The organism is Streptomyces collinus, assembly GCF_031348265.1.
Classification (GTDB): Bacteria; Actinomycetota; Actinomycetes; order Streptomycetales; family Streptomycetaceae; genus Streptomyces; species Streptomyces collinus.
The window spans coordinates 6,787,901-7,018,586 of the sequence record NZ_CP133771.1 but is presented as its reverse complement, the minus strand read 5'-3'; the positions used below and the strand labels follow the sequence as shown (position 1 = coordinate 7,018,586).

The 230,686-nt window shown below is 71.8% G+C and carries 188 protein-coding genes and 3 pseudogenes (1 of these 191 only partly in view); 98 read left to right on the top strand and 93 right to left on the bottom strand.

Annotated features, from left to right (window positions below; translation table 11 throughout):
* Positions 1-74 precede the first annotated feature (74 nt).
* On the bottom strand, positions 75-698 hold the full coding sequence (locus RFN52_RS31775; protein WP_184851372.1) for a hypothetical protein: 624 nt from the start codon (positions 696-698) through the stop codon (positions 75-77).
* 230 nt (positions 699-928) lie between these two features.
* On the opposite strand from RFN52_RS31775, the gene RFN52_RS31770 reads away from it, so the two are divergent.
* Positions 929-2,341, top strand: a complete 1,413-nt coding sequence (locus RFN52_RS31770) for a transcriptional regulator (RefSeq protein WP_311241093.1) — start codon at positions 929-931, stop codon at positions 2,339-2,341.
* Here the strand turns inward: RFN52_RS31770 and RFN52_RS31765 are convergent.
* Both RFN52_RS31765 and RFN52_RS31760 read right to left on the bottom strand, forming a co-directional pair.
* Positions 2,338-4,080, bottom strand: coding sequence for a pyruvate dehydrogenase (locus tag RFN52_RS31765; protein WP_184851368.1), 1,743 nt, complete (start codon positions 4,078-4,080; stop codon positions 2,338-2,340). The genes RFN52_RS31770 and RFN52_RS31765 overlap by 4 nt on opposite strands.
* Before the next feature lie 66 nt (positions 4,081-4,146).
* A complete protein-coding gene (locus RFN52_RS31760) occupies positions 4,147-5,676 on the bottom strand; it encodes a protein phosphatase 2C domain-containing protein (protein ID WP_445082012.1) in 1,530 nt (509 codons plus the stop codon).
* Between the two features lie 855 nt (positions 5,677-6,531).
* Between RFN52_RS31760 and RFN52_RS31755 the strand changes: the two genes are divergently transcribed.
* On the top strand, positions 6,532-7,014 hold the full coding sequence (locus tag RFN52_RS31755; RefSeq protein WP_184851364.1) for a DUF456 domain-containing protein: 483 nt from the start codon (positions 6,532-6,534) through the stop codon (positions 7,012-7,014).
* A 23-nt stretch (positions 7,015-7,037) separates the two neighbouring features.
* Here the strand turns inward: RFN52_RS31755 and RFN52_RS31750 are convergent, their stop codons facing one another.
* The 3 genes from RFN52_RS31750 to rsgA form a co-directional block, all read right to left on the bottom strand.
* Positions 7,038-7,532, bottom strand: coding sequence for a methylated-DNA--[protein]-cysteine S-methyltransferase (locus tag RFN52_RS31750; RefSeq protein ID WP_184851362.1), 495 nt, complete (start codon positions 7,530-7,532; stop codon positions 7,038-7,040).
* Positions 7,532-8,941 (bottom strand): DNA-3-methyladenine glycosylase 2 family protein, encoded by a 1,410-nt coding sequence (locus RFN52_RS31745; RefSeq protein ID WP_184851360.1) that lies wholly within the window; start codon positions 8,939-8,941, stop codon positions 7,532-7,534. The genes RFN52_RS31750 and RFN52_RS31745 overlap by 1 nt, the downstream gene beginning before the upstream one ends.
* Positions 8,942-9,035: 94 nt before the next feature.
* The gene (rsgA, locus tag RFN52_RS31740) at positions 9,036-10,157 is read right to left on the bottom strand and encodes a ribosome small subunit-dependent GTPase A (RefSeq protein ID WP_184851358.1); all 1,122 of its coding nucleotides are present in this window, start codon (positions 10,155-10,157) and stop codon (positions 9,036-9,038) included.
* A gap of 338 nt (positions 10,158-10,495) precedes the next feature.
* Between rsgA and RFN52_RS31735 the strand changes: the two genes are divergently transcribed.
* On the top strand, positions 10,496-10,897 hold the full coding sequence (locus RFN52_RS31735; protein WP_184851356.1) for a DUF4234 domain-containing protein: 402 nt from the start codon (positions 10,496-10,498) through the stop codon (positions 10,895-10,897).
* 9 nt (positions 10,898-10,906) lie between these two features.
* On the opposite strand, the gene RFN52_RS31730 is transcribed toward RFN52_RS31735, so the two are convergent.
* From RFN52_RS31730 to RFN52_RS31720, 3 genes are all read right to left on the bottom strand, one after another.
* Complete coding sequence (locus RFN52_RS31730) at positions 10,907-12,400, bottom strand: cellulose-binding domain-containing protein (protein WP_184851354.1); 1,494 nt, start codon at positions 12,398-12,400, stop codon at positions 10,907-10,909.
* A 236-nt stretch (positions 12,401-12,636) separates the two neighbouring features.
* Positions 12,637-13,956 carry a radical SAM protein gene (locus RFN52_RS31725; RefSeq protein ID WP_184851352.1) on the bottom strand — a complete coding sequence of 440 codons (1,320 nt, stop codon included), beginning with the start codon at positions 13,954-13,956 and terminating at the stop codon, positions 12,637-12,639.
* Between the two features lie 127 nt (positions 13,957-14,083).
* Complete coding sequence (locus RFN52_RS31720; RefSeq protein ID WP_184851350.1) at positions 14,084-15,091, bottom strand: hydroxyacid dehydrogenase; 1,008 nt, start codon at positions 15,089-15,091, stop codon at positions 14,084-14,086.
* 256 nt (positions 15,092-15,347) lie between these two features.
* Here RFN52_RS31720 and RFN52_RS31715 point away from each other — a divergent pair, with 256 nt between their 5' ends.
* On the top strand, positions 15,348-16,604 hold the full coding sequence (locus tag RFN52_RS31715; RefSeq protein ID WP_184851348.1) for a D-arabinono-1,4-lactone oxidase: 1,257 nt from the start codon (positions 15,348-15,350) through the stop codon (positions 16,602-16,604).
* Between the two features lie 32 nt (positions 16,605-16,636).
* On the opposite strand, the gene RFN52_RS31710 is transcribed toward RFN52_RS31715, so the two are convergent.
* Positions 16,637-16,975 carry a helix-turn-helix transcriptional regulator gene (locus RFN52_RS31710; protein ID WP_184851346.1) on the bottom strand — a complete coding sequence of 113 codons (339 nt, stop codon included), beginning with the start codon at positions 16,973-16,975 and terminating at the stop codon, positions 16,637-16,639.
* Between the two features lie 227 nt (positions 16,976-17,202).
* Between RFN52_RS31710 and RFN52_RS31705 the strand changes: the two genes are divergently transcribed.
* The 9 genes from RFN52_RS31705 (at position 17,203) to RFN52_RS31665 (ending at position 28,303) form a co-directional block, all read left to right on the top strand.
* A complete protein-coding gene (locus RFN52_RS31705) occupies positions 17,203-17,907 on the top strand; it encodes an ANTAR domain-containing protein (RefSeq protein WP_311241092.1) in 705 nt (234 codons plus the stop codon).
* A gap of 170 nt (positions 17,908-18,077) precedes the next feature.
* Positions 18,078-19,325, top strand: a complete 1,248-nt coding sequence (locus RFN52_RS31700; RefSeq protein ID WP_184851342.1) for an ROK family transcriptional regulator — start codon at positions 18,078-18,080, stop codon at positions 19,323-19,325.
* 231 nt (positions 19,326-19,556) lie between these two features.
* A complete protein-coding gene (locus tag RFN52_RS31695; RefSeq protein ID WP_184851340.1) occupies positions 19,557-20,819 on the top strand; it encodes an ABC transporter substrate-binding protein in 1,263 nt (420 codons plus the stop codon).
* A gap of 20 nt (positions 20,820-20,839) precedes the next feature.
* Entirely contained in the window at positions 20,840-21,805 is a 966-nt protein-coding gene (locus RFN52_RS31690) for a carbohydrate ABC transporter permease (RefSeq protein WP_184851338.1), read from the top strand.
* Positions 21,802-22,683 carry a carbohydrate ABC transporter permease gene (locus RFN52_RS31685; RefSeq protein WP_184851336.1) on the top strand — a complete coding sequence of 294 codons (882 nt, stop codon included), beginning with the start codon at positions 21,802-21,804 and terminating at the stop codon, positions 22,681-22,683. Before RFN52_RS31690 ends, RFN52_RS31685 begins: the two co-directional genes overlap by 4 nt.
* Before the next feature lie 12 nt (positions 22,684-22,695).
* Positions 22,696-25,569 (top strand): glycoside hydrolase family 2 TIM barrel-domain containing protein, encoded by a 2,874-nt coding sequence (locus tag RFN52_RS31680; protein ID WP_184851334.1) that lies wholly within the window; start codon positions 22,696-22,698, stop codon positions 25,567-25,569.
* Positions 25,570-25,694: 125 nt separating this feature from the next.
* Positions 25,695-26,690 (top strand): ABC transporter ATP-binding protein, encoded by a 996-nt coding sequence (locus tag RFN52_RS31675; RefSeq protein ID WP_184854097.1) that lies wholly within the window; start codon positions 25,695-25,697, stop codon positions 26,688-26,690.
* Position 26,691: 1 nt separating this feature from the next.
* Entirely contained in the window at positions 26,692-27,495 is an 804-nt protein-coding gene (locus RFN52_RS31670) for an ABC-2 family transporter protein (RefSeq protein WP_184851332.1), read from the top strand.
* Between the two features lies 1 nt (position 27,496).
* Entirely contained in the window at positions 27,497-28,303 is an 807-nt protein-coding gene (locus RFN52_RS31665) for an ABC transporter permease (protein WP_184851330.1), read from the top strand.
* Here RFN52_RS31665 and RFN52_RS31660 read toward each other — a convergent pair.
* Complete coding sequence (locus tag RFN52_RS31660) at positions 28,293-29,585, bottom strand: MFS transporter (protein ID WP_184851328.1); 1,293 nt, start codon at positions 29,583-29,585, stop codon at positions 28,293-28,295. The two genes, RFN52_RS31665 and RFN52_RS31660, sit on opposite strands and share 11 nt — an antisense overlap.
* Before the next feature lie 258 nt (positions 29,586-29,843).
* Between RFN52_RS31660 and RFN52_RS31655 the strand changes: the two genes are divergently transcribed.
* The 3 genes from RFN52_RS31655 to RFN52_RS31645 all read left to right on the top strand — a co-directional run bounded on the left by RFN52_RS31655 (position 29,844) and on the right by RFN52_RS31645 (position 32,434).
* Positions 29,844-30,626 carry a nucleotidyltransferase domain-containing protein gene (locus tag RFN52_RS31655; RefSeq protein ID WP_184851326.1) on the top strand — a complete coding sequence of 261 codons (783 nt, stop codon included), beginning with the start codon at positions 29,844-29,846 and terminating at the stop codon, positions 30,624-30,626.
* A gap of 232 nt (positions 30,627-30,858) precedes the next feature.
* The gene (locus tag RFN52_RS31650) at positions 30,859-31,467 is read left to right on the top strand and encodes a TetR/AcrR family transcriptional regulator (RefSeq protein WP_184851324.1); all 609 of its coding nucleotides are present in this window, start codon (positions 30,859-30,861) and stop codon (positions 31,465-31,467) included.
* A gap of 52 nt (positions 31,468-31,519) precedes the next feature.
* Complete coding sequence (locus RFN52_RS31645; protein WP_184854096.1) at positions 31,520-32,434, top strand: phosphotransferase enzyme family protein; 915 nt, start codon at positions 31,520-31,522, stop codon at positions 32,432-32,434.
* 102 nt (positions 32,435-32,536) lie between these two features.
* Here the strand turns inward: RFN52_RS31645 and RFN52_RS31640 are convergent, their stop codons facing one another.
* From RFN52_RS31640 to RFN52_RS31630, 3 genes are all read right to left on the bottom strand, one after another.
* Positions 32,537-33,406, bottom strand: coding sequence for an isocitrate lyase/PEP mutase family protein (locus RFN52_RS31640; protein WP_184851322.1), 870 nt, complete (start codon positions 33,404-33,406; stop codon positions 32,537-32,539).
* 76 nt (positions 33,407-33,482) lie between these two features.
* Positions 33,483-35,165, bottom strand: a complete 1,683-nt coding sequence (locus RFN52_RS31635; protein ID WP_184851320.1) for a DUF2264 domain-containing protein — start codon at positions 35,163-35,165, stop codon at positions 33,483-33,485.
* A 79-nt stretch (positions 35,166-35,244) separates the two neighbouring features.
* On the bottom strand, positions 35,245-36,288 hold the full coding sequence (locus tag RFN52_RS31630; protein WP_184851318.1) for a rhamnogalacturonan acetylesterase: 1,044 nt from the start codon (positions 36,286-36,288) through the stop codon (positions 35,245-35,247).
* A 191-nt stretch (positions 36,289-36,479) separates the two neighbouring features.
* Here RFN52_RS31630 and RFN52_RS31625 point away from each other — a divergent pair, with 191 nt between their 5' ends.
* Positions 36,480-38,144 carry a rhamnogalacturonan lyase B N-terminal domain-containing protein gene (locus RFN52_RS31625; RefSeq protein WP_184851316.1) on the top strand — a complete coding sequence of 555 codons (1,665 nt, stop codon included), beginning with the start codon at positions 36,480-36,482 and terminating at the stop codon, positions 38,142-38,144.
* Between the two features lie 15 nt (positions 38,145-38,159).
* Here RFN52_RS31625 and RFN52_RS31620 read toward each other — a convergent pair whose 3' ends face one another.
* Together RFN52_RS31620 and RFN52_RS31615 are read right to left on the bottom strand one after the other, a co-directional pair.
* Positions 38,160-39,572: an RICIN domain-containing protein gene (locus tag RFN52_RS31620; RefSeq protein WP_184851314.1), complete on the bottom strand. Its 1,413-nt coding sequence runs from the start codon at positions 39,570-39,572 to the stop codon at positions 38,160-38,162.
* A 1-nt stretch (position 39,573) separates the two neighbouring features.
* Positions 39,574-40,695, bottom strand: coding sequence for a glycoside hydrolase family 43 protein (locus RFN52_RS31615; protein WP_184851312.1), 1,122 nt, complete (start codon positions 40,693-40,695; stop codon positions 39,574-39,576).
* Positions 40,696-40,913: 218 nt separating this feature from the next.
* Between RFN52_RS31615 and RFN52_RS31610 the strand changes: the two genes are divergently transcribed.
* The gene (locus RFN52_RS31610) at positions 40,914-43,007 is read left to right on the top strand and encodes an autotransporter-associated beta strand repeat-containing protein (RefSeq protein WP_184851309.1); all 2,094 of its coding nucleotides are present in this window, start codon (positions 40,914-40,916) and stop codon (positions 43,005-43,007) included.
* Positions 43,008-43,019: 12 nt separating this feature from the next.
* Here the strand turns inward: RFN52_RS31610 and RFN52_RS31605 are convergent, their stop codons facing one another.
* From RFN52_RS31605 to RFN52_RS31595, 3 genes are read right to left on the bottom strand one after another with little or no spacing between them, the layout of a single operon-like run.
* Entirely contained in the window at positions 43,020-43,847 is an 828-nt protein-coding gene (locus RFN52_RS31605) for an MOSC domain-containing protein (RefSeq protein ID WP_184851307.1), read from the bottom strand.
* 23 nt (positions 43,848-43,870) lie between these two features.
* Positions 43,871-44,989: an aminoglycoside phosphotransferase gene (locus tag RFN52_RS31600; RefSeq protein ID WP_184851305.1), complete on the bottom strand. Its 1,119-nt coding sequence runs from the start codon at positions 44,987-44,989 to the stop codon at positions 43,871-43,873.
* A 9-nt stretch (positions 44,990-44,998) separates the two neighbouring features.
* Entirely contained in the window at positions 44,999-46,381 is a 1,383-nt protein-coding gene (locus RFN52_RS31595) for an amino acid permease (protein WP_184851303.1), read from the bottom strand.
* Positions 46,382-46,510: 129 nt separating this feature from the next.
* Between RFN52_RS31595 and mmuM the strand changes: the two genes are divergently transcribed.
* Positions 46,511-47,422, top strand: coding sequence for a homocysteine S-methyltransferase (gene mmuM / locus RFN52_RS31590; protein ID WP_184851301.1), 912 nt, complete (start codon positions 46,511-46,513; stop codon positions 47,420-47,422).
* Between the two features lie 156 nt (positions 47,423-47,578).
* Entirely contained in the window at positions 47,579-48,637 is a 1,059-nt protein-coding gene (locus tag RFN52_RS31585) for a LacI family DNA-binding transcriptional regulator (protein WP_184851299.1), read from the top strand.
* A gap of 49 nt (positions 48,638-48,686) precedes the next feature.
* On the opposite strand, the gene RFN52_RS31580 is transcribed toward RFN52_RS31585, so the two are convergent.
* The 7 genes from RFN52_RS31580 to RFN52_RS31550 all read right to left on the bottom strand — a co-directional run bounded on the left by RFN52_RS31580 (position 48,687) and on the right by RFN52_RS31550 (position 59,801).
* Entirely contained in the window at positions 48,687-50,291 is a 1,605-nt protein-coding gene (locus tag RFN52_RS31580; RefSeq protein ID WP_184851297.1) for a carboxylesterase/lipase family protein, read from the bottom strand.
* A gap of 103 nt (positions 50,292-50,394) precedes the next feature.
* Positions 50,395-51,642: an alginate lyase family protein gene (locus RFN52_RS31575; protein ID WP_184851295.1), complete on the bottom strand. Its 1,248-nt coding sequence runs from the start codon at positions 51,640-51,642 to the stop codon at positions 50,395-50,397.
* A 25-nt stretch (positions 51,643-51,667) separates the two neighbouring features.
* A complete protein-coding gene (locus RFN52_RS31570; protein WP_184851293.1) occupies positions 51,668-55,003 on the bottom strand; it encodes an alginate lyase family protein in 3,336 nt (1,111 codons plus the stop codon).
* 26 nt (positions 55,004-55,029) lie between these two features.
* Positions 55,030-56,559: a glycosyl hydrolase family 28 protein gene (locus RFN52_RS31565; RefSeq protein ID WP_184851291.1), complete on the bottom strand. Its 1,530-nt coding sequence runs from the start codon at positions 56,557-56,559 to the stop codon at positions 55,030-55,032.
* Positions 56,560-56,593: 34 nt separating this feature from the next.
* Positions 56,594-57,457, bottom strand: coding sequence for a carbohydrate ABC transporter permease (locus tag RFN52_RS31560; protein ID WP_184851289.1), 864 nt, complete (start codon positions 57,455-57,457; stop codon positions 56,594-56,596).
* Positions 57,454-58,455 (bottom strand): carbohydrate ABC transporter permease, encoded by a 1,002-nt coding sequence (locus RFN52_RS31555; protein ID WP_184851287.1) that lies wholly within the window; start codon positions 58,453-58,455, stop codon positions 57,454-57,456. The genes RFN52_RS31560 and RFN52_RS31555 overlap by 4 nt, the downstream gene beginning before the upstream one ends.
* Entirely contained in the window at positions 58,452-59,801 is a 1,350-nt protein-coding gene (locus tag RFN52_RS31550) for an extracellular solute-binding protein (RefSeq protein ID WP_184851285.1), read from the bottom strand. Before RFN52_RS31550 ends, RFN52_RS31555 begins: the two co-directional genes overlap by 4 nt.
* A 452-nt stretch (positions 59,802-60,253) precedes the next feature.
* On the opposite strand from RFN52_RS31550, the gene RFN52_RS31545 reads away from it, so the two are divergent.
* From RFN52_RS31545 to RFN52_RS31505, 9 genes are all read left to right on the top strand, one after another.
* Positions 60,254-61,267, top strand: a complete 1,014-nt coding sequence (locus RFN52_RS31545; RefSeq protein ID WP_184851283.1) for a hydroxyacid dehydrogenase — start codon at positions 60,254-60,256, stop codon at positions 61,265-61,267.
* Between the two features lie 640 nt (positions 61,268-61,907).
* Positions 61,908-62,999, top strand: coding sequence for a LacI family DNA-binding transcriptional regulator (locus RFN52_RS31540; RefSeq protein WP_184851281.1), 1,092 nt, complete (start codon positions 61,908-61,910; stop codon positions 62,997-62,999).
* 401 nt (positions 63,000-63,400) lie between these two features.
* A complete protein-coding gene (locus RFN52_RS31535; protein WP_184851279.1) occupies positions 63,401-64,738 on the top strand; it encodes an ABC transporter substrate-binding protein in 1,338 nt (445 codons plus the stop codon).
* An 8-nt stretch (positions 64,739-64,746) separates the two neighbouring features.
* A complete protein-coding gene (locus RFN52_RS31530) occupies positions 64,747-65,631 on the top strand; it encodes a carbohydrate ABC transporter permease (RefSeq protein ID WP_184851277.1) in 885 nt (294 codons plus the stop codon).
* On the top strand, positions 65,631-66,545 hold the full coding sequence (locus RFN52_RS31525; protein WP_184851275.1) for a carbohydrate ABC transporter permease: 915 nt from the start codon (positions 65,631-65,633) through the stop codon (positions 66,543-66,545). The genes RFN52_RS31530 and RFN52_RS31525 overlap by 1 nt, the downstream gene beginning before the upstream one ends.
* Before the next feature lie 132 nt (positions 66,546-66,677).
* Positions 66,678-68,477, top strand: a complete 1,800-nt coding sequence (locus RFN52_RS31520; protein WP_311241091.1) for a glycoside hydrolase family 43 protein — start codon at positions 66,678-66,680, stop codon at positions 68,475-68,477.
* Between the two features lie 185 nt (positions 68,478-68,662).
* Positions 68,663-69,706, top strand: coding sequence for a LacI family DNA-binding transcriptional regulator (locus tag RFN52_RS31515; RefSeq protein ID WP_184851273.1), 1,044 nt, complete (start codon positions 68,663-68,665; stop codon positions 69,704-69,706).
* Positions 69,707-69,861: 155 nt separating this feature from the next.
* Positions 69,862-70,287: a RidA family protein gene (locus tag RFN52_RS31510; protein ID WP_184851271.1), complete on the top strand. Its 426-nt coding sequence runs from the start codon at positions 69,862-69,864 to the stop codon at positions 70,285-70,287.
* 209 nt (positions 70,288-70,496) lie between these two features.
* Entirely contained in the window at positions 70,497-70,922 is a 426-nt protein-coding gene (locus RFN52_RS31505; RefSeq protein WP_184851269.1) for a helix-turn-helix domain-containing protein, read from the top strand.
* A gap of 36 nt (positions 70,923-70,958) precedes the next feature.
* Here the strand turns inward: RFN52_RS31505 and RFN52_RS31500 are convergent, their stop codons facing one another.
* Positions 70,959-71,498: a peptidoglycan-binding domain-containing protein gene (locus RFN52_RS31500; protein WP_184851267.1), complete on the bottom strand. Its 540-nt coding sequence runs from the start codon at positions 71,496-71,498 to the stop codon at positions 70,959-70,961.
* A 502-nt stretch (positions 71,499-72,000) separates the two neighbouring features.
* Here RFN52_RS31500 and RFN52_RS31495 point away from each other — a divergent pair.
* Positions 72,001-72,405: a VOC family protein gene (locus tag RFN52_RS31495; RefSeq protein WP_184851265.1), complete on the top strand. Its 405-nt coding sequence runs from the start codon at positions 72,001-72,003 to the stop codon at positions 72,403-72,405.
* Here RFN52_RS31495 and RFN52_RS31490 read toward each other — a convergent pair.
* Positions 72,385-73,074, bottom strand: a complete 690-nt coding sequence (locus RFN52_RS31490) for a helix-turn-helix domain-containing protein (RefSeq protein WP_184854094.1) — start codon at positions 73,072-73,074, stop codon at positions 72,385-72,387. The genes RFN52_RS31495 and RFN52_RS31490 overlap by 21 nt on opposite strands.
* Before the next feature lie 79 nt (positions 73,075-73,153).
* Entirely contained in the window at positions 73,154-74,125 is a 972-nt protein-coding gene (locus RFN52_RS31485) for an AraC family transcriptional regulator (protein ID WP_184851263.1), read from the bottom strand.
* 81 nt (positions 74,126-74,206) lie between these two features.
* Here RFN52_RS31485 and RFN52_RS31480 point away from each other — a divergent pair, with 81 nt between their 5' ends.
* Complete coding sequence (locus tag RFN52_RS31480) at positions 74,207-75,076, top strand: NmrA family NAD(P)-binding protein (protein ID WP_184851261.1); 870 nt, start codon at positions 74,207-74,209, stop codon at positions 75,074-75,076.
* A 13-nt stretch (positions 75,077-75,089) separates the two neighbouring features.
* Here the strand turns inward: RFN52_RS31480 and RFN52_RS31475 are convergent, their stop codons facing one another.
* Positions 75,090-76,256: a YihY/virulence factor BrkB family protein gene (locus tag RFN52_RS31475; protein WP_229856098.1), complete on the bottom strand. Its 1,167-nt coding sequence runs from the start codon at positions 76,254-76,256 to the stop codon at positions 75,090-75,092.
* A 110-nt stretch (positions 76,257-76,366) separates the two neighbouring features.
* Here RFN52_RS31475 and RFN52_RS31470 point away from each other — a divergent pair, with 110 nt between their 5' ends.
* From RFN52_RS31470 to RFN52_RS31390, 17 genes are all read left to right on the top strand, one after another.
* Entirely contained in the window at positions 76,367-78,001 is a 1,635-nt protein-coding gene (locus RFN52_RS31470) for an acyl-CoA dehydrogenase family protein (RefSeq protein ID WP_184851259.1), read from the top strand.
* Positions 78,002-78,263: 262 nt separating this feature from the next.
* The gene (locus tag RFN52_RS31465; RefSeq protein WP_184851256.1) at positions 78,264-79,541 is read left to right on the top strand and encodes a GAF domain-containing protein; all 1,278 of its coding nucleotides are present in this window, start codon (positions 78,264-78,266) and stop codon (positions 79,539-79,541) included.
* 175 nt (positions 79,542-79,716) lie between these two features.
* Positions 79,717-81,027 carry a hypothetical protein gene (locus tag RFN52_RS31460; protein WP_184851254.1) on the top strand — a complete coding sequence of 437 codons (1,311 nt, stop codon included), beginning with the start codon at positions 79,717-79,719 and terminating at the stop codon, positions 81,025-81,027.
* A gap of 66 nt (positions 81,028-81,093) precedes the next feature.
* On the top strand, positions 81,094-81,666 hold the full coding sequence (locus RFN52_RS31455) for a GNAT family N-acetyltransferase (RefSeq protein ID WP_184851252.1): 573 nt from the start codon (positions 81,094-81,096) through the stop codon (positions 81,664-81,666).
* 126 nt (positions 81,667-81,792) lie between these two features.
* The gene (locus RFN52_RS31450; protein ID WP_311241247.1) at positions 81,793-81,876 is read left to right on the top strand and encodes a putative leader peptide; all 84 of its coding nucleotides are present in this window, start codon (positions 81,793-81,795) and stop codon (positions 81,874-81,876) included.
* Positions 81,877-82,002: 126 nt separating this feature from the next.
* The gene (locus RFN52_RS31445; RefSeq protein ID WP_184851250.1) at positions 82,003-83,700 is read left to right on the top strand and encodes a nitrite/sulfite reductase; all 1,698 of its coding nucleotides are present in this window, start codon (positions 82,003-82,005) and stop codon (positions 83,698-83,700) included.
* Positions 83,697-83,885: a hypothetical protein gene (locus RFN52_RS31440; RefSeq protein ID WP_184851248.1), complete on the top strand. Its 189-nt coding sequence runs from the start codon at positions 83,697-83,699 to the stop codon at positions 83,883-83,885. The genes RFN52_RS31445 and RFN52_RS31440 overlap by 4 nt, the downstream gene beginning before the upstream one ends.
* Positions 83,882-84,592 carry a phosphoadenylyl-sulfate reductase gene (locus tag RFN52_RS31435; RefSeq protein ID WP_184851246.1) on the top strand — a complete coding sequence of 237 codons (711 nt, stop codon included), beginning with the start codon at positions 83,882-83,884 and terminating at the stop codon, positions 84,590-84,592. Before RFN52_RS31440 ends, RFN52_RS31435 begins: the two co-directional genes overlap by 4 nt.
* A gap of 23 nt (positions 84,593-84,615) precedes the next feature.
* The gene (gene cysC / locus RFN52_RS31430; RefSeq protein ID WP_184851244.1) at positions 84,616-85,152 is read left to right on the top strand and encodes an adenylyl-sulfate kinase; all 537 of its coding nucleotides are present in this window, start codon (positions 84,616-84,618) and stop codon (positions 85,150-85,152) included.
* Positions 85,149-86,084 carry a sulfate adenylyltransferase subunit CysD gene (gene cysD / locus RFN52_RS31425; RefSeq protein ID WP_033306738.1) on the top strand — a complete coding sequence of 312 codons (936 nt, stop codon included), beginning with the start codon at positions 85,149-85,151 and terminating at the stop codon, positions 86,082-86,084. The genes cysC and cysD overlap by 4 nt, the downstream gene beginning before the upstream one ends.
* Before the next feature lie 2 nt (positions 86,085-86,086).
* The gene (locus RFN52_RS31420) at positions 86,087-87,421 is read left to right on the top strand and encodes a sulfate adenylyltransferase subunit 1 (RefSeq protein WP_184851242.1); all 1,335 of its coding nucleotides are present in this window, start codon (positions 86,087-86,089) and stop codon (positions 87,419-87,421) included.
* Between the two features lie 222 nt (positions 87,422-87,643).
* Positions 87,644-88,747 carry an aliphatic sulfonate ABC transporter substrate-binding protein gene (locus RFN52_RS31415; protein WP_184851240.1) on the top strand — a complete coding sequence of 368 codons (1,104 nt, stop codon included), beginning with the start codon at positions 87,644-87,646 and terminating at the stop codon, positions 88,745-88,747.
* Between the two features lie 49 nt (positions 88,748-88,796).
* Positions 88,797-89,585, top strand: a complete 789-nt coding sequence (locus RFN52_RS31410) for an ABC transporter ATP-binding protein (RefSeq protein ID WP_184556049.1) — start codon at positions 88,797-88,799, stop codon at positions 89,583-89,585.
* Positions 89,572-90,468 carry an ABC transporter permease gene (locus RFN52_RS31405; RefSeq protein ID WP_184851238.1) on the top strand — a complete coding sequence of 299 codons (897 nt, stop codon included), beginning with the start codon at positions 89,572-89,574 and terminating at the stop codon, positions 90,466-90,468. Before RFN52_RS31410 ends, RFN52_RS31405 begins: the two co-directional genes overlap by 14 nt.
* A 6-nt stretch (positions 90,469-90,474) precedes the next feature.
* Positions 90,475-91,215, top strand: a complete 741-nt coding sequence (locus RFN52_RS31400; RefSeq protein ID WP_184851235.1) for a sirohydrochlorin chelatase — start codon at positions 90,475-90,477, stop codon at positions 91,213-91,215.
* 155 nt (positions 91,216-91,370) lie between these two features.
* Positions 91,371-95,309 carry a P-loop domain-containing protein gene (locus tag RFN52_RS31395; protein WP_184851233.1) on the top strand — a complete coding sequence of 1,313 codons (3,939 nt, stop codon included), beginning with the start codon at positions 91,371-91,373 and terminating at the stop codon, positions 95,307-95,309.
* Positions 95,306-96,115 carry a hypothetical protein gene (locus RFN52_RS31390; protein ID WP_184851231.1) on the top strand — a complete coding sequence of 270 codons (810 nt, stop codon included), beginning with the start codon at positions 95,306-95,308 and terminating at the stop codon, positions 96,113-96,115. The genes RFN52_RS31395 and RFN52_RS31390 overlap by 4 nt, the downstream gene beginning before the upstream one ends.
* A 3-nt stretch (positions 96,116-96,118) precedes the next feature.
* On the opposite strand, the gene RFN52_RS31385 is transcribed toward RFN52_RS31390, so the two are convergent.
* The 3 genes from RFN52_RS31385 to RFN52_RS31375 all read right to left on the bottom strand — a co-directional run bounded on the left by RFN52_RS31385 (position 96,119) and on the right by RFN52_RS31375 (position 98,060).
* The gene (locus RFN52_RS31385; RefSeq protein ID WP_184851229.1) at positions 96,119-96,946 is read right to left on the bottom strand and encodes a GvpL/GvpF family gas vesicle protein; all 828 of its coding nucleotides are present in this window, start codon (positions 96,944-96,946) and stop codon (positions 96,119-96,121) included.
* A 198-nt stretch (positions 96,947-97,144) separates the two neighbouring features.
* A complete protein-coding gene (locus tag RFN52_RS31380; protein ID WP_184851227.1) occupies positions 97,145-97,519 on the bottom strand; it encodes a nuclear transport factor 2 family protein in 375 nt (124 codons plus the stop codon).
* Positions 97,512-98,060 (bottom strand): DUF1697 domain-containing protein, encoded by a 549-nt coding sequence (locus RFN52_RS31375; RefSeq protein ID WP_184851224.1) that lies wholly within the window; start codon positions 98,058-98,060, stop codon positions 97,512-97,514. Before RFN52_RS31375 ends, RFN52_RS31380 begins: the two co-directional genes overlap by 8 nt.
* Before the next feature lie 340 nt (positions 98,061-98,400).
* Here RFN52_RS31375 and RFN52_RS31370 point away from each other — a divergent pair, with 340 nt between their 5' ends.
* On the top strand, positions 98,401-100,653 hold the full coding sequence (locus RFN52_RS31370) for an MMPL family transporter (RefSeq protein ID WP_184851222.1): 2,253 nt from the start codon (positions 98,401-98,403) through the stop codon (positions 100,651-100,653).
* Between the two features lie 131 nt (positions 100,654-100,784).
* Here the strand turns inward: RFN52_RS31370 and RFN52_RS31365 are convergent, their stop codons facing one another.
* Positions 100,785-101,102, bottom strand: coding sequence for a hypothetical protein (locus RFN52_RS31365; protein ID WP_184851220.1), 318 nt, complete (start codon positions 101,100-101,102; stop codon positions 100,785-100,787).
* Between the two features lie 201 nt (positions 101,103-101,303).
* Between RFN52_RS31365 and RFN52_RS31360 the strand changes: the two genes are divergently transcribed.
* Positions 101,304-102,254 (top strand): zinc metalloprotease, encoded by a 951-nt coding sequence (locus tag RFN52_RS31360; protein WP_184851218.1) that lies wholly within the window; start codon positions 101,304-101,306, stop codon positions 102,252-102,254.
* Positions 102,255-102,280: 26 nt separating this feature from the next.
* Here RFN52_RS31360 and RFN52_RS31355 read toward each other — a convergent pair.
* The 4 genes and pseudogenes from RFN52_RS31355 to RFN52_RS31340 form a co-directional block, all read right to left on the bottom strand.
* Positions 102,281-103,520 (bottom strand): annotated as a pseudogene (locus RFN52_RS31355) (glycosyltransferase).
* 327 nt (positions 103,521-103,847) lie between these two features.
* On the bottom strand, positions 103,848-105,131 hold the full coding sequence (locus RFN52_RS31350; protein WP_184851214.1) for an ABC transporter substrate-binding protein: 1,284 nt from the start codon (positions 105,129-105,131) through the stop codon (positions 103,848-103,850).
* Complete coding sequence (locus RFN52_RS31345) at positions 105,131-105,964, bottom strand: carbohydrate ABC transporter permease (RefSeq protein WP_184851213.1); 834 nt, start codon at positions 105,962-105,964, stop codon at positions 105,131-105,133. The genes RFN52_RS31350 and RFN52_RS31345 overlap by 1 nt, the downstream gene beginning before the upstream one ends.
* Positions 105,961-106,914, bottom strand: coding sequence for a carbohydrate ABC transporter permease (locus RFN52_RS31340; RefSeq protein ID WP_374050186.1), 954 nt, complete (start codon positions 106,912-106,914; stop codon positions 105,961-105,963). The genes RFN52_RS31345 and RFN52_RS31340 overlap by 4 nt, the downstream gene beginning before the upstream one ends.
* Positions 106,915-107,073: 159 nt before the next feature.
* Here RFN52_RS31340 and RFN52_RS31335 point away from each other — a divergent pair, with 159 nt between their 5' ends.
* Positions 107,074-107,940 carry a phosphotransferase enzyme family protein gene (locus tag RFN52_RS31335; RefSeq protein ID WP_184851211.1) on the top strand — a complete coding sequence of 289 codons (867 nt, stop codon included), beginning with the start codon at positions 107,074-107,076 and terminating at the stop codon, positions 107,938-107,940.
* A gap of 25 nt (positions 107,941-107,965) precedes the next feature.
* Here the strand turns inward: RFN52_RS31335 and RFN52_RS31330 are convergent, their stop codons facing one another.
* The 4 genes from RFN52_RS31330 to RFN52_RS31315 all read right to left on the bottom strand — a co-directional run bounded on the left by RFN52_RS31330 (position 107,966) and on the right by RFN52_RS31315 (position 112,391).
* Complete coding sequence (locus RFN52_RS31330; RefSeq protein WP_184851208.1) at positions 107,966-108,688, bottom strand: 3'-5' exonuclease; 723 nt, start codon at positions 108,686-108,688, stop codon at positions 107,966-107,968.
* Positions 108,689-108,819: 131 nt separating this feature from the next.
* Entirely contained in the window at positions 108,820-110,061 is a 1,242-nt protein-coding gene (locus RFN52_RS31325) for a DUF5919 domain-containing protein (protein WP_107453530.1), read from the bottom strand.
* A 103-nt stretch (positions 110,062-110,164) separates the two neighbouring features.
* Positions 110,165-111,490, bottom strand: a complete 1,326-nt coding sequence (locus RFN52_RS31320; protein WP_184851206.1) for a copper amine oxidase — start codon at positions 111,488-111,490, stop codon at positions 110,165-110,167.
* A 58-nt stretch (positions 111,491-111,548) separates the two neighbouring features.
* Complete coding sequence (locus RFN52_RS31315) at positions 111,549-112,391, bottom strand: Tat pathway signal sequence domain protein (protein WP_184851204.1); 843 nt, start codon at positions 112,389-112,391, stop codon at positions 111,549-111,551.
* Positions 112,392-112,572: 181 nt separating this feature from the next.
* Between RFN52_RS31315 and glgX the strand changes: the two genes are divergently transcribed.
* From glgX to RFN52_RS31295, 4 genes and pseudogenes are all read left to right on the top strand, one after another.
* Positions 112,573-114,705: a glycogen debranching protein GlgX gene (gene glgX, locus RFN52_RS31310; RefSeq protein ID WP_184851202.1), complete on the top strand. Its 2,133-nt coding sequence runs from the start codon at positions 112,573-112,575 to the stop codon at positions 114,703-114,705.
* A 104-nt stretch (positions 114,706-114,809) separates the two neighbouring features.
* Positions 114,810-117,179 carry a malto-oligosyltrehalose synthase gene (gene treY, locus RFN52_RS31305; RefSeq protein ID WP_184851200.1) on the top strand — a complete coding sequence of 790 codons (2,370 nt, stop codon included), beginning with the start codon at positions 114,810-114,812 and terminating at the stop codon, positions 117,177-117,179.
* Positions 117,180-117,278: 99 nt separating this feature from the next.
* Positions 117,279-117,513, top strand: a pseudogene (locus RFN52_RS31300) (dihydrolipoyl dehydrogenase); the annotation flags it as partial.
* Positions 117,514-117,623: 110 nt separating this feature from the next.
* Positions 117,624-118,874: a M14 family zinc carboxypeptidase gene (locus RFN52_RS31295; protein ID WP_184851198.1), complete on the top strand. Its 1,251-nt coding sequence runs from the start codon at positions 117,624-117,626 to the stop codon at positions 118,872-118,874.
* A gap of 67 nt (positions 118,875-118,941) precedes the next feature.
* On the opposite strand, the gene RFN52_RS31290 is transcribed toward RFN52_RS31295, so the two are convergent.
* Complete coding sequence (locus tag RFN52_RS31290; protein WP_184854092.1) at positions 118,942-120,273, bottom strand: M14 family zinc carboxypeptidase; 1,332 nt, start codon at positions 120,271-120,273, stop codon at positions 118,942-118,944.
* A 274-nt stretch (positions 120,274-120,547) separates the two neighbouring features.
* Positions 120,548-121,099, bottom strand: a complete 552-nt coding sequence (locus tag RFN52_RS31285) for an FHA domain-containing protein (protein ID WP_184851197.1) — start codon at positions 121,097-121,099, stop codon at positions 120,548-120,550.
* Between the two features lie 173 nt (positions 121,100-121,272).
* Between RFN52_RS31285 and treZ the strand changes: the two genes are divergently transcribed.
* Positions 121,273-123,018: a malto-oligosyltrehalose trehalohydrolase gene (gene treZ / locus RFN52_RS31280; protein ID WP_184851195.1), complete on the top strand. Its 1,746-nt coding sequence runs from the start codon at positions 121,273-121,275 to the stop codon at positions 123,016-123,018.
* A gap of 377 nt (positions 123,019-123,395) precedes the next feature.
* Here treZ and RFN52_RS31275 read toward each other — a convergent pair whose 3' ends face one another.
* The 7 genes from RFN52_RS31275 to RFN52_RS31245 form a co-directional block, all read right to left on the bottom strand.
* Positions 123,396-124,397, bottom strand: coding sequence for an aminoglycoside phosphotransferase family protein (locus RFN52_RS31275; RefSeq protein ID WP_184854091.1), 1,002 nt, complete (start codon positions 124,395-124,397; stop codon positions 123,396-123,398).
* 46 nt (positions 124,398-124,443) lie between these two features.
* Positions 124,444-125,571, bottom strand: a complete 1,128-nt coding sequence (locus RFN52_RS31270) for an aminopeptidase P family protein (protein ID WP_184851193.1) — start codon at positions 125,569-125,571, stop codon at positions 124,444-124,446.
* A 207-nt stretch (positions 125,572-125,778) separates the two neighbouring features.
* Positions 125,779-126,339: a PDZ domain-containing protein gene (locus tag RFN52_RS31265; protein WP_184851191.1), complete on the bottom strand. Its 561-nt coding sequence runs from the start codon at positions 126,337-126,339 to the stop codon at positions 125,779-125,781.
* 324 nt (positions 126,340-126,663) lie between these two features.
* The gene (gene cyc2 / locus RFN52_RS31260; protein WP_184851189.1) at positions 126,664-128,829 is read right to left on the bottom strand and encodes a germacradienol/geosmin synthase Cyc2; all 2,166 of its coding nucleotides are present in this window, start codon (positions 128,827-128,829) and stop codon (positions 126,664-126,666) included.
* A gap of 68 nt (positions 128,830-128,897) precedes the next feature.
* Entirely contained in the window at positions 128,898-130,082 is a 1,185-nt protein-coding gene (locus tag RFN52_RS31255) for a damage-control phosphatase ARMT1 family protein (protein ID WP_184851187.1), read from the bottom strand.
* Between the two features lie 122 nt (positions 130,083-130,204).
* Complete coding sequence (locus RFN52_RS31250; RefSeq protein ID WP_184851185.1) at positions 130,205-130,852, bottom strand: ScbR family autoregulator-binding transcription factor; 648 nt, start codon at positions 130,850-130,852, stop codon at positions 130,205-130,207.
* A gap of 292 nt (positions 130,853-131,144) precedes the next feature.
* A complete protein-coding gene (locus RFN52_RS31245) occupies positions 131,145-132,944 on the bottom strand; it encodes a S8 family peptidase (protein ID WP_184851183.1) in 1,800 nt (599 codons plus the stop codon).
* A 370-nt stretch (positions 132,945-133,314) separates the two neighbouring features.
* Between RFN52_RS31245 and RFN52_RS31240 the strand changes: the two genes are divergently transcribed.
* Complete coding sequence (locus tag RFN52_RS31240) at positions 133,315-134,244, top strand: lytic polysaccharide monooxygenase auxiliary activity family 9 protein (RefSeq protein ID WP_184851181.1); 930 nt, start codon at positions 133,315-133,317, stop codon at positions 134,242-134,244.
* A gap of 17 nt (positions 134,245-134,261) precedes the next feature.
* Here RFN52_RS31240 and RFN52_RS31235 read toward each other — a convergent pair whose 3' ends face one another.
* On the bottom strand, positions 134,262-134,903 hold the full coding sequence (locus tag RFN52_RS31235) for a Tat pathway signal sequence domain protein (protein WP_184851179.1): 642 nt from the start codon (positions 134,901-134,903) through the stop codon (positions 134,262-134,264).
* A gap of 637 nt (positions 134,904-135,540) precedes the next feature.
* Between RFN52_RS31235 and RFN52_RS31230 the strand changes: the two genes are divergently transcribed.
* Both RFN52_RS31230 and RFN52_RS31225 read left to right on the top strand, forming a co-directional pair.
* Positions 135,541-136,212, top strand: coding sequence for a DUF6230 family protein (locus RFN52_RS31230; protein ID WP_184851177.1), 672 nt, complete (start codon positions 135,541-135,543; stop codon positions 136,210-136,212).
* Positions 136,212-136,658, top strand: coding sequence for a DUF6114 domain-containing protein (locus tag RFN52_RS31225; RefSeq protein ID WP_184851175.1), 447 nt, complete (start codon positions 136,212-136,214; stop codon positions 136,656-136,658). Before RFN52_RS31230 ends, RFN52_RS31225 begins: the two co-directional genes overlap by 1 nt.
* Before the next feature lie 33 nt (positions 136,659-136,691).
* Here the strand turns inward: RFN52_RS31225 and tatA are convergent, their stop codons facing one another.
* Positions 136,692-136,907 (bottom strand): Sec-independent protein translocase subunit TatA, encoded by a 216-nt coding sequence (gene tatA, locus RFN52_RS31220; RefSeq protein WP_184851173.1) that lies wholly within the window; start codon positions 136,905-136,907, stop codon positions 136,692-136,694.
* 77 nt (positions 136,908-136,984) lie between these two features.
* Between tatA and RFN52_RS31215 the strand changes: the two genes are divergently transcribed.
* Positions 136,985-138,532, top strand: a complete 1,548-nt coding sequence (locus RFN52_RS31215; protein ID WP_184851171.1) for an LCP family protein — start codon at positions 136,985-136,987, stop codon at positions 138,530-138,532.
* Here RFN52_RS31215 and mgtA read toward each other — a convergent pair.
* Complete coding sequence (gene mgtA / locus RFN52_RS31210; RefSeq protein WP_184851169.1) at positions 138,523-141,033, bottom strand: magnesium-translocating P-type ATPase; 2,511 nt, start codon at positions 141,031-141,033, stop codon at positions 138,523-138,525. The two genes, RFN52_RS31215 and mgtA, sit on opposite strands and share 10 nt — an antisense overlap.
* Complete coding sequence (locus RFN52_RS31205; protein ID WP_184854090.1) at positions 141,023-141,370, bottom strand: ArsR/SmtB family transcription factor; 348 nt, start codon at positions 141,368-141,370, stop codon at positions 141,023-141,025. Before RFN52_RS31205 ends, mgtA begins: the two co-directional genes overlap by 11 nt.
* Positions 141,371-141,541: 171 nt before the next feature.
* On the opposite strand from RFN52_RS31205, the gene RFN52_RS31200 reads away from it, so the two are divergent.
* The 6 genes from RFN52_RS31200 to RFN52_RS31175 all read left to right on the top strand — a co-directional run bounded on the left by RFN52_RS31200 (position 141,542) and on the right by RFN52_RS31175 (position 147,558).
* Entirely contained in the window at positions 141,542-142,357 is an 816-nt protein-coding gene (locus RFN52_RS31200) for an SAM-dependent methyltransferase (RefSeq protein ID WP_184851167.1), read from the top strand.
* Positions 142,358-142,560: 203 nt separating this feature from the next.
* Entirely contained in the window at positions 142,561-143,565 is a 1,005-nt protein-coding gene (locus RFN52_RS31195; RefSeq protein WP_184851165.1) for a sugar ABC transporter substrate-binding protein, read from the top strand.
* A 191-nt stretch (positions 143,566-143,756) separates the two neighbouring features.
* Complete coding sequence (locus tag RFN52_RS31190) at positions 143,757-146,180, top strand: sensor histidine kinase (protein WP_184851163.1); 2,424 nt, start codon at positions 143,757-143,759, stop codon at positions 146,178-146,180.
* 14 nt (positions 146,181-146,194) lie between these two features.
* On the top strand, positions 146,195-146,626 hold the full coding sequence (locus RFN52_RS31185; protein ID WP_020271575.1) for a roadblock/LC7 domain-containing protein: 432 nt from the start codon (positions 146,195-146,197) through the stop codon (positions 146,624-146,626).
* 1 nt (position 146,627) lies between these two features.
* A complete protein-coding gene (locus tag RFN52_RS31180; RefSeq protein WP_062929727.1) occupies positions 146,628-146,987 on the top strand; it encodes a DUF742 domain-containing protein in 360 nt (119 codons plus the stop codon).
* Positions 146,974-147,558, top strand: a complete 585-nt coding sequence (locus RFN52_RS31175; protein WP_184851161.1) for a GTP-binding protein — start codon at positions 146,974-146,976, stop codon at positions 147,556-147,558. The genes RFN52_RS31180 and RFN52_RS31175 overlap by 14 nt, the downstream gene beginning before the upstream one ends.
* 48 nt (positions 147,559-147,606) lie before the next feature.
* Here the strand turns inward: RFN52_RS31175 and RFN52_RS31170 are convergent, their stop codons facing one another.
* From RFN52_RS31170 to RFN52_RS31145, 6 genes are all read right to left on the bottom strand, one after another.
* Complete coding sequence (locus RFN52_RS31170) at positions 147,607-148,563, bottom strand: ABC transporter substrate-binding protein (protein WP_184851159.1); 957 nt, start codon at positions 148,561-148,563, stop codon at positions 147,607-147,609.
* Between the two features lie 77 nt (positions 148,564-148,640).
* Positions 148,641-149,306 (bottom strand): ABC transporter permease, encoded by a 666-nt coding sequence (locus RFN52_RS31165; RefSeq protein ID WP_184851157.1) that lies wholly within the window; start codon positions 149,304-149,306, stop codon positions 148,641-148,643.
* Positions 149,303-150,007 carry an ABC transporter permease gene (locus RFN52_RS31160; RefSeq protein WP_184851155.1) on the bottom strand — a complete coding sequence of 235 codons (705 nt, stop codon included), beginning with the start codon at positions 150,005-150,007 and terminating at the stop codon, positions 149,303-149,305. Before RFN52_RS31160 ends, RFN52_RS31165 begins: the two co-directional genes overlap by 4 nt.
* Positions 150,004-151,128, bottom strand: coding sequence for an ABC transporter ATP-binding protein (locus RFN52_RS31155; protein ID WP_184854089.1), 1,125 nt, complete (start codon positions 151,126-151,128; stop codon positions 150,004-150,006). The genes RFN52_RS31160 and RFN52_RS31155 overlap by 4 nt, the downstream gene beginning before the upstream one ends.
* An 80-nt stretch (positions 151,129-151,208) precedes the next feature.
* Complete coding sequence (locus tag RFN52_RS31150; protein ID WP_184851153.1) at positions 151,209-152,666, bottom strand: sensor histidine kinase; 1,458 nt, start codon at positions 152,664-152,666, stop codon at positions 151,209-151,211.
* Positions 152,663-153,361, bottom strand: a complete 699-nt coding sequence (locus RFN52_RS31145; protein ID WP_062931671.1) for a response regulator transcription factor — start codon at positions 153,359-153,361, stop codon at positions 152,663-152,665. The genes RFN52_RS31150 and RFN52_RS31145 overlap by 4 nt, the downstream gene beginning before the upstream one ends.
* A 209-nt stretch (positions 153,362-153,570) precedes the next feature.
* Between RFN52_RS31145 and RFN52_RS31140 the strand changes: the two genes are divergently transcribed.
* From RFN52_RS31140 to RFN52_RS31130, 3 genes are read left to right on the top strand one after another with little or no spacing between them, the layout of a single operon-like run.
* Positions 153,571-154,857, top strand: a complete 1,287-nt coding sequence (locus tag RFN52_RS31140) for a ferredoxin reductase family protein (protein WP_373308450.1) — start codon at positions 153,571-153,573, stop codon at positions 154,855-154,857.
* Between the two features lie 13 nt (positions 154,858-154,870).
* Positions 154,871-155,284, top strand: coding sequence for an FMN-binding protein (locus tag RFN52_RS31135; RefSeq protein ID WP_184851149.1), 414 nt, complete (start codon positions 154,871-154,873; stop codon positions 155,282-155,284).
* A 5-nt stretch (positions 155,285-155,289) separates the two neighbouring features.
* Complete coding sequence (locus RFN52_RS31130) at positions 155,290-156,081, top strand: FAD:protein FMN transferase (RefSeq protein WP_184851148.1); 792 nt, start codon at positions 155,290-155,292, stop codon at positions 156,079-156,081.
* On the opposite strand, the gene RFN52_RS31125 is transcribed toward RFN52_RS31130, so the two are convergent.
* The gene (locus tag RFN52_RS31125; RefSeq protein WP_184851146.1) at positions 156,006-156,944 is read right to left on the bottom strand and encodes a Dyp-type peroxidase; all 939 of its coding nucleotides are present in this window, start codon (positions 156,942-156,944) and stop codon (positions 156,006-156,008) included. The genes RFN52_RS31130 and RFN52_RS31125 overlap by 76 nt on opposite strands.
* Before the next feature lie 386 nt (positions 156,945-157,330).
* Between RFN52_RS31125 and RFN52_RS31120 the strand changes: the two genes are divergently transcribed.
* A complete protein-coding gene (locus tag RFN52_RS31120; RefSeq protein ID WP_184851144.1) occupies positions 157,331-160,243 on the top strand; it encodes a type 1 periplasmic-binding domain-containing protein in 2,913 nt (970 codons plus the stop codon).
* A gap of 8 nt (positions 160,244-160,251) precedes the next feature.
* On the opposite strand, the gene msrB is transcribed toward RFN52_RS31120, so the two are convergent.
* From msrB to RFN52_RS31100, 4 genes are all read right to left on the bottom strand, one after another.
* A complete protein-coding gene (gene msrB, locus RFN52_RS31115; RefSeq protein WP_184851142.1) occupies positions 160,252-160,659 on the bottom strand; it encodes a peptide-methionine (R)-S-oxide reductase MsrB in 408 nt (135 codons plus the stop codon).
* 14 nt (positions 160,660-160,673) lie between these two features.
* Positions 160,674-162,065 carry a UDP-N-acetylmuramate--L-alanine ligase gene (gene murC, locus RFN52_RS31110; RefSeq protein WP_184851141.1) on the bottom strand — a complete coding sequence of 464 codons (1,392 nt, stop codon included), beginning with the start codon at positions 162,063-162,065 and terminating at the stop codon, positions 160,674-160,676.
* A gap of 141 nt (positions 162,066-162,206) precedes the next feature.
* Positions 162,207-162,680 carry a beta/alpha barrel domain-containing protein gene (locus tag RFN52_RS31105; RefSeq protein ID WP_184851139.1) on the bottom strand — a complete coding sequence of 158 codons (474 nt, stop codon included), beginning with the start codon at positions 162,678-162,680 and terminating at the stop codon, positions 162,207-162,209.
* A 242-nt stretch (positions 162,681-162,922) separates the two neighbouring features.
* Positions 162,923-163,738, bottom strand: coding sequence for a pyrimidine reductase family protein (locus RFN52_RS31100; protein ID WP_184851138.1), 816 nt, complete (start codon positions 163,736-163,738; stop codon positions 162,923-162,925).
* 37 nt (positions 163,739-163,775) lie between these two features.
* Between RFN52_RS31100 and zapE the strand changes: the two genes are divergently transcribed.
* The 6 genes from zapE to RFN52_RS31070 all read left to right on the top strand — a co-directional run bounded on the left by zapE (position 163,776) and on the right by RFN52_RS31070 (position 170,204).
* Positions 163,776-164,876 (top strand): cell division protein ZapE, encoded by a 1,101-nt coding sequence (zapE, locus tag RFN52_RS31095; protein ID WP_184851137.1) that lies wholly within the window; start codon positions 163,776-163,778, stop codon positions 164,874-164,876.
* A 199-nt stretch (positions 164,877-165,075) separates the two neighbouring features.
* Positions 165,076-165,504, top strand: coding sequence for a hypothetical protein (locus RFN52_RS31090; protein ID WP_184851136.1), 429 nt, complete (start codon positions 165,076-165,078; stop codon positions 165,502-165,504).
* Between the two features lie 80 nt (positions 165,505-165,584).
* Positions 165,585-166,166, top strand: a complete 582-nt coding sequence (locus RFN52_RS31085; protein ID WP_184851135.1) for a carbonic anhydrase — start codon at positions 165,585-165,587, stop codon at positions 166,164-166,166.
* An 8-nt stretch (positions 166,167-166,174) separates the two neighbouring features.
* Entirely contained in the window at positions 166,175-167,656 is a 1,482-nt protein-coding gene (locus RFN52_RS31080; protein ID WP_184851134.1) for a SulP family inorganic anion transporter, read from the top strand.
* Positions 167,657-167,825: 169 nt separating this feature from the next.
* On the top strand, positions 167,826-168,731 hold the full coding sequence (locus RFN52_RS31075; RefSeq protein WP_184851133.1) for a slipin family protein: 906 nt from the start codon (positions 167,826-167,828) through the stop codon (positions 168,729-168,731).
* Between the two features lie 90 nt (positions 168,732-168,821).
* A complete protein-coding gene (locus RFN52_RS31070) occupies positions 168,822-170,204 on the top strand; it encodes an alkaline phosphatase PhoX (RefSeq protein WP_184851132.1) in 1,383 nt (460 codons plus the stop codon).
* A gap of 91 nt (positions 170,205-170,295) precedes the next feature.
* On the opposite strand, the gene RFN52_RS31065 is transcribed toward RFN52_RS31070, so the two are convergent.
* Positions 170,296-170,781: an SRPBCC family protein gene (locus RFN52_RS31065; protein ID WP_184851129.1), complete on the bottom strand. Its 486-nt coding sequence runs from the start codon at positions 170,779-170,781 to the stop codon at positions 170,296-170,298.
* Entirely contained in the window at positions 170,778-171,152 is a 375-nt protein-coding gene (locus tag RFN52_RS31060) for an ArsR/SmtB family transcription factor (protein WP_184851127.1), read from the bottom strand. Before RFN52_RS31060 ends, RFN52_RS31065 begins: the two co-directional genes overlap by 4 nt.
* Before the next feature lie 127 nt (positions 171,153-171,279).
* Between RFN52_RS31060 and RFN52_RS31055 the strand changes: the two genes are divergently transcribed.
* Both RFN52_RS31055 and RFN52_RS31050 read left to right on the top strand, forming a co-directional pair.
* Complete coding sequence (locus RFN52_RS31055) at positions 171,280-172,797, top strand: FAD-dependent oxidoreductase (RefSeq protein WP_184851125.1); 1,518 nt, start codon at positions 171,280-171,282, stop codon at positions 172,795-172,797.
* A gap of 28 nt (positions 172,798-172,825) precedes the next feature.
* Positions 172,826-173,005 carry a hypothetical protein gene (locus RFN52_RS31050; RefSeq protein ID WP_033306806.1) on the top strand — a complete coding sequence of 60 codons (180 nt, stop codon included), beginning with the start codon at positions 172,826-172,828 and terminating at the stop codon, positions 173,003-173,005.
* On the opposite strand, the pseudogene RFN52_RS31045 reads toward RFN52_RS31050, so the two are convergent.
* Positions 172,997-173,667, bottom strand: a pseudogene (locus RFN52_RS31045) (ABC transporter). The gene RFN52_RS31050 and the pseudogene RFN52_RS31045 overlap by 9 nt on opposite strands.
* On the bottom strand, positions 173,664-174,536 hold the full coding sequence (locus RFN52_RS31040) for an ABC transporter ATP-binding protein (protein ID WP_184851123.1): 873 nt from the start codon (positions 174,534-174,536) through the stop codon (positions 173,664-173,666). Before RFN52_RS31040 ends, RFN52_RS31045 begins: the two are co-directional and overlap by 4 nt.
* A 42-nt stretch (positions 174,537-174,578) precedes the next feature.
* On the opposite strand from RFN52_RS31040, the gene RFN52_RS31035 reads away from it, so the two are divergent.
* Both RFN52_RS31035 and RFN52_RS31030 read left to right on the top strand, forming a co-directional pair.
* Positions 174,579-175,340 carry an aminoacyl-tRNA hydrolase gene (locus tag RFN52_RS31035; RefSeq protein ID WP_184851121.1) on the top strand — a complete coding sequence of 254 codons (762 nt, stop codon included), beginning with the start codon at positions 174,579-174,581 and terminating at the stop codon, positions 175,338-175,340.
* Positions 175,341-175,410: 70 nt separating this feature from the next.
* Positions 175,411-175,872, top strand: a complete 462-nt coding sequence (locus RFN52_RS31030; RefSeq protein WP_184851120.1) for a DUF7144 family membrane protein — start codon at positions 175,411-175,413, stop codon at positions 175,870-175,872.
* A gap of 15 nt (positions 175,873-175,887) precedes the next feature.
* On the opposite strand, the gene RFN52_RS31025 is transcribed toward RFN52_RS31030, so the two are convergent.
* On the bottom strand, positions 175,888-176,460 hold the full coding sequence (locus tag RFN52_RS31025) for a potassium channel family protein (RefSeq protein WP_184851118.1): 573 nt from the start codon (positions 176,458-176,460) through the stop codon (positions 175,888-175,890).
* A 181-nt stretch (positions 176,461-176,641) separates the two neighbouring features.
* Here RFN52_RS31025 and RFN52_RS31020 point away from each other — a divergent pair, with 181 nt between their 5' ends.
* Entirely contained in the window at positions 176,642-178,294 is a 1,653-nt protein-coding gene (locus RFN52_RS31020; protein WP_184851115.1) for an MbnB/TglH/ChrH family RiPP precursor modification enzyme, read from the top strand.
* Between the two features lie 26 nt (positions 178,295-178,320).
* On the opposite strand, the gene RFN52_RS31015 is transcribed toward RFN52_RS31020, so the two are convergent.
* Genes RFN52_RS31015 through RFN52_RS31005 form a run of 3 tightly spaced genes read right to left on the bottom strand, consistent with a single transcriptional unit; the run spans position 178,321 to position 182,874 of the window.
* A complete protein-coding gene (locus tag RFN52_RS31015) occupies positions 178,321-179,817 on the bottom strand; it encodes an APC family permease (RefSeq protein ID WP_229856100.1) in 1,497 nt (498 codons plus the stop codon).
* Positions 179,814-181,370 (bottom strand): GMC family oxidoreductase, encoded by a 1,557-nt coding sequence (locus tag RFN52_RS31010; RefSeq protein ID WP_184851113.1) that lies wholly within the window; start codon positions 181,368-181,370, stop codon positions 179,814-179,816. The genes RFN52_RS31015 and RFN52_RS31010 overlap by 4 nt, the downstream gene beginning before the upstream one ends.
* 37 nt (positions 181,371-181,407) lie before the next feature.
* The gene (locus tag RFN52_RS31005; RefSeq protein WP_184851111.1) at positions 181,408-182,874 is read right to left on the bottom strand and encodes an aldehyde dehydrogenase family protein; all 1,467 of its coding nucleotides are present in this window, start codon (positions 182,872-182,874) and stop codon (positions 181,408-181,410) included.
* Positions 182,875-183,165: 291 nt separating this feature from the next.
* Between RFN52_RS31005 and RFN52_RS31000 the strand changes: the two genes are divergently transcribed.
* Both RFN52_RS31000 and RFN52_RS30995 read left to right on the top strand, forming a co-directional pair.
* Positions 183,166-183,936, top strand: a complete 771-nt coding sequence (locus RFN52_RS31000) for a TIGR04222 domain-containing membrane protein (protein ID WP_184851108.1) — start codon at positions 183,166-183,168, stop codon at positions 183,934-183,936.
* Between the two features lie 114 nt (positions 183,937-184,050).
* Positions 184,051-185,655, top strand: a complete 1,605-nt coding sequence (locus RFN52_RS30995) for an alpha/beta hydrolase (protein ID WP_184851106.1) — start codon at positions 184,051-184,053, stop codon at positions 185,653-185,655.
* On the opposite strand, the gene hemQ is transcribed toward RFN52_RS30995, so the two are convergent.
* Entirely contained in the window at positions 185,656-186,387 is a 732-nt protein-coding gene (gene hemQ / locus RFN52_RS30990; RefSeq protein ID WP_184851104.1) for a hydrogen peroxide-dependent heme synthase, read from the bottom strand.
* 4 nt (positions 186,388-186,391) lie between these two features.
* On the bottom strand, positions 186,392-187,837 hold the full coding sequence (gene hemG, locus RFN52_RS30985) for a protoporphyrinogen oxidase (protein WP_184851102.1): 1,446 nt from the start codon (positions 187,835-187,837) through the stop codon (positions 186,392-186,394).
* A 158-nt stretch (positions 187,838-187,995) separates the two neighbouring features.
* On the opposite strand from hemG, the gene RFN52_RS30980 reads away from it, so the two are divergent.
* Both RFN52_RS30980 and RFN52_RS30975 read left to right on the top strand, forming a co-directional pair.
* Positions 187,996-188,988, top strand: a complete 993-nt coding sequence (locus tag RFN52_RS30980) for a DUF4349 domain-containing protein (protein ID WP_184851099.1) — start codon at positions 187,996-187,998, stop codon at positions 188,986-188,988.
* A gap of 70 nt (positions 188,989-189,058) precedes the next feature.
* The gene (locus RFN52_RS30975) at positions 189,059-190,498 is read left to right on the top strand and encodes an FAD-dependent oxidoreductase (protein ID WP_184851097.1); all 1,440 of its coding nucleotides are present in this window, start codon (positions 189,059-189,061) and stop codon (positions 190,496-190,498) included.
* A 107-nt stretch (positions 190,499-190,605) separates the two neighbouring features.
* Here RFN52_RS30975 and RFN52_RS30970 read toward each other — a convergent pair whose 3' ends face one another.
* On the bottom strand, positions 190,606-190,938 hold the full coding sequence (locus RFN52_RS30970) for a hypothetical protein (RefSeq protein ID WP_184851095.1): 333 nt from the start codon (positions 190,936-190,938) through the stop codon (positions 190,606-190,608).
* Between the two features lie 250 nt (positions 190,939-191,188).
* Between RFN52_RS30970 and RFN52_RS30965 the strand changes: the two genes are divergently transcribed.
* Both RFN52_RS30965 and RFN52_RS30960 read left to right on the top strand, forming a co-directional pair.
* Complete coding sequence (locus RFN52_RS30965; RefSeq protein WP_184851093.1) at positions 191,189-193,651, top strand: MFS transporter; 2,463 nt, start codon at positions 191,189-191,191, stop codon at positions 193,649-193,651.
* 127 nt (positions 193,652-193,778) lie between these two features.
* Positions 193,779-194,753 (top strand): Lrp/AsnC family transcriptional regulator, encoded by a 975-nt coding sequence (locus RFN52_RS30960; protein WP_184851091.1) that lies wholly within the window; start codon positions 193,779-193,781, stop codon positions 194,751-194,753.
* 27 nt (positions 194,754-194,780) lie between these two features.
* Here the strand turns inward: RFN52_RS30960 and hemE are convergent, their stop codons facing one another.
* Positions 194,781-195,848, bottom strand: coding sequence for a uroporphyrinogen decarboxylase (gene hemE, locus RFN52_RS30955; protein ID WP_184851089.1), 1,068 nt, complete (start codon positions 195,846-195,848; stop codon positions 194,781-194,783).
* A gap of 102 nt (positions 195,849-195,950) precedes the next feature.
* Here hemE and RFN52_RS30950 point away from each other — a divergent pair, with 102 nt between their 5' ends.
* The 3 genes from RFN52_RS30950 (at position 195,951) to RFN52_RS30940 (ending at position 199,119) form a co-directional block, all read left to right on the top strand.
* Entirely contained in the window at positions 195,951-196,625 is a 675-nt protein-coding gene (locus tag RFN52_RS30950) for a DUF3000 domain-containing protein (protein ID WP_184851087.1), read from the top strand.
* 355 nt (positions 196,626-196,980) lie between these two features.
* Positions 196,981-197,643: a response regulator transcription factor gene (locus tag RFN52_RS30945; protein WP_003993737.1), complete on the top strand. Its 663-nt coding sequence runs from the start codon at positions 196,981-196,983 to the stop codon at positions 197,641-197,643.
* Between the two features lie 186 nt (positions 197,644-197,829).
* Positions 197,830-199,119, top strand: a complete 1,290-nt coding sequence (locus RFN52_RS30940) for a ribonuclease D (RefSeq protein ID WP_184851085.1) — start codon at positions 197,830-197,832, stop codon at positions 199,117-199,119.
* Positions 199,120-199,230: 111 nt separating this feature from the next.
* Here RFN52_RS30940 and RFN52_RS30935 read toward each other — a convergent pair whose 3' ends face one another.
* From RFN52_RS30935 to RFN52_RS30925, 3 genes are read right to left on the bottom strand one after another with little or no spacing between them, the layout of a single operon-like run.
* On the bottom strand, positions 199,231-200,061 hold the full coding sequence (locus RFN52_RS30935) for a carbohydrate ABC transporter permease (RefSeq protein WP_184851083.1): 831 nt from the start codon (positions 200,059-200,061) through the stop codon (positions 199,231-199,233).
* On the bottom strand, positions 200,058-201,008 hold the full coding sequence (locus tag RFN52_RS30930) for a carbohydrate ABC transporter permease (RefSeq protein ID WP_184851081.1): 951 nt from the start codon (positions 201,006-201,008) through the stop codon (positions 200,058-200,060). The genes RFN52_RS30935 and RFN52_RS30930 overlap by 4 nt, the downstream gene beginning before the upstream one ends.
* Positions 201,008-202,321 (bottom strand): ABC transporter substrate-binding protein, encoded by a 1,314-nt coding sequence (locus RFN52_RS30925; RefSeq protein ID WP_184851079.1) that lies wholly within the window; start codon positions 202,319-202,321, stop codon positions 201,008-201,010. The genes RFN52_RS30930 and RFN52_RS30925 overlap by 1 nt, the downstream gene beginning before the upstream one ends.
* Positions 202,322-202,484: 163 nt before the next feature.
* On the opposite strand from RFN52_RS30925, the gene RFN52_RS30920 reads away from it, so the two are divergent.
* From RFN52_RS30920 to RFN52_RS30895, 6 genes are all read left to right on the top strand, one after another.
* Complete coding sequence (locus RFN52_RS30920; protein WP_184851077.1) at positions 202,485-204,890, top strand: glycoside hydrolase family 2 protein; 2,406 nt, start codon at positions 202,485-202,487, stop codon at positions 204,888-204,890.
* Positions 204,887-205,921, top strand: coding sequence for a LacI family DNA-binding transcriptional regulator (locus tag RFN52_RS30915; RefSeq protein WP_184851075.1), 1,035 nt, complete (start codon positions 204,887-204,889; stop codon positions 205,919-205,921). Before RFN52_RS30920 ends, RFN52_RS30915 begins: the two co-directional genes overlap by 4 nt.
* Before the next feature lie 234 nt (positions 205,922-206,155).
* Positions 206,156-207,373, top strand: a complete 1,218-nt coding sequence (locus tag RFN52_RS30910; protein ID WP_107453458.1) for a thiolase family protein — start codon at positions 206,156-206,158, stop codon at positions 207,371-207,373.
* Positions 207,370-209,499: a 3-hydroxyacyl-CoA dehydrogenase NAD-binding domain-containing protein gene (locus tag RFN52_RS30905; RefSeq protein WP_184851073.1), complete on the top strand. Its 2,130-nt coding sequence runs from the start codon at positions 207,370-207,372 to the stop codon at positions 209,497-209,499. Before RFN52_RS30910 ends, RFN52_RS30905 begins: the two co-directional genes overlap by 4 nt.
* A gap of 162 nt (positions 209,500-209,661) precedes the next feature.
* Positions 209,662-211,101, top strand: coding sequence for a cellulose binding domain-containing protein (locus RFN52_RS30900; RefSeq protein WP_184851071.1), 1,440 nt, complete (start codon positions 209,662-209,664; stop codon positions 211,099-211,101).
* Positions 211,102-211,160: 59 nt separating this feature from the next.
* Positions 211,161-212,585, top strand: coding sequence for a polysaccharide deacetylase family protein (locus tag RFN52_RS30895; RefSeq protein ID WP_311241090.1), 1,425 nt, complete (start codon positions 211,161-211,163; stop codon positions 212,583-212,585).
* Positions 212,586-212,662: 77 nt separating this feature from the next.
* On the opposite strand, the gene RFN52_RS30890 is transcribed toward RFN52_RS30895, so the two are convergent.
* From RFN52_RS30890 to RFN52_RS30880, 3 genes are all read right to left on the bottom strand, one after another.
* Positions 212,663-214,426 carry a glycosyltransferase gene (locus RFN52_RS30890; RefSeq protein WP_184851067.1) on the bottom strand — a complete coding sequence of 588 codons (1,764 nt, stop codon included), beginning with the start codon at positions 214,424-214,426 and terminating at the stop codon, positions 212,663-212,665.
* Positions 214,423-215,694 (bottom strand): nucleotide sugar dehydrogenase, encoded by a 1,272-nt coding sequence (locus RFN52_RS30885; RefSeq protein WP_184851065.1) that lies wholly within the window; start codon positions 215,692-215,694, stop codon positions 214,423-214,425. The genes RFN52_RS30890 and RFN52_RS30885 overlap by 4 nt, the downstream gene beginning before the upstream one ends.
* 229 nt (positions 215,695-215,923) lie before the next feature.
* On the bottom strand, positions 215,924-216,943 hold the full coding sequence (locus RFN52_RS30880; protein ID WP_184851063.1) for a PLL family lectin: 1,020 nt from the start codon (positions 216,941-216,943) through the stop codon (positions 215,924-215,926).
* A gap of 81 nt (positions 216,944-217,024) precedes the next feature.
* Here RFN52_RS30880 and RFN52_RS30875 point away from each other — a divergent pair, with 81 nt between their 5' ends.
* Positions 217,025-217,396: a PIN domain-containing protein gene (locus tag RFN52_RS30875; protein WP_184851061.1), complete on the top strand. Its 372-nt coding sequence runs from the start codon at positions 217,025-217,027 to the stop codon at positions 217,394-217,396.
* 311 nt (positions 217,397-217,707) lie between these two features.
* Here the strand turns inward: RFN52_RS30875 and RFN52_RS30870 are convergent, their stop codons facing one another.
* From RFN52_RS30870 to ngcE, 9 genes are all read right to left on the bottom strand, one after another.
* Positions 217,708-219,222, bottom strand: a complete 1,515-nt coding sequence (locus RFN52_RS30870; protein WP_184851059.1) for an amino acid permease — start codon at positions 219,220-219,222, stop codon at positions 217,708-217,710.
* A 136-nt stretch (positions 219,223-219,358) separates the two neighbouring features.
* On the bottom strand, positions 219,359-221,281 hold the full coding sequence (dxs, locus tag RFN52_RS30865) for a 1-deoxy-D-xylulose-5-phosphate synthase (RefSeq protein ID WP_184851056.1): 1,923 nt from the start codon (positions 221,279-221,281) through the stop codon (positions 219,359-219,361).
* Between the two features lie 183 nt (positions 221,282-221,464).
* Complete coding sequence (locus tag RFN52_RS30860; protein WP_184851054.1) at positions 221,465-222,757, bottom strand: sugar ABC transporter permease; 1,293 nt, start codon at positions 222,755-222,757, stop codon at positions 221,465-221,467.
* The gene (locus RFN52_RS30855) at positions 222,754-223,545 is read right to left on the bottom strand and encodes an ATP-binding cassette domain-containing protein (RefSeq protein WP_030244550.1); all 792 of its coding nucleotides are present in this window, start codon (positions 223,543-223,545) and stop codon (positions 222,754-222,756) included. Before RFN52_RS30855 ends, RFN52_RS30860 begins: the two co-directional genes overlap by 4 nt.
* A 189-nt stretch (positions 223,546-223,734) precedes the next feature.
* Positions 223,735-224,835, bottom strand: a complete 1,101-nt coding sequence (locus RFN52_RS30850) for an ABC transporter substrate-binding protein (RefSeq protein ID WP_184854087.1) — start codon at positions 224,833-224,835, stop codon at positions 223,735-223,737.
* A 133-nt stretch (positions 224,836-224,968) separates the two neighbouring features.
* On the bottom strand, positions 224,969-226,180 hold the full coding sequence (locus tag RFN52_RS30845) for an ROK family transcriptional regulator (RefSeq protein WP_184851052.1): 1,212 nt from the start codon (positions 226,178-226,180) through the stop codon (positions 224,969-224,971).
* A gap of 505 nt (positions 226,181-226,685) precedes the next feature.
* Positions 226,686-227,606 (bottom strand): carbohydrate ABC transporter permease, encoded by a 921-nt coding sequence (locus RFN52_RS30840; protein ID WP_184851050.1) that lies wholly within the window; start codon positions 227,604-227,606, stop codon positions 226,686-226,688.
* Positions 227,607-227,609: 3 nt separating this feature from the next.
* Positions 227,610-228,536 carry a carbohydrate ABC transporter permease gene (locus RFN52_RS30835; protein WP_033306840.1) on the bottom strand — a complete coding sequence of 309 codons (927 nt, stop codon included), beginning with the start codon at positions 228,534-228,536 and terminating at the stop codon, positions 227,610-227,612.
* A 44-nt stretch (positions 228,537-228,580) separates the two neighbouring features.
* Positions 228,581-230,035, bottom strand: a complete 1,455-nt coding sequence (ngcE, locus tag RFN52_RS30830; protein ID WP_184851048.1) for an N-acetylglucosamine/diacetylchitobiose ABC transporter substrate-binding protein — start codon at positions 230,033-230,035, stop codon at positions 228,581-228,583.
* A 382-nt stretch (positions 230,036-230,417) separates the two neighbouring features.
* Between ngcE and RFN52_RS30825 the strand changes: the two genes are divergently transcribed.
* Positions 230,418-230,686, top strand: partial view of a GH92 family glycosyl hydrolase gene (locus tag RFN52_RS30825; RefSeq protein WP_184851046.1) — the start only. 3,529 nt of this gene lie beyond the right edge of the window; only the first 269 of its 3,798 coding nucleotides appear in the window; the start codon lies at positions 230,418-230,420; its stop codon lies off the right edge, out of view.

The window sequence follows — 230,686 nt, the reverse complement described above, 5'->3', positions numbered from 1 at the left end:
CGAGACGCGTACGGGGCCGTCCTCCCCCACCCCCGTGGCGGGAGGACGGCCCCGGTCTTCCGGCGGCGGCGCGGTCAGTACAGCTTGTTGACGGCGGTGGTCGTCGTCTTCTTGAAGGCGGCCACGGGGGCGTCGCCGAAGTCGCCCATCTGGCCCCACTGAACGACGGTGACGGTCCTGCCGTCCCGTCCGACGGACAGCAGCGAGATGTCCGTGGCACCCCAGGACGTCTCGGTGTGCAGGCCGCGGACGCGGGCGCCCTCCTCGACCGGCAGAGTGCCGTAGTCCCGGCCCTCGGCCTCGACGTCCGGGTAGGCCTTCTCGATGCGGTCGGCGCAGGTGCGGATCAGGTCGTCGTAGTGCTTCGCCAGGGCCTTGGCCAGGGCGGCTGTGTCCGCCACGATGGTCAGCTGCACGGCGCCGGTGTCCAGGTCGGTCCGGAACTCCCGGTGCCGGTAGTCGTAGGAGGGCACGCCCTCCGTGCTCACGCAGGTGCCGAGCCCTTCCGGGAACCCTTCGGTGACCGGGCCGGCCGTCCATGCGGAGGTCGGGTGCGGCGGCAGCTGGGACGCCGACAGGAACTTGGGCGCGGCGGCCTTCGGGGCGGCACCGGCGGCCGGTGCCGTGAGGACCGTGCCCGCCGCGAGGGCGGCGACGGCGAGTGCGGTGAGAGCGCTCGTTCGGATGCGCATGGACATGGGTGTCCCCCGTGGATGAGTGCGTCGGCGTGGATGCCGCGGCGAGGCCGGCTGGTCGGCCCGGACCTGCTCGGTGCGACACCAGAAGCTTCAGCGGTCACACCGGGCGGACGCAACAGCCCGCAGGCGATCCGGCACGGTGGAACCATCCCAGCCCGTCTGACGTGCAGGTACATGGGGTGCCTGGGATGCCGTTCCGGGCCGGGGCCGAGCAAGAGGACGGGGGAACGGTGTCGGCACAGGACGACGTCGACGAGGTCGGGGAGTTCGCGGCGCTGCTGAGAGGGCTGAAGGAGCGCACGGACCGCAGTTACGGTTCGCTGGCCCGGCGCCTGGCCATGAACACCTCGACCCTGCACCGCTACTGCGCGGGCGAGGCCGTCCCGCTCGACTTCGCGCCCGTGGAGCGCTTCGCCGCCCTGTGCGGGGCGTCCCCGGAGGAACGTCTGGAGCTGCACCGCCGCTGGCTCCTGGCGGTGGCGGCGCGGCAGCGGCCCCGCCCGGCGAGCCCGGCCGGCACGGCGGAGACGGACCCGGCCACGGGCGCCTCCCCGGCGGACACGGCTACGGACACCTCCCCGGCGGAGACGGATGCGGGCGCCGCCGCCGTGGACACGGCTACAGACACCTCCACAACGGACACGGATGCCGATGCCGCCACGGTGGACGGCCCTGCCGAAAGCCCCGCGGAAGCGGACCCGCTCCCCCGCCGCCCCTGGTACCGCCGCGGACGCGTCACGGTCGGACTGGCAGCCGCCTGCGCGTTGCTCGCGGTGTTCGGGAGCCTCGCCGCACTGCCGGATGGGCGGCGTGCGTCCGCCGACGGCCGTGCCCCGTCGGCAGGCCCGGCCACGTCTGGTACGGCCGGGTCAGAAGCCCCCGGCCGCGAGAGCGCGTCCCCCACCCCGAGCGGCAGCTCCCCCACCGTCGAGCCGCCCTCCCCCTCAGCCACTCCGAAGAAGAAGAGGAAGCCTTCTCCGCCCTCCTCGGCCCGCACCACCCCGCCCGCCGGCGCGGCCGGCCCCGCCGTCCCCCTCACCTGGTCGGCCGACTCCCAGGCCTGGAATCTCGGCTGCGGTCACGACTACGTCGTCGCCCGGCCGCCCGGGCAGGTGGCACCGCCGCCGGTCCCGCAGGACGCCGGAGTCTGGGCCGCCGCGCACAACGCGGTGCACGGCGGTGAGACGCTCGTTGAGCTGTCGGTGCAGGGGCGGACCGACACGGCGGTCGTGCTGAAGGCGCTGCGTGTGCGCGTGGTGGGACGTTCGGCACCCGCGCCGGGCAACGCCTACGCCATGAACCAGGGCTGCGGCGGTTCGATCACCCCGCGCTCCTTCGACGTGAACCTGGACAAGGACCGTCCCATCGCCCGCGCGGTCGCCGGCAGCGACGCGGGCACGCCGATCCCGGCGGTGCGCATGCCGTACCGGGTCTCCGCGCGGGACCCCGAGGTGCTGCTGGTCAACGCCAGGACCCAAGGCTGCGACTGCCGCTGGTACCTGGAGCTGGACTGGTCCTCCCAGGGCCGCACGGGCACGGTCCGCATCGACGACGCCGGCCGCCCGTTCCGGACCAGCGGCATCAAGGACCTGCCCCACTACACGTACGACACCTCCGCGCGTCGGTGGGCGCCCTACAGCTAGAGCCGAGGCACGTTGCGCAGGTTGGAGCGGGCCATCTGCAGCATCCGGCCGACCCCGCCGTCCAGCACGATCTTCGAGGCCGACAGGGCGAAGCCGGTCACCATCTCGGCCTTGATCTTCGGCGGGATGGACAGCGCGTTGGGATCGGTGACGACGTCGACGAGGGCCGGCCCCTTGTGCTTGAAGGCGTCCTTCAGCGCCCCGGCGAGGTCCTTGGGCTTCTCGACGCGCACCCCGTACGCACCGCAGGCGCGGGCGACGGCGGCGAAGTCGGGGTTCTTGTTGGCGGTGCCGTACGACGGGAGACCGGCGACCAGCATCTCCAGCTCGACCATGCCGAGCGAGGAGTTGTTGAACAGCACGACCTTCACGGGCAGGTCGTACTGCACCAGCGTCAGGAAGTCGCCCATCAGCATGGAGAAGCCGCCGTCGCCGGACATCGACACGACCTGCCGCTTGCGGTCGGTGAACTGTGCGCCGATCGCCATGGGCAGGGCGTTGGCCATCGAGCCGTGGGAGAAGGAACCGATGACGCGGCGGCGGCCGTTGGGTGAGATGTAGCGGGCGGCCCAGACGTTGCACATGCCGGTGTCGACGGTGAACACGGCGTCGTCGGAGGCCACTTCGTCGAGCACGGACGCCACGTACTCGGGGTGGACCGGCGTGTGCTTCTCGACCTTGCGCGTGTACGCCTTCACGACTCCTTCCAGCGCGTCGGCGTGCTTCTTCAGCATGCGGTCGAGGAAGCGGCGGTTCTTCTTCTCCTTCACCCGCGGGATCAGACAGCGCAGCGTCTCCCGTACGTCGCCCCACACCGCGAGGTCCAGCTTGGAGCGGCGGCCGAGGTGTTCGGGCCGGACGTCGACCTGGGCGATCTTCACGTCGTCGGGGAGGAAGGCGTTGTAGGGGAAGTCGGTGCCGAGCAGGATCAGCAGGTCGCACTCGTGGGTGGCTTCGTAGGCGGCGCCGTAGCCGAGCAGTCCGCTCATGCCGACGTCGTACGGGTTGTCGTACTGGATCCATTCCTTGCCGCGCAGGGCGTGCCCGACCGGGGACTTGATCTTCCCGGCGAACTCCATGACCTCGGCGTGCGCGCCGGCCGTGCCGCTGCCGCAGAAGAGGGTGACCTTGCCGGCGTCGTCGATCATCTCGACGAGCCGGTCGATCTCGGCGTCACCCGGGCGGACCGAGGGCCGGGAGGTGACGAGGGCGGTCTCGGCGGCCTTCTCCGGGGCGGGCAGGTCGGCGATGTCGCCGGGCAGGGTGACGACGCTGACGCCGCTGCGGCCGACGGCGTTCTGGATGGCGGTCTGCAGCAGCCGCGGCATCTGCTGCGGGCTGGAGATCATCTCGCTGTAGTGGCTGCACTCGGCGAACAGCCGGTCGGGGTGGGTCTCCTGGAAGTAGCCGAGGCCGATCTCGCTGGACGGGATGTGCGAGGCGAGGGCGAGGACCGGGGCCATGGAGCGGTGGGCGTCGTAGAGGCCGTTGATGAGGTGGAGGTTGCCGGGGCCGCAGGAACCGGCGCACGCGGCGAGCCCGCCGGTGATCTGTGCCTCGGCACTGGCGGCGAAGGCGGCGGTCTCCTCGTGCCGGACGTGGATCCAGTCGATGGCGGAATTGCGGCGGACGGCGTCGACGACCGGGTTGAGGCTGTCGCCGACGACGCCGTAGAGGCGTTTGACTCCGGCGCGGGTCAGGATGTCGACGAACTGTTCCGCGACGTTCTGTTTGGCCATGGTTCTCGTCTGCCCCTTCGGTCTCCTGGGATCCCTCCGGGTTCCATCAAGTCACACGGGCAGCGCTCACGCCTCCCACACCGCGGCGGCCGTACGGTCGTCTGCATAACCCTTGACCCGTACTTGGGAGTCGGCGAGGAACGCGGCGAGGCCGGGCGGTTCGGGGCGGGACCACCGCTCGGCGAGGTACTCGCCCAGTTCGGGCTCGCCGCGCAGGGGCTCGGCGAGGCCGCCGCTGCACATCAGGAGCGTGTCACCCGGGCGGGCGACGGAGGTCCGGAACCGGAACGGCTCGCGGGGCGGCTCCGGGGCCGGTTCGTACGGGCTGGGCGGGGTCGGGATGCCCAGGTCCATGGTGAGCCGGTCCCCCTCGGGCGTCTCGGAGGGCGGTGAGCCGAAGCCCAGGACGGGTTCGCCCTTGACGTCGGCGACCTGCGGCTCGATGTCCTGCCACTCGCCCTCCCGCAACCGGAACAACCCGCCCGGCCCGACTCCGAAGAACACCCGCGTACGGCACCCGGGGTCGGCGGACAGCAGCAGGCAGCGCAGGCTGGCCGCGTACTCACCGGGGTCGACGCCCTGCTCGGAGGCGCTGGCCCGGAGCTTGCCGAGGCTGCGGTCGGTGAGGCGGTGCAGCCCGGACTTCAGGTCGCCGCGGCGGCCGTCCCTTATGTCCTCCACGAGCCGTGCGTGGCTGCGGCCGACGGCCCGACCGATCCAGTGACAGGCCTCGGCGGCGGCCCGGTGCGCGCCCGGCGTCGCCCGGACCCCGGTCGCCATCGCCACGAGCAGCAGCGCGCGCTCCCCCGTGCCGAACCGGGCGGTGAGCAGCGCGTCCCGGCGGGGCTCGCCCCGGTACCGCGCGGAGTCCCCCCGCACGGAAACGGCCCGCAGCGTGCAGGCCCCGTAGCGGGCCCCGTCCAGCACGGTGTCCGCCACGAGGTCGTCGAGATCGTCCGGATCGGCCGCGGGCAGGGCGGTGGGTTCGGCGTCGTAGGTGGGCGGCCGGGTACCGACGTGGCCACGGGCCCGGGGGGTCTCCGCGGGGCGCTCGATCCGGTCGGCGGCAGGCGGGTCCGGCGGCTCGGGCGTCTGATCAGCCGGGTTCGACGGCTCGGAGCCGGGGCCGGGAGGCAGGGGCGGCGGCTGGTCGGCCGGAGGCGAGGACGCGGGCGGTGCGGCGGGGCGCGGCGGCACGGGTGGCCGGTCGGCCGGAGTCGGGTACGCGGCCTCCCCGAATCCGGTGGCGGGCGACGCGGCCCCGCCGGGCTCGGCGGCAGGGGCCGGAGGCGCGGGCTTGCCGGGTGGGTCCGCGGCCGTAGCCGGCCACGCCGGAGGGGCCGCGGGGGGCGGGGGAACCGGAGCCGGCCGTGAGCCGGGGATGCCCGGGGCGGGGGGCTGCCTGGGGCTTTCCGGCGGCGTACGAGGGCCGGCCGAGGGCGGGGGCGCGTCACCCGGCCACGCACCCGAGGGCCTGCCGGGGTCGCCGTCGGGAGGGCGCGCGTCCGGGGGCGCAGGTGGGACAGCCGAGGGCGAAGGCCCGCCATCTGCCACCGCGCCCGCAGGCCTGCCGGGGTCGGCAGCGCGCGGGTTCACGTCCGAAGGCGAACCCGGGCCGGCTGAGGACGAAGGCCCGCCCTCCGTACCCCCGCCGGAGAGCCCGCCGGAGTCGGGCACTCGCGGGCTCGCGGCGCCCGGGCGCACGTCCGAAGCCGAACGGAGGCCAGAAGAGGGCGAAGGCCCGCCGCCCGTACCCTCGCCCGCAGGCCTGCCGGAGTCGGCCGCGGATGGGCTCGTGGCCGGAGGCCTGCGGGGAGCGGTCGGTGGGGTTGTGTCGCCCGGGCGTCCTTCCATGGGGGCGTGGCCGGGGGGCTGCCCGGTCTGTCCGGGGGGTTTCGCCGCGGTCGGGAAGCTCGTGGGGCCGGGGGGCCGGGCCGGCGGCGGCTCCCACGGGGCGCGCTGCGGGGGTGGACCGTAGGGGCGGGGCGTGTCCGGTACGTCGTCGGCCCCGGTGCGGGGCGCCGGAACCGTCGGCTCCGCACCGAAGGGCCGTCCTGCCGGCCGGTCCGGGGGCCGGGTCCGCTCCTGCGCCCCGTCTCCCACGGCTCCCGACGCCGACGCGAACCGGTCGTCGAGGGAATCGCGGGCCGGTGTGGGGCCCGTGTCGTCGGTGGAGTCGTCGTACAACTCCCTCCACCAGTCGTCCTCGTGACCGGTGGGCCTTCCCCCCTGCTGACTCATGCCCTGATTGTCCACCGCACGAGCCGGATGAAAACGGGGCTTGTGGAAAAAACCGGCCCGTCGCGGGACGGTGAACGGCACGTCGAGTGAGCCGTAGAACGGTCATGCGAAAACGCGGGCCGGGCCGGCGGCGGGCGGCTGACCTGCGGGTCTGTGCCCCTGGCACGCTTCTGACCTGCGCGTTCTCGCGTGTTCCGGCAGGCTGGTCAGATGGGAGTGTGGGACCTCCTGCTGGTCGGGCTGGTCATCCTGCTCGGGCTGTGCGGAGTGCTGCTGCCCGCCATGCCGGGATCGTTGCTGGTGTGGGCCGCGGTCATGTGGTGGGCGCTGAAGGATCCGCAGCCCGTCGCCTGGTGGGTGCTGGTCGGGGCCACGGTGCTACTGCTCGTCTCCCAGGGCGTCCGCTGGTCGTTGCCGCCCCGGCGGCTGCGGATGAACGCCACCACCCGCCGCATGCTGGCCTGCGCCGGAGCCGGTTCCCTGCTCGGATTCGTCCTGGTCCCCGTACTGGGCGCGATCCCGGGATTCCTGGCCGGTGTCTACCTCTTCGAACGGGTCCGTCTCGGCCGTCACGCGGACGCGGTCGCCGCCCTGCGCACGGTCATGCGCGCGGGCGGCTCCGGCATCCTGGCCGAACTGTTCACCTGCCAGCTGATCGCGGCGGCCTGGGTGGGCGCGGTCTTCTGGGGCTGAGCCCCCTGGCCCTGGGCCGTGTCCTACCCGGGCAGCACACCCTCGTGCGTCAGCAGCCGCACCTTGCGGTCCAGACCCCCCGCGTAGCCGGTCAGCGTGCCGTCCGCCCCGATCACCCGGTGGCACGGGCGGACCACCAGCAGCGGATTCGCGCCGATCGCACCGCCGACGGCCCGCACCGCCGCCCGTGGCGCTCCGATGTGCGCGGCGATCTCGCCGTAGGTCGCGGTCGAGCCGTAGGGGATGCCGTCCAGCGCGGCCCAGACCTTCTCGCGGAAGGCGGTGCCCTCGGTCCGCCAGGCCAGGCGGAACTCCTTCAGTTCCCCGGCGAAGTAGGCGGCGAGCTGCTCCTCGGCCTCCCGGAAGGGCCCGGGGTCGCGCCGCCAGTCGTCCCGCACCTCGTGTCCGCCCTTCTGGCCGGGCACGGACAGGGAGGTCAGCTCGCCGGTCGGGGCGGCCGTGAGGAGCAGCGGCCCGAGCGGGCCGGTCACACTCGTCCAGTAGGTCGGGCCGGTCATCACAACTCCCACTCCCCTGCTGCGCGCAGGTGGTTCACGGCGTACGAGCGCCAGGGGCGCCAGTGGTCGGGGACGTCACGGCCGGGCGGGGCCACGTCCGGGTCGCCGAGGGCTCGGGTGCGGATCTCGGCCACCGTACGGGCGTCCAGGCCGGGCACGGCACGCAGGGCGTCCCGCGCGCCGTCCCGGTCGGCGCCCGGGTCGAGCCGTACGGCGTGGTCGGCGAGGGCGGCGGTGAGCGCGCCGAGGGGGCCGCCGGGTTCGGCCCCGGCGAGGACGGCGGGCTCGGGGAAGAGGTGGGTGAGGCTGCCGCAGGGGGCGTCGAGGGCCTTGCCGTAGCGGCGTACGAGCCGTTCCGCCTCCGTGCGGCCGGTCAGCGCGCGCACCGCGAGTTCCTGCGGGTCGGCGGTGCCCGGTGAGCGCAGCCCGGGCCGGGCACGGACCAGGGGCGCGAGCCGCGGGTCGGCGGCGAGGCGCTCGTCGACGGCGTAGGGGTCGGCGTCGAGGTCGAACAGCCGCCGCAGCCGCTGGACGGCGGTGGTGAGGTCGCGCGGGTCGGTGAGGTGCAGCCGGGCGTCGAGCCAGCCGCCCGGGTGGGCGCCGGATGCGGTCCGGGCGGTGCCCGGGCGTTCGCCGACGGCGACGATGCCGGTGCCGTACGGGAGGCGGAGGGTGCGCCGGTAGGTGCGGGTGCCGGGCGGGCCGCTCACGTCCTCGATGCCGGGTACGGCCTCGCGCGCCAGCAGGTCGAAGACGAATCCGGCCTGGTAGGGGCCGCGGTGGGCGAGCCGGAGCGGGATGCCGGCGTTCGGGGTGGCCGCGCGGCGGCCCCGGCCGGCCTTGGGCGCGGCGGCGCGCAGCTCGCTCGGGGTCGACGCGTACACCGCACGGATCGTGTCGTTGAACTGCCGCACGCTGGCGAAGCCCGACGCGAACGCGATCTCGGTGATCGGCAGCTCGGTGGTCTGCACCAGGACGCGTGCGGTGTGGGCCCGCTGGGCCCGGGCGAGGGCGACGGGCCCGGCACCGAGTTCGGCGGTGAGCTGCCGCTGCACCTGCCGTGCGCTGTAGCCGAGGCGTCCGGCGAGCCCGGCGACGCCTTCCCGGTCGACCACGCCGTCGGCGATCAGCCGCACGGCCCGGCCCACCACGTCCGCCCGGACGTTCCACTCGGCGGAGCCGGGCACGGCGTCCGGGCGGCACCGCCGGCAGGCCCGGAAACCCGAGCCCTGCGCGGCGGCTGCCGTGGCGAAGAACCGTACGTTGGCCCGCTTCGGGGTGACCGCGGGGCAGCTCGGCCGGCAGTAGATGCCGGTCGTTTCGACGGCGAAGAAGAACACGCCGTCGAAACGGGCGTCACGGCCGCGTACGGCCTCGTACCTGGTGTCCTCGTCCGTTCCCTGGTCCATCACCCGTCCAGTCTCCGCCGTCGGCCGGGCGGCCGCTGGCGGAAATCGGACACCGCGATCGGACCGGAGGCCGGGCGCTGGGGACGGGGAGCGGTCAGGAACGCCAGTGTGCTCCCCGCTTGGCCTCCATCGCGGCCTTGCCCATCGCCCCCTTCCGCTTCCAGTCCTTGCGGATCTCGGCCCGGAGGCGGGCGTCGGTCTTGGCGACGATGCGCTGGTTCTCCCGCTGGAGCTTGCGGTAGCTCTGCAGCCGCCGCTCCGGCAGCTCACCGGTGTCGATGGCGGCCAGCACGGCGCATCCCGGCTCGGCCTCGTGGGCGCAGTCGTGGAAGCGGCAGCGCTCGGCCAGCGCCGTGATCTCGGAGAACACCTGACCGACGCCGGTCTCGGCGTCCCACAGGCCGACGCCGCGCAGGCCGGGGGTGTCGATGAGGACTCCGCCGCCCGGCAGTGCGAGCAGGTTGCGGGTGGTCGTGGTGTGGCGGCCCTTGCCGTCGACGTCCCGGTTGGCCTGGACGTCCATGACGTCCTCGCCGAGCAGCGCGTTGGCGAGGGTCGACTTGCCGGCGCCGGACTGCCCGAGCAGCACGGACGTCCCCCCGCCGACGATCGCGGCGAGGGTGTCGAGCCCTCCCCCGTCGCCGAGACAGCTGACGGGCACGACCGCCACGCCGGGCGCGGTCGTCTCCACGTCCTGGACGAGGTACGAGAGGGTCACCGGGTCCGGCACGAGGTCGGCCTTGGTGAGGACGACGACGGGCTGGGCCCCGGATTCCCAGGCGAGCGCGAGGAAGCGCTCGATGCGGCCGAGGTCCAGCTCGACCGCGAGGGACACGGCGATGACGGCGTGGTCGACGTTGGCCGCGAGGATCTGCCCCTCGGACCGCTGGGAGGAGGTGGAGCGGACGAAGGCGGTGCGCCGCGGCAGGCAGGTGCGCACGTAGCGCGGGTTGCCGCCGGGTTCGACGGCGACCCAGTCGCCGGTGCAGACGACGCGCAGGGGGTCGTGCGGGGTGACGAACGCGGTGTCGGCGCGCAGCGGCCCGTCGGCGGTGACGACGTCGCACTGCCCGCGGTCGACCCGGACGACCCTGCCGGGCAGCAGGCCTTCGGCCTCGTAGGGGGCGAACTCGGCCTCCCAGCCCGCGTCCCAGCCGTACGGCTCGAGCGGATGCGAGGTGGACGAGGACGAACCCGGGAGAGAAGAGAAAGACAAGGGGTGACCCTTCACAAGGGTGGCCCCGGCACCGCGCTCGAAGGCGCTGAGGGTAAGAGGTCAGCCGGAGGCCACGGAGGTGGACTTGATGAACTTCCGGATGCGGGCAGCGCCCATCTCAGAGACAGCCATCGATCACACCTCCTGCTCGTCACACAGCCGACGGCGGCAGCCACAGGCCGCCGCGCGATGCGCACCCACCATAGAGGCCTACGCCCGTCGGGCGCCACGGAATTAAGCCCGCCCTCGCGGGGCGCCGGGGAGGCCTGCCGTGCCCGTCGCGCACGACGCGCACCTGGTGGCCGGACGTGGTGCACTGGAATGACGGGAGGTGCAGCATGTCAGGTCGCGCAGGCAAAACCCGCAACATCATTCTCGTGTGGCTGGTCTGGCCGCTGATCACTCTGGGCATCTACCACTTGGTCTGGTACTACAAAGTGAACCGCGAGGCCCGGGAATTCGATTCGCGGATCGAGGTCAATCCGGCACTGGCCGTGCTGGCCGTCACCGTCGGCTGGCTGGTGCTCGTGCCGCCCTTCGTGTCGGTCTACAACACCGGTGTGCGGATCGCCCGGATGCAGCAGTCGGCCGGGATACAGCGGAGCTGCAATCCCTGGATCGGCCTCATCCTCTTCATCGTGGTCGTGTTGTTCCCGCTCTACTACCAGCATGAGCTGAACCAGATCTGGGACCGGTACCAGGGCGCGGAAGAGGGCGAGCAGGTGCCGCTCGCCGTCTGACGCGAGGTGTCAGCCGCTCTTCGAGCAGGCGTGGCCGTTCAGCTCGAAGTCGTACGGCGGTGAGTTCTTGCCCCGCCAGGAGGAGATGAAGCCGAAGGCCAGGTCGCCGCCCGCGGGGACCGACTTGTTGTAGTCGGCGGCGGTGGCGGTGACGCGGGAGCCGTCCTGGGAGACGGATGCGTCCCAGATCTGGCCGACCCGCTGGCCGTCCCGGAAGGACCAGGCGACGCGCCAGGAGTCGAGGGACTCGGCGCTGGTGACGGTGACGGTGGCCTGGAAACCGTCGGGCCACTGGTTGACCAGGTCGTACTCGACCCGGCAGACGGGGTCCGCGCTCTCGCCGGGTTCGGTCCGGGCGGTGGGCGAGGAGGTGCCCTGCGGTTCGGTGTGGCGGTTCTTTCCCTCCGGCTTGCCGGACTTCTCCGGCTTCTTCGTGCCCTGGGTGGTCCGCTCGGCCGGCTTCGAGGTCGCGGGCGGCAGGGACGGGGCGGACGGCAGCGGCGGCGCGGGGTCGGCCACCGGCTGGCGGTCGGCGCCACCGGGCGCGCCGAGGTCGTCGCCTCCGGAGCCGAAGGGCATCAGCGAGACGCCGAGGGCCAGCACGGAGACCAGGACCGCGGCGACGAGGAGGCTGTTGCGGGCGACGCGCGCCTTCTGCTCCCCGTCCTCGGGCGCTCCGGCCGCCTTGTCCGCGGAGCCGGGGCGGCCGGCGCCGAGCCGCACCTCGGCGGCCCGGCGGCGGCGCTCCAGGTAGGCGAGGCCGCCCCAGCCGATCACGCCGCCGGCCAGCGCCTGGGGCAGGGCTCCGCCGTGCAGGCGCAGGCAGGCGGCGGCCTCGGCGCACTGCACGCAGGTGGCCAGGTGCCGGGAGAGGTCGCCGGGGGTCTCGGCGGCGGAGGAGCGGGTGACGGCGTCCAGCAGCCGGGCGTAGCTGCGGCACCGGGCGTCCATCGGCGTGTCGAGGTGGTTGCGGTGGCAGCGGTCCCGGAACAGGGTGCGCACCTGCTGGAGTTCCTCGGCGGCGCCGGCCGGGTCGAGGCCCAGGCGGCCGGCGACCAGGGGCAGCGGCAGCGCCTCCACCTCGGTGAACCACAGCAGTTCGGCGTCCGCCTGCTGGAGGTCGCGCAGACCGCGCAGCGCGAGCGGGCGCTGCAGGGGCGGGCCGGTGTAGCGGGCGGCCTTGTCCGAGTTGAGCCACAGGCGCAGGTCGGGGTCGAGCTTGTGGCCCTGCCCCTCCTCCTCCCAGGCCGCGGCGGTGGTGCGTACGGAGGTCAGCAGCAGGGGTATGCGGGGCAGCCGGGCCGGGCGGCGGCCGGTGCCGCGGACCGGGCCGGTGTCGGCGGCGCGGGCCTCGCGGATGCCGTGTGCGAACGCCTCACGGCCCAGCTGGGCGGCGGCCGTGGAACCGGACGTGCACAGATCCGCGTACGCGAGGACCGCGTCCCAGCACTCGGAGAACAGCGCGGCCTCGGAGGCGTCCTGAGGGGTAGGCAGGTCGGGCATGAGTCTCCTGCATCCACAGGCGAGGTCAACTCACCACATCGGCATTGGAGTTGGGGGGAACCTCGCGGCAGTGCAAGAGCTTTTCACGCCTCCCACACAACTGACAAGCGCCCTGTTCAGATATCAGGACAGGGCGGCCGCACCCCCACGGCTCCGGCCTCCCGGTGCTGTACGGATACGTCCGCCCTGTGACTCAACGTCCCGCCGCCCGAGGCGAGGACGTCATCGAACCGTTATCAAACGGCGGTGGGTTCGTCGGCCGGCAGGCTGTCCATGAAGGAGCTGACGGAGAAGACCGCGTTGCCGGCGCCGGGCGGGCCGTAGCCGGGGGGCGAGGAGAGGCCGAAGTCCTCCATGGTCTGCCGGTAGGCCTGGAGCAGGCGGATGTGGTACTCCAGCGGCGCGCCCTGCGGGTTGGCCTTGCCGAGCGGCGTCGTGGGCTCCGGGCACCAGGTGGTGAAGCGGGGCGTGATGCCGTGCGACATGAAGAAGCGCAGGCCCTCGGTGGTGGACGCGATGGCCTCGTCGACGGTCGTGAACCCGGAGGGCGCCGCCATCTCCACGCCGGCCACGAAGTTGGGGATGACGTTGCGGGCGCCGAAGATCTCGGCCGAGTCGAGGATGCGCTTGTGCCACTCGTCGCGGCCGACGTAGCGCTCCTTGCCCGGGCAGTACAGCTCGAACAGGCGGCGGTCCCACACCTCGTAGTTGGGGTGGTAGATCTGCACGCCGTAGTCCTTGAAGCGCTGCACGTCGTCCTTGGGCAGCGCCTGCGCGACGACCTTGCCGATCCAGCGGCCCGGGAAGTGCTCCTCGATGGCCTTGGCGTACATGCCGTAGAAGTCGGCCTCGTCGCGGCCCTGCAGCTTGGAGGTGATGGCGCCGCCGGTGAGCGTGTACGCGGTCGACGCCTTCGCGGTGTCGTACCGGTTGATGATCTCCAGCGCCTCCAGGACCTCGTCGACGTCCTTCACGCCCGTGTACGGCCGCCCGGCCGCCTTGTGCTGGCGCCAGTTGTGGTTGATGTCGCAGTACTGGCACTCCTCCTTGGCGCCGAAGTACTGGCAGACCCGGAAGACGGTCAGGTAGATCAGGTAGCCCCACTGGATGGTCGGGGCGACCTCCATGACCGACTTCCCACTGGCGAGGGTGTGCCGGTAGTACTCGGGCATCGGCGGCACGCCGACGTCGGAGATCCGCTTGCCGTCGAGGTAGAGGCCGAGCACGCCGTCCTCGTTCGCCGCGACGCGGTAGGGCGAGGACGGGTTCACCCGCACCGAGACGACGGTGCGGCGCAGGTCGTACGGGCCGCCGGTGAGGATGATCTCCTCCGGCGGGCGGCGCAACGCGGCCTCGCCCAGCTCGGGCAGGGTGCCGTGGTCGAAGGAGAAGATGAAGTACGACTTCGGCTTGACCTCTCCGCCCTCGTTGTCGCTGAGTGCGGACGGGTCGAAGGCGACGCCGCCGCGGAGCAGGTCCTCCTTGAAGACGGCCTCCCGCGGCACGTGCGGGAACCGCTCCATCAGATCCTCGACCAGCGCGGTACGGCTGCCCATCCCGACTCTCCTCCCGGTTCGGACGTACGACTCCTCACGGTATGCCCATCGGTGTACGCGGCCGGTACCGGGTCCCCCCGAGCCGATGGAATGCCCCGTTCGAGGCGGTTTGGCGGGGGTGCGTGGGTCAGGCTTCGCGTTCCAGCGCCGACCAGTCGACCGCGTACGCCGGCTCCTCCCCGGCCAGCAAACGTTCCGCCTCCTCGGCGACCGTCAGGCCGAGCCGGGCCAGCTCGTTGCCCTGGGAGCCCGCGAGGTGCGGGGTGACGAAGGCGCCGGGCAGGTCGTAGAGGGGCGAGTCGGCGGGGAGCGGCTCGGGGTCGGTGACGTCGAGGATCGCGGTCAGGCGCCCGGTGCGCAGCTCCGCCACGAGGGCGTCGTGGTCGACGAGTGCGCCACGCGCGGTGTTGATCAGCACCGCCCCGTCGGGCATCAGGGCCAGCTCGCGGCGGCCGATCATGCGGTGGGTCTCGGGCGTCTCGGGGGCGTGGACGGTGACGATGCCGGACGTGCGCAGCAGCTCGTCCAGGGGCAGCAGGGGGACGCCGAGCGCCGCGGCCCGGCGTTCGTCGACGTACGGGTCGCTGAGGACGGGCCGCAGGTCGAAGGGGCGGAGCAGTTCGAGGACGCGGCGGCCGATGCGGGAGGCGCCGATGACGCCGACCCGGCGGCCGTAGTTGCCGATGCCGGGGATGACGCCCCAGCCGGCACAGGCGCGGGTGGTCCGCATCCGGTCGCGGGCGGCGAGGACGTCCTTCCCGGCGAGCAGGATCATGGCGAGGGTGTACTCGGCGACCGGCAGCGCGTTGGCGACGGCCGCCGAGGAGACGGCGACGCCGCGCTCGCTGAGGGCGTGGGTGGCGAAGGACTTCACGGATCCGGCCGAGTGCAGCACCGCCCGCAGCCGGGGAGCGGCGTCGAGGACCCTCTCGTCGAGCCGGGGGCACCCCCAGCCGGTCACCAGGATCTCGGTCCGGGCCAGCGCGCCGAGGACGCGCGGGTCGGTGAAGTCCTCGGCCACGAGGTCCGGTTCGATGTCCACGGACGTGCGCAGCCGCGCCAGCACCTCGGGCGGGAAGACCTGCGGCACGTTCTCGGCGGCCATGGCGAACAGTGCCTGGGGGCGCTGGCTCAAGGAGGTGACCTTCCGGCTCGGCGGACACGGGAGAAGCGGACACGGAATGGCGGACGCGGAGAAGCTGGCACGGCGAAGCGGACGCGGAGAAGCCGGCACGGCGAAGCGGATGCGGAGAAGCGGATCCGGCAGAAACCGCTCTCTACGGTGCCCCACCGTAGGCCGAGCCGGGCGGCGACGGCAATGGACACCGGGGCCGGGGTAGGTTCCGGCGGGGGCTTCCCGGTCCCCGCTGCCTCGGGGAAGGACGACGTGGATGAACGAGACCGTGACCAACTGGGCGGGCAACATCACCTACGCGGCCAAGGAACTGCACCGGCCCGGCTCGCTCGCCGCGCTGCGCGCGCTCGTCGGGGACAGCGACCGGGTGCGGGTGCTGGGCAGCGGGCACTCGTTCAACGAGATCGCCGAACCGGGCCCCGAGGGCGTCCTGCTGTCGCTGGCCGGCCTGCCCCCGGAGGTGGACGTCGACACCGCGGCGCGGACGGTCCGGGTCGGCGGCGGTGTGCGCTACGCGGAACTGGCCCGCGAGGTGCACGGGCAGGGACTCGCGCTGCACAACATGGCGTCCCTGCCGCACATCTCGGTGGCCGGGTCGGTCGCGACCGGCACGCACGGCTCGGGGGTGCTCAACGGACCGCTGTCGGTGTCCGTGCGCGAGCTGGAGCTGGTCACGGCCGACGGCTCGGCGCTGACCATGGGCCGGGACGAGGAGCGGTTCGGCGGCGCCGTCACGTCGCTCGGCGCGCTCGGGGTCGTCACCGCGCTCACCCTGGACCTGGAGCCGGCCTACGAGGTCGAACAGCATGTGTTCACCGAACTGCCGCTGGAAGGACTGGACTCCGGGGCGTTCGAGACGGTGATGGCGACGGGGTACAGCGTCAGCCTGTTCACCGACTGGCGGGAGCCGGGCTTCCGGCAGGTGTGGCTCAAGCGGCGCACCGACCAGCCGCTGCCCGCCTTCCCCTGGGCCGCTGCCGCCGGGGAGAAGATGCACCCGGTGCCGGGCATGCCCGCGGTCAACTGCACCGAGCAGTTCGGCGTGCCGGGGCCGTGGCACCAGCGGCTGCCGCACTTCCGGGCGGAGTTCGTCCCGAGCAGCGGGGCGGAGCTGCAGTCGGAGTACCTGCTGCCGCGCGGGCACGCGGTGGCAATGCTGCACGCGCTCGACGCGATCCGGGAGACCGTCGCCCCCGTCCTGCAGACCTGCGAGGTGCGTACGGTCGCCGGCGACGACCAGTGGCTGAGTCCCTCCTACGGGCGCGACACCGTCGCGGTGCACTTCACGTGGGTCGAGGACGCACAGGCCGTGCTGCCGGTGGCCCGGCGGGTCGAAGAGGCGCTGGAGCCCTTCGAGGCGCGGCCGCACTGGGGGAAGGTGTTCACGGTGCCCGCGCCCGTCCTGCGCGGGCTGTATCCCCGGCTGGGTGACTTCCGGGGGCTGGCTCTGGAGCTGGACCCGGAGGGGAAGTTCGCCAACGCCTTCGTGCGGGAGGTGCTGGCCCCGGCGTAGGGGCCGTCGGCGCGGGGCGGGCCGCCGGGAGGTCAGGTCGTGGCGTGCGACTGGCCGCCCGGCGCGCGGTCGGCCTCGGCCTGGACGAGCAGGGAGAGCAGCGAGGCCACGGTCAGACCCGCCTCGGCCGGGTGGCGCAGTACCTTGCCGGGGTCGATCCGGTACGTGTTGCTGCGCCCCTCCCGGGTGTGGGAGAGGTATCCGTCCTGCTCCAGGTCGGCGATGATCTTCTGCACCGCCCGCTCGGTGAGCCGGCAGTGGGCCGCGATGTCCCGGATACGAACACTGTGATCGTCGGCAATGGTGGCCAGCACGCGGGCGTGGTTCGTGAGGAACGTCCATCCGCTGTGTGGCTCGGGCACTCCATCCATGCCCCAACTCTAGCGACCGAACATTCATGCACCCAAAAACACGTACTTCGTTTCATGTATCGGTTGACGTGTGTGGGGTAGAGACGCAACGCTGGAAACGGAGGCAAGGCGGAAGAGCGAGGGAGAACAGGGCCATGCCGGAGCCTGCGTACTCTGCGCGGTCTCACACGCGGAAGGGCGCCGTTCCCGCGGCGGGCGACAGCGCACCGGCGGCGATCCCGCCCTGCATGGCGACCATGGACGTCGTCCCGGACGGCGACCGCATGACCGTGTCGATGTGGGGTGAACTCGACCTGGGCAGCCGGCGCTTGCTGCCCGAGCTGTACGACATGCTCACCCTGTCGGGCGGGGGCCTCGACCTGCGTCTGGACGCCGTCGGGTTCTGCGACTGCTCCGGCCTCAACGCGCTGCTCGATCTACGCACCCGCGCGGTCGACCAGGGCAAGACGGTCACCATCCGGTCCTGCGGCGTCGCGGTCGAGCGCCTTCTCGACCTGACCGGCACGCGGGGGCTGTTCACGGCCTCCGCCCGGCCGGAGCCCCCCGCGCCCCCGGGCCCGCCCGACACCGGCCCCCCGGAGGAGAGCAGCCAGGAACTCCGCGCCGAAGTCGCCCAGCTGCGCCGCGCCATGCAGACCCGGCCCGCCATCGACCTGGCCCGCGGCATCCTGATGGCCTCCTTCAACCTGACCCCCGAGGCGGCCTGGAGCGTGCTGGTCAGGACCTCGCAGAACACCAACACCAAGCTGCACCACCTGGCCCAGGACCTGGTGGGCACCGTGAGCGGCAGCACCCTGCCGGAGCAGGTGCAGCGACAGCTGTCCGCCGCGGTCGCCGGCGCGAACCGCCCGGGCGGGGTGGCCGCCTGCCCGACGGGCGGCCTCGTCGAGGACCGGGACCGGCCCACCGGTGGGCCGGCGCACCCGGCCTGAGGCATCATGAGCAGGCCATGCCCGGCCACCCCCGCTCCTCCCCGGGCGAGCACTTTATAAAGCCCCTTTCCAAACCCCTTGTCGAAAGTCCCGGCAGCCCATAGCCTTGCGCCGCGCCGGTGCCGACGTCGACCCGGCCCGGCCGGTCTGGGAAGGAATGGGGCACCCCGGTGAAGCGCACATCACGTGACATCCGCACCGCGAACCGCTACGAGGTGCTGCGCCAGATCATCGCGGAGTCACCGACCTCCCGGCAGGAGCTGGCAGCGGCCACGGGCCTCAGCCTCGCGACGGTGGCCACACTCGTCGGCGAGCTGCTCGACCTCCGCATGATCACCGAGGTCGGCTTCGAGGACTCGGCGGGCGGGCGCCCCCGGGGCCTGGTCGCGGTCAACTCCTCGGGCGGCGCTCTGATCGGCGTCGACATCGCCGAGACGTACGTCCATGTCGAGCTGTTCGACCTCGGGCTGAACGTGCTGGCCCGCGCCGAGGAGGACGTCCGGCCCAGCGAAAGCCTGCCCGAGCAGGTGGTGGGCCATGTGGCCACGGCCGTCGGATCGGTGGTCATGCAGGCCGGCATCGAGGGCGCCCGGGTGCTCGGGGTCGGCGTGAGCGTGCCGGGGCAGGTGGACCGCGCGACCGGCATCTCGGAGTACGCGCCCAACTGGGACTGGCACGACGTACCGCTCCTCGACCTGCTCACCGAGCACATCGCCTACCCGCTCTACCTGGACAATCCGCTGCGCGCCAGCGCGGTCGCCGAGCTGTGGTTCGGGGCCGCGCGCGGACGCGGGGACGCCGTGGTGGTCAACCTCGGGACCGGCGTGGGCGCCGGACTCGTCCTGGGCGGCGGGCTGCACCGGGGTGTCAGCAACAGCGCCGGCGAGTGGGGCCACACCACGATGGTGCTGGACGGGCGCCTGTGCCGCTGCGGCAACCACGGCTGCGTCGAGACGTACGTGGGCGCGCGCGGCATCATGCTGAACCTGCGGGAGATCGGCCCCGACAGCGAGCTGCTGCACCCGGACGACCAGACGGCGACGATCAACGCCCTGGCCCGCGGGGTCGCGGCGGACGACCCGGTGGCACGCCGGGCCGTCCATGAGACCGCCCGCTACCTGGGCGCCGGTGTCGCGGACCTGGTGAACCTGTTCAACCCCGAGATCGTCGTGCTGAGCAGCTGGGTCGCCCGCACCCTGGGCGAACCGCTGCTGCACGAGGTGCGCGAGGCCGTGACCCGGCACGCGCTGCCGCGGCCGCTGGCCGCCACCGAGATCGTCCTCTCCCCGATCCCCACCGACCCGGTGTGCCTGGGCGCGGCGACGTTCGCGCTGGAAGGCGCTCTCCAGGCCGTCGGGCAGAAGAACGGCAAACGCGCCGCACCCGTGAGGAGCCGCACCACCACCCCACCGTCGTAGCGACCTCGCGGCGGCGGAACCAACTCCTCCACACCCCGCACGTGTTCGAAATTGCGAACCGGACACAACGCTTCGTACAGACTTCGTCCAACCCCTTGCCGAAGCCTTAGCCGAAGCTCTAGCGTCCCGCACCGCACCTCTCTTTGAGCCATCTGGCGCGAGCCCCCGGGCCGTGAGCCATCAGGCAGTGAGCCGCAGAGCCGCAGCCGCACTCGAGACAAGGACGTCAGCATGTCGGCATCGAGCAACATGAACTGGGACCGCCGAAACGTACTGCGGGCCGCGATGGGCCTGGCCGCCGCGGGCGGACTCGCCGCGTGCGGCAGCAACACCGGCCGGGGCAGCGGAGGTTCGGGCGACGGCCTCGTCCAGTACTTCCACGCGTACGGCGAGGCCGGCGTCGAGCAGGCTGTGAAGCGGTACGCGAAGGACTACAAGGACGCCAACGTCACCACGCAGTGGATCACCGGCAACAACTACGAGCAGAAGCTGTTCGCCGCGCTGCTCACCAAGAACGCGCCGGACGTCTTCGAGTTCCACCCGCAGATCCAGATGGTCAAGAGCGGTCAGGTGGCCGACCTGAGCGACATCATCGATCCGGTCAAGGACGACTTCAACCCGGCCGACATCAAGTCCCACACGGTCGACGGCAAGATATACGGCGTCCGGATGATCGACGACCCGCAGTTCCTCTTCTACCGGCCCTCGCTGTTCGAGAAGGCGAAGATCGAGGTCCCGACCACGCTGGAAGAGCTGATCGAGGCCGCCGACAAGCTGACCACCAGCAAGGTCAAGGGCCTCTTCCTCGGCAACGACCTGACCTCGATCGACCGTCCGCTGATCTGGTCGGCCGGCGCCGACACGCTCACCGCGGACAACAAGCCCGCCTTCAACACCGACGCCGTCGCCGAGGGCCTCAAGCAGCTCCGTGGGCTCTTCACCAGCGGCAACCTGCTCCTCGACGCCCCCGCCGACTCGTGGGACCCGTCGGCCCTCATCCAGGGCCTCACCGCCATGCAGTGGTGCGGCATGTGGGCCATGCCGGCCATGCAGAAGGCGCTCGGCGACGACATCGGCATCTTCCCGTTCCCGAAGGTCGGCTCGGCCGGCAAGCAGTCGGTCTACAACGGCGGCTGGTCCATGTTCGTCAACGCCAAGGGCAAGAACGTCGACGCGGCCAAGGAATACGTCAAGTGGCTGTGGATCGACCAGAAGAAGTACCAGGAGGACTTCGCCACCTCCTACGGCTTCCACATCCCGCCGCGCACCTCGCTCGCCCAGTCCGCGACCAAGCTGAAGTCCGGTCTGCCGGCCGAGGGCGTCAAGCTCTTCAACGAGTTCGGCCACTTCGACAACATCGGCTGGACGCAGGCCATGATCGCCGCGTTCTGGGACGTGATCGCCAACACCGTCCGCAAGAACGGCGACCCGAAGGCCGCGCTCGACGCCTGTGAGAAGAAGGTCGACGCCGAACTCAAGAAGCTCTTCGGATAGACCACCGGACGGATCTCGACATGTCGACCACCACCACGCGCGGGGTCGCCCAGCCCGCCCCGGCCAAGGTCTCCAAGCCTCGGCCGCGGCGGGGCCTGAGGGCGAACAGCACCTTCAACTTCTGGCTCTTCACCGGTCCGTTCCTGCTCGGCCTGGTCATCTTCGTCTTCGTGCCCATCGGCTGGAGCATCTGGCTCAGCTTCTTCGAGGCGCGCTTCACGGTCACGCCGAGCGAGTTCGTCGGGTTCGACAACTACCAGCAGATCCTGACGGACACGAACTTCCGGAACTCCCTCGTCACGTTCACCGTGTTCGCCGCGTTCATCGTGCCCGCCACCTGGGCCCTCTCGCTGGGGCTGGCCCTGCTGGTCAACCGGCTGCGGTTCATGCGTGCGTTCTTCCGGTCGGTGTTCTTCATCCCGACCGCCGTCAGCTATGTCGCCGCCGCACTGATCTGGAAGATGTCCATCTTCAACGGCGTCCGCTTCGGCCTGGCCAACACCGTCATCGGCTGGTTCGGCATCGACAACGTCGCCTGGCTGGCCAACCCCGACCCGCCCTGGTACTGGCTGGTCATCGTGACCGTCCGCCTCTGGCTGCAGTCGGGTTTCTACATGATCCTTTTCATCGCGGCGCTGCAGAACATCCCGCGGGAGCTGTACGAGGCCGCCTCCATCGACGGCGCCAAGCCGGGCTGGCAGACCTTCCGGCACATCACGCTGCCGCAGCTGCGGGCCACGTCCACGGCGGTGATCCTGCTCCTGCTGGTCGCCGCCTACCAGGCCTTCGACGAGTTCTTCAACCTTCTCGGCAAGGCCACCTGGGGCCAGCCCCCACTGGTCGAGCTCTACAAGATGGCCCTCGGCCAGAACCAGAACTACGGCGCGGGCAGCGCGGGCGCGGTCGTCCTGACCCTGCTCATCTGCGTCGTCACGCTGCTCCAGGGCAAGATCATGGGCTTCGGAAGGGGTGAGGAGACCAAGTGACCACCACAGCACCCGACGTCAGGAAGACCGCCAAGCCGGGCAAGGCGAAGCGCGGCGGCGTCATCGGCAACACCGGCCTGTACATCGCGACCGGCGTCGCGGGCCTTCTCTTCCTGATCCCCTTCTACCTGATCGTCCGCAACGCGCTGATGACGGACCAGGAGATCACTGGTGAGGAGTGGAAGTGGTTCCCCGCCTCCATCCAGTGGGGCAACTTCAGCGAGCCGTTCGACGACGTCACCGTCGACTTCGCCAGGTCCCTGTGGAACTCGGTCGTCGTCGCCGTCCTGCACACCTCGGGCATTCTGCTGATCTGCTCGATGGCCGGGTACGGCCTCGCCCGGATCCCGTTCAAGCACGCGAACAAGGTGTTCTACGCCGTTCTCGTGACCCTGATGGTTCCCACGGCCGTCACGTTCGTGCCGAGCTTCGTTCTGGTCTCGTCCCTCGGCTGGGTGGACAGTTACCGGGGTCTGATCATCCCGGGCCTCTTCAGTGGTTTCACGTGCTTCCTGTTCCGGCAGTACTTCCTCGGATTCCCGAAGGAGCTGGAGGAGGCGGCGCGCGTGGACGGGCTCGGCTACTGGGGCGCGTACTGGCGGATCGTCGTGCCGAACTCGCTGAACTTCTTCGCGGCCATCGCCACGATCACCTTCATCAACGGCTGGAACGCCTTCCTGTGGCCCCTGGTCATCGGACAGGATCCGAGTGCCTGGACAGTCCAGGTGGCGCTGTCGTCGTATATGACGAACCAGACCGTCAACTACCACCTGATCTTCATGGCCACCGCCATCTCGATCCTGCCCCTGATCTTCGTCTTCCTCTTCCTCCAGCGCTGGCTGGTGCAGGGGATCGCACAGACCGGCATCAAGGGCTGAGCTAGGAGACCGATGTCTTTCCGCACGACCCCATCCGTCGACTACGTCGAGGACGTCTCCCCGGGCAGCGGTGCCCTGCCGCCCCGTGCCTGGTACGCGTCCTCGGACGCGCGGTCCCTGTCGCTGAACGGCAGCTGGCGCTTCCGGCTGTCCGCGACGGCCGGCGCCGAGGACGACTCGTTCGCCGAAGAGGGCTACGACGCCGGGAACTGGGCCGAGGTCACGGTCCCCGGGCACTGGGTCCTCCAGGGCGACGGGGCGTTCGGCTCCCCGATCTACACCAACCACCTGTACCCCTTCCCGGTGGACCCGCCGTACGTCCCGACGGAGAACCCGACCGGCGACCACCTGCGCGTCTTCGATCTGCCGTCCGACTGGCCGTCGGACGGCGGGGCGGTGCTGCGCTTCGACGGGGTCGAGTCCTGCGCCCGCGTCTGGCTGAACGGCACCGAGCTCGGCGAGTTCAAGGGCTCACGTCTGGCGCACGAGTTCGCGGTCGGTGAGCTGCTGAAGCCGGGGAGCAACGTGCTCGCGGTGCGCGTGCACCAGTGGTCGGCGGGGTCGTACCTGGAAGACCAGGACCAGTGGTGGCTGCCGGGCATCTTCCGTGACGTGACGCTGCTGCACCGCCCGGCGGGCAGCGTCGCCGACTTCTTCGTCCACGCCTCCTACGACCACACCACCGGCGAGGGCACCCTGCGCGTCGACTCCGGCGTCGACGGGCGGGTGCTCGTCCCGGCCCTGGACATCGATGTCGCGACCGGCGAGCCGGTCACGGTGGCCGTGGAGCCCTGGACGGCCGAGACGCCGAAGCTGTACGACGGTGTGCTGGCCACGGACGGGGAGCGGGTGCCGCTGCGGATCGGTTTCCGGACGGTCGTCCTGGAGGACGGGCTCGTCAAGGTCAACGGCACGGCCGTCCTCTTCAAGGGCGTCAACCGGCACGAGTGGCACCCCGAGCGGGGCCGCGCGCTCGACCTGGAGACCATGCGCGAGGACGTGCTGCTGATGAAGCGGCACAACCTCAACGCCGTGCGCACCTCGCACTACCCGCCGCACCCGGCCTTCCTGGACCTGTGCGACGAGTACGGCCTGTGGGTCATCGACGAGTGCGACCTGGAGACCCACGGCTTCACCGAGCAGGACTGGCGGGACAACCCGGTCGACGACGACCGCTGGACCCCGGCCCTGCTGGACCGCGCCGCGCGCATGGTCGAGCGGGACAAGAACCACCCGTCGATCGTGTTCTGGTCGCTGGGCAACGAGGCCGGCACCGGCCGCGGTCTGACCGCCATGGCCGAGTGGATCCACGGCCGCGACCCCGAGCGGCTGGTGCACTACGAGGGCGACTGGAACTGCCGCGACACGGACGTGTACTCGCGGATGTACGCCTTCCACGACGAGGTCGAGAAGATCGGGCAGCAGCTCGACGGCGGCACCCACAAGCGCCGCGAGCTGCCGTTCATCCAGTGCGAGTACGCGCACGCCATGGGCAACGGCCCCGGCGGGCTCGCCGACTACCAGGAGCTGTTCGAGAAGTACGACCGGCTGCAGGGCGGGTTCATCTGGGAGTGGATCGACCACGGCGTCAAGCACGCCGAGCTGGGCTACGCCTACGGCGGTGACTTCGGCGAGGAGCTGCACGACGGCAACTTCGTGTGCGACGGGCTGGTCTTCCCGGACCGGACGCCGTCGCCGGGCCTGATCGAGTACAAGAAGGTCATCGAGCCGGTCCGCATCGAGGGCGACGGCGCCAACGGCATCGTGCACGTCACCAACAAGCAGGACTTCGCCGATCTGTCGGCGCTGGCCTTCGAGTGGTCGTGCCAGGTGGACGGCGAGACCGTCGAGTCGGGTTCGCTCGCGGTGCCGGCGCTCGCGCCGGGCGAGAGCGCCGAGGTCAAGCTGCCGGAGCCGCCCGCGGACGGCCGGGGCGGCGAACGCCAGTGGACGGTGCGGGCGCTGCTCGCGAACGACACGTCCTGGGCCGCGAAGGGCCACGTCGTGGCCTGGGGCCAGTTCGCGGTGGGGGCGCGGCCACTGCCGTCGTTCCCGGCGACCGACCGGCCCGTGGTCGAGGAGGGCCGGATCACGCTGGGCCCGGCCGGGTTCGACGCCCGCACCGGTGCGCTGCTCTCGATCGGCGGGGTGGAGGTCGGCGCGACGCCGCGGCTGGACGTGTGGCGGGCGCCGACCGACAACGACGACGGTGCCGAGTGGCAGACGGACACCCGCTACGGGATGCTGTGGCGCACGCTCGGCCTGCACCGGATGCGGCACCGCCTGGTCTCGGTCGAGGCCGGCGACGACGCGCTGACGGTGCGGACCCGGGTGGCGCCCGCAGCCCGCGAAGTGGGCCTGGACACGGTGTACCGCTGGACGTCCGACGGCGAGCGGCTGCGGCTGTCCGTGTCCGTGACGCCGGAGGGCGACTGGACGGTGCCGCTGCCGCGGCTCGGCGTCCGCTTCGGGCTGCCGGAGGCGGACCGGGTGGAGTGGTTCGGCGGCGGTCCCGGCGAGGCGTACCCGGACAGCAGGACGGCGTCCATGGTGGGCCGCTGGCAATCGACGGTGGACCGGCTGCAGACGCCGTACGTCCGCCCGCAGGAGAACGGCGCCCGCGCCGACGTCCGGTGGGTGGAGCTCGGCGGTCTCCGGATCGAGGGCGACCCGGAGTTCTGGTTCACGGCGCGGCGCTGGACGACCGAGCAGCTGGACGCCGCCCGGCACCGGACCGACCTCGCGGCCGGCGACACGGTGTGGGTCAACCTCGACCACGGGCTGCACGGTGTCGGCTCGCAGTCCTGCGGCCCGGGCCCGCTGCCGCAGTACTTCCTGAAGGCGGAGCCGGTGGAGTTCTCGTTCGTGTTCTCGACCACCAGGTAAGAAGCTGATTAATCGATTGACCGATTGATCGACATTCCGAGAGTGTCGGGATGTCGTCCGCGGCCGGTCGGCCCTCGCGCCGACCGGCCGCTGCTGCGTTCACCGCAAGGGAGTTGGTGGGTCAGTTGAGTGTCGCCATCGAGGTCCGAGGACTGTCCCGTACCTTCCACACCACCGTCCGCCGCCCCGGCTTCGCGGGCGCCGTCCGGTCCCTGGTCAACCCCGAGCGGGTGGCCAAGCACGCCGTCTCCGACGTCACCTTCGACGTGGCCGCGGGTGAACTCCTCGCCCTGCTCGGGCCGAACGGCGCCGGCAAGTCCACCACCATCAAGATCCTCACCGGCATCCTCACCCCCACCTCCGGCGAGGCCCGCGTCGCGGGCGTGGTGCCGTACCGGGAGCGGGAGCGCAACGCCCGCAACGTCGGGGCGGTGTTCGGGCAGCGCACCCAGTTGTGGTGGGACCTGCCGGTGCGCGAGTCGTTCGCGATCCTGCGAGACATCTACGAGGTACCGAGGGCCGAACACGCCGCCCGGCTCAAGGAGTTCGACGACATCCTGGAGCTGTCGTCGTTCTGGGACACCCGGGTCCGTCATCTCTCGCTCGGCCAGCGGGTGCGCAGCGACCTGGCCGCCGCCCTGCTGCACGACCCGCCTGTGGTGTTCCTCGACGAGCCGACCATCGGCATGGACGTGGTGGTCAAGGAGCAGGTGCGGGAGTTCCTGCGGCACCAGGTGGAGCAGCGCGGCCGTACGGTACTGCTGACCACGCACGACATGACGGAGGTCGAGCGGCTCGCCGAGCGGGTCGTGCTGGTCAACCACGGCCGGCTGATGCTGGACGGCTCGCTCGACGAGATCCGCCGGAAGTTCGGCTCGACGTGGCAGGTGCGGGCCACGCTGGCCGATCCGCACGCCGAGGTCGTACCGCCGCCGGGCACCGCGCTGCTGCGGCACGCGGGCGCGCAGGTCGTGTTCGGTCCCGACGGGCCCGCCGCGCTCACCGTCCAGCAGGCGCTGAAGGCGGTGATCGAACGGTTCGAGGTGACGGACATCGCCCTGGACGAGGCGGACCTGGAGGACGTGATGCGGGCCGCGTACGCGCACGCCGGGGAGGTCTGACATGGCCGTGCTCCATGCCTGGCGCGCCGCCCGGGTCACCCCGCTCGGCGAGCTGAACGCACCGCCCCGGATGACCGCCGTCGCGCTGCGGCTGGCCGTGCAGGTGGTGCTGGTCTGGTCGCTGTGGCGGGGCCTGTACGCGCAGACCGGAACGACCGCGGGGCTGAGCCGCGACCAGGCGGTCACGTACGCCGTGCTGGCCGTGCTGGCGTCCCGGCTGCGGGAGCTGGACCAGTACGCGGGCCGGGACACGGTCCTGCAGCACATGCACTTCGGCACCATCGTCTACTGGTACCTGAGGCCGCTGCCGCCGCAGCGCTACTACGCCCTGCGGGCCGCCGGAGAGCAGCTGTACGGGCTGGCGTGGGCGCTGACCGGGTACGTGATCTGCCTGGCCCTGGGCGTCGTCGAACCGCCCGCCTCGGCCGCCGCGGCCGGGGTGTTCGTGCTCAGCATGCTGCTGGGCCAGTGGGTCCTGTACTACGTCATGCTGGTGCTGGACCAGTTGTGCTTCTGGACGGTCCGCAACACCGCGGCCATGCTGATCCTGATGTTCGCGCAGAACCTGCTGTCCGGGGTGTACGCGCCGCTGTGGTTCTTCCCGGACTGGTTCGTGACGATGAGCGCCTTCCTCCCCTTCCAGGCCACGCTGAGCGTGCCGCTGTCGCTGTACGTGGGGCGCATTCCGCTGTCCGACGCGGCGTTCCAGCTGTCCGTGCAGGCCGCGTGGGTCGTGGTGCTGGCGTTGTTCACCCGGTTGCTGTGGCGGCGGGCCGCCCGGCGCGTGATCTCGCAGGGAGGCTGAGATGTCGTTGAAGGCTCTGCGGATCGTGTGGCGCGTGACGGCGCTCAACTTCCGCGCGCAGATGGAGTACCGCACCGAGTTCCTGCTGATGATCGCGATCGGCGCGATCTGGCAGGTGTCGGTGATCGTGTTCGCGACGGTGCTGCTGTCGCGGTTCGCCGGGATGGGCGGCTGGGACAGCTCCGACGTGCTGCTGATCCCGGCGACGCGGATGCTGGCGCACGGGCTGTTCGTGCTGTTCCTGGGGCGCATGCACTGGGCCGGCCGGCAGATCCAGGAAGGCCGCATCGACATCTACCTGATGCGTCCGATGCCGGTCCACCGCCAGGTGCAGCTGGCGTTCTTCCCGACCAACGCCATCGGTGACCTGACGGTGGCTGCGGGCCTGATGGCGGGCGCGCTCTCCCGCAGCGACCTGGACTGGACGTCGGGCCGCATCAGCTACCTCGTCGCGGCGGTGATCGGCGGGATGCTGCTGGAGGCCGCCCTGTTCACGGTCGTGGCCAGCGCGTCCCTGCGCTTCCCGGCCGCCGACATGTGGGGCCGCTGGCTGGAGGAACTCCTCGGCACCTTCGGCAGCTACCCGCTGAACGTCCTGCCCCGGGCGGTGGGCGGTTTCCTCACCTACGGCCTGCCGCTCGCGTTCGTCGCCTACTTCCCGGCGGCGGTCCTGACAGGCCACGGCCACTCCACCGGCGTCCCGTACTGGGTGGCGGCGGCCTCACCCCTGCTGGGGCTGCTGGCGTATCTCGCGGCCCGGATGCTGTGGAGGTGGAGTCTGCGGCACTACAGCGGGATCAACGGCTGACGGTCCGGCCCGAGCCGCGGACCGGGGTGAGCAGCCCCGCGGCGGCCAGCGCGACGCAGGTCGCCCCGGCCACCAGGGCGACCGGGGCCGTGCCCTGCTCCTCCGCGGCCCAGGTGAGGACGGCCGCGCCGATGGGGGCCGCCGCGTACTGGAGGGTCCAGAAGGCGGAGGTGACGCGGCCCAGGAGGTGTTCGGGGGTCACCTCCTGGCGCAGCGACATCGAGCAGGTGCCCGCCATGCCGGCGCAGGCGAGGAAGGCGGCGCTCAGGGCCGCGACGACGGGGACGTCGCGCGCCCAGCCGAGACCGGCGAAGGCCAGGCCGCACACCGCGACCGAGCCGGTCCACGTCGGGCCGAAGCCGAGCCGGCGGCGGACCCGGGCCACCAGCAGGGCGCCGGTGATGGCGCCGAGCGCGCCGACCGCCATGACCGTGCCGACCGTGCGGTCGTCATGGCCGAGGTCGTGCTTGAGGTGGTAGATGACCAGGTCGTTCAGGCCGAGGGTGAGGAAGCTGAAGCCGAACAGGAGGACGGTGAGGGAGCGCAGTACGGGATGGCCGTGGAGGAAGGCGATACCGGTGCGCAGGTCCTGCCAGAGGCCGGTACGGCGGTCCTGCCGGTCGTCGGGGGCGCGCTTGCGGAAGCGGACGAAGAGCAGGCACGTGGCGGAGAGCCCGAAGCTGGCCGCGTCCACGCCCACGGCCCACGCCGGGCCGGACCAGGCGGCGACCAGACCGGCGCACAGCGGGCCGAGGACGCCCGCGGCGGCGGCCGTGGCGTTCAACCGCCCGTTGGCTTCCGTGAGTTGCCCGGTGCCGACCAGCGCGCGCACGACCGTGACGTAGCCGACCGCGAACAGCATGCCGACGGCTTCGCACAGCGGCAGCACCACGTACAGCAGCCAGAGCTGCGGGCCGAACAGCCACACCAGCGGGATCAGCCCGTAGAGCACCATGCGCACGAGGTCGCAGGCGATGAGCAGCCGGCGCCGGTCCACCCGGTCCACGACCGCCCCGGCGAACACCGCCGCCACGACCGCCGCCGCCCCTCCCACCGCCGTCAGCAGGCCCATCCGCGCGACCGATCCGGTGGCCTGAAGCACCAGCAGGGGCAGGGCGATCAGGGCGAAGGAGTCACCGAGCACGGAGAGGGTCTGGGCGGCCCAGAAGATCCCGAAGTCGCGTTGCCGCCACAGCGGGCGCGTGCCGCGCGAGCCGTCGCCGGAGGGGGCGTCGGCGGAGCTGCCGGGTTCGTCCTCGCGCCGCGCCGCCCCGTGCGTCATACCGCCTCCCCCGCGCCCCGAGCCCCCTCTTCCAGGCAACCCTACGGCTGTTGGGCGCCCCAGGGAGGCCGCGCCGGCCTCCCGCCGCCCGCGCCGGGTCTGTGCAACGGGCTGAATCCACGGGCCTGAACGCGTAACCTCGACACCATGAAGTGATCTCTCCAGCGGCGCTCTCCAGCGCCGCAGAAGCGAACCGATCCGTCTCCGCGGCCGCCGTCCGCGCGTGAGCCGCGGACGCTTCCGCATGGAGAGATCATCATGGTCCGCGACAGCTACGCCCCCGTCCCCGGCCGGACCCCCGAGGAGACGCTGCACACCTTCATCTCCCGGGCGACCGCCGATCCCGGCGTCGTCGGGCTCGTCCTCAGCGGCTCCCGGGTGCACGCCGGCATGCCGACGGCCCACTCCGACTACGACCTGCACGTCGTCGTACGCGACGAGAGCGTGCCGGTCCTCACCGCACTGGACCGCTTCCGCTCGGCCCACCTCGACCTCGTCGTCATCACCCTCGCGCAGTTCCGCACCCGCGGCATGCCCGGCCGCCCGGACAGCTTCGCGCGGTACTCCTACGTCCACGCCGAGGTGCTGTTCGACCGGCTCGACGGGACCGTCGCCGGGATCCTCGACGAGAAGCGGACGCTCGGCGCCGACGAGGCCCGACATGCCGCCGCCGGCTGGCTCGACGCCTACGTCAACCAGACGTACCGCTCCCTGAAGAGCTACCGCGACGGCCGCCCCGGCCTGGGCCATCTGGACGCCGCCGAGTCCGTCCCGTACGCCCTGGAGGTGCTCTTCGCCCTGCACCGCCGGGTCCGGCCCTACAACAAGTACCTGCGGTGGGAGCTGGAGCGGCAGCCGCTGGGCGACCCCCGGTGGGACGCGGACCGGCTCCTGCCGGCCCTGGGGCGCATCCTGGCCGACGGGGACCCGCCCACCCAGCGGGCCCTGTTCGCCGGTGTCGAGGAGGCGGCGCGCCGGGCCGGTCACGACGACGTCCTGGACGCCTGGGGCACGGACCTGGGGCTCCTGCGTCCCCGGTGACGGCAAACAGCCGCGCCGGTCCGTGCCCCGTACTACGCTCGATCCCTCTGAACTGCGCTGATGAACACCGGGGGGAACGGGCGATGGCACGGGTCGTGGTGGTGCACGGGGTCGGGCACGCCGGGCGGTCGCCGAGGGGCGGCTGATGTGACGGACCCGGGCCCACCGCCCGACAAGCGGTATCTGCTTCGCCAACGACATGGCCCTCTTCGAGAGGAACCCCGAACTCCCCATGCCCAGAGCCGGCCTCACCCCCGAGCGTCTCGTCGCGGCCGCAGCCGATCTCGCCGATGAGGCCGGTTTCGAGCACGTCACCCTTTCCGCGCTGGCCCGCCGGTTCGGGGTGAAGGACGCGAGTCTGTACACCCACGTCCGGAGTCTGAAGGACCTGCGGACGCGCGTGGCCCTGCTGGCCGGTGGCGAGATGACCGACCGGATCGCGGAGGCGGTCGAGGGGCGGGCGGCCGGCCGGGACACGCTGGGCGCCTTCGCCGCCGCCTACCGGGCCTACGCCCTGGAGCACCCCGGCCGGTACGCCGCGACGCAGATCCGCATCGACCAGGAACTCGTCGCCGGCTCCCCCGCGATGCGCCGCACGGCCGACGTCACCTACGGCATGCTCCGCGCCTACGGCCTGGAGGAACCCGACCTCACCGATGCCGTACGCCTGCTGCGCAGCACCTTCCACGGCTACTGCGCCCTGGAGTCCACCGGCGCCTTCGGCGCGGCCCGCGACGTGCAGGCGTCCTGGGACAGGGCGATCGACGCCCTGCACGCGCTGCTCCTGAACTGGCCCCGCGAGAAGAGGACAGATCTTGACCGACCGCGCCCGATCCGATGACAGGGCCGGTGTCATAGCCGGGCTCTACGCCCTCGGCACCGGCCCCTGGACCATGGTCCCCGTCACCCGGGGTGCCCTCGGCCAGATCTGGAAACTCTCCGGAGACGGCCGCTCCTGGGCCGTGAAGGAACTCCTCTTCGGCTGCGACGAGGCCCAGGTCGCCCGCGAGGCCGCGTTACGGGACTCCGCGGCGGACCTGGGCATCGCATCGCCCCGCCTCCACCCCGCCCGGCACGGCGCCCACGTCACCCGCGTCGACTCCCCGGGCGGCGGGTCCTGGGTGAAGCTGTACGACTGGATCGACGGCGCCGAGGCCGATCCCTCCGACCCCGCCGTCCTGGACTGGTTCGGCCGGACCATGGCGCTGCTGCACCGGGCCGGTGAGGGAGCCGTCGAGGGCCCGGGCGAGTGGTACGAGCGGTGCCCGGACGACGCCGCGTGGGAGGACGTCCTCAAGAAGGTGCGCGACGCCGGCCTGGCGTGGGCGGACGAACTGGACCGGTTCATCGCCACGTCCGTGCCCCGGCTCGGTCAGTGGGTGACGCCCTCGGCGCCCGGCGGCCTGGTGACCTCGCACCTCGACCTGCGGCCCCAGAACGTCCTGGTCGGCCGGGACGGACCGGTCCTCCTCGACTGGGACAACGCCGGACCCGTCTCGGCGGAACGGGAGTTCGCGCGCGCCGTCCACGTCTGGTCCGGCGGCAACGACGTGGACATCGCGTCCGCCCGGCGCCTGGCCCGGGCCTACCGCGAGGCCGGGGGCCGAGCCGTCCTCACCGGACCGGAGTCCTTCTCGATGCTCTTCGCCACGGCCCTGAACTACGTCCACGTGCAGGCCGAGACGGCCGTCGACCCCGAAGTGACGCCCGAACAGCGGGACTTCGGAGCACGGCAGGCGGTGACCTGCCTGCGCGGGGCGCCCGACCTCGGCGCGGTCTCCCGGCTGGTGACCGCGCTCGGCACGTAGGACCGGGCGTCGCCTCGGCAGCACCCGCCGGGTCGAAGCCGGCGGGTGCCTGGTCGAGTAAGGCGGTGACGGTGGTGATCCGGCCGTTCTCGTCGACGTGGATCACATATCCGGGCCCGCAGCCGCGATGCGAGCGGCCGTCGGCTGGATCCACTCCGTCGTCGGTCCCCGACCGGCCGCATGGCCCGGCGCGGCGAGCCCCGCCACGTCGTCGTACGACGGTGTCGCACCCGTCGGTGTCCGGCCGGCCCGGACGTCCGCCGCCGCCTCCAGGGCCGCGCCCAGCGCCCGCCGGTACAGCAGCGAGCCGAGGCTGACGCGGCGTACGCCGATGCCGGCGAGGCGGGCGACGGGCGGGCCGCCTGGCGCGTAGAGCACGTTGAGGGGCACCTCCAGCCGGCGCACCAGGGCCTCGATGCCGCGCGGGTCCGTGAGGCCGGGCACGAACACCCCGTCCGCGCCCGCCTGCTGGTAGGCGTCGAGGCGCGCGAGGGTGCCGTCGCCGTCGCCCAGCCAGTGGGTGTCCGTGCGGGCGTTGACGAACAGGCCGGGCGCGGCCCGTTTGACCGCCGCGATCTTCGCCGCGTGCCGGGTGGCCGGTCCGAGGCCGTCTTCGAGGTTGATGCCGACCGCTCCGACCGTGTACAGCTCCCGCGCGAACTCCGCCACCTCGTCCGGGTCGTCGCTGAATCCGCCCTCCGCGTCGACGGACAGCAGGAACGGCTCGGACCCGAGGGCGACGGCCAGCCGCAGCGTCTCCTCCCGGGTCGCCGCCGTACCGTCGGGCAGACCGGCCGCCGCGGCGACGCCCAGGCTCGTCGTCCCGACCGCCGGGAAGCCCTGCCCCGCGAGGGCCCGGGCGGATGCGTGATCCCAGGCGTTCGGCAGGAGCAGGGGCTCCCCGGCTCGGTGGAGGCCGGCGAATGCGGTCGCGGCCCGGCTCGACGGCGTCTGCTGCGGATCTGCGGTCATGCCGCCATGGTGGGCCCGGTTCGCTTCGGCGCGGGCCGAACTACGGCGGCCGCAGGGCGACCTGGCCGCGAAGACCTCAGCTCACGTGCACGCCGGACCCGTCGAGCCGGACCCGCACCTCGCGCCCCGTGCTCCACCGGACCGTCAGCTCCCCGTCCGCGGAAGCGGTCACGGCGACGGTTTCCGGCAGCGGGACGGGGTCCGTCTCGGCGGTGAGCCGGGCCAGGGCGGCGAACAGGGTGGAGTCCCCGGCCGTGACGCCGGTGAGGTCGTCGTCGAGGCCGACCGCGGGAAGCAGTTCCGCACGGACGCCGTCCGGCGGGCTCCAGCCGGTCACGCGGACCGCCGTCCCCGGCTCCGCCCCCGCGACCAGATGCGCACGCACCTCCACCGCCCCGTGCGCCAGCACCACGCTCGTCACCCGGGCGCCCCCGCCCGCCGTGTGCCGGGACGCCGCCCAGCCCTCGCCCGCGCCGAGCGGTTCGATGCCGGTGCGGCTCGGGTCGCCGGCGACGAGGACGCTGTTGTCGTACGTCTCCGCGGGTGTGGTCACGGTGGAGTACGCCAGCCGCGTGTAGTACGGGTCGTAGCGGACGTCCTCGCTGCCGTGGTTGTGGAGGCGGACCACGCCGTCGGAACGGGTGGACTGGAGCAGCCAGTTGGGCGGGCCGACGGGGGTGGTGAAATCCGCTCGTTCGGCGGGGGCGGGTTCCTCCGGTGCCGTCCAGACCTCGTGGTCCGGGGGCAGGAGCAGGCCGAGGAAGCCTTTGCTCGCCCAGTACGGGGAGGCCGGGCCCGAGTAGCCCTGGAGGACGGACTCGTCGGGGCCGTGCCAGCCGAGGGTGAGCAGACCCCGGTCGTCCACCGCTCCCCGGTCCAGGAAGTAATTCAGCGCGCCGGAGGCCAGCCGCCGGGTCTCGCCGGACGTCAGGGGCGTACGGCCGGTCAGCGCGCCCAGCCACAGCGGGGCGGTGGTGGCGAAGCGGTACGTCAGGGAGCGCCCCTGGTGCATGGGCGCGCCGTCGCCGCCGAACAGGCGGGCGTAGTCGCCGAGGTGCCGGGAGAGGCGGTCGCCGTACAGCGCCAGCAGCCGCTCGTCCTGCTCCAGCCAGGCGTGCAGCACCGGGTAGAGGTGCATCGCCCAGCCGTTGTAGTAGTCGTACTTGCGGCCGTCGCCGTCGGTGTACCAGCCGTCGCCGACGTACCACTGCTCGATGCGTTCCAGGCCGCGGTCGATCGCCGCGCGGGAGGCGTCCGGCTCGTAACCGATGTCGGCGAGGAAGCCGCCCACCGTGACCGGGAACAGTTCCCAGTTGCAGGGCCAGGGCTCCGCCGTGAGGGCGTCGCCCAGCCAGGCGGCCGTCCGCCGGCGTACTCCGTCGTCCAGGCGGTCCCAGAGCAGGTCCCGGGTCAGGCGGAGGGCCAGGGCGATGGAGGCCGCCTCCACCAGGGGCTGGCTGCGGTCCTCGATGCGGGGCCAGATGCCCGAGACGCCGGCGGCGAGGCCGGTCGCGTAGCGCTCCAGGGCCTTCTCGTCGCGGCGGAAGGCGGCGAGCAGCAGGGTGCGGGCGTAGCCCTCCAGGCCGTCGGAGAGACGGCCCGACCAGCCGGCCCGGTCGCCGGGCAGGTGGTAGAGCGCCCGGTCCTCGCTCGCGTACGGCTCCACGGCGGTGAGCAGGGAGTCGGCCGCCGCCTCCCAGTGGGCGCGGGTGTAGCCGGTGAACGGGGACGTCGTGCGGTCGGCGGGGGGCAGCTGCATCGGATGTCTTTCGTGCTCGGGCCGGTGGATACGGATCGGACCTGGAGCGCCCCGGTTCCGGTCGGGGCGCCCCAGGGGTTCATCCCACCCTCACCTTGCCCTTGGGCACCAGATGCCGGGTGACGAGTTCGTCGCGGACCAGGGCCGCGTAGGCCGTCGCACCGCGCACGGAGGTGTGCGTGTTGTCCCGCGCCTCGTTGGTGAGGTACAGCGCCTTGGAGCCTTCCACGCCGAGGGACTCCACCAGCGCCTTGGTCTTCGCCGTGAGGTCGATCAGCGGGACGTCCCGCGCCGCGGCGACCGAGCGGGTGACGGCCGGGTGGTCGACGCCGAGGCCGTTGACCAGGAGCGCGGTGCCGTTGTTCAGCGTCCCGTCGGGGTTGAACCAGCGCCGCACGATGGGGGTGACAAGGACCGGCTGTCCGCCCCGCTCCCGGATGCCCGCGACCAGGGTCTCCAGGTTGGCCCGGTAGGTGGCCTCGTCCGTGGTCTTGTCGTTGTGCGCGAGCTGGACGAGCACCGGATCGCCGGGGCGGATCAGGGGCCGTACGGTGGCCCACAGCTGCGGGTTCCCCAGATACGAGACCGTACTCTCCCCGGAATCGGCGTAGTTGGCGACGGATACCCCCTCGCGGAGGTACTGGGGCAGCTGCTGGCCCCAGCCGGAGTACGGGTCGCCGGGCTGGTCGCAGACGGTGGAGTCGCCGACCAGGAAGATCTGGCGGGCGTGCCGGGCCCGTTTGACCTCGATCCCGGCGAGGGCCGGGGCGGAGCCGCCGATCCGCAGGTCGAGGCCGGGGGTTCCCGCGGGGCCGGTGGGCTCGCCCTCGGGGGTGCGGACGTTCACCGTGAAGCTGCGGGTGACGCGCTCGCCGGCCGGCACGGCCGTCTCGGGCAGCAGGGAGCGGCGGGTCTCACCGCTGACGCTCGTGCCGGACGCCGCCTTCCCGCCGAGGGTGACCCGTACGTCGTAGGTGCCCGGCGGGACGTCGAAGTGGCAGGTGCCGGCCGTGCAGTGGGCGAGGCCGCGGCCGCCGCTCCCGCCGCCCGCGTGGGCGGGTACGGACGACAACGCGGTCCCCAGGGTCACCGCCGCCGCGACGGCGATGCTGAAACGTCTCACTCCGGGCTCCTCCCAGCGCACGACAAGACCTGGAGGGGGACCGTACCGCTCCGGACAAGCGCTTTCTAGACCTCCAGCAGCATTCACCAGTTCTATCGCCACATATGAGCGAAAGCCCTTTCGCGAAATCGATTCAACTGTCACTCTCGCTCCCACCGCGTTCCCCCCACCCTTTCGCAGGAGGCACCCCCATGCCCGGAGCCACGAACAGACCAGTCGGCCGTCGCACCGTCGTCCTCGCCGCCACCGCGGGGGCGGCCGGCGCGGCCCTCGCCCGGCCGGCCCACGCCGCCGGTTTCGGCTACACCGACGACGGCTCGAACTACGTCGTCGACACCGGCGCCCAGCTGGTCTTCAAGGTCTCCAAGTCCACCGGCGACCTGACCTCCCTGGTCCACCGGGGCACGGAGTACCAGGGCTACGGCGGCCAGAACTCGCACATCGAGTCCGGCCTCGGCGCCTCCACCGTGAGCATCCGGCAGTCCGGTCCGACGATTCTGGTCTCCGTCACGCACGGCACGCTCAAGCACTACTACGCGGCCCGCAGCGGTGAGAACAACGTCTACCTGTGGACGAACAAGGCCGACGCGTCGGTCTCCGCGACCCGGTACATCGTGCGGGTGAAGAAGGGCGCGTTCCTCAACGACGAGCCCGACTCCTACACCTACGCGCCGACCGCCATCGAGGCCTCGGACGTGTTCCGGAAGTCCGACGGCCAGACCCGCTCGAAGCACTACTCCCGGCGGCGCGTCATGGACTACGACCACATCGGATGGTCGGCCGGCGGCGTCGGCCTGTGGATGGTGCGCAGCAACCACGAGAAGGCCTCCGGCGGCCCCTTCTACCGCTCCCTGCTGCGCCACCAGAGCGCGGACGGCGGCGGCCTCTACGAGATCCTCTACTACGGCCAGAACCAGACCGAGGCGCAGCGCTTCGGCCTCCAGGGGCCGTACGTCATCGCCTTCACGGACGGCGGGGCACCCTCCTCGGCGCTGTTCCCGGGCACCCTGACCACACCGTGGGCCGACTCGCTCGGCATCGCGGGCTACGTACCGGCGAGCGGCCGGGGCAAAGTGTCCGGCGTCGGGATCTCCGGCCGGAACACGGCGTATCCGTACACGGTCGGGCTGGCCAACGCGGCAGCGCAGTACTGGGGTTCCGCACGGGCTTCGGACGGCTTCTTCTCCTTGTCCGGGGTGCTGCCGGGGACGTACACGCTGACCGTCTTCAAGAGCGAACTGGCGGTCTACAGCACGTCGGTGAGCGTGTCGGCGGGCGGCACGACGACCCTGAACACGATCGCGATACCGTCCTCCAACGACCCGTCGAACGCGGGCGCGATCTGGCGGATCGGCGACTGGAACGGCACGCCGGCCGGGTTCAAGAACGCGGATCTGATGACGTACGCGCATCCGTCCGACGCACGGGCCGCGTCCTGGACGGGGAACGTGGTCGTCGGCAGTGGCGAGACGGCGGCTTTCCCCTGCTATCTCTGGAAGGACGTCAACAGCGGGATCCTGGTGTACTTCCGGCTGACGGCGGCCCAGGCGGCCGCCGCGCACACCCTGCGCATCGGCGTGACCACCGCGTACGCGAACGGCCGGCCCCAGGTCACCGTCAACGACACCTGGACCTCGGCGATCCCCGCCCCGCCCACCCAGCCGGACACCCGGTCGCTGACCAACGGTTCCTACCGGGGCAACAACCACACGTTCACCTACAGCGTCCCGGCGTCCGCCTGGAAGACGGACGCCGGCCAGTACAACGTGCTCAGGATCGACGTGGTGAGCGGGTCGGGGGCAAGCGGGTTCCTCAGCGCGGGGACTGCGATCGACGCGATCGACCTGCTGGCGTAGACACTCCGCGGCTTGTCACGTCCCGCGTGTCCACTGCTGGTTGGTGCCTCCGTTGCACGTGTACGTGATGAGCGCGGCGCCGTTGGCGGTGGACGCGCCGTTCACGTCGAGGCACTCGCCGCTCACGCGGGACTTGACGTTCACGTACGAGCCGGTGGTGGTCAGCGACCACTGCTGGCTCGTCGCGGAGGAGACGCAGTTCTCCTGCGTGACCGTGCTCGCGTTCTCCTGCACGCAGAGGCTGCTGTTGCGGACCATCAGCTGGTAGTAACCGCTTCCGACGGACTTGAACCAGTACTTCTGGTTGGCGCCGCCGTTGCAGTCGTACTGCTTGAGCTGGGCGCCCGCCCAGAGCGACTGGCTCGTGACGTCCGCGCACTTGGAGGAGTGGCGGGCGATCAGCGTGTTGTACGCGGCGCCGGTGCCGGTGACGGTTCCGGCGGCCGTGTCGACGGTGACCTCCGGCGACCAGGACATGGACATCGTGGTCGAGCCCGAGAAGGTCAGCGGCAGCCACACGTACCGTGAGTCGTTGACGGTGCCGCCGAAGGAGTTGCCCCAGCGGTCGCCCAGGTACAGGTACGAGGTGCCCGAGCTGCCCTGCACAGGCAGGACGAACGCGGTCTGCGAGCCGTACGTCGTCGAGTCGCCGATGTTCTTCATGGCGGACCAGGGACCGGCGATGTTCGTGGCCGTGGCGTACTGCTGCTGGTTGGGGTTCCAGCCCGTGGCGCCGGAGGTCAGCATGAAGTACACGCCGTTCCGCTTGAACAGGGCGGGGGCCTCGCGGTGTCCGCCGGGCCAGGGGTTGGCGACCAGGCTCGCGATGCCGGTGTAGTCGGCGGTGAGGCGGTAGATCTGGAGGTCGTAGTTCTCACGGGCGGCGGAGATCATGTAGCCGGCGCCGTCGGTGTCGGTGAAGACGGTGATGTCGCGGGACATGTGCTGGCCGAGCGGCCGGAAGCTGCCCTTCCAGGTGTAGTTGCCGTCGACGGTGTCGGAGACGGCGACGGCGGCCCGGGCCTCGCTGTAGTCGGTGCCGTTCTCCTTGTGCATCCACATGACGAACGTGCCGGTGGAGGCGTTGTACACGACCTTCGGCCGCTCGATGTTGGCGGTCGCGAGCTCCGGGGCGCTGGCCTCGGTGAGGACGTGGTTGCGGAACTCCCAGTTCTTCAGGTCGGTCGAGCGGTAGGCGTCGACGTACCGGAAGGTGTTGTCGGCGTTGCGGTGCTCACCGAACCAGTAGTAGTAGGTGCCGACCTTGAGGACGCCGCCGCCGTGCGCGTGGACGGGGCTGCCCGAGGTGTCCGTGAACTGGGTGCCGTTGGTGATGGTCCGGGGCGCGGCCTGGGCGGGTCCGGCGGTGGCGAGGGCCGTGAACAGGCCCAGGCACAGGGCGAGAAGGGTGACGTACACACGTCTCATGTCATTCGCTCACCTTCACCGCGTCGGCGATGGGAACGCCGAAGTCGGGAGTGCCGTCGCTCTTCCAGCCGAGTTTCTGGACGCGGGTGTGCCGGTTGGGGTCGTTCAGGGGGTCCCCGTTGATCTCCTTGTACTGGCGGGCGTGGTAGACGAGGACGTCGGTGCGGCCGTCCTCAGCGACCGTGAAGCAGTTGTGGCCGGGGCCGTACTGCTTGGTCGTGTCGTTGCTGGTGAAGACCGGGGTCGGCGACTTGGTCCAGCTCAGGGGGTCCAGGAGGTGGCTGTCGGCGTCGGCGGTCAGCAGGCCCACGCAGTAGTTGAAGTCGGTGGCGCTGGCCGAGTACGTCATGAAGAGGCGGCCGTTGCGCTTGAGGACGTAGGGGCCCTCGTTGACCTTGAATCCGATGCACTCCCAGTCGTACTCCGGGGTGGAGAGCCGAACCTGCGGGCCCTTCAGGGTCCACGGGTTCGCCATCTCGGAGAGGAAGATGCCGGTGTTGTTGTCCAGGCCGGGCTCGTGCTGGGCCCAGGCGAGGTAGCGCTTGCCACGGTGGGTGAAGGTCGTGGCGTCCAGGGAGAAGGTTTCCCAGGCCGTCTTGATCTGGCCCCGCTCCACCCAGGTGCCCTTGAAGGGGTTGGGGTGGGCGTTCTCCAGCACCCATATCCGGATCGCCCAGACGTCCTCGGCGGGCGCGGAGGCGAAGTAGATGTACCACTTGCCGCCGATGCGGTGCAGTTCGGGCGCCCAGATGTGGGCGCCCATGGGGCCGGTGGGGTGGGCGCGCCAGATGACGGACTCGTCCGCCGTGCCGAGTCCGCCCAGGGTGCGGGAGCGCCGCAGGATGATGCGGTCGTACTCGGGGGCGGTGGCGGTGAAGTAGTAGAAACCGTCCTTGTGCCGGTGGATGTGCGGGTCGGCGCGGTTGCGGACGAGGGGGTTCACGAAGGGGGCCGGCTTGGGGCGCCCGGCGGGTGTTCCGGCAGCGGTTTCATCCTGGGGCGCCGCCTCGGCGACGCCGGGCAGGGCGGGGACTGCGGCCAGGGCACCGGCGGCTGCGGCGCCCTTCAGCAGCAGTCTGCGGCTGGGGGGTTCGGGCAGAGCGTGGTCGCGGTCGCGGCTCATGCGGTGGGGCCTGCCTCTCACTGGGGGACACACGGCGTTGTCGTCCGACGCAGCGTCTGAGATTTCGAACACCATCTGTCATTACGAACGGTGGAAAGGTAAGGGGGTGACACGAGGAGGTCAACGGGTCTGACGGGACGAACCCGTCCGGCCCGTTCCGGAAACGGCAGCCGCCGAAGTTTCTGTTATCGGCGGGGACATGGCCCGTCTCCGGTGATGTGCCCAGCCTCACCCACACCACAGCAGCGGCCGCGGGCGTCCTCGCGGCGGTCGCCTCTCTGCTCACCGCTCCCCCGGCGGTGGCCGCCGGCCCCCGGGACGTCACGGCCGACGTGCTGGCCGGCCGGAGCGTGACGCTCGACGGCGACACGGCCGTCACCGTGCCGCCCGGGACGACGACGTACGACGGCGTCTTCAGCGGCGAGGGCACACTCACGGTGCGCGGCAGCGGAACGCTGGTCCTCACCAGGGACAGCGACTTCACGCTCCCGAAGTCCCGGCAGCGGCAGCAGGTGCGCACGCCGGGCGGCAACCACCCGTACGTCACCGTCACCCGCCCCGACCCGCCGGCGATCACCGTGGAGCGGGGCGCGACGCTCCAGTACGGCGACGGCGGTACGACGGGCCTGATCGGCCATTTCCCGTACGACACCCCGGCGTTCCGCCTCAACCAGGACAACATCCGGGTCGACGGCACGCTGCGGCTGTCGCTGAAGAGCGCCTACAACCTGGGCACGATCAGCGGCTCGGGCCTGATCACGCAGCCCAGGTTCCTGTGGGGCACGTGGGACCTGCCGGGCACCCACTCCTTCTCCGGGGTGATCGACAACGGCACGCAGGCCAACGCAGGGCGGCCCGAGTACGCGACTTCGCTCCCGCGTGTCCGCAAGATCCTCAACCAGGGCACCTGGACGGTCGACACCCCACTGGGCCGGACCGTCACCATGGGCATGGACTTCTACCAGCGCGAGTACGGCAGCGACATCAACGTCCAGTCGCGGCCGGGCGGGAAAGTCGTCCTGACCGGGCAGTACAGCTGGTCGGACCGGGGCGGTGACACCAACCCGTCGCTCAGCGACCCGGCCCTCAACTGGACGCCGGCCCGCAGACACGTCAACAAGCGCGGCACCAACATCAAGGGCGCGGACGTCCGGTGGGGCGACGGCACGACCGACCGGATCTTCATGCCGGGCACGGCGGAGACCGTTTACATCAACCTGCTGGCGGCCCGCTCGCGCTCCCGGCTCACCTTCGACTACAACGGCCCGGTGACGCTCGGCGCCCCCATCGGCGGCGGCCGGTTCCACGACACCCTGTCGGCCCCCGGCGCCGGCGACGTCGTCATCGCGGGCACCCCCGGCAACGACGTGACCTTCGCGGCCGTGCAGTACTACGACGGCTCCACCACGGTGGAGAAGGGCGCGGTCCTGCGCCTGGGCAGCGGCGAACGGGGCGGCGACGGCGGCCTGTACACCGCCGGCGCCCACTACCGGCTCGTCAACGACGGCTCCCTGGTCCTGCGCAACACGGTCAGGCCCCTCACCCTGTCCCGCATCGGCGGCAGCGGCTCCCTCACCCAGTCGGGCACCGCCACGACGACCCTGACGGGCCGGGCGGTGACGTACACCGGGCCGACGACGGTGTCCGGAGGCACCCTCGCCCTGCGCGGCGGAGCCACCCTCACCCACAGCGGGTCGATCCGGCTCACCTCGGCCGGAGCACGGCTGGACGCGGGCCGGCCGGGGCTGCGCGTGGCGACGACGCTGACCGGCAAGGGCACGGTGAGCGGCACGGTCACCAACGACGGCACCGTCACGACGGGCCTCACCGTCGACGGCCCCTACACCCAGAGCCCGAAGGGCACACTGGTCCTGCGGGACAAGCCGCTGACGGTGACGGGCCCGGCTCGGCTGGCCGGGCGCCTCGACGTGCCGGCCGACTCCCGCGCGGCTCGCGAGATCACCGTGCTCGACAACAAGGGCAAGGCCACAACCGCGGGAACCTTCACCGGCCTGCGGGAAGGCGCGCTTCTGAAGCGGGCGGACACGCCCTACCGGATCAGCTACCGGGGCGGCGACGGCAACGACGTCGTCCTGACGGCCGTCACCTCCCCCAGCCGCTCCGCCCCCGCCCCGTCCGCCCCGGCCCCCGCGAACCCGCGCAGCGCCGGCGCCTCGGAAACCGTCGGCTTCGGCTGGTGGCCCTACGCCCTCGCCGCCGGCCTGACCATCAGCCTCGCGGTACCGGTGGCGGCACTACGGGGGCGAGGCGTGCGCCGGGGCGGACGGCACGCGGGCCGCGCCCGGCGTTGACCCGCCCGGTGCTCACAGCTCGGACTCCCCCCACACCGTGACGCTCACCTCGTCCCCCACCGCCACCCGGCCGGGCCGGAGTACCGCGTACTTCGTGCCGAAGGCGACTCCGCCCTGGGCTGCGCGACGGTAGGCGGCGAGGGTGCGCAGGGGTTCCGGGCCCGCACGGGTGCCGCCGTGCTGGTCGACCAGGGTGACCGCGCAGCGGATGGCGAGTTTGGTGTAGCCGAGGTCGGTGTCGCCGATGCGGAGGCGGTGGGCGCGGTCCTCCGTGTGGGGGTCGTCCCAGCCGTCGATGACGATGTTGGGGCGGAAGCGGTTCAGCGGGAGGGGGTGGGCGCCGCGGGCGGTCAGCCGGGTGTTGAGGTGATCGAGGGTGGAGCGGGAGATGACGTGCAGGGCGCTGCTGTCGGCGTAGCCCGAGGTGCCGGGTGTCCGGCCGTCGGTCACCCGGTCGTGTTCCGGCGGCGTCCGGACCAGACGGCTCGGTGCGCCGAGCACGTCCGTGAGCCAGTCCGCCGCCCCGTCGCCCTGGTCGATGCCCTGGTAAGCGGCTCCGAACAGGTCGACCTTCCGGCGGGTGCCGGAGGTGTCCACCCGGAGGTGGAGGGACTCGGTCCCGGGCGCGGTGAGCGTGAGGTGGTCGCCGTCAGGGGTGATGAGGGGGCGGATGACGGCCAGCAGCGGATCCCGGCGCTGCGTCCGGTACACGCCGTCCTCGCTGACGACCATGAAGCTGCGGTCGTGCGCCAGTCCGGCCGGCGTCAGCAGCGCCTCGCCCGCCGATGTGCCGGCGCAGCCCTTGACCGGGTAGTACGACAACTCGACGACGCGTGCCATGACCTTCCGTTCCGTCGCGGGGCTCAACGGCCGCTGGGGGCTTCGGGGAAGCCGAGCCGGGGTGCCAGCTGTCGTGCCTCGGCCGCCCATTCGGCCAGGAAGGCCAGGGCCAGGCCCCGTTCCCGGTAGCGGAGTCCGGCCGGCACGGTGCCCTCACCGCCGTAGGCCACCTGCTCCTCGTCCGCCCGCGCCAGCATCAGTGCCGTCAGCCAGTCGTACTTCACGGCGGAGGCACACACGCCGAGCCGTACGAGGCGTTCGTCGCCGCGCCAGCCGCTCTCACGCAGTCCGTGCACATAGGCGTCGTACGCCGCCTTGGCCAGGCCGGGCAGCTCGGCGGCGGGCACGAACAGGTCGAAGACGGAGTCCGGGAGGTAGTTGCCGAGGTCCTCGCCGAGGGCGCCGTCACCGGTGAACGCCCAGTCGAGCAGGACGCTGGTGCCGGCGCCGCCGGAGCGGACGTTGGCCGGCCACTGGTCGAGGTGGCACAGGGTCCGGGGCAGCGACTCCATGACCGTGAGGAACCATTCGCGGTCGTGGTGGAGGCGGACCATGTCCTCGCGCAGGCCGGGCGGGAAGTGCCCCCGGACCAGGGGGTGCTGCCATGCCTCGTCGGTGTCGAGCAGGGCCACGCCCGTGGTCTTCCCCGCCGTGTAGTCCCGCAGGAAGCGCTGGGAGAGCCACGGGGTGTCCTCCCCCGCGCCCACCGCGCCCTGTGCGGCGCCCAGGCGGTGGGCGTGGTCGACGTGGCGGCTGACGGGCCAGGCCGTCGCCGGTTCGCCCGGCACGTCCTCCAGCCACAACGCCACGTCGCCGTCCGGGCGTTCGGCACACTCCAGCAGCCGGGGCGCTCGGATGCCGTGCCGCTGCCAGACGCCGGCGAGGCCGGACCCGTAGACGTATGCCTCACGGCGCCAGAAGTTCCAGTGCCGCGGGTCGTTGGAGGCCGACCACGCGACGCTGGTCTCCTTCGTGCGCGTCAGCACCTTCAGGACGGCCGAGCGGCCGCCGCCGGTGACCCGCCACACCCCGGCCGTGACACCGTTGGACGGGTTGTGCGGGAGCGGCTCGAACACCGCCTCGTGCGCCGGGACTCCCAGGACCTCACGGACTTCGGCATGCGCTGCAGCGACCTCGGGCATCCCCCGATGCTATGCCGCCGCCTCCGCCGTGTCCTTGCGTCCCCGCAGCCACACGTACACCGGGATCCCGGCGAAGAGGAACAGCACGCCCTGGTACACGGCGGCGTACCCGGCACCGGCGATCAGCCAGAACGAGAAGCCGAAGGAGAGGACCGCGACCGTGAGGTCCCGGGCGAGTCCCGCGGGACGGACACGGTCGCGGGTGCCGCGGGCCAGCCAGTACAACTGGGCGGCGGCCGACAGCAGGTAGGGCACGCAGCCGGTGAACGTCGTGATCAGGACGAGGACGCGGAAGGTGGTGTCCGGGCCGGCCGTGTAGTTGAGGCCGATGAGGAGGGTGCCGAGGACCGCGCAGGCCCACACGCCGAAGCCGGGGACGCCGCCCTTGCCGAGGCGGGCGAAGGGCGCGGGGAAGAGGCCGTCGCGGGCGGCGGCGTACGGCATCTGCGCGGCCATGAGGATCCAGCCGTTGAGGCAGCCGGTGATCGAGGCGACGGCGACCAGGGCGATGGCGGTGCCTCCCCAGCCGCTCCCGGTGATCGCGTTCACGGCGTCGGCGAAGGGGGCGCCGGAGTCGACGAGCCGGTCGTGCGGGACCAGCCCGAAGACGGCGATGGTGCCGAGGACGTAGACGAGGGCGGAGGCCAGGGTGCCGAGGACGCTCGCCCGGCCGACCGTGCGCTCGGGGTCGCGGACCTCACCGGCGCTGACGGCGGCCGACTCGACCCCGAGGAAGCTGTACAGCAGCAGGGCGGCGGAGGCGGCGAGCGCCCCGGAGACGCTCTGACCGGATGCGTTGAACGGGCCGAAGTTGTCCGCGTCGACGAAGAACAGGCCGACCGTGGCGAGCAGGAGCAGCGGGACGAACTTCAGGATCGTGGAGACGACCTGCACCGTGCCGACCCAGCGCGTGCCCGCGAAGTTGGCGGCTGCGGGCAGCCAGAGGGCGGCCAGGGCGACGAGGGCCTGGAGGGCGTGGTTGCCGTGCAGGGGTATCAGGACGTCGACGTAGCCGACGACCGCGACGGCCAGGGCGGCGATGCTGACCCAGCACATCGTCCAGTACGACCAGGCCGACAGGAACCCGGCGAACTCGCCGAAGGCGTCCCGCGGGTAGACGTACAGCCCGCCGGTGACCGGGCTGCGCCGTGCGAGCTTGCCGAAGAGCAGCGCGAGCAGCACGGCTCCGACCGAGAGCACGAGGAAGGCGAGCAGGCTGACCGTGCCGTAGGGGGCGACGGTGGCGGGCAGGGCGAAGATGCCGCCGCCGATGATGTTGCCCATGACGAGGGCCGTGGCGGCGGCGAGGCCGAAGGTGCGGCGGGGAGCGGGCGCCGCGGGGGCGGCCGGCTCGGCGGGTTCGGCGGCCTCGGTGGGGCTGGGGACGGTCATGAGGGTTCCTGTACAAGCGGAGGGGGAGGGTCCTGATCGTAACCGCCATCCCATATGCTGGTCGACCTGTTCATGTAATGGACACATTCGGCTGGGGGCAGCGGGCGGATCTCGGTTACGGTCGTTCGCATGACGAGCACCATCACCCTCGCCGAAGCCCTTGCCGCCGGGACGGTCGTTCTCGACGGCGGTATGTCCAACCAGCTCGAATCGGCCGGGCACGACCTGAGCGACGAGCTGTGGTCGGCGCGGCTGCTCGCGGAACAGCCGGAGGCGGTGACCGAGGCACACCTCGCCTACTTCCGGGCGGGGGCGGACGTGGCGATCACGGCCAGCTACCAGGCCACGTTCGAGGGGTTCGCCAAGCGCGGGATCGCCCGCGAACGGGCGGCCGAACTCATGGCGCTGAGCGTGGAGTCGGCCCGGGAGGCGGCCCGGCGGGCGCATGTCCCGCGGCCCCTGTGGGTGGCGGCCTCGGCCGGTCCGTACGGGGCGATGCTCGCGGACGGTTCGGAGTACCGGGGGCGCTACGGGCTGAGCGTGGACGAGCTGGAGCGTTTCCACCGGCCGCGCCTGGAGGTGCTGGCCGCGGCCGGGCCCGACGTCCTCGCGCTGGAGACGGTCCCGGACGCGGACGAGGCCGCGGCCCTGCTGCGGGCGGTGCGCGGGCTCGGGGTGCCTGCCTGGCTGACGTACTCCGTCGCCGGTGACCGCACCCGGGCCGGGCAGCCGCTGGAGGAGGCCTTCGCCCTGGCCGCCGAAGCGGACGAGGTGATCGCGGTCGGGGTGAACTGCTGCGCTCCGCAGGACGTGGACGGCGCGGCCGCGACAGCGGCACGGGTCACCGGCAAGCCGGTCGTCGTCTACCCCAACAGCGGCGAGACCTGGGACGCCGAGGCCCGCGCCTGGACCGGTCGCTCCACCTTCACCGTCGGCCAGGTGAAGGGCTGGCAGCAGGCCGGGGCCCGGCTGATCGGCGGCTGCTGCCGGGTCGGGCCGGACGGCGTCGCGGGCATCGCGGAGGCGCTGGAGGCGGCGTAGCACGGCCGCCGTCCGTACTCCCGGCAGTCCGCGCACGCCCCTCCTCCACCCCCACCCCGCACTGCTAGCCTCCGTCATGGGAACCGGTTGCTACGGCATTGCCGCAGTTCCCGCGGGGGTGGGCGCGGACCGGCGCCCGGGAGAGACGAGGCAGGCATGACGAGGAAGAGCGGGGACGCGGGCCGCAGCACCATCCGGGACGTGGCGGCGCGCGCGGGGGTCTCCGCGTCGACGGTGTCCCGGGTGCTGGGCGGCGAGTATCCGGTGAGCGCGGCGACCCGAGGGCGCGTGATGCGGGCGGTCCGCGAGCTGGACTACGTGGCCGACGCCCGGGCGAAGGCGATCGCCGGCGCCGGCACGCCCACCCTCGCCTTCGTCCTGGAGGACATCACCGGCCCGTCGTTCGCGCACATGGCCCACGGGGTGGAGCGCGAGGCGACCCGGCTCGGCCATCTCTGCCTGGTGTGCAGCACGGAGGGCGACGTCCGGCACGAGCTGGAGTTCGTCGAGATGATGCGCGCCCAGCGGGCCGCCGCCGTGATCCTGGTCGGCGGCGCGGCCGACACCCCCGAGTACCGCGAACGCACCCACCGCATGGCCGACTCCCTCGCCTCGGCCGGTTCCCGCCTGGTCCTGTGCGGCCGGCCGCCGCTGGACCCGGGTGCTCCGGTGACGGTCATCGAGTACGACAACGAGGGCGGCGCCTACACCCTGGTCGCCCACGTCCTCGCGCAGGGCCACCGCCGGGTGCTGTACCTCGGCGGCCGGGCGGACCACACCACGGCCCTGGGCCGCGAACGCGGTTACTTCGCCGCGCACCGGGCCCGCGGCCTCGACCCGGACCCGTCCCTCGTCCTGCACGGCGACTTCACCCGGGACTCCGGCCACCGCCTGATGCAGCAGGCGCTCAAGGACGGCCTGGAGTTCAGCGCGGTGGTGGCGGCCACGGACATGGTCGCGGCCGGTGCCCTCACCGCCCTGCACGAGGCGGGCCTGACGGTGCCGGACGACGTCTCCCTCGCCGGCTACGACGACATCCCGTTCGCCCGCGACCTGCACCCCGCCCTGACGACGGTGCACGTCCCCTACGAGGAACTCGGCCGCCTCGCCGTTCGCACGGCACTGGAGCGCACCCCGGGCGCCCCGGACGAACACCTGCTGCTGGGCACGCACGTGGTGGTGAGGGGCTCGGTGGGGCCGCCCCGGGCACACTGAGCCCTGCGGGGCCCGCTGAGCCCGGCCCACCCGGCGGAGTGAGCAGCCGTCAGTGGCGCCGCAGGGCGCCGGAGCGGCGCAGCCGCCGTACGGCCGACCGCAGTTCGGTGGCGCGGTTGGGCGAGACATCGGCCGGGACCGTCACGGGTGCGGGTTCCGGGGGTCTGAGGGCGTCGGCCTGCCAGAGGGCGAGTTCACGGTCCCGGGGGCCGTACGCCGTGTAGGACACGCCGTCCTCGGCATCCGGTGCGCGGTCTCCGAACACCCTCACCGGATGCCTGTCGTCCCAGCGTTCCCAGCCGGGGTCGCCGTCCGTGGCGAACCGGACCCAGGCCGCGTGCATGGCGTCCGCCAGCTCCTGCGGCGCGCCCTCGCCCGCCAGTTTCTTCGACTCCGCGGCCTCCCCGGTGTCGAAGACGAAGCCCAGCTCCAGCGCGTGGCAGGAGCCGAGGCCGGGCAGGTTCGAGGGCCAGGCGAACTCGTAGACGTACGACGGTTCCGTGCGGGCGTCGGCCAGGTGGTGCAGGGGGAGGCGGAGCAGGTGGTCGGTGACGAGCTGGCCGACGATCTCCGCCGTGCCGGCCGCGGGGTGCAGGGTGCGGTAGCCGCGCGGGACCTCGCCGCCGCAGTGGCAGCGGGCCATGGCGCCCGCGACGGCGACGGCCCCGAGGCGGTCGACGCGCTCCAGGAGGCCGCCCGGCACCAGCCACAGCCGGTACTCGTCGCGGGTCCAGCCCAGCAGCAGCTCGACGCCGGGGGCGGCGCCGCCGTCCGTGAGGGCCTCCAGCGGGTCGCGGGGGACGACATCGCCGTCGACGACGAGGCCGAAGGCGGGGCCGCCGACCACCGGGCTGCTCCGTTTGCCCACCTCGGCCTGGGTGCGCAGCAGCAGGTCGCGGTCGACGGCGGCGAAGGCCTCGGCGGTGGCGGGGATCTTCAGCCGCGCGGCCATCCTGCGCACCATCCGCCGCACCTTGGCCCGCTCGGACGCCTCGGGCGGTCCGCTCTGCAGGACGGCCCGGCGCACCAGCCCCTGGGTCTGCGGGGCGGCGATGAGGGCACCGATGCTGATCGCCCCGGCGGACTGGCCGAAGAGGGTGATGCGGCCGGGGTCGCCGCCGAAGGCCTCGATGGCCTCGTGCACCCAGGTCAGGGCGGCGATCTGGTCCCGCAGGCCGGGGTTCGGGGGCGTGTCCGGGAACAGGCCGTAGCCCTCGACTCCCAGCCGGTAGTTGATGGATACACAGACCACGCCGTCGCGGGCGAAGGGGTGGCCGTCGTAGACGGGTACGGCGGAGGACCCCCTGGTCAGGGCGCCGCCGTGCAGCCAGACCAGGACGGGGAGGCGGGCTCCGGGGCCGGGCTGCGGGGTCCAGACGTTGAGGTTGAGGCAGTCGTCACCCGGCACGACCGGGTCGGACAGGTAGTGGGCGAAGGCGTCGGAGTACGGCGGCTTCGGCGGGGTGGGGCCGAAGGCGCCGGCGTCGCGGACACCGTCCCAGGGCGGCAGGGGCACGGGCGGGCGGAAACGGCGGGGGCCGAAGGGCGGGGCCGCGTACGGGATGCCGCGGAAGACCGCGACACCGCGTTCGTACCGGCCCCGCAGGGCACCGAAGGGCGTCCTCACCACGGGGTCCGTCTGGTCTGCCGTCATCCGTCCACCAGCCTCCTCACCGCGCTCGTGCACCGTGAAGATCAGAGCAACTCATTCTGTTCCGGTATTCCGGTGCACGGGCGGATGAGGAGGACCGTTCGGGTTACTTGGCGTACATCAGCGTGCCGAATCCGAGCTGGTCGAATCCGCCGCTGGTGGTGCCGTAGTCACCTCCTCCGCCCTCGGGGGCGACGGAGAAGCACATCTGGGCGATGTACTTGTCGTCGAGGAGCAGGCGCCGCCCGTAGTGGTAGTGGAGCATCGCCCAGACCGGGCGGACCTGGCCGCGGGATGCGGAGCCGAGCACGGTCTGCGACTGCTGGGCGCAGTTCTGGCCCGTGCCCCAGGTGTAGGTGGTGAACGGCACGTCCATGTTCAGGTTGTACTTGGCGACGTACTGGGCGGCCTTCATGAAGCGGCGGCCGTCGTACGAGTAGAGGTCGTCGCCCTGGTTCCAGGCCATTTCGCAGAGCGCGCCCATCTGGCCCATGCCCATGACGGTGTGGCCCTGGTCGCGGCCGGACTCCTGCCACTGGCCGAGGTCGTAGCCCTCGACGTTGCCGTACAGGAACGGGACGGCGTGCTGGATGGAACCGTTTCCCGCTCCGGACTTGAAGTAGGTGACGGCCTGGTCGTACTTGGCGGCGTTGTCGGTGAGGATCCCGATGGCCATGACGGAGGCCATGTTGCACAGGTCCCAGTTGGCCCAGTAGTTGGTGATGCAGGCGTCGTTGTGGCCGGTGAGGAACTGGTTGTTGAGCGGGTAGAAGACCCTGACCATCATGTCCTGGGCGGCGGCGAGGTCGAACGCCGGGTGATCCCGCATGAGTTCGCAGGCGTTGGCGAACTGCCAGCCGTAGAGGCCGGCGGCGAGGAACCGGTCGGCGTTTCCGGTGACCGTGGTCAGGGTGCGGGACCAGGCGTTGAGGATGTTCGCGGCGCACTGGGCGTTGGCCTCGGTGCCGGCGACCTTCCAGCGCAGCGCGTTCTGGTAGGCGGCCGCGATGTCGTTGTAGAGCTGCGGGTAGTTCTCTCCGGTGCCGCCGCGGATGACGGTCGCTGTGGCCCGGTTGGTCCAGGTGGACTGGGAGTGGGAGTTGGCGGTCAGTCTGTTCCAGCCGGACAGCCAGGGGTCGTCGCCGGCGGCGACCCTGACCTTGGCGCGGTTGATGTCGCCGGCGTTGTGGAGCATGCCGGGGTGGGTGAAGGTCGCGGGTGCGGCGCCGGCCGTGGTGGCGGTGGCCGTGGCGCCGACGGCGAGGGCTGCGGTGAGGCCGCCGGCGGTCTTGAGCAGACCGCGGCGGCTCACCCGGCCGCCCTCGTGATGCGTGTGGGGGGAAGTGCGGCTCATGTGGGGCTCTCCGATCTGTGGAGTACTACATGGGGGTGATGCTCACCTCGTCGAACTCGGTGGTGCTGCGGGCCAGGGGGTCGCGGGAGCAGACCACGAGGCCCACGTAGTAGGGGGCGTCACCGAAGCCGGGGAGGTCTCCCTCGGCGAGGGGGGTCCAGGTGGCGCCGTCGTCGGTCGAGGCGGCCGCGGTGAAGTGCGTACCTGTGCGCTCCAGCCGCAGCAGGCAGGGAGCGGTGACCGCCGCGTTGCCGGTGAACGTGGACTTGCCGGCGACGGTCGGGCGCAGCATCAGCTGGGCGCTCGTGCCGCCGGTGACGATCGCCCCGGCCGCCAGGTCGAACGGCGACAGGGACTTGGCCATGAGCAGGCCCACCCGGTCGCCGGCGGCTCCGGCGCGGGAGACCAGGCGGGCGGTGACCTCGCAGTCGCCGCTGACGGGCCGCCGTGCGAAGTGGCCCGTCATGCCCTGGTTGTTGACGGTCAGGTCGGTCCCTGCGCCCCGCACCACGAAGGTCCCGTCCTTGTGGGCGGTGCTGCCGGGGGTCTGGACGGCGACCACGCCGAGGGTGCCGTAGGCGCGGTCGTCGAGGATGACGTCGCCCAGGTCGCCGTGGGTCCAGGGCGCGGGCGGCGGGGTGCCGACGGTGAGGGTGAGGGTGCCGGTGGCGTCCCCGGCTGCGTTGCCCGCCGTGGTGGTGACCTTGAACTCGCCCGTTTCCGTGGGTGTTCCGGAGATCAGGCCGGTGCGCCGGTCGACGCGCAGGCCGTCGGGCAGCCCGTCCGCGGTGAACCGGATCGGTTCGTGCGAGGCGCGCAGGAGGTGCTTGAAGGGCTCACCCTTGTTGGCGAACGCCGTGGGGGCGGAAGTGAGTTGCGGCTTGGCCGGGGTCGGCATCGTCGACGTGGCGGGCTCCGACAGGGGGCCGCGTCCGGCGCAGTTGGTCTTGGCGACGGCGTAGTGGTACGTCGTGCCGGGGGTGCCGGTGGCGTCGGCGTACCGGACGCGGGTGCCGAAGCCGACCGCGCCGATGCCGGTGGCGATCGTCTCGTAGGGGCCGTCGGCCGCGGCGCGCAGCACCTTGTAGCGGGCCGAGAGGTCCGGATCGGTCCAGGCCAGCTCGACCGCGTCGGCCCCCGCGACGGCCCGCAGGTCACCGGCGGCCGTGGCCGGGCGGGGCACGGACCAGACCTCCCCGGCGGTCCGGGAGACGACGCTGACGTTGTCGAAGGCTCCGGAGCCGGTCTCGGCGTACTCCTCGTCGACGCCGAGGCAGGACGTGAGGGTGAGACCGACGTACGCGGTGCTTCCCAGCTCCACGTCGGCGGTGCCCACTTCGGTCCAGCGGATGCCGTCCGGTGAGATGGCGCCGGTGCAGCGGTCGCCCCGGCGGGTCACCCGCACCCAGTACGGCATCCGCAGCCGGTAGCCGTCGCCCGCGCCCTCGACGTACGGGGCCTGGAGTGGGGTCGCCGACTCGGGGAGGTCGCCGAGGGAGGAGATCGGGAAAGCGGCGGCGGTCGTGATCGTCTGCTGCTGCGAGGGCGGCACGGGTGTGCTGCCGGTGCCCCTGACCGCTCCCCCGGCCATCGACCGTACGCTCCACACACCGCTCCAGGTGTGCAGGGGCAGGCCCTGGATCAGCATCGCGGCGTGGGCGGCGTCCGCGTCGAGGCCCGCCCGTACGGCGACACCGATCTTGGAGTACTGGGAGCTGAGCGGATACACGATCCGCGCGGTGATCGTGCCGTCGCCGCGCAGCGGCAGGTACGCCAGGCGGTGGGTGTCGGCGGTGCCGGACGCGGCCAGCACGAACCGCTCGCCGTCGAAGAGGGCCGAGCCGGGGATCCTGACGCTCCCGATGTCCCGCGTCTTCCAGGGATCGGGCAGTTCGGGAACAGCTGCCGTCCAGGCGGACCTGGCGCTGGTGCCCTGGGAGTTGACGGCTGTCACCGTGTAGTAGGAGGGCCTGCCCGCCCGGGCGTCCGGGTCGGTGTACGCCGGCTTGTCGAGACCGGTCGCGATCTTTTCGTACGGTCCGTCGGCCCTGGTCGCCCGCAGGACCGTGTACGACTCGGCCCACGCCGGCGGCAGCCAGGTCACGGTGACGGACTTGTCACCACCCACCGCCGTGACACCGGCCGGAGCCGTGGGCTTGTCCGGGGACGGGGCTGTCGTCCCCGCGAAGGTGAGAGTGCCCCAGCTCGGCAGGTCGTCGTTGCTGCCCTCGACCACCCGGGCACCGCCCGTGCCGCGGAAGACGGCCGCCTTGGTGTAGGGGGCGTCGAGGCCACGGACGCCCGCGTAGTGCGCGTAGGCCATCTCGTAGATCGGCGGCAGGTTTCCGCGTCCGACGGCGGAGACCGACTTCTTGACGTACTTGCCGGTGCGGTCCAGGTCGGGGACGAAGGGCACGTCGCCGCCGAGGTTGTAGCGGGCGGCGTACTCGACGTTCTTCAGCAGCCGGTTGTCGTCGAAGGCGCACAGGTCGACGCCCTGGTTCCAGGCGACCTGTGCCGCGTCCGCGAGCAGACCCACGGCGAGCTGCTCGTGGCCCTGGTCGCGCCCGGACTCCTGGCCCTGGCCGGCGTCGGTGACGATGCGGTGCCGGACACCGCCGTTGCCGGCTCCGGCGGCGGCGAAGCGCAGGGCGTCCTCGAAGAGGGTGGGCTCCTCGCAGAACACGCCGATGGCCAGGATCGACTGGACGGACGTCAGGTCCCAGTTGCCGTTGGCGTAGAGCATGTAGCCGGAGATCGCGGGATACCAGACGCGCAGGAAGGACTCCTTGCAGCGGGCGATGTCCTCCTGCGTCCAGCCGTCGTAACCGGTGTACTGGAGCAACTCGGCCGCGTTGACGAGCGTGAAGACCTGGAGCCCTGCGCCGAGCGGCCCGTCCGCTCCGGTGACGGCGGTGAGGGACGCCGACCAGGCGTTGAGGATGTCGCGGGACTTGTCGGCGTAGGCGCGCTCTCCGGTGATGCACCACATCAGCGCGGTCTGGTAGGCGGCGGCCGAGTCGGCGACGGCCTGGTTCTGGAAGTTGGTGGGCCCGCGCCCCCAGGTGGTGATCTGGCCCGTGTTCTGGACGGCGTACGTCGCCTTGGAGCGCGCGTGGGCGGCGAGGGCGAGGTAACCGTCGTAGACGGGGGTTTCCCTGGCGGCGACCGCGGCCTTCATCCGGGCCAGGTCGTCGGCGCTGTGCAGCAGCCCGGGGTGGGTGAAGGAACGCGTCGTGATGCCGTCCGCGCCGGCGGCCCGGGCCGCTGAGGGGAGGAGCAGTCCGCTCGCGCCCGACGCAAGCAGCAGGGCGGCCGCACCGCCGAGGAAGCCCCGGCGGCTCGGTGCGGGGATGCTCATGGCGCTGTTTCTCACGGGGTCGGTGCTCATGACGCGGCTGCCGCCTCGGCCTCGGCGGTGGTGAGGAACTTGAGGTTCGTCACGTGCTCGTTGACGAACATGGGCACGCCGTCCGAGGCCAGATACCACTTCGGCTTGCCCGTGCTGTCGGCGATCACCTTGCCGTTGACGCGGAGGTTCTCGAAGGTGACGTCCTTGATCGCGTGCTCCGCGTCGAGGCCGGCGATGATCGAGAGGTCGGCGTTCTTGCCGTTGTAGCTGAGGTCCTTGATGTAGACGGACTCGATGCCGCGGCCTGCCGACGTGTTGTACTTCGGGTTGAACTCGACCCGCATGTGGAGGAGCTGGCCCCAGCGGAAGTCCTCCACGCGGATGTCGTCGAACCTGACGTCCCGGACGATGTTGCTGTCGCCGACCATGAAGGCGATGGCGCCCTGGTAGGTCACCTGCGGCTCGCGGTGGTCGAGGATGTCGATGTTCTCGTAGCGCAGGTTCTCCAGCACTTCTGGGGTGTCGGAATTGCCGTGCACGCCGATGTTGATGGGGTGGGCGACGTCGGCCCAGAGGGAGCAGTTCTTGACGGTAATGTTGCGGGTGTCGCCGTAGAAGTCCCAGCGGTGGGTGTAGAGAGCGACGCAGTCGTCGGAAGTGCGCAGGAAGCAGCCGTCGATCGTGACGTTCTCGGAGCAGTAGAGCTGGATGCCGTCACCCCATCCCTGGTGACTGAAGGCACGCAGATTCTTGATGGTGAGGTTCTCGGACTCGGCGACCCTGATGTTCTCGTACCGGGGGTTGAGGATCGTGATGCCGTCGATCGTCACGTTCTCGCACTTGCGGACGAAGACCGCGCCGCCGGTCGTGTCGTAGACCACGCCGCGGCCGATCAGCCGGCAGTTCTCCACCCCCTCGAAGATCACGCTGGAGGTGAGGACGGCGCCCGGGGCCAGGTAGACGGTGGTGCCGGTGGGCACCTTCAGGGTTCGGTCGGGGTGGGTGTGCAGACCCGGCCCGAAGTACATGACCTTCTTGTCGCCCTCGGTGGGCACGTCCTGTTCGATCGGGTTCGCGAACAGGTGCAGGCAGTCGAAGATCTTGTCGTCCATCTGGACGACGAGGTTGCGGGGCCGGTCCAGGGTGAAGCGCGCGGTACTGCCGAGCACCTCGGGCTTGATGCCGTACGAGTCCGGGCGGACGCGGACCTTCTCGCCGCCGCCCGGGTTGTACGTGACCTCGACCTCGACCGTGCCGGAGAAGTCGAAGGCGGCCCAGGAGGAGCTCTGGGCTCTGTTGCTGCCGGTGTTCGCGTCGATCAGTGCGAGCTTGGCAAGGTAGACGCCGAGCTTCTGCCAGGTGCCGCCGAGCGGCCGGACCTTGACGGTGAAGGAGTTGTTGACAGGCACCTTCGGAAGCGTGGGGTGGATGACCACGCTGTCGCCGGTGGTGCCGTTCTCCGCCGTGGCGGCCTGTGCGGTGCCGGCGATGCTGCCGGCCAGGCCGGCGGCAGCGATGACACCGGCGGCCTGGAGGGTGGTCCGGCGTGACAGGGGCGTGTTCATGCGCAACTCCTTGCAAAAGGTTCGGTAAGAGGGGCTACTTCAGTCCGGTCGTGGACATCCCGGCGACGAACCCGCGCTGGGCCACCAGGAAGATCAGCAAGATCGGCACGACGTACATCACGGAGGCCGCGGCCTGGAGGTTGGCCACGGGGGTGCCGGCCGAGGTGACGTAGGTGGACATGACCGCCACCGCCAGGGTGGACCTGTCGGTGGAGAGCAGCAGCTGCGGGGCGATGTAGTCGCCCCAGGACCAGGTGAAGGCGATCACGAAGCTCGCGGACAGCACCGGCCAGGACTGCGGCAGGAAGATCCGCCAGAAGATCGTGCCGTAGCCGCATCCGTCGACGATCGCGGCCTCCTCCAGTTCGCGGGGCAGGCCGGCGAAGAACTGGCGGAAGAGGAAGACCAGATAGGGGGCCGCGGCCAGTCCCCAGAACACCCACGGCCAGTACGTGTCGACCATGCCGAGCTTCGCGAAGATCAGATAGGTCGGCAGCAGCGTGATCATCTGGGGCAGCATCATCGAGCCGATGAGGATGCCGAACAGCGTCTTCTTGCCGGGGGCGTCCAGACGGGCGAAGCCGAAGCCGACCCAGGCGGAGCTGAGGGTGACGAGGGTGGCGTAGATCAGCGCGATGATCAGGGAGTTGCGGGCGTAGCCGAGGAAGTCGATCAGGTGGAAGGCGTCGGCGAAGTTGTGCCACTGGACATGGCTGGGGAGCCAGTGCACGGGGGACGCTGCCAGTTCCGCGGGGGTCTTCAGGCCGCTGAGGACCAGCCAGCCGAAGGGGCCGACGAACAGGCCGGTGACGGCGACGAGGACCGTGTAGAGGACCAGGCGGTGGACGCGTATCCGCACCCGGGGCGCGGAGTCGGGGGGCAGACTGGTGGCGGTCACTTCTTCGCCTCCGGGTCGACGTTGTAGAACACCACGCCGGACGTGAACCTGAAGATGAGCCCGGTGGCGATGAGGATCAGGACGAAGAGCACCCACAGCAGCGCGGAGGCGTAGCCGTAGCGGCCGAGCGCGAAGTACTGCGAGAACACGTGCATCATGTAGAGGTAGTTGGACTGCGGCAGCGCGGTGACGCCCGCGGTCGTGCCGTCCGGGGTCAGCAGCAGCGGCATGATGGTCTGCACGGACGCGATCACACCGGTGACGGTCTGGAACAGCAGCACCGGCGACAGCAGGGGCACGGTGATGCTGCGGAAGGTACGCCAGGCGCTCGCCCCGTCGATCCGGGCCGCCTCGTGCAGTTCGCGGGGCACGTCCTGGAGCCCCGCCAGGGAGATGATCATGACGTTTCCGGCGGCCCACAGCACACTCATCAGCAGCACGTAGCGGGCGTAGGGGTCGGCGAGCCAGCCGAGCGCGTCGAAGCCGAAGAGGGTGAGGACGCCGTTCGCGGCACCGGAGTTCTGGTCGAAGAGCGCCTTGAAGGTGAGGCCGGCCCCGACCGGCGGCACCACGGCCGGCAGGTACAGCAGCGTGCGGAACAGCCCGCGTGCCTTGATCGGCCGGTTGACCAGGACGGCCAGCCCCAGCCCCGCGATGATCGACAGCGGCACCGACGTGATCGCGAACAGACCGGTACGGCCGAGGGACTTCCAGGTCTGCGGATCGGAGAACAGTTCGCCGTAGTTGCCGAGGCCGACGTAGCGCCAGTTCGGCGAGATGCCGTCGTACGTGGTGAAGCTCAGCCACAGCGCGTACGCCATCGGCACGACGGTCAGCAGCAGGAAACCGATGGTCCAGGGCGCGGTGAACAGGTAGAAAGCGCGATGCCTGCGGCCCGTCATGGAGATCCGGCGCCGCTCGGCCGGTGCCGTGCGGGCGGGACGCGCGGCGGGGCGGCGGCCCGGCCTCCCGGTGACGGGTATCTGCTCGACCGTCATCCCACTTGCTCCTTACCGCGCTTCAGCTGCTCGTTCATGACGGAGTTCAGGCGGCCCGCCAGGGCGTCGACGGACATGTGACCGTTCATCGCGGCCGGCGCCTCCTGGTTGAAGAGGGCGTAGAGCGAGTCCGCCGAGGCGTACGGCGTGAAGGCGATCACCGAGAAGTGCTTCAGCTCGGCGTTCTGCACCTTCAGCACCCGCTTCTGGTAGTCCTCCTGGGCGGGCATCAGCGGGCGCAGGGACTTCAGGGTGGGGATGCCCCAGCCGCCGGAGGCGCGGGCCCGGGCCGGTCCCTCGCCGAAGAACCACTCGAAGACCCGCCAGGCCGCGTCCTTGTTCCTCGCCTGCTTCGGCATCCAGAATCCGGTGCCGGCCTGGCAGGGGCTGACCCGCCGGCCGCCCGCGAAGAGCGGGGCCGGGGCGAGGCGCGAGAGCGGCGCCAGCTTCTTGTCCGTGTTGATCAGACCGCCGAGCCAGTAGCCGGAGTTGGACATGGCCATCCGGCCCGCCTGGTAGGTCGGGCCGTCCCAGGCGTTGGGGTCGGGCTGGACGATGCTCGGCCCGACCCTGCTCCGGCCGTACTCGACGTACCAGTTCAGCGCCTTGCGGGCCTCGGGGGTCGTGAAGTCGATGCGGGAGAAGTCGTCGCTGAAGAGGCTGCCTCCTGCGGACGCCGTCAGACTCGCCAGCAGGTTGGGGGTGAGCACGCCCTGGTAACTGCCGCCGAAGACGACCGTCTGGCCGTTCTTGCGCCGGGTGAGCCGCTCCGCGTTCTCCAGCCACTCCTCGTAGGTGACCGGCTCGGTCTCCGGCGGGTGGTCGACGCCCGCCTTGTCGAAGAGGGCGGTGTTGTACCAGTACATGGAGTCCTGGGAGAAGTCCTTCGCCATGCCGTAGCGGGGGCCCTTGCCCTGGGTGCGGCCGTCGTAGCGCCACAGGTCGTTGACCGGGTCGAGGTCACCGGCCTTGAGGACGCGGCTCCGGGCGAAGTAGGGGTCCAGGTCCTCCATCACATCGCGTGCCGCGAAGTAGGGGGCGTCCGTGGCGCCTACGCCGCGCACCAGGTCGGGCGGCGCGCCGTTGGTCATCATGCCGATGAGCTTGGTGATGTCGTAGCGCACCGTGACGATCTTGACGCCGATGTCCTTCTGGGCCTGCCGGATCAGTTCCGGGGAGATGTCGTCGGGCTTGGCCATCACCGTGACGCTCTCGCCGCCGCCACCGACACCGCTGGAGACCTGCATCGCACAGCCGTTCAGCGACGCCGCGCCGGTCGCGGCGCCGGCGGCCGAGAGGGCGAGGAATCGGCGGCGGCTCAGGGAAGCACCAGCACGTGGGTGCATGAACGCACCACCTCCTGCTCTTGCTGTTCGAGATACCGGCCGAATGACGGAGCACCGACCGGAGAAGGTCGCATGACAACCGTGTGACATCTGTGTGGCAACCGGTTGTTGTGCGTGGGGCAGAGCTTCTTCCGGCCTGGATGACCCGTCAAGAGCCTGAGCCGATTTTCGAAAAGACTTTTGACCGGGAGCGGAGGGGAACCGGTTGCCACATGGCTCGTCAGCACGCCATCGCACCGATGGCGGGCCACCCGGGGCTGACTCCTCGCCACCGAAACCGCAGTAATCGATTTCCGGAAACAGCAACGGCACGCGGTTGTGCCACGAGCGCGGCCCCGCATCGACGCCTGCAAAGGTAGCCCCGGCCGGGCGATTGACCACCGCTTCCCGACAGATCTACGGTAGAAGGCGCTTTCTGAAACTGTTTCTATCCCCCCTGCTCCAGGAGAGTCATGCCCAGCCCTCAGCTGCCGCGGGCCGTGTTCGCGATGGACCCGGTGCACCTCCCGCTGCTCTTCCCACCGCCGCTGATGGAGCGGCTGCGGCGCACGGCCGACATCGATCCCGGGCTGGTGGTGCGCGACTTCGCCGATCCGGCCGGTGCCGCCGCCCTGGCGTCCGCCGAGGTGCTGATCACCGGCTGGGGCTGCCCGCACCTGGACGCCGGGGTCCTCACCGCGGCCCCGGAGCTCGGCGCCGTGCTGCACGCGGCGGGCTCCGTCCGCTCCCTCGTCGGCCAAGCCCTGTGGGAGCGCGGGGTCAAGGTGTCCAGCGCGGTGACGGGCAACGCCCTGCCGGTCGCGGAGTACACGCTCGCGATGATCCTGCTGCTGGGCAAGGACGCCTTCGACCACCGCGAGCGCTTCCGCCGGACCCATGCCTACCCGGGCCCCGCCGATACCGCGGCGACCGGCAATCTCGGCCGTCGCGTCGGCGTCATCGGCGCCTCGCGCGTGGGACGCCGCCTGCTGGAACTGCTGCGGCCCTTCGACCTCACCGTTCTGCTGCACGACCCGTTCGTGAGCCCCGCCGAGGCCGCCGCTCTCGGTGCCGAGTCGCTGTCGCTGGAGGACCTGCTCAGACACAGCGACATCGTGAGCCTGCACGCCCCGGACATCCCCGCGACCCATCACATGCTCGACCGCGACCGGCTCGCCCTGGTGCGGGACGGCGGCGTGCTCGTCAACACGGCCCGCGGAGCGCTGGTCGACCACGAGGCGCTCACCGACGAGCTGGTCTCCGGCCGGCTGAACGCGGTGCTGGACGTCACCGACCCCGAGCCGCTGCCCGCGGGATCGCCGCTGTACCACCTGCCCAACGTGTTCCTCACCCCGCACATCGCGGGCTCCCTCGGCAACGAACTGGAGCGGCTCGGCCGCATCGTCGTCGAGGAACTGGAGCGCCTGGCGGCCGGCGCACCCCCGCTCCACGAGGTGCGGCACGCGGATCTGGCGCGGGTGGCGTGACATCGCCACGGCGGACCGTGACGCCGGTTGTCCACAGGCCCGCCGGCCTGGGGTAACGATGGGATACGGTTTCCGCACCGGTGGCTTCGGCGGCCGGGGGGTGATCGGCTTGTTCGGCTTGATCTGTTCGATCGGCTCAGTGGGCGATGACTCAGTGGGGCGAAGGCTCCGTGAGGCGATGGCTCAGTGAGGCGAGGGGCGACGCCTCGGAAGGCGATGGGGCGAGGGCGTGGCCCGGTCGCGCACCGGAGCGTCAGCGCGTCACGGCCCGGTGTTCCGGCACTCCCGGTCGGCCCGAGGTACCACGGCCGGGCGCACCGAGGCGGGGCGACTGCGCCGGCCACCGGCCGCAAGAACCCGGCCCACCACAACCGGACACCGCACCACCCCGGCCGACCACCGGCCGGACACCGCACCACCCCGGCGGCACGACGGCCGGACACCGCACCACCCGGCCGCTCCTCGGCCGGACCGCACCACCCGGCCCACCACCGGCCGGCCCGCACCACCCGGACCGCAAGGGACCAGGTCGCACCACCCGGACCGCGGGGGCCCGGGTCGCACCACCCGGACCGCAAAGGACCGGGGCACACCACCCGGACCCAACGGACCGGGTCACTACCGTGAAGGAGCCGCAAGGGTGAGTCAGCGCAAGGCGACGACGAGTGACGCCGGCCGGGCGACCATCCGTGATGTCGCGGAGCGCGCGGGCGTCTCCGTGGCCAGCGTCTCCCGGGTGCTGTCCGGCAACTACCCGGTGTCGGAGGAACTGCGCCGCCGGGTGATGAAGGTGGTCCGGGACCTGGACTACGTCACCAACGCCCACGCCCGTTCGCTGGCCGGCGGCGGCACGCCGACGGTGGCGATCCTCATCAACAACATCACCGGTGCCGCCTTCGCCCACGTGGCGAAGGGCGTCGAGGGCGCCGCCACCCTGCGCGGCTGGCTCTCCCTGGTCGGCACGACCGGCGACGATCCCGAACGCGAGCTCGCGCTGGTGAACCTCATGCGCCAGCAGGGCGTCGCCGCCGTGATCCTGCTCGGCGGTGCCTACGACTATGACGAGTACCAGCTGCGCATGGCCCGCTTCGCCCGCTCCCTGGACGCGGCCGGCTCGCATCTGGTCCTGGTGGGCCGGCCCCCGCTGGAGGGCGACGTCCCGGCGACGACCGTCGACTACGACAACGAGGGCGGCGCCTACGCGATGGCCAGCCACCTGCTCTCGGCCGGCCACCGCCGCGTCCTGGTCCTGCCCGGGCATGCCGAACTGACCACCGCTCAGGGCCGGTTGCGGGGCGCCCAGCGGGCCTTCGAGGCCTACGGGGTGCCGTTCGACCCGGGGCTGGTACGGCACGGCCGCTACGACTACGACCACGGGTACGAGGCCGTCGAGACGGCGCTGCACGAGACGCCGGACTTCACCGCGGTGCTGGCCGGGACGGACGTGGTCGCCGCGGGCGCCATGCAGGCGCTGCGCGCGGCGGGCCTGCGGGTGCCCGAGGACGTGTCGATCGTCGGCTACGACGACATCCCGCTGGCCTCGCAGCTCACGCCCCAACTCACCACCGTGCACGTGCCGTACGAGGAGATGGGACGGGTCGCGCTGCGGGCGGTGGCCGACCGGCGCGAGGGCGGCGGGGGCCGCCGCAAGAGCGCTGACGGCGACCATCTGGTGCTGGGCACCCATGTCGTGGTCCGCAACTCGGTCCAGCCGCCCGCCCCTCGTGGCTAGCCATCGCCCGGAGGCGACCCGTCGCCACTGAGAGCGTTACGTAACCGGTTTCCCCATCCGTTGCGGCCCACGCCGCGCCCCGTCGCGGCACCCTCCGAATCTCGGCGCGGCGCATCCGGGATCCCTCTGAGCTGCGCTTATGCACCAAAGGACGAGAGCGCGTCCAGCGCGCACGGTCTCAACGCGCCAGACCATCCGCCGCAACAAATTCCCGCGCACCTCTTGCTATGGACGGACACATCCGCCTACCGTCCCAGCAACCGCTTACTACAGCTTCCGCTTGGCCGAACCCCCCGCAACCGCGCGCCGATGTATTTCCGGCCGCCGTTTCCTGGCCGGCACCACGAGCCGCCGCCGTCCTCTCGTTCTGAGAACGCCCTATTCCGAAGGATCACGGTCAGATGAACTTCACGAGCCCCCGGAGAAGGTTCGCCTCCGCCGCTGTCGCGGGTATCGCGCTGACAGGTCTGCTCTCCGCCTGCGGCGGATCCGGCTCGGGCGACGACGCCGCGTCGAAGTCCGGCCCGGTCACGCTCCCCTTCTGGGGCTGGGCCAACGGCCAGGAGGCGGTCGTCAAGGCGTTCAACGCCTCGCACAAGGACATCCAGCTGAAGTACACGAAGGTCACCGACCAGCTGACCATGCAGAAGCAGCTGACCAACGCGGTCAAGGCCGGGAACGCCCCCTGTCTGGTGCAGAACACCGCCGAGTACGTGACGAGCTGGGTGTCGCAGGGAGCGCTCGCCGACATCACCGGTTACGTCGAGGGCGAGAAGGGCGAGTTCAACACCGGCGCGTGGGCGAGCGCGCAGGTGCAGGGCAAGCTGTACGGCGTGCCCACCGGCTCGGCGCCCCAGTTCACGATCTACCGCACGGACATCTTCGAGAAGTACGGCCTCAAGCCCCCGGCGACCTGGGACGACTTCATCGCCGCGGGCAAGGTCCTGAAGAAGCACAACATCAAGATCACCAACTACGCCGGTGAGGACCCGAGCACCCTGGAGGTGCTCGCGATGCAGGCCGGGGCGCACTGGTACGCGATCGACGGCAACGCCTGGAAGGTGAACTTCCAGGACGAGGGCACCCTGAAGGCCGCGAAGGTGATCCAGGAGATCATCGACAACGACCTGAACGCCAAGCTGTCGTTCGCCGACTACGCGGCCGTGCAGCGCAGTTACGACAGCGGCGCCACCGCGACCCGGCAGATCTCCACCTGGCAGATGGCCGGCATGGTGCAGAACTTCACCAAGTCCTTCGGGGACTGGGCGCTGGCGCCCTGGCCGGCGTACCGGGGCGAGGCGGCGAAGACGCCGGCCGGCACGAACCTGACCGGCGGCGTGACGCTGGTGACGAAGCAGTGCACGGACCAGAAGCAGGCGGCTCAGGCGGCCCTGTGGATGTCGACGAACCAGGACGCGGTCAAGACGATGGCGAGCCCGGAGACCGGCAACGGCGTGATGCCGGCGCTGAAGGACAGCGGCTCCTACGTCGGTGAGTCGATCTCGCAGAAGCTGCTCGGCAAGAACTACGAGCCGGCGCAGAAGGTCGTGACGGACAGCCTGGGAACGGTGACGACCGACTGGACCTTCGGACCCAACTGGACGGCGATGTTCACCGAACTCCAGGCGGGCTGGGCCAAGGTCGTCAACAAGGAGCAGAAGGTCACCGACCTGCTCGCGCACATGCAGGAGTGGACGGTCAAGGACCTGAAGTCCCGCGGTATCAGCGTCAAGGGCTGAGGCATTCGATGATTCGCTCCATGCGCTGGAAGGGTGCCGCGTTCACGGTGCCCTTCCAGCTCGGCTTCGTCTTTCTGTATCTGCTCCCGATCGGCTATGCCGTCTATGAGTCGCTGTTCACGGAGAAGCAGTCCGGGCTCGGTCTCGGTGGTGCGACGACGGAGTTCGTCGGGCTCGACAACTACACCCAGGGGCTGACGGACTCGGCGTTCATGAACTCCATCCTGCGGGTGGTGCTCTTCGCCTGTGTCCAGATCCCGATGATGCTGCTGATCAGCCTGCTGCTCGCGCTGTTCCTGGACGCGCTCACGTCCAGGGTGGCGAGCAGGTTCCGGATCGTGCTGCTGGTGCCGTACATGATCCCCGGCGTGGTCGCGGCGATCGTGTGGGTCAACCTCTACAGCCCGGACGTCGGCCCGCTCACCGCGATCGGCACGTCCCTCGGTCTCGACTGGAACTTCTTCGCGCCGTCGATGGTGTGGCCGGCCATCGGCAACCTGCTGACCTGGCACGGCATCGGCTACAACATGGTGATCATCTACTCGGCGCTCCAGGGCGTGCCGCGGGAGCTGTTCGAGGCGGCCCGGCTGGACGGCGCCTCTGAGCTGCGGATCGCGCGGAGCATCAAGATCCCGTTCGTGCGCGGGGCGCTGGTCCTGACGGGTCTGCTGTCGATCATCCAGATGCTGCAGATCTTCAACGAGCCGGCCCTGTTCCGGAACATCACGCCGCAGACGGTCAGCGACAGTTTCACCCCGATCATGATCATCTACAACCAGGCGTTCAACGCGGGCAACTACAACTACGCGGCCGCCCTGTCGGTGCTGCTCGCCCTGATTTTGGGCGTCGCCTCCTTCCTCTTCTACCGGCTCACCTCGAAGGAGGCCGACTGATGACGCTGACCGAGCAGACCACCGAGCGGCCCGAAGTCCGCAGTGTCCGCAGGCTGACCCGGCCGGACCCCGCCTCCCGCGGGCGGGGCGGTCAGCGCTTCCTGCTCGTCGGGCTGGTGCTGGCCAGTGCCTACAGCCTGTTCCCGGTGTGGTGGCTGATCGTGGCCGCGACCAAAGACCGTACGGCGCTGTACCAGAGCAACGGCCTGTGGTTCTCGGGCTGGCACCTCTGGGACAACCTGCATCAGGTGTTCACGTACCAGGACGGCATTTTCCTGCGGTGGACGGCCAACTCGTTCCTGTACGCGGGCGTCGGATCCCTCGGCGGCACGCTGATCGCGCTCGCAACCGGTTACGGACTGGCCCGCTTCGACTTCCCCGGACGTAACGCGATCTTCGCGTGTGTCGTGGGCTCGTTCCTGATCCCGATCGCGCTGCTGACGCTGCCGCTGTATCTGCTGTTCTCCGCGATCGGCATGGTGGACACGCCCTGGGCGATGCTGATCCCCTGTCTGATCAACCCGTTCAGCGTGTACCTGGCCAAGGTGTACACCGAGGCGACGATCCCCTACGAGCTGCTGGAGGCCGCCCGGATCGACGGCGCCGGGGAGCTGCGGATCTTCTTCAGCATCGTGCTGCGGATGATGACGACGGGCGGTGCGACGGTGTTCCTGCTGGCCTTCGTGAACACCTGGAACGCCTTCTTCCTGCCGCTGACCGTGCTGCGCGGCAAGGAGAACTGGACGCTCAACCTCGGACTCTACAACTGGACCGGCACCCGGCTGGAGTCCGGCATCGACCTGACCGGGCTGGTGCTGACCGGCGCGCTGCTGTCCATCGTCCCGATGGCGATCATGATGGTCGCGATGCGCCGCTACTGGCGCACCGGCGTGACGCTCGGCGCCCTCAAGTGACGCTCGGCGCCTCTCATCCAGCGCTCGGCGCCCTCGTGCCCCTCCTCCGCCGTACCCCCTGACTCCTGGGGGCCGCAGGTGACCCTGACTCCCTGCGGCCCCCAGGGCGACCGACGTTCCGGGAGCCCTCGCGTGACCGTCCTGCGCAACCCCGTCCTCCGCGGCTTCGCGCCCGACCCGTCGCTGGTGCGGGTGGGCGACTGGTACTACGTGGCGACCAGTTCCTTCGAGTGGTTTCCGACCATTCCCATCCACCGCTCCCGGGACCTGGCCCACTGGGAGTACGCCGGTCACGTCCGGGGAGCGGTTCCCGGGAACTCGCTGGCCGGTGTGCCCGACTCGGGCGGCGTCTGGGCCCCGTCGCTGAGCTGGGACGGGGAACGGTTCTGGGTGACGTACACCGTCGTGCGCTCGGTCGGCACGCCCTACTTCGACCTCGACACGTACGTCTCGACGGCCGCCCGTGTCGACGGCGGGTGGAGTGCTCCGCGGCGGGTCGCGAGCCACGGTTTCGATCCGGCCCTGTTCCACGAGGACGGCCGGCTGTGGCTGCTGAACCTGCAGAACGACCACCGGCCGGGGGGTGAGCGGTTCGCGGGGATCGTCGTGACGGAGCTGGACCGGGACGCGCTGGAGCCCGTCGGCGAGACGCGTCTGCTGCTCCGGCACGACCGGTTGGTCGAGGGGCCGAAACTGTTGCGGCGCGACGGCTGGTACTACCTGGTGCTGGCGGAGGGCGGCACCGGCTGGGAGCACGGGGTGCGGGTGGCCCGCGGCAAGGAGCTGACGGGGCCGTACGAACTCGACGCACGGCCGCTGCTGACGACCCGGGACGCCCCGGAGGTGCCCTTGCAGAAGGCGGGGCACGGCGAGCTGGTGGAGACGCCGGACGGGCAGTGGCTGCTCAGCCATCTGACGGCCCGTCCGCTGCACACCGCGCAGGGCCGCCGCTGCACGCTCGGCCGGGAGACCGCGATCCAGGCGGTCACCTGGGACGCGGAGGGCTGGCCCCGGCTGGCGCAGGGGGGTTGGCACCCCGCGGTCGAGGTCGACGTACCAACGCGGCCGCACCCGCTGCCGACGGTCACACCGGCCACACCCCGCACACCGCCCGCACCGCCCGCACCGCCCGCACCGCCCGCACCGCCCGCACCGCCCGCACCGCCCGCACCGCCCGCACCGCCCGCACCGCCCGCACCGCCCGCACCGCCCGCACCGCCCGCACCCGCCGCGCCTACCGCAGCCGTCGTACCTGTCACACCTGCCGCCCCCGCCACACACACCACACCAGCCCCACCGCCGGAGGATCTGTCCTGGCCGTGGAGCACCCTGCGCGAACCGCCGGACCCGTCCTGGGCCGACACCACGACCCGGCCGGGCTGGATCCGGCTGCGCGGCCGGCACGGGCCGGAGTCCCGGTGGGCGGCCGGCCTGCTGGCCCAGCGCGTCACCGAACACCGTGCGGAGGCCGAAGTGACCGTGGAGGCACGGCCGGTCACCTTCACTCAGGCGGCCGGGCTGGTGCTCTGGTACAACCCCGAGGCGTATCTCGCCCTGGACCTGACGTGGGCGGAGCCGGCGGGCGAGCCCCAGCGCGGCCAGCAGTGGGACGGGTCCCCCGGCCGTACGGTGCTCAGCCTCGTCGAGCGCGACGAGGACGGCCTGCGGCAGGCCGCTGTCGTCGACGTGTCCGTGGACGGGCCGGTGACGCTGGGGGCGACGGTGGAGGGGGCCGACGCGCGATTCTGGTACCTACGCGACGGGGTGCGCACGGCGGTCGGGCCGGCGCTGGATTTCGGCCGGCTGTCCGACGACCACGGCTCCCGGCTGCGGTTCACGGGGGCGATGGCGGGGATCCACGCACGGGACCTCGTCGACGCCGCGTTCACGGCGGACTTCACCGGGTTTCGGCTGACCTGCACCCCCCGCTGAGCGAGGTGACGGGGTTTCGAAAGTTTTGACCGGCGTGAAGCGGTGAATTCACTTCTCTTCCACCCGTCCTGCGCCGCACCTACAGTAGGAAGCGCTTTCTGCCCGGCGGTCCACCGAGTCCGCCGTGCGCAGAGCTGGTCGAAACTTTCCACGGCCCTCGGGCGGGCCGGAGAGGTGGGTTCCCGATGGTCCGTACGGCGAGTGCGAGCGCGGCTGCCGGTCCGACGCTGGCGGTCGTGGCGCGCGAGGCGGGGGTGTCGGTGCCGACCGCGTCCAAGGTGGTCAACGGCCGCGAGGACGTGGCACCCGAGACCCGCCGCCGCGTCACCGAGGCACTCGACCGGCTCGGGTACGTGCGCAGACCCCGCTTCGACGCGGCGAAGGCACCCCGGCTGGTCGATCTGGTCGTGCACTCGCTGGAGAGTTCCTGGTCGGGCGCGGTGCTGCACGGAGTGGAGGACGCCGCGCACGACGCGGGACTGGAGGTCGTGGTGTCGGCGGCCCTGATCCGCTCCCGGATCGGCCGCCCGGAGCGCGGCTGGCTGGACAAGCTGGTCGCCCGCGGTTCCTCCGGGGTCCTGTTCAACCTGGCCGAGCTCAGCGCCTCGCAGTACGCGTGGCTGGAGCAGCACCGCATACCGTTCGTGATGATCGACCCGGTGCAGGAACCGCCGGAGGGCGTGGTCTCGGTGGGCGCCGCGAACTGGCAGGGCGGTCTGACGGCCACGGAGCATCTGCTGTCCCTGGGCCACGAGAGGATCGCGGTGATCGCCGGCCCACGGCGCACGATGTGCAGCAGCGCGCGCGTCGCCGGGTACCGTTCGGCGCTCGCGTCGGCGGGGGTCCGGCACCGGGCCGAGTACGTCCGGCACGCCGGGTTCGACGAGAGCGTGGCCCACCGCCGCATGCTGGAACTCCTCGACCTGCCCGAGCCGCCGACCGCCGTCTTCGTCTGCTCGGACCGGATGGCGCTGGGTGTCTACGAGGCCCTGGCCGAACGGGGGTTGAGGGTCCCGGACGACATCAGTGTGGTCGGCTTCGACGACCTGCCCGAGGCCCGCTGGGCCTCCCCCGCCCTGACCACCGTCCGCCAGCCGCTGTCCGAGATGGCCGCGACGGCCCTGCGGTCGCTGCTGCGCATGATGGACGGGCACCGCCCCGAGAGCACGCGCACCGAGCTGTCGACGCGGCTGGTGGAACGGGCGAGTACGGCGGCGCCGCGCGCGTAGGTGCGACGTGGGCCGTCGGGCGTGCCCGTGCACGTGTGCCGGCGGGCGTCGGCGCGCCGAGGCGGGAATGTGCCTGTGCCTGCGGGGAGTTGGCGGGAGTGCCAGGTCCGCCGTCGGTGTGGCGGCGGGCGTACTCAGTGAAGGGGCTGCCTCTCATGACGCGCGACGCGCGCACCATCACCAACCCGGCCACGCTCCACGACCCCACGCCCTTCGGCTACAGCCACGCCGTGTCGTCACCCGGTGAAACCGTCTTCATCGGCGGCCAGTACGCCTCGGACACCACCGGCGCCCCGGTACCGGGTGACTTCGCCGCGCAGGTGGAGCTCGCCTTCGACCGGCTGCGCTCGGCCCTGGAGGGCGTCGGTCTCGGCTACGAAGACGTCGTACGGCTCGGCACGTTCATCGTGGACCACGACCCGGGGAAGCTGGAGATCCTGGGCAAGGCCCTGCACGCCCGCTTCGGGGAACGCCTCCCGGCGCAAACGCTGAGCGGGGTGGCCTCGCTGGCGCTGCCCGGGATGCTGTTCGAGGTCGACGCGGTCGCGGTGCGGCCGACAGGGCCGGTCGGGGCAGCCTGACGGGCCGGCCGGGGCGGCCTGACGGGCCGCTCCCCGGCGGGGCGTGCGGACACAACCCGTGGTCGTGCGGGGGTCCGCCACACACCCCTCGTACGCGTCGCGCGCCCGCCATTGGGGGGAACTGGCCGGGACGGGCCGGCGTCGAACGGTGCGGTGGGGAGGGGCCGGTGTCCGGGGGCGGGACGGCGGCGAGCAGTGGGGGGACGACCATGACACGCTGGCGGCCGCTTCCGGACGTACTGCCGAGGGAGGCGCGGCACCTGGTCGAGCAGCTGCGGGCCCTGAAGGACCGCACCGGGCTGAGCCTCGCCGAGCTGGCCCGGCGGACCGCTTACAGCAAGTCGTCGTGGCAGCGGTATCTCAGCGGGGCCAAGCAGCCGCCGCGGGGAGCGGTGCAGGCACTGTGCCGGGTGGCCGGGGCCGACCAGGCACGGCTGCTGGCGCTGTGGGATCTGGCCGACACGACGTGGCCCCACGGGGTGCCGGTGGCGGCCGGGCCCGCGGGGCCGATGGCGGACGCGCCGCCGGCCGGTGCCGAGTACCGGCGCTGGCGGGCGGCGGCCCTGGTGTCGTTCGGGGTCATCGTCGTGCTGCTGGCCGGGCTGTTGTGGCTGCTGCCCGCGGGGAGCGGATGAGCGTCACGGCCGCTCGCTCCCCCGGCGATGGCCGGCTCAGCCGACCGTGCGGTAGTGGGCGTACTTCCACGGCCCGACGTTCTTCAGCTTCACCTGGTACTTGCCGCCCACGCGCTTGAAGTTGACGTTCCGCACGAGGCCCTTGTACTGGACGATGTTGCCCGGCAGGCTCTGGAGCCGGGTCTGGGCGAAGTCCCAGCTCTCGCTGTCGACGGTGCCGTCGGTCTCGGGGAGGTTGTGCCGGCTCTGCCACCACTGGGTGGCCGACTCTGTCTCCGGCCCGAAGGAGCCGTCGATCCGGCTCTTCCTGAAGGGCTGCCACTCGCCCTCGTCGTCCTCCCACTCGGCGCCGTCCGCCCACAGCACGGTCTCCCACAGGGCGACGGCGTTGCCCCTGGAGTAGGCGTCGACGCCGAGGTTCTCCTCGTCCTCCCAGTCGTTGGTCACGACACCCTTGCCGTCGATGCCGAAGTAGGCGGGCGCGGCGTTCGCCGCCGGAGCCAGGGCGATGCCGGTCCCCCCGGCCCCCAGCATCACGGCCGTCACCATCGCCATGGCCCGATTGCGCATGCTCATGCGGTTGTCCTTTCCGAACCGCCGTCCCCCGGCGGGTTTCCCCTGGGGCGGCTCGTCTCGTCTGGCACGGCACAGCCTCACGGGCAGGCGGCACCCGCGGCGAGCCCTGCCGGCGTCCCCGGACCGCCCTGGGACGGTTCAGCCGCGGTGCGGCGGCGTCCCGGCGGGAGACGGGCCGGCAGGGACCCGCCCGGACCGGGGGGCCGACGGCGACAGGCGCGACAACGGCGTCCGGGCGCGGCAGCGGGGGCCAGGCGCAGCCAGGGCGGCAGGCGCGGCAGCGGCGTCCGGGCGCGGCCAGGGCGGTGGGAGCCGGGCCGCCCAGGTGATCCGCCCAGGAGGTGGGCGCGGAAGGCCGGATCCCCGTGGGCGACCTCCGGGGAGGGCCGTGTGGCGACCGAAATTTTCGGGACGGGCGCCTCGACGGGCACCCGGAAAGTCCAGCACGGGGGCGTCCGTTTTCTTCAAGACGGGGCAGTGCCGGCCTTCCTACGGTGGCTCCATGACTGCACGATTCGATGCCATCGGCCTGGTCGTCTCCGACATGGCCGCCTCCGTCGCCTTCTACCGCCGCATCGGGTTCGCCTTCCCGGACGGCGCCGAGAACCAGCCGCACGCCGAGGCGGAACTGCCCGGCGGGCTGCGGCTGATGCTCGACACCGAGGAGACGGTCCGCTCCTTCCTGCCCGGTTGGCAGCCGCCCGCCGGCGGTGGCCGGGCCTCGCTGGCCCTGCGCTGCGACGGACCGGAGGAGGTGGACGCGCTCTACGACGAGCTGGTCGGCTCGGGGTATGAAGGCGAGCTCAAGCCGTTCGACGCCTTCTGGGGCCAGCGGTACGCCGTGGTGGACGACCCGGACGGCAACGGGGTGGACCTGTTCGCCCCGCTAGCCGCCGCGGCCGAGTAGCTCGCCCAGCGGCAGCCCCGCCAACTCCCTCACGTCGCGGGCCAGATGGGCCTGGTCCGCGTAACCGGCCCGGGCGGCCGTCTCCGCGAACGGCACACCGGCCCGGGCCAGGGCGAGGGCGCGGTGCAGCCGCAGAATGCGGGCCAGGGTCTTGGGGCCGTAGCCGAAGGCGGACAGCGAGCGGCGGTGCAACCGGCGGGCGCTCACGCCGAGTTCGTCGGCGGTGGCGGCGACCGGACGGCCCGCGTCGAGTGCGGTGACGATCTGCCGGAGCAGCGGGTCGGGGGGTTCGGCACCGGCCGCCTGCCGCAGCGCCAGTTCCTCCAGGGCGTTCGCCGGGTCGGGGGCCGCGTTCACACGGTCGGACATGCGCCGCACCTGCGGGGCCGGCCACAGGTCCGCGAGCTCGACGCGCCGGTCGCGCAGCTCGTGCGCCGGCACGCCCAGGAGCGCGGGGGCCGTGCCCGGGTAGAAGCGGACACCGGCCCAGGGGCCGGTCACACCGTCCGGGAGGTACGCGCGGGTGTCGGGCCCGGCGACCATCAGCCGGCCGTCGTGCCACAGCAGGTCCATGCACCCGTCGGGCAGGACCCGCGCCGCCCCGGGCCGCGACGGCGTGTTGGTCCACACGACCGCCCCGGGCAGTCGCGACGCCCGCTCCACGTACACGAGGGCCAGGCTACGCCGCGACACGGCGACAGGCACGGGGTTGGTCCCGGCGCCGGTCCCGGTCCCGGTCCCGGTCCCGCTATGTCACCCGCCCCCGGTACTCCACCGGACTCACCCCGTACACCCGCTTGAACGCCGTCGACAGGGCGAAGGCGCTGCCGTAGCCCACCCTGCGGGCCACCGCGTCGAGGGTGTCGGCGGAGTCGCGCAGGCGGTCGGCGGCGAGGGCGAGGCGCCAGCCGGTCAGGTGGGTCATCGGGGGTTCGCCCACCAGGGCGGTGAAGCGGCGGGCCAGCGCCGCTCGGGACACCCCGGCCTTCGCGGCGAGCGAGGCGACGGTCCAGGGGTGGGCCGGGTCGTCCTGGAGCAGACGCAGCACGCCGCCGACGACCGGGTCGGCGAGGGCCCGGTACCAGGCCGGTGCCTCCGCCTCGGGGCGTGCGAACCAGGCCCGCAGCGCGGCGATGACCAGCAGGTCCAGCAGCCGGTCCAGGACGACCTCCTGCCCCGGCTCGTCCCTGACGATCTCCTCGGCGAGGTACGGCGTGAGCGGGCAGTCCCACACGTCGGACGGGAGGCCGAGCAGCGGCGGCAGGGCGTCCAGCAGCCGGCCGCCGATCTCGCCCCGCATCGGATAGGTGCCGATCAGCATCACGGTGTCCCCGTCGAGCCGGTCGCCCCAGGTGCGCACGCCCAGGTCCATGGAGCCGTTGAGGGGCCGTCCGTCGGGGTAGCGGCACTCCTGGTGCGGCAGGATCACCGCCTGCGGTGCCGTGCCGGGGGCGTCGGCGCAGGTGTACGGGTCCGGGCCGCGGGCGATGGCGAGGTCCCCGGCCCTGAGCCGCGTCCGCTCGCCCCGGTCGGGGACGATCCAGGCCTCGCCGCGGACGACGAGCATCACGGTGAGCGGGGCCCGGTCCTCCACGCGTACCGCCCACGGCGGGTCGAAGCAGGCCCTGATCATGAACGCGCCCCGCGCGCGGGGCCCCTCCAGCAGACCGGCAAGGGGGTCCGCCCGCGGGAGCGTGGTCGAGCGTGGGGGCGCGTCCATGCGGCCAGCGTAGACGCGGGCGTATGGGAATGAGCCGTTCAGCGATGGTTCCGTGCTGCGTACGGCAGTTGACTCGACGGCATGACGAACACGGCGGAGAACACGACACGGAACACTGCACGGAACGCACGGGTCAGGACGGTGGTGGTGACGGGCGCCACGGGGCGTACCGGGAGCCGGGTGGCGCGGGCCGCTGAGGCGGCCGGGCTCACGGTCCGGGCGGCTTCGCGGGCGACGGGCTTCGACTGGTGGGACGCCTCGACCTGGGCGGACACCCTGCGCGGCGCCGACGCGGCCTACCTCGCCCACCCCTCGGACGTCGGCGCCCCGGGCGCCGCGGAGGTGGTCGGCGCGCTCGCGCGGGAGGCGGTCGGGCTCGGGGTGCGGCGGCTGGTGCTGCTGTCCGCGCGGGGCGAGGACCAGGCCCTGCCCACCGAGGAGGCACTGCGCGCCTCGGGGGCGGCCTGGACGGTGGTGCGGGCGGCCTGGTTCGCGCAGAACTTCAGTGAGGGGCCGCTGGTGGCGGAGCTGCGGGAGCGCGGCGGGCTGGTGTTCCCCGCCGACGAGGTGCGCGAGCCGTTCCTCGACGTGCGGGACATCGCGGACGTGGCGGTGCATGTGCTGACCTCCGGCGACCGGTACGCGGAGCGGATCCTCAGCCTCTCCGGGGCCCGGTTGCTGACCTTCGGGCAGGCCGTCGCGGAGATCGCCGCGGCGACGGGGCGCCCGCTGACGTACCGGGCCGTCTCGACGCGGGACTACGGCGAGGCGCTGGCCGGGTTCGGTGTGCCGCCGGAGGAGGTGGCGGGGATGACGGAGATCTTCGGCACGCTCCTGGACGGCCGCAACGCGCACCTCTCGGACGGCGTGCGGGAGGTGCTGGGCCGGGCGCCCCGGGACTTCGGCGACTTCGTGCGCGAGGGGGCCGCGGCCGGGACCTGGAGGGCCTGAGAGCGGGCGCCCGTCACCGGTCCTCGGGCGGGGGCCCCTCCCCGTTGACCTGGGTGCTCTTCAACTGGGTGTTCTTCACGTGGGTGCTCTTCACATGGGTGCGCAGGCGGGCGGACACGTCCTCCGGCGGCAGGAAGCGCGACCAGCGCTCCGGGAACTCGGAGGGCATGTCCGGGTCGGCTTCGCCCGCGGCACTGGCGCGGGCGACGTACTCGGCGACCTGGGCCTGCCGCAGCCGCTCGTTCGCCTCGCGGGCCGCGGCCGTCGCGGCGGCCGGCCAGACCCGGTCGATGGCGGCGTTGACCGCGGCCCCGACCAGGACGGCGAACGCGGACACACCGATCCACAGCAGCACGGCGACGGGCGCGGCGAGGGAGCCGTAGATCGTGGGGCCCTCGACGGTGCTGGTCAGGTAGATCCGCAGCAGGAAGCTGCCGAGCACCCACATGCCGAGGGCGACCAGCGCGCCGGGCACGTCCTCGATCCAAGGGGAGCGGACCGGGACGGACACGTGGTAGAGCGTCGTCAGGAAGGCGATCGACAGGAGGATCACCGTGGGCCAGTAGAGGACCTGCACGACCGTCGTCGACCAGGGCACGATCCGCACCACCGCGTCCGGCCCGGCCACCATCAGCGGCAGCGCCACGGAGCCGATCAGCAGGGCCACGATGAACAGCAGGAAGGCCATCAGTCGGGTCTTGACGATGCCCCGGACGCCGTCGAGGCCGTACATGACGGTGATGGTGTCTATGAAGACGTTCACCGCGCGCGAGCCCGACCACAGGGCGAACAGGAAGCCGATGGAGATGACGTCCGGCCGGCCGCCCTTCATCACGTCGTGCAGGATCGGCTGGGCGATCTCGCGGACGCCCTGGTCGGACAGGACCGTGCGGGATGCTTCCAGGAGGTTGGTCTGGAGGCTCTGGATGGTGTCGGCGCCGGTCCAGGCGTCGACGTAGCCGAGCAGTCCGATCATGCTGAGCAGCAGGGGCGGCACCGACAGCAGGGTGAAGAACGCGGCCTCGGCGGCGAGGCCCAGGATGCGGTACTCGACGCAGGAGTTGACGGTGTCCTTGAGCAGCAGCCAGGCGGTCCTGCGCTTGGAGACGTTCCGGTAGAGCGCTCGCGCCCGGTGGAGGCGCCCGGAGGGTGTGTCGGGGGTGTCACTTGCTGGCTGCACCCCCTAACGGTATCCGCCGTGCCCGGCCCCACTCACCCACAGGCCGGGTCTTCGCGGACCGGGCCGGGTCCGCTGGTGACCAAGGTGCTACCGCGGGGTACTTTCGCAGCATGGCAGGCAGCACGCACACCGTGACGAACCAGGTCCCGCCGCTGGTCGGGTACGACGTCTTCTCCGCCGACCGGGCGCTGGCCGACGCGGTCGCCCGGCATCTGGACCCGGACCTGCGCGAGGAGGTCCTCGGCGAGCTGACGGCTCTGGGCCGCACCTCCGGATCGGCGCAGGTGCAGGAGTGGGGCAGGCTCGCCAACGAGAACCCGCCGCGGCTGCTGACGCACGACCGGTACGGCAACCGCGCCGACGAGGTCGAGTTCCACCCTTCCTGGCACCGGCTGCTCGGCAAGGGCGTCTCGGCGGGCCTGACGGCTGCGTGGGGCCGGCCGGCCGGGCATCTGCGGCGGGCCGCCGCCTTCGTGGTGTGGACGCAGGTCGAGGCCGGCAACGGCTGCCCGCTGTCGATGACGCACGCCGCGGTCCCCGCCCTGCGCACCGACCCGGAGCTGGCCGCCGAGTGGGAACCGCGGCTGACGTCCATGGTCTACGACCAGGAGCTGCGGCCGGCGGACCAGAAGGCCGGGGCGCTGTTCGGGATGGGAATGACGGAGAAGCAGGGCGGCAGTGACGTCCGGGCCAACCGCACGTCGGCGCGGCCCCTCGCCGAGGACGGGACGTACGAGCTGACCGGGCACAAATGGTTCTGCTCGGCGCCGATGTCCGACGGTTTCCTGGTGCTGGCGCAGGCTCCGGGCGGGCTGACCTGCTTCCTGGTGCCGCGGGTGCTGCGGGACGGCACGCGTAACGTGTTCCGGATCCAGCGGCTCAAGGACAAGCTGGGCAACCGGTCCAACGCCTCCGCCGAGGTCGAGTTCGACGGGACGTGGGCGCGCCGGGTCGGTGAGGAGGGGCGCGGGGTGCGCACCATCATCGAGATGGTCGCGGCGACCCGGCTCGACTGCGTGCTCGGCTCCGCCGGGCTGATGCGGCAGGCGGTGGCGCAGGCGGTGCACCACTGCACGTACCGCGAGGCGTTCGGCGGGAAGCTCGTCGACAAGCCGCTCATGCGCAACGTCCTCGCCGACCTGGCGCTGGAGTCGGAGGCGGCGACGGCCCTGGCGCTGCGGCTCGCGGCGGCCTGGGACGACGGCGGCGAGCAGGAGCGGGCGCTGCTGCGGATCGCGGTGCCGGCCGCCAAGTACTGGGTGACCAAGCGGTGCCCGCCGGTTGCCGTGGAGGCGGCGGAGTGCCTCGGCGGCAACGGGTACGTGGAGGAGTCCCCGATGCCGCGGCTGGTGCGCGAGTCGCCGCTGAACTCGATCTGGGAGGGCGCGGGCAACGTCCAGGCGCTCGACGTGCTGCGGGCGTTGCAGCGGGAGCCGGGCGCGCTGGACGCGTATCTGCGGGAGGTCGGGCAGGCGCGGGGCGCCGATCACCGCCTGGACGGGGCGATCAAGGACCTGCTGACCGAACTCGCCGACCTGGAGGGCGTGGAGGGGCGGGCGAGGCGGCTGGCGGAGCGGCTCGCGCTGGTGCTCCAGGGCTCGCTGCTGGTCCGTTTCGCGCCGCCGCAGGTCGCCGACGCGTTCTGCGCGGGGCGGCTCGGCGGCGACGCGGGCGCCGCGTTCGGGACGCTGCCGCACACGCTGGACCTGGCGTCGGTGGTGGAGCGGGCGCGGCCGGTGTCCTGATCCGGACGGGCGTCGCACGCGTACGCGAAAGAGCGGGGGTGGTGCTGCGCCGACACGGCACCACCCCCGCCGCACTGGCCCGTTCGAGCCGCTGAACGCCGCTCGGGACGGCGCCGCTCAAGTTTCGGACACGGCCGGACTGTCCACCAGGGTTGCAGGGGGTTGCAACTTGCTGCTGACTGTGTGCGGAGTGTGCGCGCCGCCGGGGGCAGACGGCACTATGAGACGCACAGTCAGAAGCGACTCCGGGGGGCGCACGCGTATGGACGTCACGCACTTGGCCGCCGTCGACAGCACGCGCGCGGCCCGGGTTCTCCAGCAGGTCCGCTCGGCGCGGCTGGCCGGGCAGCCGGCTCCGGTGGCGCCGCGTCCGGTGATCGAGCGGTCCTGGGAGCGGATGATGCGCAGCGGTGTGGATCCGGACCACGACGTCCGGGCGGATCCGCTGCCCCGCGAGGAGGTGCAACGGCGGCGCGAGACCACGGTTTTGCGCCATGTGCTGCCGGTGCTGAGGGAGGGGCTGCTGGCGGCAGCGGACGTCGCCCACCACATCATGGTGGTGGCCGACGAGGACGGCCGGGTGCTGTGGCGCGAGGGCAGCCCGCCGGTGCTGCGCAAGGCCGACGGGCTGGGTTTCGGACTCGGCGCGGACTGGCGTGAGGACATCGTCGGCACGAACGGTCTGGGCACCCCGGCGGTGGTGCGCCGGCCCGTGCAGGTCTTCGCCTCCGAGCACTTCGTGCGTTCCCAGGCCGGCTGGACCTGCGCGGGCGCGCCTCTGACGGATCCGCGGGACGGCCGGCTGCTCGGCGTCGTGGACGTGAGCGGTCCGCTGGAGACGATGCATCCGGCCACGCTCGCCTGGGTGGGCTCGGTGGCCCGGCTCGCCGAGGCCCGGCTGCGGGAGATGCACACGGAGTCGCTGGAGCGGCTGCGGGCGGTGGCGGCGCCGGTGCTGGCGCGGATCGGCGGCCGTGCCCTGGTCGTCGATCCGGACGGCTGGGTCGCCGCGGTCAGCGGAATGCCGTACGCGCGGCGGGTGGCGCTGCCGAAGTCGTTGTCGGCGGGCCCGAGACGGCTGCCGGCGCTCGGGCTGTGCGCTGTGGAGCCGCTGGCGGGGGGCTGGCTGGTGCGGGCGGCCGGCGACGAGCCGGTGCCGCGCGGTCCGGCCAGGATCGTGCTGGACCTCAGGCAGGCGCGGCGCTGGTCGGTGGAGGTGCTCGGCGGGGCGGGCTCCTGGACCCGGGAACTGAGCCCGCGGCACGCGGAGTTGCTGTATCTGCTCGCCGTTCACCGCGCCGGCCGCAGCGCCTCGGGCCTGGCCGGGGACGTGTTCGGCGATCCGGCCCGCACGGTGACGGTGCGTGCCGAGATGTCGCGGGTGCGGCGGTACCTGGGGACGTTTCTGGAGCACCGGCCGTACCGGTTCGCCGAGGACGCCGAGGTCGAGGTGCTGCTCCCGGACGACCCGCGGGATCTGCTGCCGCACTCGACGGCACCGGCGGTGAGCGGGCCGCGCGGATCCGCAGCGGCACCCTGAGGTTCACCGCGAGTGCCGCACAAGGCGCCCCGAGGGGTGCATCTTTCGCATATTTGCAGGGTCTTCGTCCCGTGCGCCGCTCACCTGCCGTAGCATCCCTCTACGGGCCACCCCACCTGCTCCTCCGTCAACGTGCGGATCAACAGGCGCAGTTGGTCCGTCTCGGGAGGACGTTATGAAGCATCGCGGCAGACACCGGCGGCGCAGGCGGGGCAGGGCGCTGCGCGCGACCCTGGCCGGGACGGCTCTCGCGCTCACCGCCGCCGCCACCCTGATCAGCGCCTCACAGGCCACCGTCGCCGACGCCCCCGGGGCTCTCAAGCCGGTCTCCGCGTCCGACGGTGCCGGGCGGTTGCCGCTGGCCGAGCACCGGATTCCCGGGCGGTGGCTGGACCGGCTGGCGTCGGAGATGGGCCGGCCCGTCGGCGTCGGCACGGTACTGGAGAACGCCGACGTCCCGCTGCGGGAGGCGGCCGACTGCCCGGCTCCCGAGAAGCACAGCCTGCCGGTGGAACCGGCGGCCACTCGCGCGTACTGCTTCGGCGGCTCCGGCACCCGGGGCTGGCGGGCCGGCGCGGTCACGACCTCGGGCGACGCGGACGACGACGGCCGCTGGGGCGCGAACCGCGTGATCCTGTCCGGCTGGACCCGGGGCGCCGAGGGCGGCTCCCTGGACGGTCCGGCCCCGGGGCAGGGCCTGGCCAAGGTCGCCTTCGTCGACGCGAACGACCCGGGCGCGCCGCGCTACACGTGGGCTCTGCTGGCCGTCCCGGTGGACGGCGGGCGGGATTACCGCGGGCTGGTCTCCCCGCTGTCCGGCATGGTCTGGTACCAGGACAAGCTGCTGGTGACGACCCGCGAGGGCGACCGGAACGCGCTGTACGTGTACGACATGGACCGCATCCAGCGCGCCACCGTCGAGTCCGAGGCGGTCGGCCGGGTGCGGGGCGGCTGGTCCGCGCACGGTTACCGGTTCGTGCTGCCGGCCGTCGGCTCGTACACGCTGCCCGGCGGGGACGACGCGGCCCGCCCGGCCACCGTCTCCCTGGACCGCAGCACCTCCCCCGACAGTCTGGTCGCGAGCGAGTGGGTGCCGGCGGACGGCGACCGGCACACCCGCCTGTGGCGCTACGCGCTGAGCCGGGACCCGGCACGCTCCGGGCTGCTCGCCACCGACTCCTCCGGGGACGCGGACCCGGTCGAGGCCTACGAGACGAAGACGACGGATGTGCGGGGCGTGCTGGCCCACCGCACCGGCTGGTACCTGGACCGGGCGTCGGGCGGCCCGGGCGGGCACGGCACGCTGTGGCGCCAGGACACGGACGGCGCGCGGGCGACGGAGTGCGGCACGGACGGGACGCGGCACTGCTGGAGCGGCGGGTCGGGTTCCCTGTCCTACTGGGAGGAGACCGGCGAGGTCTGGTCCCAGTCGGGGCGGATGCTGTTCGCGCTGCCGCTGACGTCGATCGACCGGGCGCTGGACTGACCGGGGCCGCCCGCGCAGCACGGGGCCGATCGACAGACGAGTGGGTCGGATGATTTTCTGGCCCGCATGACCACCATCGCCGTGACCACCTGGTCCCTGGAGCAGACCGCCCCGACCGACCTGCTGCCGGCCGTCGCGCCGGACGGGGACGTCCGGGTCGTCCGCTCCGAGGTGCCCTCGCCCGAGTTCAGCCGGTTCCTCTACGCGTCGGTGGGCGGCGACATCCTCTGGACGGACCGGCTCGGCTGGCCGTACGCGCGGTGGGTGGAGCACCTGGAGCGGCCCGGGGTGGAGACGTGGGTGGCCTACGACCGGGGCACGCCCGCGGGGTACGTGGAGCTGGAGGCCCAGGACGACGCGGTCGTGGAGATCGTCTACTTCGGGCTGCTCCCCGCTTTCCGGGGCCGGCGCATCGGCGGGCACCTGCTGTCGTACGGCACGGCCCGGGCCTGGGACCTGGCGGACCGCTGGGCGGGTCTGGCGCCGACGAAGCGGGTGTGGCTGCACACCTGCAGCAAGGACGGCGAGCACGCGATGGACAACTACCTGCGGCGGGGCTTCAAGCTGTTCGACACCAAGGTCGAGGAGGAGGCGGAGGCCGCCGCTCCGGGACCGTGGCCTGGGGCGTTCCCCGTCTGACCTGGACGGACACCTCAAGACCGCCCGATGTGACCTACACCACCCTTGTCTTGCTCTGCGAGACAAGGGTGTCCGCATCTTGGACGAAGCTGGACTGTGTCCAGATCGCCGTGACACGCTTCCGTCATGTCTGGAACTGGAATTGCCTTGGTGAGTCGGCGGCACGTCGACCTCGGCCGCATGTCCAGCGCCATCTGTCCGGCGCACTGAGCGTACTCAGCCCGCGCCCGACATCCCCTTTCTCTCTCCTTGCCCGCGCAATGACGCGCACGTATGCCCATGCGCGCACGCGCAGGTCAGAGCCGCATTCCCGCCTGTCCGAAGGACGTATCAACCATGGCCGCCACCCCGCAGAAGCCTGCCGACGCGACTCCCCGCCGCAAGGTGAGCCGTCACCGCGGTGAGGGTCAGTGGGCCGTGGGGCACCACACCCCGCTGAACGGCAACGAGCAGTTCAAGAAGGACGACGACGGTCTCAATGTGCGGACACGCATTGAGACGATCTACTCCAAGCGCGGTTTCCACTCCATCGACCCGAACGACCTGCGCGGCCGCATGCGCTGGTGGGGTCTGTACACCCAGCGCAAGCCCGGCATCGACGGCGGCAAGACGGCGATCCTGGAGCCGGAGGAGCTGGACGACGAGTACTTCATGCTGCGCGTCCGGATCGACGGCGGGGCGCTGACCACGCGGCAGCTGCGGGTCATCGGCGAGATCTCGCAGGAGTTCGCGCGCGGCACGGCCGACATCACGGACCGGCAGAACGTCCAGTACCACTGGATCCGCATCGAGGACGTGCCCGAGATCTGGAACCGGCTGGAGGGCGTGGGCCTGTCGACGGTCACCGCCTGCGGCGACACCCCGCGTGTGATGATCGGCTCGCCGGTGGCGGGCATCGCCGAGGACGAGATCATCGACGGCACCCCGGCCCTGGAGGAGATGAAGCGCCGCGTCCTGAACAACCCGGCGTACTCGAACCTCCCCCGCAAGTTCAAGACGGCCATCTCGGGCTCGCCGGTGCTGGACGTGGTGCACGAGATCAACGACGTCGCGTTCGTCGGTGTCGTCCACCCCGAGCACGGCCCCGGCTTCGACGTGTGGGTCGGCGGCGGCCTGTCCACCAACCCCAAGCTGGGCGTGCGGCTGGGCACCTGGGTGTCGATCGACGACGTCCCGGACGTCTACGAGGGCGTCATCTCGATCTTCCGCGACTACGGCTACCGCCGGCTGCGCACCCGCGCCCGCCTGAAGTTCCTCGTCGCGGACTGGGGCGCCGAGAAGTTCCGGCAGGTCCTGGAGGACGAGTACCTGAAGCGCAAGCTGGTGGACGGACCCGCTCCGGAGCAGCCGTCCCAGCTGTGGCGTGACCACATCGGTGTGCACCGGCAGAAGGACGGCCGGTTCTACGTCGGTTTCGCCCCGCGGGTGGGACGCGTCGACGGTGCGACGATCACGAAGATCGCCGACCTCGCCGAGGCCCACGGCTCGGGCCGGGTGCGCACCACCGTCGAGCAGAAGATGATCGTCCTCGACGTCGAGGAGAACCAGGTCGAGTCGCTCGTCGAGGCCCTGGAGGCGCTCGACCTGACCGCCCGGCCCTCCTCGTTCCGCCGCGGCACCATGGCCTGCACCGGCATCGAGTTCTGCAAGCTCGCCATCGTCGAGACCAAGCAGCGCGGTGCGCAGCTGATCGACGAACTGGAGCGCCGTCTGCCGGACTTCGACGAGCCGCTCACCATCAACCTCAACGGCTGCCCGAACGCCTGCGCCCGTATCCAGGTCGCGGACATCGGTCTCAAGGGCCAGCTCATGCTCAACGACCAGGGCGAGCAGGTCGAGGGTTACCAGGTGCACCTGGGCGGCGCCCTGGGCCTGGAGGCCGGCTTCGGCCGCAAGGTCCGCGGTCTGAAGGTCACCTCCGAGGAACTGCCCGACTACGTCGAGCGCGTCCTGAAGCGGTTCCAGGCCGAGCGCGAGGACGGCGAGCGGTTCGCCGCGTGGGCGGCGCGGGCCAGTGAGGAGGCCCTGTCGTGAGCGAGCGCGCGGCACCGTTCTACTGCCCCTACTGCGGCGACGAGGACCTGCGTCCGAGCGAGGCCGCGGAGGGCAGGCACGGCGCGTGGGAATGCGCGGCGTGCAGCCGGGCCTTCTCGCTGAAGTTCCTCGGGCTGCTGTCCCGGGGAGCGAAGCGATCCGATTCCGGAGGGGCACAGATATGACGACCGCTCAGGAAGAGCGCACCACCGAGGACCTGAAGCAGCTCGCCGAGCAGGCGGGCCGCGACTTTGAAGACGCCTCCGCGCTGGAGATCCTCCAGTGGGCGGCGAAGACGTTCGGCAAGCGGTTCTGCGTGACCTCCTCCATGGAGGACGCGGTGGTCGCCCACCTCGCCGCCCGTGCCATGCCCGGCGTCGACGTGGTCTTCCTCGACACGGGCTACCACTTCGAGGAGACCATCGGCACCCGCGACGCGGTCGAGGCCGTGATGGACGTCAACCTCATCACGCTCACCCCGGTCCAGAGCGTCGCCGAGCAGGACGCCGAGTACGGCCCCAAGCTGCACGACCGCAACCCCGACCTGTGCTGCGCGCTGCGCAAGGTCCAGCCGCTGGAGCAGGGCCTGAAGGACTACCAGGCCTGGGCGACCGGCCTGCGCCGCGACGAGTCCCCGACCCGGGCGAACACCCCGGTGGTCGGCTGGGACGAGAAGCGGCAGAAGGTCAAGATCTCGCCGATCGCCCGCTGGACCCAGGACGACGTGGACGCGTACGTCACCGAACACGGCGTGCTGACCAACCCGCTGCTGATGGACGGCTACGCCTCCGTGGGCTGCGCGCCCTGCACCCGCCGGGTTCTTGAGGGCGAGGACGCGCGCGCCGGCCGCTGGGCGGGCCGCAGCAAGACCGAGTGCGGGCTGCACGGATGACGACGACGATTCAGGAGAGTGACGTGACGACCGGAGCCACCGTCTGGCTCACGGGTCTGCCGAGCGCCGGCAAGACCACGATCGCCTACGAACTGGCCGGCCGGCTCCGCGAGGAGGGCCACCGGGTCGAGGTGCTCGACGGCGACGAGATCCGCGAGTTTCTCTCGGCGGGCCTCGGCTTCAGCCGCGAGGACCGGCACACCAACGTGCAGCGCATCGGCTTCGTCGCCGAACTGCTCGCCCGCAACGGCGTGCTGGCCCTCGTCCCGGTCATCGCGCCCTACCAGGACAGCCGGGAGGCGGTGCGCAAGCGCCACCAGGCGAACGGCACCGGCTACGTCGAGGTGCATGTCGCGACGCCCGTCGAGGTGTGCAGCGAGCGGGACGTGAAGGGGCTGTACGCCAAGCAGGCCGCGGGCGAGCTCACCGGGCTCACCGGGGTCGACGACCCGTACGAGGCGCCCGAGTCGCCCGATCTGCGCATCGAGTCGCAGAACCAGACCGTGCAGGAGTCCGCGGCCGCCGTGTTCGCCCTGCTGACCGAAAGGGGACTGGCATGACGACCGTCGCCACCGTTTCCGAGGAGACCGGCAGCCCCTACGCGCTGTCGCACCTCGACGCCCTCGAGTCCGAGGCGGTGCACATCTTCCGCGAGGTGGCGGGCGAGTTCGAACGGCCGGTGATCCTCTTCTCCGGCGGCAAGGACTCCATCGTCATGCTGCACCTGGCGCTGAAGGCCTTCCGGCCGGCGTCGGTGCCGTTCTCGCTGCTGCACGTGGACACCGGGCACAACTTCCCCGAGGTCCTCGACTACCGCGACCGCACGGTCGAGAAGCACGGGCTGCGGCTGCACGTCGCCTCCGTGCAGGACTACATCGACCGCGGTGTCCTCAAGGAGCGCCCGGACGGCACCCGCAACCCGCTGCAGACGCTGCCACTGACCGAGAAGATCCAGGCGGAGAAGTTCGACGCCGTCTTCGGCGGCGGGCGCCGCGACGAGGAGAAGGCCCGGGCCAAGGAGCGGGTGTTCTCCCTGCGCGACGAGTTCTCCCAGTGGGACCCGCGCCGCCAGCGCCCGGAGCTGTGGAACCTCTACAACGGCCGGCACGCGCCCGGTGAGCACGTCCGCGTGTTCCCGCTGTCCAACTGGACCGAGCTGGACGTGTGGCAGTACATCGCCCGCGAGGGCATCGAGCTGCCGCAGATCTACTACGCCCACGAGCGCGAGGTGTTCTCCCGCAGCGGCATGTGGCTGACCGCCGGCGAGTGGGGCGGGCCGAAGGACGGCGAGACGGTCGAGAAGCGGCTCGTGCGCTACCGGACCGTGGGTGACATGTCCTGCACCGGCGCGGTGGACTCCGACGCCGACACCATCGAGAAGGTGATCGTGGAGATCGCCGCCTCCCGGCTCACCGAGCGCGGTGCCACCCGCGCCGACGACAAGATGTCCGAGGCCGCGATGGAAGACCGCAAGCGCGAGGGGTACTTCTAGAGATGAGCACGATCACCACCGAGGAACTCGCGGAGACGACGCTTCTGCGGTTCGCCACCGCCGGTTCCGTCGACGACGGCAAGTCCACGCTCGTCGGGCGGCTGCTGCACGACTCCAAGTCGGTCCTGACCGACCAGCTGGAGGCCGTGGAGCGCGTCTCCGCGAGCCGCGGCCAGGAGGCCCCGGACCTCGCGCTGCTCACCGACGGCCTGCGGGCCGAGCGGGAGCAGGGCATCACGATCGACGTGGCCTACCGCTACTTCGCCACGCCCCGGCGGCGGTTCATCCTCGCCGACACCCCCGGCCACGTGCAGTACACGCGGAACATGGTCACCGGTGCCTCCACCGCCGAGCTCACGGTGATCCTGATCGACGCCCGCAACGGCGTCGTCGAGCAGACCCGCCGGCACGCCGCCCTCGCCGCGCTGCTGCGCGTCCCGCACGTGGTCCTCGCGGTCAACAAGATGGACCTCGTCGGCTACGAGGAGAAGGTGTTCGCCGCCATCGCCGAGGAGTTCACGGCGTACGCGACCGAGCTGGGCGTCCCGGAGGTCACCGCGATCCCGATCTCGGCGCTCGTCGGCGACAACGTGGTGGAGCCTTCCGCGAACATGGACTGGTACGGCGGCCCGACCGTGCTGGAGCACCTGGAGACGGTGCCGGTGAGCCACGATCTGAGCCACTGCCACGCCCGGCTGCCCGTGCAGTACGTGATCCGGCCCCAGGGCCCGGACCACCCGGACTACCGGGGTTACGCCGGCCAGATCGCGGCGGGTTCCTTCCACGTCGGCGATTCCGTCACGGTGCTGCCGTCCGGCCGCGCCTCGAAGATCTCCGGCATCGACCTGCTGGGCGAGCCGGTGGACGTGGCCTGGACGACGCAGTCGGTGACCCTCCTGCTGGAGGACGACATCGACATCTCGCGCGGCGACCTGATCGTGCCGAGCAAGGACGCGCCCGCGACCACGCAGGACATCGAGGCGACCGTCTGCCACGTCGCCGACGCCCCGCTGACGGTCGGGCACCGGGTGCTCCTCAAGCACGGCACCCGCACGGTCAAGGCGATCGTCAAGGACATCCCGTCCCGCCTCACGCTCGACGACCTGTCCCTGCACCCGCACCCGGGACAGCTCGTCGCCAACGACATCGGCCGGGTGAAGATCCGTACCGCCGAGCCGCTGCCGGTCGACTCCTACGCCGACTCGCGCCGCACCGGCTCGTTCATCCTGATCGACCCGAACGACGGCCAGACCCTCACCGCCGGCATGGTCGGCGAGTCCTTCGCGGCCCCCGAGCCGGTCAAGGACGAGTCCGAGGACGACGGGTGGGACTTCTGACATGACCTCCCCCGACTTCTACTCCACGTTCGCGAAGGAGGGCGGCCGCGTCGGCAGCGGTGCTCTCGGCAGCGGGCAGGGCGGGGTAGCGCGATGTGTGCGCTGACGTACGCGCACCGCATGCGCGCCCTCACCCCCCACCGCCGTAGACGAAAACCTGCCGACCTCCCGGCCACGACCTGAGAGACCGTGACCGCCGGGCCTCCGAGAGGACCACCTCCCGTGCGTGCTTCATCCGCTCTTCGCCGCAGCCTCGCGGCCATCGCCGCACTTCCCCTGCTCACCCTGGCCGCCTGCGGTTACGGCTCCGAGGCCAAGGACGACGGCGCCGCCAAGGTCGCCGCCGGGGCGAAGAAGATCGACGGTCTCGACACCGTCAAGATCGGCTACTTCGGCAACCTCACCCACGGCACCGCTCTGGTGGGCATGCAGAAGGGCTTCTTCCAGAAGGCCCTCGGCGCCACCAAGGTCGAGCCGGCCGTCTTCAACGCCGGTCCCTCGGAGATCGAGGCGCTCAACTCCCAGTCCATCGACATCGGCTGGATCGGCCCCTCCCCCGCGATCAACGGCTACACCAAGGCCGGCGGGAAGAACCTGCGCATCATCGGCGGTTCGGCGTCCGGCGGGGTGAAGCTGGTGGTGAACCCGGACAAGATCAAGTCGCTGAAGGACGTCAAGGGCAAGCGGATCGCGACCCCGCAGCTCGGCAACACACAGGACGTGGCGTTCCTCAACTGGGCGGCGGAGCAGGGCTGGAAGGTCGACCCGCAGAGCGGCAAGGGTGACGTCACGGTCGTCCGCAGCGACAACAAGGTCACGCCGGACGCCTACAAGGCCGGATCCGTCGACGGCGCCTGGGTGCCGGAGCCGACCGCTTCGAAGCTGGTCGCCGAGGGCGGCAAGGTCCTGCTCGACGAGTCGACGCTGTGGCCGGACAAGAAGTTCGTGATCACGAACATCATTGTGCGGCAGGACTTCCTCAAGGAGCACCCGAAGGTCGTCGAGGCCGTGCTCAAGGGCTCGGTCGAGACCAACAAGTGGATCAACGCCAACCCGGACGCGGCGAAGGAAGCGGCGAACAAGCTGCTGGAGCAGGAAACCGGCAAGGCGCTGCCGGCCGACGTGCTGGACCCGGCGTGGAAGTCGATCCGGTTCACCGACGACCCGCTGGCCTCCACCCTCAACACCGAGGCGGAGCACGCGGTGAAGGCCGGGCTGCTGGAGAAGCCGAACCTGAAGGGCATCTACGACCTCGCGCCGCTGAACAAGGTCCTCAAGGCCGAGGGCGAGCCCACGGTCGACGACGCCGGCCTCGGCGTGAAGTAAGCCCGCGTCCCGAAGCCGCATTGTGAAGAGTTCCCAGGAGGTGACGACCATGGCCACGACCCTCGCCAAGGCCGCCGACGGCACCGAGTCGGCCACGCACGCCGCCCGGATCGACCACGTGTCGAAGTCGTTCGCGGGCCCCGCCGGGCAGCAGCTCGTCCTGGACGACATCACCCTCGATGTCGCGCCCGGAGAGTTCGTCACCCTCCTGGGGGCCTCGGGCTGCGGCAAGTCCACGCTGCTCAACCTGGTGGCGGGCCTGGACCGCCCCAGCGCCGGCGAGATCGCCACGGACGGCCGTCCGGCGCTGATGTTCCAGGAGCACGCGCTGTTCCCGTGGCTGACCGCGGGCAAGAACATCGAACTCGCCCTGAAGCTGCGGGGCGTGCCGAAGGCCGAGCGCCGGGAGCGTGCCGAGGAGCTGCTCGAACTGGTGCGGCTGAAGGGCGCGTACGGCAAGCGGGTGCACGAACTGTCGGGCGGTATGCGCCAGCGCGTCGCGCTGGCGCGTGCGCTCGCGCAGGAGAGCAAGCTGCTGCTGATGGACGAGCCGTTCGCGGCGCTGGACGCCATCACGCGGGACGTGCTGCACGACGAGCTGACCCGCATCTGGCGCGAGACGCAGGTGTCCGTCCTGTTCGTCACGCACAACGTGCGCGAGGCGGTGCGCCTCGCGCAGCGCGTGGTGCTGCTGTCGTCCCGTCCCGGGCGGATCGCGCGGGAGTGGACGGTCGGCATCCCGCACCCGCGCCGCATCGAGGACACCGCCGTGGCGGAACTGTCCGTCGAGATCACCGAAGAACTGCGTGGGGAGATCCGCCGTCATGGCCAGCACTGATTCGACGACCGTCGCCAAGGACGGCAACGATCTCGCCGGGCTGGAGGCGGGCCTCGACGCGCTGGAGACGCGGCAGACGTCCCGGACCCCGTTCCGGCAGACCTTCACCCAGAAGATCCTTCCGCCCGTCCTCGCCGTGGCACTGGTGCTGGCGGTCTGGCAGGCGCTCGTCTCGTTCAAGGTCGTCGACGACCCGACCAAGCTGCCCGCGCCGTCCGCGGTGTGGGACGTCGTCCAGACCGCGTGGCTCCAGGGCGAGTTGCTCGGGTACATCTGGACCAGCGTCTCGCGCGGTCTGCTCGGCTTCCTCTTCGCCCTGCTGATCGGCACGCCGCTCGGCCTGATCGTCGCCCGCGTGAAGTTCATCCGCGCGGCGATCGGCCCGATCCTGTCGGGCCTGCAGTCCCTGCCGTCGGTCGCCTGGGTGCCGCCGGCGGTGATCTGGCTGGGTCTGAACAACTCGATGATGTACGCGGTGATCCTGCTCGGCGCGGTCCCCTCGATCGCCAACGGCCTGGTCTCCGGCGTCGACCAGGTGCCCCCGCTGTTCCTGCGCGCGGGCCGCACCCTCGGCGCCACGGGCCTGAAGGGCACCTGGCACATCGTCCTGCCGGCCGCGCTGCCTGGCTATGTGGCGGGCCTGAAGCAGGGCTGGGCCTTCTCCTGGCGCTCCCTGATGGCCGCCGAGATCATCGCGTCCTTCCCCGACCTCGGCGTCGGCCTCGGACAGTTGCTGGAGAACGGCCGCAACGCCAGCGACATGGCCATGGTGTTCGAGGCGATCCTGCTCATCCTGATCGTCGGCATCGCCATCGACCTGCTGATCTTCAGCCCGCTGGAGCGGTGGGTGCTGCGCAGCCGCGGCCTGCTGGTGAAGAACTGAGTCCCCATGACGAACAAGCCCGTCCTCCTCGTCATCGCCCACGGCAGCCGCGACCCGCGGCATGCCGCGACGGTGCACGCCCTGGTACGCCGGGTGCGCGCGACGCGCCCCGACGTACGGGTGGAGACGGGCTTCCTGGACTTCAACGTCCCCTCGGTGCAGGGGGTCCTGGAGTCCCTGGCGGTGCAGGGTGTGCGCGACGTCGTCGCCCTGCCCCTCCTCCTCACCCGGGCGTTCCACGCGAAGGCGGACATCCCCGCGGTCCTCGCGGACGCGCCCCCGCAGCTGCGCATCCACCAGGCGGACGTCCTCGGACCCTCCCCCCTGCTCATGGCAGCGCTGGAACGGCGCCTGTACGAGGCGGGCCTGACACCCGCCGACAAGTCCTCGACCGGGGTCGTCCTGGCCTCGGCGGGGTCCACCGACCCGGAGGCGATCGCAGTGATCGCAGAAATCGCGCGGGAGTGGCGGCACACCGGTTGGTGCGCCGTGCGGCCTGCGTTCGCCTCCGCATCCCTTCCGCGCACCGAGGACGCCGTCCGCGCACTCCGGGAACTGGGCTGCTCCCGGGTCGCCGTCGCCCCGTACGTGCTGGCGCCCGGCTTCCTCCCGGACCGCATCGCCCGGGGCGCGGCCGAGGCGGACGTCCTGGCGGACGTCCTGGGCCCGGCGCCGGAGGTGGCGAGGGTCGTGCTGGAACGGTACGAGGCGGCACGGATGCCGTTGCCGTCGGCCGTGAGCGCCTGACGGCTTCCCCGCCCGGCCCGCGACCGGCCGGTCCCGTGCCCGTCCCGGGCGGCCCTCCGATCGGCCTTGTGCCCCGCGGGTGATCGGGTAGCGTCGGAGAGCGACGCTGACCCCTCGCCCCGGCGCCGCTCCGAACCAGGTGCCTGGGAGGCCAGTTGGAGAGCGAGACCCGGCAGCCCGCAGCTCCTGACGTCACCGTGCTGTCGATCGGCGTGGGGAGCTTCGACGACGGCTCCGACATGGAGGAACTCGGCTTCGTACCGGCGCGGATGAGCGAGCTGCAGGAGGCCTTCGACCGGCTCGGCGCCAAGGTCGGCACCTCGCTCGATCCGACGGAGATCGAGGTGGAGGCGCTCCTGCGCGGGCAGCTCGTCGACAGCCCCCCGGCTTCCGGTGTCGTGGTCGTCCATCTCATCGGGCACGGCAGGATCGACCGGGGCCACCGGCTGTCCTTCGTCGCACGCGACCACCGCGAGGTGGACGTCGACCGGTGGATCGAGAAGGCGCAGCAGGAGATCGAGCGCGGTGGCAAGCGGCACCGTGTCGTCTTCCTCCTGGACACCTGCTCGGCCGGCGTCGCGACCGGCAGGCAGCCGCTCACCGAGATCGACGCGGACCGGGGCGTCTGGGCCCTGGGCGCCGCCGTCAGCAACTCCCCCACGGAACAGGGACGGTTCAGCAGCAGAATCGCCGCGGCCCTGCACCGGCTGGCGGACCTGGACCTCCACATCGACGAGGAGTCGATCAGCTTCAGCCGGTTCGTCCGTGAGCTCATCCGGGTGATCCGCAGCGAGCCGGCCGATCAGCGCCTCTCACTCGGCTTCAGCGTCGAACTGGGGGACGCGGACTGGCCGTTCCTGCCGAACCCCCGTCTGGTCTCCCTGACCCCGGAGCAGCTTCAGGCCCGGCGGCGCTCACTGGGCCACGTCCCCGGCGAGGGCGATTCCGGCGGGCGGACCGACGACACCGCCTACTTCGCCGACCGTGCCTCGGGCCGCGGCCTCGTCCCCGTCGACACCGGCATCGGCTTCTTCTCCGGCCGCACCGCGGAACTCACCCGTTACATGGAGTGGCTGTCCGGAACAGTTCCTCTGCTGACCGTGACGGGTGCGGCCGGTGCGGGGAAGTCCGGGCTCCTGGGGGTCATCGTCTGTGCCGCGGACCCGGGACTGCGCCGGCGCTTCCGCGAGTTGTGGGAGTCGTCCGGGCTCGACCTGCCCGAGGTGCCGGACGTCGTCGCGGTGCATGCGCGGCAGCGGTCGGCCCAGCAAGTGATCGCCGCCATCGCGGCCGTGGTAGGGGCCCGGCTGCCCCAGCAGGCAGATGACCAGGAAGCGGGCGGCCGGGAGTGGAGCACTTCGCCTCAGACGGCCGAGGCGTTGCGCTTCCTGCTGGACCGGGAGCAGAAGAACCGCCTCATCGTGCTCGACGCCGTGGACGAGTCCACCGAGCCGCAGGCGGTGCTCCGTCTCGTGGCCGAGCTTCTGGCACCTCGGTCAGTGGGTGAACAGACCCTCCGCGCGCCGTGCAGGATCCTGCTGGGCGGCCGCCGGGAGGTGGTCATCGCGCTGTCGGCTCTGGAGGAGGCGGCCGACATCGACGGCGTCCACATCGACCTGGACTCCGCTGAACTCGCCGCGGTCGAGCAGGACGTCCAGCGTTACGTCCAGCGGCTCCTCGCCACCCGGGAGCCCTACGCCACGGGCGAGTCCTCTCCGTTCACCGGACTGCTGGCCAGGAAGGGCGCGGCGCACATCGTGCGCGGCGCCCGACCGGACGAACCGTGGGGGCCGTTCCTGCTCGCCGGCCTGTACGTCCATTTCCTGCTGACCCTGAAGTACCCGCCCCGGGACGAGGTGGGTGCCGACATGTACGCCAAGGCGGCGTCGCCCCATCTGCCCGCGCTGCTGGAATCGATCCTGAAGACACGGCGCGACGACTACCCGCACATGCGGGCGGTGCTCGCCGTGCTGGCCCGCTCTCGCGGTGACGGCATGCCACGCACGACCCTGAAGCGATGCTTGCGGGCTCTGGGCGTCGACTCCCTCGACGAACACCACTTCCAGGACACCCTGTGGGAGGCCTCGCCCTTCCTGCGGTACGGGAGCGACCCGCAGAGCGGCGAGACGCTGTACCGGCTCTTCCACCAGGGCCTGGTCGACTACCTGCACGACCATCCGACGAGTGAGGAGCCGCTGGACGAGGCGGGGAGTCTCGCTCTCGAAGGAAGACTGCTGTCGGAACTCGTCGGACCGTACACGTCGGACGAGCCGGGACACGGCGACTCGTGGGAGGGCGCCGAGGGCGAACCGTACGTGCTGCGCCATGCCTTGGGGCACGCCGCACGGGCACGCTCCGTCGCCCATGCCGAGTCCCTGCTCACCGATCCGTACTTCCTCGTCCGGTTCGACCTCCGTGCGGACCATCGCGCTCTCGACCTCGTCCGCTCGGAGCAGGCTGCGGACTTTCTGCGGCTGCTCAGTGCCTCGTGGGCCACCCACGCCCGGTTGCGCGGTGCCGCCGAGCGCGCGTCAGTGTTCGCTTTCGACGCCGACCGGCTTGGGTTGCCGGACGCCAGGGAGCGGTTCAGCCGTATCGCGCAGGACGCCGCCGTCCAGCCGGAGGGCGCCGCCTGCCGACTGCTCTGGTCGAGCGGCGGCCACGTGAATTCCAACAGTCGTTCCGTGGTGACGGCAGGCACCACGGTGTACGACATCGCCTTCTCGCCGGACGGCTCGCTGCTCGCCGCGGCGACCAACCGTGGTGTGCAGGTGCTCGAAACGGAGACCTGGCAGTCGGTCGCGCCCCTCTTCGGCAGGACCTCGCACACCGGGGTCAACAAGGTGGCCTTCTCTCCGGACGGTCGGCTGCTCGCCTTCGCGAGACGCTCGTTCACGCGGAGCGTCCAGCTGTGGGACGTGCACAACCGTGTGATGGCCGGAACACCCTGGCAGCACGGAACCGGCACGGTGACCGCACTCACCTTCTCGTCCGACAGCCGTCGGCTCGCGGTGGCCAGCGAGGAACTCGGCGTCTCGGTCTGGGACATCACCGGTGACGACCCGTGCGAGGAGGCGCGGTGGGACCTCAGGGATACGGAGGATCTCACCAGGCTCCAGGCTGTGGCCTTCAGCCCCGTGGGGTACCTGCTGGCCGTGTGCTCTTCCCGCGGGACAACGCTCTGGGACCTCACGGACGGCCGGCGCACGCTCGTGGACGGCGAGAGGTACGCCCGATCGGTGTGCTTCTCCCCCGACGGCGGCCTTGTCGCCGTAGCGGCAGCCGGCGGCCCCGTCGCGCTGTACTCGGTGGCCACGCGCGGCAAGGTCGGCAGTGTGGCCGTGTCGGCGGGCCACGACCTGGCCTTCACCCCTGACGGGAGTCTCCTGGTCGTGGGCGGCTGGCAGGAGTTCCACGTCGTCGACACGGCGTCGATGCACGTTGTCAACCGGCTGCCGGTCGCGGCCAGGTCGGCCTCCATCGCCGTGCATCCCGACACCTCGGTCCTTGTGAGTGGCGACGAAGACGGCCATCTGCGGCTGTGGAAGAGCCTCACCGTTGAGGCGTCCCCACCGCAGCTGCCGCAGTTCGACAAGCGCGTCGTCGGCTCACCCGACGGGAGCTTCATCGCCGTCCAGGACGCCGACAACAGGCTGTTGAGTCTGCGGAACCCGGTCACTGGCGAGGAGATCGCCGACTGGTCCTGCGCGGAGCCGCTCTCGGACCTCACGAGCTCGCCCGACGGCTCCCTGCTGGCAGCGACGTCGTTCCAGCGGCTGTACGTCTTCCCGACCGACCCGGCACCCTTGCGGGACTTCGGGAGCGTCCGGCTGTCCGGCAAGGCGTCCTCCTTGCTGCCGCTCGTCTTCTCTCCTGACAGCAGGCTCATCGGCGTGGCCCTCGGACAGCGAGGGAGCGTTCAGTTCGTCGAGGTCCGCGAGGCCCGGACGCTGAACCTCTGCGCCAGGATCCCGGTCGCCGGGCAGTTGTCCTCGTTCGGGTTCGCCGGTCCTCAGCTCGTCTACGTCGTCGTCGACGGCGCCCTGGGCACCTACAGCTGCACTCCCCCGGAACCGGAGGCCCCGCTGCCATGACCCGCCTTCTCGGCATCCACGGCGTCCGCAACTACAAAGCCGCCGACACCACCCCCGACCTCGGCGCCAAGCGCCTGCGCGCGGACTGGCTGGAAGCTCTCGGTGACAGGATCCCCGGGCTCGATCTCGAAACCGCCTACTACGCCGACCTCCTGCGCAGCGAGCGGCAGAGCGACGAGCTGGACGACGCCGACGTGGAGCTGATCGAGCAGTGGGCGCGGGCCTGGGGGGTCGACCCGAGCGGTGTGCAGGGGCGGGCGACCGGCTGGGTCCGGTGGGTCTGCGGGCAGGTCGCTCGGCGATCCGGGCAGCGCCCCGCCGTCGTCGAGAAGACGGTCCGGATGTTCTTCCCCGAGGTGGGACGCTACTTCGCCGGCCGGCGTGCGGCGGTGCGCGAGCGAGTGCGGGGAGCACTGCTCCGGCACCGGCCCGACGTCGTCGTCGCGCACTCGCTGGGCAGCGTCGTCGCCTACGAGGCCCTGCACGAACTGGCGGGCGAACTGGACGTGAGGCTGCTGCTCACGCTCGGTTCGCCGCTGGCGCTCCCCCACGCGGTGTTCCACCGCCTCGACCCCGTCCCGTGCGACGGGAAGGGCATGGGGCCCGCGGCCGTGCGGCGGTGGGTGAACGTCGCCGATGCCGGGGACTTCGTGGCCATCCCCAAGGGGGAACTGGCCCGGGTGTTCCCGGGCGTCGAGGAACTGCCGGAGATCAGCATCGCGCCGGCCTGGCCGCACGGCGTGCGCGACTACCTGCGTCACCGCACGGTGGCCGAAACCATCACGGCGGGCTTGCGGACGGAGTGACCGTCACGCCGCCGGTTCCTCGTGGGGTTCCGGCTGGAGGGCGAAGGAGTACGGGGCCCAGGGGCCGGTGATCTCCACACGGAGACCGGGGACGCCCTGGGCTGCCGCGAGGATGCCCGCGCGGAAGGCGACGACGCGGTCGGCCGGGACGAGGTAGGCGTCGTTGGCGACGTTGGTACCGGGGGCCGTACCCGCCAGGCTGCCGCGTTCGGGGGTGTGGGCGACGCGGTCGACGGCGAGTGCGCCGGCCGTGTCGGTGAGGCGGGCCGCGGCATGGGCGACCGTGCGCCAGGCCTCCTCGTTCCGGCGCTGTCTGCGGCGGCGGATCACCTGGTAGGCGCGGCCCACTCCGAGGCCGGTGACCGGGTCCTGCACTGGATCCGGGTCGGCCTCGGGCGGGGTGATGTCCGGGGCCGCGTAGATCTTGACGCCGAGTTCGACATGGCCCGTGAGGCGGTCGAGGAGGGAGAGGAAGTAGCCGCGGCGGGTGTCGAGGGCCTGCCGGGCGCGGTCCTCGTCGCGGTAGACGGTGGCCAGGCGCAGGGGCAGTACGGCGGCGCCGGAGGCGACCAGGGCGGCCACCACGGCGTGGTGGGTACGGACCGTGGCCTCCAGCCAGTCCACGTCGGCGAGGTGGGCCTGGAGGGGAGCGTCTGCGTAGTCGGCCGGCGGGACGTGGCCGACGGCGAAGGCGAGCTGGGGGCCGCTGACGGCCGGGTCGACCAGGTGGATCGGCTCCCCGGCGACACCGCGCAGGTGGGCCGTGGCCGCGGCGGCCTCGGGGGTGCGGCGCAGGACCGCGTAGGTGTAGACGAGGTTCGTGTCGCTCATGACTGCGGGCTCCTGTCGGTCGCCGTGCGATTCCTCTCGCGAGACTCCGTTCTCGTGCCGTCCGTCCGTAGGTACGCAGGGGGCGACGGGCGCGTTCACGGGAAGGGCCGACGGGTTGGCCTTGCCCCCAGGGGCAGGCCGGTCCCGTCATGAGCGACGCAGCGGACCACGACACGCGCTACCCGGGGGACCGCCGGGTCACGTCGCCCGTGCGCTGAACGGGGTCGCCTGGTGGAACCAGAGCAGCCAGCGGCCCTCCGTACGCCGCCACAGCGAACTGCGGTGGGCGCGGCTGCCGTCGTACTCGGTGTCGTAGGTGAGGTGGACCAGGTCCGGGGCGAGCTGCACACCTCTCAGGGCGGAGACGGCGACGGGCTCGGCGCCGGGCTCGGCGGTGGCGGCCAGGGAGGCGATGATGGCGGCCCGGCTCCAGTGCCTGCCGGAGGCTCCGAACTCGTGGAAGTCGGGGTGCAGCAGCGCCCCGACCCGCTCGGGCGAATGGCGGACCGTCGGGGTGAGCAGGGCGAGTTCGCCCTCCATCGCGGCTTCGACGGCCGGGTTGCGCTCAGGCACCTGTCATCTCCACCAGCTTGACGACGGTGTTCCAGTTGCGGGTCGTGGCGATCACGCCCTTGTTGATGCGCGGTTTCGACAGGTGCTCGGCCAGCTTGGAGCGGCCCAGACCGTTCGGGGCGTACAGGTACAGGGCCCGGTCGCCGAGGCGGAACTCCTCGGGGAGGTAGGCGTCCTGGTCGATCTCCGTGAAGCGTTCGGGGGTGACGGGGGCGGAGAAGTAGGTGACGTGGAGCTGCTTAGGCTCCAGGTCGGCGGCCGGGAACGGGCAGGCGTCGGCGATCGACCGCAGATAGGCGTGGTCGCGCACGATCACGTCGACGCCGAAACCGAAGCGCTTCTCGATGGCCTGCGCGATCTCGACGGCCAGTGACGCCTCGCTGCCCTGGCCGGAGGAGAACACGGCCTGGCCGCTCTGCAGGTAGGTGCGGACGTCGTCGTGGCCGAGGTCCGCCAGGAGCGTGCGCAGGTCCGCCATGGGGACCTTCCGGCTGCCGCCCACGTTGATTCCGCGCAGCAGGGCCGCGTATGTCGTCGTCATCCGCTCACGATAAGGCGGCCGTCGTGCCCCGTGGGGGTGGGCACGACGGCCGCCGCGGGCAGCTGCCCGGCCCCGTAAGTTACTCACCCGTCTTCGGGGGGCACAACCGTCTGCTCAGGATCCACACACCCGAGGAGCCCGGAATGTCTGGCGATAGGTGTAAGGGGCCACGGTCCTTGGGGGTCCTCCCCAGTGGGGAGAGGACTCGCTCCATGGGGATGAGTCCGGGCCCCGCCACTTCACCGGACAGCACGACGAGATGGCTTTATCCGGCCCATATCTTCGAAGCGAAAGGGGGCGGCAGGGGGCCGCCACCGCATCTCGAGGGGGCAAGCCCGTCATGGGGAACGGAGACATACGGGTGCGGGGCCTCGCCGCCCGGGCCGGCGGCTGGAGCGCCCGGCACCGATGGGCTGCCGTCGGTATCTGGGTGCTGTTCGTCGTCCTGGCGATGGGGCTCGGTTCGGCAGCGGGCCGGGTCGACGTCAAGGACAGCGACCAGCTGAAGGGCGAGACGCACACCGCCGCGCGGATCATCGAGGACGCCGGGATCGACGAGCCGGCCAGTGAGAACGTACTGATCCAGGCCAAGGGCGGTGACCTGAAGGCGACGGACGCCGAGTTCCGGGACGCCGTCGACGCCGTCGTGCGGGCGGTCGAGGGGACCGGCCGGGTCACCGAGGTGGCCTCGCCGTACGACACGAAGACGATCTCGAAGGACGGCCGCAGCGCGCTCGTGCAGTTCGACATGCGCGGTGAGCCGGACACCGCCGGCGAGCGGGTCGAGCCGGTGCTGAAGGCCGTCGAGGGTGTCCAGCAGGACCACGAGGCGCTGCGGATCGAGGAGATCGGCGGCGCCAGCATGATGAAGACGTTCGACGACGCGTTCGGCGACGACTTCAAGAAGGCCGAGTACTCCGCGGTGCCGGTGGCCTTCGGCATCCTGCTGATCGCGTTCGGCGCGCTGGTCGCGGCGCTGCTGCCGGTGGTGCTGGCGATCACCGCGATCATGGCGACGATGGGTCTGATGGGCGTCGTCAGCCACGTGATGCCGATGAGCGACACCGCGAACTCCGTGATGCTGCTGGTCGGTCTGGCCGTCGGCGTCGACTACTGCCTGTTCTACCTGCGCCGCGAGCGCGAGGAGCGCGAGGCCGGCCGCGACGCGCAGACGGCCCTCCGGATCGCCGCCGCGACCAGTGGCCGGGCGATCGTCGTCTCGGGTGTCACCGTGTGCGTGGCGATGGCGGGCATGCTGTTCACCGGCCTCGCCGAGTTCGAGGCGATGGGCCTGGCGTCGCTGATGGTGGTGGCCGTGGCGATGGTGGGGTCCGTGACGGTGCTGCCCGCGCTGCTGTCGCTGCTCGGCGAGCGCGTCGAGAAGGGCCGCATCCCGTTCCTGCGCCGGCGCAGGAAGAGCGGCGGCAGTCAGGACAGCCGGTTCTGGACGGCCGTGCTGCGGCGCGTCCTCGCCCGGCCGGTGATCGCGGTGGCGGTCGCGACCGGAGCGCTGCTGGCCATCGCGGCTCCCGCGCTCGGTATGAAGACGCAGCAGCTCACGCTGGACCAGGAGTTCGGCGACTCGCTGCCGATCGTCCAGACGTACAACCGGCTCAACGAGGCCTTCCCGGGCGGTTCCGAGCCGGCCGAGGTGGTCGTGAAGGCGGCCGACATCAACGCGCCCGAGGTGAAGTCCGCGCTCGCCGACTTCCGTGACCGGGCGATCAGTTCGGGCGCCTCGCGCGGTCCGGTGGAGATCAAGCTGCACGACGCGCAGAACATCGCGTTCGTCTACGTCCCGCTCGTCGGCGGTTCCGATCTGGACAAGGCGGGCGCGAGCCTGGACAAGCTGCGTGACGAGGTGCGCCCGGCCACGCTCGGCAAGGTCGACGGGGTCGAGGCGCCCATCACCGGGCAGGTCGCGGGATCCAAGGACTTCAACGACCAGTTGGCGGGTGCCGTCGTCCCGGTGTTCGCGTTCGTCGTGGTCTTCGCCTTCGCGCTGATGCTGCTGTCGTTCCGCTCGCTGACCATCGCCGTCACGTCGATCGTGCTGAACCTGCTGTCGGTGGGCGCGGCGTACGGCATCCTCGTCGCCGTCTTCCAGCACGGCTGGGGCGCGTCCCTGGTGGGCGCGGAGGGCGTCGGCGCGATCATCACCTGGCTGCCGCTGTTCCTCTTCGTGATCCTGTTCGGCCTGTCCATGGACTACCACGTGTTCGTGGTCTCCCGGATCCGCGAGGCGCGGCTGCGGGGGCTGGAGACGAAGGACGCGATCCGGCACGGCGTGGTCACCACGGCCGGGGTGGTCACCAGTGCCGCGGTCATCATGGTCGCCGTGTTCGCGATCTTCGGGACGCTGTCCATGCAGTCCATGAAGCAGATGGGCGTCGGCCTCGCGGCGGCGGTGCTCATCGACGCGACGATCATCCGGGGCGTGCTGCTGCCGGCCGTGATGGCGCTGCTCGGCGAGCGCAACTGGTACCTGCCGAAGTGGCTGCACCGGCTGCCGGACCTCACGCACGACGAGACGCCGCAGGCGGTCGCCGCACCGGTGGCGCGGGACGACGAGGGCGAGCCCCTCAAGGTCTGATCTCCGCGGCGGGGTCGAGGGCCCGTTGGTTGCCGGGGCAACCAACGGGCCTTTCGCTGCCCCTCGTCAGACACCCGCCGTGTCAGGTGCTCCGCGTCAGCCTCTCGGGGGGCCCGTGTCAGGGGCACCCGTCAGGTCAGGCGCCGCACCTGGAGGACGTCCGCGTCGCAGTGCACGATCTCCAGCTCCCGGTCCGGGCGGGCGCCCCCGAAGGTCAGCTCGATGCGGCGGTCCCGCACGAGCCGCCAGCGGCCGGGCACGGCGCCGGGGGCGTCACCGCGTCCCAGCGGGTGGTCGACGAAGGTGCCGTCGGGGGCGAACTCCATGCCGCGGCGCCCGCGCGCGGGCGGGAAGGGGAAGTCGTCGGGCCGGTAGACCCGTACGTCCTCGTGGTCCTCCTCGTAGGAGTGGAGCCACGAACGGAACAGGCCCGACGGGGGCTCTCCCATGACCCGGCCACCTCACTCACGCAAAGCCGTCCACATTGCCGCTCTTACACCCAAGTGACTAGAATTATCAGTGTATGGGTTCGGAGGGAACGGGCAACCGAACGCTCCGCCCGGCGTCGCCCGGCCCTCGCGGCGCGTGACCAACGCGCAGTCCCGCAGCCGCGTTGCGCTGCACACCACAGCTCCCCCGAGGGACAAGCCATGTCCGATGCACAGGCATTCCTTCGCGCCACCTCGCCCGACTACAGCCGCTGGTGCGGCGCCATGGAGGTACACCGCAGGCTCCTCACCCTGAACCCGGAGTACGCCGAGAACCGGGCCCTGATCGAGAACACCGCCTTCGCCTACGAGTCGATGGACCAGGTCACCGCCCGCCAGGGCCTCATCGACATCCCCGTCGTGGTGCACGTCGTGCACAACACCCCCGAGCAGGACGTGAGCGAAGCCCAGATCCAGAGTCAGATCGACGTGCTGAACCGGGACTTCCGTGCGACGAACCCCGACGTGAGCAAGGTCCCGGCGGTCTGGCAGGACCTGGTCGCCGACGCCCGGCTGCAGTTCCACCTGGCCCGGACCGACCCGCTGGGCCGCCCCACGGACGGCATCACCCGGACCCGGACCACGAGCACCGGCTGGGACACCGACGACCTGGTCAAGTTCAGCCTGAGCGGCGGTCAGGACGCCTGGCCGGCGGACATCTACCTGAACCTCTGGGTCTGTCAGCTGCGTCGCGGGCTGCTGGGCTACGCCCAGTTCCCGGGAGGTGCCGCCTCCACGGACGGCGTGGTCGTCACGCACACCGCCCTCGGAACCACCGGCACCGCCACCGCGCCGTTCGACGGCGGCCGCACGGTTGTGCACGAGATCGGGCACTGGCTGAACCTGCGGCACATCTGGGGCGACGACGACGAGGGCTGCAGCGGCAGCGACTTCGTCGCGGACACCCCCAACCAGGCCGGCGCGAACGCCGGTTCGCCGACCTTCCCCCATGTGACGTGCGGCAACGGGCCCGACGGGGACATGTTCATGAACTACATGGACTACACCGACGACGCCGCGATGTTCATGTTCACCAAGGGCCAGTCGGCACGCATGGACGCCACGCTCGACAACGCCCGCCTGACCCTCACCCGTCAGGCCGTCGCGGTGTGACGACGGCCTGACGCGACAGGACGGCGTCAGGGCCTGCGGGCGGCCAGTTCGGCCTCGATGAGGTCGGCGGCCCGCCTGGTGCCGCCCTCCTCGGCGGTCCGCGCCTGGAGTTCCTTCAGCCGGCTGGCCACTTCGGGGTCGCCGGTCAGGGCGAGCGCCGCCGCGCGCAGGGTCTCGCCGGTCGCCTCCTCCGTGGGCAGGTACCGGGCCACGCCGAGGCCTTGGAGCATCTCCGCGTTGCCGAACTGGTCCACGGCCTGCGGTACGGCGATCATCGGCGTGGCGGTGGCGAGGCCCTCCTGGCTGCCGCCGGCGCCCGCGTGCGTGACGAACAGGTCGGCCTGCTTCAGGATCGCCAGCTGCGGTACCCAGGTGTGCACCTCTACGTTGGCCGGGACGTCGGCGAAGTCGGCCGGGTCGACGTGCTTGCCGACCGAGAGCACCAGGTGCCAGCCGGGCAGGCCGCCGAACGCCTCGACGCACTCCCGGTAGAAGCCGGGCTGCTTGGTGAAGGCCGACCCGAGGGACACGAGCGCGACCTTCTCCGCGCCGGCCGGCCGCCGCCAGTCACCCTCGGCGGTGCGGTCGCCCTGGCAGGCGCCGACGAACGAGTACACCCGCTCGTCGACGCGGTCCGCGTTCGGCTGGAGCGCCTTGGGGAGCAGGACGATCGAGCGGTCGGGCCGGCCCCCGAAGTCGTCGGGGTGCAGGGTGATCCCGTTCTCCTCCAGCCAGGCGTGGAAGCGGGCGTAGTAGGCGCGCCCCCGCTCGGTCTTCTTCGGCTCCTCCCACATCGGCCGGGCGACCTCCTCCTCGTATCCCTCCCAGGCGACCATGGCCGGCGAGAGGGAGACCGCGGGGACGCCCCAGCGGTGGGCGAGGACCCGGCCCGGGTAGGAGGCGATGTCGTGCAGGACGAGGTCCGGCTCGTCGCCCTCGTAGGCCTCGATCAGCTGCGGGAGGGCCTGGATCGCGTCGTCGAGGAACGGCTCCACGTTGTCCAGCAGCGTGTTCCCCCACGCCTCCGGGTCGTCGTCGGGTGAGGGCAGCGTCGAGTCCCAGGGCTTCACCTCGGCACCGGTGGCCGCGACCTTGTCCGCGAAGACGGGCGGGACGGCGTAGGTCACCCGGTGGCCGCGCGCCACGAGTTCGCGGATCACCTCCAGACTCGGGTTCACGTGGCCGTGGGCGGCGATGGAGAACATGGCGATGTGTGCGCGACTGGTCATGCGCTCGACCGTACGCGAGACGAGACGTCTCGTGCAACCTCTTCCGAGCTGCGAGGTCCGAACCTCGTGCGCAACGAGGCGTGAGCCGCCCACCCCGGAGAAGCCCAGCTCGACGAGGGACCGCCGGCTGCGGCAGGCGCCGTCGTCCAGCAGCAGGTGAAAACGAGGGAGGCGGGACGCGGGAAGCCGGGCTCAGTGGCTCAGTGGGCGTGGCTCCCCGGGCCGGTCAGGGCTCCGGGGCGGCGGCGCGTCCTGGCGGCGTGCGCGCAGCCCCGGGCGCGACCGCAGGTGTGGCTCGCGTTGATACCCGCGAGCAGCACGCCAGGCGGACCGGGTGCGGACGGACAACGGGTTGCCCGCCGGGTCAGCGCTGATAGCGGGCGAGCACCAGGTTGCCGTCCTCCTCCAGTCGTTCGCGCAGCTCGCCGAGACCGATGGCTCCGCTGTAGTACTCCTGCAGGGCGGGGGTCGCCACCTTGTCCTTCCACTCGGGGTAGCCCCGGACCGTCTGCGCGGGGGCCGGGCGCAGGTGGGCGGCGAGGGCGGTGCCGGTGGCCCAGCCGTGCCGCGTGGTGCGCAGGGCGGGGTCTTCCAGCGCCTGCGTGCCGGTGGGCAGCATCCAGTCGCCGAGGGCGAGGCGGACCATGTTCTGCGGCCGCAGCAGGAAGTCGAGGAACTCCGCGGCCTCCTTCTTGTGCGGGCAGTCCTCGGCGATGGAGAGGGTCTGGGGGCTGACGCCCTGGGTGAGTCCGGCGGCCCCCGCCGGGGCGGGCAGCACCTGCCAGTCGAAACCCTTGGGGGCCTGCTGGACGATCTGCTGGCGGTAGGAGAAGCCGAGCGGGACCATCGCGTACCGGCCGCCGAAGAAGCCTGGCAGCGTGTCGGAGCCGCCGCTGCCCAGGGTCGTGGGCGAGGCGCTGCGGTCGGCGTTCGCCTGGTCGTGGATGGTGCGCGGCACCGTCTGGTCGGCCGCCCCGAACCGGACCGTCACCTTGCCGTCCCGCCCGCGGTGGAAGAGCTGTCCGCCCGCCGACAAGGAGAGGTTGAGCGTGGCGGAGACGGGTTCCTTCAGCGGCCAGGCGACGCCGTACTTCCCCCGGCCGCTGAGGCGTTCGGTGATCCGGCGGAACTCGGCCCAGCTCCACGGCTTCTCCGGCGTCGGGATCCGCACGCCGGACTTCCTGAGCCAGGCGGCGTTGGCGATCAGCACGCGCGGTTCCTGGAGGAACGGCACGCCGTAGACGCCGTCCCCGAAGGTGGTCGTCTCCCAACTGCGCCGCGGGATGTCCGACTTCAGCCTCGCGGGCAGCAGGCCGGTGAGGTCGGCGAGGTAGCCGCCGTAGGCGAAGTCCGCGAGGTCGTCGGAGGCGTCGTGGATGATGTCGGGGGCCTCGCCGCCCTCGAAGGCGGTGAGGAGCTGGTCGTGGACGCTGTCCCAGGTGCCCTGGACGTACTCGACCCGCACGTCCGGGTGGGCGGCGTTCCACTCGTTCACCAGTTGCCGGTTGGCCTCGACGGACTCCTCCTGCCAGGCGAGGGACTGGAAGCGCAGGGTGATCCGGCCGTCGTCGCGGGTGCCGCCCGAGGAGCAGCCGGCGAGCAGCAGCAGAAGAAGAACCAGGACCAGGGCATGCAGGCGTGCGCGCATCAGCTCTTCACCGCCCCGGTGAGCATGCCGCCCGTGATCCGCCGCTGGATGACGGCGAAGACGACCAGGGAGGGCAGGGTCGCGAGGAACGCGGCCGCCGCGAGCGGTCCGAGGTCGGCGACGCCCTCGGCGCCGATGAAGTGGGTGAGCACTACGGGGAGCGTCTGCTTCTCCGGTGTCTTGAGGAGCACCAGCGCGAAGAAGAACTCGTTCCACGCGGTGATGAACGCGAACAGCCCGGTCGCCACGATGCCCGGCGCGAGCAGCGGCGCGGTCACCGAGACCAGGGTCCGCACCCGGCCCGCCCCGTCGACGGCCGCGGCCTCCTCCAGTTCGGGCGGCACGGCCCGTATGTACCCGGCGAGCATCCACAGCGCGAAGGGCAGTGCCCACACCACGTACACCAGCACCAGTCCCGGCCCGGAGTTGATCAGACCGAGGTTCTTCAGCACCAGGAACAGCGGGATGATCAGCAGCACGAAGGGGAAAGCCTGGCTGACCACCACCCAGCCCGTCACCGCTTTCGCGAGCCGGGTGCGGCGCCGGGCGACGACGTAGGCCATCGGCGTGGCGATCAGCACGGCGATGACGGCCGCTCCGAGCGCGGCGATCAGGGAGTTGAGGGCGGCTTGCAGCAGCGGCTGTTCGCCGAAGGCCTGCCGGAAGTTGTCGAGGGTGGGGTCCTTCGGGATCCACGTCGGGTGCAGGCTGCCCAGCTCGCGCGGCGGCTTGAACGCGGTGGAGAGCAGCCAGAGGAACGGGAAGGCGAGGAAGACGAGGTAGGCGAGCAGTGCGGTGTACTGGCCGATGCGCGCCGGGCGGCTGGTCCTCACGCGTCGTCACCTGCCCTGAGGCGGCCGGCGAGGAACACGGCCAGGGCGACCGAGATCACGGCCACCATCACGCAGCCCATCGCCGCCGCGTAGCCGAACTGCCCGTAACGGAAGGCCTCTTCGTAGGCGAAGAGCATGGGCAGCCTTGTACGGCCGCCCGGCCCGCCGTTGGTCAGGACGTAGACCAGGGCGAAGGAGTTGACGTTCCAGATGAGGTTGAGCGCGGTGATCGCGAGGGCGATGGGTCTGAGCGCGGGCCAGGTGACCGTGCGGAAGCGGCGCCAGGCGCCCGCGCCGTCGACCGCCGCCGCCTCGTGCAGCTCGCGCGGGGTGTTCTGCAGCCCGGCGAGCAGGGCGACCGTCGTCTGGGGCATGCCGGCCCAGACGCCGACGACGATCACGGCGGGGAGTGCGGTCGCCAGTCCGCTGAGCCAGTCCCGGCCGCTGCCCAGGCCGATGTCGCGCAGGGTCTCGTTGAGGATGCCCGCGTCCGGGTTGTAGACGAGCCGCCACATGATGCCGACGACCACCTCGGGCATGGCCCACGGGATGATCGCGAGGGCACGGGCGAGCCACCGCAGCCGCAGGTCCTGGTTGAGCAGCAGGGCGAGGCCCAGCGCGAGGAGGAACTGCGGCACGGTCACGCCGACCGCCCACACCAGCCCGATCCGGAACGACTCCCAGAACAGCGTGTCGTGCAGCAGGTCCCGGAAGTTGAGGGCGCCGATCCACCGGGTGGGTTCGGTGCGGCCCGACTGGGCGTCGGTGAAGGCCAGCAGGATGCCGTACAGCAGCGGCCCGGCGCTGAGGACGAGGATCGGGATCAGGGCGGGCAGCACCAGGAACCAGGCGCCGTGGTCGACGGCCTTCCGGGGCCGGTCCCGGCAGGGTCCGCGGCCGGAGCGCCGCACCGGTGGTGAGGGGGGTGATGCCTCGGTCACCGATGTCACGGAATCATCCCCTTTGCACGCTCGGCCGGCCTGGTCATGCTCGTGAAGGCCGTCTGCCTCGTCAAGGCATCGCGTACGCCGCCCGACCTGTGCCGATGCGACACTGACCGGTGGATGGCCGGAACCCGACGGTCGAGGCGTGGACGACGGAGGCGGACGATGGACGAGGCGCGGGCGCGGGACGTACTGGCGGCGGCAGGGGTGCTGCCGCCCGGTGCGGCCGGGGAGGCGCGGTTGCTCGCCCTGGGCGAGAACGCGGTGTTCGCCGCCGGTGACCTGGTCGTCAAGGTCGGCCGCGATGCCGAGCTCCTGGACCGGGCGCGCCGCGAACTGGACATCGCGGTGTGGTTCGCCGAGGCGGGCGTGCCGGCGGTGCGGGCCGCCGAGCCGGAGGCGCTGCTCGCCGACGGGCATCCGGTGACGGTGTGGCACCGGCTGCCGGACGCCGTACGGCCCGCCGAGCCGCGGGATGTGGCCGAACTGCTACGGGTCGTGCATGCCACGCCTCTTCCTCCCTTCGACCTTCCGGCCCGTGACCTGCTGGGCGGTGTGGAGCGGTGGCTGCGGCTCGCGGGGGACGCGGTCGATCCCGCGGACGCCGCGTATCTGCGCGAGCGGCGGGACGGGTTCGCCGCCCGGGCCGCCGCGCTCACGCCGCATCTGCCGCCGGGGCCGATCCACGGGGACGCGCTGCCGCGCAATGTGCATGTCGGGCCGGACGGGCCCGTGCTGGTGGACCTGGAGACGGTGTCCGCGGATCTGCGCGAGCACGATCTCGTGGTGATGGTGCTGTCCCACGACCGGTACGGGCTCGGGGACGAGGCCTACGCGTCGTTCGCGCGGACCTACGGCTGGGACGTGCGCGAGTGGGAGGGCTGCGGTGTGCTGCGCGGGGCCCGGGAGACGGCCAGTTGTGCCTGGGTCGCCCAGCATGCGCCGGGCAACCCCAAGGCGCTCGCCGAGTTCGAGCGGCGGGTGCGGTCGCTCAGGGAGGGGGACGAGACGGTGCGGTGGTATCCCTTCTGACCGTCCGGCGCCGTCTGAAGCCGTCTCAGACGGGCTCGTCCGCCGGCTCACGCAGGGGCCATGTCCCGTCGACGGAGGCGGTCGGATCGCCCTTGCCGCGCAGGAAGGCCTGGAAGTCCGCCGCCCACTGCGCGTACCACTCGATCTGGCGGTGATGCAGGGCCGCCGGGCCGAGCATGGCGATCTTGGGGTGGCGGTCGGCTATCGCCCCGGCCAGGCGGGCCGCCGCCAGGGCGTCGGCCATGGCGTCGTGGGCCGCGTCGAGGACGACGCCGTACTCGGCGCAGACCGCTTCGAGGTTGCGTTTGCCGCGGCGGTAGCGGTCGACCCAGCGGTCGATGGTGTACGGGTCGATGACCGGCGCCGGGTCCACGCCGCCCAGGCGGTCGCGCAGGGACGGCAGGCCGTGCCGCCGCAGCTCCGCCGAGAGCAGGGTGAGGTCGAAGGCCGCGTTGTAGGCGACGACCGGCACGCCCGTCTTCCAGTAGGAGGTGAGGACGTCGGCCAGGGCGTCCGCCACTTGGTCGGCGGGTCTGCCCTCGGCCGCCGCGCGCTCGTTGCTGATGCCGTGCACGGCCACCGCGTCCTCGGGGATCGGCACTCCCGGGTCGGCCAGCCACTCCCGGCGCCCGATCGGCTCTCCGCCCCTGACCTCGATCACGGCTCCCGTGACGATGCGCGCCTCGCGCGGATCGGTGCCCGTCGTCTCCAGGTCGAAGCCGACGAGCAGCTCCCGGTGCCAGCCCATGGGCGGTCCCCCTTCTTGTGGTGCGTTCCCCCAGTGGTCTCCACCTTCCCACGCACCACTGACAATCAGAGGACCGCGTTCCGGTTACCCGCGGCGGCGGGCCCGGGAACCACCGGGCAGCACGGCGCAGTTCAGGACACCGGCCGTGAATCCGCCCACATGACCTCGAACTCCTCGCGGTAGGTGGGGAAGAGGCCGCTTTCGTCCGCCTCGCCCGACTTCACCACCTTGCTGCCGTTGCGCAGCACGAACACGGGTGCCTCCATGCCCCGGGTGCGGCGCAGATAGCTCTGCACCACCGCGATGCCGTCCGCGCCGTCGCCGTCCACGAGATACGCCGTGAAGCGGGGCGTCTCGTCGAAGACCTGGATCTCGAAGGCCCCCGGGTCGCGCAGCCGGGCGCGCACCCGGCGCATGTGCAGGATGTTCATCTCGACGGCCCGGCTGAGCTCGCCGCGCTTGATGCCGAGCTCCCGCTCGCGGCGCTTGACCGCGCTGGAGGCCGGGTTGAGGAACAGCAGCCTGACCCGGCAGCCGGACTCGGCCAGCCGCACCAGCCGCCGGCCGGAGAAGTTCTGCACGAGCAGGTTGAGGCCGATGCCGATGGCGTCGAGACGGCGGGCACCGCCGAAGATGTCCTCGGCCGGGAACTGCCGCATCAGCCGCACCCGGTCCGGGTGGACGGCGACCACGTCGGCGTACCGGTCGCCGACCAGGTCCTCGACCGCGTCGACGGGCAGCCGGCGCGCCGACGGCACGTCACCGCCCGCGCCGAGCATCTCCAGCAGCCGCGCCGAGGCCCGCTCTGCCTGGCTCAGCACGGCCTCGGACAGGGCCCGGTTGCGGGAGACGACGTTGCGGGTGACCTCCAGCTCGTCCAGGGCGAGTTCGACGTCCCGGCGGTCGTCGAAGTAGGGCTCGAAGCACGGCCAGTGCTGCACCATCAGCTCGCGCAGCTGCGGCAGGGTGAGGAAGGAGAGCACGTTGTCGTCGGCCGGGTCGAGCAGATAGCCCTTGCGGCGGCTGACCTCGCGGACGGCCACCGCGCGCTGCACCCACTCCTGGCCGGCCGGTCCGGCGGCGGCCACCACCCAGTCCTCGCCGTGGACGGGTTCGTAGACGGGCCGCAGCACGGCGGCGACCACCGCGCGCAGCCGCTGTTCGACGAGGTTGAGCCAGATGTAGGCCCGGCCGGCCCGCTGGGCGCGGGTGCGCACCTCGCGCCAGGCGTCGGCGTCCCAGTCCAGTTCCGGGCCGATCGAGCCCGTCGCGTCCATCGGCCGCGCCAGGGACACGGCACCGGTCGGGACGTCTGTGGAGTTCCCCTCGTGACCCTCGTCACCAGGGGGCAGCTCCAGCCCTCCCGAGCCCACCCGCGCACCGCCTTCCGCTCCCCCGAGCACTCCCCTTGTCAACGATCAAGGAAGGGTACTCCGGGAGCGGTCGGCGGTGCAGCCGGATGGGCAGGGTCGTTTCTCAACGACGGGGCCGCCAGTGCCCGTTCTGCCAGCCGAGCTCGGCCGGAGTGAGCGGATTCATCGCGGTGACGTCGCGCGGGGCGATGGAGAAGCCCTGCCAGTGGACGGGCATGGGCTGCTGGTCCTCGTCCCGGGCTATGTGGTGGAAGCCGATGTTCATCCAGACCACCGGGTGGGTCAGGGTCTGTCCGTTCACCCACTTGTCGACGGACTTCCCGGCTCCGGGGCCGCAGTTGCCCGGGTTGTGGCTGGCGAACAGTTCGCACTTGTTGTACTGCGTGACGTACAGGTCGCGCTTGGTGTAGCTGCGGCCCGGGTACTTGGTCGTGACCCCGGGGACGATCTCGTAGGAGCGCGCGTGTCCGTCCTTGTTCTTGCCGGTCGCGCTGACCATGCGCCACCAGCGGTAGGCCTTGCTGTCCCCGGCCGTCTCCTTGGTGACCTTGGTGCGGGTGGTCTTGGTGGTGGGGGCGCGCTGGCCGCGGGTGGGCGCGCTGACGGTGGAGTCGTACTGCTCGACGCGGTTCTTCGTGGAGCCGTCCAGGGCGAAGTCGAGCCGCCAGAAGGCGTTGTGGCTGTGGCTGGTGGCCTTGGCGCTCGCGCCCTTGCCGATGGGCCAGCCGCGGCCGTCGCCGGCGTCGTAGTCGTCCCAGGACAGGCTGCCGGTGGCGCCGACGTTCATGGTGATCGTGCCGTCGTCCTGGAAGCGCCACTCGGTCATGTACTCGTACCAGCCGACCTGGTTGACCGTGTAGACGAGGAGGTCCTTGCCCTGGGCCTGGAAGACCTTGTTCGCGGTGTCGCCCTGCATGCGGTAGGCGTGGCCGCGGGAGCGGGTGGTGGTGCACAGACCCTTGACGTTCGGGTCCTCGTTCCAGGAGTCCGGGACCTTCACGGTCTTGATGGTGCCGCCGGGGCACTCGCCCGGCGCCAGGTTCATCAGGCCCTGGGCGAAGTCGAAGCCGGTGAGGTCGTCGTACTCGACCGAGCCGTCGTCGTAGGGGACGTGGATCTGGCCCAGGCGGGCGCTGTTGAGGACCCGGATCGGTTTGGGCTCGCCCTTGGGCTGGTACGAGATCTTCTCCAGGACGAGGCCGGCCTTGCCGTCGTAGCGCCAGCACATCCGCCAGGTGGTTCCGGAGGAGAGCTTCTGCTCGATGCGGTAGGCGGCGCTGCAGTCGGCGGCCGCCGCGGCGGCCGCGGGGGCGGCCTTCGGCTGGGCGGTGGCCGGTCCCGCGCCGGCCGTGGCGCCCGCGGCCAGCGCGGCCACGGTCAGGCCCGCGGCCGCCCGGGTACGGGCCTTGGTGTTGCTGTTCACGCGCATGACGAGATGACTCCCTGACGAGGAGGAGCGGGGTGGACGGGTGAGCGAAGAGGGTGGGTCAGCGGTCGATCCGGGCGACCTTGCGGGCGCTCAGGTCGATCACCAGCTGCCGGGCGTCGACCCACGGGCCGTTCTTGACCTTCGGGAAGAGCCGGACGCAGCGGTGCTCTCCGCACTGGTCGAGCGCGGCGGGCTGGGCGCCGGGCGCGGCCCGGTACACGGCTCCGCTGAGCTGGAGCTGGTCCGGGGAGGTGAGCGCCTTGCCGGTCGCGTCCTTGTAGTCGGCCTTCAGGCCCGAGCCGAGCGGGTCGGCGATCAGGAGACCGGCCGCCTCGGCCTTCTCGGCGCGGCTCAGGGGCGGCTGGACGCCGTGCTGGGTGCCGGTCGCCACGACCTTGCCGGTGCCGAGGTCGACGGTCCGGGTGACGAGGGTGTCGTCCCGGTAGTCGTAGAAGGTCACGTCGGCCCGGCGGGGCGCGTCCGGCCGGCCCACCTCGTCGGCCTCGGGTTCGGCCAGGTCGACGCCGAGGGGCTGCGGACCGCGGTCCCCGTCCACGCTCTCGCTGCTCCGGAACAGCTGCCGGCTGAGGGCGATCTTCTCGGCCCGCTGCAGTTCGTCGTCGGTCAGCGGGTCGCGGCCCTCGCCCTGCTGCCCTTCGGCGGGCGCGGCCTCGACGACCCCCGGCGGCACGGCCCGGCCACTGCCCGCCGCCGCCTCACCTGCCCCGGCAGCCCCGGCTGCCCCGGCCGCCTGCGGGGCGGACTGCCCCGCGCGGGTCCCGCTGTCGTCCGCCCCCGCCGTGCCCGGCAGGGTCACCGCCACCATCACGGCGGTCCCGGCCACCGCGATGGTCGTACCGGCCACCATCTTGCCCAGGTGGCGGTGCACTATGTTGCGCACGTCTTCCCCCTACTCCCCCAACAGCCCCGGGAGTATGTGTTGGCCCCATTAGTTCGGCATACCGCGTATGCACTGGTCACTCGGTAAGAGGGAGATAAGTCATAGGAGGTTCCCTCACTTTCGGGGAGACTCGGGACCAAGGCGTCCCCACCGGCGCCGCACACCTGAAAGAGTCGTATCCATGCAGGTCTGGCCTGGCGAGGCGTATCCACTCGGTGCCACGTACGACGGCGCCGGTACCAACTTCGCGGTCTTCTCGGAGGCCGCGGACCGAGTAGAGCTGTGTCTGCTGCACGACGACGGCTCGGAAACGGCGATCGAGCTCCGGGAGAGCGACGCGTTCGTGCGGCACGCGTACGTGCCGGGCATCATGCCGGGGCAGCGGTACGGGTTCCGGGTGCACGGCCCGTACGCCCCGGAGCGCGGGGTGCGCTGCAACTCCGCGAAACTGCTGCTCGACCCGTACGCGCGTGCGATCAGCGGTTCGATCCGCTGGGGCGAGGAGGTCTACGGCTACCACTTCGACGATCCCGACCGGCGCAACGATCTCGACTCGGCGCCGCACACGATGACGTCGGTCGTGGTCAACCCCTACTTCGACTGGGGCGACGACCGGCGTCCGCGCACCGAGTACCACCACACGGTGATCTACGAGGCCCACGTCAAGGGCCTCACCATGCGCCATCCGGGACTCCCGGAGGAGCTGCGCGGCACCTACGCGGCCCTCGCGCACCCGGCGATCATCGAGCACCTCACCGAGCTCGGGGTGACCGCCCTGGAGCTGATGCCGGTCCACCAGTTCGTGAACGATCACCGCCTGGTCGACATGGGCCTGAACAACTACTGGGGCTACAACACCATCGGCTTCTTCGCCCCGCACAACGCCTACGCGTCCTGGGGCGACCGGGGCCAGCAGGTGCTGGAGTTCAAGTCGGCGGTCAAGGCGCTGCACGAGGCCGGGATCGAGGTGATCCTCGACGTGGTCTACAACCACACCGCCGAGGGCAACCACCTGGGCCCGACCCTGTCCTTCAAGGGCCTGGACAACTCGCGCTACTACCGGCTGACGGACGACCCCCGCTACTACATGGACACGACAGGGACCGGGAACTCCCTGCTCATGCGCTCCCCGCACGTGCTCCAGCTGATCATGGACTCGCTGCGGTACTGGGTCACGGACATGCACGTCGACGGGTTCCGCTTCGACCTGGCGGCGACGCTGGCCCGGCAGTTCCACGAGGTGGACCGGCTGTCGTCGTTCTTCGACCTGGTGCAGCAGGACCCGGTGGTCTCGCAGGTCAAGCTGATCGCCGAGCCGTGGGACGTGGGCGAGGGCGGCTACCAGGTGGGCAACTTCCCACCGCTGTGGACGGAGTGGAACGGCAAGTACCGGGACACCGTGCGCGACCTGTGGCGGGGCGAGCAGCGCACGCTCGCGGAGTTTGCCTCGCGGCTGACCGGCTCGTCCGACCTGTACCAGGACGACGGGCGCCGCCCGCTGGCCTCGATCAACTTCGTGACCTGCCACGACGGCTTCCCCCTGCACGACCTGGTGGCCTACAACGACAAGCACAACGACGCCAACGGCGAGGACAACCGGGACGGCGAGAGCCACAACCGGTCCTGGAACTGCGGGGCCGAGGGCGAGACCGACGACCCGGACGTGCTGCGGCTGCGGGCCCGGCAGATGCGGAACTTCATCGCGACGCTGATGCTGTCCCAGGGCGTGCCCATGATCAGCCACGGTGACGAGTTCGCCCGCACCCAGCACGGCAACAACAACGCCTACTGCCAGGACAACGAACTGGCCTGGGTGGAGTGGCCCGAGGAGTCGGAGGACGCCGAGGGGGGTACGAGCGGGCAGCTGCTGGCCTTCACCCGCGCGATGGTCTGGCTGCGCCGCAACCACCCGGTCTTCCGCCGGCGGCGCTTCTTCCACGGCCGGCCCGTGGAGGGCACGCACGACGACCTGTCCGACATCGCCTGGTTCACCCCGGACGGCCGGGAGATGACCCAGCGGGACTGGGACTCGGCGCAGGCGTCCGCGCTGACGGTGTTCCTCAACGGCAACGCGATCTCCGAGCCGGGCGCACGCGGGGAGCGCATCACCGACGACTCGTTCCTGCTGATGTTCAACGCCTCGCCGAAGCCGCTGGAGTTCGTGGTCCCGGTCAATCACGGGCGCCAGTGGGAGGTCGTGGTCGACACCGCCCACCCGGACGGGGTGCCCCCGGACACCGGCCCGAAGGTGCAGGCCGGGGACCGGCTGACCTTGACGGACCGGAGCATGACGGTGCTCCAGCGGCCCGTCTGACCGCCCGGCGCCCGCGTCGCCCGGAAGCCACTCGTCCGGGCGACGCGCGGCGCACCTGGCGCGGGGGATGACACGAACGGCGGCGGGGCGGGTACGTACGTTCCATGACACCTGAGCGACTTGACCCGGTGGTGCCCACGGCCACCTACCGGCTGCAGCTCCAGCCCGAGTTCCCGTTCGCGGCAGCCGCGGCCGTCGTGCCGTACCTGGCCTCGCTCGGCGTCTCGCACCTGCACCTGTCCCCCGTCCTGGAGGCCGTGCCGGGCTCGACGCACGGCTACGACGTCGTCGACCACGCGCGCGTGCGCGAGGAGCTGGGCGGCGAGGAGGGGCTGCGGGCGCTGGCGGGCACCGCGCGCGAGCACGGGCTCGGGCTGGTGGTGGACATCGTCCCGAACCACATGGCCATGGCCCCGCGTCACAACCGCGCCCTGTGGGAGGTGCTGCGCGAGGGCCCGAAGTCGCCCTACGCGCGGTGGTTCGACATCGACTGGGAGGCGCAGGACGGCCAGGTGCTGCTGCCGGTCCTCGGCGGACCGCTGGGCGAGGTGCTCGACGAGCTGCGCGTCGACGGCGACGTGCTGCGCTACTACGACCACGTCCTCCCCCTGCGCGAGGGCACCGAGGACCTGCCGCTGCCGCATCTGCTGGACGCCCAGTGGTACCGCCCGGTGTGGTGGCGGCTGGCCCGGACCGAGCTCAACTACCGGCGGTTCTTCAGCATCTCGGAGCTCATCGGGGTGCGGGTGGAGGACCCGGAGGTGTTCGAGGCCACCCACGACAAGATCCTCGAACTGCTGCACGAGGGCGTGATCGACGGACTGCGCATCGACCACCCCGACGGGCTCGCCGACCCCGACGGCTACCTCCGGCGGCTGCACGAGGCGACCGGGGGCCGCTGGACGGTCGTGGAGAAGATCCTGGCCGACGGTGAGCACCTGCCGGCGTCCTGGCCGGTCGCGGGGACCACCGGCTACGACGCCCTGCGGCAGGTGGACGGGGTCTTCACGGACCCGGCCGGGTTCGGGGACCTGCTGGGCCGCTACCGGCGTTTCGCGGCCCCGCAGACGGACCGGGGCGGGCAGTGGGACGCGACGGTGCGGCGGGCGGCGTACAAGGTCCTCACGCACGAGCTGGCGACCGAGACCGAACGCCTGACGCGGGTGGCGGCCCGGCTGTGCGCGACCTCACCGGAGCCGGCGCTGCGCGACCGCGCGCCCTGGGCGCTGCGCACCGCGCTCCAGGAGCTCCTGGTCCGCCTGGAGGTCTACCGGCCGTACGAGTCCGCGGACGCCGCGTCCGTGGTCACGGAGGAGGCCGCGGCCGAGGCCCGGCAGGCCTTCACCGTGCCCGAGGAGGCCGGCGCGGTGGACGTCGTACGGGACCTGGTGCTGGGGCGGTACGGCGACGGACCCGCCCAGCTGGAGTTCCGGACGCGGTTCGCGCAGACCTCGTCGGCCCTGCGGGCCAAGTCGGTGGAGGACACGGCGTTCTACCGGTACGTGCCGCTGCTGTCGGCGACCGAGGTGGGCGGCAACCCGGGCGCTCCCGCACTGTCGCCGGAGGAGTTCCACGCGTACTGCGCGCGCGTGCAGCGCGACTGGCCCGCCACCGGGACCGTGGCCACCACGCACGACACCAAGCGCAGCGCGGACGTCCGGGCGGCGCTGCAGGTGCTCACCGAGTGCCCGGAGCGCTGGGCGGACGTCCTGGCGGAGGTGACCCGCACCGGGGAGGGTGTGCCGGACGCGCAACTGGCGTGGGCGGCCTGGCAGACGGTGTTCGGCCTGGGCCCGGCCTCCGGGGTGCGGGAACGGGTGCAGGGGGCGCTGCTGAAGCACGTGCGTGAGGCGGGCCTGTACACGAGCTGGACCGAGCAGGAGCCGCCGTACGAGGAGGCGGTGCAGCGGTTCGTGGCGGCCGGGCCGTGCGGGGCGCCGGGCGAGCGGATCGCAGCGTTCCGGGAGTCGCTGGCGCCGTACATCCGGGCCAACGTGCTGGGCACCGCCCTGGTGCAGCTGACGATGCCGGGCGTCCCTGACGTCTACCAGGGCACGGAGGCCGAGTACCGGGCGCTGGTCGACCCGGACAACCGGCGGGCGGTTGACTTCCCGCCTGCGGACTCCGGCGGCACGTCCGGGGAGAAGGCCGCGGTGACCCGGGCGGCGCTGGGGCTGCGGGCCCGGCGGCCCGACGTCTTCGGCGACACGGCGACGTACATGCCGTTGCCGGCCGAGGGACCGGCGGCGGCCCACTGCCTGGCCTTCGTCCGCTCCGGCACGGCCCTGACGGCGGTGACCCGCCTGTCCCTGCGGCTCGCGATGGCCGGCGGCTGGCGGGACACGCGCCTGCCCCTGCCCCCGGGCCGCTGGGCGGACGCGCTGGACCCGGGGCGGGAGTTCACGGAGCACGCGCGCGTGGAGGACCTGTTCGCGCGGGTGCCGGTGGCGTTGCTGGAGAGGGTGGACGACTGATCTCAGGCGGCCGCGGAGCCGGACCCGGGGCAGTCCCCGTAGGCGGGCAGAGGGGCCCGCGGGCGCGGCCATGCCGTCCGCAGCAGGTCGACGAACCGCGTCCGGGCCGGTGTGCGGCTGCTGGACGCCGAGGTCCTCCGCCGACGGGGTGCGGGCAGGCGTGCGCACCGCCCGGGGCGAGACGCTGACGCTGGAGGCCGAGCGGCTGCTGGTGGTGGTCGGACGGGCCCCGGTCACCGACGGCCTGGACGTGACCGCCGAGGGGCTCACCACGTCCGAGGCGGTCGGCGAGGCGTTCCTCACCCTGGCGGGGCGGGGACTGCACCAGCAATAGGCGGCCGCCGGTGCTTCCGGGCGCCCCCTGGAGCCTCCCCTACCGTGCCCTTGACACCGCACCATGGCCGTGGGGTACTGCGATGGCGAACTCGGGCGGATGTGACGGGGGTGAGTGTCCTGCCGGAGCTGCGCTACCCGACGGTGACCGAACAGGTCTCTGCTGCCCGGGCGTTGACCGCTCAGCGTCCCGGCGTGTGCACCCTGCGGCAGGTGGGTGCCTCGCGTGCGGGCAGGCCCCTGCACCTGCTGTCCGTGGGCCGCGCCCACCGCGCCGTACTGGTGGTGGCCGGTGCCCACGCCAACGAACCGACCGGTTCCTGCACCCTGCTGGCGCTCGCCCGGCGGGTCCTGGAGCAGCGGGAACTGCGCGACGGCATCTCCTGGCACTTCCTGCTCTGCGCGGACCCCGACGGGGCGAGCCTGCACGTGACGCCGGCGCCGCGCAGTCTGTACGACTACCACCTCGGCTTCTTCCGGCCCGCGGGCCCGGAGCAGCCCGAGTGGGCGCCGTCGGTGCTGCCGCCGGACCGGCTGCCGCCCGAGACCCGGGCCCTGACGGGCGTCATCGACGAGCTGCGCCCCTACCTCCAGGTCACCCTGCACGGCACTGACCTGGGCGGCAGCTGGGTGCAGCTGACGAAGGACGTGCCGGGACTCGCCGAGCCGTTCGCGAAGTCCGCGGCGGAGCTGCACATCCCGGTGGAGACCGGCGCGTCGGACGCCGCGGGCTGGCCCGCGTCCGGGCCGGGCGTGCACGTCATGCCCGCGCCGGGGGTCGGGCCGGCGTACCCGAGCCTGCCGGACGACGCGCGCCGCAGCACCTGGTACCACGCCCATCGGTACGGCGGGCTGACGGCGGTGGTCGAGGTGCCGATGTGGGCGAGCGACCTGGTGGACGACCCGGCTCCGCATCCGGCTCCGGCGGCGGCGATCGGGCGGCTGGCGCGCCGTCTCCAGCGCGACGCGCTGGAGGTGACGCGGGTGCTCGACGGTGCGCTGCCCCGGCTTGCGGAGCTGGACGGGCCGTTGCTGCGGGCCGCCCGGTGGGGGCTGGAGCTGGTGCCGGGTCTGGCCTCCGACCTGGTCCACACCCCGCCCGCCGATCTCACCCGGGCGTACGTCGGCAGCGTGGACGCGTTCGCGCGCCGCGTGCCGCTGCGGGCGGCGGCCATGCTGCTGCGGGTGCTGCGCGGGACGGACGAGGCGGCGGCGAAGCAGCTGGAGGAGCTCGTCTCGACCTGGAGCGACGCCTTCGCGGAGCGCTTCCGCGCCCGCTGGGTGCCCTTGGAGCACCAGGTGGAGCACCAGTCCCGCACGGTCGTCGCGGCGGCGCTGCACGCACGCGAGCGGGTGTGGTGAGTCTCCGTCCCACACGGTCGTCGCGGCGGCGCTGTACGCGGGCGTGGGGCGTGGGGCGTGGTGAGTCTCAGTCCCGCTGCATCGGCACCGGCTCGCCCGAACCGGAGCGGGCTCGCGCGCGGCGCCCGGCCAGGTCGAACGCGGCGAGCACCACGCGGGCCTGGTACTCGGCCTGGCGGGCCACCGGGATCCAGCGCGCCCCGCAGCCGTCGCGGTAGTCGGCGCACCACTGGTCGATCAGCCGGTCCAGCTCCGGCAGCGCCCCGGCCGGATCGCGGCCTGCGGCCCGTACCAGCTGGTGCAGCAGCCCCGCCGTGCGCAGCGCCAGCCGGCGCCCGGAGATGCGCAGGGCGACCAGGTGGGCGGTGCTCAGGGGCGGCAGGGGGTGGGCCGGGCTGTCGCCGGTGTCGGGGTCCCATGCGTCGGCGAGGCCGGGGCACACCAGAAGGTAGTCGTCGACGGGGGCGAGCAGGCGGGCCGCGTCGGGGACGGTGGCGAGGTACGGCCGGATCCGGGTCAGCAGGTGCCGCAGGAGGTCCGTGTCGTGGCGCAGGGTGCGGCTGACGGCCCGGAGCACGGCGTCCCGGTCCACGGGCGGGGAGTCGTCCGCCACGGCCGTCACGCCCCACATGGGCGCCTCGACCACCGCGGTGACGGTGCCGTGCCGGTACGGGTGGAACCACGTGGACTCGACGGCGGCCTCCGTGATGGCCGCGGCCAGACCGGCCCGGCGCGGCGGCGGGATCCGGTAGACGGCGGGCCCGAGGCCGGGCCAGTACAGGGCGTCGTAGGCGCCGAGTTCGCGGGGGATGCCGAGCCGGGCGGCGATGTGGGCGAGGCGCCGGTCGAAGCCCGGCAGGTCGTGGGTGAGCTCGACGAAGCCGCCGCCGATGTCGACGCCGTGCAGCGAGCACTGGAGGAAGGGGCGCAGTTCGTCCTGGAGGCCCAGCAGGGCGCGGGTCTCCGGCAGGGCAGCGCCGGCCGCGCCGTCGGGCAGCCACTCGGGCTGCTCCAGGAAGCCGGGCCGGAAGAAGTTCCGGATGTACCGGCCGAGCGTGTACGGGCCGGGCAGCCAGCCCTCGTTGCGGCGCGACCCGTCCGGGTCGAGGCACAGCAGCAGGTTCCAGGTGGCGTCGGCGCCCTCGGTGAGCCGCGGGTCGGCCAGGGCGCGCTCGGCCAGGCGCAGCACGGTGGCACCGCCCACGGGTTCGTTGGCGTGCGGGCCGGCGACGACCAGGGCCTGACGGCTGCCGTGGCCGACGGAGAGCAGCCACATGGGGGTGCCGGCGCGGGAGGTGCCCACCCGGCGCAGCCGGGCGTCACGGGGGTGGCGGGCGACGAGGGCGGCGGCCCGGGCGCTCAGTTCGTCGACGGTCGGGTAGCGCAGGAGGGGCGGCAGGGCACACCTCCCCTATGGGTGCCGTCGGTTCACCAGATGTAGATGGCGTACGCACAGTGAGTCACGACTTCGGGGGTACGTCAACACCGTGAACGGCACAGGGATTTCAGCCACCGCGGCGGGACGGACTTTCGGTAAGGCCCAGGCCAGAGCTGAGGCGTGGCGCCGTTTCCGGTCAGCCGGACCATCAGCCGGCAGCCGCCCATCAGCCTGACAGCAGCCGCACCTTCAGCGGGACAGCAGCCGCACCTTCGGTCGGCCGACAGCCGCGCCTTCAGCCGGCCGACAGCCGGAACGTCATCCGGCCGAAGCCCACCTGGTCGCCCTCGCGGACGACGGCCGCGCCGACGACGCGCCGTCCGTTCACCGTCGTGCCGTTGGTGGAGCCGAGGTCGCGCAGGACCCACATGCCGCCCTGGTGACGGAGTTCGGCGTGCACGCGGGAGACGGTCTCGTGGTTGAGGCGCAGTCCGCTGGCGGGATCGCGGCCTATGCGCAGCGGATGGCCGTGCGACGGGTGGGGCAGTTGCAGCTTGGGCAGCCGCTCGGCCTGCCAGGCCCGGCGCAGCCGTACGGAGAATCCGGAGACGGCCTCGACGGTGCCGAACACCAGGCGCGAGAAGCGGCTCTCCGTGCGCAGGTCGGCGGTGAGCGCGGCGAGTTCGTCCGGTCGGCGGGCGGCGAGCGCCAGCTCCATGCGGCGGACGAACGTGTCATGAGAGAGGCGGCCCACGGCGACGCCGTCCCGCAGCACCTTCAGCACCCGGTCCCGCTCCGCGTCGGAGAGCCGCGCGGGGAACGTGTTGAACTCGAAGGACGACGTCACGCTGGTGATTGTCGGGCAGTGCGGCCGGGCTGTCCAGAAAACGGGAAATCGGCCGCCCCGCGCGCGTACCCGGGTAGACCCGCCGCAAATGGGTGGATGCACCAGCGGATTGATCTCTTTTGACGCACCATGGACGGGCTACATCACGGTGAGCAGACGAAGGGGAACCGTCCGTGCAGTTCGAGGTGTGGGCACCACAGGCCGGCCGAGTGACGCTCCGGTGCGACGACGTCACGCACGCGTTGGAGCGCGATCCGGAACGGGCGGGATGGTGGCGGGGCGAGGCCGAGGCGCGCGAGGGGTCCCGGTACGGCTTCGCGCTGGACGACGGGCCCGTGCTGCCCGATCCGCGCTCGCGGCGGCAACCGGACGGCCCGGACGGGCTGAGCGCGGTCGTCGACCACGAGCGCTACGCGTGGCGCGCGGCCTGGCGGGGACGGCCGCTGCCCGGCGCGGTGCTGTATGAGCTGCATGTGGGCACCTACACGCCCGAGGGCACCCTGGACGCGGCCGCCGGGCGGCTCGGCCACCTCGCCGAACTGGGCGTCACGCACGTGCAGCTGATGCCGCTGTGCCCCTTCCCCGGCACGCACGGCTGGGGTTACGAGGGGGTCTCGCTGTGGGCGGTGCACGAGCCGTACGGCGGGCCCGAGGCGCTGAAACGCTTCGTCGACCGGGCTCATGAACTCGGCCTGGGCGTGGTGCTCGACGTGGTGCACAACCACTTCGGCCCGTCCGGCAACTACCTGCCCGTCTTCGGCCCGTACCTCACGGACACCCACCACACTCCCTGGGGCGCCGCGGTCAATCTGGACGCGCCCGGCTCGGACGAGGTGCGCGCGTACCTGATCGGCAGCGCGCTGGCGTGGCTGCGCGACTACCGGATCGACGGGCTGCGCCTGGACGCGGTGCACGCACTGGTGGACACCCGCGCGCTGCACTTCCTGGAGGAACTGTCGACGGCCGTGGACGCCCTGGCCGCGGAGACGGGCCGGCCGCTGTTCCTGGTCGCCGAGTCGGACCTGAACGACCCGCGCCTCATCACCTCCCGCACCGAGGGCGGCCTCGGACTGCACGCGCAGTGGAACGACGACTTCCACCACGCCCTGCACACCACGCTGACCGGCGAGTCGCAGGGCTACTACGCCGACTTCGCGCGTGCTTCGCTCGGCGGGCTCGCCAAGACTTTGACCGGCGGCTGGTTCCACGACGGGTCGTACTCCAGCTTCCGTGAGCGGCACCACGGGCGTCCGCTGGACCGGACCCGGGTGGCCGGGCACCGGCTGCTCGGCTACGGCCAGACCCACGACCAGGTCGGCAACCGGGCCCAGGGGGACCGGCTTTCGGCCCTCGTCTCCCCGGGGCTGGCGGCCTGCGCGGCCACGCTGATCCTGACGGCGCCCTTCACGCCGATGCTGTTCATGGGCGAGGAGTGGGCGGCGGGCACGCCCTGGCAGTTCTTCACCGACCACACCGACCCGGAACTGGCCGACGCCGTACGGCGGGGCAGGCGGCGGGAGTTCGCCGCGCACGGCTGGAAGGAGGAGGACGTGCCCGACCCGCAGGATCCGGCGACCCGGGACCGTTCCTGCCTCGACTGGTCCGAGCCGGAGCGCGAGCCCCACGCGCGCGTGCTGGCCTGGTACCGGCAGCTCCTCGCCCTGCGTCACGGGCAGCCGGACCTGACCGATCCCGACCTGGCCGACACCAGGGTGGCCTACGACGAGGAACTCCGCTGGATCGCCTTCCGGCGCGGGGACGTCCTCGTCGCGGTGAACCTCGCCTCCGAGCCGGCCGTCCTGCCGCTCGGCGTGCCCCACGCACGCGTGCTGGCGGCGTGGGAGCCGGTGGAGACGCCCGGGGCGGACGGTGCGGTGCGGCTGCCCGGGGAGTCGGCCGTGGTACTGGCCCAGGACTGAGAGCCGGGGAGGGCAGCCCGCTTTCGCGTCCTGCGCCCGGAGGACGGGCGTGAGGAGCACCGGACGCGCGATGCGGGCGCCGCCCATCGCGGTAGCAGACGGCGATGACGTCCCCGTGGCGTACGACGGTGGTTACGACGGTGGTGCGGACCGGCCGGGGTGTGCCGCCCTACCGGCAGCGTCCGCACGCCGTCGGCCGCCATGACGCACCAGCTGTCCCTGAGCGTCGCGGAGCGGCCGGTCAGGCACGTGAGGGCGGCGGCGGTCAGCAGGGACACGGCCGCGACGGTGCGCTGCATGGGCGGCGGAGGACAGCCGTACGGCACGGCGCCGCCCCGACGCCCGCAGCCGCGGCGTGACCGCCCAGGTGCAGCCCGCTACAGGGCGTCGTCGGTGTCTCCGAGGTCCGTCACCCGTTCCAGCAGGATCGGCTCCCAGGCGCGGCGCAGCCGGGTCCGCAGGAGGGTGGCGTTCTTGCCGGTGAGGTCCTCGGCGAGGCGGACGACGGTGTCGCAGCGGGCGAGCCACAGGCCGCGCAGGCAGGGGCGGGCGCCGTAGCCGGCGAGGGTGGCGGCGCGTACGGCGGCGGGCGATCCGACGGAGAGCGCGAGGCCCGCGATGTCCTCGGCCGGGTCACCGACGACCGCGCCGGCCCAGCCGAGGACGCCGCGCACCCGGCCGTCGGCGCTGACCACGAGATGGCTGCCCGTGAGGGCGTGGTGGGTGAGGACGGCCGAGCCGGGCTGGGCGGCGAGCTGGGACGCGGCGGGCGGGGTGAGCTGGTTCAGGCGTGCGGCGTCGAACTCGTCGGCCGCGGCGAGGCGTTCGGCGGCGCGCACGGCGGAGCGTCGCAGCGCCTCCAGGGAGCGGGGCGCGGCGCGCGGCAGACCGAGCGTCTCGGCCTGCCGGACCGGCACCTCGCGCAGGCCCGTCAGGAGACCGGCGAGGTCGGCCTCGCCGACGGCGGACACGTCGTGCTCCTCCCCCGAGCCGCCGGGCACCTTGGTGTCCAGCGTGTAGCCCAGGCCGGGGGCCCACTCGCCCTGTGCGACGCTCACGGGCACCGCCGTGGGGAGGTGCGGACGGACGAGGTCGCGCAGCCGCAGTTCGCGCCGCTGGCGCAGGGTGGCCTCACGGTCGGGGGCGAGGCGCAGTACGTGGCGGGAGCCGACCCACCAGGTGACGGGGTCGGCTCCCTCGGTGGCGGGCCGGACGTCGGGGCCGGGGCCGCCGCTCCCGCCCTGCCGGGCATCCTGGCCGCCCCGGCCGGCTTCGGTGCCCTTGGTGTCCTTGGCGTCCTTGCCCTCCTTGGCGTCCTTGAGGAGGGACAGGACCAGCCGGCGGACCGTGTCCGCGGTGGGTGTGGGTGCCTGGGTCATGGTCGCGCCGTTGCCGTTCGGGAGGCGTGCTGGGGACATCGGGGCCTCACTCCACTATGACCAGCTCACGCGTGGTGGTGTTCAGGCGCCGCCCGCCGTCCTCGGTGACGGTCACGATGTCCTCGATGCGGACTCCGAACCGGCCGGGCAGGTAGATGCCGGGTTCCACGGAGAAGCACATGCCGGGCACGAGGGGTCGTTCCTCGCCCTCGATCATGTAGGGCGGCTCGTGAGTGGTGACGCCGATGCCGTGGCCGGTGCGGTGGATGAAGTACTCGCCGTAGCCGGCGTCGGCGATGACCCGGCGGGCGGCCCGGTCCACGTCCTGGCAGGGGGCCCCGGGGCGCACCGCGCGGAAGCCGGCCTCCTGGGCTTCGCGCACGACGTCGTGGACGCGGCGTTCCTCGTCGGTGGGCTCCCCGACGTGGACCGTGCGGGAGGTGTCGGATCCGTAGCCGTCCCGCAGGCCGCCGAAGTCGAGGACGATCATGTCGCCGCGGGCGATCACGCGCTCGCCCGCCTCGTGGTGCGGGTCGGCGCCGTTCGGGCCGGAGGCGACGATGGTGAAGTCGACGTGCTCGTGCCCGTGGCCGCGGAGCAGCCGGTCGAGGTCCGCGGCCACCTCGGACTCCCGGCGCCCGGCGAAGGGGACGTTCCGGATCTCCTCGAACGTCGCGTCGGCGGCGGCACCCGCGGCCGCCATGAGGTCCAGCTCGGCCGCGTCCTTGACGGCGCGCAGCATCGGCAGAGCCTCGGTGAGCGAGGCGTAGGAGCTGCCGGGCAGGGCCTGCTGGAGGGCCAGCAGGTGCAGGGCCCAGGCGTTGTCGCTGATGCCGAACCGGCCGGAGGCGTCGAGGAGGGCGGCGGTGGCGGCATAGGGGTCCTTGCCGTCGGTCCAGTCGCGCAGGGTCAGGGCGGACGCGCCGGCCGCCCGGTGCGCGTCCGGGGCCTCCAGGGCGGGGACGACGAGGACGGGGTCCTGCCCGGCGGCGAGGACCAGCAGGGTGAGCCGCTCGGTGACCGCCGGGGGCGTGTAACCGGTGAGCCACACCAGGTCCGGGCCCGGGGCCACCAGCAGACCGGCGAGACCGGCCTCGGCGGCCGCCCGCGCGGCGCGCCCCATGCGGGCCCGGTAGTCGTCGGCGGTGAAGGTGGCGGCCGTGCTTCCGGTCATCGGGCCTCCCAGGACGGACGAAGGGGCTACGGGCAGCATCCTGCCCGGCCGGAGGGGGCGGCGCGAGCCGTCTGACGGCATTCACCCGGGCAACCCGTCTCACGGCGGAGGGCTGCTCAAGCGCCCGCGCTGATGCCCGGTGCCGGTTTTCGATGAGTGATCGGTACTGGGGCGCCGGGGTCCCGGCTCGTGCCGTCCGGGCGTTCTTCAGGCGGCGACGGCCGGCACGAGGGTCAGCTGCTCGTAGCCGCCGCTGCGGTGGCGGACCGTCAGCCTGACCTCGGAGCCCGGGCGGGTGCGGGCGACGGCCCGGACCAGATCGGCGGCCGTGTCGATCCGTGTCGTGCCGAAGGCGAGGAGGACGTCGCCGCGCACCAGACCGGCGGCCTGGGCCGGCCCGGGGACGTGCAGCCCCACGACCACGGCCCCCGGCTTGCGGGCGTCCATGACCTGCACGCCGAGGGTCGCGGCGGCGGGCGCGGAGGGAACGGCGGCGGGTGAGGGCTCGGGGAGAGAGACCGAGTGCCACCCCTGCGGGTCGAAGCGCCCGCCCGTGCCGAGCACCGTGGCACCCATCGCCCCGAGGCCGATCCCGGACAGCACCAGGACCGCGCCGGTGCATCCGGCGAGCAGCACGTTGAGGAGCCGTCTCCCCCGTCGTCTGGCGGCGTGCGGGCGGGGCCGTGACGGGCCGGGTCCCGTCGCCGGCGCGGCCCCTGCGGGCTCCTGCCCCGGCATCGGCTTGGGTCGCAGCGCGGTCTGTTCCATGGCTCGCCTCCGGATGGTGCCGATCGCATCCGGCGGATCCCGGAACGATCACGGCAGGTGCTCTACCCGGCACATCGGCGGCCGACGAGCCACGAACGAGTGAGACTGACCGGGGCAAGGGCGTGCGAAGGCGACCCGGACGGCTGACCGGGGCCGGGGCTGTCCGGAGGCGGCCGGGACGGCTGGACCGGGACCCGGGGCAATCCAGACGCGACCCGGACGACTGACCGGGACCGGTGCGGCCCAGACGCGACCCGGACGCAGGCACGGCTCGTACCGCACCGGTCGTCGGGTGCGGTGCGAGCCGTGGAGCAGGCGGGCCGCTCAGCGCAGAGCGGGGACGGGCACGGCCGGGGGCCGGTCCGGGAGGAAGCGGTGGGCGCGGCGGGACAGCCACGCGTCCTTGTAGCGGTCCACCTCGCGGTGCCAGTGGAGGATGCCGGACAGCCAGTTCCGCAGGTCGGCCACGTACGTCCCCATCGCCGCGCGCGCCTCGTCCGAGAGCCGGAAGTCGTCGTACAGGACGGGCAGTTCGTGCTCGACGACGTGCTCGAACTGGCGCATGCGCCGGCTCATCAGGTCGTGCACGATGCCGAGCCCGGTCGGGTAGTCGCAGCCGAAGAAGGACTGCACGACGAGGATCGCGTTGTGGATCTCGCCCTCGTACTCGATCTCCTTCTGGTACGAGAAGACGTCGTTGAGGAGGCACGCGAAGTCCATCGCGGCGTTCTCCAGAGAGCGGACCGGGCCGCTGCGGTAGACCTCGGGCGGGACGGCCGGGCCGTGTCCCATCCGGCACAGGCTCAGGGTCAGCTCGGAGCCGAAGGTCGCCCGGCGCATCTCCAGGTAGTCGACCGGGTCGGGCACACGGTTCTGGAGATGGTTGGACAGCTCCCACACCCAGCTCTCGGTCATGGCGTCGACCGCTGCCTTGAAGGTGCGCCGCGCGCCGGGCGTCATGTCCGCGGTGGTGCGCGCCCACAGGTCGGACAGGCCGCGCTCCATGGCGTTGGCGGGGGGCGGGGGCTGTGCGCCGTCGAGCGGCATGCAGTCGGACAGGCGGGCCGTGGTCAGCCGGGCGGCGGCGAGGTCGTGGCGGTGGCCGTGGACCAGCGGGTAGTAGTCGTCGCCGTAGGTGCCCCAGGCGAGCCATTGCGCGCTGAGATCGAGGGCCTCGCGTGTGGCGTCCGGGTCGAGGCCGGCCGAGCAGAGCGCGAGGTCGTAGGCGCGGAGCTTGTCCTCGTCCCACACGCCCTCGGCGAGGATGCCCATGCGCTCCACCCACCGGCGCAGGCTCTGGCGGGCGTGGTCCAGGTGCGGGCTGAGCTCCAGCGGGAACGGCATGCGGATGTCGGGGATCCGCGCCGGTCCGACCTTCTGGTACGGCACGTGCGTGTACGAGCGCAGACGCTCGGCACCGGCGGTCGCGAGCAGGGCGCGGACGTCGGCGGCGGAGGTGCCGATGCCGGAGCAGCCCGGCCACGGGCCGTCGCCGCGCACCGCGTTCTCGTTCATGTAGCGGCTGGAGCGCAGATGCCACTCGTGGCCACCGGACTGCCAGTCCTGCAGCCCCTTCGTGTACGCCGCCACCGCCGCGAGTTCGTCCGGCCGGAGGCCCTTCTCCAGGGCCACGGCGGGCACTTCGGTGAACGCCGTGTGCTCGAACTGGTGGAGGCGGGAGGTGAGGACGTCGTTGACGGTGTCGGCGGCCTCCTGGGTGGTGCAGCCGAAGAAGGTCTCCAGGACGAGCACGCCGTTGCTGTTCTCACCCTCGTCCTCGACCTCTCGCTGGTAGGAGAACAGGTCGTTGCGCAGGTGCACGGCGTCGGAGAACGTCTCCATCAGCACCCTCAGCGGCCTGGACCCGGCTACGGCGGCGGGTACTTCGGCGGTCGCGTACTCGACGAGCCCCGCCGACCAGGGGGCGCCGCCGACCTTGCGGCGCATCTCGATGTACTCGACGGGGTTGGCGATCCGCCCCTCGTTGATGTTGGACAGCTCCCACATCGACTCGTTGAGGAGGTGCTCGGTGGCCACGGCGAAGCGGCGGCGCCAGTCCTCGGACATCTTCGGCACCGTGCGGGCCCACAGGTCGGCCAGGCCCGCCTCGACCGGGTTCTGCGGTTCCGGCACGGGAGCGAACAGGTCCAGCGGCATGAACAGCGGCAGCCGGTCCAGGTGGGCCTTGCCGGCGGTGCGGTCCTGGCTGCGTTTGTACATCTCCAGGAAGTGGTCGTCGAAGAAGAAGACCCACACGTACCAGTCGGTGATGAGGGAGAGGGCGGGGCCGTCGCAGTCGGGGTGGGTGTAGGAGCAGAGCAGGCCGTAGTCGTGCGCGTCGAGGTCGGCCTGCTCCCAGACGCCGGACCCCTCCAGCATGCCCATCTCGCGCGCCCACTCCGTCGAATGCGCCCTGGCCTCGTCGACGTGCGGGTTCAGCCGCGCGGGATGCGGCAGGTAGAAGTCCGGGAGTTCGAACGGCTGCGTCATGGCCGGGCCCTACCCGGCGCCCCTCGACGGCATCCGCCGAGCCGTACATGATCACACCATCGCGTGAATCAGGGGGCGTCCCGTAGCTGGATCAGCGCGTGCGTGCCGCTGGTGCGCCAGCGCTGGTCCTCCGCCGCGACCAGGGCGGCCTCCGTCTGTGCGTCGAGGCCGGTGATCACGTCGGACTTCAGGGTGCGCAGGGCGGCGACCGGGCCGGGGAAGCAGGTGGCCACGTCGGCGAACGGCGTGGTCGGGTCCCAGAGCCGGTCGCCCACCAGACGGCGGTAGTTGAGGTCGCCCTTGACGATCGTGAGGGTGGCCGCGGCGAAGTCGGCGCGCAGGTCGCCGGGCATCTCCGCGTACGGCAGCGGGGCGCTGGAGAAGGGGTGGGCGCGCAGGGTGAGCCGCCCGTCGCCCAGGGCGGACCACAGGTGCCGTCCGTACGCGGCGGCCGCTCCCCCGGCCCCGGTCAGCCGGCGCAGGGCGTCGACGACGTCGGCGGTGGTGGCGTCGGAGACGTAGTAGGGGTACGGCTTGACGTGCAGGACCGCCTGTCCGATGCGGCCGCTGCGCAGGAGATGGGCGATGAGGAGGAGATCGGGGACGAGTTCGCGGCCCGCGTTGTCGGCGACCAGGTACAGCGTGGCCCCGTCGGCCCTGTCCAGCAGCGACCAGAGCCGGTCGCTGTCGTCGGCGACCAGCCCGGGCGCGGCGTCCGCGGCCCGCGCGCCCTCGGCCGAGAGGCGGAAGCCGAGGTCGGCGCGGTTGCCCCACAGGGAGCCGTGCAGCAGGGCCTGGGCCTGTTCGGCGGCGGGGCGGCCGGCGAGGTCGTCGAGTGCGGCGAGTTCCTCGTCGGTCTCGGCGGAGTCGAGTTCGGCGAGTTTGAAGGGGCGGAAGGGGTCGACGCCCTGCCAGGGGCCGGGGCCGAAATAGCCGACGGCCTGGAGCAGTCGGCGGTAGAACCAGCTCTCGGACCAGAGCCACGGCACGTCGAACCAGGAGCGGCCGGTGTACTCGCCGAGCCCCCAGGTCTCCCAGAGGTCCCGGTCGTGCGCGTCGGCGGGGAGGGGCTCGATCACACCCTCGGTGCAGTTGGCGAGCAGTTCGTCGAGCGCGCGGTGCTGTCCGGGTTCGTACGGGAAGGCATCGCGGACCTGCCGGATGATGGCGGGGTGCCGCTCGGCCAGCACGCTGTGGGGGAAGGAGCCCGGCTGGTTGCCGAGGAGCAGGGGTGCGGAGGGGGTGTCGGGCATGGGCTCACGGTAACGCGCGGGTACGCCGCGGTGACGCGCGTGCCCGCCGCACGGGCCGGACTGCCGGGCACGCCCCTGGCCCCACCGGCGCGATCTCCCGCTCCAGACCGGAGCGACCCCGGTCACACCGGCGCGATCTCCCGCTCCAGACGGGCCGCCAGGCTCAGATAGCGGGCCCTGCGGGTCACCGGGACCAGGCCGCGGATGAGTATGTTCCACATCTCGGCCGTGCGGCGGGGCTGGCGCGCGACCGGCTCGCGGGAGCGGCCCACGACGCGGGTGCCGACGAAGAAGCAGACCAACGAGTGGGCCACGACGTCGATATCGATGTCCGGATGGACGTCGGACTCCTTGACCGCACCGACGAGCCGGGCCGTGACGATGTCCAGCCATTCGGTGAAGGGGTGGCTCAGGGGCGGCCTGGGCCGGATCCCTCCCGTGGCGAGGCGCAGCCCGGCCCGCAGCACCGGGTCCTCGACGGACATGCGGGTGATGCCGAACGTGAGGCGCATCAGCGCCTCCAGGGAGGTGCGGCCGCGGTTGTCCGTCTCCGTCGCGAGCCGGCGGGCGGTGTGCGACTGGAGTTCGAGGATCGCGTGGGCGAGATCCTCCTTCGCCGCGAAGTGGAAGTACAGGGCGCCCTTGGTGACGTGGGCGTGCTCCACGATGTCGCTGAGACTGGTCGATTCGTAGCCGCGACGGTCGAACAGGTCAGCGGCGGCCGTGATGATCGTCGAGCGGGTCTGCTCGGCTCGCAACTGCCTCGCCATCGGCTGAACTCTCCCGGGACGGAAATGAACGGGTCATGCCGTTTGTTTTTACCCCGCGTACACGATAACTCACCCTGAGACGGCTTCCATCACACCAGTGTGCCGGAGTGCGGGTGCACATCCGGCAAAACAAGCGCAACTGGTGAAAGAAAACAGCGCGTTCGGTATCTAACTGTGGGGGATCCGTGGCCAGACGTAAAGGCGGGCCGGCCGGTGCCCCATCCGCACCGGCCGGCCCGCCCGCTCGCGGCCTGCCTCGTTCAGCGTTCCCGAAGGAGGATCAGAGGGAGGATCAGAAGGTCAGCTTCCAGCCGTTGAGGGTGCCCGTGTCCTGGGCGGCGGTGTCCTGGACGCGCAGCTTCCAGGTGCCGTTGGCCACTTCACTGGAGGCGTTCACCGTGTAGGTGGTGTTCACGTTGTCCGCGGAGTCCGACGCGGCGGCCTTCAGGCGGTACGCCGAACCGTCCGGCGCGATCAGGTCGATGACGAGGTCACCGCGGTAGGTGTGGGTGATGTCCACGCCGACCTGGAGGGCCGAGGGAGCGTTGCCGCTGCGGCCCGTGACGCTGATCGGCGACTCGATCGCGGCGCCGTTGTCCGGGATGGCGACGGCGGTGGTGCTGGAGAACGTCGTGCCGGTGGACGTACCGCCCTTGACGGCCTGGACCGTCTTGGCGGCGTCCGCGAGGCCCGCGCCGCAGCCGCCGGAGCAGGTGCCCGGCAGGGCACGGGCGTTGGCCTTGATGGCCGACTCGATCTGCGCCGGGGTGAGGGCGGAGTTGGCCGACTTCATCAGGGCGGCGAGGCCCGCGACGTGCGGGGTGGCCATGCTGGTGCCCTGGTAGGAGGCGTAGTTCTCGCTCGACGGCGTCTTCGTGCCGGAGTTCAGCGTGGAGAGGATGCCGTTGGCGGTCGAGGTGCGGGTCTCACCGCCGGGGGCGGAGATGTCCACGACCGTGCCGTAGTTGGAGTACGAGGCACGGCTGCCGGCGCGGTTGGTCGCGGCGACGGTGATGACGTTGCTGCAGTTCGCCGGGGACGAGGACGAGGCGTTGGTGTTCTCGTTGCCGGCCGCGACGACGACCGAGGTGCCGCGGTTCACGGCGCCGTTGATGGCGCTCTGCGTAGCGCTGGAGCAGGCGCCGCCCCCGCCGAGGCTCATGTTGATGACCTTGGCGACGTTGGTGTTGGCGGGCACGCCGGAGACGGTGCCGCCGGACGCCCAGGTGATGGCGTCGATGATGTCGGAGTCGTAGCCGCCGCACTTGCCCAGCACGCGGACCGGGGAGATCTTCGCGCCGTAGGCGATACCGGCGACACCCTTGCCGTTGTTGGTGGCGGCGGCGATGGTGCCGGCCACGTGGGTGCCGTGCCAGGAGGAGGTGGAAGCCGGGATGCCCTGGCCGCACTCGTTGTCGTTGTACCAGTCGCCCGGGTCGGCCGGGTTGCTGTCACGGCCGTTGCCGTCGACGGAGACGGCGGTGTCGGAGATGAAGTCGTAGCCGCCGACGATGTTCGCGGCCAGGTCCGAGTGGGCGACGTAGCCGGTGTCGATGACGGCGACGGTCACGCCGCTGCCGGTGGTGGTGTCCCAGGCGGCGGGGACGTTCATGCCCGCGGTGGACTCGAACAGGTCCCACTGCTTGCTGTACTCGGTGTCGTTCGGGGTGACGGCCGTCGGCTTGTTCAGGCGGTCCGGGACGACGTAGGCGACCTGCGGGTCGGCCTGGTACGCGGCGACGACGTCGGAGACGGACGCCCGGGTGGGGTCGGAGCCCAGCTCGACGAGGGCGGCCCCGGTGCCGAGGCGGCGCTGGAAGTCGACGTCCTCGCCGGTCTTGTCGGCCTTGGTCGCGGCGTCGGCGGCCGCCGCCTTGTTGGACTTGGCCTCGCTCGCACCGGACTTGTAGCCGACGATGAGGCGCTCGGCCTGGACCCCGGGGGCGGCCTCGGTCTGCGCGGCGGGAACGGCTGCCGGGCGGGGAGCCGGCTCCTGGGCGACGGCGACCGAGGCGGGGGCGGCGGTCAGCAGGGCGGTGGAGACGACGGCGACGGATATCAGCTTCCGTCTGAGCTCTGGGGAGATACGCACGGTCGTTGCCTTTCGTGGCCGGACTCCGGGCTGGGCGGAGCGGCGGTGGAGTCGCTTCGTCCTCGAAGCGGAGGGGGGTCGTTCGAAAAGCGAAGAGCGACGCGATGGCCGGCCAGGCGTGTGGGGAGCGGACCGTTCGGGGTTACCTGCGGGTCAGCTGTGGTCGAACGATAGGCAAAGGAAAGGTCAGCGGGATACGGGGGAAACCCTCGATCCACTTGCCCGCGCACCCTCTATGGCGGTCGGACGGCGGTCAGTTGGGCGTCCAATGGCCCCTTTTGGAGCAGGTCGTGGCGCGATGAACGCGTCGGGCCGTTTTCCCGTACTGCACTACCGAACGTCGCCGCCCGGGCCGAGGAGAAGCAGACGGATGCCTCGTACGACCGCACACCGCATCGCACTCGCCGCTGCTCTGATGACCCCGCTGCTGCTGCCGCTCGGGACGGCGGGACCCGCCCACGCGCACGGGGCGCCGACGGACCCGGTGAGCCGGGTGGTGGCCTGTTCCCCGGAGGGTGGTGACCGGGCAGGCACGGCGGCGTGCCGTGCGGCCGTCGCCGCGAACGGCGCGCCCTTCACGGCGTGGGACAACCTGCGGGTGGCGAACGTGAACGGCCGGGACCGCGCGGTGATCCCGGACGGGAAGCTGTGCAGCGGGGGCCTGCCCGCCTACCGGGGTCTCGACCTCGCCCGCGCCGACTGGCCGTCGACCCGGATGACGCCCGGCGCGAAGCTGACGATGCGGTACGTCTCGACGATCCCGCACACCGGCACGTTCCGGATGTATCTGACGAAGCCCGGTTACGACCCGGACGGGCCGCTGTCCTGGTCCGACCTGCCGGAGAAGCCGTTCGCCGAGGTGACGGACCCGGCTCTGACGGACGGCGCGTACCGCTTCGAGGCGGCCCTGCCGTCCGACCGGACCGGGCGGCATGTGCTGTACACGGTCTGGCAGAACAGCAGCACTCCGGACACCTACTACTCGTGCTCGGACGTGGTGTTCCCGGAGAAGGAGCCTCGGAAGGAGGAGGCGAGCACGGAACGGAAGGCGCAGGAGCCGGAGAAGAAGCGGCCGGAAAAGGAGGAGGCCGGGCAGAAGAGGGAGCCGGAGAAGGAGGAGCCGGTGGCGAGCCCCGCCGCGGACTCCCCCGGCCCGCAGCCCCAGGGCGACCACACGCCGCTGGCCACCACGTCGGGCCCGGCCTCCGGCCCGTCCGCGCCCGTGCTGGCGGGCGGCGCCGCGGCGGTGCTGCTGCTCACCGGCGGCGCCGCCCTGGCCGTACGGCTGCGGCGACGCTGAACTACCGCTGACCGGGCCTAGTTGACGACGACGGCGACGCCCCCCTTGGTCACCGGGGCGTACTTGGCGGTGAAGAAGGCGTTGCTGAAGCACAGCGACGAGCCGGACACCTTGGTGAACTGCTGGTTGGCGAAGGAGATGCTGTTGTCGGCGTTGCTCGCCGTGCCGGTCAGGCCGGGGGCCTGGTAGACGCAGGTGATGGTGCCGAGCAGGGTGCGCAGCTTGACCGTGGACTGGACGGCGGAGCCCGCGGCCGGGGTCACGGAGACGGTGCCGCCGGAGGACACGCTGGTGGTGTAGGGCAGGTTGTCGACGGTGATGCCGCTGACGCCGAGCACCCCGACGACGTTGGTGGTACAGCCGCTGGTGTCGAAGCTGTGCGAGGTCAGGGACTCGGTGGCGGTGCCGGGGGCGGCGGGGTTGTCGGTGACGGCGGCGGAGAACGCCGACTTGGTGCAGGAGATGCCGCTGGTGCCGGTCGCGCTGGAGTAGAAGGTGGCGGCGGTGCCGCTCGCCAGGGAGGCGTCGAGGACGTCGCCGACCGCGACGGCCGCTCCGTCGGCGGTGGTCAGGACGGGGGTGTCGGCCGCGGAGGCGGGGGCGGCGAGGCCCAGGGCGGCGACGGCGGCGGTGAGGGTGAGGAGGGTGCGCGTACGCATGCGGGTGTACCTCTTTCGATAGCGGGGGTGAGGGGTGGGGGTGCGCCGGGCGTCCGCCGTTGCAGGCCCGTCACGCCTTCTCCGTACGTGACGGGCCTGCAACGGCAGGCCGGTCACCGGCCGGAGGTTCACACGGGAAGGGACCTCCGGCCGGGCCGGGCGGGGGGTGGCTGGTGGCACGGCTCCGAAGGAAGCGGCCGTGCCGTGGCGGGGGGGACTCGGGCGAGGGAAAGCCCGTGCGGACGAACCGGGCGACGAGATGCCCTGACGGGGACGAGCGGGTCCGGGACACGCGGACGTGCCGCGCGGCGGATCCGGCGCCACGGATCCGGTGGGACGAGGAGAGTTGTAGACCTGCCTCTCCGTCAACGTCAAGACATTGCAGGGGAGTTGTGCACGTCGTGAGCCTTTCGGGAAACCGGCGGCTCACCCATGACGCACAATCACCACTCTTTGTTCACACTTCTCTTGACCCCTCATGTAACCCCCGGTAACTTCCTCGACGGCTACTGCGGCGTAACGAGAAAGCCCTTGCAACCGCCGGGAGTTGCGGGAGACGTGCGTACGCGGTCGATGTCCGCGCCAGGGCAACGTGCCACCGAAGTCCGATCCGCACCGACATGCACCTGGAGCAGACATGACCTCCCCCGCCGAGCACACCCCCGAAAGACCGGACGGCGTCGCCGCCCCGGACGTCAGCGACGCTCCCGCGCGACGCGGGCGGGTCCGGGCACGCCGAGCCGCGGTGATGGCGGTGCCGGCCACCCTGGTCGCCGCGGGCCTCGCGGTCCTCACCGCCGAAGGGGCCCTGGGCGTGCAGTTCGCCATCTCCGGCATGCCCTTCACGGTCACCGCGACCGAACTGGACGGCACCGGCTTCGCACAGTTCGGCGGCCTGGACGAGATGGCCGAGGGCAGCCCCAACGCGGGCGAGACCGGCGGTCAGGTGCTGGTCGTCACGTCCGTGATCAAGAACGCCACGCTCACCAAGCTCTGCCAGAGCGTGGACCTGGGCGGCACGAACCTGGTCATCAGGGCGGGCGAGGGCTCACAGAAGGTGCGCGCCAGCGATCTGACGACCGACTCGACCGAGCTGACCGGCGACGCCGCCTTCACCAACATCGAGATCGGCAACGACGCCAGCACCCTGAACAAGGCGGGCCCGAAGGGCCGTGGGCCGATCGGCGTGTTCAGCCAGCAGTCGGACACGGTGCACATCGCCAACCTGCGGCAGACCAACTACGCCACGACGGCCGGCGTGTTCAAGCTGCCGGGCCTGAAGCTGGGCTTCAGCGGATCGGGTTGCTGATGCCGCGCGGCCCGCGTGAGGGAGTCCGGCCCGCCTTCAGACAGTGGCGGGCCGGCCGCCCGTTCTGGGGCGGGCTGCTGCTCGCCCTGGGCGGGGCGGAGGTCCTGCTCACCCTGAAGGCGTCGCTGGACGTCATCCTGCACGTCGGCATGCAGGGCCTGGCCGGCTATCTGCTCCCGGTGGTGATGCTGCTGTGCGGCGTGCTGATCCTCTTCAACCCCACCCAGCGCCTGTTCTACTCGGTCATCGGTGTCCTGGTCTCCCTGGGCACCTGGATGACCTCCAACCTGGGCGGCTTCTTCATCGGCCTGCTCCTGGGCGTGACCGGCAGCTGCCTCGCCTTCGGCTGGCTCCCGGACCAGGAACCCCGTGTCGGCCGCAGACAGCGCCGGAAGCAGGCCCGGGCGGCCAAGACCCTGCCCCCGACGCCCGCGCGGCAGTCCTGAGGGGATTCCCTCGGCCGATCCGGACGACGGGCCCTAGCCGGCGTCCGCGGGCGCGGTGGGCCGGGTCTGCTCACCGGGCGCCGCGCCCGAACCGCCCTCCTCCTTCAGCGCCTTGGCCTCGCTCTTGAGGATCCGCATCGAGCGGCCCAGCGATCGTGCCGTGTCCGGCAGCTTCTTCGAGCCGAACAGGACGATCACGACGATCGCCACGATCAGCAGATGCCAGGGCTCCAGTCCGTTGCGCAGCACGTCACGCCCTCCCTCTCGTCAACAGTTGCTACATTGCGCAACTGTACAACCCCCGGGCGAGAGGCAAGCAGACGCCGATGACGGTCACCAGCAATCGGAGGACGGACCCGCCGCGACACCGGAGCGGGGGCGCCGCCCACGGCAACCGGGCCGCCCCGCGCGATCGCAGGCGCCGCCGCGGCCGGGGCATACGCACCGCCCTCCTGGTCACCCTGGCCCTTCTCGTACTCGCCGCGGGCGGCGCCGGCTGGCTGTACCTCAAGCTGGACGGCGACATCAGCACGTTCGACTCCGGCGGCCTGTCCGACAACCGCCCCGAGGCCGGCTCGTCGAAGGGCGAGAACGTCCTGGTCATCGGGTCCGACACGCGCACCGGCGGCAACAACGCGCTGGGCGGCGGCGACAAGGACGACGTCGGCCGCTCGGACACCGCCTTCCTGCTGCACGTCTACGCCGACCACCGGCACGCGATCGCCGTCTCCATCCCCCGCGACACGCTGGTCACCGTCCCGCCCTGCAAACTCCCCGACGGCACGTGGACCAAGGCCCAGCCGGACACGATGTTCAACGCGGCCTATTCGGTCGGCCAGACAGCGAAGGGCAACCCGGCCTGCACCCAGAACACCGTCGAGCAGCTCACCGGGCTGCGCGTCGACCACACCGTCGTCGTCGACTTCAAGGGCTTCGCGGAGCTGACGGACGTGGTGGGCGGGGTGAAGGTGTGCCTGCCGCAGGACGTCTACGAGAACGACCTCGACCCGCATCTCACCGCCCCGGGCAAGCTGCTCTTCCACAAGGGCGAGCAGACCGTGTCGGGGCAGAAGGCACTGGACTACGTCCGGATCCGGCACGGCATCGGCGACGGCTCCGACATCGGCCGCATCAAGCGCCAGCAGGCGTTCGTGGCGAGCCTGCTGAAGGAGGTCAAGAGCAAGGGCCTCACCCCCACAAGGCTGTTGCCGCTGGCCGACGCCGCCACGAAATCGCTCACCGTCGACCCCGGCCTCGGCTCCGCCGACAAGCTGATCTCCTTCGCGATGTCCCTGAAGGACGTCGACCTGCACAACACCAAGTTCGTCACCCTGCCCTGGCGCTACGAGGGGTCCCGGGTGGCGATCGTCCAGCCGGACGCGGACGCCCTGTGGGCGGCGCTCCGGTCCGACCGCACGATCGACGGCAAGAACGCCGGCGGCAAGAAGACCGGGAAAGCCGGTTCCGGTACCGCCGCCTCCCCCACGCCGGTCTCCGGCGCGGGCATCGGCGTCGCCGTCTACAACGGCACCGCCGTTCCCGGCCTGGCCGCCCGCGCCGCCACCGAACTCACCGGCGACGGCTTCACGGTGACGGGCACGGCGACCGCGGCCGGCCAGGACCACACCACCACGCTGGTCGAGTACGGGCCGGGCCTGGAGGACCGGGCGAGGACCGTCGCGCAGGCCTTCCCCGGGGCCGAGCTGCGGTCCGTGACCGGCAGCGGGATCAGTGTCGTCCTCGGGCAGACGTACGCGGACAGCCCGGCGGCGGGCGCGTCCGCCTCCCCGGCCCCGGCCGCCGTGCCGTCCGAGGTGGCGGACGGGGCCCGGTCCGCGGACGACAACCCCTGCTCGAACCTCACCTACGGCTGACGGCGCCGCTGCCGGGTCCGGGCCGCCGCCAGGGCCAGCGCGTACAGGCCGAGGACGACGGCCGGCAGCAGGTAGTACGCGGCGGGCAGGGCCGTCATGCCGAGGGCCGATCCGAGGGGGCTCGGCGGGAGCAGCACGCCGACGGCGGCGAGACCGGCCGCCGCCAGGCCGACCGGGCCCGGCGCGCGGCCCGGTCCGCCGCGCCGGCCGGTGCGCAGGAGCAGCATGACCACGGCCTGGGTGAGCAGGTTCTCGGTGAACCAGGCGGAGTGGAACACGGCCTCGTCGTCCACGGCGGCGTCCGGGCCGTGCAGCGCCAGGGCGAGGACGGCGAAGGTGGCGAGGTCGGCCAGGGCGTTGAGCATCCCGAAGCCGACCACGAAACGGAGGAAGGAGCGCGGTCTCAGCACCGCCGGGCCGCGCAGGGCGGCGGCGCCGGGACGGTCGTGGGCGAAGGCGAGCTGGGCGGCGTCGAAGCACAGGTTCTGCGCGAGCACCTGGGCCGGGAGCATCGGCAGGAAGGGCAGGAGCAGCCCGGCGGCGAGCATGGCGACGACGTTGCCGAGGTTCGAGGAGAGCGTGACGCGCAGGTACGAGCCGATGTTGCCGCTCGCGTGCCGGCCGGCCGTGACCGCGTGGCCGATCGCCGTGAGGTCCTTGTCGGCGAGCACGACGTCGGCGCTCTCGCGTGCCACGCCGACGGCGGAGCGGGGCGCGATGCCGACGTCGGCCGCGCGCAGGGCGGCCACGTCGTTCACGCCGTCGCCGAGGTAGCCGACGGTGTGCCCGGCGGCCCGCAGGGCGGCGACGAGGCGGGCCTTGTCCTCGGGGGTGCAGCGGGCGACGACGGTCGCCCCGCCGGGGCCGTCGGGGAGTTGCGCGGCGGTCCGTACGCCACCGGGATCCAGGCCCAGGTCCCGGCAGGCCCGGGCCGCCGTGGCGGGGTGGTCGCCGGTGAGGACCTTCACGGTGACGCCGCGGCCGGCCAGTTCCCGCAGGGCCTCGGCGGCGGTGGGGGCGAGGGCGTCGCGGAAGGTCACCAGGCCCTGGAAGGCCAGGCCCCGGGGGTCGGCCGTAGCGGCATGGACCGTGCCGGCGCCGGCGGGGCGGTCGGCCGTGGCGACGGCCAGGACCCTGAGCCCGGCGTCCGCCTCCCGGGCGGCGAGGGCGAGCAGCCGGTCGCGCTCGCCGGGCGCCGTGGCGCAGCGCTCCAGGACGGCTTCCGCCGCGCCGGTGACGACGACGGTGTGCCGCCCGAGGTCGCCCCGGACCACCGCCGCGGCCCACCGTCGCTCGGGGTCGAACGGCACGGCGTCCACCCCGTCGTACTCCTCGCCCACCGGCCCGGCCGTCTCCAGCAGGGCCTCGTCGAGGGCGTCCGGGGCGGGCAGTTCGGCGAGCTGGAGGGTCCACCAGGCGCCGACGGCGGCCCAGCGCAGCACCTCGGGGTCGTCCCGGCCGGCCGCGTCGAGGGCCCGTTCGACGACGGGGCGGTCCTGGGTGAGGGTGCCGGTCTTGTCGACGCACAGCACGTCGACCGCGCCCAGGTCGTGCAGGGCCGGCAGCCGTTTGACGATGACGGCGTGCGTGCGGGCGAGGAGGGCGGCGCCGCGGGCCAGGCAGGTCGTGACGATCACCGGCAGCATCTCGGGTGTCAGCCCGACGGCGACCGCGACGGCGAACGGCAGGGTCTCCAGGCCGCGGTCGCGCAGGGTCGCGTTCGCCATCAGCACGAGCGGCGGCGTCAGCAGCATGAACCGGATCAGCACCCAGGAGATGCCGTGCACGGACCGGTCGAAGGCCCCGCCCTCCCGCGGAGCGGCCGGGGTCCGGTGGGCGGCGGCGAACCGTGTCGCGGCCCCGGTCGCGACCACGACGGCGGTGGCGCCGCCGGCCGCGACCGTGCTGCCCTGGAAGCACAGAGGGGTCTCGTCGGGGTCGTCCTCGTCGACGGCCCGCTTCGCCACCGGCGCCGACTCCCCGGTCAGTGCCCCCTGGTGCACCGTGAGCCCGCGGGCCCGGAGCAGGCGTACGTCCGCCGGGACCAGATCACCGGGGCCGAGCCGGAGCACGTCGCCGGGGACCAGTTCGCCGACGGGCACCTCCCGGGGTTCCGGCGGCTCGTCGGGTCCGGGGCGCCGCAGCACCGTGGCGGTGCCGGCGACCAGTTCGCGCAGGGCCGTCAGGGAACGGTCGGCCCGGTGCTCCCCGCCGGCCCGCAGCGCGCAGCTGACCGCCACCAGGGCGAGGATCACCACGGCGGTGCCCCACGAGGCGAGGGCGGCGGACACCAGGCCGAGGCAGAGCAGTACGGCGGTGAAGGGGTCGCGCAGGGCGCGTACGCAGCGGCGGGGCCAGGACGGGGTACGGCGGTCCGGCAGGGTGTTCTCGCCGACGGCGGCCAGCCGCGAGGCGGCCTGGGTCTCGGTCAGCCCCCGGGGGCCCGACTCCAGCCGCCGCAGCACCTCCAGGGTGGTGCCTCCGGCGGCCTCAGAGGCCATGGAGGCGGCGGCGCGCCGGTGCGGCGCGGTCCGAGAGCCGGTCCACCAGGAGGTGTACGACCTCGACGATGTCGGGGTCGTCGACGTAGTACACCTGCCGGCGGCCCTCGCGGCGGGAGCGCACGAGTCCGGCCAGCTTCAGTTTGGTGAGGTGCTGGCTGACCGCGGGCAGGGCGCCGCCGACCCGCTCGGCGAGGCCGGTCACGTCGCTCTCGCCGCGGGCCAGCGCCCAGACGATGTGCAGCCGGGCGGGCGAGGCGAGCAGACCGAAGGACGCGGCCGCCTGGGCGAGTATGTCCGCGGAAGGGTCCTCGAAGCCACCGCCGGCTGCCGCCACCGTCACCGCCCCTTCCGTCGCCTCCGTCGCCCTGCGCGCCGCCCCAGTCTAGGCGGGCCCGCAGGACCACCGGAGCAAGCGGTTCCTTCCCTCCCTGGACCAGGAGTGGTGGAATCGCGTACGGCGGCCAACTGCTGCCGCATATAGATCAGTTGAGCATCAGGAGGCCGGATGACGGAGCACCGCGTCGACACCGGGACCGCGCACTCCGCGCGGATCTACGACTACATCCTCGGCGGCGACGACAACTACCCGGCCGACCGGGAGGCGGGCGACGCCATGTGCCGCGAGTGGCCCGCCCTGCCCGTCCACATGCGGGCCAACCGCGACTTCATGCACCGGGCGGTGCGCCACCTGGCCCGGGGGATGGGGATACGCCAGTTCCTCGACATCGGCACCGGCATCCCGACCTCCCCCAACCTGCACGAGATCGCCCAGGAGGCGGCGCCCGGGGCGCGGGTCGTCTACGTCGACAACGACCCACTCGTCCTCGCCCTGTCGCGGGGGCTGCTGTCCGGCACGCCGGAGGGCAGGACGGCGTACGTGGAGGCGGACATGCGCGATCCGGCGGCCATCCTCGGCGCCCCCGGGTTCCGGGAGACGCTCGACCTCTCGGAGCCCGTCGCGCTGACGGTGATCGCGATCGTGCACTTCATGCTCGACGAGCACGACGCCGTCGGCATCGTCCGCCGGCTCCTCGAACCGCTGCCCTCCGGCAGCTGTCTGGCGATGTCGGTCGGCACCGCCGACTTCGCCCCGGACGAGGTCGGCCGGGTCGCCCGGGAGTACGCGGCCCGGGGCATGCCGATGCGGCTGCGCACCCACGCGGAGGCGGCGGAGTTCTTCGAAGATCTCGATCTGGTGGAACCCGGCGTCGTCCAGGTCCACCAGTGGCGCCCGAACCGCACGGACGGTACGGAAAGCGGAGGTGAGGGCATCCGCGACGAGGACATCGCGATGTACGGGGCGGTGGCGCGCAAGCCGTAACCGGAATCCCGCTGTTCGACCAGTCGCACAGATCATCACGATGCGGCAGCATCAACTCACTGCATGTGGCCGCTCACTTGACGACCGGTGGTCACACACGGTTGGCTCCGGGCCAGCGAGAGTCATCAGGCCGGTGCACCCCAGCGGCCCCGCACGCACTCTCACCCTGCTCTTGCTCGGCCGCACAGCGAGGTCCGCCCCTCATGAACACTCCTCCCCCGCCGCACACTTCCGTGAGACGCACTCGCGTCGCCGCCCTGGCGGCCGTCCTGTGTCTGCTGGTGTCCGGCTGCTCCGTCCTCGGCACGGCCGGCGACGAGGCGGACGCGGCGGGCGGATCCGGCGGCGGGATGAAGGTCACCCTGGTGACGCACGGCGGCAAGGGCGACGCCTTCTGGGACCTGGTCCGCAGGGGCGCCGAGGCGGCGGCCGCCAAGGACGGCATCGACCTGACGTACGTCAGCGACGCCGACCCGGCCGCGCAGGCCGATCTGGTGCGGGACGCCGTGCACGCCAAGGCCGACGGCATCGCGGTGACCCTCGCCAAGCCGGCGGCGATGCGTGGCCCGGTAGCCCAGGCCAAGGCGGCCGGCATACCCGTAGTCGGGCTCAACTCCGGCATCGACGCCTGGCGGCCGACCGGGCTCCTGGAGTACTTCGGCCAGGACGAGTCCGTCGCGGGCCGGGCCGTCGGCGACAAACTGGACGCCCTCAAGGCCCGGCACGCCCTGTGCGTGGTGCACGAGCGGGGCAACGTCGCGCTGGAGGCCCGCTGCGCCGGTATGCGCAAGACCTTCGCGGGCGACACCGACAACCTGTACGTGGACGGCAGCGACATGAACGCGGTGACCGCCACGATCGCGTCCCGGCTGCGGCAGGACACGAGCATCGACGAGGTCGTCACCCTGGGCGCCCAGTACGGGCTCAGTGCCGTCAAGGCGGTGCGGCAGTCCGGCAGCCGGGCGAAGGTCGCCACCTTCGACCTCGACAAGGACCTCGTCAAAGCGGTCCGGGACGGCGAGGTGCAGTTCGCCGTGGACCAGCAGCCGTATCTGCAGGGCTACCTCGCGGTGGACGCCCTGTGGCTGTACCGGACCAACGGCAACGTCAGCGGTGGCGGGACGGCTCCGGTGCTCACCGGGCCCGCGTTCGTCACCAGATCGAACGTGTCCGCTGTGTCACGGTTCGCGGCCGCCGGGACCCGGTGACCGGGCGCTTCCTGTGACGGTGTCGCCAAAGATTCGGTCAGGCCCGGCACGCACACCCACTTGTACGGATAACATCCTGCGCATCCCATGTGCCGTGTCCGGGACGGCACCACCCCCGCACCCGTCCCCCACATCCCCCCGACCGCTCCGCCTCCCCGTTCCTCACCCCCGCTGACCGCCCTAGGACGACGATGTCTCGACGGACAGGTGCCCGGCGCCGCCTCGGATCCATACGCCTCTCCCTGGTGCTCCTGGCCCTCGTGCCCAGCGTCACCCTCGCCGCCATGTGGGGCGTGACGACGATCCAGATGTTCTCGGAGGGCCTCAGGCTGCGCGACCAGACCGAACTCAGCCGGTCCACCGGCGCCATGGGCACCGACGCGACGCTCGCGCTGCAGCGGGAGCGCAGTCTGTCGGCCGCCTGGCTGGCCACGCCGAAGGGTTCCCGGGCCGCCCTCGACGCGCAGCGCGCGGAGACCGACAAGGCGGTCGCCAAGCTGGTCGGGCAGGCGGACGCGATCGAGAAGGCGCCCTCCCGCATATCGGACCGGCTGTACTCGGTGCTGGGCTCGGTGGGCAGTCTGGAGTACTACCGGGACCAGGTGGACGACCCGACCGACATCACCGCGCAGCAGGCGCTGGACCAGTACTCCTCGATCATCGACGACCAGATCCACGCCTTCCAGGAGCTGTCCCAGGTCGACGACGGCGACCTCACCTCGCAGGCGGGCCCGCTGGTGGGGCTGGAGCACGCGGCGGAACTGGTCTCCCGGGAGGACGCGCAGCTGACCCTGGCCTGGCCCACCGGGCATCTGGACGACAGGACGTGGACGCAGTTCACGGAGCTGGTGAACACCCGGCGCTGGCTGGTCAAGGACCAGGTCGTGCCGCAGCTGACGGGCAGCGCCAAGGCGCAGACCGAGCGGATCCTGGCGAGCCGGGACTGGCAGACGCTGCAGTCCGTCGAGGACCAGGTGCTGGCGTCGCGCAACGCGGGCGCCGCCTCGGACCGGATCGCCCTGCCGGACGCGCAGAAGCGGTGGTCCGGCGCCATGGACACGCTGTCCGAGCAGTACGCGGGCCTCATCCAGCAGCAGACGACGGGGCTGCTGCAGCGCAGTGCCGACAAAGCGGACGCCCTGCTGCTCAAGGCGGCGCTGCTGAGCGCCGGCGGGCTGCTCGCACTGCTGCTGTGCGTCGGCATGTCGTGGCGGATCACCCGCTCGCTGTCCCGGCGGCTGCGCGGCCTGCGCCGGGCCGCCGTCAGCCTCGCCCAGGAGCGGCTGCCCGACGTGGTGGCACGGCTGGAGCGGGGCGAGACGGTCGACCCGGAGTCGGCGACGACCGAGCTGGACTACGGCCACGACGAACTGGGCCAGGTGGCCAGGGCGTTCAACACCGCCCAGCGCACGGCCGTGCACACCGCGGTCGAACTCGCCGACACCCGGCGAGGCTTCCAGAAGATCATCCTGGGCATCGCGCGGCAGAGCCAGAACCTGGTCAACCTCCAGCTGAGCAAGCTCGACACGCTGGAGCGCGAGCACACCGATCCCGACGTCCTCAAGGGCCTGTACGAACTGGACTCCACGGCCAGCCAGTTGCGCCGCTACGAGGAGAACCTCGTCATCGTCAGCGGGGAACGGCCCGGCCGCAGCTGGGCCGAGCCGGTCGCGCTGATGGACATCCTGCGCAGCGCGGTCGGGGAGGTCGCCGAGTACCAGCGGGTGGAGGTGCTCACCGAGGAGGAGGTGTACGTCGCGCCGCCCGCGGTGGCCGACGTCATCCATCTGCTGGCCGAGCTCATCGACAACGCGACCGCGTACTCCCCCGCCCCGAGCCCCGTCACGGTGCGGGCCGGGATGGTGGCCAAGGGCCTGGCCGTCGAGGTCGAGGACCGCGGACTCGGCATGTCGGAGGAGGACTACACGTCCTTCAACGAACAGCTGGCGGTGCCGCCGCAGTTCGACGTGGTGGCGCTCGCCGACGACCTGCGCCTGGGCATGTTCGTGATCGGCCGGCTGGCCCACCGGCACGGCATCGCCGTCACCCTGCGCTCGTCGCCGTACGGCGGGACCACGGCGATCGTGCTGGTGCCGCACGAGATCGTGGTGCGGGAGGCTCCCGGCGGCGCCGTGCGGGACGGCGACGCCCCGGAGGACGAGAAGGTGGCGGCGGACGGACGGGGTGCGACGGACGCCGAGCGGAGTGAGGCCCCCCGATGGGCCGAGGCCTCCCGGGGAACGGAACGCGTCGCCGGGCCCGCCCCGGAGCCCCGGCCGCTGGTCACGGCCCGCTCCGCCTCCGCGGCCTCCTCCGCCGCATCGGCCACCCGCGAGGTCGTCCCCCGGCGGGACGGTCTCACCCCGCTCCCCCGCAGAGTGCCGCAGACCAGCCTGGTGGAGGAGTTGCGCGAGGAGTCCGCGCCCGCCGGTGACGACGGCTCCCTCGGCGACTTCACCGCCGAGGCCGCCGCCGCCTCCCTGGCCGGTTTCCAGCGCGGCACGCTCCGGGCCCGTGACGACGACGCCGAGCCGCCCCACGACGAGGAGGCGGCCGCAGTACCCCGGCAGGCCGCCGCCGGCCCCGTCCCCTCGACTCCGCCCGCCGACCGCTGACGAAGGACACCGCAATGACACGCCCCATCCCCGCCACGCACACCCAGCTCGACCAGCTGCTGACCGGACTCGTGGAGCGGGTCGCCGACGTGAACCAGGCCGTGGTGCTCTCCGAGGACGGCCTGGTGGTCAGCAAGTCCACCGGATTCCTGCGCGACGACGCCGAGCGGCTCGCGGCGACCGCCTCCGGGCTGATGAGCCTCAGCAAGGGCGTCAGCATGGACTTCCGGGGCGGTCCGGTGCGTCAGGCCCTCATCGAGATGGCCAACAGCTATCTGATCCTGACCTCCGCCGGGCCCGGCGCGCACCTGGTCGTGCTGACCGGGCCGGGCGCGGACGTCGGGGTGGTGGCGTACCAGATGAACATGCTGGTGAAGAAGATCGGCGAGCACCTCAGCGCGGCACCGCGGGGCATGGCCGGACCCGTCGTCGATCCCGGCGTGTGAGGTGACCGTAGGTGATGCGGCGGGCCGGCTCGTCCGGCTGTTCGCTCTGACCGGCGGGCGGACCCGTCCCAGCCGCGCCGATTTCACGCTCATCTCGACGGTCACGGCGGTCGATCCGCCGCCCGCCACGGCGGCCCGGTGCCAGCCCGAGCACACCCGGATCCTCCGGCTGTGCGCCGAGCCGGTCGCCGTGGCGGAGCTGGCCGCCCGGCTCGACCTGCCGGTGAGCGTGGTCGTCATTCTGCTGTGCGACCTGCTGGAGGCGGGCCGGATCACCGTCCGCCCGCCGCGTCTTGTCTCCCGTACGACCCCGGACCTGGACCTGCTGCAGAAAGTGAGGGACGGCCTTGGCCGGCTCTGACCTTGCCACCGACGCGTCTTCGGCACCCGACACGGTCAAGATCCTCATAGCCGGGGGCTTCGGCGTCGGCAAGACCACCATGGTCGGGTCGGTCAGCGAGATCGTCCCGTTGCGCACCGAGGAACCCCTGACCATGGCCGGTCTGGGCGTCGACGACCTGGACGGCATCGAGGAGAAGCGGGCCACCACCGTGGCCCTGGACTTCGGCCGCATCACCATCAGCCGGGAACTGGTGCTGTACCTGTTCGGCACGCCGGGGCAGCAGCGGTTCTGGTTCATGTGGAACGACCTGGCGCTCGGCGCGCTCGGTGCCGTGGTCCTGGTCGACGTGCGCAGACCCGAGTGCAGCTTCGCCGCGATCGACTTCTTCGAGCGCCGGGGCATTCCGTTCGTCGTCGGCGTCAACGGCTTCCACGGCGAACACCCGTACCCGCCCGAGGACATCAGGGAGGCGCTCGCGCTGTCGGAGCACGTGCGGGTGCTGCTGTGCGACGCCCGGGACCGGGAGTCGTGCCGGGACGTGCTGATCGCCTTGATCGACCAGCTGATCGCGTCGGCGGTGCAGGCGTAGCGGCCGGCCCGGACGGTCGCGTGCCCGGGCCGGTGAGAAGTCAGCGCGTCAGCTCAGGCCCGCCGACTTCAGCCACGCCGTCGCCACGTCCAGCGGGTCCTTCTTCTCCAGCTGCACCTGCGCGTCCAGCTCCAGGAGCGTCTTGGTGTCCAGCTTCGCGGAGACCGCGTCGAGCGCGTCGACGCCCTTCTGGGAGAGGCCGTCCTTGTGGACCAGCGGGGTCACATTGGCGAATCCGAAGAGGTTCTCCGGGTCCTTCAGGACGACGAACTTCTCCTTCACGATGGTGGGGTCCGTGGTGAAGATGTCGGCGGCCTGGACGGTGTTCCTGGTGAGCGCCGCCTGGGTCAGCGGGCCGCCCGCGTCGAGCGCCTTGAAGGACTTGAACTCCAGGCCGTACACGGACTTCAGGCCCTCCAGTCCCTGGTGCCTGGTCTGGAACTCGGGCGAACCGCCGATCACCAGGTCCGGGGCGGCCTCCTTGAGGTCCGCGAGGGTGGACGAGGAGGTGAGCTTGTACTTCTTCGCGGTCGCGGCGTTGACGGTCACCGAGTCCTTGTCCTCGGCGGGCGAGGACGTGAGCAGCGTCAGCTTCTTGTCGAGCTTGGCCTTGACGGCCTCGTTCACCGCCTCGGCGGACTTCTGCTCGGCCTTGGGGTCGAGGTAGGCGAGCAGCGAGCCGTTGTACTCCGGCAGCACGGTGACGGAGCCGTTCTTCATCAGGCCGTACGTCGTCTCGCGGCTGCCGATGTTGTGCTTGTACGTGACCTTGATGCCCTTGGCCTTGAGCGCCTCGCCGTAGATGTCGGCGAGCAGGGTGCTCTCGGCGAAGTTGTTGGAGCCGACGACGACGGTGCCCGCCTTCGCCTTCTCGCCCGCCAGGGGGTCGTCGGAGGTGTCGCCGGACGAACAGCCCGCGAGCAGTGCCGCAGCGGCGGTGAGCGCGGCCACTGCCGCGCCGGTGTGCCTCGTCCTGGACCAGCTGCTCTTCGCGGTAGAAGTCATCCACCGATCCAATCCAGCGGCTTCACGATCAGTCAAGAGACGCCTGGTCACGGTTTCTTACAGACATCGCCAGGACGTCAGCGCCGGCGCACCCCCGGTGACACGGCCAGGCGGCCCACCGCCCAGAACAGCGCCAGCGTGACGAGCGCCAGGACGGCCACGAGGGTGGCGCCGCCGACCACCTTCTCGTAGTTGCGCTGGTAGAGCCCGTCGACGATGTACCGGCCGAGGCCGCCCAGGCTGACGTAGGCGGCGATGGTGGCCGTCGAGACGATCTGGATGGCCGCCGAGCGCAGTCCGCTCAGGATCAGCGGCAGCGCGACCGGCAGTTCGACCTGGAAGAGGATCCGCGACTCGTGCATGCCCATGCCGCGGGCGGCGTCCACCGGGGACGGGTCGACGGTGCGGACGGCCTCGTAGGTGGTCACCAGGATCGGCGGCACGGCGAGGATGACCAGGGGGATCATCACGGGCAGCAGTCCGAAGCCCATCACGATGACGATCAGCACGAGCAGGCCGAAACTGGGCAGTGCGCGGGCCGCGGTGGCGATGAACGCGAGGGCGTTGCCGCCCCGCCCGGTGTGCCCGGTGAGCAGGCCGACCGGCAGGCCGATGGCGGCGGCGAGGGCCAGCGCCAGAACCGAGTACTGGATGTGTTCGAGCAGGCGTTGCGGGATGCCGTCGTAGCCGTGCCAGTGGGCGCTGTCGCTGAAGAAGGCGTTGACGAAGTTCAGTACGTTCACCGGGTCACGTCCTGGGGGGCGGGCAGCTTCTGCCGCGTGCTCGGCTTCGGGCGCCGGCGGGTGCCGTTCGGCATCCACGGGGTCAGCACGACGCGGAGCAGCACCAGCAGGGCGTCGCACAGGATGGCCAGGACGGCCGTCGTGATCACGGAGTTCACGGCCAGCTCGGGCCGGTCGTACTTCTGCGCGTCGGCGAGCAGGTTGCCGAGGGCGCCCTGGTTGCCGATGAGGGTGCCGACGCTGACCAGGGAGATGCTGGAGACGGTGGCGACCCTGAGTCCGGCGATGATGGCCGGCACGGCGATCGGCAACTGCACCTGGAGGTAGCGGCGTACGGGCCCGAAGCCCATGGCGGTGGCGGCGGCCAGGGTCTCCTGCGGCACGGACCGCACGCCGTCGACGATGGCCGGCACGAGCACCACGAGGCTGTACACGGCCAGCGGGATCATCACGGTCAGCTCGGTCTGGCCGGTGTAGTCGATGAGGACCACGAAGAAGGCCAGCGACGGGACGGCGTAGAGGATGGTGGTGGCGCCGAGCACGGGCGGATAGAGCCAGCGGAAGCGGACGCAGAGCTGGGCGAGCGGCAGGGCGAGCAGCAGGCCGGCCAGCACGGGCAGCAGGGCCTCGCGCAGGTGCAGTCCGATCAGGCCCTGGTAGCTGTGCTGGAGGTCGCTCGGGATGTCGAAGAAGCCGTTCACGACGCGACCTTGGTCTCGTCGGCGTGGCCGCCGGCGTGGGCGCTGCGGATCGCCTCGCCGATGGTCGCCTGCGAGACCACGCCGGTCACCCGGCCGGTGTCGTCCACGGCGACGGCGTGGCCTGCCGGGGAGAGCACGGCGCTGTCGAGGGCGGTCCGCAGGGAGTCGGTGCCGGGGACGAAGGGCCGTCCGTGCGGGACGAGCCGGTCGGTCCTGATGTCACCGGCCGTCAGGTCGCCCCGCTCACCCCAGCCGAGGGGATTGCCGTCGGCGTCGATGACCAGCAGCCAGGGCTCGTCGGGGGCGGCGAGCTGCTCGGCGGTGGCATCGGCCGGGATCACCGGGCCGGTCGTCAGCGGGAGTCCGGCGGAGGGGAAGAACGACAGCCGCCGGATGCCGCGGTCGGCTCCGAGGAAGTCCTCGACGAAGGCGTCGGCGGGTTCGGACAGCAGCTCGGCCGGGGGCGCGTACTGGGCGAGGTGGCCGCCCTCGCGCATCACGGCGACCATGGTGCCGAGTTTGATCGCCTCGTCGATGTCATGGGTGACGAAGACGATGGTCTTCCCCAACTCGTCCTGGATGCGCAGCAGTTCGTCCTGGAGTCCCTTGCGCACCACCGGGTCGACCGCGGAGAACGGCTCGTCCATGAGCAGCACGGGCGGGTCGGCGGCGAGCGCCCGGGCCACGCCGACGCGCTGTTGCTGGCCGCCGGACAGCTGGTACGGGTACCGCTTGGCGAGCGCGGTGTCGAGGCCCACGCGTTCCATCAGCTCCGCCGCCCGGGCCCGGGCCTTCTGCTTGCCCCAGCCGAGCAGGCGCGGCACGGTGGCGATGTTGTCGAGGATCGTGCGGTGCTGGAAGAGGCCGGCGTTCTGGATGACGTAACCCATGGACCGGCGCAGGGTGGTGACGGGCCGGCGCTGGATGTCCTCGCCGTCGAGGAGGATGGTGCCCTCGCTCGGTTCGACCATGCGGTTGATCATCCGCAGGGTGGTGGTCTTGCCGCATCCCGAGGGTCCGACGAGGACGGTGATCGAGCGGTCGGGTATCTCCAGGGAGAGCCGGTCGACAGCCACCGTGCCGTCCGGATAGCGCTTGGTGACTGATTCGATCCGTATCAAGGCGCCGGAGCCCTTCGGGTTGGCGGAAGCGTTGGCCATGGTCGTACGGGCTGTTTCCGGACGAGTCTAGAGGGCGCCTCTCACCGGTCCGCGGGGTGTACGCCCGGCGCGGGCAGGCGCACCGTGAACACCGTCGCTCCCGGTGCGCTGTTCAGCTCGATGCGGCCGCCGTGGGCGCGGACCAGGGACTGGGCGACCGCGAGGCCCAGGCCGCTGCCGCCGCGGTCGCGGCTGCGGGCCTTGTCGACGCGGTAGAAGCGGTCGAAGACGCGCGCCCGGTCGTCGGGCGGGATGCCCGGCCCGGTGTCGGCGACCCGCACCTCGGCGGCGCCGGGCAGGAGGGCGACCTCCACCGACACCTTCGTCCCGGCCGGGGTGTGCACCGCCGCGTTGGTCAGGAGGTTGTCGACGACCTGCCGGATGCGCAGCGGGTCCATCGGCAGCAGCACCGGCCCCGGCCCCGCGAGGACGGTCAGCGGATGGTCCGGGCGGCCCGCGCGGAAGGCGTCCGCGGCCTGGCCCACCAGCTCCACCAGGTCGGCGTCCTGCAACCGCAGCGGCGCCTCCACCTCCGCGGCGTCGAGCCGGGCGAGCAGCAGCAGGTCGTCCAGGAGGATGCCCATGCGGGCGGCCTCGGCGCGCAGCCGGGCCAGGTGCCGGTCGCGTTCCTCGGGGGCGTTGGCGGCGGCGTACTGGAAGAGGTCGGCGTAGCCGCGCACCGACATCAGCGGGGTGCGCAGTTCGTGCGAGGCGTCGGCGACGAAGCGGCGCAGCCGCTGCTCGGCCTCGGCGCGCACGGCGAGGGAGTCGTCGATGTGCTCCAGCATCGTGTTGAAGGCGGTGCGCAGTTCGTCCACCTCGGGCCCGCCGTCGCGGCCGTCGGCGCGCAGCGGCAGCCGGGCCGCCGACTCGGTCAGGTCGTGCGAGGTGATGCCGTGCGCGGTGGACGCCATGTCGCTGAGCGGCTTCAGGCCGCGGCGCAGCATCCGGCGGCCGAAGACGACCAGGGCGAGCAGCGCCAGGGCGAAGGTGACGACCTGGATCGTGATCAGCTGTCCGACCGTGTCCTCGATGTCCTCCAGGGGCGCGGCGCTCACCAGGACCACTCCGGGCTCGACCTCGCAGGCGCGCAGCCGGTAGGTGCCCGCGCCCCTGAGGTGCTCGGTGCGCAGGAGTTCGGTGTGCGCGGCGGTCTGGGCCCGGGCGAGGGAGGTGAAGTCGTCGACGTCCTTCGGCAGGTCGGCCGGGTCCTCGGGCCTGCGCAGCTCGGTCCTGCCGTCCGACACGTCGTACACCGCGTAGAACCAGCTGTAGTACTTCTTGCCCGAGAGGGTGCCGTAGTCCGCGATGCTCTTGGACTGGGCGATCTGGGCCTGGGCGAGCTGGGTGTCGAGCTGGGCCGACAGATAGTCCCGCATGTACGTGGTCAGGGCCGTGCCGACGACGGCGAAGACGGCCAGAGCCAGGGCGCCGAGGCCGAGGGCCATCCGGGTGCCCAGGCGCATTCCGCGGTAGGCCCGGCGCAGCCGGGCGATCACTCGGCGGCCTGTCGCAGCACGTACCCGAACCCGCGCACGGTGTGGATGAGCGGCGAGCCGCCCTCGTCGGTCTCGTCGAGCTTGCGGCGCAGCCGGCTGACGACCAGCTCGACGACGTTGGAACGGCCGCCGAAGCCGTACTCCCACACGTGGTCGAGGATCTGCGCCTTGGTCAGCACGGTGGGCGACTTGCGCATGAGGTAGCGCAGCACCTCGTACTCGGTCGGGGTCAGCGACAGCAGCCGCTCGCCTCGCCGGACCTCCCGGGTGTCCTCGTCCATGGTCAGGTCGCCGACCTGGAGCACGGACCGCTGGAAGGCGGGCCCGGCGCTGCGCCGCAGCACCGTCCGCAGCCGGGCCATCAGCTCCTCCACGGCGAACGGCTTGACCAGGTAGTCGTCGCCGCCCCGGGTCAGGCCCGCGACCCGGTCGGCGACGCCGTCGCGGGCGGTGAGGAACACCACCGGCACCATCGTGCCGGAGGCGCGCAGCCGGTCCAGGACGCCGAAGCCGTCCACGCCGGGCAGCATCAGGTCGAGCACCACGATGTCCGGGTGGAACTCGGCGGCCCGCACCAGCGCGTCCTCGCCGGTGTACGCCGTGACCGCGTCCCAGCCCTCGTAGCGGGCGACGGTCGCGACGAGGTCTGCGATGGGCGGGTCGTCGTCGACGACGAGAAGTCGTACTTTCTCCACGAGCTCATAGTGCTGCACGGGCCGGGCGCCGCCATAGCCGCGGGCCCTCCCGCCGCGGTATCGATAAAAACTTGAAAGTTGAGCGACAGCTTCCCGACAGCTCCCCCGCGCCAAGCTCGGTATCCCAGGAGCCGATCAAGGAGCTGCCGACCGTGACGACCCTCCGACAACCTCCCGTGGCGGCGTCCCGCCCCGGTGTGCGCCCCAGAGTGGTGGGCCGCGCCGGCCTGTACGCGGTGCTGCTGGCGAACGCGGCCGTGGTGGCCGTGTTCTTCGCGCAGGCCGGTTTCGCCTCGAACGCGCTGATCGTGCTGGGCCGGCTGACCGGGCTGTACGCGGCGCTGCTGATGGCGTTCCAGCTGCTGCTGGTGGCGCGGCTGCCGTGGTTCGACCGGCGGATCGGCATGGACCGGCTGACGTCCTGGCACCGCTGGACGGGCTTCTCGGTGCTGTGGCTGCTGCTGTCGCACGCGGTGTTCATCGTCCTCGGCTACGCGCAGGCCTCCTCCCTGGACCCGGTGAACCAGCTGGTGGACCTCGCCGAGACGGTTCAGGGCGTGCTGCGGGCGATCGTCGCGCTGGCGATCATCCTCGTGGTCGGGGCGGTCTCGGCCCGATACGCCCGGCGCCGGCTGGCGTACGAGACCTGGCACTTCATCCACCTGTACACCTACGTGGCGGTGGTCCTGGCGTTCACGCACCAGGTCGCGGCCGGGACGACGTTCGCCTCGTCCGCGGTGGCGACGGCGTACTGGTACGCCGTGTGGGGCGTGGCCCTGGCCTCGGTGTTCACCGGCCGGCTGGTGCTGCCGCTGTGGCGCAACCTGCGCCACCGGCTCCGGGTGACGGCCGTCGTCCCGGAGAACGACGACGTCGTCTCGATCTACGTCACGGGCCGCGACCTGGACCGGCTGCCCGCCCTGGCCGGGCAGTTCTTCCTGTGGCGGTTCCTGACGAAGGACCGCTGGTGGCAGGCGAACCCGTTCTCCCTGTCCGCCGCCCCCGACGGCCGCACCCTGCGGCTCACCGCCAAGCGGGCCGGTGACGGCAGCGCCGCCCTGCGGCACCTGAAGGCCGGCACGCGCGTCTTCGCCGAGGGCCCCTACGGCGCCTTCACCACCCTGCACCGCACCCGCCCCGACGCCGTGCTCATCGCCGGCGGCGTCGGTGTCACGCCGATCCGGGCCCTGCTGGAGGAGCTGCACGGCCACGCGGTCGTGATCTACCGGGTGGCCACGGACCAGGACGCGGTGCTCTACGACGAGCTGCGCGATCTCGCGCTCGCCCGGGGCGCCGAACTGCACCTGGTCACGGGCCCGTCCGTGCCGGACCGGCTGGCGCCGCGGGAGCTGGCCCGGCTGGTGCCGGACATCGCCGAGCGGGACGTCTACCTGTGCGGTCCGCCGCCCATGATGAACGCGGTGCTCGGCAGCCTGCGCGAGCTGGGCGTGCCGAAGCCGCAGACCCACTTCGAACGCTTCAGCCTGGCCGGATGACGAGGAGAGATCCGTGAAGCGAGCCCTACCCGTCCTCGTCCTGAGCGTCGCCGGTCTGATCCCGGTCTGGCGCTACGCGCCCTCGCACGACACCGGTTCGTCGCCGGCCCCCGCCCGGGCGGCGGCGCCGGCGTCCACTCCCTCGGCCTCCTCGTCGGGCGGCACCACGACCACCGTCGTGTCGGGGTCGCTCGTCGACACCGAGAAGGGCCCCGTGCGGGTCGAGGTCACCTTCGACGGCGACGAGATCGCCTCGGTGCGGATGCTCCAGCAGCCGGACCACCCGCAGACCACGGCCGCCGTCCCGAAGCTCATCGAGGAGACGCTCCAGGCGCAGAGCGCCGACATCGACACGGTGTCCGGCGCCACGGTCACCAGCGACGGCTACAAGGAGTCCCTCCAGGCCGCGCTCGACGCGAAGGGCTGACGGGCATGCGCCGCGTCGAGCACGTCATGGGGTTCCCGGTGTCGGTCCGGATCGACGACGAGGACTTCCCCGGGGCGCCGGTGGACGCCCTGTTCGCCTGGCTGCGCGAGGTCGACGCGCGATTCAGCCCGTTCCGCCCGGACAGCGAGGTGTCCCGGCTGGACCGGGGCGAGGTGCGCGAGCCGAGCCCGGGACTCCGCGAGGTCCTGGACCTGTGCGAGGAGTACCGGGTCGCGACCGGGGGCGCCTTCGACGCACGGCTGCCCGGCCGCGGCCTCGACCCCTGCGCCGTGGTGAAGGGCTGGTCGGTGCAGAAGGGAGCGGAGCTGCTGGAAGCGGCCGGGGCGAGGCGGTTCTGCCTCAACGCGGGCGGTGACGTGATCGCCTCCGGCGGGCCCTGGCGCGTCGGCGTACGCCACCCCGAGCGGGCCGACCGGCTCTGCGCGGTCCTGGACCTCACGGACCGGGCCGTCGCGACCTCGGCCCGCTACGAGCGCGGCGACCACATCCTCGACGGCCGCACCGGCCGCCCGGCGACGGGGCTGCTCGGCGTGACCGTCGTGGCCCCGACCCTGACGGAGGCGGACACCGTCGCGACGGCGGCGTTCGCACTCGGCGTGGAGGGCGTCGCGTGGGCGGCCGCCCGGGAGGACTGCGAGGTGTTCGCGGTGGACTCCGGGCGGCGGGTGCTGCGGAGCGCGGGGTTCCCGGTGGCGGAGGGTCAGCCGCCGGGCAGCGCCTCCAGGAAGTCCGCCGGCGGGATGAAGAACAGACTGCCGGTGACGGCGCGCGAGTAGTCCAGCAGCGGGTCGGGCCCCGAGCCCGGCCCGCCCAGGAACATCTTGCGCAGCATCGTCTCGGGTATCGCGGGGGTGCGCGCATAGGCCACGAAGTACGTGCCGAACTCTCCGTGTCCGGGCCTGCCGAACGGCATCGCCGACCGCAGGATCTTCTGCTCCGCTCCGTCGGGGCCGAGGACGGTGTTGACGTCCTTGTGCGAACCGGGCGCGTCGAGTTCCAGGTTGGTGAGCTTGGTGCGGCCTATCACCTTCTCCTGCGCCTCGACGGCGAGGGCGTCCCAGGCGTCCACGTCGTGCAGGTACTTCTGCACCAGCGCGTAACTGCCACCCCGGAAGCCGGGATCCTCCGCACCGACCAGTGCCGCGTCGGCCGCGGCCGGCCCGACCGGGTTCTCCGTGCCGTCGACGAAGCCGAGCAGGTTGCGCGAGTCGAAGTAGGAGAAGGCCTGCGTCTCGTCCCGCACGGTGACCGCGCCGCGCAGCCGCCGCACCAGTTCGGCGGCGAGCGCGAAGCACAGGTCGGTGCGGGCGGCCCTGATGTGCAGGAACAGGTCGCCGGGGGTGGACGGCGCGTGGTGCCGGGGCCCGGCCAGCTCGCGGAACGGGTGCAGTTCGGCGGGCCGCGGACCGTCGAACAGCCGGCCCCACGCCCGGTACCCGACTCCGGCGACGCAGCCCAGCCCGCCGTCGGGGCTGGGGAAGCCGACGGAGCGCACCAGGCCCGCGAGGGAGCCCAGCACCTCCCGTACGGCGCTCTCCCCGCCGGGTGCGATCGTGGCGACCAGGAACACCGCGACCGACGCCGGCGGGTTCAGGACCGGTTGCGGCAGCGTCTCTTCGGAGGGCAGCGGTGACGTCATGGCTTCTCATCCCTTCGCCCGGACGGCACGGCCCGCCCGCTCCCCCTCCGGGACGGCGCGGCCACGCCCCCTGACACGATGCCCAGCGAACCGGCGGCCCGAACTCCCCCGGGCCGGGGGATGGTTGCGGTGCTACTCCTCCCGTAGCACCTTGACGTCCCCACGGTCCGAGCGGCACCGCGTCGGCGTACCGGGCATCCGACAGCACGACCCACAGGGCCTGCACCGGTACCGACACCTCCTCCCAGGACCACGTCGCGCCCGTGAGAGGTTCCGGGCGGGCGGCGTCAATCACCCGGATGGGACAAGAGTTCGCGCATCACCCGCTCGCACCCCAACGGCACCGGTTAACCTCGTGAGTCACCGAAGGTAAACGGGGGTTGCCCATGGTGAACGCCGATCGCACGCCGCCCGACTGCCCTGGCGGCCATGACGGCATGCCGGAGAGCGACGCCGGGCGCCACCTCCAGAACCAGCTCGAAATCCTCATCCAGGACTTCCGCCGCAGCACCGAACCGCCGATGCCGGTGTTCGTCGTGCACGCGCAGGAGAACGGCGACGACGACGCGGTGGCCGGGCTGGTCCGGCAGCTGCACGCGGGCCAGGAGGCGCACGGCACGCGCTGCGCGGTGGTCCAGGACACCTACGAGGGCACCACGGAGGTCCGCCGGGCCGCCGCCCTGGTGCGGGCGCTGAGCGACCCGCGCAGGTGGGGCGGCCCGAAGGCGGTCTACCGGCGCTACGCCTTCCCGCGGCTGCGGCTGGTGCACGCCATCGACGACGCGGTCGCGGCCCTCGGCGACAGCTGGCCGGCGCCCGCCCCGGACAGCCCCGAGGCCGGACAGGACCAGCGGCAGCGACTGCTCAACGAGCTGGCGCAGCAGCGCTGGCGGCCGAAGAACACCGCCCGCTGGCGTTCGGGGCTGCCGCTGTTCGACATGGCGCACATCCTCCCGGCGAGCCTCGTGACCGTGCTCGCCGCGCTCCTCGCCCGCAGCGAGTGGTACGTGGCGGTGGGCGCCGGTCTCGCCTTCCTGCTGCTGCTGACCGTCCTCAACTACGTCCTGCCGGGGCGGGCCCCGATCTTCCTGTGGCTGCGCCGGGAGAGCCGCTGGTTCATGACGACGACCTTCCTGAGGGCGGCGGACCAGGAGGAGTCCACCGAGGTGTCGCTGCTGCGGCCGGTGCGCTCCTGGAAGGCGATCGCGGCCCGGGCCTACGACGTGGCCGAGGCGCTCACGGCGGGCGGCGACTTCCACCTCCAGCTGTGCGTGCTGGCGCTGCGCGAGGATCTGCGGGACAACCACCGTCGCTGGAGCTGGGACCTGCGCGGCTTCAAACGGCCGCGCCCGCCGATGCTGTTCCTGCCGCACGCGGACGACCGCAACGGCGGCATCGAGCTGATCCGGGCCGTCAGCGACGTCCGCAGCCGGCGCAGCGAGCTCGACCCGCTGCTCGTGGTCGCCGCGGTGCGCACGGACGACGTGCCGCTCCTGGAGCGCAGCGTCGTCCAGACGGCCCCCGCCCCCGAGACCGCGCCGCCCACGTTCGGCGTCCGGCTGCGCACCTGGTACCGCGAGTGGGGCCGCAACCTGCGCGCCGAGCAGTCACCCAGCCGGGAACGGTCCGTCCTGCCGTGGGTGATGAAGATCCCGCTGCCGCACGACCAGCTGGGTCCGGTCGAGGAGGGCCGCCGCCATCTGCGGGCCTCCGCCCGGCCGACGCTCGCCCGGCTGGTGTGGGCCCTGCACACCCTGGTCCTGGTGATCGCCCTGCTGTCCGCGGGGACCGTCATGCGGGCCGACGCCCTGAACGACCGCTACTGCTCGGCGTCGGTGCTCACCGCCAACCGCGACTCCCGGCGGGAGCAGGGACCCGACGGCCGCACGGAGTGCATCGGCATAGCGACGGACGAGGTCCGCTTCGCCGACTGGCTGCCCGCCCCCGAGCCGGGCGACGACGACGTCAGGGCGCTCACGGCCGGCGACGAGACGCCCTGGACGGTGGCCGACCTGGAGGACCGCATCGCCCGGCAGAACGCCGGTGTCCTCGCCCGGCACGCCGGGAAGTACGTCACCGTCGTCTACGCCGGGCCGCTCAGCGCCGACACCTCGGCCGGCTCCTCCCTGGTGAAGGGTGCCGAGGAACTGGCCGGCGTGTATCTGGCACAGGCCGTCATCAACGAGAACTCCAGCGTGAAGCTGCGCGTCCTGATCGCCAACGGCGGCGTGGACCTGGGCCACCAGGAGGAGATGGCGAAGGCGATCGCCGCGTACGCCGCCCACGACCCGACCGTGGTCGGGGTCGTCGGCACCGGCCGCGACCTGAAGTCGAGCCGGGCGACGACCCGCACCCTCATGGAAGCCGGCCTGCCGGTCGTCTCCGGCACGAACTCCGCGACCTATCTGCCCCGCGAGTTCGCCAACTGGTTCAGCCTGGCCGCCACGGACGAGTGGCAGACCCGGCAACTCGGCCTGATCGCCGCCCAGTTGCGCAGACCCGACCGGCGGCAGTACGCCCTCGTCCTGGCCCGTGACACGGCGAGGACCGACGACCTCTACACCGACGAACAGGCGCGCTACGGCCAGGGGATGCTGCGCCGCCAGGGCTTCACCCCGCTCCCGCAGCGCCGCTACACCCTCAGCGGCGGCAAGCCGGAACTCCGCTCGCACGCCCAGGAGATCTGCCGGGGCGGCCGGATCCCGTCCGTGATCTACTTCGCGGGCCGGGTGGAGGACATCGACCCCCTGATGACCCAGCTGGGCACCGAGCCGGGCTGCGCCGGAAAGCCCCTGGCCATCCTCACCGGCGACGACCTGTCCAAGGCCGACTTCGCCGGCGGCGGCCATTCCGTCGCGCCGGAGGTCACGCTGTACCACGCGGCCCTCGCGGAGCTGGAGAAGGCCGCCGACACCACGGCTTTCTACCAGGACGCCGCCGAGCACCTGCCGGGGCTGCGGGGCCATCGCCTGCGTCACGACAGCCCGGCCCTGGCCAGCGGCCAGACCGCCCTCGCCCATGACGCGACCCGCGCCCTGTTCTGGGCGGCCACCAGCGGCGACCGGCCGCAGAGCCGCGCCTCGACCTGGGTGAACCTGCGCAACGTCAAGATCGAGGGCATGGCCACCGGCACCATCGACTTCACCGGCGCGCCGCTCTACGGCGACCGCACCGGCCACAGCATCGTCCTCAAGCAGGTCAGCCGCGCCCAAGACGGCACGTCCGAGACCTGGGTGCTGTGCAGGCGCACCGCGGGAAACACGATGCGCCTCACACAGCAGGAGTGCCGGATCCGCTGAGCGCCGGCTCAGCCCTGCTCGGGGGCCAGCCGCAGCGCGATCGAGTTGATGCAGTACCGCTGGTCCGTGGGCGTCGAATACCCCTCACCCTCGAACACGTGGCCGAGGTGCGAGCCGCACCGGGCGCACCGCACCTCGGTCCGCACCATGCCGTGCGAGCGGTCCTCGATCAGCTCCACCGCGTCGGTGTCCTTGGGGTCGAAGAAGGACGGCCAGCCGCAGTGCGACTCGAACTTGGTCTCCGAGGTGAACAGGTCCGCGCCGCAGGCCCGGCAGGAGTAGACGCCCCGGGTCTTGGTGTCGGTGTACTCACCGGTGAAGGCGGGCTCGGTGGCCGCCTGCCGCAGGACCGCGTACTCGCCCGGGCTCAGCTCCACGCGCCACTGCTCATCCGGCTTCTCGACGTCGTACGCCATGAGCTTCCAGCCCCTCAGTTCGACAGACGGTCCAGGATCTGCGGGCCGAGGTCGGTGACGTCGCCCGCTCCCATGGTGAGAACGAGATCACCCGGCTTCGCCATTCCCGCGACGACCGACGGGACGTCCGCCTTGTCGTGCACCGGCGTCACGTCGGCGCCCGCCGCCCGGGCCGCCTCGATGATCAGCTCGCTCGTCACGCCCGGGATCGGGTCCTCGCGGGCCGGGTAGATGTCCAGCACGACCGAGGCGTCCGCGAGGGCGAGGGCCTGGCCCATCTCCTTGCCCAGTTCCTGCGTCCGCGAGAACAGGTGAGGCTGGAAGACAACCAGGATCCGGGCGTCACCGGCCGCCGCGCGCATGGCCTCCAGGTCGGCGGTCATCTCGGTGGGGTGGTGCGCGTAGGAGTCGATGACCTGCACGCCCGCGGCCTCGCCCTTCAGCTGGAGCCGCCGCTTCACGCCCGTGTACGCGGCGATCGCCGTGGCCAGCTCGGCCGCTGGGACGCCGAGGGCCACGCCCGCCGCCAGCGCGGCGACCGCGTTGTGCGCGTAGTGCCGGCCGGGGACGGAGACCGCGAAGGTCAGCTCCTGTCCCTCCAGCACCACGGTGACCTGGCTCTTCAGCCCCTGCGGCACGACCGACAGGATGCGCACGCCGGCGTCCTCGGACTCGCCGTAGGTCACCACGCGCACGCCGCGCCCGGCGACCCGGCGCGTCAGCTCCCGGGCGCCGTCGTGGTCGGCGGCGATCACCAGCGTGCCGCCCTCGGTGATCCGGTCCACAAACGTCTCGAACGAGGCGTAGATCTCGTCCATCGACGCGTAGTTGGCGTGGTGGTCGAGCTCGACGTTCAGGACGATCGCGACGTCGGGGGCGTACTTGTGGAAGCTTCGGTCCGATTCGTCCGCCTCGGCGACGAAGATCTCGCCCTCGCCGTGCAGCGCGTTGGATCCGGGCGCGTCCAGGTCCCCGCCGATCGCGTACGAGGGCTTCAGACCCAGCTCGCTCAGCGCCACGGCCAGCATCGACGTCGTGGTCGTCTTGCCGTGCGTACCGGCGACGGCGATCGGCCGCAGTCCGTCCATCAGCGCCGCGAGCGCGTCGGAGCGGTGGACGACGGGGATGCCGAGCTCGGCCGCGCGGGCCAGCTCGGGGTTGTCCTGCCGGATCGCCGAGGACACGACCACACAGCTGGCGTCGTCGGCGAGGTGCTCGGCCGCGTGCCCGATGTGCACGGTCGCCCCCAGCGCCCGCAGCGCCTCGGCCGTGGCCGACTCCTTGGCGTCGCTGCCGGCCACGACGGCCCCGCGCTGCGCGAGGATCTTCGCGATCCCCGACATCCCGGCCCCACCGATCCCGATGAAGTGCGGTCGGTCCATGGCGGGAGGAAGGCCGGCTGCCATGCGTGTCTCCAAGTTCGGGTGGCGAGGGTTGCGGGGCCAAGCCTATTGCGTGCGCGCGGCCGGCCTGCCCATCAGGGGCGCGGGGAACCGTGCGGACGGCCACGGGCGGCCCGCACCCGGCAATCCCCCGCTGATCCTCCCCTACGCCTTGCTGTGCGAGAACAGCTTCAGCACCGGCACCCCCACCTTGTGCCGGGCCCGAGAGGCCCAGTCCCGGTGGAAGAACTCCTCCACGTAGTGCGGATCGGTCAGCACGATGACCTCGTCGGCCCCGGCCTCCTCCACCAGCGACCTCAGCGCGTCCAGCGGATGGTCCTCGATCAGCCGCCCCTCCGCGGGGCTGCCCGAGGAGCGCAGCGCGGCGAGTGACACCTCCAGCGCCCGCTGCCCCACGCTCAGCGCCTCCTCCCCCTCCGGCGTCTCGCCCTCGCGGACGGCCTCGTCGAGCTCGCCGAGCGCCACGTCGTCGATGGCCCGCAACAAGCGGTCCGCCTGCTCGCCGCGCGGCTGCAGCAGCACCTGGAAGGAGACCTGCTCCTCCCCGTGCAAGGTGGTGACGAACTCCACGTCGGCGGACGTCAGCGCCTTCTCGATCATCAATACGCTTGTGAACACCAGGCGCCCCTTCTGCTCCGGGGCCGAGGCCCCACTCCTCCGGCGGGCCGCACCGGGCCCTGCGGAAACCATCCTGCCCCGCGTTCGCACGGGTACTGCCGGATCCAGTGTGCCCTCCGAAACCCAAACGGAACGGCATATACCACGATGAACGGACCAACGGCAGCGTTTACCCGCGCTTGCGGACGTACCGGCCGGTCGCCTTCCCGGCCGCCGACCCCTTGTACCCCGGCCCCGGCGTTTCAGTACGCCGGCCCGGTCCGCCCGTACCGCGTGAACAGGAAGCCGTCCTCCTCCAGCATCGACACCAGCCCGAGACGGTGCGGGACCGTCACCGCGGGCCCCCCGGCGATGCGCTGCGCCTCGCCCGCCGTGAGCATCGGAGCGACGGTCAGGCACAGCTCGTCGAGCACGCCGGCCGCGACGATCTGCCCGAGCAGCCGCGGGCCGCCCTCGGTGAGCAGCCGGGTGTGGCCGAGGTCGGCGAGGGCCCGGACGGCACGGGCGGGATCCACGCCGATGCCGTCTCCGGCGGTCACCACCCGGGCGCCCGCCCGCTCGGCGGCGGCGACCCGGTCCGGGGCGGCCGAGGCTCCCGTGAGGATCAGGGTGGGCACCAAGGGCGAGGTGAACAGCGGCAGCGAGAAGTCCAGGTCGAGGCCGGCGGTGACCACGGCGATCGCGGGTGCGGGCTGCTGCCCGGCCGCCTCCCGCATCGCCGCGAAGTCCTCACGCGCGCGTGCCGGCCGGTAACCCTCCTTGCGTACCGTCTCCGCGCCGACGACCACGACGTCCGCGAGCGCCCGCAGCGTGCCGAAGATCCGCATGTCGGTGGCGCTGGAGATGGGCTGCGAACGGCCCTCGTGCTGGGCGGCCCCGTCCAGCGTGGACACCATGTTCGCGCGCAGCCACGGCGCCGGGTCCCCGGGCCCCGGCTCGGGATAGGCGTACGCGGCGGCCAGCTCCTCCAGGCTCCACTCCCGCCCGGCGCCCTCGCCGGACCCGCCGCCCGGCGCCGGAGCTGCTGTTTCATCGGTCACAGGGAACAGACGTCGCATGCCGTGCAGTGTTCCACGCGCCGTAGCATGGTGAACCGTGTCTTCTCCCCTGGCCCCCTCCGGAAGCGGCCCCATAACCGACCCGGCCCCGCTGTCCCTGTGCGCCCGTGAGCCGCATGTCCCCGCGGACCGGCTGGTCGCCGAGATGGTGCCGCCGCCGCGGTTCGACTCGGTCCGCTTCAGCACGTACATCCCCGACCCGAACCAGCCCAGCCAGACCGAGGCGGTGCGGGTCCTGGAGGGTTTCGCGGCCGGCCTCGGCGCGGCGGCCGGGGGCTCCGGCAAGCGGCGGCTGTTCGGCTTCGGCAAGGCGCCGAAGAAGGCTCCGGCGGGCCCGCGCGGCGTCTACCTCGACGGCGGCTACGGCGTGGGCAAGACCCACCTGCTGGCCTCCCTGTGGCACGCCACCCCGGCCGAGCCCGGGCTGAAGGCGTTCGGCACGTTCGTGGAGCTGACCAACCTGGTCGGCGCCCTCGGGTTCCAGCAGACCGTCCGGACGCTGTCCGGTCACCGCCTGCTGTGCATCGACGAGTTCGAGCTCGACGACCCGGGTGACACCGTCCTGGTGTCCACCCTGCTCGGCAAGCTGGTCGACGCGGGCGTGGCCCTCGCCGCCACCTCCAACACGCTGCCCGGCAAGCTCGGCGAGGGCCGGTTCGCGGCGGCCGACTTCCTGCGGGAGATCCAGGGGCTGTCGGCCCACTTCCGGGCCCTGCGCATCGACGGCGAGGACTACCGCCACCGCGGTCTGCCCGAGGCGCCGCCGCCGTATTCCGACGAGGAGGTGACCGGCGTGGCGCACGCGACCGAGGGTGCCTCCCTCGACGCGTTCTCGCCCCTCCTGGAACATCTGGCCCGCGTCCACCCCAGCCGGTACGGCGCTCTGACGGACGGGATCCGGGCCGTGTGCCTCACCGGTGTGCGGCCGGTTCCCGACCAGTCGACGGCCCTGAGGCTGGTCGTCCTCGCGGACCGGCTGTACGACCGCGAGGTGCCCGTGCTGGCCTCCGGCCTGCCCTTCGACCAGCTGTTCAGCGACGAGATGCTGAACGGCGGCTACCGCAAGAAGTACTTCCGGGCCATCTCCCGGCTCACCGCTCTCGCCCGCGACGCGGCCAAGCTGGCGAACCACCGGTAACGACTACCCCCAATACCGTGCCAACCGCCCGGGGGGAAGGGCCTGTTCAAGCCAGTCCACCCGCGGTTTTCAGGCTCTCTTCAGCTTGAAACGTTAAGTTAACCCTGCAAACGACCTTGCAGGGTTAACGTGTTTCTTGACCAGCCGTTGACCAACCGTTGGTCCGCACTAGACGTGTGAAGCACCTGAAGGGGGGCGCATGTACCGAGGTACGACGGCACGGACCGTGGTTTCGCTCCTCGCCGCCGTCCTGCTCGCCCTTCAGTTCTTCGCACCGACCGCATCCTTCGCATCCGCGCACACGCAGAGCCAAGCCGAGGCCAACGCTCAGCCCGGAACCAAGCCTTCCGGCAAGTCCTCGCGCCCCGGACACAAGTCCCCGGGGAAGGCTCTGCGCGACGAGATGGCCGACTGCCGCGCCGGACACCACGGGGACCCGACCGGTCCCCTGCGGACCCGCGACCGGTCCCACACCGCCGACTCGGCGCCCTCGGCGCCCGAGCGGCCCTTGCGGCGGCACATCCAGCCGACGGCACAGGAACCGGTCAGACCCGGCGCCGCGCACCACCGCGCGTCGAGATCCTCGACGTCGCACACCCCGGCAGCACTGCAGGTCTTTCGCTGCTGAGCGGCAACGCAGTTCCCCCCACCCTCTGTCATGCCCGTCCGACGCGCCCCCACTGCGCGCCAGGAGGAGTCACCACACTCATGCAACCCCTCATCGACAACGCCCGCACCTTCGGACAGCGCCCTGAGGAGTTCGCCCACCTCGCCGAGGGCCAGTCCCCCGACGTCCTGTTCATCACCTGCTCCGACTCCAGGGTCGTACCGGCCCTGATCACGGGCGCCCGTCCCGGCGAGCTCTTCGAGCTGCGCACCGCGGGCAACGTCGTTCCCCCGCACTCCTTCGACCACCCCACCTCGGAGGCGGCCACGATCGAGTACGCCGTGGAGGTCCTCGGCGTCAAGGAGATCGTGGTCTGCGGCCACTCGCACTGCGGCGCCGTGGGCGCGGTGGTACGCGGCGACGACCTCGCCGCCGTACCGGCGGTGCGCGACTGGCTCGCCCGCGCGGCCGACGAGCCCACGTGCTCGAACCCGGCCGACCCGACGGTCACCGAGGCCGTGCAGAACCACGCCCTCACCCAGGTGCTCCGGCTGCGCTCCTACCCCTGCGTGGAGCGCCGACTGGCGGAGGGCCGTCTCGGCCTGCGCGCCTGGTTCTACGAGGTCCACACCGGGACCGTGCGCGAACACCGCGCGGACACCGACACCTTCGAGAAGCTGTGAGGGGCACCATGACCAAGTTCCCTTACCTCAGGCAGGACTTCACCGCCTCGCTCGTCGTGTTCCTGGTCGCGCTCCCGCTGTGCGTGGGCGTGGCCGTGGCCTCCGGCGTCCCGGCCGAACTCGGCCTGGTCACCGGCATCGTGGGCGGCCTCATCACCGGATTCCTGCCGGGCAGCAGCCTGCAGGTGTCCGGACCGGCCGCCGGTCTGACCGTGCTCGTCTTCGAGGCGGTCCAGGAGTACGGACTGCCCGCGCTCGGCATCATCGTGCTGGCCGCCGGTCTGCTCCAGCTGATCATGGGCGCGCTGAAGCTCGGCCGCTGGTTCCGCGCGATCTCGGTCTCGGTCGTCGAGGGCATGCTGGCCGGAATCGGTCTGGTACTCATAGCCGGTCAGCTGTATGCGACGGCCGGGCTGAAGGCACCCGCCTCCGGCATCGACAAGATCCTGGGCCTGCCCGGTGCCGCCGTCGACGCGGCCGGCAGCACGGCGGCGCTCACCTCCCTCGCGCTCGGCGCGGCCACCATCGCGGTGATGGTGCTGTGGAAGAAGCTGCCGAAGAAGGCACAGGCCGTGCCCGGAGCGCTCGCCGCGGTGATCCTGGCGATCGCGGCCAACGCCGTCTTCGACCTGCCGGTCGCCACGGTCGAGGTCAAGGGCCTGCTGGGCTCCATCCAGCCGCCCGGCCTGGACACCTTCGGCGGCGTGGGCGTCGGCATCATCGGCACGATCATCGCCTTCACCCTGATCGCCTCCGCCGAGAGCCTGTTCAGCGCCGCCGCGGTGGACCGGCTGCACGACGGCCCGCGCACCCAGTACGACAAGGAGCTGATGGCGCAGGGCGCGGGCAACACGATCTGCGGTGTGCTCGGCGCACTGCCGATGACCGCGGTCATCGTCCGCAGCTCCGCCAACGTCAGCGCGGGTGCCCGGACCAAGGCCTCCCGGGTGATGCACGGCGTGTGGCTGCTGCTGTTCGCCGCGCTGCTGCCGTCCACGCTGGCCCTGATCCCGCTGCCCGCCCTCGCCGGCATCCTGGTCCACGCGGGATGGAAGCTCATCCCGTTCGCCAAGATCGTGCCGCTGTGGAGGGAGCACCGCGGTGAGGCGCTCATCCTGGTCGTCACCGCCGTGTCGATCGTCGCGGTGAACATGTTCGAGGGCGTGCTCATCGGTCTGGCCCTGTCGGTCGTCAAGACCGCCTGGGAGGCCTCGCACATCAAGATGGAGATCATCGACAAGGGCGCCGGCCCGATCCAGGCGTACCTGTCCGGCAACGCGACCTTCCTGCGACTGCCGAAGATCCTCGACAGCCTGGAGGGCCTGCCGCAGGACCGCCCGGTCGAGCTGGACCTCTCCGGCCTGCACCACCTCGACCACGCCTGCCGTACGGCCCTGGAGAACTGGGCCGCACGCCACAGCGCGACGGGCACCGAGCCCGTGAAGGTCACGGAGCCCGAGGAGGCCCCGGCGGAGAAGGTCACCGCCTAGCCGCCCATCCCGGTGACCCGGCCCTGGCCCGGGGTGCGCACCCGCGCACCCCGGGCCGCGTGCGTCCGCCCCCGTTCCGGCCCGGGTCCAGGGGCATGGCCCCGCGCCCCATTTCGGGCATATCGTTACATGAGCAGACGGATTCGGACCTCTGAACCGGGAGGTCGGCATGGTCGAAGAGCTGGTCGGCGTGGTGGCCGCCGTCGGGGCCGGCGCGCTGGTGTACGTGGCCTCCGCTGCGCGGGTCGTCAAGCAGTACGAGCGCGGGGTCGTCTTCCGGCTCGGCCGCCTGCACGGGGACGTGCGGCGGCCCGGATTCAACCTCGTGGTCCCCGCGGTGGACCGGATGCGCAAGGTCAACCTGCAGATCGTGACCATGCCGATCCCCGCCCAGGAGGGCATCACCCGCGACAACGTGACCGTGCGGGTCGACGCGGTGGTGTACTTCAAGGTCGTGGACCCGGCGGCCGCGATCGTCAACGTCGAGGACTACCGCTTCGCCGTCTCGCAGATGGCCCAGACCTCGCTGCGCTCGATCATCGGCAAGAGCGAGCTGGACGACCTGCTGTCCAACCGGGAGAAGCTCAACCAGGGCCTGGAGCTGATGATCGACAGCCCGGCCGTGGAGTGGGGCGTGACCATCGACCGCGTGGAGATCAAGGACGTCTCCCTGCCGGACACCATGAAGCGCTCGATGGCCCGCCAGGCCGAGGCCGACCGGGAGCGGCGGGCCCGGCTGATCAACGCCGACGCCGAGTACCAGGCCTCCAAGAAGCTGGCCCAGGCCGCCCGCCAGATGGCCGACACGCCCTCGGCACTCCAGCTCCGGCTGCTGCAGACCGTCATGGCGGTGGCGGCGGAGAAGAACTCCACGCTGGTCCTGCCCATTCCGGTGGAACTCCTGCGGTTCCTGGAACGGGGCCAGCAGCCCGCCGCGCAGGCCTCAGGACACGCCGAGGCGGCCTCAGGACACGCCGAGGCGGCGGGACAAGCGGAGATCGCGGAGGGCGCCGTCGACCGCAGGGAACAGGCCGAAGAGGCCATGGAACAGCTGCGGCGCGCCGTAGAGCAGTGACCCGTGCTACGCGCGTGGTTCCCGCCGCCCGCACCAGGTGATAGACACAGCGGGATCACAGTTCCTGTCCGCCAGCAGGAAGGTTTCCCCATGACCGCATCCGGTCGCTCCGCAACACGACGTCAGATGCTCGCCGGAACAGGCGCCTTGGGCGTCGGGATCGCGTTCTCCGGCGCCCTGTCCGAACTCTTCGCCGGCACCGCCGCCGCACAGGGCCTCGGCCGCACCGGCTATGGACCACTCGTCCCCGACCCGAAGGGCGTCCTCGACCTGCCGGAAGGTTTCCGCTACCGGATCCTCTCCCGCGAGGGAGACGAACTCCGCTCCGGAGAGGGCCGGGTGCCCTCCAACCACGACGGCATGGCGGCCTTCGGAGGCAGAGGCGGCCGGGTCCACCTGGTCCGCAACCACGAGAACCGCGCCGACGGCAAGGCCCCGGTCCCCACCGTCGAGGGCCTCACCTACGACCCGGCCGGCAAGGGCGGCTGTACCGCCCTGACGCTGGACTCCCACAACCGGGTCCGGTCGGAACGCGTCGCCATCGCCGGTACGGCGGTGAACTGCGCGGGCGGGCCCACCCCTTGGGACACCTGGCTGACCTGCGAGGAGACCGAGGACAAGGCCGGCACCAACGGCTACACCAAGGACCACGGCTTCATCTTCGAGGTCGACCCGGCCGACCCGCACCGCACCGGGGCCGTGCCGCTGACCGCGATGGGCCGCTTCGCGCACGAGGCGATCGCCGTCGACCCCCGGCGGGGCGTGGTCTACGAGACCGAGGACGCCTTCGAGAAGCCCTTCGGTCTCTTCTACCGCTTCCTGCCCGACCGGCCGCTGGGCGGCAGGGGTTCGCTGCGCGCGGGCGGCCGGCTCCAGGCCATGCGCGTGCCCGGGGTACCGGACCTGTCGTCCATCCAGGACGTCGGCGCCGAGTTCGACAAGATCGAGTGGGTCGACGTCCCGGACCCGCAGGCCGCGCAGACGCCGATCCGGTTCCAGGACTTCGGCCGCAAGGGCATCACGCACGCGCAGAAGCTGGAGGGCTGCTACTGGGGCGGCCGTTCGGTGTACTTCGTGTCGTCCTTCGCGCGCCGGTCGGACGGTTCGGCCGCCGACCACTTCGGGCAGGTCTGGCGCTACGACCCGGAGCGCCGCCGGCTCACCCTGGTGATCGTCTTCGGCCCGGACACCGATGTGCAGCTGCCGGGCGAGTCGCCGGACAACATCTGCCTGGCCCCCAGCGGCGGCCTCATGGTCTGCGAGGACGGCGACGGCGCCCAGCACGTCTACGGGGTCACCCGGCGCGGCGAGGTCTACGCGATGGCGCGCAACCGGCAGAACATCGGCACCGAGCAGCAGCCCGAGTGGGGCGAGTTCGCCGGGGTGACCTTCTCCCCCGACGGCGACACGATGTATGTCAACTGCTACCGGCCCGGCACCACGTTCGCGGTGACGGGCCCCTGGCGCCGCTAGCAGGCACTCCGCCCGGCCGGGGCGGCGGGTGCGAAGCCCGGCGCCCCGGCCGGCCCGCCGGGCGACTGCTGGAGCGGCCCTGATCCGCCGGTCAGGCCGCGAGCAGGGCGTCGATCTGGCCGACGGCCTCCTTGAGGCCCTCCTCCATGCCCATGGTGACCAGCTGGTCCATCTGCTCCCGGGTGTCGAACAGGGAGCGCATCTCCATCCGGGTGCCGCCGCCGTGCTCGCTGAGCCGCACTGTCACGGACATGGTCGGCATGTCGTCCTTGGGCTTGCCGTCGTCGTCGGCGAATCCGTCGGTGAACTCCAGGGCCGTCGGCTCACTGACCGAGGTGATCCGCCACCAGCCGCGGTGCCGGTCGCCCTCCGGGCCGGTCATGTAGTAGGTGACCTCTCCGCCGGGGGTCAGGTCGTGCTCCTCCACCGTCGCCGGGTAGGTCGGCGGGCCCCACCAGCGCTCCAGCTGCCGGGGGTCGGCCCACAGCCGCCACACCCGTTCGACCGGGGCGGCGAAGTCGGCGATCAGGGTGAGGGTGAGGTGATCGAGGTCCTTGTCGACACTGGTGACACTCATCGCTCGGGTCCTTCCGTCGTGTCGTTCTCTTCGGTTCCGGGGTCCTCGGCGAGCAGCCGGGCCATCCGGTCCACGCGCCCGCGCCACGCGGACTCCAGTTCGTCCAGGGCCTGGCGCGCGCGGCCCACCACGTCGGGGTCGGTGCGCACGAGCTGCTCCCGTCCGCTGCGCTGCTTGGTGACCAGACCGGCCCGTTCCAGCACCGCCACGTGCTTCTGCACCGCGGCGAAGCTCATCGCGTAGGCCTCGGCCAGCCGGGACACCGACAGCTCCCCGCGCACGCAGCGGCGAAGTATGTCCCGGCGCGTGGTGTCGGCCAGTGCGTGGAACAGCCGGTCCACCGTCTCGTCGCTCAGCTCATCTACAACCATTTGGTTGTACGTTATCCCTGCCCGCCCCGTCCGTAAAGCGACCCGCCGGGATCTGTGAAGCGACCCGCCCGACCGGTGGAGCGACCCGTCCGACACTGAAGCGGACGGACGGGGGTACTCGGCGACCATGAGCGAGAAGCAGCAGGTCAGCAGCTCGTACTGGCTCGACACGGCGCCGGACGGCCGCCACCCGGCCCTCACGGAGGACGTGGAGGTCGACGTGGCGGTGATCGGCGCGGGGATCGCCGGGCTGTCCACGGCGTGGGAGCTGGCGCGGGCCGGGCGGAGCGTGGCCGTGCTGGAGGCCGGGCGGGTCGCGGCCGGCGTCACCGGGCACACCACCGCCAAGGTCACCGCCCTGCACACGCTCGTCTACGACAAGCTGCGGCGCACCCGCGGCCCCGAGGGCGCCAGGCTGTACGCGCGTTCGCAGTCGGAGGCGATCGAGCACGCCGCCCGGATCGCCCGGGAGCTGGGCGTCGACTGCGAGTGGGAGACCAGGAGCGCCTACACCTACGCCGTCGACGCGAGCCGCGTGGAGGAACTGCGCGCCGAGGCACGGGCCGCGGCCGAGGCCGGGCTGCCCGCCTCGTTCGTCACGGAGACCGGGCTGCCCTTCCCGGTGGCGGGCGCCGTCGAGGTCACCGGACAGGCCCAGTTCCACCCCCGCAAGTACCTGCTGGCCCTCGCCGCCGACCTGGTCGAACGCGGGGGGCGGATCTACGAGGAGACCACCGTCCTCGGCCTGGACGAGGGCGAACCGTGCAGGCTGTCGACCACGACCGGGGCGACGGTCCGGGCCCGGGACGTCGTCGTCGCGACGCACTACCCGATCTTCGACCGGGCCCTGCTCTTCGCCCGCCTCTCCACGCGCCGCGAGCTGGTCGTCGCCGGGACGATCCCCGCGGACCGGGACCCGGACGGCATGTTCATCACGCCCGACGAGGACACCCGCTCGGTGCGTACCGCGCCCCACGAGAGCGGCCGGCGGCTGCTCATCGTCACCGGCGAGCACTTCACTCCGGGCACGAGCGACCCGCGGGCCCGTTTCGATCGCCTCACCGCCTGGGCCACCGGCCACTTCCCGGACCTGGAGGTCACCCACCGGTGGGCCACCCAGGACACGGAGCCCACGGACACCGTGCCGATGGTCGGCCCGCTGCACCCGGGCGCCCGGCACGCCTATGTGGCCACCGGCTTCGGCGGCTGGGGCATGACCGGCGGCATCATGGCGGGCCGGCTGCTGACCGCGCAGATCACGGGCGAGGAGTGCGAGTGGAGCGGGCTGTACGACCCGCGCCGTGTGAAGTCCGCGCTGCGGGAGGCGCCGGCGTTCCTCAAGACACAGGCCAAGGTCGCCGGGCACTTCGTGGGCGACCGGCTGCGGCCCGCGCCGCCCGTGGAGTCCCTGCCGCCCGGCGAGGGCGCGGTGGTCCGGGCCGACGGCCACCGGGTCGCGGTGTACCGGGACGACGACGGCGGACTGCACGCCGTCTCCGCACGCTGCACCCACCTGGGCTGCCTGGTCGACTTCAACGCCGCCGAACGGGCCTGGGAGTGCCCCTGCCACGGCTCCCGCTTCGACACGGACGGCAAGGTGATCCAGGGCCCGGCGACCAAGCCCCTGGAACAACGGGACCTCTGAGGGCTCGCCCCGGGCCTACGCTGGACGTATGAGCGAGGACGACTACTGCCTGATCGACGCGACCAGGCCGCCCCTTGCGGACGGACCGCCGTACGCGGAGTGCGTGCTGTGCCGGGAGCCGACGGAGCACCCCGAGTCGTACAAGGGCATCACGCTCTGCCCCGCCTGCGAATGGCAGGAGGCGCAGCGCACCGCCTGCTCAGGGTGATCTGCGGGAGGCCAGCGCACCGGCCAGGGCCAGCGCCACGGCCGTGACCAGCGCCGCCGCGGCCAGGGGCAGCAGCGGCATCGGGACGGTGCCCTGCCGTGATCCGGTGACCAGGCCCTGCACGGCCGCCTGGGCGGGTGAGCCGGTGGCGACCAGGGACAGCAGCGCCGCGAGCAGCAGGGCGAGGACGGCCCGGCCGGGCGAGCGCAGCAGGGGCCTGCCGGTGAGCGCGCCGACGGCCGTGCCGAGCAGGGCGCAGGCCAGAGCGGCGAGCAGCCCGGCCCCGCAGGCGGCGGGGAGCGGCACCCGGGTGCTGTGGTCGGAGGCGACCGGGTCGCTGAGCAGCGTCACCACCAGGATCGCGAGCGTGCCGAGGCCGTCGCACCGGCCAGGGCCACGAGCAGACAGGCCACATGAGCCCGCGCGGGACCGGCGGCGGCCGCCACACAGCCGCGTGCGGCGTCCGGCTCGCCCGTGACGCAGATGCGCGCCAGCCAGGCGGCGACGGGCAGCAGGGCGGCGGCCGTGTACCCGAGGGAGTCGAGCACCGGCTGCCCGGCCTGGATGCTGATCGCGAGGAAGGCCGCGTACAGCAGGAACGGAGGCAGCCAGCGCTGCGACCGCAGCAGCAGGGCGGCGTGGTAGCGCATCAGGGCGGTCATCGCTGCCTCTCCGGAGCCGTCGTCCGCGGTGTCACGCTCACCACGTGCCAGGGCGGGCGGGCCGTCAGCAGGGTGCGGAGCAGGAGGTCGGAGTGCGGGGCCGGCACGGAGAGGCGGTAGCCGCCCGGCCCGGTCTCCTCGGCCGAGGTGGCCGTCCGGCGCACGTCCTCGGGCAGCAGTCCGTCCGGCGGGCCCTGCACTTCGACGAGCGCGTGCGGACCGGACGCTTCCGGAGCCTGTGCGGGCTCCTGCCGGACGACGCCTGCGTCGCGCACCGCGTACGTCGCGTCGGGCAGGCCCGTGAGGCGGCGCGGGTCGTGGTCGACGAAGACCACGGATCCGCCGGCCGCCGTGCGTTCGGCGACGGCGCGCTCCAACTCGGCGCGGGCCGCGGTGTCCAGACCGGTCCACGCCTCGTCCAGCACCAGCACGTCAGGCTCCGCCAGCAGGGCCTGGGCGACCGCGACCTTCTGGCTGCTGCCCTTCGAAAGCCGGGCCATCGGCGTCTCGGCGTACGCGGCGGCACCGAGGCGCTCCAGCCACTCCCCGGCGGACCGGGCGGCCGCCGCCCGGGCCAGGCCGTGCACGGTGCCGAGGTGGGTGAGGTAGCCGGCGGCGGTGAAGGGCAGGGCCGGCGGGAACCGCTCGGGGACGTACGCCGTGCGCGTCGGCCGGCCGGTGATCCGGCCCTCGCTCGGCGCGTCGATGCCGGCGAGCAGCCGCAGCAGCGTGGACTTGCCGCTGCCGTTGGCGCCCTCGATGCGGACGAGCCGGCCCGGAGCCACCGCCAGGTCCACACCGCGCAGTACCCAGGGGCCCCGCAGGCCGTAACGGCGGCCCGCGTTCCGCAGGCACAGGTCTGGTCGCATGCGGCCATCCTGCACGATCTTCCGGCTGGCACACTGGGATTCGTGAGCGAAGACCCGACGCCCGTGAGCGACAGTCCCTTCCGGTCCGAACCCTCGGCGCGCGACGAGGCACCGCAGTTCGTGCTGCCGCTCGTCGTGCGGATCGAGAAGGCGGAGCCGCCGGCGCGCACGGACGCGCTGGAGACGGCCGCGCGGGCCGTGCTGACGATCCTGGCCGACGAGCGGTCGGCAGGTGAGGGCGAGTGGGCCGGGGCGATGCGGGACTGGCAGGACGCCCGGATCCGCAAGGTGGTGCGGCGGGCGCGCGGCGCCGAGTGGCGGCGGGCCGAGGCGCTCCCCGGCATCACGGTGACCGGCAAGTCGGCCGAGGTGCGGGTCTTCCCGCCCGTCCCGCTGGACGGCTGGCCCAAGGACCTGGCCAGGCTCCAGGTGTCCGGCACCGATCTGGACGACCCGGAGCCTCCGGTGGACGCGGACCCGGCCGCCCCCGTGCTGTGGCTGAACCCGGACCTCGGCATGTCGGCCGGCAAGGCGATGGCCCAGGCGGGCCACGCCGCCCAACTGGCCTGGTGGGAGCTGTCCGACGAGGAGCGGGCCGGCTGGCACGACGCGGGCTTCCCGCTCGCCGCCCGGACGGCCGACCCGGCCCGCTGGTCCGAACTGACCGGCATAAGGCTGCCGTTGGTGCGCGACGCGGGCTTCACGGAGATCGCGCCCGGCTCGTGCACGGTGGTCGCGGACCACCCGGCGCTGCGCCGGGAGCCGCACGGGGCCGGCCGCGCGGCGTCCACCCGTTCGGAGTAGCCGCAGGCGCGCCGGTCCCGGACGAATGCTCCAGTGGGGTTACCAGCCGAACCGACCCCCGGAGGCAGCCATGACCAGCGCCGCGCCCCCTCCCCCCGCCCCGCCCGCCCCCGGCGACCGGACGCCCGGCGGCTCCGGCCCGGGCGGTTCCGGCGACCCGCTGGCGGCCGGGGGTCTCGCTCTCGGCGGCATCCTGATGGTCGTCTACGGCCTGTTCGCGGTGCTCCAGGGCATCGCGGCGATCGCCGGCGACGAGGTGTACACGAGCTTCGGCCAGTACTCGTTCGAGTTCGACCTGACCGCGTGGGGCTGGATCCACGTGATCGTCGGCGCGCTCGTGGTGGCGGCCGGGCTCGGCCTGTTCACCGGGGCCGCCTGGGCGCGGGTCGTGAGCGCGGTCGTGGTCGGCCTGGCGCTGATCGCGAACTTCCTCTGGCTGCCGTACCAGCCGTTCTGGTCGATCATCATGATCGTGACCGGTCTGTTCGTCCTCTGGTCGGTGTTCAACTACCGCCCGACCCGCACGATGTAGGGCACGCCCCCTCGGTCAGGGCGGCGGCGGGCGCCTGTCGCGCTCCGCGACCATCGCGTGCATCCGCCGGGACAGCGCGGTGGCCGCCGCCGTGAGGAAGACGAACGTGTACAGGATCTGGGCGACGGCCACCAGCCGGGCCTCCTGCCCGCGCGGGGTGATGTCGCCGTAGCCGACGGTCGCGAGGGTGACGACCGTGAAGTACAGCGCGTCGACGCGGGTGCGCAGCCCGGTGAACTGTCCCGGCTGCTGCGCGAGGGCGTAGTACCCGGACGAGAAGACCAGCACGGCCAGGCACATCAGCAGCGAGATCATGATGCCCGACCGGGCCTGCGGCTTCTCCAGCACGATGTCGCGCACATGGCGCAGCAGCAGCGCGGCCACGAGCGCCAGGCACAGCACGAACAGCGGCCAGCCCAGCCAGGGACGGTCGGCGCCGAGGCCCTCCAGCGGCAACAGGAAGTAAGCCGTGACGCCTGCCACGAGCAGGGCTCCGGCCACGATCCGCAGCCGGCGGACGGCGGCCGCCCGGGATTCCGGTTCCCGCTTCCGCGTGGAGCGGTGGGGCTGCTCGCTGCCTCCCGACATAGGTCCGGTCTACGGCGTATCGGGGCGGTACGCGACCCTTGCGCCTCCGTCAGGGGGGACGGGGAGCGGGCCCCGAAACCTCAAATATTGCTCTGAAGGAGGGCGGCGCGCGGTTCGGGGACCGGCGGCTGGGCCATACCCCCCTCACGTTCGAGGAACGGGCCGGGTGGAGGAGGGGACGATGGAGCGACTGGGGACGGGCATCGGATGGCGGCCGGAGATCGCGGACGCCGTGGAGCGGATGCCGGGGATCGACTGGGTCGAGGCGGTGGCCGAGAACGTCTGCCCCGGGCACCTGCCCGACTCGCTGCGGCGGCTGCGCGAGCGCGGCGTCACCGTCGTGCCGCACGGTGTCTCGCTCGGCCTCGGGGGCGCGGACCGGCCCGACGCGGGCCGGCTGACCGCACTGGCCGAGCGCGCCGAGGCGCTGGGCTCCCCGCTGGTCACCGAGCACATCGCGTTCGTACGGGCGGGCGGGCCGCTGACGGCGTCCCCGCACCTGGAGGCCGGCCACCTGCTGCCCGTCCCCCGGACCCGGGACGCCCTGGACGTCCTGTGCGAGAACATCCGCATCGCGCAGGACGCACTGCCGGTGCCACTGGCCGTCGAGAACATCGCCGCGCTGATCGGCTGGCCGGGCGAGGAGATGACGGAGGGCCAGTTCCTGTACGAGGTCGCCGACCGCACGGGCGTCCGCCTCCTCATCGACGTGGCCAACCTGCACACCAACCACGTCAACCGCGGCGAGGATCCCTCCAAGGCGCTCGCCGAGCTGCCGCTGGAGGCCATCGCCTACGTCCACGTCGCGGGCGGCTTCGAGCGCGACGGCGTCTGGCACGACAGCCACGCCCACCCGGTCCCCCGGCCGGTCCTCGACATCCTCACCGACCTCGCCTCCCGGTTCAGCCCGCCGGGCGTCCTGCTGGAACGGGACGAGAACTTCCCGGCACCGGCGGAGCTGGAGCACGAGCTGAGCACGATCCGCCGGGCGCTGGAGGCGGGCGCCGTCGAACGCGTGAAGGCGGAACTCCGTGCGGCGGCCGGAACGGCCTCCGGGGGCCGCGGGGATGCCCTGTTCGCGGCTGCCGGGGCCGCACGGCGGGAAGCGGCCGGGGGCGTCGGCGGCGGGCACCTGGTGCAGACCGGCGCCGTACGGCAGGAGGGTGCCCGACGCGTCACCGGCGGGGCCGGGTCCGGAACCGGGGCCTCACGACCGGGCAATGAGACCGGGGCGACACGACCGGGCGATGAGACCGGAGCGGCCGGGGCCATACGACCGGGCGATGAGACCGGGACGGCCGGGGCGACACGACCGGCCGATGAGACCGGAGCAGCCGGGGCCATACGCCCGGGCGATGAGACCGGGACGGCCGGGGCGACACGGGGCGCCTTCGGCCGGCCCCACCAAGAGGACGTCGACGGCGCCCGGCAGCGGCTCGCGCTGGCACAGGCGGCGCTGCTGTCGGCGCTGGTGGCGGGGACGCCCGTGCCCGAGGGGTTCGACCGGGTGCGGGTCGGCGTACAGGCGAGGGCGCTCGCCGCGAAGCGGGCGGATGTCGTGGCGAAGGTCGCGCCCGAGCTGCCGGTGATCCTCGGCGACGGGTACCGCACGGCGTTCCTCGGCTACGCCCAGGCGCACCCCATGACCTCCGGCTACCGGCGTGACGCCCTGTCCTTCGCCGAGCACCTGCTGTCCGCCGGGCGCCCCGGGGACACGGGGGCGCGGCGGGAGCTCCGGGAGTGGTGGCTGGAACGGTCGGGCCCGGCGCCGCGCTCCCGGCGGCCCGCCCACCGGCTCGCCCTCGCCACGCGCAGGGTGCTGTCGCGGCGTTGAGGGGTTGGGCCCGGGGCCTCTCGCTCCTACCCCGCAGCGCCTCCGCCGGACGCCGAACCGGCCTTCTCCGGCACGGCGTCACCCGCCGGGGCGTCGCCGCGGCCGTAATGGTGTGTGGTGAACATGTAGAGCAGGCCGGTGCCCAGCACGATCGCACCGCACAGCAGCACGATCCAGTTCTCCCACCAGGACTTCTCCGGGCTGCGGGCCCAGCAGATGTTGATGATGGCGAGGATGCCGTAGACCAGCGCCGCAACGTTCACCAGGAGGCCCCAGCGGCCCAGGGTGAACTCCCCCGCCGGGCGCCAGCCCTTGAGCCGGGCGCGCAGTGCGGCCAGGACCACCATCTGGAACGAGCCGTAGATGCCGAGGATCGCGAACGAGACGATGTTGGTGAGGGCGTCCTCGGAGAGCAGCGACGCGAAGGCGATGACCAGGGGCACCGCCGCGGACACGAACAGCGCCCAGCTCGGCACCGCACGGGCGTGGACGAACCGCCGCAGCAGCACGTGTCCGACGATCATCTCGTCCCGGGCGTAGGAGTAGATGAGCCGCCCGGCCGCGGCCTGGAGGCTGATCGTGCAGGACAGGAAGGAGATCAGCACCACGGCCATCACCATCCGCGCCCCGGTCTCGCCCATGGCGTCGTAGAGCACGTCCACCACCGGGTCGGCCTGCTCGCCCGAGATGATCGCGTTGAAGTCCGTGACCGACAGCAGCAGCGACATGCAGGTGAACGTGGCCGCCGCGCCGCCGATGTAGATGGTGCGGCGCATCGCGCGGGGGATGACCCGGCCCGGGTGGGCGACCTCCTCGGCGGTGTCTCCGCACGCCTCGAAGCCGTAGTACTGGTAGAGGCCGATGATGCCGGCTGCCAGGAACGCCGGCAGGTAGGAGCCGTCTCCCTCGACGCCGTAGGTGTCGAAGATGACGCCGAGGCCCTGGTGACGGTGGGTGGCCAGCAGGTAGACGCCGACCACGAGGGCGCCGATGAGCTCGCCGGCGAAACCGATGAGCGCCGCCGTCGACAGTGCCTTGGTGCCCATGTAGTTGATGAGGATGGCGACGACGATGAGCACGGCGGTGCACAGCACGGTGGTGTGCACGGTGGCTCTGAAGCCGAAGAGGATGGCGATGTAGGGGCCGGCGCCGTAGGCGACGGAGGTGATGGTCACCAGCAGCGCCCACATGTACACCCAGCCGGTCATCCACGCCCAGCGCTTGCCCCACAGCCGCCGGGCCCAGGGGTAGACGCCGCCTGCGATCGGGTACTGGGCGACGATCTCCCCGAAGATCAGCGCGACGAGGAACTGGCCGCAGCCGGCGACCAGGAACGCCCAGATCATCGGCGGTCCGCCGTCGGCGATCGCGATGCCGAAGAGGGTGTAGGTGCCCACCACCGGGGAGAGGTAGGTGAAGCCGAGGGCGAAGTTGGCCCAGGGGCTCATGTCCTTGCGGAACTCGGAGCCCGGCTCCCCCGAGGGGACCCCGGACGCCGGTGCGGGAGATGGTGTACCGGTCACGGCTGTGTCCTTCGTTCCGCGGTGATCAGGTCGGCGGCGCGTTCGGCGGCGAGCAGCACGGTCACCATCGGGTTGATGGTGGGCATCGTCGGGAACACCGACGCATCGACGATCCGCACGCCGTCGAAGCCCCGCAGTCTCAGCTCGGGGTCGCAGACGGCCGCCGGGTCGTCTGCCGCGCCCATGCGGCAGGTCCCGGCCGGGTGGTAGACGGTGTGGGCCGCGCGGCGTCCGTACTCCGACAGGTCGGCGTCGGAGACGACGTCCGGGCCGGGCGCGACCTCGCGGACGAGCCAGTCACGCAGCGGGTCGGTCGCGGCGACCTCGCGGGCCACCTTCAGCCCGTCCACGAGGGTGCGCTCGTCATGGCCCTCGGGGTCGGTGAAGTACCGGAAGTCCAGGGCGGGATGCTCGGCGGGGTTGTTGCTGCGCAGCCACATGCGGCCGGTGGAGCGGGCCCGCGGCACGTTCGGCGTCATGCACACCCCGTGCCGCGGTACGGGGTAGCCGAGGCGTTCGGTGTTGACGGTGAACGGCACCTGGTAGAAGTGGAACATCAGGTCGGGACGCGGCTGGCCCTTGTCGCGGCGCAGGAACAGGCCGGCGTCGGAGTCCATCGCGGAGTTGGGCGGCAGCGGTCCCGCGGTCTCCCAGACGATCACGGACTCGGGGTGGTCCAGCAGGTTCTCCCCGACGCCGGGCAGGTCGGCCCGCACCTTGATGCCCAGGGCGTTCAGGTCGTCGGCCGGTCCGATGCCGGAGAGCATCAGCAGGCGCGGGGTGTCGATGGCCCCGGCACACAGCAGCAGTTCGCGCTCGGCGCGCACGGTCGCGGCTTCGCCGTCGGCGCCCCGGACGGCGACGCGCGTCAGCCGACCCGACTCGTCGGGGATCAGCCGGTGGGCCCAGGTCTCCAGCAGCAGCGTGAGGTTGGGCCGGTCCAGTACCGGGTGGAGGTAGGCGACGGACGCGGAGGAGCGCAGGTTGCCCTCCGGCTGGTAGGCCAAGGAGAAGAATCCGGCGCCGTCGGCGAAGGGTTCGGCGTTGAAGTCGTCGACGACGGGGACGCCGAGGGCGCGGGAGGCCGCGGTGACGAAGTCCCTGGCGATGGGATTGCGGTCGGCCTCGGCCACCGGGACGATCTGCGTGAGCAGCCGGTCGCGGTAGGGCAGGATCGTCGCCGGGTCCCAGCCGGCGCAGCCGTGGCGCACCCAGTCGTCGAGGTCCTGCGGCAGCGGCAGGAAGCTGATCAGCGTGTTGTGCGAGGAGCAGCCGCCGAGCACCCGGGCCCGTGAGTGAAGGATGTGCGAATTGCCGCGCGGCTGCTCGACGGTGGTGTAGCCGTAGTCGAACTCCGAGCCGAGCAGGTTGATCCAGTTGCGCAGGCGCAGGATGCGCTCGTCGCCGACGTCACTGGGGCCGCCCTCGATGACGCAGACGCGGCAGTCGGGGTCCTCGCTCAGCCGGGCGGCGAGTACGCAGCCGGCGGTGCCGCCGCCGACGATGACGTAGTCGTAGGCGGACTCGGCGCCGTGCGCGGGAGTGGTGGCCATGCCGTGCCTTTCGTGGTGGTGCGGTGTGGCGTGCGGGTCAGCCCTTGAACCAGCCGGAGGGGGCGGGGGCGAGGTTCTGGTAGATGTGCTTGGCCTCCTGGTACTCGCGCAGCCCCGTCGGGCCGAGTTCGCGTCCGACGCCGGAGCGGCCGAAGCCGCCCCACTCGGCTTGCGGCACGTAGGGGTGGAAGTCGTTGATCCACACGGTGCCGTGCCGCAGCCGCTGGGCGACGCGCTGGGCGCGGCTCGCATCCGAGGTCCATACGCCGCCGGCGAGGCCGTAGCGGGTGTCGTTGGCCAGTTCCACCGCCTCGTCCTCGGTGCGGAAGCGCTCGACGGTGACGACCGGGCCGAAGACCTCCTCCTGGACGATGCGCATGGACCGGTCGCAGTCGGCGAAGATCGTCGGCAGCAGGAAGAAGCCGTCGGCGAGGGCCGGGTCGTCGGGGCGGGTACCGCCGGTGACGAGCCGGGCGCCCTCCTCCTTGGCGACGGCGATGTAGCCCTCGACTTTCTCGCGGTGCTCGGCGGAGCTGAGCGGGCCGCTCTCGGTGCCCTCCTCCAGGCCGTTGCCGAGCCGGATCGCCCGGGCGCGCCCGGCGTAGGCCTCGACGAACCGGTCGTGCAGGGAGTCCTCGACGAGCAGGCGTGAACCGGCCGAGCAGACCTGCCCGGAGTGCAGGAAGGCGGCGTCGAGGGCGTAGTCGACGGCGGCCTCGAAGTCGGCGTCGGCGAAGACGATGTTGGGGTTCTTGCCGCCCAGTTCCAGGGCGATGTTCCGCGGTCCCTCGGCGGCGGCGGCCATGATGGCCCGGCCGGTGTTCAGGCCGCCGGTGAAGGAGACCAGGTCGACGTCGGGGTGGCCGGTCAGGGCCGCGCCGACGGTCGCCCCGGAGCCGAGCACGAGGTTGGCGACGCCGGGCGGGGCGCCGGCCTCCTCGATGAGCCGGATCATGGCGATGGTGGTGAGCGGGGTCGTCTCGCTGGGCTTGAGGACGAAGGTGTTGCCGGCGGCGAGCGCGGGCGCGACCTTCCAGGAGGCCTGCAGCAGCGGGTAGTTCCAGGGGGCGATGAGCGCGCACACGCCGACGGGCTGGTAGACGACGCGGCTGAGGACGTCCGGGCCGACGTCGACGACCCGGCCCCCGTCCTTGCCCGCGAGTTCGGCGAAGTAGCGGAAGGCGTTCGCCACGTCCTCCACGTCGATCCGGGCCTCGGTGAGTGTCTTGCCGGTGTCGAGCGTCTCGGTGCGCGCGATGTCCTCGCGGTCGCGCAGCAGCAGGTCGTGGACGCGCATCAGCAGGTCGGCGCGGCGGCGGGAGGGGGCGTTCGCCCAGTCCTCCCCGGCGAAGGCGCGCCGGGCGGCGCGCACGGCGCGGTCGACGTCGGTGGCGTCGGCTTCGTCGACGGTGGTGACGACCGAGGCGTCATAGGGGTTGATCACGTCCCGGCGCCCGCCGGCCGCCGCCTGTGTCCATGCGCCGTCGATGTACAGCTCACCCACCGCGGGGCCTCCTCGCGTCCGTCCGGAGCCCGATCGGCTCGACGGTCAGCAACATGGCCCATCGGACGGGCGGCGGCCACGGGGCACACCGCCGCGACGACGTCCGGACGGCCCAGAGGACCCGGCTGGGCTAGTCGCCCGGCTCACGGTGCCCGCCCCCGATCCACAGTGCCCGCCGCCCGCCTACGGAACGCCACCGAAGAGAAACGGAACGTCACATACCGACAACACTCCGTCCGGATTGTGAACGAGGCATGGTGTTTTCGGGACGGTGTCACATACAAACAACATATGCTCTGGGTTCTTTTCCTGCTGGCGGCCTGGGCCGTGGCCGGCACCGCGTGTACGCGCCTGTGTCTGGCCGCCGTTCGGGCCGCGGCCGTGTCCGCGGACAGCGGCCGCGGTCGTGAACTCACGCTGTACGAGGCGGCGTTCCTCTCCGGCGGCCCCCGGCGGGTCGCCGACGTGACCCTGGTCGCCATGGCGCGCCAGCGCCGTCTGCTGCTGGCCCACACCGGCTGGGCGACGGTCGTCGACCCGCGCGGGCGGGACGAGATGGAGCGGTCGGTGATAGGCGCCATCGGCCCCGAAGGGCAGTCCCGTATCGCGCCGGTGCGGGCCACGGCCGCGACGGCGGAGGCCGTGCGCGGGATCGCCGAGGGGCTGGTGCGCGCGGGGCTCGCGGTCCCGGACAGCGCCCGTACGACGGTCACGGCGGCCGTACGGCAGGTGCGGGTCGCGGCCGTCGCCGTCCTCGGGCTGGGTGTGGCCGCGTTGCTGACACCCGCTCCGCCGGACATGCCGCGGCACCTGGTCGCCCTGTGGTTCGCGCTGCCCCTGGCCCTGACCCTGAGCTGCCTGGCCGTCGCGCGGGTCGAGATCCACCCCTACTCGCGCTGGGCCTCCCCGGCCGGACAGCGGCTGCTCGGCGGGCTGACCCGGAGCGCTGACGGCGCCGCCGACGACCGCACGTACCTCACCTCGGTGGCGGTGCGGGGCGTCGGCGCGATCGGCGAACCGGACCTGCGGGCCGCGTTCGCGCACCGCGAGCCGCACGACTGACGGACCGGGGGCGCACCGGGGTATCGGGCCCGACACCGGCCGACGGTGCTTGCCTTCCCCCTGCGCCGAACGAAACATCCCTTTCGTCACCACCGTGCACCGAAGGGATACGCGATGAGAGCCGCCCTCCTCTACTCGGCCGCCGGGTCCTTGCTGCTGAGCACCCTCACCGCGGCCCCGGACACCGAGGACCGCACGGGGGCGGCCGAGCGACGCGGCACCGCCGTGGCCGCCGCGCGCGCGAAGGCGGCCGGTGTCGCCTTCGGCCCGTGCCCCGACGCGCAGGACCTGCCGGGCAGCATGCGGTGCGCCACGGTGCGCGTCCCGCTGGACTACGCCCGCCCCGACGGCCGGCAGATCGAACTGTCCGTCAGCAGGGCCCGGGCCACGCAGAAGGACCCCTACAACAGCAAGCGCAAGGTCCCCCGGCAGGGCGCCCTCGTCCACAACCCGGGCGGTCCCGGCGCCACCGGCCTGTACTTCCCGCTCATCGGCCTGCTCCCCGAGTGGAAGCGGATCGCGGCCGCCTATGACCTCGTCGGCTACGCCCCGCGCGGGGTGGGCCGTTCGGCGCCGCTGTCGTGCAAGGACCCGGAGCAGTTCTTCGACGGGCCCGCACAGGCGCCGTCCCGCCCCTCGGAGTCGTACAAGCGGCAACGCATCGCGCAGGCGCGGGCGTACGCGCGCGGCTGCGCCGAGCGGACCGGCGACGCGCTGCGGCACTACCACTCGCTGAACAACGCCCGTGACCTCGACGTGCTGCGCGCCGCGCTCGGCGAGGAGCGGCTGACCTTCATGGGCTCGTCGTACGGCACCTACTTCGGCGCCCTGTACGCGACGCTGTTCCCCGCGCACGTACGGCGGATGGTGTTCGACTCGGTGGTCCACCCAGGCCCCGAGCGGATCTGGTACCGCAACAACCTCGCCCGGTCGGCGGCGTTCGAGCGCCGCTGGGCGGACTTCCGGGCGTGGATCGCCCGGCACGACGACGTCTACGGGCTGGGCAGGACCGCGCGGGAGGTGCTGCGCAGCTACGAGCGGGCGAGCGCGAGGCTGGCCGCCGAGCCGGCGGGCGGGAAGGTCGGACCGGGGCAGTTGCAGGGGGCGTTCCTGCAGGCCGGGTACTACGACGACCTGTGGCCGCACCGCGCGCACGCGCTGTCGGCGTACCTCAAGGGCGATTCCCGGCCGCTGGTCGAACAGGCGGAGCAGTACCCGGAGGCGGCGGCCGAGGCGGAGAACTCACGCGCGGTCTACCTGGCCGTCGAGTGCAACGACGCTCCCTGGCCGACGGACTGGCGGGTATGGGACCGGGACAACACCCGGCTCGCGCGGCGGGCGCCCTTCGAGACCTGGGACAACGTGTGGACGAACCTGCCGTGCGCCTACTGGAGGGCACCCCGGCAGCGGCCGCTCGACGTCGGCACCGGGCCGGGCGAGCTGCCGCCGACGCTGATCCTGGCCGCCGAGCGGGACGCCGCCACGCCGTACGACGGCGCCCTGGAACTGCGCGACCGCCTCGCCGGATCGGTGCTGGTGACGGAGCGGGACGCCGGCGCCCACGGGCTGGCGGGCGGCCCGAACGCCTGCGTCAACGGCCACGTGGAGGCGTATCTGCTCCAGGGGCGGCTGCCGGGACGACGCGCGCAGTGCGCCCCGCACGCCGAGCCGAAGCCGACGGCCCCGGACCGGGCCGGGGCCGTCGAACGCATCCGCTGATCAGGCCAGACCGGCGACCAGCTCGGCGATGTCCTTGCGGCGGCCCGTGTAGAACGGCACCTCCTCGCGGACGTGCATACGGGCCTCCGAGGCGCGCAGGTGACGCATGAGGTCGACGATGCGGTACAGCTCGTCGGCCTCGAAGGCGAGGATCCACTCGTAGTCGCCGAGGGAGAACGAGGCGACGGTGTTGGCGCGCACGTCCGGGTAGCCGCGGGCCATCTTGCCGTGGTCGGCGAGCATGCGGCGGCGGTCCTCGTCGGGCAGCAGGTACCAGTCGTAGGAGCGCACGAAGGGGTAGACGCTCACGTAGTCGCGGGGCGTCTCGTCGGCGAGGAACGCCGGGATGTGCGCGCGGTTGAACTCGGCGGGGCGGTGCAGCGCCATGTTCGACCAGACCGGCTCCAGGGCGCGGCCCAGCTTCGTCCGGCGGAAGAGGTTGTACGCCTCCTGCAGCGCGTCGCTGGTCTCCGCGTGCCACCAGATCATGAGGTCGGCGTCGGCGCGCAGGCCCGAGACGTCGTACGTGCCGCGGATCGTCACGTCCTTGGCGGCGAGCTGGTCGAACAGCTCCTGGACCTCGCCGGCGTACCCGGCGCGGTCCTCGGGGAGGACGTCCTTCAGCTTGAAGACGGACCAGAGCGTGTAGCGGATGACCTCGTTGAGGTCCTTGGCCAGCTTGCCCTTGTTCGGGATCCTGCCGGACTCGGGGGTAGGGGCGTCGTTGCTCATGGCCTTATTCTCCTGCTCCGCCGTGCAGACTCTGCACCGGGTGGGCGGTGAGCTCCTGCACACCGCGCAGGTCGCCCCGGATCTGGTCCACGGCCGCGTACGCGCTCGCGATGCAGGCGGGGATGCCGACGCCGTCGTACGCGGCACCGCAGACGGCGAGGCCGGGGAGGCGGGCGACGTGTTCGCGGATGCGGGCCACGCGCGCGTGGTGGCCGACGGGGTACTGGGGCAGGCCGTCGTCCCAGCGGGTGACGCGGGTCGCGACGGGTGTGGCGTCGAGGCCGGTCGCCGCCTTCAGGTCCTGCCGGGAGACCTCGACCAGGCCGGTGTCGTCGCGCTGGAGGATCTCCGTCTCGCCGTACCGTCCGACGGAGGTGCGCAGGACGACGAGGTCCGGGTTCTCGTCGGCGATCCAGCCCCATTTCTGCGAGGCGAAGGTCGACGCCTTGGTGGTGCGCCCGTCGACCGGCGGCACCAGGAAGCCGCTGCCGTCGGGCAGGGCCGTCCCGGAGCGGCGGTAGGCGAGGGTGATCAGAGCCATGGAGGCGTACTCGACGCCGTCGAGCTCGGCGGCGGCCGCCGGGTTCTCGGCGCGCAGCAGCCGGGCGGCGGCGGGGGCCGGGGCGGCGAGGACCACGGCGTCCGCGAGCCACTCCCGCTCCCCGGAGCGGATCTGCCAGCCGCCCTCGGGGGTGCGGCGCAGCTCCGTCACCGGCGTCCGGGTCAGGATCTCGCCCCCGCGCGCCCGGACCGAGTCGGCCACGGCGAGCGGCAGGGTGCCGATGCCGCCCCGGATGCCCATGAACACCGGGCCGGTCTGCTGCGCGGCGGCCGCCTTGGCCTGGAGCTCGCGGACCCCTTCCGTCAGGGAGGCGTGGGTCCGGGCGACCTGGAAGAGCTGCGGGACGGCCGAGCGCATGGAGATGCGGTACGCGTCGCCCGCGTACACCCCGCCCAGCATGGGCTCCAGCAGGCGGTCGACGACCTCGCGGCCGAGGCGCTCCGCCACGTACTCCCCCACCGCCACGTCGTCGCCGACCTCGGTGCGGGGCAGCTCGGCGTCCCGCTCGATGCGGGCGAGGCCCTCCTCGGAGACCACGCCGGCCAGGGCGGACGCGGTGCCGGGCACGCCCATCACATGCCCCTTGGGGAAGGGGCGCAGGGCGCCACGGGTCCAGAGCGAGGCGGTCGCCGTGGCCGGGGGCTGGAGGCGGTCGGCGAGGCCCACATCGCGGGCGAGCGCCACCGCCTCGGGGCGGCGGGCCAGCATCGACTCGGCGCCGAGGTCGACGCGGGCACCCGCGACCTCGCCGGGCAGCAGCTTGCCGCCGACCCGGCCGGACGCCTCCAGCACGGTCACCCGCGCCCCGCGCTCCAGCAGCCGGTGTGCGGCGGCCAGTCCCGCGATGCCCGCCCCGATGACGACGACCTGCCCTTGAACTTCGCGCATGGCCCCAGCCTCTCAGACCCCACCGACGGCGCCGCCGCGCCCCGGTGTCCTTCACGAGTCCCGACCGTGACCGCATCGGAACCGTCCCGGGCCAAACGTCCGGCCCCGTCCGGGCGTCGAAGAAGCGTCAGCAGAATCGACCCTCGGGGGATGCCCGCATGCGCACACGACGATCCGTACGACGCCTCGCCCCGGCCCCGGTGGCCCTCCTGCTGGCCGCCGGCCTCGCGCTCACCGGGTGCGGCGGCGGGGACGACAGCGGCGGCAGCGGTTCCGCCGCCGACCGCGGGGCCGCCGCGTCCCGGGCGGACGACAAGGCCGGCTCGGCGGAGGCCGCCCCCGGGGGTGCCGGGAGCGGCGCCAGGGCCACGGCGCCGCCGAAGGTCACCGCGAGCCACATCATCCGTACGGCCTCGCTGACCGTGCAGGTCAAGGACGTCCCCAAGGCCCTGGAGCAGGCCCGCACCGGCACCGAGAACGCGGGCGGCTACGTCGGCAACGAGACCACCACCCGGGACGCCGAGGGCCGTGAGCGCACCCGGGTGGTGCTGCGGGTGCCCGTCGAGAAGTACGACGAGGTCCTCGCCGAACTGGAGGGCACCGGCAAGCTCCTCGACCGCAGCGCGAAGGCCGAGGACGTCACCGACCAGGTCGTGGACGTGAAGAGCCGCATCACGTCGCAGCGTGCCAGCGTGGCCCGGATCCGCGAGCTGATGGACCGGGCCGGCAAGCTGAGCGACGTCGTGACCCTGGAGGGCGAGCTGAGCACCCGCCAGGCCGACCTGGAGGCGCTGCTCGCCCGGCAGGAGTCCCTGAAGGACCGCACCAGCCTGGCCACCATCACCCTGTCGCTGTCGGAGACCCCGGTGAAGAAGGAGGCCAAGGACGACGACCCCGGGTTCGTCGACGCGCTCGCGGGCGGCTGGAACGCGTTCGTCACGATGCTGCGCTGGCTCGCGGTGGCCTTCGGCGCCGTGCTGCCGTTCGCCGCGGTGGCCGCGCTGATCGTCCTGCTCTGGGTGAGGGTCGTTCGCCCCCGCCTGCTGCGGCGTCCGGCACCCGCGCCCGCGACGACCGCCCTGGGCCCGCTGCCGACGGCCCGTCCGGCGCCGGAGGCCACGCGGCCCCGGACCCCGGACGAGCAGGCCTGAGGCGCAGGACCGAGGCGGGCACGACTGAGGCGGGCAGGACTGAAATGCCCTGCTCCCGTAGCGTGTTCGCATGAACATGAGCCGTACGCGCAGGGAGCGACTGGTCGTGATCGGCGGCGACGCCGCGGGGATGTCCGCGGCGTCGCAGGCCCGCCGTCTGAAGGGCCCCGACGAGCTGGAGATCGTGGCGTTCGAACGGGGCCACTTCACGTCGTACTCGGCATGCGGCATCCCCTACTGGGTCGGCGGCGACGTCACCGACCGGGACCGGCTCATCGCCCGCACCCCCGAGGAACACCGCGCCCGGGACATCGACCTGCGGCTGCGCACCGAAGTGACGGAACTGGACCTCGACGGGCAGCGGGTACGCGCCCGTGACGTCGACACCGGCGAGGAGTCCTGGACGTCGTACGACAAGCTCGTGATCGCGACCGGTGCGCGGCCGATCCGGCCCGACATGCCCGGGGCGGACGCGGCCGGGGTGCATGGCGTGCAGACGCTGGACGACGGCCAGGCGCTCCTCGACACGCTGGAGGGCACGCGGGGCCGCCGCGCGGTGGTCGTCGGGGCCGGTTACATCGGTGTGGAGATGGCCGAGGCCCTCATCAACCGCGGCTACGACGTGACCGTCGTCAACCGCGGCAGCGAACCCATGTCGACCCTCGACCCCGACATGGGCTGCCTGGTGCACGAGGCTATGGAGGGCCTGGGCATCACGATGGTGAACGACGCCGAGGTCACGAAGATCCTCACCGGTGATGGGGGCACCTCCCTGCTCGAGCGGAGCCGAGAGCTTGGGGGAAGCCGGGTGCGCGGGGTGGTGACCCAGGACCGCGAGTTCCCGGCGGACGTCGTCGTGCTCGGCATCGGCGTCCGCCCCGAGACGGCCCTGGCGAAGGCCGCCGGGCTTCCCCTGGGCCCGCACGGCGGTCTCCTCACGGACCGCTCGATGCGGGTGCGCGGCCACGAGAACATCTGGGCGGGAGGGGACTGCGTCGAGGTCCTCGACCTGGTCTCCGGCCAGGACCGGCACATCCCGCTGGGCACCCACGCCAACAAGCACGGCCAGGTCATCGGCACCAACATCGGCGGCGGCTACGCCACCTTCCCGGGCGTGGTCGGCACGGCGGTCAGCAAGGTCTGCGACCTGGAGATCGCCCGCACGGGCCTGCGCGAGAAGGACGCCCACCGGGTGGGCCTGCGCTTCGAGTCGGTCACCATCGAGTCGACCAGCCGCGCCGGCTACTACCCGAACGCCTCCCCCATGACGGTCAAGATGCTCGCCGAGCACCGCACGGGCCGCCTGCTCGGCGTCCAGATCGTCGGCCGGGAGGGCGCGGGCAAGCGGGTCGACATCGCGGCGGTCGCCCTCACCGCGGGCATGACGGCAGAACAGATGACGACCCTGGACCTCGGCTACGCCCCGCCCTTCTCCCCGGTCTGGGACCCGGTCCTGGTGGCGGCCCGCAAGGCGGCGGCGCAGGTGCGCGGCACCTTGTCACGGGGCTAGCCGTTCAGGGGCGCGGGGCTGTATCAATGTGCGGCTCCGCCGCGTGGGCGCGAACGGCCACGACGGGCCGGCACCCGGCAACGCACCCGCACCCCCACGGCGAAGCCCTACGCGGTCCCGGCCGTGCCGTTGATCCGGTCGATGGCCTGACGCGCCTGCTCGGCCGGAGGCCGTGACGGCAACGAGGACACCGACGCCGGCGCAGCCGTCACCGCCGGCGGCTGCTCCCCCGCCGGCTTCGCGTGCGAGGCCACCCGGGTGGACCGCAGCCGGTGGCTCACCGCCTCCTCCAGCGTCACGGGCCGCCGCATCTGGGTGGCCAGCCGCCCGGCCTCCTGGCCGAGGCGCGCCACGTCCTCCCAGGGCAGCCGCACCACCAGCGTCAGCTCCGCCTCGCCGTCGGGCAGGGCGTGCATCGCGGGAGTAACTCGGTCGTTCATCGCCTGTTCCTCACGTCGGCCCCGCGACCCGCCTTCCCCGCGCCGCGGGCGGTTGCCGAGACATACGCACGCCTGGACGACTGTGTTCACCGGCGCCCCCTCCGGCACCGCGCGGGTGTCGGAAATCCTTCGGATCCTCCTCCTGGATGTCGATTCCCCGGGCTCCGCGGGCTGTGGCTGGCCCCTGACGTGGACTGGCTGAAAAGTGACACCGTGCCGGCGACCCCGCCGCACCGGAACGGAGTTACTCGTGAACGTCGGAACAACGGCGACCGGACCACGGCAGAGTCCGAGAGCCACGCTGGTCATGGCGTGCGCCGGGGTGTTCGTCGCCTATCTGCCGGTCACCAGCGTCTCGGTGAGCCTTCCTGCCATCCAGCGGGCCCTGCACGCCTCGACCTCACAACTGTCCTGGATATCCGACGCGTTCGTGCTGCCCATGGCGGCCCTCATCCTGACCGCCGGTGTCTTCGGAGACGTGCACGGCCGCAAGAAGGTCTTCCAGGCGGGCCTGGTGTTCGCCGCCGCCGGGGCGACCGTGGCGCTGTGCGCGCAGTCGGTCCAGGTGCTGTGGGTGGGGCAGGCACTGGCCGGGCTGGGGGCGGCCGCGCTGCTGCCCACGACGCTGGCGCTGATCAGCCACGCGGTGCCCGACCCGCACGAGCGGGCCAAGTTCGTCGGCCTGTGGGCCGCTTCCCTGATGGCGGCACTGGCCGTCGGCCCTCTGCTGGCGGGCTTGATCCTCGACCACGCCGCCTGGCGGTGGATCTACCTGCCGGCCATCCCGGTGGCCGTCCTCACCGTGGCGGTGGCGGCGCCCCTGGTGGCCGACTCCCGGGCCCCCGGGTCCCGCCGGCTGGACTGGCCCGGTCAGATCACCGCCGCCCTGGCGGTCACCTCCCTCGTCTACGGCGTGATCGAAGGCGGTGCCGGCTCCTTCTCCGAGCCGAGGGTCGTCGTCGCCCTCGTGCTGGCCGCCGTCGGCGCCCTCGCGTTCGTCCTGGCCGAGCGGCGCAGCGCCAGCCCCATGCTGGATCTGACGCTCTTCCGCAGCCCGGCGTTCAGCGCCACCACGCTGATCGCGATGATCACCTTCCTGGGCCTGATCGGCTTCTTCTTCGTCCTGAGCCTCTACTTCGGCATGGTGCAGCGGCTCGACACGCTCGACGCGGGGTACCGGCTGCTGGCCGTGACGGCGGTGTGCCTGCTCGTCGGGATCGTGGCGGGGCCGTTGATGCGGCACATCCCGGTACGCGTCCTGATCCCCTGCGGTCTGCTCGTCATGACGGGGGCCCTGCTGTCTCTGACCGCGCTCGACGCCGGGACGCCGTTCGGTGCGCTGGCCTGGCGGCTGGCCCTGCTCGGCCTCGGGCTGGGGCTGGTCGTCACGCCCATGACCGCCACCGCCGTCGCCTCCGTGCCGCATCACCTGGCGGGCATGGCGGCAGCGGGCAACAACGCCTTCCGGCAGGTCGGCGGGGCCCTCGGCCCGGCCGTGCTGGGCGTGCTGCTGACCACCAGGACCACGGACACGCTGCCCGGTCACCTCGCGGACGCCGGCGTGGACGGCGCGACGGCGCAGCGGATCACCGCTGCCGTGGACGCCGACGGGCTGGGCGTGGTGGCCCGGATGGACCTGGGAGCCCAGACCGGCAGGGCCCTTGGCGCCCTGTCCGACGCCTTCCTCGACGGCCTCTACCTGTGCCTCGTCGTGGCCGCCGCGCTCGCGCTGCTCGCCGCGGTCGTCGGAATGCTGCTGCTGCGCACCCCGCGGACCTCGGCCCATGCGGCCCACGCGGCCCCCAGGAAGGCCAAGCCGCAGCACGAGCGCGAGCCGGAACCGGTTCTCGCGGGGGCGCCCGGCGGGGACGGTGCCGCCCCGGCCCCGCTCCCCCGGCCGGACGGGCCACGCCTGGCCGTCGGCGAGGCCCCGGCCGGGCCTCCGCACGGGCCCGTCCTCTCCGGCCGGGTCCGTGACAGCGCCGGCAACGGGATGGCGGGCGCCACGCTCACCCTCGTCTCACCGGCCGGGACGCAGGTCGGCCGGGTCGTGGCCCACAGCGCGGGCCGCTACGAGCTGACCGCCCCCGCGGCGGGGACGTACGTGCTGATCGCCGCCGCGGACGGCCACCGGCCCCTGGCCACCACGGTCGTGCTGGGCGAGCGGTCTCTGGTCCACGACCTGGTGCTGGCCGGAGGCAGCAGGATCGGCGGCGCCGTGGTGACGGCCGATGACGGAACCGCTGTGGAGGGCGCCCTGGTCACGGTCACCGACGCACACGGCGACGTACTGGCCGGCGCCACGACCGACGCGGCAGGGCGTTTCGGCTTCGGTGAGCTGCCGGCGGACGACGTCACGCTCACGGTGAACGCCCCGGGGTTCCGGCCCGAGGCACTGCCCGTCCGGGCGTCCGGCGCCGCGGCCACCGCGTTGCGGGTGCCGCTGCGGTCGGGTGCCCGGCTGCGGGGCGTCGTCCGGGCGGGTTCCCACCTCAGGAGCCTGACCGACGCGCGGGTCACCCTGGTGGATGCGGCCGGAAACGTCGTGGGCACCACGACCACCGGCCTGGACGGCTGCTTCGCCTTCACCGGCCTGGACACGGGCAGCTACTCGGTGATCGCCGCCGGGTACCCGCCGGTGGCAAGGAAGGTCACCGTGGACGGCGGGGCTCCGGCGGACGTCCCTCTGGAACTGGGCCACCCGGGCGGCTGAAAGCGGCGGCCGGCCGCCCCCCGGCCCCGCACCGGGTCCGGTGATACTGGGGCCCGGGGCAGCCGTATCCGGTGCGGGGCACGGTCGCGGGAGCGGGCGCCCCAGCCGCACGAGCAGGAGGAACCCGGTGCAGTCCCAGGCACTCGATCCACTCGACCGGAAGCTGCTGCAGGCGCTGCAGCTCGACGGCCGGGCGCCGTTCAACCGGATCGCGGACGTCCTGGGAGTGTCCGACCAGACCGTCGCACGCCGCTTCCGGCGGCTGCGCAGCACCCTCCAGCTGCGGGTGCTCGGCATCACCGACGAAAGCCGGCTCGGCGGCAACACCTGGCTGCTGCGCCTGGGCTGCACCCCGGACACCGCCGAACAACTGGCGAGCGCACTCGCCCGGCGTCCGGACACCGCCCACATCAGCGTGATCTCGGGCGGCACCGAAGTGATGTGCGCCATGAAGCCCCGCACGCGGCAGGCGAGGGACGAACTGCTCCTCGACCGCTTGCAGCGAAGCCCGCGCGTCACCTCGGTCAGCGCCCACTGCCTGCTGCACCGCTTCTACGGGGGCCCGCTCGGGTGGCTCAGCAAGATCAACGCCCTCTCCCCCGACGAACGGGCCGCCCTGAGCCCGCCCCCCGTCTGTCCGGGCACGGACGGCGTCGTCCTGGACGCTGCCGACGAGGCGCTGCTCGCCGTTCTCGCCCGGGACGGACGGGCCCCGCTCACCGAACTCCAGGCGAGCACCGGCCTGTCGGAATCGGCGGTGCGACGGCGCCTGGACCGGCTGCGCTCCACCGGGGTCCTCTACCTGACCGTGCAGTTCGACAACGAACACTTCGGCAACGACGTCGTCGCCATGCTGTGGCTCACCGTCGCCCCGGCGGCCCTCGCCGAGATCGGCCGTGCCCTCGCCTCGCACGTCGAGGTGAGTTTCGCGGCGGCCACCACCGGCCAGGCCAACATCGTCGCCGCCACCCTGCATCCGAGCACCGGCGACCTCTACGCCTACCTCAGCGACACCATCGGAGCCCTGGACGGGGTCCGCTCCGCCGAGACCACCCTCACGCTGCGCCAGGTCAAGCAGCTCGCCTACGAGCCCGGCCGCTGAGGCCCGCCGGGGCGGCGAGGACCGTCGTCAGCGGGCCGTCCGCGTGTGGACGTACTCCACCAGCCGGGTCAGGGCGTCCGGGTCGGTGGACGGCATGACGCCGTGGCCGAGGTTGAAGACGTGGCCCTCCAGGTCCTTCGCCGAGTCCAGGACCTCGCGGGTCTTGGCCTCGACGGCCTCCGTCGGGGCGAACAGCACGGTCGGGTCGAGGTTGCCCTGGAGCGCCTTGCCGGGGCCGATGCGGCGGGCGGCCTCGTCCATCGGGACGCGCCAGTCGACGCCGACGACGTCCGCGCCGGCCTCGCTCATGAGCGGGAGCAGCTCGCCGGTGCCGACCCCGAAGTGGATGCGCGGGACGCCGTAGCCGGCGACGGCATCGAAGACCTTCGCCGACGCGGACAGCACCGAGCGGCGGTAGTCGACGGGCGCCAGCGCACCGGCCCAGGAGTCGAACAGCTGCACCGCCGAGGCGCCGGCCTCGATCTGCACCTTCAGGAACGCGGCGGTGATGTCCGCGAGGCGGTCGAGCAGGTCGGCCCACAGCTCGGGGTCGCCGTACATCATGGCCTTGGCGTTCTCGTACGTACGGGACGGGCCGCCCTCGACGAGGTAGCTGGCGAGGGTGAAGGGGGCGCCGGCGAAGCCGATGAGGGGCGTGGCGCCGAGCTCGCGGGTGAGCAGGCCGATGGCCTCGGTGACGTAGGAGACGTCCTCGGGGGTCAGGTCGCGCAGCTGCGCGAGGTCCTCGCGGGTGCGGATCGGGCGCTCGACGACCGGGCCGACGCCGGGCTTGATGTCGAGGTCGATGCCGATGGCCTTGAGCGGGACGACGATGTCGCTGAAGTAGATCGCCGCGTCCACGCCGTGCCGGCGCACCGGCTGGAGGGTGATCTCGGTGACCAGTTCGGGCCGCATGCAGGATTCGAGCATCGGGATGCCCTCGCGCACCTTGCGGTACTCCGGCAGTGAGCGCCCGGCCTGCCGCATGAACCACACCGGCGTGTGCGGCACGGGCTCGCGCCGGCAGGCCTTGAGGAAGGCGGAGTCGTACGCGGCGGACGGCTGCTGGGCCCTGGGGGCGTCGTTGGCACTCACGGGGCCAAGTTTCGCACGCCGCCGGACAGCGCTATTCAGCCCCTGGAGAGGCGCGGGGTGTCTAGCCCCGCGCCCGGGCTCCGGTCCCCGTAACCTTCCCGCATGGCTGCGGCTCAGGGACGACTGTCGGACGGCGCTGGCGGTATGGACGAAGCGAAGGACACCGAGAACGACCGGCGGGAGGCGGACTCCGCCCCGCTGCCCTTCCGGGCCGCCGTCGACGCGCTGAGGACGGCGCGGCTGCGGCCCCAGATCGAGGTCGAGCCGACGCCCGCGCCGAAGCGGCTCGCCCCCTACTCCTATGCGCTGGAGGCGGCGGTCGTCGACGGCGACCAGGACCTGGCCGACGGCCGGCTGGTGCTGCTGCACGACCCGGCCGGGCACGACGCGTGGCGGGGCACGTTCCGGCTGGTGACGCTGGTGCGCGCGGAGCTGGAGCCGGAGATGGCGGCGGATCCGTTGCTGCCGGAGGTGTGCTGGTCCTGGCTGACCGGTGCGCTGCAGACGCGCGGGCTGACGTACGGGGAGCCGAGCGGCACCGTCACGCGCGCGAGCTCCCACTACTTCGGCGGGCTGTCCGCGCGCCCGGCCGCCTCGCAGATCGAGATCCGCGCGTCGTGGACGCCGCGCGAGGGCCTGGGCGGAGCCCCGGACACGGCCGCACACCTGGCGTCCTGGTGCGATCTGCTCGCCCAGATCGCGGGGCTGCCCCCGGCCGGTCCGGGCGACGCGTCCGTGGTGACGCTGCCCCAGCGGCGAGGGCCGCAGTCCCGCTGACCGACCCCTGGAACCACCCCTGACCGGCCCCTGATCGGCCCCTGACCGCCCCGCACTGATCGATCTTGTGCGGGGCGGTCAACCATGTCCTGCCGACGATCACACCTGAGTACCCCTCTTGGCCGAATCACTTTGTCGATACGGCCACTTTCGACCGCGTACCGACGCAGACCGAAACCGTTCCACCTTCGATTGATCGACCGCGTGTCCGAATTGCACGGATTGTTATCACTGAATCGTGATCATTCTCTAAAGGCGGACGGGTTCGGTGCCGAAGACGACTGTGACCTTGAAAGCACGGTTCGTCCCGGCTTCACCCCCACGAGCCGGCCCCGCCCGCACCCCAGGAGGCCTGGTGTCCGTTCTCCTCGAGCAGCCCGCAAGCCTGGTCGCCTACCGCCCGAACAAGCCGACCGCCATGGTGGTCGTGGCCGACCCGCGCGTCCGCTCCACCGTCACCCGCCACCTGTGGGCGCTCGGTGTGCGCGACGTCATCGAGGCCTCGTCCATCGCGGAGGCTCGTCCCCGCATCGGCAACCCCCGCGACATCTGTGTCGCCGACGTCCACCTGCCGGACGGTTCCGGCCTCACCCTGCTGTCGGAGACCCGCGCCGCGGGCTGGCCCAACGGGCTCGCCCTCTCCGCCGCCGACGACATCGGCGCCGTGCGCAACGCACTCGCCGGCGGGGTGAAGGGGTACGTCGTCACCGGCACCCGTACCAACGTCGGGCTCCCCACCCGGCCGGGCGCCGCCCCCATCGGCGCCGCCGCCGCGCGACTGCACCGCCGCCCCCCGGGTGCCCCGAGCCACCCGGGCGGCTACCGCGAACTGTCCGGCCGCGAGGTCGAGGTTTTGCGGCTGGTCGCGGAAGGCCAGTCGAACAAGGCCATCGGCGTCTCGATGGGCCTGTCCGCCCTGACCGTCAAGAGCCACCTCGCCCGCATCGCCCGCAAGCTCGGCACGGGCGACCGCGCCGGCATGGTCGCGGTGGCACTGCGGACCGGGATCATCCACTGACCCGCTCCGCCGTGACCCCTCGTGATCCCTCCTGCCCGTGAACGGGACCGGCCGTCGGCCCCGTTCACGTCACGCACGGTTCGCGAACCCGCCGCTTCCCCGACATGACTGGTTTGCGACCCTCGGGCGCCCGCCGACGGAACGTTCCGTCGGCGGGCGCTGTCCATACATGGATACCCTTGACAGGTGACCGACGCCCACGACACCGCAGCAGACAGCTCACTGCGAACCACCGGAGGCGCCCCTCCGGACGACGGCGGATCTTCTGCTACGGAGGCGCCGATCCCTTTGCTGGAGCCGCGTGAGGGCATTCCGCCCGTCATCGCGGACGAGGCCGCCCTGGCCCGGGTGATCGCCGCCTTCGAGGCGGGATCCGGGCCCGTCGCCGTCGACGCCGAGCGCGCGTCCGGCTACCGCTACGGACAGCGCGCCTACCTCGTGCAGCTGCGCCGCGAGGGCGCAGGCACGGCCCTCGTCGACCCCGTGGCCTGCCCCGACCTGTCCGCCCTCGGTGACGCCCTGTCCGGCGTCGAGTGGGTGCTGCACGCCGCCACCCAGGACCTGCCGTGCCTGCGCGAGATAGGCATGGTGCCGACGCGGTTGTTCGACACGGAGCTGGCCGGGCGGCTCGCCGGGTTCCCCCGGGTCGGCCTCGGCGCGATGGTCGAGAGCGTGCTGGGCTTCGTCCTGGAGAAGGGGCACTCCGCCGTCGACTGGTCGACCCGGCCGCTGCCCGAGCCCTGGCTGCGTTACGCGGCGCTGGACGTCGAGCTGCTCGTCGACCTGCGCGACGCGCTGGAGAAGGAGCTGGACCGGCAGGGCAAGCTGGAGTGGGCCCGCCAGGAGTTCGACGCGATCGCCTCGGCTCCCCCGCCCGAGCCCCGCAAGGACCCATGGCGGCGTACGTCCGGCATGCACAAGGTCCGCCGCCGGCGGCAGCTGGCCGTCGTGCGGGAGCTGTGGCAGACCCGGGACCGGATCGCGCAGCGGCGGGACGTGTCGCCGGGCAAGGTGCTCGGGGACACGGCGATCGTGGAGGCGGCGCTGGCGCTTCCGGCCAATGTGCAGGCACTGGCCGCGCTGAACGGTTTCGGACACCGCGTGGGCAAGCGGCAGCTGGAGCAGTGGCAGGCGGCGGTGGACCGGGCGAAGGCGCTGAGCGAGGCGCAGCTGCCGCAGCCGGGGCAGCCGGTGACCGGGCCTCCGCCGCCGCGCGCCTGGGCCGACAAGGACCCCGCGGCCGCGGCGCGGCTGTCCGCCGCCCGGGCCGGGGTGTCGGCGCTGGCCGAGCAGGTCGGCATGCCGCAGGAGAACCTGATCACCCCGGACACGGTGCGGCGGGTGTGCTGGGAGCCGCCGGCGGTGGTGGACGCCGAGTCTGTGGCCTCTGCCCTGGCCGGGCACGGTGCGCGGCCCTGGCAGGTGGAGCAGGTGACCCCCGTGCTCGTGGAGGCCCTGTCCGCCAAGGAGGCCTAGACGCCGTAGGGCTTCGCGTCGGGCGGTGGCCGCGGGTGCGTCATGGTTGTTCGCGCTCCCGCGGCGGAGCCGCACATCGATACAGCCCCGCGCCCCTGAAAGGAAGGGCGTCTACTTCGTGGCGCCCCGGGTGAAGCCGTTGTAGATGAACCGCTGGAGGAACAGGAAGACGACCAGCGTGGGGACGATGACGAGGATCGCTCCGGCCGAGATCGTCTCCCAGTGGGCGCCGAACGGGCCCTTGAAGCGGAACAGCGACGTCGAGATCACGCCAAGATCTTCGGAGGGCATGTAGAGGAAGGGGATGTAGAAGTCGTTGTAGACGGTGATCCCCTTCACGATCACGACCGTCGCGATCGCCGGTTTCAGCAGCGGGAAGATGACCTTGCGGTAGACCGTGAAGGCGTTGGCGCCGTCGATGCGGGCCGACTCGTCCAGGGAGACCGGGATCGAGCGGACGAACTGCAGGAAGATGTAGATCGAGACGATGTCGGTGCCCATGTAGAGGGCGATCGGCGCCCAGAGGCTGTCGAACATGCCGAAGCTGTTGACGATCTGGAAGGTGGCCACCTGGGTGGTCACGCCGGGGACCAGCGCGGCGATCAGGAACAGGGCCAGGACCCACGTGCGGAAACGGAAGCGGAAGCGGTCGACGGCGTAGGCCGTCATCGAGCCGATCAGGACCGTGCCGCCGATGGCTACGACAAGAATGACGGCCGTGTTGCCGAAGGCCGAGAGCATCCGGCCGTCCTGGAACGCCGTCACGTAGTTGTCGAGGTTGAACGGGTCGTCCGGCAGGGCGAGCGCGCCGCTGCCGTCCGCCATCTCCTTCTCCGACTTCAGGGACGTCAGGAACACCGCGGCCAGCGGGAGCAGGACCAGCGCGGTCGCGGTGATCAGCGACAGGTACACGAGGACGCGGGTCACCGCGCGGCGCGTCATACGAGGTCCACCTTGTCGTCCGGGGCGAGACGGCGCTGCACCCAGGTCACCACCAGGACGATCAGCAGCAGCACGACCGCGGCCGCCGAGGCGAGCCCCGTCTTGTTGAACTGGAACGCCAGCTTCACGGTCTGGATCACGAACGTCTCGGTGCCGGTCGCGCCGCCGGTCATGATGTACGGGATCTCGAAGACCGAGAGCGAACCGGAGATCGAGAGGATCACCGTCAGGCTCAGCACCGGTTTGATGCCCGGCGCGATGATGTGGCGGAACTGGTGCCAGCGGTTCGCGCCGTCCAGCTCGGCCGCCTCGTACAGCTCCCCGGGGATCGACTGGATCGCGCCGAGGAAGAGGACGAAGTTCAGGCCCAGGTAGCGCCAGACGGAGACGGCGGCGAGAGAGGTGTTCGCCGACTCCGGGGTGCCCAGCCAGGCCCGGTCCGTCTCCACGCCGAACAGGCTCAGCACGGAGTCGAGGGTGCCGCCGTCCTGGAAGAAGTAGAGGAAGACGAAGCCGATCGCGACGCCGTTGATCAGGTACGGGAAGAACAGCACGCCCTTGAAGAAGTTCCGGAAGCGGACGTTGAAGCTGAGGATCGTGGCGAAGTAGAGCGCGGCCACGATCTGGATCACCGATGCCGCCAGGTAGTAGCCGCTGACCCAGAAGACCTCGAACAGCTCGGAGCGGGTGAAGAGTTCGGTGTAGTTCTCGGCTCCCGTGTAGTTCAGCCCGGGGCTCACCCCGTCCCAGTCGGTGAAGCTGTACGCGACCATGTTGGCGATCGGCGCGTAGGTGAAGACGATCAGGAGAGTGAGCGGGGCGAGCAGGAAGAGCCAGGGGGTGGCCCCGCGCCAAAGACGTGCCGGGCGCGGGGCGGGGGCCGGGACGGGGGCGGTGGCCGCCCCGGCGGCTGCCTCGACGGCGGCCGTCTCGGTGGTGCCCGTCATCAGTACCCCAGCGACTTCCGGGTCTCGGTCCACTTCTCACCGAGGCCGTCCAGGTAGTCGTCCGGGTCGCCCTTCCTGGCGCCGCGGGCCATGTCGACGAGTTCCTTGCGGTAGTCGGGTTTGTTGATGCCGACCTCGGACTGGTTCTCGATGGTCTTCAGCTCGGCGCCCTTGCTGTCGTCGAGGTCGAGGAGCTTGACGCCCGCCTCCTCGTACGGCTTCAGCATGTCGGGCAGCGGGGCGTCCTTGAGCGGGGACAGCGCCAGGTTGTCCTGCGCGTAGCCGGACTCGTCGGTGAACCAGTCGATCCAGGCGCGGGCGGCCTCCTTGTGCTCGGAGTGGACGTTGACGGCCTGGTTGTAGTCGGGCGACGTCACCGCGCAGAAGGTGCCGTCCTTCTGGGCGGGGAAGGGCATGAACCCGATGTCGTCCGGGTCGGTGCCTGCCTGCTTCGCCGCGCCCTGCATCTGGATGACCGCCCAGGAGCCGAGCCACATGGTGGCGATCTCCCCCTTGGCCAACCTGGGCTTGGACGCCTCCCAGTTGGTGGTCGTCGGGTCCTTCTCGACGAGCCCCTGGTGCACGATGTCGTACAACAGGCGGTCCGCCACCCGCAGTTCGCCGCCCTCGGCCCAGGGGTTGCCCTCGGCCCACCTGGTGGTGGCCTGCTCGTCGCAGCTGACCGAGCCCCTCACGCCCGTCCACTGGCTGAGCGGCCAGCCGTCCTTGAAGTTGGTGTAGTAGGGGACCGCGTCGGTCTTCGACTTGACCGCCTTGAGGCCGGCGAGGAACTCGTCCGGTGTCGTGGGCCAGTCGGTGACCCCGGCCTCTCTCCACACCTTCTTGTTGTAGATGAACCCGGGGACCGCGCCGAGCGGGCTCTGGCCGTAGACCTTTCCGCCGACGGCCGTGTAGTCGGTGAAGCGGTACTTCTTGCTCCGCTCCTCCTTGCCGCCCAGGGAGGCGAAGAACTTGGGGTAGTCCTTCTTCTCGATCACCGCGGGGATCATGAGGACGTCGCCGTAGTTCTCCGTGTTCATACGGATCTTGACTTCGCCCTCGTAGTCGGTGATGCCGTCGAACTCGACCTTCACCTTCGGATACGTCTTGTTGAACTCGGCGGCGTACTTCTTCATCGTCCCGTCCTGCACGAGGTCGGTCCGGTGGGTGAGGACGGTGATGGTCCCGTCGACCTTGGAGGGATCGTCGGGCGCCTTCGCGTCGGCGCCCTGGGTGGAGCCTCCGGAGCCGGTGCAGCCGGAGGCCAGCAGGGCCGCGCCCACGGCGAGGGCGAGGAGGGTACGGCGGTTCATGTGCATCAGCTCCGTTCGCGGAGGGGAACTCGGGACGGACGAGCACGTGCGGTATGGCTGGTTCGGAACTCTGACAGCGTGCACTCAACCGGTAAAGTCCCAATCCCGCCAACGATGCGAAACCATCACACGACTCTTCACTGGACCGGTTAAGGGAGTGCGCATGCTGGAGGCGACACCGCTCGGCGAGGGATGGATCCTGCGACACGACTCGGACACGCTGCCCGCCGTCGTGCCGGGGTGCGTGCACACCGACCTCATGGCCGCCGGGGTGATTCCGGACCCGTTCCTCGGCCGCCACGAGACCGAGGTGGCGTGGGTGGGGCGCCGGGACTGGACGTACGAGCGGGAGGTCGGCGACTCAGGGGGGCAGGAGCAGACCGACCTGGTCTTCGACGGGCTCGACACCGTCGCCGAGATCTCCCTGGACGGGCGGCTGCTGGGGACGGTGCGCAACATGCACCGCTCGTACCGGTTCGACGTGACGGGCCTGTCCGGGCGGCTGTCCGTGCGGTTCGTCTCCGCCTACGCCGAGGCCGAGGCCGTGCGCGGCCGGGTGGGTGAGCGGCCGGCCGCCTACGCCGAGCCCTACCCGTACCTGCGCAAGATGGCCTGCTCCTTCGGCTGGGACTGGGGGCCGACCCTGGTGACGGCCGGGATCTGGCGGCCGGTGCGCCTGGAGCACTGGTCGACGGCCCGGATCGCCCGGGTGCGCCCGCTGGTCACCGTCGAGGAGGGCACCGGCGTCGTCGAACTGGCCGTCGACGTCGAGCGGACCCGGGTCGAGGCAGCGCTGACCGTGGAGGCGACCGTCGCGGGGGTGCGGGCGCGGGCAGAGATCGAGGGGTCCGGCGGGGTCGTACGGCTGCGGGTGCCGGACGCGCGGCTGTGGTGGCCACGCGGGTACGGCGAACAGCCGCTCCACGACGTGGAGTTGAAGCTGCTGCACGGCGAGGAGCCGCTGGACGTGTGGCGGCGGCGGGTCGGCTTCCGGACCGTGGAGCTGGACCGGCGGCCCGACGCGCACGGCACCGGCTTCACCCTCGTCGTCAACGGCGAGCGGCTCTTCGCGCGGGGCGTCAACTGGATCCCCGACGACGTCTTCCCGTCCCGGATCACCCGCGAGCGCTACCGGGAGCGGCTGGAGCAGGCGGCCGGCGCGGGCGTTGACCTCGTGCGGATCTGGGGCGGCGGGATCTACGAGAGCGAGGACTTCTACGACGCCTGCGACGAACTGGGGCTGCTGGTCTGGCAGGACTTCCCCTTCGCGTGCGCGGCCTACCCCGAGGAGCAGCCGTTGCGCGGCGAGGTGGAGGCCGAGGCGCGGGAGAACGTCGTACGGCTGATGCCGCACCCGTCGCTCGTGCTGTGGAACGGCAACAACGAGAACCTGTGGGGCTTCAGGGACTGGGAGTGGGAGCCGCGGCTGGCCGGGGACTCCTGGGGGGAGGGCTACTACCTGGGCGTACTGCCGCGCGTGGTGGCCGAGTTGGACCCGACCCGGCCGTACACCGCGGGCAGCCCCTGGTCCGGGTCCTGGGAGCACCACCCGAACGACCCGGCGCACGGCACCCACCACTCGTGGGAGGTGTGGAACCGGCAGGACTACGCGGACTACCGGCTGAGCGTGCCGCGGTTCGTCGCCGAGTTCGGCTGGCAGGCGCCGCCCGCGTACAGCACCCTGCGCCGGGCGCTGCCCGGGGAGGAGCTCGCGCCGGACTCCCCCGGCGTGCTGCACCACCAGAAGGCGGACGACGGCAACGGCAAGCTGGAGCGGGGGCTCGCACGGCATTTCGCCGTGCCGGACGGGGACTTCGACCGCTGGCACTACCTCATGCAGCTCAACCAGGCGCGGGCGGTCGCGGCCGGGATCGAGCACTGGCGCTCCCACTGGCCGGTGTGCGCGGGCACGATCGTCTGGCAGCTCAACGACTGCTGGCCGGTGACCTCCTGGGCGGCGATCGACGGGGACGGCCGCGAGAAGCCGCTCTACCACGAGCTGAGGCGGCTCTACGCGGACCGGTTGCCGACGTTCCAGATGTGGGACGGCGGGCTGGTGCTGGCCGCCTGCAACCAGGGGCCGGCGGAGTGGCGGGGGGCGCTGACCCTGCGGCGCATGTCCGTCGAGGGCGAGGTGCTGGCCCGGAAGGACGTCGACCTGGCGGCCGGGAGGCGGGCCGTGGCCCGTGTCGGCGTGCCGCGGGAGCTGATGCCCGCCGGGCCCGGGGAGTTCCTGGTCGCGGACGTGTGGGGGTCCCCCCGCTCGAGCGGAGCCGAGAGTGGGGGAGGGCTGCGGGCGCTGCACTTCCCGGTGCCCGACCGCGAAGTGCCCTACCCCGCTCCGGAGTTCGAGGTCGGGCTCGCGCCGGGCGGCATCACGGTGACCGCCCGCACCCTGGTCCGGGACCTGCTGCTCCAGGCCGACCGGCTCGACCCCGGGGCGCGGGCCGACCGGGGGCTGGTCACGCTGCTGCCGGGCGAAGAGGTGACCATCGGGGTGCGCGGCTGGAAGACTCCGGACGCGAAGACCGCCCGTTCGGCCCTGTACTGCGTGGAGCCCACCCGATGACGGCAACGCCGACCCCTCGCGTCACCATCAAGGACGTCGCCGCGCGCGCCGGTGTGTCCAAGGGGGCGGTGTCCCTAGCGTTCAACCACAAGCCGGGACTGTCGGAGGCCACCCGGGACCGGATCTTCCTCGCGGCACGGGAGCTGGGCTGGTCGCCGAGTCTCACGGCGCGGACGCTGGCCGGATCACGCGTGGACGTGGTCGGGCTGGCCGTGTGCCGGCCGGCCCGGGTGCTCGGCCTCGAGCCCTGGTACATGGAGTTCGTCTCCGGCGTGGAGAGCGTGCTGGCCGAGCACTCCAGCTCGCTGCTGCTGCGGCTGGTACGGAACATGGACGAGGAGGTGGGCGTCCAACAGGCGTGGTGGCGGGGGCGGCAGATCGGCGGGTCGATCCTCGTCGACTTCCGGGCGGACGATCCGCGGGTGGGCATGACGGAGCGGCTCGGGATGCCGGTGGTCGCCGTCGGGCACCCCTCGCTGACCGGGGGGCTCACCTCGGTGTGGACGGACGACGCGACGGCCGTGACGGAGGCGGTGCGGTACCTGGCCGCGCTGGGGCACCGGCGGATCGCCCGGGTGGGCGGGGCGGCGGACCTCGGGCACACGGCGATCCGGACAGCGGCGTTCGACGAGACGGCGGGGGCGCTGGCGCTGGCCGGGGCCTGGCAGGTCGCGACGGACTTCTCGGGGGACGCGGGGGCGCGGGCGACCCGGTCGCTGCTGACCGCGGCACCGGCCGACCGGCCGACCGCGATCGTGTACGACAACGACATCATGGCGGTGGCGGGGCTGTCGGTGGCGGCGGAGATGGGGCTGCGGGTGCCGGAGGACGTGTCGCTGCTGGCGTGGGACGACTCGCAGCTGTGCCGGCTGACGCATCCGACGCTGTCGGCGATGAGTCATGACGTGCACGGGTTCGGGGCGGAGGTGGCCCGGACGTTGTTCTCGGTGATCACCGGGGGTGAGGGCGGGTCACACCCGGTGCCGACCCCTGTGCTGACGCCTCGGGGGTCCACTGCGCCGCCTCGGTGAGCGCCGTACGGGGGTGCGGGTGCGTTGTGGCTGGTCGCGCCCACGCGGCGGAGCCGCACATCGATACGGCCCCGCGCCCCCAGAGGCACCGCACCACCCGGAGATGAGGTGTGACCTTCGCCGCTCCGCCTGTCAGGGGTGTGCAGCTACGTTACCCATAAGTAGCATGGGCCTGAGCGCGCGCTCAGCGCATCGCAGCAGCAATGCAGATCCTGACCCTGGAGGAGAGCCATCGTGCCTCGTACCGTCAGGGACGTCGTCTTCGTCGACGGCGTCCGCACCCCGTTCGGCAAGGCGGGCCCGAAGGGCATCTACCACGAGACCCGTGCCGACGACCTCGTCGTGAAGGCGATCCGGGAGCTGCTGCGCCGCAACCCCGGACTCGACCCGAAGAAGATCGACGAGGTCGCCATCGCCGCGACCACGCAGATCGGTGACCAGGGCCTGACCATCGGCCGCACCGCCGGGATCCTCGCCGGTCTCCCGCAGTCCGTGCCGGGCTACTCCATCGACCGTATGTGCGCCGGCGCCCTGACCGCCGTCACCTCGGTCGCCGGTTCCGTGGCCTTCGGCGCCTACGACGTCGCCGTCGCGGGCGGTGTCGAGCACATGGGCCGTCACCCCATGGGCGAGGGCGTGGACCCGAACCCGCGGTTCGTGTCCGAGAAGCTGGTCGACGAGTCGGCCCTGTTCATGGGCATGACCGCGGAGAACCTGCACGACCGTTACCCGCAGATCACCAAGCTGCGCGCCGACGAGTACGCCGTGCGCTCCCAGGAGAAGGCCGCCAAGGCGTACGCCAACGGCAAGATCCAGGCCGACCTGGTGCCGGTCTCGGTACGCCGCACCTCCCCCGAGGCCGGTGAGACGGGCTGGGGCCTGGTCACCGCCGACGAGCCGATGCGCCCGGGCACGACCCTGGAGAACCTCCAGGGCCTGAAGACCCCGTTCCGCGTCCACGGCCGGGTCACCGCCGGTAACGCGGCCGGTCTGAACGACGGCGCCACCGCCTCGCTCATCGCCTCCGAGGAGTTCGCGCGGGAGAACGACCTCCCCGTGAAGATGCGTCTGGTCTCCTACTCCTTCGCGGGCGTGGAGCCGGAGGTCATGGGCTACGGCCCGATCCCGGCGACGGAGAAGGCGCTGGCCCAGGCGGGCCTGTCGATCTCCGACATCGGCCTGTTCGAGATCAACGAGGCCTTCGCCGTCCAGGTCCTGGCCTTCCTGGACCACTACGGCATCGCCGACGACGACGAGCGCGTCAACCAGTACGGCGGCGCCATCGCGTTCGGCCACCCGCTGGCCTCCTCCGGCGTCCGTCTGATGACGCAGCTGGCCCGCCAGTTCGAGGAGCAGCCGCACGTCCGCTACGGCCTGACCACCATGTGCGTCGGCTTCGGCATGGGCGCGACGGTCATCTGGGAGAACCCGCACTTCGAGGGGGACAAGTGAGCACCACCGCCGAGCTTCTCAAGCAGGCTTCCGAGCTGTTCCCGGACGAGGTCGTCACGAGTGCGCACGTACGCCACTTCGACCTCCCCCTCGGTGCCGGGCGCTTCGCCCTGATCACCCTGGACAACGGCCACGACCACACCAAGCCGACCACCTTCGGCCCGGCCTCGCTGGCGAACCTCAACGCCGCGATCGACCAGGTCGAGAAGGAGGCGGCGGACGGCGAGATCGTCGGTGTCGGCCTCACCGGCAAGCCGTTCATCTTCGCGGTCGGCGCCGACCTCAAGGGCGTGGAGATCCTCAAGGAGTACGAGCACGCCCTCGCCATCGGCAAGGGCGGCCACGAGGTCTTCAAGCGGCTGTCCAAGCTGGCCGTGCCGACCTTCGCGTACTACAACGGCGCCGCGATGGGCGGCGGTGTCGAGGTCGGTCTGCACTGCACCTACCGCACCGTGTCCGCGGCCCTCCCGGCGTTCTCGCTGCCCGAGGTCTTCCTCGGTCTGGTCCCGGGCTGGGGCGGCTGCGCCCTGCTGCCGAACCTGATCGGCCCCGAGAAGGCCGTCTCGGTGATCATCGAGAACAGCCTCAACCAGAACAAGCAGCTCAAGGGCAAGCAGGTCTTCGAGCTCGGGATCGCCGACGCGATCTTCGAGGGCGCGGACTTCCTTGAGCAGTCGCTGATCTGGACCGCGGCCGTCCTCAAGGGCGAGCTGGAGATCGAGCGCCCGGTCATCGACCGCGGCGAGGCCTGGGACCAGGCCGTCGCCAAGGGCCGCTTCATCGCGGACTCCAAGGTGCACGGCGCGGCCCCGGCCGCCTACCGCGCCCTGGACATCATCGCCGCCGCCAAGAACGGCGACCTCCAGCAGGGCTACGACGCCGAGGACAAGGCCCTCGCCGACCTCATCATGGGCGGCGAACTGCGCTCCGGCATCTACGCCTTCAACCTGGTGCAGAAGCGCGGCAAGCGCCCGGCCGGCGCCCCGGACAAGAACCTGGCCCGCCCGGTCACCAAGGTCGGTGTCGTCGGCGCCGGTCTGATGGCCAGCCAGCTCGCGCTGCTGTTCCTGCGCCGCCTGGAGGTCCCGGTCGTCCTCACGGACATCGACCAAGAGCGCGTCGACAAGGGTGTGGGCTACGTCCACGCCGAGATCGACAAGCTGCTCGGCAAGGGCCGCATCAACCAGGACAAGGCCAACCGCCTCAAGGCGCTGGTGTCCGGTGTCCTGGACAAGGCCGAGGGCTTCGCCGACGCGGACTTCATCATCGAGGCCGTGTTCGAGGAGATCGGCGTCAAGCAGCAGGTGTTCGCGGAGGTCGAGGCGGTCGCCCCGGCGCACGCCATCTTCGCCACCAACACCTCCTCGCTGTCGGTCTCCGAGATGGCGTCGAAGCTCAAGAACCCCGAGCGGGTCGTGGGCTTCCACTTCTTCAACCCGGTCGCGGTCCTCCCGCTGCTGGAGATCGTGCGCGGCGAGAAGACCGACGACGCCTCCCTGGCCACGGCGTTCGCCGTCGCCAAGAAGCTGAAGAAGACCGCGGTCCTCACCAAGGACGCCCCGGCGTTCGTCGTGAACCGCATCCTGACCCGCTTCATGGGCGAGATCCAGAACATCATCGACGAGGGCACCCCCGTCGAGGTCGCCGAGAAGGGCGTCGAGCCGCTCGGTCTGCCGATGTCGCCGCTGGTTCTGCTGGAGCTGGTCGGCCCGGCGATCGGCCTGCACGTCTCCGAGACGCTCAACAGGGCGTTCCCGGACCGCTTCACGGTCTCCCCGAACCTCGCGGCCGTCGTCAAGGCGGGCAAGCGCGGCTTCTACGTCTACGACTCCGGCAAGCCGGAGCTGGACCCGGAGGTCGCCGCGCTGCTGAAGCAGGGCGACACCGTCCTGACGGAGGAGCAGGTCCGCGACCGCGTGCTCGACGCGGTGGCGCAGGAGATCGGCATCATGCTCGACGAGGGTGTCGTCGCCGAGGCGCAGGACATCGACCTGTGCCTCATCACGGGCGCCGGCTGGCCCTTCCACCTGGGCGGAATCACGCCGTACCTGGACCGCGAGGGTGTCTCCGAGCGTGTGAACGGCAAGAGGTTCCTCGCGCAGGGCGTCGCGAGCGTCCCCGCGTAACGCGTTACCCCTGAGGGGGGTGGGGCGTACGGTAACAATCCGTGCACCCGCCCCCCTTTGTGCATGCCGCCACAGATAGGATCCTCACACAATCCGACCATTGTTTACCTGACTCTGACGGTCTCCACCCCAGACCGCCGGGTGTCCTCGAAGGAGTCCTGCGTGGCGTCCCCTCGTCGCCGAACACCCCGACGCCGGGTCTGGCCCAAGATCAGGCTCCTGCTCCTCGTGGCGGTCGTCGCCGCCGGCGGCACGGCGCTGTATCCCGTATGGAAGGCCGCGAACCCGGATCCGCCCGAGCTGAAAATCCGCTACCGGACCGACACCCCGGCGACGGCGACGGCGGCCAAGCCGTCGCTGGAGGTCTTCAACGACACCGACAAGCCACTGCCGTTGAGCGATGTGACGCTCCGGTACTGGTTCACCGCCGACGGCTCCGCGTCCTACGCCTTCAACTGTGTCAACGCCGTGTTCGGCTGTTCCAACGTCGCCGGTCGGATCGTCGCGATGGACAAGCCCACGGACAGCGCCGACCACTACCTGGAGGTCCGGTTCACGGCCGCCGCGGGTGACCTCGAGCCCGGCGCCAACAGCAAGGGCATCGACCTCCAGCTGTTCCGCACCGACCACAAGAAGCTCAAGCAGTCCGACGACCGCTCCTTCGACGCGGAGATGACCAGCTACAAGGAGGCGGAGAACGTCACCGCCTACAAGCGGGGCGTCCTCGCCTGGGGCGAGGAGCCGGACGGCACCAAGGCGAGCGACGAGAAGAAGACGGCGGCGAAGTCCGCGCCCGAGCCGCTGCCCGCCCCGCCCGCCGGGGTGCTGTTCGACGACTTCACCTATCAGGGCCCCAAGGACCCGGCCCTGTTCAAGCACGGCTGGCTGGTCCGCACCAGCAAGGGCGGCCCGGGCGTCGAGAACACCTGGTCCGCGAGCGGCGTCAGCTTCCCCACCGCCGAAGGCTCCCACGCCGACGGCCAGGTGCTCAACCTGCGGGCGAGCACGGACGGCACCAAGGCCGGGACGAAGCAGGCGAGCCTCGGCACGGCCGCGAGCAAGTTCCGCGACGGCACCTACGCGGCCCGGATCCACTTCAGCGACGAGCCGGCCACCGGGGACTCCGGCGACCACGTCAACCAGACCTTCTACACCATCGGCGGCAAGGGCTCGAAGTACAGCGAGCTGGACAACGAGTACATGCCGAACGGCGGCTGGGGCCGGCCCGGCCCCAAGCTCGACACCGTGACCTGGTACGACCACAAGACCAACGACCGGGTCTACAAGACCACCAACAAGAGCCTCGATTCCTGGCACACCGTGCTGATCCGGGTGAAGGACGGCGTCGTCGCCTACTGGCTCGACGGCAAGAAGCTCTTCCTCAGCAACGGCAAGTACGCCCCGCGCGCGGACATGTCCGTGAACTTCAACCACTGGTTCATCGATCTGCCGTTCAAGGGCGAGCGCGCCTGGGACATGAAGGTGGACTGGCTCTACTACAACGCGAACGAAACCCTGTCGGCGAAGCAAGTGCAGTCCGCTGTCGAGGACTTCACCGGCGAGGGTCTGAACTACTTCGACACGGTACGGGAGTCCCGGTGAGGAAAAGGCGGTCCGGCGCCCACAGGCACGCTGCCGAGGCAACGGAGGACAAACCGGTGGTGAGCAGACGCTCCGCTCTGCTGATGGGCGGTACAGGAGGCGTCGCCATGGCCGGCGGCGGCGCGTGGCTGGGCAAGGTGGTGGCGCAGCCCGCCGCCGCCCCGGCCGCCGGGGGCGGCATCGGAGGCCTCACCACGCCTCCGCTCTACGCCCCCTCCGGCCGCCGCCCCAAGTACCGCCGGGCCAGCTGGTCCCAGCAGTTCCAGTCGGGCCACGGCTGGACGCCCGGGGGCGCGGGCACCGCGTCGGCCGAGGCGAACGACAAGTCCGCCTTCGTGCGCGGCACCCAGTCGGTCCGGGTGACCACGAACGGCACCGGCAAGCAGAGTTACGTCCGCAAGACGGGCCTGCCGGCGATGAGCCTGACGGGCAAGATGATCCGTCTTGTCTTCCGCGTCGACGACGTGACGAACCTGGCCAAGTGCGTCTTCTACCTGGGCAGCGGCTCCCTCGCGAACCACTTCGCCTGGACGCACCACCTCCACTCCAAGACCTCGGCGAACTACGTCCAGTCCGGGGAGTGGGTGACCGTCCACCTCCAGTGGGCGGACGTCAACGCGGCAGCGGGCACGTACTCCATCGGCGCCAGTGGCAAGCCCTCCACCAAGACCGGCTTCACCGACATGTCGTTCGCCGTGTACGACAACGCGGGCGGTCCGGTGACCTACCGGCTCCAGGCCGTCGAGCTGATACCGGACACCGTCTCGGTCTTCCCCAAGGGCGTCGTCTCCATCACCTTCGACGACTCCCACAAGTCGGTCCACGACCTGGCCCGGCCGGTCATGGACCGCTTCGGCTTCCCCGGCACGGTCTACAACATCGCCGACGCCATCGGCACCGGCAGTTTCCTGACCCTCGACCAGATGCGGTCGATGCAGGACTTCTCCGGCTGGGAGATGGGCGGCCACTCGTACGCGAACGCCGTCCACACGGCGAGCTACCCCAAGCTCACCGCCGAGCAGGCCGACGACGACTTCCGCAAGCTGCGCGAGTGGCTGGTCTCCAACGGCTTCACCAGCGAGCACTTCGCCTATCCGCACGGCGCGTTCCAGAAGACCTCCGACGGGGTCCCGGTCGACCAGATCGCGAGCCGGCACTTCACCACGGCCCGGTCGATCATCTCCGAGACCATCGAGTCGTTCGCCCCGGCGATGCCGTACCGCCTCAAGGCGCTGACGGGCATCAACGACGGCACGGGCATCGGCGGTACGGCCCTGTCGAAGCTGACGGGCGCGGGCGGCAAGCTCGACCGGTGCGTGAACAACGGCGACTGGCTGATCCTGTGTCTGCACAAGGTCGTCGACGGCGCTCCCCAGACGAGCACCGAGATCGGCACCGCGGGCCTGGAGGCGCTGATGAAGGCGATCGAGGACCGGGACATCCCGGTGCTGACGGTCGAGGAGGCCATGGCCTCCTACACCTGAGGCCCGCACGCCCAGCGCCCGGACGCACAAGAGAGGGGCGGCCCCCCGGCCGCCCCTCTCTTCGTTCCTCCGCGGCTCTACCAGCCGCCCTGCCCGTAGCCGCCGCCCTGGCCCTGCCCCTGCTGCCACGACGGGTCCTGCGGCGGATACCCGCCCTGCTGCGGGACGTGGCCCTGCCCCGGGTACTGCTGCTGGTACGGGTCGTGGTGGCCGGGGTGCCCGCCCTGCCACTGCTGCTGGCCGGCCGGTTCCGGTGACCCCCAGCTGACGCGCTGCTGCGGGACGGCCGCGTGCTGCTCCTCGTGGTAGCCGGGGATCGGCTGCGGCTGGGAGGGGATGCCGCCCGCCGGGCGGGGCCGGGTGCGCAGCGCCACACCCTCCAGACGCATCAGCTGGAGCGTCTCGGTGACCTTCTTGTCGGAGTACGGGTCCTCTTCCTCGAAGATCTCCGTCACATCGCTCTCGTGGTCCCCGGCCACGGACACCTCGACGCCGCCCTGGCGGGTGCCCCAACTGCCCTTGTGGAGGGTGAACAGGGCGTAGAAGCGCAGCGGGGTCAGCAGGGTCAGCTGGATCACGCCGTAGATCGGCGCGAGCAGGAACATGCCGAAACGCTTGACGAAGCCCATGCCGCGGCGCGGGAAGTCGAGGTAGCGCACATTGCGCAGGTAGCCCATCAGGACCATGAAGACCAGGTAGTCGCCGATGTGGTTGACGAACTGCGCGGGCTTGATGATGGGCAGGATGACCATCGAGTAGAACATCGCCGAGCCGAAGACCAGCCACAGCGCGAGCTCCATGCAGGTCAGCCAGAAGGCCGGCCGGTACTTCTTCTGGTGCCTGAACGCCCACAGCGACTCGCGGAAGAAGGACTTGTTCCAGCGGACCTGCTGGCGCAGGAAGTGCGGCAGCTTCTCGGGGACGGCCGTGTAGCCGACGGCCGTCTCCTGGAAGACGACCTGGCCTTCCATCAGACAGTAGTTGGTCATGCGGCGGTCGTCGCCGAAGACGGCCGGCTTGCCCAGGAACTGCTGGTTGAGGAAGTCCGGCAGGTACTTGCGCACCAGCGTGCCGCGGTACGCGGAGAGTGCGCCGCAGCAGCACAGCACCGACTTCAGCCGCGAGTAGGCGGCCCGCTCGAAGAGGAACGAGTTGCCGTAGCGCAGGTCCTGGAGGCGGGTGAAGATGTTGCTGTCGTGGTTGAGCGCGAGGACCATGCCGGTGGAGGCCATGATCTTCTCGTCGGCCAGCGGCAGCAGCAGCTCGCGCACGGTGTCCCGGGACAGCACGGTGTCCGAGTCGACGCACAGGAAGATGTCGGAGTACGGCGCGGCCTCGAAGCCCAGCGCCAGCGCCTCGCGCTTGCCCTTGTTCTCGGGCTGGACGCTGACGGTGTACTTGACGCCCTTGGCCTCGAACTCGCGGCGCATCTTCTTGGCGGCCCTGATGCCGGAGTCGTTGGCGCTGGCGTCGTCGATGATGTGGATCTCGTTCGGCAGGCGGCTCTGCGCGAGGAGGCTGCGCATGCCCTGCTCGAACATCACCGGGTCCTCGTTGTAGATCGGGATGACCGCGGTGACCCAGGCGTTCTCCAGGTACTCCAGCTCCTCCCGCCCGGCCTTGGCCGGACGGTAGAAGAGGGCGCCGAACATCTTCAGGGCCAGCAGGCCCATGGCACCCATCGAGTACAGGTGCAGGGAACCGGCATCGAGCCGGGTGGCGATCAGCGCGGCGAGGCCCAGGAAGACGAAGTACGAGACCTTCAGATGCCGCCGCTTCCGGTGCGCTCGGCGCCCACCGGAATCGACGGCCCCCGGTATGTACGTATCGTCGGTGGTCACAGCTTGACCACCCGCGGGTGGTCGGCGGATTTGCCCCGGGTGTCGAACAACGCCCGGGCGTGGTCGGCCAGTTCGTCGAGGTCGATCTCGCGGTGCGGCTGGAGCAGGATCGTCAGGTCGGCGGCCTCGGCGGCGGCGAGGTAGTCACCGGCCCGCTCGACGGGCGCACCGGCGACCTGCCAGTCCTCGACGCGCGGGTCGAAGTAGACGAGCTCGGCACCGCGCGCGAGGAGGTTCTCCGCGACGGCCAGGGCCGGGCTCTCGCGCTGGTCGGAGATGTCCGGCTTGTAGGTCACGCCGAGCAGCAGGACCCGGGAGCCGCGCACGGCCTTGCCCTGGTCGTTGAGCAGATCGGCGGCGCGGTTCACCACGTGCACGGGCATGCGCTGGTTGATCTCCTGCGCCAGCTCCACGAACCGGAACGGGATGCCCAGCGAACGCACCTTGTACGACAGGTAGTTGGGGTCGATCGGAATGCAGTGCCCGCCGACGCCGGGGCCGGGGTGGAAGGGCGCGAACCCGAACGGCTTCGTGGAAGCACACCGGATGGCGTCCCACAGGTCGACGCCGATCTCGCGGCAGAACATCGACATCTCGTTGACGAGGGCGATGTTGACGTGCCGGTAGGTGTTCTCCAGCAGCTTGGCCATCTCGGCCTCGCGGGTGCCCTTGGCCTCGACGACCCGGTTCACGAAACGCTCGTAGAGGGCGCGGGCGGCCTTGGTGCAGTCGGCCGTGATGCCGCCGACGACCTTGGGGGTGTTCTCCAGGCCGAAGGAGGGGTTGCCCGGGTCGATGCGCTCCGGGGAGAAGGCGAGGTGGAAGTCGATGCCGACGCGCAGGCCCCCGGCCTCCAGACGCGGCCGGACCACCTCGTCGGTCGTGCCCGGGTAGGTCGTGGACTCCAGGACCACGAGCGTTCCGGCGGTGAGGTGGGCGGCGATGTCGTCGACGGCGGCGTGCACCGCGCCGAGGTCCGGGGCTCCGTGCTCGGTGAGCGGCGTGGGAACGCACACCACGACCGCGGCGGCACCGGCGATCACGTCGGCCCGGTCGACGGCCTCGAAGCCCTGCTCCAGCATGGCGCGAACTTCGGCGTCGGAGATGTCGTCGACGTGCGAACGGCCGGCGTTCAGTCCCTCGACCACTCGTCTGCTGCGGTCGAGACCGACCACCTTCAGGCCCGCGGCGGCGGCGGACCTGGCCAACGGCAGCCCCACGTAACCGAGTCCGACAACGACAAGATCCACCGTGGAGGATCTGCTCACGAATTCATCCCCAACCCCGTTGCCACGGCGTCGGCCAGACGCAGTAGCAACCGGCCCCCCGAGCAAATTCGAACAAGTCCGAGGAGGTTAACAAGACCTTCACTTTTTGACCACGTTCACCCGAGGTGCGCCTTGTCACGCACACATCTGTACAACCCCTGCCGCACCTCGTGTGTCTGGTGCGTCAAGAGCCTCAAAAGTAAGTGATCGGTTCCGCCTCTGACGGGTGTCAGATCTCCCGCCAGGCCTCCAGCGCGAGCCCCGGCTCGTCCTTGCGCCGGGTGAGCAGCACGGTGCCCGTCGAGGGCGACTGGGAGGCCGCGACGACCTCCCCGTGCTCGTCGAGCGCCACCGACACCACGGCGTCCGCGGGCAGCCCGGGCCCGGACTCGGTCCACCAGGCACCGGCGGACTCCTGCTCGGTGGGATACGCGGCGAAGGCGACCCGGCCGCTCGCCGACCGCTGCGCCAGCACGGTGCAGTCGTGCCCCTCGATCTCACACCGTACGGCGGAGACCGGGCCGGGGCCGGCGGACGTGAGGAGGGTCGCCGGCTTCTCGCCGGGGCGCCAGGCGCACAGGTCGCCCGAGGTGTCGGTGAAGAAGAGGGTGGTGTGCTCGGCGGACGTGGCGAGCGCGCGCAGGGTCCCCGGGCGCACGGGTGCGTCGACGCCCTCGGTCCGCACCGGCCTCTTCCCGTCCCCCTCCTGCCGCCAGTGCAGGATTCCGCCGGGGACGGCGGCGTACAGCTCCACCAGCCCCGACTCCCCCGCCACGGCGGCCAACTCGCCCTCGACGTCGTGCCCTTCGAGGTTCTGCCAGGAGCTCCAGCCGCCCTTGACCTTCTGGTTGCGCAGGCTCACCCCGCCGTTCGCGTTCCGGACGAAGATGTAGCCGCGCCCCGCGCCGTCGACGGCGACGGCCGGCGGGCCCGTCCGGTCGCCCTTCTGGTCCGGGTGCCCGATCGGGACCCAGTCCAGGGCCGCGAGGCCGGGCCGGAAGTGCGTGGAGTGCACGAGCCCCGACTCCCCGGGCACGGTGGGCCGCCAGGCGGCCAGGTGCGCGTACCCGTCCCGGCCCTGGCCGACCGCCGCTCCCGGGTGCAGCTTCTGGCTGCCGCCGACGGTGCGTGGGGCGTCCTCCCAGGGGCCGGCGGGGCCGCGTTCCGCACGGCACAGGACGGCGTCGCCGGAGGGCAGGTAGACGGTGAGGCGGCCGTCGCGGCCGCGGATGAGCCAGTCGCCGTTCACCTGTTCACTTTATGCGGACGGCGGGGCCCGGCGCGCCGCCCGGCCCGGCCATGCGGCCATCTGCCGTGCGACCCTGGCCACATGAACGCCAACTCGCCTGTCCTGGTCGTCGTCGACGCGGCGAACGTCGTCGGGTCGGTGCCGGACGGCTGGTGGCGGGACCGCCGGGGTGCGGCGGAACGGCTGCGCGACCGGTTGGCGTCGGAGGGGGTCCCCGCCGTCTCCGGCCCGGTGGAGATCGTCCTGGTGGTGGAGGGTGCGGCGCGGGGAGTGGAGTCCGTGCCGGGGGTGCAGGTGTCCGCGGCGCCGGGCAGTGGAGACGATCACATCGTCGAGGTGGTCGCGTCGGCCGGCGACCGCTCCGTCCTGGTGATCACGGCGGACCGGGAGCTGCGGAGGCGGGTCGGGGAGCTGGGGGCGGAGGTTGCGGGGCCGCGGTCTGTCCGTCCGTAGGTGCTCGGCGTTGCCGCTGAGGCGCGGGTGGGTCCAGAGACAGGCGGCACGGGGTGCCGCCTGCGCCCACCTGTGCCGCCTAGGGCGGCACAGGTGGGCGCAGGCGGCGCGGACCCGCACTCGCGTAAGGCGACAAGGGGACGTGTCGGGGGGTGTCCGCCCGCAGCGGTTGGCGCGTCAACGGACAGTCAGTCGGCACGCAACCCCATCGCGCCGTTCCGAGGACGGACACCCCCCGGCGCGGCCCCGACCCACCACCCGGCGAGGCGAAGGCGCGCGCCCCCGCCGAGCCGCAACCGCAACCTCAGCCGCTACGGCGTGCCGCCGCCCACGCTCGGCTGCTCCTCTCCCGACCCGTGGCGGGCGAGGCGGCTGTGGGTGCGGCCGTACAGGAAGTAGACGAGGAAGCCGGCGGCCATCCAGATGGCGAAGCGGACCCACGTCTCGGCGGGAAGGTTGATCATCAGCCACAGGGACGCGCAGACCGACAGGATCGGGATCACCGGCACCCACGGGGTACGGAAGGCCCGGGGCAGGTCGGGGCGGGACTTGCGGAGGATGATCACGCCGATGGCGACGACCACGAAGGCGAACAGCGTGCCGATGTTCACCAGGGCGGCGAGCTCGGTCAGCGGCGTGAACCCGGCGAGGATCGCGATGATCACGCCGAGCAGGATGGTCGGCCGGTGCGGCGTCTTGAACCGCGGGTGGACGCGCGAGAAGAACCGCGGCAGCAGTCCGTCCCGGCTCATCGCGAAGAACACCCGGGTCTGGCCGAGCAGCAGGATCATGCAGACCGTCGTCAGGCCGACCGCGGCGCCGAAGCTGATGAAGCCCGCGAACCACGGATGCCCGGTGGCCTTGAACGCGTCGGCGAGCGGGGCGTCGACGGACAGTTCGCTGTAGTGCTGCATGCCGGTGACGACGATCGAGACGAGGACGTACAGCGTCGTGCAGATCAGGAGCGAGCCGAGGATGCCGCGGGGCATGTCGCGCTGGGGGTTCTTGGTCTCCTCGGCTGCCGTGGCCACGACGTCGAAGCCGATGAAGGCGAAGAACACGACCGAGGCGGCGGTGAAGATGCCCATCACGCCGAAGTTGGAGGGAGCCCAGCCGAACATGAGCTGGATCAGAGGGGAGTCGAGACTCGCCCCGGCCTCCACGGGCTGCTCCTTGGGGATGAACGGGTCGTAGTTGTCGCCCTTGATGAGGAACGCGCCGGCGATGATCACCACGAGGACGACCGTCACCTTGATGGCGACGACGATCGACGTGATCCGCGCCGACAGCTTCATGCCGAGCACGAGGATGCCGGTGAGTACGAGGACGAGCGCGGCGGCGAGGATGTCGAAGCCGAAGGCGTCGGCGCCCTCCCGGCTGCCCAGGCCCGCGGGCATCGTCCAGCCCGCGTTCTCCATGAGCGACTGGATGTAGCCCGACCAGCCGACGGCCACCACCGCCGTGCCGAGCGCGAACTCCAGGACGAGGTCCCAGCCGATGATCCAGGCGGGCAGTTCACCGAGGGAGGCATACGAGAACGTGTAGGCGGACCCGGCGACCGGGACCGTGGACGCGAACTCGGCGTAGCACAGGGCGGCCAGGGCGCAGGCGATGCCGGCCGCCACGAACGCCAGAGCCGTCGCGGGCCCGGCGTTGTCCTTGGCGACGGTGCCGGTGAGTACGAAGATGCCGGTACCGATGATCACACCGACGCCGAAGACGGTCAGATCCAGCGCTGACAGGGACTTCTTGAGCGCGTGCTCTGGCTCCTCGGTGTCGAGGATGGACTGCTCGACCTTCTTCGTCCGGAAGAGGGTACTGCTCACGGGGTACCTCCCACGCTTGTCGTCCTCGACATGATCGAGAGGGGGCACCATCCGTATGCCCCGGCGGGGGCCAATTCACGCCAATGGGCCGGTTTCACCACCCTTCACGGTGGTGAAACCGGCCCATTCGGCGGTGTCAGTCGCGCGCGGACTCCACGGCGCCCGCCGCGGACTGCTCATAGCGGCCGTCGAGCCGGGCGACCAGCCCGGTCACCTGGCGGGCGATGTCCGGTGCGGTGAGCCCGATCTCGGCGAGGACCTCGGCACGCGAGGCGTGGTCGAGGAAGCGCGGCGGGATGCCGAAGTCGCGCAGCGGCACGTCGACGCCCGCGTCGCGCAGCGCCTGGGCGATCGCCGAGCCGACGCCGCCCACGCGGCTGTTGTCCTCGACGGTGACGACGACGCGGTGCTGCTCGGCGAGCGGGGCCATGGCCTCGTCGACGGGCTTGACCCAGCGCGGGTCGACGACCGTCGTGGAGATGCCCTGCTTGTCGAGCAGGCCGGCGATCTCCAGGCACATCGGCGCGAGGGCGCCGACGGAGACCAGCAGGACGTCCGGCCGGTCGGTGCCGGGCTCGCGCAGGACGTCCATGCCGCCGACGCGGCGCACGGCCGGTACGGCGGGGCCGACGGCGCCCTTGGAGAAGCGGACCACGGTCGGCGCGTCGTCGACGGCGACGGCCTCGCGCAGCTGGGCGCGCACCTGGTCGGCGTCGCGCGGCGCGGCCAGCCGCAGGCCGGGCACGACCTGGAGGATCGACATGTCCCACATGCCGTTGTGGGAGGCCCCGTCGGTGCCGGTGACCCCGGCCCGGTCGAGGACGAAGGTGACGCCGCACTTGTGCAGGGCCACGTCCATCAGCACCTGGTCGAAGGCGCGGTTGAGGAACGTGGCGTACACGGCGAACACCGGGTGGACGCCACCGGTGGCCAGGCCGGCCGCGGAGACGGCGGCGTGCTGCTCGGCGATGCCGACGTCGTAGACCCGCTTGGGGAAGCGTTTGGCGAACTTGTCCAGGCCGACCGGCTGGAGCATGGCGGCCGTGATGGCGACGATGTCCTCGCGCTCCTCGCCGAGCTTGACCATCTCCTCGCCGAAGACCGACGTCCAGTCGGCGCCGGAGCTGGCGATCGGCAGGCCCGTGTCGGGGTGGATCTTGCCGACGGCGTGGAAGCGGTCCGCCTCGTCCTGGAGGGCCGGCTGGTAGCCGCGGCCCTTCTCGGTGAGGCAGTGCACGATGACCGGCCCGCCGAACCGCTTGGCCTTGGCGAGCGCGGACTCCAGGGCCTCCAGGTCGTGTCCGTCGATCGGCCCGACGTACTTCAGGCCGAGGTCCTCGAACATGCCCTGCGGGGCGATGAAGTCCTTCAGTCCCTTCTTCGCGCCGTGCAGGGTGTCGTAGAGCGGCCTGCCGACGACGGGGGTGCGCTCCAGGACCTCCTTGGTGCGGGCGAGGAAGCGCTCGTAGCCGTCGGTGGTGCGCAGGGTCGCCAGGTGGTTGGCGAGGCCGCCGATGGTCGGCGCGTAGGAGCGCTCGTTGTCGTTGACGACGATGACGAGCGGGCGGTCCTTGGCGTCGGCGATGTTGTTCAGCGCCTCCCAGGCCATGCCGCCGGTCAGCGCGCCGTCACCGATCACGGCCACGACGTGGTCGTCGCGCTCCAGGATCTGGTTGGCCTTGGCGATGCCGTCGGCCCAGCCGAGGACGGTCGAGGCGTGCGAGTTCTCGATGACGTCGTGCTCGGACTCGGCCTGTGAGGGGTAGCCGGACAGGCCGCCCTTCATCTTCAGCTTCGAGAAGTCCTGGCGGCCGGTGAGCAGCTTGTGGACGTAGGACTGGTGGCCGGTGTCCCAGAGCACCTTGTCCCGGGGGGAGTCGAAGACCCGGTGCAGGGCGATGGTGAGCTCCACCACGCCGAGGTTGGGGCCGAGGTGACCGCCGGTCTTGGAGACCGCTTCGACGAGGAAGCTGCGGATCTCCTCCGCCAGCTGGTTCAGCTCCTCCAGGTTGAGCCGGTCCAGATCGCGCGGTCCCCTGATACGGGTCAGCAGCGGCACCCGTGCCTCCTTGCAGTAGAGCTGTTGCCGGGCTTGTCGAGTCTAATGTTCCGCCTTTGCGGGCGGCGCCGAGGCTGTGCGTCGTACGTCACGCGTTCGGCTCTACCCATGGTGCGGCACCCCTACGACACAGCTGTGCCCGGTACCTGAGGTGGTACCGGGCACAGGAGGTGTTTACCGGCGCTACGCGCGCCCTGCCGTCTTCTGCGTCTTACGGGTGACGGCGTCGATGACGACCGTGGCCAACAGCACACCACCGGTGATCATGTACTGCACCGGGGAGGCGATGCCCTCCAGGGCGAGGCCGTACTGGATCGACACGATCACGAGCACACCGAGCAGCGCGTTCCAGGTGCGTCCACGGCCGCCGAACAGCGACGTGCCGCCGATGACCGCCGCGGCGATCGCGTTCATCAGCAGGTCACCGCCGCCGGCGCCCTGGTTGGCCGCGGCGATCTTCGAGGCGATGAACAGGCCGCCCACCGCGGCGAAGGTCCCGGCGATCGCGAACACCGAGATCCGGACCATTTCCACGTTGATGCCGGCCCGGCGGGACGCCTCGACGCTGCCGCCGAGCGCGAACACCTTCCGGCCGTACGCCGTGCGCCGCAGCACGAAGTCCGTGACCAGCAGCACCGCGATGAAGATCACCACGGCGAGCGGCAGGCCCTTGTACTGGTTGAAGACGATGGCGACGGTGAAGGCGAGCACGGCCAGCAGCACGGTCCGCACGATGGTCTCGCTCAGCGGCCGCGACGGCACACCGGCGGCCTCGCGGCGCCGGTTGCCGAGGAAGGAGCTGAGGAAGAACCCGGCGGTCACCACCGCGGCCAGACCGTACGCGGCGGCCACGTCGGAGAAGTAGTAGCTGGTCAGCTGGGCCACGACCCCGTCCGGGTCGAGGTTGATGGTGCCGTTGTCACCGAGGATCTGGAGCATGAAGCCGTTCCAGAACAGCAGACCGGCCAGCGTGACGGCGAAGGCGGGCACGCCGATCTTCGCGAAGAAGAAGCCGTGCAGCACGCCGGCGACCGTGCCGGTGAGGATGGCCAGCACGAAGGCGAGCCACTCGTTCATGCCGTTGGTGACGTTCAGCACCGCGAAACTCGCGCCCGCCACGCCGGAGACCGAACCGACCGACAGGTCGATCTCGCCGAGCAGCAGCACGAACACGATGCCGACGGCGATCATGCCCGTGCCGACCATGGCGACGGACATGTCGGACAGGTTGCCCGCGGTGAGGAAGTTGGAGTTCAGGCTCGTGAAGATGAGCCAGATGATCGCGAGGCCGATGACGACCGGGATGGATCCCAGGTCGCCGGACTTCATCTTCCGCTTGAACTCGCTGACGTAGCCCTTGAGGCCCTGCTCGCGCACCAGCAGCCGGGGGTCGACGACCGTGACGGCGGCCTTGGCCGCCTCGGGGTTCTCCACGACGTGGTCGTCCGGAGCCGCGGAGGTCTTGTCGATGCTCACTTGGAACCCTCCCCGTTCGTGCGCGCCGCACGGCGGGTCACGGCGTTGTCGGTGGCGCCGGTGATGGCGGAGATGATCTCTTCCTGCGAGGTCGACTTGACCTCGAAGACGCCGTTGTTGCGGCCGAGGCGCAGCACGGCGACCTTGTCCGCGACGGCCTTCACGTCGGCCATGTTGTGGCTGATGAGGATCACGGCGTGGCCCCGCTCGCGCAGCCGCTCGACCAGGTCGAGGACCTGTGCGGTCTGCTCGACGCCGAGGGCGGCGGTGGGCTCGTCGAGGATGACCAGCTTGGGCTCGCCGAGCATGGAACGGGCGATGGCCACGGTCTGGCGCTGACCGCCGGAGAGCGAGGCGATCGGGATGCGCACGCTGGGGATGCGGATCGACAGTGTGTCGAGCAGCTCGCGGGAGCGGCGCTCCATCTCCACCTCGTCCAGGACGCCGCGCTTGCGGATCTCCCGGCCCAGGTAGAGGTTGCCGACGACGTCGATGTTGTCGCAGAGCGCGAGGTCCTGGTAGACGGTCGCGATGCCCAGGTTCTGGGCGTCGTGCGGCTTGTTGATCTGGACGGACCTGCCGTCCCATTCGATGACACCCTCATCGATGGGGTGCACGCCGGCGATCGTCTTGACCAGCGTGGACTTTCCGGCTCCGTTGTCGCCGACCAGGGCGACCACCTCACCGGCGTGGACCTCAAGCTCTACGTCGGTGAGCGCCTGAACGGCACCGAACCGCTTGGAGACCCCGCGCAACGCCAGCACGGGCGTAGCGGACACGTGAACCATCTCCTTCGCCGCCTGACCCGGCGGGAGGTTGTGCAGAAAGGTGGGAGGAGTGATCCGTCCGGCGCCCCGCATAGCTTGCGGGGCTGATGTGGCGGGGCGCCGGAGGAACTCTGGGGCGAACCGGTCCCCGCATGGAGTCACGGGAGTCCGGCTCGGACTCCCGTGCCCCACGGGGGACTTGGCGGCTTCTTACTTGAGGCCGATCTTGTCGCAGGCGGCCTTGTACTTGCCCGTGCAGATCTCGTTCACGGTGTAGATGCCGTCCTTGATGACGGTGTCCTTGATGTTGTCCTTGGTCAGCGAGACGACCGGGACGAGGACGGAGGGGATGGCCTTGGTGGTCGGGCTGTCGACCTTGTCCTTGGCGATCGAGTCGAGCGACTTGCCCTGGGCGAGGGCGACGGCCATCTCGGCCGCGACGTCCGCCTCCTGCGGGTAGGGCTTGTAGACGCTCATGTACTGCTCACCGGTGACGATGCGCTGCACACCGGCGAGTTCGGCGTCCTGGCCGGTGACGGGGATGTCGGCGATGCCGGCGGCCTTCAGGGCGGTGATGATGCCGCCCGCCATGCCGTCGTTGGCGGAGTAGACGCCGACGATCTTGTCCTTGCCGAGGGCGGAGATGGCGCCCTCCATGTTGGAGTTGGCGTTCTCCGGCTTCCACTCCTTGGTGTCGTACTCGCGGCCGATCTTCACCTTGCCGTCGAGCACGGAGTGGGCGCCCTTCTTGAACTGGGCGGCGTTCGGGTCGGTGGAGGACCCGTTCATCATGACGATCTGGCCGTCCTTGGCCTTGTCGCCCAGGGCCTTCAGCAGGGCCTCGCCCTGGGTCTTGCCGACGGTCTCGTTGTCGAACGAGGTGTAGGCGTCGATCGGGCCCTCGGCCAGGCGGTCGTAGGCGACGACGGGGATGCCCGCGTCCTTGGCCTTCTTCACCGAGCCGGCGATCGCCTTGGAGTCCACGGCGTCCACGATCAGCACGTCGACCTTGTTGGTCACCATCGTGTCGACCTGCTGGTTCTGCGTGCTGGCATCCTGCTTGGCGTTCGCGTAGACGACCTCGCCCTTGCCGTTGGTGAGCTCCTTGACCTTCTCCTCGATGAGGGGACGGTCGAACTTCTCGTAACGGGCGGTCGCGTTCTCGGGAAGGAGCAGGCCGACCTTGATGTCGTCGCCCTTCTTGGCGGACCCGGTGGAGTCGGCGTTGTCGCCCGACTCCTTGGCGCTGCCACAGGCAGCAAGCGAAACAGCCATCGCACCGGCGGCAATAGCAACAGCGGCGCGACGCATACGCGTGTTCACTTCAGAAACCTCCCTGACGAGGCCGCGACATTGCGGCCGAGGTGGCTGGAAGTCAACTCGGCCACACGTGCGACGTCAAGAAGTAAATCCTTAACGAGATGGCAACGGTGCCATCCGTTCTCTAAGTGAAGGCAGGGGTGACTGCCTGCAGTGCACTGGGAGCCGTCCCGTCCAAAAGGGTCGAATCACCCATCTCGCTGAGGGCGAGAGCGAGCGCTCCGAGCACTTCCGCACGGCCTCCGAGGGCACCGGGGAGAACGGACAACTGGCGTGCCGCACTGGGAATGGCATAGCGGCCGACGGACTCCCGGATCGGCCCGAGCACCAGCTCACCGGCCTCGGCGAGATCACCGCCGAGGACCACGCGGCTCGGGTTCAGCAGGTTGCAGAGATTGGCCACCCCACTGCCGATGTGACGGCCGACGTCGGCGATCACCCGACGGCAGCCCGGGTCTCCGTCCCGCGCCAGCCGCACGACGCCCTCCATGGTCAGATCGGTGCCGTGACTGGACTGGAGGAGCGGGAGCACGTAGCGCGCGGCCGCGAAGGTCTCCAGGCAGCCGCGGTTTCCGCAACGGCAGACGGGGCCGGACTCGTCGAGTGTAATATGCCCGATTTCTCCTGCGGTGCCGCCGGGGCCGCGGTAGATGTTGCCGCTGATCACCAGGCCGGCGCCGACACCGCTGGCGACCTTGATGTAGGCCAGGTCGCGGACGCCCCGGCCGCTGCCCCAGACCATCTCGCCGAGGGCGCCGAGGTTGGCGTCGTTGTCCACGTGCACGGGGACGCCGAGGCGGCCCCGGAGCTCCTCGGCGGGCTTGGTGCCGGTCCAGCCGGGGAGGATCGCGGTCGAGCCGAGGGTGCCGGATTCGACGTCGATGGGGCCGGGGACGCCGAGGCCCACGCCGGCGATCTTGGAGCGGTCGACGCCGGTGGCTTCGATCAGGCGGGTGACCAGCTGTTCCGCGCGGTCGAAGCCCTGGGTGGACGAGGCGTCCACGTCCAGCGGCTCGGACTCCTCCGCCAGGACCTGGTGGGCGAGGTTGCCGATGGCGACGCGGAGGTGGGTGTGACCGAAGTCCACGCCGATGACGATGCCGGCGTCGCCGCTCAGCGACACGCTGCGGGCCCTGCGGCCGCCGGCGGAGGTCGGTGTGACCTCGACGGTGCCGCCGTCCTTCAGCTCCCGGACGATGTTGGACACCGTCGCCGCGGACAGGCCTGTCGTCCGCGCGATCTCGGCCTGGGTGAGGGAGCCCGCCAGGCGCACGGCTCGTACGACCCGCTCCAGGTTGGCTCGGTGCAGCGATGACTGCGACCCCGGAGTCTCCACGACGACCTCCTGCGCACGGGGCCGCTTCGATGAGACCCCGTCTATGTCCAACTAGTGAACTCTAAGCTGAGCCGTTCGGGTTGCCTCCCGTCAAGAGGTTGAACTGATTCCGCGGCGTATGCGGTCCGTCGCGGAGCGCTATGTGGGGGTACGCGCTTTCTGCCTGCGGCGGCCCGCGCGGCTGTTCGGGGGTGCGCGTCTTCGCCTTGCGCCGTGTGGGGGCCGGGGCCGCGCCGGGGGGTGTCCGTCCTCGGAACGGCGCGATGGGCTCGGACGCCGACTGACTCCCCGTTGACGCGCCAACCGCTGCGGGCGGACACCCCCCGACACGGCCCCTGCTCGCCGTACGCGGGTGCGGGCGCGCTCCGCCCCAGCTGCGGGCATGCATGCCTCCCCCCAGTGCCTCAAGGGCCTGGGCGGTGTCCCCAGGCGGCACGGGTGGGCGCAGCGGTACCCCGCTCCGCCGGGTTGCGGACCCACCCGGCCCCAGCCCCTCCGGCCCGGGCTACTTCAACGCCCCCGCAGTGAGCCCCTGCACCACCTGCCGCTGGAAGACGATGTACGCCGCCAGCACCGGCAGCATCGCCATGACCAGACCCGCGAACAGGCCCGACCAGTCGCCCTTGTACCCCTGGCTGACCGCCAGCTGCACCAGACCCTGCGTGAGGACCCGCTTGTCGGGGTCGGTGTTCAGGACCGTCGGCAGCATGTACTGGTTCCACTGCCCCAGGAAGTTGAAGATGCCGACGCTGATCAGGCCCGGCTTGGCCATCGGGAGCATGATCTGGAAGAACGTACGGCTGTGGGAGGCCCCGTCGACGAACGCCGCCTCGGCGATCGACGTCGGCAGCGTGCGGAAGAACGCCGCCAGGAAGAACACCGTGAACGGCAGCGAGTAGGCGATGTAGACCAGGATCAGGCCGTGGATGGTGTTCAGCAGGCCCATGTTGTTCACGACGTAGAACAGCGGGACCAGCGCGAGCATGATCGGGAAGCTCATGCCGCCGATGAACAGGAAGTAGATGAAGCGGTTGCCGGGGAAGTCGAAGCGGGCCAGGACGTAGGCCGCCATGGAGCCGAGGACCAGCGTGCCGATGAGGGAGCCGCCCACCACGAGCACCGTGTTGAGGAAGTAGTCGCTCATGTTGGCCTGGGTCCACGCCCGCGACCAGTTGTCGAAGTGCAGGGAGTCCGGGAGCGACCAGGGGGAGCTGAAGATCGAGCGGTCGTCCTTGAAGGACGTCATGACCGCCCAGAGCAGCGGCATGACCACCATGAACGCCCAGATGACCAGGACGCCGTGGGAGAAGACGTTGAGGACGGTGCCCTCTTTCTTCTCCTTCACAGGCGGCGGCCGGACGTCCGTCTTGGTGATCGGGGCTCCGGACTCGGCCGGGAGCGGCGCGGGGGTTTCGGTCGTCTTCAACGGTCAGTACTCCAGCCGCTCGCGACGGCCCAGCCGCATCACCACGGCGGCGAAGGCCAGCGTGACGACGAGCAGGGCGACTCCGATGGTGGTGGCGTAGGCGGCCTGCCCGTCACGGAACGCCTTCTGGTACACGTACAGGACCATGACGGTGGTCGAGTAGTCGGGACCGCCCGGCCCGGTCGTCATGATCTGTACGACCGCGAACGACTCGGCACCCAGGGCGAGGATGCCCATGTAGACCCAGCCGGACTGCACCGTGTCCCAGAGGAGGGGCAGGGTGACCCGGAAGAACGTGGTGACGCGGTTCGCGCCGTCCAGGAGCGCGGCCTCGTACATCTCCGCCGGGATGGAGGCCATGCCGGCGGAGAAGAGGACGACGAAGAAGCCGACGGTCGACCAGACGAGGACCGCCATCACCGCCCAGAGGGCCAGATCGGGGTCGCCCAGCCACAGGGGCTGGACGTCGTCCAGGCCGATGCCGCGCAGCAGCGAGTTGAGCGCGCCGCTGTCCGGGTTGTACGCGAACGCGAACAGCAGCGCGACGATGGCGATCGAGAGGACCTGCGGGAAGAAGTAGACGATCTTGTAGAAGGAGGAGCCGCGGACACCGGTGATCACCGGGCCGTTCTTTCTCTTTCTGCCGCCCACGTTGATCATGAAGGCGAAGAACAGCGCGAGGCCGATCGTCACCACCGGCAGCAGGAGGGCGAACAGCAGGCTGTGCTGCAACGACTTCCAGAAGATGTCGTCGTCGAGCATCCGGCTGTAGTTGTCGAAACCGACCATCTTGAATTCGGGGCTCAGGCCGGTCCAGTCCGTGAACGAGTAATAGATGGACTGGATGAACGGCCAGACCACGAAGAGCGCGTACAGTCCCAGGGGCAACGCCAGGAAGCCCACGATGAACCGGTACTTGCCGTGCTGCATCGCCACTCCGGTGCCGTGTGCGGAAATTGGGTTTTCCGGTTCCGTTACTGGTGCTTGTAGTGCTTGATGGAGTCGTCGTTGGCGGTCTCGTCGGCGAAGGCCTGGATCTTCTTGATGGCCTCGGCCGGGGTCAGGCGGCCGGCCATCATCTCGCCCAGCCCGGAGACGCCGATCTTCTCCTTCTGCAACTGCACGTACCAGTCCTGCATACGGGGATTCACCACGTTCTCGCCGGCCTTGTCCAGTGCCGCGACACCGGATTTCAGACCGGGGGTGAGGGTGACGCCGTCGGTGCCGCCGTTGTACGCGGTCAGCGACTTCACCTTTCCGGTGAAGTTCTTGGAGGAGGCCTCGCTGAGCATGATGCGCAGCTGCTCCATGCCGCCGGCGGCGTTCTTCGCCTTGGCCGGGATGATGAAGGGCTCGCCGCCGGAGGCCCAGATCGTGCCGAAGGGCATCTTGTCGGAGGAGTCGATGCCGGTGGGCGCGGAGACGGCCAGGTCGAAGTCCTCGGGGATGACGTTGGCCGACTCGTTCTCCACCCAGGAGCCGTTCGGGATGAACAGCGCCTTGCCCTCGGCCCACGCGGTCTGTGACTGGATGTGGTCCAGGCCCGGGGTGCCCTTGAGGACGTAACCCTTCTTGTAGAGCTCGTAGTACGCGTCGAAGCAGGCCTTGACGGCCGGGTGCTTCCAGGCGTTCGGCTCCAGGTTGTCGATGGCGTCGAGGACCTCCCGGCCGCCGACCTTGCCGATCATCGGGTAGAGCGAGAAGGGGAGGTAGTAAGGGTATTTGCCCGCGTATGTCCAGCCCGCCATGCCCTTCTTCTTGGCCTTCTCGCAGACGGCGAGCATCTGGTCCCAGGTCTCGGGGTACTGCTCGTCGAGCGAGTCCAGGGCCTTCTGCGAGTACCAGACGCCGTAGACCGTGTAGGCGTAGTAGAGGATCCAGACCTTCTCGCCGTCGAGCCGGCCCATCTCCACGATGCCGGGGCGCAGCGTGTCGCGGACCTTCTTGCCCGGGTCGTCGTAGGAGGGCGCGTCCAGCAGCGGGGTGAGGTCGGTGAGCTGGTTCTTGCCGGCCAGGACGCCCATGTCCATCTGCTCGGCGCCGGAGTTGTCGATGAGATCCGGCGGGGTGCCCTGGTTGAAGCGGGGCTGGAGCGTGGACTGGATCTTCTGGGTGGCGGAGAACTTCACCGAGGCCTTGGGGAAGTTCTTCTCGTAGATCTTCACGGCGTCCTCGGCGTACTCCTTGCCGAAGCCGCCGTCGAACAGGACGAATTCCATCCCGGCCGTGTCGTTGACGGCGAGCGGGTTCTTCGCGGTCTTCTTGCCGGCCTTGGCCTTGTCCCCGCTGTCGTCCCCGCCGCTGCTGGCGCAGGCGGACAGGAAGCTCATGGTGGGTACGGAGATCAGCCCGAGCGCGGCGGACCTTTTGATCAGATCACGGCGGCCGACACCCTCGGTGCCGTGGTTCTCGGCGGAAGTGGATCCCATGCTCAAGTCCTCGCCTTCTCCAGGACTCAGGCGGTGAACCGGATCCTCCCCGGCACCGCGATCGGGTCAAGCTGGGTCGTGCAGGAAAGTGCGGGTGATGACGTGTGGGCGCTGAAGTGCGGATCGTGTGAAGCGTCCGACAGGTATAGTCCACTTCCCGCCAGCGGATCAAGATCGAACGCAAGGTTGGCCGTGGGTCTTATCCGAGTTGAGACCTCGCGGAAGTATGAGTGACCTGTTGGTGCTCCGCCGGAAATATCCCGGTCACCGCGCCCGAATGCCACAGGCAACACCCTTGACACTCCCCGCCACTTGGGCAACTACTGGTCCTTGCGCATCGATAGTGACAACGTTGTCCACTGCGCAGGGAGGGTACCCGTTGATGCAGCGGAAAGCTCGGCACAGATGGGGTTCGGCGGTCGTGTCGGCGACCGCCTTCGCTTTGGCCCTGGGTTCGCAGGGCGTTGCGGTCGCACTGCCGCAGGCCCCCGGGAAACCCGATCGGGGGTTCACGTCCTCGTTCGAGGCGGACGACCCTGTTCCGGACTGGTCCAACACCGTCGACACCGGCCCCGACGGGGGCAAGCGCGCCTCCGGCGTGGACGGCGGCTACAGCAGCGGCATACCGGGCAATGTGACCGACCGGGTCAC

What these genes read in the sequence shown, in the direction of transcription:
- RFN52_RS31365 (WP_184851220.1), bottom strand. Translation starts at nt 101,102, where the DNA reads ATGGGAGAGCCCCCGTCGGGCCTGTTCCGTTCGTGGCTCCACTCCTAC.
- RFN52_RS30950 (WP_184851087.1), top strand. Translation starts at nt 195,951, where the DNA reads ATGGCTGCGGCTCAGGGACGACTGTCGGACGGCGCTGGCGGTATGGAC.
- hemG (WP_184851102.1), bottom strand. Translation starts at nt 187,837, where the DNA reads ATGCGCGAAGTTCAAGGGCAGGTCGTCGTCATCGGGGCGGGCATCGCG.
- RFN52_RS31550 (WP_184851285.1), bottom strand. Translation starts at nt 59,801, where the DNA reads ATGCACCCACGTGCTGGTGCTTCCCTGAGCCGCCGCCGATTCCTCGCC.
- RFN52_RS31735 (WP_184851356.1), top strand. Translation starts at nt 10,496, where the DNA reads ATGTCAGGTCGCGCAGGCAAAACCCGCAACATCATTCTCGTGTGGCTG.
- RFN52_RS31585 (WP_184851299.1), top strand. Translation starts at nt 47,579, where the DNA reads ATGACGAGGAAGAGCGGGGACGCGGGCCGCAGCACCATCCGGGACGTG.
- RFN52_RS31065 (WP_184851129.1), bottom strand. Translation starts at nt 170,781, where the DNA reads ATGAGTGTCACCAGTGTCGACAAGGACCTCGATCACCTCACCCTCACC.
- RFN52_RS31470 (WP_184851259.1), top strand. Translation starts at nt 76,367, where the DNA reads ATGGCAGGCAGCACGCACACCGTGACGAACCAGGTCCCGCCGCTGGTC.
- RFN52_RS31195 (WP_184851165.1), top strand. Translation starts at nt 142,561, where the DNA reads ATGAACACTCCTCCCCCGCCGCACACTTCCGTGAGACGCACTCGCGTC.
- RFN52_RS31240 (WP_184851181.1), top strand. Translation starts at nt 133,315, where the DNA reads ATGCCTCGTACGACCGCACACCGCATCGCACTCGCCGCTGCTCTGATG.
- RFN52_RS31680 (WP_184851334.1), top strand. Translation starts at nt 22,696, where the DNA reads ATGTCTTTCCGCACGACCCCATCCGTCGACTACGTCGAGGACGTCTCC.
- RFN52_RS31420 (WP_184851242.1), top strand. Translation starts at nt 86,087, where the DNA reads ATGAGCACGATCACCACCGAGGAACTCGCGGAGACGACGCTTCTGCGG.
- RFN52_RS31375 (WP_184851224.1), bottom strand. Translation starts at nt 98,060, where the DNA reads ATGACGACGACATACGCGGCCCTGCTGCGCGGAATCAACGTGGGCGGC.
- RFN52_RS31190 (WP_184851163.1), top strand. Translation starts at nt 143,757, where the DNA reads ATGTCTCGACGGACAGGTGCCCGGCGCCGCCTCGGATCCATACGCCTC.
- RFN52_RS31400 (WP_184851235.1), top strand. Translation starts at nt 90,475, where the DNA reads ATGACGAACAAGCCCGTCCTCCTCGTCATCGCCCACGGCAGCCGCGAC.
- RFN52_RS31265 (WP_184851191.1), bottom strand. Translation starts at nt 126,339, where the DNA reads ATGGAACAGACCGCGCTGCGACCCAAGCCGATGCCGGGGCAGGAGCCC.
- RFN52_RS31645 (WP_184854096.1), top strand. Translation starts at nt 31,520, where the DNA reads ATGGTCCCCGTCACCCGGGGTGCCCTCGGCCAGATCTGGAAACTCTCC.
- RFN52_RS31450 (WP_311241247.1), top strand. Translation starts at nt 81,793, where the DNA reads ATGTCTGGAACTGGAATTGCCTTGGTGAGTCGGCGGCACGTCGACCTC.
- RFN52_RS31510 (WP_184851271.1), top strand. Translation starts at nt 69,862, where the DNA reads ATGACGCGCGACGCGCGCACCATCACCAACCCGGCCACGCTCCACGAC.
- RFN52_RS31655 (WP_184851326.1), top strand. Translation starts at nt 29,844, where the DNA reads ATGGTCCGCGACAGCTACGCCCCCGTCCCCGGCCGGACCCCCGAGGAG.
- RFN52_RS31390 (WP_184851231.1), top strand. Translation starts at nt 95,306, where the DNA reads ATGACCCGCCTTCTCGGCATCCACGGCGTCCGCAACTACAAAGCCGCC.
- RFN52_RS31335 (WP_184851211.1), top strand. Translation starts at nt 107,074, where the DNA reads ATGGACGAGGCGCGGGCGCGGGACGTACTGGCGGCGGCAGGGGTGCTG.
- RFN52_RS31665 (WP_184851330.1), top strand. Translation starts at nt 27,497, where the DNA reads ATGTCGTTGAAGGCTCTGCGGATCGTGTGGCGCGTGACGGCGCTCAAC.
- RFN52_RS31530 (WP_184851277.1), top strand. Translation starts at nt 64,747, where the DNA reads ATGATTCGCTCCATGCGCTGGAAGGGTGCCGCGTTCACGGTGCCCTTC.
- RFN52_RS31075 (WP_184851133.1), top strand. Translation starts at nt 167,826, where the DNA reads ATGGTCGAAGAGCTGGTCGGCGTGGTGGCCGCCGTCGGGGCCGGCGCG.
- RFN52_RS31710 (WP_184851346.1), bottom strand. Translation starts at nt 16,975, where the DNA reads ATGGATGGAGTGCCCGAGCCACACAGCGGATGGACGTTCCTCACGAAC.
- RFN52_RS31060 (WP_184851127.1), bottom strand. Translation starts at nt 171,152, where the DNA reads ATGGTTGTAGATGAGCTGAGCGACGAGACGGTGGACCGGCTGTTCCAC.
- RFN52_RS31170 (WP_184851159.1), bottom strand. Translation starts at nt 148,563, where the DNA reads ATGACTTCTACCGCGAAGAGCAGCTGGTCCAGGACGAGGCACACCGGC.
- RFN52_RS31465 (WP_184851256.1), top strand. Translation starts at nt 78,264, where the DNA reads ATGGACGTCACGCACTTGGCCGCCGTCGACAGCACGCGCGCGGCCCGG.
- RFN52_RS31040 (WP_184851123.1), bottom strand. Translation starts at nt 174,536, where the DNA reads ATGCGACCAGACCTGTGCCTGCGGAACGCGGGCCGCCGTTACGGCCTG.
- RFN52_RS31320 (WP_184851206.1), bottom strand. Translation starts at nt 111,490, where the DNA reads ATGCGCGTGAACAGCAACACCAAGGCCCGTACCCGGGCGGCCGCGGGC.
- glgX (WP_184851202.1), top strand. Translation starts at nt 112,573, where the DNA reads ATGCAGGTCTGGCCTGGCGAGGCGTATCCACTCGGTGCCACGTACGAC.
- RFN52_RS31615 (WP_184851312.1), bottom strand. Translation starts at nt 40,695, where the DNA reads ATGAGCCGCGACCGCGACCACGCTCTGCCCGAACCCCCCAGCCGCAGA.
- RFN52_RS30850 (WP_184854087.1), bottom strand. Translation starts at nt 224,835, where the DNA reads ATGCGTCGCGCCGCTGTTGCTATTGCCGCCGGTGCGATGGCTGTTTCG.
- RFN52_RS31535 (WP_184851279.1), top strand. Translation starts at nt 63,401, where the DNA reads ATGAACTTCACGAGCCCCCGGAGAAGGTTCGCCTCCGCCGCTGTCGCG.
- RFN52_RS30855 (WP_030244550.1), bottom strand. Translation starts at nt 223,545, where the DNA reads ATGGTTCACGTGTCCGCTACGCCCGTGCTGGCGTTGCGCGGGGTCTCC.
- RFN52_RS31595 (WP_184851303.1), bottom strand. Translation starts at nt 46,381, where the DNA reads ATGACCGTCCCCAGCCCCACCGAGGCCGCCGAACCCGCCGAGCCGGCC.
- RFN52_RS31635 (WP_184851320.1), bottom strand. Translation starts at nt 35,165, where the DNA reads ATGCAGCTGCCCCCCGCCGACCGCACGACGTCCCCGTTCACCGGCTAC.
- RFN52_RS30915 (WP_184851075.1), top strand. Translation starts at nt 204,887, where the DNA reads ATGACGGCAACGCCGACCCCTCGCGTCACCATCAAGGACGTCGCCGCG.
- RFN52_RS31070 (WP_184851132.1), top strand. Translation starts at nt 168,822, where the DNA reads ATGACCGCATCCGGTCGCTCCGCAACACGACGTCAGATGCTCGCCGGA.
- RFN52_RS31085 (WP_184851135.1), top strand. Translation starts at nt 165,585, where the DNA reads ATGCAACCCCTCATCGACAACGCCCGCACCTTCGGACAGCGCCCTGAG.
- RFN52_RS31775 (WP_184851372.1), bottom strand. Translation starts at nt 698, where the DNA reads ATGTCCATGCGCATCCGAACGAGCGCTCTCACCGCACTCGCCGTCGCC.
- RFN52_RS31050 (WP_033306806.1), top strand. Translation starts at nt 172,826, where the DNA reads ATGAGCGAGGACGACTACTGCCTGATCGACGCGACCAGGCCGCCCCTT.
- treY (WP_184851200.1), top strand. Translation starts at nt 114,810, where the DNA reads ATGACACCTGAGCGACTTGACCCGGTGGTGCCCACGGCCACCTACCGG.
- RFN52_RS30995 (WP_184851106.1), top strand. Translation starts at nt 184,051, where the DNA reads ATGAGAGCCGCCCTCCTCTACTCGGCCGCCGGGTCCTTGCTGCTGAGC.
- RFN52_RS31080 (WP_184851134.1), top strand. Translation starts at nt 166,175, where the DNA reads ATGACCAAGTTCCCTTACCTCAGGCAGGACTTCACCGCCTCGCTCGTC.
- RFN52_RS31025 (WP_184851118.1), bottom strand. Translation starts at nt 176,460, where the DNA reads ATGTCGGGAGGCAGCGAGCAGCCCCACCGCTCCACGCGGAAGCGGGAA.
- RFN52_RS31525 (WP_184851275.1), top strand. Translation starts at nt 65,631, where the DNA reads ATGACGCTGACCGAGCAGACCACCGAGCGGCCCGAAGTCCGCAGTGTC.
- RFN52_RS31460 (WP_184851254.1), top strand. Translation starts at nt 79,717, where the DNA reads ATGAAGCATCGCGGCAGACACCGGCGGCGCAGGCGGGGCAGGGCGCTG.
- RFN52_RS31255 (WP_184851187.1), bottom strand. Translation starts at nt 130,082, where the DNA reads ATGCCCGACACCCCCTCCGCACCCCTGCTCCTCGGCAACCAGCCGGGC.
- RFN52_RS31640 (WP_184851322.1), bottom strand. Translation starts at nt 33,406, where the DNA reads ATGACCGCAGATCCGCAGCAGACGCCGTCGAGCCGGGCCGCGACCGCA.
- RFN52_RS31185 (WP_020271575.1), top strand. Translation starts at nt 146,195, where the DNA reads ATGACACGCCCCATCCCCGCCACGCACACCCAGCTCGACCAGCTGCTG.
- RFN52_RS31745 (WP_184851360.1), bottom strand. Translation starts at nt 8,941, where the DNA reads ATGGACCAGGGAACGGACGAGGACACCAGGTACGAGGCCGTACGCGGC.
- RFN52_RS31480 (WP_184851261.1), top strand. Translation starts at nt 74,207, where the DNA reads ATGACGAACACGGCGGAGAACACGACACGGAACACTGCACGGAACGCA.
- RFN52_RS31000 (WP_184851108.1), top strand. Translation starts at nt 183,166, where the DNA reads ATGCTCTGGGTTCTTTTCCTGCTGGCGGCCTGGGCCGTGGCCGGCACC.
- RFN52_RS31485 (WP_184851263.1), bottom strand. Translation starts at nt 74,125, where the DNA reads ATGGACGCGCCCCCACGCTCGACCACGCTCCCGCGGGCGGACCCCCTT.
- msrB (WP_184851142.1), bottom strand. Translation starts at nt 160,659, where the DNA reads ATGGCGTACGACGTCGAGAAGCCGGATGAGCAGTGGCGCGTGGAGCTG.
- RFN52_RS31090 (WP_184851136.1), top strand. Translation starts at nt 165,076, where the DNA reads ATGTACCGAGGTACGACGGCACGGACCGTGGTTTCGCTCCTCGCCGCC.
- cysD (WP_033306738.1), top strand. Translation starts at nt 85,149, where the DNA reads ATGACGACCGTCGCCACCGTTTCCGAGGAGACCGGCAGCCCCTACGCG.
- RFN52_RS31055 (WP_184851125.1), top strand. Translation starts at nt 171,280, where the DNA reads ATGAGCGAGAAGCAGCAGGTCAGCAGCTCGTACTGGCTCGACACGGCG.
- RFN52_RS31750 (WP_184851362.1), bottom strand. Translation starts at nt 7,532, where the DNA reads ATGACCGGCCCGACCTACTGGACGAGTGTGACCGGCCCGCTCGGGCCG.
- RFN52_RS31030 (WP_184851120.1), top strand. Translation starts at nt 175,411, where the DNA reads ATGACCAGCGCCGCGCCCCCTCCCCCCGCCCCGCCCGCCCCCGGCGAC.
- RFN52_RS31660 (WP_184851328.1), bottom strand. Translation starts at nt 29,585, where the DNA reads ATGACGCACGGGGCGGCGCGGCGCGAGGACGAACCCGGCAGCTCCGCC.
- RFN52_RS31435 (WP_184851246.1), top strand. Translation starts at nt 83,882, where the DNA reads ATGACGACCGCTCAGGAAGAGCGCACCACCGAGGACCTGAAGCAGCTC.
- RFN52_RS30925 (WP_184851079.1), bottom strand. Translation starts at nt 202,321, where the DNA reads ATGAACCGCCGTACCCTCCTCGCCCTCGCCGTGGGCGCGGCCCTGCTG.
- mmuM (WP_184851301.1), top strand. Translation starts at nt 46,511, where the DNA reads ATGACGAGCACCATCACCCTCGCCGAAGCCCTTGCCGCCGGGACGGTC.
- RFN52_RS31235 (WP_184851179.1), bottom strand. Translation starts at nt 134,903, where the DNA reads ATGCGTACGCGCACCCTCCTCACCCTCACCGCCGCCGTCGCCGCCCTG.
- RFN52_RS31215 (WP_184851171.1), top strand. Translation starts at nt 136,985, where the DNA reads ATGACGGTCACCAGCAATCGGAGGACGGACCCGCCGCGACACCGGAGC.
- RFN52_RS31370 (WP_184851222.1), top strand. Translation starts at nt 98,401, where the DNA reads ATGGGGAACGGAGACATACGGGTGCGGGGCCTCGCCGCCCGGGCCGGC.
- RFN52_RS31605 (WP_184851307.1), bottom strand. Translation starts at nt 43,847, where the DNA reads ATGGCACGCGTCGTCGAGTTGTCGTACTACCCGGTCAAGGGCTGCGCC.
- RFN52_RS31570 (WP_184851293.1), bottom strand. Translation starts at nt 55,003, where the DNA reads ATGAGCATCCCCGCACCGAGCCGCCGGGGCTTCCTCGGCGGTGCGGCC.
- RFN52_RS31020 (WP_184851115.1), top strand. Translation starts at nt 176,642, where the DNA reads ATGGAGCGACTGGGGACGGGCATCGGATGGCGGCCGGAGATCGCGGAC.
- RFN52_RS31715 (WP_184851348.1), top strand. Translation starts at nt 15,348, where the DNA reads ATGAACGAGACCGTGACCAACTGGGCGGGCAACATCACCTACGCGGCC.
- hemQ (WP_184851104.1), bottom strand. Translation starts at nt 186,387, where the DNA reads ATGAGCAACGACGCCCCTACCCCCGAGTCCGGCAGGATCCCGAACAAG.
- RFN52_RS31705 (WP_311241092.1), top strand. Translation starts at nt 17,203, where the DNA reads ATGGCGACCATGGACGTCGTCCCGGACGGCGACCGCATGACCGTGTCG.
- RFN52_RS30835 (WP_033306840.1), bottom strand. Translation starts at nt 228,536, where the DNA reads ATGCAGCACGGCAAGTACCGGTTCATCGTGGGCTTCCTGGCGTTGCCC.
- RFN52_RS31575 (WP_184851295.1), bottom strand. Translation starts at nt 51,642, where the DNA reads ATGAGCCGCACTTCCCCCCACACGCATCACGAGGGCGGCCGGGTGAGC.
- RFN52_RS31455 (WP_184851252.1), top strand. Translation starts at nt 81,094, where the DNA reads ATGACCACCATCGCCGTGACCACCTGGTCCCTGGAGCAGACCGCCCCG.
- RFN52_RS31100 (WP_184851138.1), bottom strand. Translation starts at nt 163,738, where the DNA reads ATGCGACGTCTGTTCCCTGTGACCGATGAAACAGCAGCTCCGGCGCCG.
- RFN52_RS31505 (WP_184851269.1), top strand. Translation starts at nt 70,497, where the DNA reads ATGACACGCTGGCGGCCGCTTCCGGACGTACTGCCGAGGGAGGCGCGG.
- RFN52_RS31120 (WP_184851144.1), top strand. Translation starts at nt 157,331, where the DNA reads ATGGTGAACGCCGATCGCACGCCGCCCGACTGCCCTGGCGGCCATGAC.
- RFN52_RS31230 (WP_184851177.1), top strand. Translation starts at nt 135,541, where the DNA reads ATGACCTCCCCCGCCGAGCACACCCCCGAAAGACCGGACGGCGTCGCC.
- RFN52_RS30975 (WP_184851097.1), top strand. Translation starts at nt 189,059, where the DNA reads ATGAACATGAGCCGTACGCGCAGGGAGCGACTGGTCGTGATCGGCGGC.
- RFN52_RS31580 (WP_184851297.1), bottom strand. Translation starts at nt 50,291, where the DNA reads ATGACGGCAGACCAGACGGACCCCGTGGTGAGGACGCCCTTCGGTGCC.
- RFN52_RS31270 (WP_184851193.1), bottom strand. Translation starts at nt 125,571, where the DNA reads ATGACCGGAAGCACGGCCGCCACCTTCACCGCCGACGACTACCGGGCC.
- RFN52_RS31755 (WP_184851364.1), top strand. Translation starts at nt 6,532, where the DNA reads ATGGGAGTGTGGGACCTCCTGCTGGTCGGGCTGGTCATCCTGCTCGGG.
- RFN52_RS31360 (WP_184851218.1), top strand. Translation starts at nt 101,304, where the DNA reads ATGTCCGATGCACAGGCATTCCTTCGCGCCACCTCGCCCGACTACAGC.
- RFN52_RS31500 (WP_184851267.1), bottom strand. Translation starts at nt 71,498, where the DNA reads ATGAGCATGCGCAATCGGGCCATGGCGATGGTGACGGCCGTGATGCTG.
- RFN52_RS31625 (WP_184851316.1), top strand. Translation starts at nt 36,480, where the DNA reads ATGCCCGGAGCCACGAACAGACCAGTCGGCCGTCGCACCGTCGTCCTC.
- RFN52_RS30920 (WP_184851077.1), top strand. Translation starts at nt 202,485, where the DNA reads ATGCTGGAGGCGACACCGCTCGGCGAGGGATGGATCCTGCGACACGAC.
- RFN52_RS31495 (WP_184851265.1), top strand. Translation starts at nt 72,001, where the DNA reads ATGACTGCACGATTCGATGCCATCGGCCTGGTCGTCTCCGACATGGCC.
- RFN52_RS31600 (WP_184851305.1), bottom strand. Translation starts at nt 44,989, where the DNA reads ATGCCCGAGGTCGCTGCAGCGCATGCCGAAGTCCGTGAGGTCCTGGGA.
- RFN52_RS31250 (WP_184851185.1), bottom strand. Translation starts at nt 130,852, where the DNA reads ATGGCGAGGCAGTTGCGAGCCGAGCAGACCCGCTCGACGATCATCACG.
- RFN52_RS31275 (WP_184854091.1), bottom strand. Translation starts at nt 124,397, where the DNA reads ATGACCCAGGCACCCACACCCACCGCGGACACGGTCCGCCGGCTGGTC.
- RFN52_RS31445 (WP_184851250.1), top strand. Translation starts at nt 82,003, where the DNA reads ATGGCCGCCACCCCGCAGAAGCCTGCCGACGCGACTCCCCGCCGCAAG.
- RFN52_RS31670 (WP_184851332.1), top strand. Translation starts at nt 26,692, where the DNA reads ATGGCCGTGCTCCATGCCTGGCGCGCCGCCCGGGTCACCCCGCTCGGC.
- RFN52_RS31405 (WP_184851238.1), top strand. Translation starts at nt 89,572, where the DNA reads ATGGCCAGCACTGATTCGACGACCGTCGCCAAGGACGGCAACGATCTC.
- RFN52_RS30935 (WP_184851083.1), bottom strand. Translation starts at nt 200,061, where the DNA reads ATGACGCGCCGCGCGGTGACCCGCGTCCTCGTGTACCTGTCGCTGATC.
- RFN52_RS30970 (WP_184851095.1), bottom strand. Translation starts at nt 190,938, where the DNA reads ATGAACGACCGAGTTACTCCCGCGATGCACGCCCTGCCCGACGGCGAG.
- RFN52_RS30875 (WP_184851061.1), top strand. Translation starts at nt 217,025, where the DNA reads ATGAACGCCAACTCGCCTGTCCTGGTCGTCGTCGACGCGGCGAACGTC.
- RFN52_RS31765 (WP_184851368.1), bottom strand. Translation starts at nt 4,080, where the DNA reads ATGGCCAAACAGAACGTCGCGGAACAGTTCGTCGACATCCTGACCCGC.
- RFN52_RS31650 (WP_184851324.1), top strand. Translation starts at nt 30,859, where the DNA reads ATGCCCAGAGCCGGCCTCACCCCCGAGCGTCTCGTCGCGGCCGCAGCC.
- RFN52_RS31695 (WP_184851340.1), top strand. Translation starts at nt 19,557, where the DNA reads ATGTCGGCATCGAGCAACATGAACTGGGACCGCCGAAACGTACTGCGG.
- RFN52_RS31385 (WP_184851229.1), bottom strand. Translation starts at nt 96,946, where the DNA reads ATGAGCGACACGAACCTCGTCTACACCTACGCGGTCCTGCGCCGCACC.
- RFN52_RS31330 (WP_184851208.1), bottom strand. Translation starts at nt 108,688, where the DNA reads ATGGGCTGGCACCGGGAGCTGCTCGTCGGCTTCGACCTGGAGACGACG.
- RFN52_RS31410 (WP_184556049.1), top strand. Translation starts at nt 88,797, where the DNA reads ATGGCCACGACCCTCGCCAAGGCCGCCGACGGCACCGAGTCGGCCACG.
- cyc2 (WP_184851189.1), bottom strand. Translation starts at nt 128,829, where the DNA reads ATGACGCAGCCGTTCGAACTCCCGGACTTCTACCTGCCGCATCCCGCG.
- RFN52_RS31730 (WP_184851354.1), bottom strand. Translation starts at nt 12,400, where the DNA reads ATGCCCGACCTGCCTACCCCTCAGGACGCCTCCGAGGCCGCGCTGTTC.
- murC (WP_184851141.1), bottom strand. Translation starts at nt 162,065, where the DNA reads ATGGCAGCCGGCCTTCCTCCCGCCATGGACCGACCGCACTTCATCGGG.
- ngcE (WP_184851048.1), bottom strand. Translation starts at nt 230,035, where the DNA reads ATGGGATCCACTTCCGCCGAGAACCACGGCACCGAGGGTGTCGGCCGC.
- RFN52_RS31620 (WP_184851314.1), bottom strand. Translation starts at nt 39,572, where the DNA reads ATGAGACGTGTGTACGTCACCCTTCTCGCCCTGTGCCTGGGCCTGTTC.
- RFN52_RS31010 (WP_184851113.1), bottom strand. Translation starts at nt 181,370, where the DNA reads ATGGCCACCACTCCCGCGCACGGCGCCGAGTCCGCCTACGACTACGTC.
- RFN52_RS31725 (WP_184851352.1), bottom strand. Translation starts at nt 13,956, where the DNA reads ATGGGCAGCCGTACCGCGCTGGTCGAGGATCTGATGGAGCGGTTCCCG.
- RFN52_RS31545 (WP_184851283.1), top strand. Translation starts at nt 60,254, where the DNA reads ATGCCCAGCCCTCAGCTGCCGCGGGCCGTGTTCGCGATGGACCCGGTG.
- RFN52_RS31690 (WP_184851338.1), top strand. Translation starts at nt 20,840, where the DNA reads ATGTCGACCACCACCACGCGCGGGGTCGCCCAGCCCGCCCCGGCCAAG.
- RFN52_RS31515 (WP_184851273.1), top strand. Translation starts at nt 68,663, where the DNA reads ATGGTCCGTACGGCGAGTGCGAGCGCGGCTGCCGGTCCGACGCTGGCG.
- RFN52_RS31565 (WP_184851291.1), bottom strand. Translation starts at nt 56,559, where the DNA reads ATGAACACGCCCCTGTCACGCCGGACCACCCTCCAGGCCGCCGGTGTC.
- RFN52_RS31200 (WP_184851167.1), top strand. Translation starts at nt 141,542, where the DNA reads ATGACGGAGCACCGCGTCGACACCGGGACCGCGCACTCCGCGCGGATC.
- RFN52_RS30930 (WP_184851081.1), bottom strand. Translation starts at nt 201,008, where the DNA reads ATGACGGGCACCACCGAGACGGCCGCCGTCGAGGCAGCCGCCGGGGCG.
- RFN52_RS31350 (WP_184851214.1), bottom strand. Translation starts at nt 105,131, where the DNA reads ATGCGCGCACGCCTGCATGCCCTGGTCCTGGTTCTTCTTCTGCTGCTG.
- RFN52_RS31225 (WP_184851175.1), top strand. Translation starts at nt 136,212, where the DNA reads ATGCCGCGCGGCCCGCGTGAGGGAGTCCGGCCCGCCTTCAGACAGTGG.
- mgtA (WP_184851169.1), bottom strand. Translation starts at nt 141,033, where the DNA reads ATGGCCTCTGAGGCCGCCGGAGGCACCACCCTGGAGGTGCTGCGGCGG.
- RFN52_RS31555 (WP_184851287.1), bottom strand. Translation starts at nt 58,455, where the DNA reads ATGACGGTCGAGCAGATACCCGTCACCGGGAGGCCGGGCCGCCGCCCC.
- RFN52_RS30980 (WP_184851099.1), top strand. Translation starts at nt 187,996, where the DNA reads ATGCGCACACGACGATCCGTACGACGCCTCGCCCCGGCCCCGGTGGCC.
- RFN52_RS31130 (WP_184851148.1), top strand. Translation starts at nt 155,290, where the DNA reads ATGCGCCGCGTCGAGCACGTCATGGGGTTCCCGGTGTCGGTCCGGATC.
- RFN52_RS31125 (WP_184851146.1), bottom strand. Translation starts at nt 156,944, where the DNA reads ATGACGTCACCGCTGCCCTCCGAAGAGACGCTGCCGCAACCGGTCCTG.